At 34.6% G+C, this 224,745-nt stretch carries 271 protein-coding genes, 11 tRNA genes and 1 pseudogene (2 of these 283 cut by a window edge); 168 read left to right on the top strand and 115 right to left on the bottom strand.

Annotated features, from left to right (window positions below; all coding sequences use genetic code 11):
• The 8 genes from Nisw_RS05750 to Nisw_RS05785 form a co-directional block, all read left to right on the top strand.
• On the top strand, nt 1–272 hold the 3' end of the coding sequence (locus Nisw_RS05750) for a hypothetical protein (protein WP_141977305.1). It extends 844 nt beyond the left edge of the window; the window shows 272 of its 1,116 coding nt (coding positions 845–1,116); its start codon lies beyond the left edge, outside the window; it ends in the stop codon at nt 270–272.
• Nucleotide 273: 1 nt separating this feature from the next.
• Nucleotides 274–942, top strand: a complete 669-nt coding sequence (locus Nisw_RS05755; protein ID WP_141977307.1) for a ribosome biogenesis protein — start codon at nt 274–276, stop codon at nt 940–942.
• Between the two features lie 22 nt (nt 943–964).
• A tRNA-Gly gene (locus Nisw_RS05760) sits at nt 965–1,038 on the top strand.
• Nucleotides 1,039–1,126: 88 nt separating this feature from the next.
• A complete protein-coding gene (locus Nisw_RS05765) occupies nt 1,127–1,393 on the top strand; it encodes a ribonuclease P protein component 4 (protein ID WP_185736686.1) in 267 nt (88 codons plus the stop codon).
• Between the two features lie 31 nt (nt 1,394–1,424).
• On the top strand, nt 1,425–1,877 hold the full coding sequence (locus Nisw_RS05770) for a 30S ribosomal protein S19e (RefSeq protein WP_141977309.1): 453 nt from the start codon (nt 1,425–1,427) through the stop codon (nt 1,875–1,877).
• Nucleotides 1,878–1,884: 7 nt separating this feature from the next.
• Nucleotides 1,885–2,166 carry a DNA-binding protein gene (locus Nisw_RS05775; protein ID WP_141977311.1) on the top strand — a complete coding sequence of 94 codons (282 nt, stop codon included), beginning with the start codon at nt 1,885–1,887 and terminating at the stop codon, nt 2,164–2,166.
• Between the two features lie 42 nt (nt 2,167–2,208).
• A complete protein-coding gene (locus tag Nisw_RS05780; RefSeq protein ID WP_141977313.1) occupies nt 2,209–3,285 on the top strand; it encodes a zinc-binding dehydrogenase in 1,077 nt (358 codons plus the stop codon).
• A 7-nt stretch (nt 3,286–3,292) separates the two neighbouring features.
• Nucleotides 3,293–4,147, top strand: coding sequence for a CoA ester lyase (locus Nisw_RS05785; RefSeq protein WP_141977315.1), 855 nt, complete (start codon nt 3,293–3,295; stop codon nt 4,145–4,147).
• Between the two features lies 1 nt (nt 4,148).
• Here Nisw_RS05785 and Nisw_RS05790 read toward each other — a convergent pair whose 3' ends face one another.
• Nucleotides 4,149–4,760 carry a transcriptional regulator gene (locus Nisw_RS05790; RefSeq protein ID WP_141977317.1) on the bottom strand — a complete coding sequence of 204 codons (612 nt, stop codon included), beginning with the start codon at nt 4,758–4,760 and terminating at the stop codon, nt 4,149–4,151.
• Between the two features lie 52 nt (nt 4,761–4,812).
• On the opposite strand from Nisw_RS05790, the gene Nisw_RS05795 reads away from it, so the two are divergent.
• The 12 genes from Nisw_RS05795 (at nt 4,813) to Nisw_RS05845 (ending at nt 11,778) form a co-directional block, all read left to right on the top strand.
• On the top strand, nt 4,813–5,163 hold the full coding sequence (locus Nisw_RS05795; protein ID WP_141977319.1) for a response regulator: 351 nt from the start codon (nt 4,813–4,815) through the stop codon (nt 5,161–5,163).
• A 58-nt stretch (nt 5,164–5,221) separates the two neighbouring features.
• On the top strand, nt 5,222–5,365 hold the full coding sequence (locus tag Nisw_RS09195; RefSeq protein ID WP_185736583.1) for a hypothetical protein: 144 nt from the start codon (nt 5,222–5,224) through the stop codon (nt 5,363–5,365).
• 62 nt (nt 5,366–5,427) lie between these two features.
• The gene (locus Nisw_RS05800; protein ID WP_141977321.1) at nt 5,428–6,138 is read left to right on the top strand and encodes a tetratricopeptide repeat protein; all 711 of its coding nucleotides are present in this window, start codon (nt 5,428–5,430) and stop codon (nt 6,136–6,138) included.
• 48 nt (nt 6,139–6,186) lie between these two features.
• Nucleotides 6,187–6,771: a riboflavin synthase gene (locus Nisw_RS05805; protein WP_141977323.1), complete on the top strand. Its 585-nt coding sequence runs from the start codon at nt 6,187–6,189 to the stop codon at nt 6,769–6,771.
• Nucleotides 6,772–6,849: 78 nt separating this feature from the next.
• Nucleotides 6,850–7,515 (top strand): 3,4-dihydroxy-2-butanone-4-phosphate synthase, encoded by a 666-nt coding sequence (gene ribB, locus Nisw_RS05810; protein ID WP_141977325.1) that lies wholly within the window; start codon nt 6,850–6,852, stop codon nt 7,513–7,515.
• A gap of 2 nt (nt 7,516–7,517) precedes the next feature.
• Nucleotides 7,518–7,934: a 6,7-dimethyl-8-ribityllumazine synthase gene (ribH, locus tag Nisw_RS05815; RefSeq protein WP_141977326.1), complete on the top strand. Its 417-nt coding sequence runs from the start codon at nt 7,518–7,520 to the stop codon at nt 7,932–7,934.
• A complete protein-coding gene (locus Nisw_RS05820; RefSeq protein WP_141977328.1) occupies nt 7,931–8,683 on the top strand; it encodes a GTP cyclohydrolase IIa in 753 nt (250 codons plus the stop codon). The genes ribH and Nisw_RS05820 overlap by 4 nt, the downstream gene beginning before the upstream one ends.
• Nucleotides 8,677–9,867, top strand: coding sequence for an amidohydrolase family protein (locus tag Nisw_RS05825; protein ID WP_141977330.1), 1,191 nt, complete (start codon nt 8,677–8,679; stop codon nt 9,865–9,867). Before Nisw_RS05820 ends, Nisw_RS05825 begins: the two co-directional genes overlap by 7 nt.
• Complete coding sequence (locus Nisw_RS05830; RefSeq protein WP_141977332.1) at nt 9,854–10,510, top strand: 2,5-diamino-6-(ribosylamino)-4(3H)-pyrimidinone 5'-phosphate reductase; 657 nt, start codon at nt 9,854–9,856, stop codon at nt 10,508–10,510. The genes Nisw_RS05825 and Nisw_RS05830 overlap by 14 nt, the downstream gene beginning before the upstream one ends.
• A 36-nt stretch (nt 10,511–10,546) precedes the next feature.
• A complete protein-coding gene (locus Nisw_RS05835; RefSeq protein ID WP_141977334.1) occupies nt 10,547–10,819 on the top strand; it encodes a hypothetical protein in 273 nt (90 codons plus the stop codon).
• Nucleotides 10,820–10,912: 93 nt separating this feature from the next.
• Nucleotides 10,913–11,470: a hemerythrin domain-containing protein gene (locus tag Nisw_RS05840; protein WP_141977336.1), complete on the top strand. Its 558-nt coding sequence runs from the start codon at nt 10,913–10,915 to the stop codon at nt 11,468–11,470.
• 2 nt (nt 11,471–11,472) lie between these two features.
• On the top strand, nt 11,473–11,778 hold the full coding sequence (locus Nisw_RS05845) for a hypothetical protein (RefSeq protein ID WP_141977338.1): 306 nt from the start codon (nt 11,473–11,475) through the stop codon (nt 11,776–11,778).
• 143 nt (nt 11,779–11,921) lie between these two features.
• On the opposite strand, the gene Nisw_RS05850 is transcribed toward Nisw_RS05845, so the two are convergent.
• The 5 genes from Nisw_RS05850 to Nisw_RS05870 form a co-directional block, all read right to left on the bottom strand.
• The gene (locus Nisw_RS05850) at nt 11,922–13,253 is read right to left on the bottom strand and encodes an NAD-dependent succinate-semialdehyde dehydrogenase (protein WP_255430732.1); all 1,332 of its coding nucleotides are present in this window, start codon (nt 13,251–13,253) and stop codon (nt 11,922–11,924) included.
• Nucleotides 13,254–13,378: 125 nt separating this feature from the next.
• On the bottom strand, nt 13,379–13,894 hold the full coding sequence (locus tag Nisw_RS05855) for a transcription factor (RefSeq protein WP_016939412.1): 516 nt from the start codon (nt 13,892–13,894) through the stop codon (nt 13,379–13,381).
• A gap of 26 nt (nt 13,895–13,920) precedes the next feature.
• Nucleotides 13,921–14,454, bottom strand: a complete 534-nt coding sequence (locus Nisw_RS05860; protein ID WP_141977342.1) for a tRNA (cytidine(56)-2'-O)-methyltransferase — start codon at nt 14,452–14,454, stop codon at nt 13,921–13,923.
• The gene (gene hflX, locus Nisw_RS05865) at nt 14,444–15,559 is read right to left on the bottom strand and encodes a GTPase HflX (protein ID WP_141977344.1); all 1,116 of its coding nucleotides are present in this window, start codon (nt 15,557–15,559) and stop codon (nt 14,444–14,446) included. Before hflX ends, Nisw_RS05860 begins: the two co-directional genes overlap by 11 nt.
• A 55-nt stretch (nt 15,560–15,614) precedes the next feature.
• Nucleotides 15,615–16,661, bottom strand: a complete 1,047-nt coding sequence (locus Nisw_RS05870; RefSeq protein WP_141977346.1) for a phosphate uptake regulator PhoU — start codon at nt 16,659–16,661, stop codon at nt 15,615–15,617.
• A 90-nt stretch (nt 16,662–16,751) separates the two neighbouring features.
• Between Nisw_RS05870 and Nisw_RS05875 the strand changes: the two genes are divergently transcribed.
• The 10 genes from Nisw_RS05875 to Nisw_RS05920 all read left to right on the top strand — a co-directional run bounded on the left by Nisw_RS05875 (nt 16,752) and on the right by Nisw_RS05920 (nt 22,798).
• Nucleotides 16,752–17,225: a PUA domain-containing protein gene (locus Nisw_RS05875; RefSeq protein ID WP_141977348.1), complete on the top strand. Its 474-nt coding sequence runs from the start codon at nt 16,752–16,754 to the stop codon at nt 17,223–17,225.
• Entirely contained in the window at nt 17,222–17,563 is a 342-nt protein-coding gene (locus Nisw_RS05880; RefSeq protein ID WP_141977350.1) for a nascent polypeptide-associated complex protein, read from the top strand. Before Nisw_RS05875 ends, Nisw_RS05880 begins: the two co-directional genes overlap by 4 nt.
• 78 nt (nt 17,564–17,641) lie before the next feature.
• On the top strand, nt 17,642–17,968 hold the full coding sequence (locus Nisw_RS05885; RefSeq protein ID WP_141977352.1) for a hypothetical protein: 327 nt from the start codon (nt 17,642–17,644) through the stop codon (nt 17,966–17,968).
• A gap of 105 nt (nt 17,969–18,073) precedes the next feature.
• Nucleotides 18,074–18,652, top strand: coding sequence for a hypothetical protein (locus Nisw_RS05890; RefSeq protein ID WP_141977354.1), 579 nt, complete (start codon nt 18,074–18,076; stop codon nt 18,650–18,652).
• Nucleotides 18,653–18,962: 310 nt separating this feature from the next.
• On the top strand, nt 18,963–19,403 hold the full coding sequence (locus tag Nisw_RS05895) for a hypothetical protein (RefSeq protein WP_141977356.1): 441 nt from the start codon (nt 18,963–18,965) through the stop codon (nt 19,401–19,403).
• A gap of 17 nt (nt 19,404–19,420) precedes the next feature.
• Entirely contained in the window at nt 19,421–19,762 is a 342-nt protein-coding gene (locus Nisw_RS05900; RefSeq protein ID WP_141977358.1) for a proteasome assembly chaperone 4, read from the top strand.
• Nucleotides 19,755–21,086, top strand: a complete 1,332-nt coding sequence (locus Nisw_RS05905; protein ID WP_141977360.1) for a UbiD family decarboxylase — start codon at nt 19,755–19,757, stop codon at nt 21,084–21,086. The genes Nisw_RS05900 and Nisw_RS05905 overlap by 8 nt, the downstream gene beginning before the upstream one ends.
• A gap of 54 nt (nt 21,087–21,140) precedes the next feature.
• A complete protein-coding gene (locus Nisw_RS05910) occupies nt 21,141–21,626 on the top strand; it encodes an acyl-CoA thioesterase (protein ID WP_141977362.1) in 486 nt (161 codons plus the stop codon).
• A gap of 52 nt (nt 21,627–21,678) precedes the next feature.
• Nucleotides 21,679–22,092, top strand: coding sequence for a hypothetical protein (locus tag Nisw_RS05915; protein WP_141977364.1), 414 nt, complete (start codon nt 21,679–21,681; stop codon nt 22,090–22,092).
• 40 nt (nt 22,093–22,132) lie between these two features.
• On the top strand, nt 22,133–22,798 hold the full coding sequence (locus Nisw_RS05920; RefSeq protein ID WP_141977366.1) for a hypothetical protein: 666 nt from the start codon (nt 22,133–22,135) through the stop codon (nt 22,796–22,798).
• Nucleotide 22,799: 1 nt separating this feature from the next.
• Here Nisw_RS05920 and Nisw_RS05925 read toward each other — a convergent pair whose 3' ends face one another.
• Both Nisw_RS05925 and Nisw_RS05930 read right to left on the bottom strand, forming a co-directional pair.
• Nucleotides 22,800–23,483 carry a hypothetical protein gene (locus Nisw_RS05925; RefSeq protein WP_141977368.1) on the bottom strand — a complete coding sequence of 228 codons (684 nt, stop codon included), beginning with the start codon at nt 23,481–23,483 and terminating at the stop codon, nt 22,800–22,802.
• The gene (locus tag Nisw_RS05930; RefSeq protein ID WP_141977370.1) at nt 23,480–23,863 is read right to left on the bottom strand and encodes a hypothetical protein; all 384 of its coding nucleotides are present in this window, start codon (nt 23,861–23,863) and stop codon (nt 23,480–23,482) included. Before Nisw_RS05930 ends, Nisw_RS05925 begins: the two co-directional genes overlap by 4 nt.
• A 1,798-nt stretch (nt 23,864–25,661) precedes the next feature.
• Between Nisw_RS05930 and Nisw_RS09510 the strand changes: the two genes are divergently transcribed.
• Nucleotides 25,662–25,829 carry a DUF5679 domain-containing protein gene (locus tag Nisw_RS09510; protein ID WP_221624836.1) on the top strand — a complete coding sequence of 56 codons (168 nt, stop codon included), beginning with the start codon at nt 25,662–25,664 and terminating at the stop codon, nt 25,827–25,829.
• 12 nt (nt 25,830–25,841) lie between these two features.
• Here the strand turns inward: Nisw_RS09510 and Nisw_RS05950 are convergent, their stop codons facing one another.
• A complete protein-coding gene (locus Nisw_RS05950) occupies nt 25,842–26,336 on the bottom strand; it encodes a hypothetical protein (protein ID WP_141977371.1) in 495 nt (164 codons plus the stop codon).
• A gap of 319 nt (nt 26,337–26,655) precedes the next feature.
• On the opposite strand from Nisw_RS05950, the gene Nisw_RS05955 reads away from it, so the two are divergent.
• Nucleotides 26,656–26,865: a hypothetical protein gene (locus Nisw_RS05955; protein WP_141977373.1), complete on the top strand. Its 210-nt coding sequence runs from the start codon at nt 26,656–26,658 to the stop codon at nt 26,863–26,865.
• On the opposite strand, the gene cyoE is transcribed toward Nisw_RS05955, so the two are convergent.
• The 4 genes and pseudogenes from cyoE to asd form a co-directional block, all read right to left on the bottom strand.
• A complete protein-coding gene (gene cyoE, locus Nisw_RS05960; RefSeq protein ID WP_141977375.1) occupies nt 26,860–27,789 on the bottom strand; it encodes a heme o synthase in 930 nt (309 codons plus the stop codon). The genes Nisw_RS05955 and cyoE overlap by 6 nt on opposite strands.
• A gap of 2 nt (nt 27,790–27,791) precedes the next feature.
• The gene (locus Nisw_RS09515; protein ID WP_050555096.1) at nt 27,792–28,040 is read right to left on the bottom strand and encodes an Lrp/AsnC ligand binding domain-containing protein; all 249 of its coding nucleotides are present in this window, start codon (nt 28,038–28,040) and stop codon (nt 27,792–27,794) included.
• Nucleotides 28,041–28,166: 126 nt separating this feature from the next.
• Nucleotides 28,167–28,229, bottom strand: a pseudogene (locus Nisw_RS09520) (Lrp/AsnC family transcriptional regulator); the annotation flags it as partial.
• 100 nt (nt 28,230–28,329) lie between these two features.
• On the bottom strand, nt 28,330–29,406 hold the full coding sequence (asd, locus tag Nisw_RS05970; RefSeq protein ID WP_141977377.1) for an aspartate-semialdehyde dehydrogenase: 1,077 nt from the start codon (nt 29,404–29,406) through the stop codon (nt 28,330–28,332).
• A gap of 83 nt (nt 29,407–29,489) precedes the next feature.
• On the opposite strand from asd, the gene cobD reads away from it, so the two are divergent.
• The 5 genes from cobD to Nisw_RS05995 are packed head-to-tail and all read left to right on the top strand — an operon-like array spanning nt 29,490 to nt 33,672.
• Complete coding sequence (cobD, locus tag Nisw_RS05975) at nt 29,490–30,569, top strand: threonine-phosphate decarboxylase CobD (RefSeq protein WP_141977379.1); 1,080 nt, start codon at nt 29,490–29,492, stop codon at nt 30,567–30,569.
• A complete protein-coding gene (locus Nisw_RS05980; protein WP_141977381.1) occupies nt 30,566–31,405 on the top strand; it encodes a cobyric acid synthase in 840 nt (279 codons plus the stop codon). Before cobD ends, Nisw_RS05980 begins: the two co-directional genes overlap by 4 nt.
• On the top strand, nt 31,402–32,373 hold the full coding sequence (locus Nisw_RS05985; protein ID WP_141977382.1) for a cobalamin biosynthesis protein: 972 nt from the start codon (nt 31,402–31,404) through the stop codon (nt 32,371–32,373). The genes Nisw_RS05980 and Nisw_RS05985 overlap by 4 nt, the downstream gene beginning before the upstream one ends.
• Nucleotides 32,366–33,091 (top strand): adenosylcobinamide-GDP ribazoletransferase, encoded by a 726-nt coding sequence (gene cobS, locus Nisw_RS05990; RefSeq protein ID WP_141977384.1) that lies wholly within the window; start codon nt 32,366–32,368, stop codon nt 33,089–33,091. The genes Nisw_RS05985 and cobS overlap by 8 nt, the downstream gene beginning before the upstream one ends.
• Nucleotides 33,088–33,672, top strand: coding sequence for an NTP transferase domain-containing protein (locus tag Nisw_RS05995; protein ID WP_141977386.1), 585 nt, complete (start codon nt 33,088–33,090; stop codon nt 33,670–33,672). The genes cobS and Nisw_RS05995 overlap by 4 nt, the downstream gene beginning before the upstream one ends.
• Here the strand turns inward: Nisw_RS05995 and Nisw_RS06000 are convergent.
• Complete coding sequence (locus Nisw_RS06000; RefSeq protein WP_141977388.1) at nt 33,655–33,852, bottom strand: 30S ribosomal protein S27e; 198 nt, start codon at nt 33,850–33,852, stop codon at nt 33,655–33,657. The genes Nisw_RS05995 and Nisw_RS06000 overlap by 18 nt on opposite strands.
• Nucleotides 33,849–34,130 (bottom strand): 50S ribosomal protein L44e, encoded by a 282-nt coding sequence (locus tag Nisw_RS06005; RefSeq protein WP_012215962.1) that lies wholly within the window; start codon nt 34,128–34,130, stop codon nt 33,849–33,851. Before Nisw_RS06005 ends, Nisw_RS06000 begins: the two co-directional genes overlap by 4 nt.
• 118 nt (nt 34,131–34,248) lie before the next feature.
• On the opposite strand from Nisw_RS06005, the gene Nisw_RS06010 reads away from it, so the two are divergent.
• Genes Nisw_RS06010 through Nisw_RS06020 form a run of 3 tightly spaced genes read left to right on the top strand, consistent with a single transcriptional unit; the run spans nt 34,249 to nt 38,538 of the window.
• Nucleotides 34,249–35,964, top strand: coding sequence for an adenine deaminase (locus Nisw_RS06010; RefSeq protein WP_141978536.1), 1,716 nt, complete (start codon nt 34,249–34,251; stop codon nt 35,962–35,964).
• Nucleotides 35,965–36,008: 44 nt separating this feature from the next.
• Nucleotides 36,009–37,631, top strand: coding sequence for a thermosome subunit beta (gene thsB, locus Nisw_RS06015; protein WP_141977390.1), 1,623 nt, complete (start codon nt 36,009–36,011; stop codon nt 37,629–37,631).
• Between the two features lie 37 nt (nt 37,632–37,668).
• A complete protein-coding gene (locus Nisw_RS06020) occupies nt 37,669–38,538 on the top strand; it encodes an ROK family protein (RefSeq protein WP_141977392.1) in 870 nt (289 codons plus the stop codon).
• Between the two features lies 1 nt (nt 38,539).
• On the opposite strand, the gene Nisw_RS06025 is transcribed toward Nisw_RS06020, so the two are convergent.
• The 5 genes from Nisw_RS06025 to Nisw_RS06045 are packed head-to-tail and all read right to left on the bottom strand — an operon-like array spanning nt 38,540 to nt 42,049.
• Nucleotides 38,540–38,800 (bottom strand): DUF2024 family protein, encoded by a 261-nt coding sequence (locus Nisw_RS06025; RefSeq protein ID WP_048071400.1) that lies wholly within the window; start codon nt 38,798–38,800, stop codon nt 38,540–38,542.
• Between the two features lie 15 nt (nt 38,801–38,815).
• On the bottom strand, nt 38,816–39,178 hold the full coding sequence (locus Nisw_RS06030; RefSeq protein WP_141977394.1) for a hypothetical protein: 363 nt from the start codon (nt 39,176–39,178) through the stop codon (nt 38,816–38,818).
• Nucleotides 39,179–40,720, bottom strand: coding sequence for a glutamine-hydrolyzing GMP synthase (guaA, locus tag Nisw_RS06035; protein WP_370510675.1), 1,542 nt, complete (start codon nt 40,718–40,720; stop codon nt 39,179–39,181).
• Entirely contained in the window at nt 40,707–41,279 is a 573-nt protein-coding gene (locus tag Nisw_RS06040) for a hypothetical protein (protein WP_141977398.1), read from the bottom strand. The genes guaA and Nisw_RS06040 overlap by 14 nt, the downstream gene beginning before the upstream one ends.
• A gap of 35 nt (nt 41,280–41,314) precedes the next feature.
• Complete coding sequence (locus Nisw_RS06045) at nt 41,315–42,049, bottom strand: 6-hydroxymethylpterin diphosphokinase MptE-like protein (protein ID WP_141977399.1); 735 nt, start codon at nt 42,047–42,049, stop codon at nt 41,315–41,317.
• 34 nt (nt 42,050–42,083) lie between these two features.
• Between Nisw_RS06045 and folP the strand changes: the two genes are divergently transcribed.
• The 3 genes from folP to Nisw_RS06060 are packed head-to-tail and all read left to right on the top strand — an operon-like array spanning nt 42,084 to nt 44,911.
• On the top strand, nt 42,084–42,932 hold the full coding sequence (gene folP, locus Nisw_RS06050; RefSeq protein WP_141977401.1) for a dihydropteroate synthase: 849 nt from the start codon (nt 42,084–42,086) through the stop codon (nt 42,930–42,932).
• Between the two features lie 45 nt (nt 42,933–42,977).
• Nucleotides 42,978–44,408, top strand: coding sequence for an IMP dehydrogenase (gene guaB, locus Nisw_RS06055; RefSeq protein WP_141977403.1), 1,431 nt, complete (start codon nt 42,978–42,980; stop codon nt 44,406–44,408).
• Nucleotides 44,409–44,443: 35 nt separating this feature from the next.
• Nucleotides 44,444–44,911 (top strand): hypothetical protein, encoded by a 468-nt coding sequence (locus Nisw_RS06060; RefSeq protein ID WP_141977405.1) that lies wholly within the window; start codon nt 44,444–44,446, stop codon nt 44,909–44,911.
• On the opposite strand, the gene pheA is transcribed toward Nisw_RS06060, so the two are convergent.
• The gene (gene pheA / locus Nisw_RS06065) at nt 44,908–45,723 is read right to left on the bottom strand and encodes a prephenate dehydratase (RefSeq protein WP_141977407.1); all 816 of its coding nucleotides are present in this window, start codon (nt 45,721–45,723) and stop codon (nt 44,908–44,910) included. The genes Nisw_RS06060 and pheA overlap by 4 nt on opposite strands.
• A gap of 2 nt (nt 45,724–45,725) precedes the next feature.
• Nucleotides 45,726–46,277 carry an exosome complex RNA-binding protein Csl4 gene (locus Nisw_RS06070; protein ID WP_141977409.1) on the bottom strand — a complete coding sequence of 184 codons (552 nt, stop codon included), beginning with the start codon at nt 46,275–46,277 and terminating at the stop codon, nt 45,726–45,728.
• An 87-nt stretch (nt 46,278–46,364) separates the two neighbouring features.
• On the opposite strand from Nisw_RS06070, the gene Nisw_RS06075 reads away from it, so the two are divergent.
• The gene (locus Nisw_RS06075) at nt 46,365–47,438 is read left to right on the top strand and encodes a zinc-binding dehydrogenase (RefSeq protein ID WP_141977411.1); all 1,074 of its coding nucleotides are present in this window, start codon (nt 46,365–46,367) and stop codon (nt 47,436–47,438) included.
• A gap of 6 nt (nt 47,439–47,444) precedes the next feature.
• Nucleotides 47,445–48,044, top strand: coding sequence for a tetratricopeptide repeat protein (locus Nisw_RS06080; protein WP_141977413.1), 600 nt, complete (start codon nt 47,445–47,447; stop codon nt 48,042–48,044).
• Here the strand turns inward: Nisw_RS06080 and dph2 are convergent.
• Nucleotides 48,039–49,034: a diphthamide biosynthesis enzyme Dph2 gene (gene dph2, locus Nisw_RS06085; protein WP_141977415.1), complete on the bottom strand. Its 996-nt coding sequence runs from the start codon at nt 49,032–49,034 to the stop codon at nt 48,039–48,041. The two genes, Nisw_RS06080 and dph2, sit on opposite strands and share 6 nt — an antisense overlap.
• A gap of 58 nt (nt 49,035–49,092) precedes the next feature.
• Between dph2 and Nisw_RS06090 the strand changes: the two genes are divergently transcribed.
• On the top strand, nt 49,093–50,448 hold the full coding sequence (locus Nisw_RS06090; RefSeq protein ID WP_141977417.1) for a tRNA(Ile)(2)-agmatinylcytidine synthase: 1,356 nt from the start codon (nt 49,093–49,095) through the stop codon (nt 50,446–50,448).
• Here Nisw_RS06090 and Nisw_RS06095 read toward each other — a convergent pair.
• Nucleotides 50,446–50,520: transfer RNA gene (locus tag Nisw_RS06095), tRNA-Met, on the bottom strand. The two genes, Nisw_RS06090 and Nisw_RS06095, sit on opposite strands and share 3 nt — an antisense overlap.
• A gap of 83 nt (nt 50,521–50,603) precedes the next feature.
• Here Nisw_RS06095 and Nisw_RS06100 point away from each other — a divergent pair.
• Together Nisw_RS06100 and Nisw_RS06105 are read left to right on the top strand one after the other, a co-directional pair.
• On the top strand, nt 50,604–51,695 hold the full coding sequence (locus Nisw_RS06100; RefSeq protein WP_141977419.1) for a PQQ-dependent sugar dehydrogenase: 1,092 nt from the start codon (nt 50,604–50,606) through the stop codon (nt 51,693–51,695).
• 1 nt (nt 51,696) lies between these two features.
• The gene (locus Nisw_RS06105) at nt 51,697–52,953 is read left to right on the top strand and encodes a hydroxymethylglutaryl-CoA reductase, degradative (protein WP_141977421.1); all 1,257 of its coding nucleotides are present in this window, start codon (nt 51,697–51,699) and stop codon (nt 52,951–52,953) included.
• Here Nisw_RS06105 and Nisw_RS06110 read toward each other — a convergent pair whose 3' ends face one another.
• Nucleotides 52,954–53,643 carry a N,N-dimethylformamidase beta subunit family domain-containing protein gene (locus Nisw_RS06110; RefSeq protein WP_255430734.1) on the bottom strand — a complete coding sequence of 230 codons (690 nt, stop codon included), beginning with the start codon at nt 53,641–53,643 and terminating at the stop codon, nt 52,954–52,956. It lies immediately after the preceding gene.
• A gap of 237 nt (nt 53,644–53,880) precedes the next feature.
• Here Nisw_RS06110 and hisG point away from each other — a divergent pair, with 237 nt between their 5' ends.
• Genes hisG through hisI form a run of 9 tightly spaced genes read left to right on the top strand, consistent with a single transcriptional unit; the run spans nt 53,881 to nt 61,179 of the window.
• Nucleotides 53,881–54,858: an ATP phosphoribosyltransferase gene (hisG, locus tag Nisw_RS06115; RefSeq protein WP_141977423.1), complete on the top strand. Its 978-nt coding sequence runs from the start codon at nt 53,881–53,883 to the stop codon at nt 54,856–54,858.
• Nucleotides 54,858–56,120, top strand: a complete 1,263-nt coding sequence (gene hisD, locus Nisw_RS06120) for a histidinol dehydrogenase (RefSeq protein ID WP_141977425.1) — start codon at nt 54,858–54,860, stop codon at nt 56,118–56,120. Before hisG ends, hisD begins: the two co-directional genes overlap by 1 nt.
• Nucleotides 56,117–57,187: a histidinol-phosphate transaminase gene (gene hisC / locus Nisw_RS06125; protein WP_141977427.1), complete on the top strand. Its 1,071-nt coding sequence runs from the start codon at nt 56,117–56,119 to the stop codon at nt 57,185–57,187. The genes hisD and hisC overlap by 4 nt, the downstream gene beginning before the upstream one ends.
• A gap of 4 nt (nt 57,188–57,191) precedes the next feature.
• A complete protein-coding gene (locus Nisw_RS06130) occupies nt 57,192–58,112 on the top strand; it encodes an HAD-IA family hydrolase (protein WP_141977429.1) in 921 nt (306 codons plus the stop codon).
• 28 nt (nt 58,113–58,140) lie between these two features.
• The gene (locus tag Nisw_RS06135) at nt 58,141–58,728 is read left to right on the top strand and encodes an imidazoleglycerol-phosphate dehydratase (RefSeq protein ID WP_141977431.1); all 588 of its coding nucleotides are present in this window, start codon (nt 58,141–58,143) and stop codon (nt 58,726–58,728) included.
• Nucleotides 58,728–59,330 carry an imidazole glycerol phosphate synthase subunit HisH gene (gene hisH, locus Nisw_RS06140; RefSeq protein WP_141977433.1) on the top strand — a complete coding sequence of 201 codons (603 nt, stop codon included), beginning with the start codon at nt 58,728–58,730 and terminating at the stop codon, nt 59,328–59,330. Before Nisw_RS06135 ends, hisH begins: the two co-directional genes overlap by 1 nt.
• The gene (hisA, locus tag Nisw_RS06145) at nt 59,327–60,037 is read left to right on the top strand and encodes a 1-(5-phosphoribosyl)-5-[(5-phosphoribosylamino)methylideneamino]imidazole-4-carboxamide isomerase (protein WP_141977434.1); all 711 of its coding nucleotides are present in this window, start codon (nt 59,327–59,329) and stop codon (nt 60,035–60,037) included. The genes hisH and hisA overlap by 4 nt, the downstream gene beginning before the upstream one ends.
• The gene (hisF, locus tag Nisw_RS06150; protein ID WP_185736584.1) at nt 60,027–60,827 is read left to right on the top strand and encodes an imidazole glycerol phosphate synthase subunit HisF; all 801 of its coding nucleotides are present in this window, start codon (nt 60,027–60,029) and stop codon (nt 60,825–60,827) included. Before hisA ends, hisF begins: the two co-directional genes overlap by 11 nt.
• Nucleotides 60,828–60,849: 22 nt before the next feature.
• Nucleotides 60,850–61,179, top strand: coding sequence for a phosphoribosyl-AMP cyclohydrolase (gene hisI, locus Nisw_RS06155; protein ID WP_141977438.1), 330 nt, complete (start codon nt 60,850–60,852; stop codon nt 61,177–61,179).
• Nucleotide 61,180: 1 nt separating this feature from the next.
• On the opposite strand, the gene Nisw_RS06160 is transcribed toward hisI, so the two are convergent.
• Nucleotides 61,181–61,750, bottom strand: coding sequence for a hypothetical protein (locus Nisw_RS06160; protein WP_370510662.1), 570 nt, complete (start codon nt 61,748–61,750; stop codon nt 61,181–61,183).
• 215 nt (nt 61,751–61,965) lie between these two features.
• Here Nisw_RS06160 and Nisw_RS06165 point away from each other — a divergent pair, with 215 nt between their 5' ends.
• The 8 genes from Nisw_RS06165 (at nt 61,966) to Nisw_RS06200 (ending at nt 77,560) form a co-directional block, all read left to right on the top strand.
• Nucleotides 61,966–63,180, top strand: a complete 1,215-nt coding sequence (locus Nisw_RS06165) for a threonine synthase (RefSeq protein WP_141977442.1) — start codon at nt 61,966–61,968, stop codon at nt 63,178–63,180.
• Complete coding sequence (locus tag Nisw_RS06170; RefSeq protein ID WP_141977443.1) at nt 63,180–64,511, top strand: ThiF family adenylyltransferase; 1,332 nt, start codon at nt 63,180–63,182, stop codon at nt 64,509–64,511. Before Nisw_RS06165 ends, Nisw_RS06170 begins: the two co-directional genes overlap by 1 nt.
• A gap of 215 nt (nt 64,512–64,726) precedes the next feature.
• A complete protein-coding gene (locus Nisw_RS06175) occupies nt 64,727–69,895 on the top strand; it encodes a hypothetical protein (RefSeq protein WP_141977445.1) in 5,169 nt (1,722 codons plus the stop codon).
• A 111-nt stretch (nt 69,896–70,006) separates the two neighbouring features.
• The gene (locus Nisw_RS06180; protein ID WP_141977447.1) at nt 70,007–70,975 is read left to right on the top strand and encodes a methyl-accepting chemotaxis protein; all 969 of its coding nucleotides are present in this window, start codon (nt 70,007–70,009) and stop codon (nt 70,973–70,975) included.
• Nucleotides 70,976–71,006: 31 nt separating this feature from the next.
• Entirely contained in the window at nt 71,007–74,816 is a 3,810-nt protein-coding gene (locus Nisw_RS06185; protein WP_185736585.1) for a S8 family serine peptidase, read from the top strand.
• Nucleotides 74,817–74,859: 43 nt separating this feature from the next.
• A complete protein-coding gene (locus tag Nisw_RS06190) occupies nt 74,860–75,465 on the top strand; it encodes a twin-arginine translocation signal domain-containing protein (RefSeq protein WP_141977449.1) in 606 nt (201 codons plus the stop codon).
• Entirely contained in the window at nt 75,449–77,044 is a 1,596-nt protein-coding gene (locus Nisw_RS06195; RefSeq protein WP_141977451.1) for a cytochrome b N-terminal domain-containing protein, read from the top strand. Before Nisw_RS06190 ends, Nisw_RS06195 begins: the two co-directional genes overlap by 17 nt.
• 51 nt (nt 77,045–77,095) lie before the next feature.
• A complete protein-coding gene (locus tag Nisw_RS06200) occupies nt 77,096–77,560 on the top strand; it encodes a plastocyanin/azurin family copper-binding protein (RefSeq protein ID WP_141977453.1) in 465 nt (154 codons plus the stop codon).
• Here the strand turns inward: Nisw_RS06200 and Nisw_RS06205 are convergent.
• The 4 genes from Nisw_RS06205 to Nisw_RS06220 form a co-directional block, all read right to left on the bottom strand.
• Complete coding sequence (locus tag Nisw_RS06205) at nt 77,557–77,907, bottom strand: hypothetical protein (RefSeq protein ID WP_141977454.1); 351 nt, start codon at nt 77,905–77,907, stop codon at nt 77,557–77,559. The genes Nisw_RS06200 and Nisw_RS06205 overlap by 4 nt on opposite strands.
• Nucleotides 77,908–77,947: 40 nt before the next feature.
• A tRNA-Arg gene (locus tag Nisw_RS06210) sits at nt 77,948–78,022 on the bottom strand.
• Between the two features lie 33 nt (nt 78,023–78,055).
• On the bottom strand, nt 78,056–78,916 hold the full coding sequence (locus Nisw_RS06215; RefSeq protein ID WP_141977456.1) for a DNA glycosylase: 861 nt from the start codon (nt 78,914–78,916) through the stop codon (nt 78,056–78,058).
• On the bottom strand, nt 78,897–80,162 hold the full coding sequence (locus tag Nisw_RS06220) for an MBL fold metallo-hydrolase (protein ID WP_141977457.1): 1,266 nt from the start codon (nt 80,160–80,162) through the stop codon (nt 78,897–78,899). Before Nisw_RS06220 ends, Nisw_RS06215 begins: the two co-directional genes overlap by 20 nt.
• 113 nt (nt 80,163–80,275) lie before the next feature.
• Here Nisw_RS06220 and Nisw_RS06225 point away from each other — a divergent pair, with 113 nt between their 5' ends.
• Together Nisw_RS06225 and Nisw_RS06230 are read left to right on the top strand one after the other, a co-directional pair.
• A complete protein-coding gene (locus Nisw_RS06225) occupies nt 80,276–80,488 on the top strand; it encodes a hypothetical protein (protein ID WP_012215921.1) in 213 nt (70 codons plus the stop codon).
• Between the two features lie 140 nt (nt 80,489–80,628).
• A complete protein-coding gene (locus tag Nisw_RS06230; protein WP_012215920.1) occupies nt 80,629–80,931 on the top strand; it encodes an ATP-binding protein in 303 nt (100 codons plus the stop codon).
• 39 nt (nt 80,932–80,970) lie between these two features.
• On the opposite strand, the gene tgtA is transcribed toward Nisw_RS06230, so the two are convergent.
• Together tgtA and Nisw_RS06240 are read right to left on the bottom strand one after the other, a co-directional pair.
• A complete protein-coding gene (tgtA, locus tag Nisw_RS06235) occupies nt 80,971–82,482 on the bottom strand; it encodes a tRNA guanosine(15) transglycosylase TgtA (RefSeq protein ID WP_141977459.1) in 1,512 nt (503 codons plus the stop codon).
• Between the two features lie 31 nt (nt 82,483–82,513).
• Nucleotides 82,514–83,062, bottom strand: coding sequence for an adenylate kinase family protein (locus Nisw_RS06240; protein ID WP_141977461.1), 549 nt, complete (start codon nt 83,060–83,062; stop codon nt 82,514–82,516).
• A gap of 72 nt (nt 83,063–83,134) precedes the next feature.
• On the opposite strand from Nisw_RS06240, the gene Nisw_RS06245 reads away from it, so the two are divergent.
• On the top strand, nt 83,135–84,322 hold the full coding sequence (locus tag Nisw_RS06245; protein ID WP_141978542.1) for a redox-regulated ATPase YchF: 1,188 nt from the start codon (nt 83,135–83,137) through the stop codon (nt 84,320–84,322).
• Between the two features lies 1 nt (nt 84,323).
• Nucleotides 84,324–85,307, top strand: coding sequence for a KEOPS complex N(6)-L-threonylcarbamoyladenine synthase Kae1 (gene kae1 / locus Nisw_RS06250; protein WP_141977463.1), 984 nt, complete (start codon nt 84,324–84,326; stop codon nt 85,305–85,307).
• Here kae1 and Nisw_RS06255 read toward each other — a convergent pair.
• Nucleotides 85,304–85,627, bottom strand: a complete 324-nt coding sequence (locus tag Nisw_RS06255) for a hypothetical protein (protein WP_141977464.1) — start codon at nt 85,625–85,627, stop codon at nt 85,304–85,306. The genes kae1 and Nisw_RS06255 overlap by 4 nt on opposite strands.
• A 37-nt stretch (nt 85,628–85,664) precedes the next feature.
• Here Nisw_RS06255 and Nisw_RS06260 point away from each other — a divergent pair, with 37 nt between their 5' ends.
• The gene (locus Nisw_RS06260; protein WP_141977466.1) at nt 85,665–86,285 is read left to right on the top strand and encodes a KEOPS complex kinase/ATPase Bud32; all 621 of its coding nucleotides are present in this window, start codon (nt 85,665–85,667) and stop codon (nt 86,283–86,285) included.
• Nucleotides 86,269–86,835 (top strand): RdgB/HAM1 family non-canonical purine NTP pyrophosphatase, encoded by a 567-nt coding sequence (gene rdgB / locus Nisw_RS06265; RefSeq protein ID WP_141977468.1) that lies wholly within the window; start codon nt 86,269–86,271, stop codon nt 86,833–86,835. Before Nisw_RS06260 ends, rdgB begins: the two co-directional genes overlap by 17 nt.
• Here rdgB and twy1 read toward each other — a convergent pair.
• Nucleotides 86,795–87,823: a 4-demethylwyosine synthase TYW1 gene (twy1, locus tag Nisw_RS06270; RefSeq protein WP_141977470.1), complete on the bottom strand. Its 1,029-nt coding sequence runs from the start codon at nt 87,821–87,823 to the stop codon at nt 86,795–86,797. The two genes, rdgB and twy1, sit on opposite strands and share 41 nt — an antisense overlap.
• 195 nt (nt 87,824–88,018) lie before the next feature.
• Between twy1 and Nisw_RS06275 the strand changes: the two genes are divergently transcribed.
• The 5 genes from Nisw_RS06275 to Nisw_RS06295 all read left to right on the top strand — a co-directional run bounded on the left by Nisw_RS06275 (nt 88,019) and on the right by Nisw_RS06295 (nt 96,217).
• Complete coding sequence (locus Nisw_RS06275; RefSeq protein WP_141977472.1) at nt 88,019–90,397, top strand: thrombospondin type 3 repeat-containing protein; 2,379 nt, start codon at nt 88,019–88,021, stop codon at nt 90,395–90,397.
• Nucleotides 90,398–90,408: 11 nt separating this feature from the next.
• Nucleotides 90,409–92,580, top strand: a complete 2,172-nt coding sequence (locus Nisw_RS06280; protein ID WP_141977479.1) for a thrombospondin type 3 repeat-containing protein — start codon at nt 90,409–90,411, stop codon at nt 92,578–92,580.
• A gap of 84 nt (nt 92,581–92,664) precedes the next feature.
• Nucleotides 92,665–94,833, top strand: coding sequence for a thrombospondin type 3 repeat-containing protein (locus Nisw_RS06285; RefSeq protein WP_185736586.1), 2,169 nt, complete (start codon nt 92,665–92,667; stop codon nt 94,831–94,833).
• A 41-nt stretch (nt 94,834–94,874) separates the two neighbouring features.
• The gene (gene dusB / locus Nisw_RS06290) at nt 94,875–95,837 is read left to right on the top strand and encodes a tRNA dihydrouridine synthase DusB (RefSeq protein ID WP_141977481.1); all 963 of its coding nucleotides are present in this window, start codon (nt 94,875–94,877) and stop codon (nt 95,835–95,837) included.
• A gap of 140 nt (nt 95,838–95,977) precedes the next feature.
• Nucleotides 95,978–96,217 (top strand): Lrp/AsnC family transcriptional regulator, encoded by a 240-nt coding sequence (locus tag Nisw_RS06295; RefSeq protein WP_141977483.1) that lies wholly within the window; start codon nt 95,978–95,980, stop codon nt 96,215–96,217.
• 143 nt (nt 96,218–96,360) lie between these two features.
• On the opposite strand, the gene Nisw_RS06300 is transcribed toward Nisw_RS06295, so the two are convergent.
• Complete coding sequence (locus Nisw_RS06300; RefSeq protein ID WP_141977485.1) at nt 96,361–96,702, bottom strand: P-II family nitrogen regulator; 342 nt, start codon at nt 96,700–96,702, stop codon at nt 96,361–96,363.
• A 119-nt stretch (nt 96,703–96,821) separates the two neighbouring features.
• Here Nisw_RS06300 and Nisw_RS09200 point away from each other — a divergent pair, with 119 nt between their 5' ends.
• Together Nisw_RS09200 and Nisw_RS06305 are read left to right on the top strand one after the other, a co-directional pair.
• The gene (locus Nisw_RS09200) at nt 96,822–96,998 is read left to right on the top strand and encodes a hypothetical protein (protein WP_185736587.1); all 177 of its coding nucleotides are present in this window, start codon (nt 96,822–96,824) and stop codon (nt 96,996–96,998) included.
• Between the two features lie 98 nt (nt 96,999–97,096).
• Entirely contained in the window at nt 97,097–97,804 is a 708-nt protein-coding gene (locus Nisw_RS06305) for a hypothetical protein (protein ID WP_185736588.1), read from the top strand.
• On the opposite strand, the gene Nisw_RS06310 is transcribed toward Nisw_RS06305, so the two are convergent.
• The 14 genes from Nisw_RS06310 to Nisw_RS06375 form a co-directional block, all read right to left on the bottom strand.
• Nucleotides 97,794–98,378 (bottom strand): hypothetical protein, encoded by a 585-nt coding sequence (locus Nisw_RS06310; protein ID WP_141977489.1) that lies wholly within the window; start codon nt 98,376–98,378, stop codon nt 97,794–97,796. The genes Nisw_RS06305 and Nisw_RS06310 overlap by 11 nt on opposite strands.
• A gap of 71 nt (nt 98,379–98,449) precedes the next feature.
• Entirely contained in the window at nt 98,450–98,671 is a 222-nt protein-coding gene (locus tag Nisw_RS06315; protein WP_141977491.1) for a hypothetical protein, read from the bottom strand.
• Nucleotide 98,672: 1 nt separating this feature from the next.
• Nucleotides 98,673–99,236, bottom strand: a complete 564-nt coding sequence (locus tag Nisw_RS06320) for a TATA-box-binding protein (RefSeq protein ID WP_014963892.1) — start codon at nt 99,234–99,236, stop codon at nt 98,673–98,675.
• Nucleotides 99,237–99,302: 66 nt separating this feature from the next.
• Nucleotides 99,303–99,758 carry an ASCH domain-containing protein gene (locus Nisw_RS06325; protein ID WP_185736589.1) on the bottom strand — a complete coding sequence of 152 codons (456 nt, stop codon included), beginning with the start codon at nt 99,756–99,758 and terminating at the stop codon, nt 99,303–99,305.
• Between the two features lies 1 nt (nt 99,759).
• Complete coding sequence (locus Nisw_RS06330; RefSeq protein ID WP_141977493.1) at nt 99,760–101,301, bottom strand: pyridoxal-phosphate dependent enzyme; 1,542 nt, start codon at nt 101,299–101,301, stop codon at nt 99,760–99,762.
• Between the two features lie 59 nt (nt 101,302–101,360).
• A complete protein-coding gene (locus tag Nisw_RS06335; protein WP_141977495.1) occupies nt 101,361–102,923 on the bottom strand; it encodes a vWA domain-containing protein in 1,563 nt (520 codons plus the stop codon).
• Entirely contained in the window at nt 102,924–103,718 is a 795-nt protein-coding gene (locus tag Nisw_RS06340) for a MoxR family ATPase (RefSeq protein WP_141977497.1), read from the bottom strand.
• Between the two features lie 40 nt (nt 103,719–103,758).
• Nucleotides 103,759–105,216, bottom strand: a complete 1,458-nt coding sequence (locus Nisw_RS06345; RefSeq protein ID WP_141977499.1) for an NAD(P)/FAD-dependent oxidoreductase — start codon at nt 105,214–105,216, stop codon at nt 103,759–103,761.
• A 190-nt stretch (nt 105,217–105,406) separates the two neighbouring features.
• On the bottom strand, nt 105,407–105,832 hold the full coding sequence (locus tag Nisw_RS06350) for an RNA-binding domain-containing protein (RefSeq protein WP_141977501.1): 426 nt from the start codon (nt 105,830–105,832) through the stop codon (nt 105,407–105,409).
• A 26-nt stretch (nt 105,833–105,858) separates the two neighbouring features.
• Nucleotides 105,859–106,470: a 30S ribosomal protein S3ae gene (locus Nisw_RS06355; protein ID WP_141977503.1), complete on the bottom strand. Its 612-nt coding sequence runs from the start codon at nt 106,468–106,470 to the stop codon at nt 105,859–105,861.
• Nucleotides 106,471–106,510: 40 nt separating this feature from the next.
• Entirely contained in the window at nt 106,511–107,776 is a 1,266-nt protein-coding gene (gene serS, locus Nisw_RS06360; RefSeq protein WP_141977505.1) for a serine--tRNA ligase, read from the bottom strand.
• Nucleotides 107,776–108,018 carry a KEOPS complex subunit Pcc1 gene (locus tag Nisw_RS06365; protein ID WP_141977507.1) on the bottom strand — a complete coding sequence of 81 codons (243 nt, stop codon included), beginning with the start codon at nt 108,016–108,018 and terminating at the stop codon, nt 107,776–107,778. The genes serS and Nisw_RS06365 overlap by 1 nt, the downstream gene beginning before the upstream one ends.
• Nucleotides 107,981–109,402, bottom strand: coding sequence for a DHHA1 domain-containing protein (locus Nisw_RS06370; RefSeq protein ID WP_141977509.1), 1,422 nt, complete (start codon nt 109,400–109,402; stop codon nt 107,981–107,983). Before Nisw_RS06370 ends, Nisw_RS06365 begins: the two co-directional genes overlap by 38 nt.
• On the bottom strand, nt 109,402–109,851 hold the full coding sequence (locus tag Nisw_RS06375) for a 30S ribosomal protein S15 (protein WP_141977510.1): 450 nt from the start codon (nt 109,849–109,851) through the stop codon (nt 109,402–109,404). Before Nisw_RS06375 ends, Nisw_RS06370 begins: the two co-directional genes overlap by 1 nt.
• Before the next feature lie 124 nt (nt 109,852–109,975).
• Here Nisw_RS06375 and Nisw_RS06380 point away from each other — a divergent pair, with 124 nt between their 5' ends.
• Both Nisw_RS06380 and Nisw_RS06385 read left to right on the top strand, forming a co-directional pair.
• On the top strand, nt 109,976–110,308 hold the full coding sequence (locus tag Nisw_RS06380; RefSeq protein WP_014963881.1) for a hypothetical protein: 333 nt from the start codon (nt 109,976–109,978) through the stop codon (nt 110,306–110,308).
• 110 nt (nt 110,309–110,418) lie between these two features.
• A complete protein-coding gene (locus Nisw_RS06385) occupies nt 110,419–110,688 on the top strand; it encodes a hypothetical protein (protein WP_014963880.1) in 270 nt (89 codons plus the stop codon).
• A 100-nt stretch (nt 110,689–110,788) separates the two neighbouring features.
• Here Nisw_RS06385 and Nisw_RS06390 read toward each other — a convergent pair whose 3' ends face one another.
• The 3 genes from Nisw_RS06390 to Nisw_RS06400 form a co-directional block, all read right to left on the bottom strand.
• Nucleotides 110,789–111,313 carry a hypothetical protein gene (locus tag Nisw_RS06390; protein ID WP_141977512.1) on the bottom strand — a complete coding sequence of 175 codons (525 nt, stop codon included), beginning with the start codon at nt 111,311–111,313 and terminating at the stop codon, nt 110,789–110,791.
• A 40-nt stretch (nt 111,314–111,353) separates the two neighbouring features.
• Entirely contained in the window at nt 111,354–111,668 is a 315-nt protein-coding gene (locus Nisw_RS06395; RefSeq protein WP_141977513.1) for a hypothetical protein, read from the bottom strand.
• Between the two features lie 98 nt (nt 111,669–111,766).
• Nucleotides 111,767–112,336 carry a methane monooxygenase/ammonia monooxygenase subunit B gene (locus Nisw_RS06400; RefSeq protein ID WP_141977515.1) on the bottom strand — a complete coding sequence of 190 codons (570 nt, stop codon included), beginning with the start codon at nt 112,334–112,336 and terminating at the stop codon, nt 111,767–111,769.
• Between the two features lie 255 nt (nt 112,337–112,591).
• Here Nisw_RS06400 and Nisw_RS06405 point away from each other — a divergent pair, with 255 nt between their 5' ends.
• The 3 genes from Nisw_RS06405 to Nisw_RS06415 all read left to right on the top strand — a co-directional run bounded on the left by Nisw_RS06405 (nt 112,592) and on the right by Nisw_RS06415 (nt 114,425).
• Nucleotides 112,592–113,155: a methane monooxygenase/ammonia monooxygenase subunit C gene (locus Nisw_RS06405; RefSeq protein ID WP_016939485.1), complete on the top strand. Its 564-nt coding sequence runs from the start codon at nt 112,592–112,594 to the stop codon at nt 113,153–113,155.
• A gap of 122 nt (nt 113,156–113,277) precedes the next feature.
• Nucleotides 113,278–113,640, top strand: coding sequence for a hypothetical protein (locus Nisw_RS06410; protein WP_141977516.1), 363 nt, complete (start codon nt 113,278–113,280; stop codon nt 113,638–113,640).
• A gap of 134 nt (nt 113,641–113,774) precedes the next feature.
• On the top strand, nt 113,775–114,425 hold the full coding sequence (locus tag Nisw_RS06415) for an ammonia monooxygenase (protein WP_141977518.1): 651 nt from the start codon (nt 113,775–113,777) through the stop codon (nt 114,423–114,425).
• 80 nt (nt 114,426–114,505) lie between these two features.
• On the opposite strand, the gene Nisw_RS06420 is transcribed toward Nisw_RS06415, so the two are convergent.
• Nucleotides 114,506–114,940, bottom strand: a complete 435-nt coding sequence (locus Nisw_RS06420; RefSeq protein ID WP_141977520.1) for a MarR family winged helix-turn-helix transcriptional regulator — start codon at nt 114,938–114,940, stop codon at nt 114,506–114,508.
• A 69-nt stretch (nt 114,941–115,009) separates the two neighbouring features.
• Between Nisw_RS06420 and Nisw_RS06425 the strand changes: the two genes are divergently transcribed.
• From Nisw_RS06425 to Nisw_RS06440, 4 genes are all read left to right on the top strand, one after another.
• Nucleotides 115,010–115,345 carry a hypothetical protein gene (locus Nisw_RS06425; protein WP_141977522.1) on the top strand — a complete coding sequence of 112 codons (336 nt, stop codon included), beginning with the start codon at nt 115,010–115,012 and terminating at the stop codon, nt 115,343–115,345.
• A gap of 5 nt (nt 115,346–115,350) precedes the next feature.
• A complete protein-coding gene (locus Nisw_RS06430) occupies nt 115,351–115,635 on the top strand; it encodes a hypothetical protein (RefSeq protein ID WP_141977524.1) in 285 nt (94 codons plus the stop codon).
• Nucleotides 115,632–116,123 (top strand): DUF6789 family protein, encoded by a 492-nt coding sequence (locus Nisw_RS06435; protein ID WP_141977526.1) that lies wholly within the window; start codon nt 115,632–115,634, stop codon nt 116,121–116,123. Before Nisw_RS06430 ends, Nisw_RS06435 begins: the two co-directional genes overlap by 4 nt.
• A 273-nt stretch (nt 116,124–116,396) precedes the next feature.
• Nucleotides 116,397–117,260, top strand: coding sequence for a DNA adenine methylase (locus Nisw_RS06440; protein WP_141977528.1), 864 nt, complete (start codon nt 116,397–116,399; stop codon nt 117,258–117,260).
• A 1-nt stretch (nt 117,261) separates the two neighbouring features.
• Here the strand turns inward: Nisw_RS06440 and Nisw_RS06445 are convergent.
• Nucleotides 117,262–117,335, bottom strand: a tRNA-Thr gene (locus Nisw_RS06445).
• Nucleotides 117,336–117,426: 91 nt separating this feature from the next.
• Between Nisw_RS06445 and Nisw_RS06450 the strand changes: the two genes are divergently transcribed.
• Nucleotides 117,427–117,550: transfer RNA gene (locus tag Nisw_RS06450), tRNA-Leu, on the top strand.
• Nucleotides 117,551–117,557: 7 nt separating this feature from the next.
• On the opposite strand, the gene Nisw_RS06455 is transcribed toward Nisw_RS06450, so the two are convergent.
• Nucleotides 117,558–117,941 (bottom strand): hypothetical protein, encoded by a 384-nt coding sequence (locus Nisw_RS06455; RefSeq protein WP_141977530.1) that lies wholly within the window; start codon nt 117,939–117,941, stop codon nt 117,558–117,560.
• A 119-nt stretch (nt 117,942–118,060) separates the two neighbouring features.
• On the opposite strand from Nisw_RS06455, the gene Nisw_RS06460 reads away from it, so the two are divergent.
• Complete coding sequence (locus tag Nisw_RS06460) at nt 118,061–118,954, top strand: B12-binding domain-containing protein (RefSeq protein WP_141977532.1); 894 nt, start codon at nt 118,061–118,063, stop codon at nt 118,952–118,954.
• On the opposite strand, the gene Nisw_RS06465 is transcribed toward Nisw_RS06460, so the two are convergent.
• Nucleotides 118,955–119,029, bottom strand: a tRNA-Ile gene (locus Nisw_RS06465).
• A gap of 33 nt (nt 119,030–119,062) precedes the next feature.
• Complete coding sequence (locus Nisw_RS06470; protein WP_141977534.1) at nt 119,063–119,617, bottom strand: thioredoxin family protein; 555 nt, start codon at nt 119,615–119,617, stop codon at nt 119,063–119,065.
• A gap of 80 nt (nt 119,618–119,697) precedes the next feature.
• Between Nisw_RS06470 and Nisw_RS06475 the strand changes: the two genes are divergently transcribed.
• The 5 genes from Nisw_RS06475 (at nt 119,698) to Nisw_RS06495 (ending at nt 123,072) form a co-directional block, all read left to right on the top strand.
• Nucleotides 119,698–119,771 (top strand) — tRNA-Ala (locus Nisw_RS06475).
• 300 nt (nt 119,772–120,071) lie between these two features.
• Entirely contained in the window at nt 120,072–121,136 is a 1,065-nt protein-coding gene (locus Nisw_RS06480; protein ID WP_141977535.1) for a hypothetical protein, read from the top strand.
• Between the two features lie 33 nt (nt 121,137–121,169).
• On the top strand, nt 121,170–121,646 hold the full coding sequence (locus Nisw_RS06485) for a phosphopantetheine adenylyltransferase (RefSeq protein ID WP_141977537.1): 477 nt from the start codon (nt 121,170–121,172) through the stop codon (nt 121,644–121,646).
• Between the two features lie 52 nt (nt 121,647–121,698).
• Nucleotides 121,699–122,028: a hypothetical protein gene (locus Nisw_RS06490; protein WP_141977539.1), complete on the top strand. Its 330-nt coding sequence runs from the start codon at nt 121,699–121,701 to the stop codon at nt 122,026–122,028.
• Nucleotides 122,029–122,103: 75 nt separating this feature from the next.
• Nucleotides 122,104–123,072 carry a CxxC-x17-CxxC domain-containing protein gene (locus tag Nisw_RS06495; RefSeq protein ID WP_141977541.1) on the top strand — a complete coding sequence of 323 codons (969 nt, stop codon included), beginning with the start codon at nt 122,104–122,106 and terminating at the stop codon, nt 123,070–123,072.
• Between the two features lie 146 nt (nt 123,073–123,218).
• On the opposite strand, the gene Nisw_RS06500 is transcribed toward Nisw_RS06495, so the two are convergent.
• Nucleotides 123,219–123,500 carry a hypothetical protein gene (locus Nisw_RS06500; RefSeq protein WP_141977543.1) on the bottom strand — a complete coding sequence of 94 codons (282 nt, stop codon included), beginning with the start codon at nt 123,498–123,500 and terminating at the stop codon, nt 123,219–123,221.
• Nucleotides 123,497–124,609 (bottom strand): tryptophan--tRNA ligase, encoded by a 1,113-nt coding sequence (locus Nisw_RS06505; RefSeq protein WP_141977545.1) that lies wholly within the window; start codon nt 124,607–124,609, stop codon nt 123,497–123,499. Before Nisw_RS06505 ends, Nisw_RS06500 begins: the two co-directional genes overlap by 4 nt.
• Before the next feature lie 50 nt (nt 124,610–124,659).
• Between Nisw_RS06505 and Nisw_RS06510 the strand changes: the two genes are divergently transcribed.
• Both Nisw_RS06510 and pheT read left to right on the top strand, forming a co-directional pair.
• Entirely contained in the window at nt 124,660–126,045 is a 1,386-nt protein-coding gene (locus Nisw_RS06510) for a phenylalanine--tRNA ligase subunit alpha (protein ID WP_141977546.1), read from the top strand.
• On the top strand, nt 126,036–127,679 hold the full coding sequence (gene pheT, locus Nisw_RS06515; RefSeq protein WP_141977548.1) for a phenylalanine--tRNA ligase subunit beta: 1,644 nt from the start codon (nt 126,036–126,038) through the stop codon (nt 127,677–127,679). Before Nisw_RS06510 ends, pheT begins: the two co-directional genes overlap by 10 nt.
• On the opposite strand, the gene Nisw_RS06520 is transcribed toward pheT, so the two are convergent.
• On the bottom strand, nt 127,650–127,910 hold the full coding sequence (locus Nisw_RS06520) for a hypothetical protein (protein ID WP_141977550.1): 261 nt from the start codon (nt 127,908–127,910) through the stop codon (nt 127,650–127,652). The genes pheT and Nisw_RS06520 overlap by 30 nt on opposite strands.
• A gap of 248 nt (nt 127,911–128,158) precedes the next feature.
• On the opposite strand from Nisw_RS06520, the gene Nisw_RS06530 reads away from it, so the two are divergent.
• Genes Nisw_RS06530 through Nisw_RS06540 form a run of 3 tightly spaced genes read left to right on the top strand, consistent with a single transcriptional unit; the run spans nt 128,159 to nt 129,446 of the window.
• Entirely contained in the window at nt 128,159–128,578 is a 420-nt protein-coding gene (locus tag Nisw_RS06530; RefSeq protein WP_141977553.1) for an EVE domain-containing protein, read from the top strand.
• Nucleotides 128,579–128,621: 43 nt separating this feature from the next.
• Nucleotides 128,622–128,861: an Lrp/AsnC ligand binding domain-containing protein gene (locus Nisw_RS06535; RefSeq protein ID WP_141977555.1), complete on the top strand. Its 240-nt coding sequence runs from the start codon at nt 128,622–128,624 to the stop codon at nt 128,859–128,861.
• Nucleotides 128,862–128,879: 18 nt separating this feature from the next.
• Entirely contained in the window at nt 128,880–129,446 is a 567-nt protein-coding gene (locus tag Nisw_RS06540) for a hypothetical protein (RefSeq protein WP_141977556.1), read from the top strand.
• A 2-nt stretch (nt 129,447–129,448) separates the two neighbouring features.
• Here Nisw_RS06540 and Nisw_RS06545 read toward each other — a convergent pair whose 3' ends face one another.
• Nucleotides 129,449–130,081 carry a hypothetical protein gene (locus Nisw_RS06545; protein WP_141977558.1) on the bottom strand — a complete coding sequence of 211 codons (633 nt, stop codon included), beginning with the start codon at nt 130,079–130,081 and terminating at the stop codon, nt 129,449–129,451.
• A 131-nt stretch (nt 130,082–130,212) separates the two neighbouring features.
• On the opposite strand from Nisw_RS06545, the gene Nisw_RS06550 reads away from it, so the two are divergent.
• Nucleotides 130,213–132,495, top strand: coding sequence for an aconitate hydratase (locus Nisw_RS06550; RefSeq protein WP_141977560.1), 2,283 nt, complete (start codon nt 130,213–130,215; stop codon nt 132,493–132,495).
• On the opposite strand, the gene Nisw_RS06555 is transcribed toward Nisw_RS06550, so the two are convergent.
• Nucleotides 132,496–132,572: transfer RNA gene (locus tag Nisw_RS06555), tRNA-Trp, on the bottom strand.
• Nucleotides 132,573–132,663: 91 nt separating this feature from the next.
• Between Nisw_RS06555 and Nisw_RS06560 the strand changes: the two genes are divergently transcribed.
• From Nisw_RS06560 to Nisw_RS06575, 4 genes are read left to right on the top strand one after another with little or no spacing between them, the layout of a single operon-like run.
• Complete coding sequence (locus Nisw_RS06560; protein WP_141977562.1) at nt 132,664–133,197, top strand: hypothetical protein; 534 nt, start codon at nt 132,664–132,666, stop codon at nt 133,195–133,197.
• 30 nt (nt 133,198–133,227) lie between these two features.
• The gene (pdxS, locus tag Nisw_RS06565) at nt 133,228–134,196 is read left to right on the top strand and encodes a pyridoxal 5'-phosphate synthase lyase subunit PdxS (protein ID WP_141977563.1); all 969 of its coding nucleotides are present in this window, start codon (nt 133,228–133,230) and stop codon (nt 134,194–134,196) included.
• A complete protein-coding gene (gene pdxT, locus Nisw_RS06570) occupies nt 134,193–134,807 on the top strand; it encodes a pyridoxal 5'-phosphate synthase glutaminase subunit PdxT (protein WP_141977565.1) in 615 nt (204 codons plus the stop codon). The genes pdxS and pdxT overlap by 4 nt, the downstream gene beginning before the upstream one ends.
• A gap of 14 nt (nt 134,808–134,821) precedes the next feature.
• Nucleotides 134,822–137,137, top strand: coding sequence for a valine--tRNA ligase (locus tag Nisw_RS06575; protein ID WP_141977567.1), 2,316 nt, complete (start codon nt 134,822–134,824; stop codon nt 137,135–137,137).
• A 127-nt stretch (nt 137,138–137,264) separates the two neighbouring features.
• Here the strand turns inward: Nisw_RS06575 and Nisw_RS06580 are convergent, their stop codons facing one another.
• Nucleotides 137,265–137,636, bottom strand: coding sequence for a hypothetical protein (locus Nisw_RS06580; protein ID WP_141977569.1), 372 nt, complete (start codon nt 137,634–137,636; stop codon nt 137,265–137,267).
• Complete coding sequence (locus Nisw_RS06585; RefSeq protein ID WP_141977571.1) at nt 137,633–138,040, bottom strand: hypothetical protein; 408 nt, start codon at nt 138,038–138,040, stop codon at nt 137,633–137,635. The genes Nisw_RS06580 and Nisw_RS06585 overlap by 4 nt, the downstream gene beginning before the upstream one ends.
• Nucleotides 138,041–138,217: 177 nt before the next feature.
• Between Nisw_RS06585 and Nisw_RS06590 the strand changes: the two genes are divergently transcribed.
• Nucleotides 138,218–138,946 carry a hypothetical protein gene (locus tag Nisw_RS06590; RefSeq protein ID WP_141977573.1) on the top strand — a complete coding sequence of 243 codons (729 nt, stop codon included), beginning with the start codon at nt 138,218–138,220 and terminating at the stop codon, nt 138,944–138,946.
• 1 nt (nt 138,947) lies between these two features.
• On the top strand, nt 138,948–139,484 hold the full coding sequence (locus Nisw_RS06595; protein ID WP_141977575.1) for a hypothetical protein: 537 nt from the start codon (nt 138,948–138,950) through the stop codon (nt 139,482–139,484).
• Between the two features lie 141 nt (nt 139,485–139,625).
• Here Nisw_RS06595 and Nisw_RS06600 read toward each other — a convergent pair whose 3' ends face one another.
• Both Nisw_RS06600 and Nisw_RS06605 read right to left on the bottom strand, forming a co-directional pair.
• On the bottom strand, nt 139,626–140,228 hold the full coding sequence (locus tag Nisw_RS06600; RefSeq protein ID WP_141977577.1) for a hypothetical protein: 603 nt from the start codon (nt 140,226–140,228) through the stop codon (nt 139,626–139,628).
• Nucleotides 140,229–140,346: 118 nt separating this feature from the next.
• Entirely contained in the window at nt 140,347–141,165 is an 819-nt protein-coding gene (locus tag Nisw_RS06605) for a 6-carboxytetrahydropterin synthase (protein WP_141977579.1), read from the bottom strand.
• Between the two features lie 139 nt (nt 141,166–141,304).
• Here Nisw_RS06605 and Nisw_RS06610 point away from each other — a divergent pair, with 139 nt between their 5' ends.
• Nucleotides 141,305–142,141: a hypothetical protein gene (locus Nisw_RS06610; protein ID WP_141977581.1), complete on the top strand. Its 837-nt coding sequence runs from the start codon at nt 141,305–141,307 to the stop codon at nt 142,139–142,141.
• Between the two features lie 73 nt (nt 142,142–142,214).
• Here Nisw_RS06610 and Nisw_RS06615 read toward each other — a convergent pair whose 3' ends face one another.
• Together Nisw_RS06615 and Nisw_RS06620 are read right to left on the bottom strand one after the other, a co-directional pair.
• Nucleotides 142,215–142,811, bottom strand: coding sequence for a plastocyanin/azurin family copper-binding protein (locus Nisw_RS06615; protein WP_141977583.1), 597 nt, complete (start codon nt 142,809–142,811; stop codon nt 142,215–142,217).
• Between the two features lie 111 nt (nt 142,812–142,922).
• A complete protein-coding gene (locus Nisw_RS06620; protein ID WP_141977585.1) occupies nt 142,923–143,207 on the bottom strand; it encodes a 4a-hydroxytetrahydrobiopterin dehydratase in 285 nt (94 codons plus the stop codon).
• A 74-nt stretch (nt 143,208–143,281) separates the two neighbouring features.
• On the opposite strand from Nisw_RS06620, the gene Nisw_RS06625 reads away from it, so the two are divergent.
• Nucleotides 143,282–144,037 carry an asparagine synthase C-terminal domain-containing protein gene (locus Nisw_RS06625; RefSeq protein WP_141977587.1) on the top strand — a complete coding sequence of 252 codons (756 nt, stop codon included), beginning with the start codon at nt 143,282–143,284 and terminating at the stop codon, nt 144,035–144,037.
• A 119-nt stretch (nt 144,038–144,156) separates the two neighbouring features.
• Here the strand turns inward: Nisw_RS06625 and Nisw_RS06630 are convergent, their stop codons facing one another.
• From Nisw_RS06630 to Nisw_RS06645, 4 genes are all read right to left on the bottom strand, one after another.
• Nucleotides 144,157–144,450: a hypothetical protein gene (locus Nisw_RS06630; RefSeq protein ID WP_141977589.1), complete on the bottom strand. Its 294-nt coding sequence runs from the start codon at nt 144,448–144,450 to the stop codon at nt 144,157–144,159.
• Between the two features lie 42 nt (nt 144,451–144,492).
• Nucleotides 144,493–145,131, bottom strand: coding sequence for a plastocyanin/azurin family copper-binding protein (locus Nisw_RS06635; protein WP_141977591.1), 639 nt, complete (start codon nt 145,129–145,131; stop codon nt 144,493–144,495).
• A 75-nt stretch (nt 145,132–145,206) separates the two neighbouring features.
• Nucleotides 145,207–146,010, bottom strand: coding sequence for a winged helix-turn-helix domain-containing protein (locus tag Nisw_RS06640; RefSeq protein ID WP_141977592.1), 804 nt, complete (start codon nt 146,008–146,010; stop codon nt 145,207–145,209).
• A 108-nt stretch (nt 146,011–146,118) separates the two neighbouring features.
• On the bottom strand, nt 146,119–146,550 hold the full coding sequence (locus Nisw_RS06645; protein WP_141977594.1) for a universal stress protein: 432 nt from the start codon (nt 146,548–146,550) through the stop codon (nt 146,119–146,121).
• Nucleotides 146,551–146,695: 145 nt separating this feature from the next.
• On the opposite strand from Nisw_RS06645, the gene Nisw_RS06650 reads away from it, so the two are divergent.
• From Nisw_RS06650 to Nisw_RS06660, 3 genes are all read left to right on the top strand, one after another.
• Entirely contained in the window at nt 146,696–147,901 is a 1,206-nt protein-coding gene (locus tag Nisw_RS06650) for a cation:proton antiporter (RefSeq protein WP_185736590.1), read from the top strand.
• A gap of 55 nt (nt 147,902–147,956) precedes the next feature.
• Complete coding sequence (locus tag Nisw_RS06655) at nt 147,957–148,256, top strand: hypothetical protein (RefSeq protein WP_141977598.1); 300 nt, start codon at nt 147,957–147,959, stop codon at nt 148,254–148,256.
• Between the two features lie 68 nt (nt 148,257–148,324).
• Entirely contained in the window at nt 148,325–148,822 is a 498-nt protein-coding gene (locus Nisw_RS06660) for a hypothetical protein (RefSeq protein WP_141977600.1), read from the top strand.
• 7 nt (nt 148,823–148,829) lie between these two features.
• Here Nisw_RS06660 and Nisw_RS06665 read toward each other — a convergent pair whose 3' ends face one another.
• Nucleotides 148,830–150,524, bottom strand: a complete 1,695-nt coding sequence (locus Nisw_RS06665; protein ID WP_141977601.1) for an acetolactate synthase large subunit — start codon at nt 150,522–150,524, stop codon at nt 148,830–148,832.
• Between the two features lie 99 nt (nt 150,525–150,623).
• Nucleotides 150,624–150,809, bottom strand: a complete 186-nt coding sequence (locus Nisw_RS06670; RefSeq protein WP_141977603.1) for a hypothetical protein — start codon at nt 150,807–150,809, stop codon at nt 150,624–150,626.
• Between the two features lie 134 nt (nt 150,810–150,943).
• On the opposite strand from Nisw_RS06670, the gene Nisw_RS06675 reads away from it, so the two are divergent.
• Nucleotides 150,944–151,339 (top strand): hypothetical protein, encoded by a 396-nt coding sequence (locus tag Nisw_RS06675; RefSeq protein WP_141977605.1) that lies wholly within the window; start codon nt 150,944–150,946, stop codon nt 151,337–151,339.
• A gap of 277 nt (nt 151,340–151,616) precedes the next feature.
• Nucleotides 151,617–151,949: a hypothetical protein gene (locus Nisw_RS06680; protein ID WP_141977607.1), complete on the top strand. Its 333-nt coding sequence runs from the start codon at nt 151,617–151,619 to the stop codon at nt 151,947–151,949.
• A 43-nt stretch (nt 151,950–151,992) separates the two neighbouring features.
• On the opposite strand, the gene Nisw_RS06685 is transcribed toward Nisw_RS06680, so the two are convergent.
• Nucleotides 151,993–152,478, bottom strand: coding sequence for a mechanosensitive ion channel domain-containing protein (locus tag Nisw_RS06685; RefSeq protein WP_141977609.1), 486 nt, complete (start codon nt 152,476–152,478; stop codon nt 151,993–151,995).
• Between the two features lie 3 nt (nt 152,479–152,481).
• Nucleotides 152,482–152,730 carry a hypothetical protein gene (locus Nisw_RS06690; protein WP_141977610.1) on the bottom strand — a complete coding sequence of 83 codons (249 nt, stop codon included), beginning with the start codon at nt 152,728–152,730 and terminating at the stop codon, nt 152,482–152,484.
• A 404-nt stretch (nt 152,731–153,134) separates the two neighbouring features.
• Here Nisw_RS06690 and Nisw_RS06695 point away from each other — a divergent pair, with 404 nt between their 5' ends.
• Nucleotides 153,135–154,064, top strand: coding sequence for a transcription initiation factor IIB family protein (locus Nisw_RS06695; protein WP_141977612.1), 930 nt, complete (start codon nt 153,135–153,137; stop codon nt 154,062–154,064).
• Nucleotides 154,065–154,068: 4 nt separating this feature from the next.
• Entirely contained in the window at nt 154,069–154,260 is a 192-nt protein-coding gene (locus Nisw_RS06700; RefSeq protein WP_141977614.1) for a hypothetical protein, read from the top strand.
• A gap of 74 nt (nt 154,261–154,334) precedes the next feature.
• Here Nisw_RS06700 and Nisw_RS06705 read toward each other — a convergent pair whose 3' ends face one another.
• Nucleotides 154,335–154,646, bottom strand: coding sequence for a hypothetical protein (locus Nisw_RS06705; RefSeq protein ID WP_141977616.1), 312 nt, complete (start codon nt 154,644–154,646; stop codon nt 154,335–154,337).
• A 367-nt stretch (nt 154,647–155,013) separates the two neighbouring features.
• Here Nisw_RS06705 and Nisw_RS06710 point away from each other — a divergent pair, with 367 nt between their 5' ends.
• Nucleotides 155,014–155,346, top strand: a complete 333-nt coding sequence (locus Nisw_RS06710; protein WP_141977618.1) for a hypothetical protein — start codon at nt 155,014–155,016, stop codon at nt 155,344–155,346.
• A gap of 40 nt (nt 155,347–155,386) precedes the next feature.
• Here Nisw_RS06710 and purB read toward each other — a convergent pair whose 3' ends face one another.
• Nucleotides 155,387–156,748 carry an adenylosuccinate lyase gene (purB, locus tag Nisw_RS06715; protein WP_141977620.1) on the bottom strand — a complete coding sequence of 454 codons (1,362 nt, stop codon included), beginning with the start codon at nt 156,746–156,748 and terminating at the stop codon, nt 155,387–155,389.
• A gap of 105 nt (nt 156,749–156,853) precedes the next feature.
• Complete coding sequence (locus Nisw_RS06720; RefSeq protein ID WP_141977622.1) at nt 156,854–157,054, bottom strand: hypothetical protein; 201 nt, start codon at nt 157,052–157,054, stop codon at nt 156,854–156,856.
• A gap of 301 nt (nt 157,055–157,355) precedes the next feature.
• On the opposite strand from Nisw_RS06720, the gene Nisw_RS06725 reads away from it, so the two are divergent.
• From Nisw_RS06725 to Nisw_RS06735, 3 genes are read left to right on the top strand one after another with little or no spacing between them, the layout of a single operon-like run.
• Complete coding sequence (locus Nisw_RS06725; protein WP_141977624.1) at nt 157,356–158,804, top strand: RtcB family protein; 1,449 nt, start codon at nt 157,356–157,358, stop codon at nt 158,802–158,804.
• A complete protein-coding gene (locus Nisw_RS06730; protein WP_141977626.1) occupies nt 158,801–159,211 on the top strand; it encodes a DNA-binding protein in 411 nt (136 codons plus the stop codon). The genes Nisw_RS06725 and Nisw_RS06730 overlap by 4 nt, the downstream gene beginning before the upstream one ends.
• Entirely contained in the window at nt 159,208–159,519 is a 312-nt protein-coding gene (locus tag Nisw_RS06735; protein ID WP_141977628.1) for a hypothetical protein, read from the top strand. The genes Nisw_RS06730 and Nisw_RS06735 overlap by 4 nt, the downstream gene beginning before the upstream one ends.
• Here the strand turns inward: Nisw_RS06735 and Nisw_RS06740 are convergent.
• Nucleotides 159,516–160,034, bottom strand: coding sequence for a 30S ribosomal protein S11 (locus Nisw_RS06740; protein WP_141977630.1), 519 nt, complete (start codon nt 160,032–160,034; stop codon nt 159,516–159,518). The genes Nisw_RS06735 and Nisw_RS06740 overlap by 4 nt on opposite strands.
• Before the next feature lie 129 nt (nt 160,035–160,163).
• On the opposite strand from Nisw_RS06740, the gene Nisw_RS06745 reads away from it, so the two are divergent.
• On the top strand, nt 160,164–160,472 hold the full coding sequence (locus Nisw_RS06745) for a hypothetical protein (RefSeq protein ID WP_255430737.1): 309 nt from the start codon (nt 160,164–160,166) through the stop codon (nt 160,470–160,472).
• A 1-nt stretch (nt 160,473) separates the two neighbouring features.
• Here the strand turns inward: Nisw_RS06745 and thiL are convergent, their stop codons facing one another.
• Nucleotides 160,474–161,424 carry a thiamine-phosphate kinase gene (gene thiL, locus Nisw_RS06750; protein ID WP_141977634.1) on the bottom strand — a complete coding sequence of 317 codons (951 nt, stop codon included), beginning with the start codon at nt 161,422–161,424 and terminating at the stop codon, nt 160,474–160,476.
• Nucleotides 161,408–162,706 carry a phosphomannomutase gene (locus tag Nisw_RS06755; RefSeq protein ID WP_141977636.1) on the bottom strand — a complete coding sequence of 433 codons (1,299 nt, stop codon included), beginning with the start codon at nt 162,704–162,706 and terminating at the stop codon, nt 161,408–161,410. The genes thiL and Nisw_RS06755 overlap by 17 nt, the downstream gene beginning before the upstream one ends.
• Before the next feature lie 53 nt (nt 162,707–162,759).
• On the opposite strand from Nisw_RS06755, the gene Nisw_RS06760 reads away from it, so the two are divergent.
• Nucleotides 162,760–162,833 (top strand) — tRNA-Thr (locus Nisw_RS06760).
• A 37-nt stretch (nt 162,834–162,870) separates the two neighbouring features.
• On the opposite strand, the gene Nisw_RS09450 is transcribed toward Nisw_RS06760, so the two are convergent.
• A complete protein-coding gene (locus Nisw_RS09450) occupies nt 162,871–163,002 on the bottom strand; it encodes a hypothetical protein (protein ID WP_255430738.1) in 132 nt (43 codons plus the stop codon).
• 33 nt (nt 163,003–163,035) lie between these two features.
• Complete coding sequence (locus Nisw_RS06765; RefSeq protein ID WP_141977638.1) at nt 163,036–163,221, bottom strand: hypothetical protein; 186 nt, start codon at nt 163,219–163,221, stop codon at nt 163,036–163,038.
• A 61-nt stretch (nt 163,222–163,282) separates the two neighbouring features.
• On the opposite strand from Nisw_RS06765, the gene Nisw_RS06770 reads away from it, so the two are divergent.
• Nucleotides 163,283–163,489 carry a hypothetical protein gene (locus tag Nisw_RS06770; RefSeq protein ID WP_141977640.1) on the top strand — a complete coding sequence of 69 codons (207 nt, stop codon included), beginning with the start codon at nt 163,283–163,285 and terminating at the stop codon, nt 163,487–163,489.
• Nucleotides 163,490–163,492: 3 nt separating this feature from the next.
• Here Nisw_RS06770 and Nisw_RS06775 read toward each other — a convergent pair whose 3' ends face one another.
• Complete coding sequence (locus Nisw_RS06775) at nt 163,493–163,753, bottom strand: winged helix-turn-helix domain-containing protein (protein ID WP_141978549.1); 261 nt, start codon at nt 163,751–163,753, stop codon at nt 163,493–163,495.
• Between the two features lie 103 nt (nt 163,754–163,856).
• On the opposite strand from Nisw_RS06775, the gene Nisw_RS06780 reads away from it, so the two are divergent.
• Entirely contained in the window at nt 163,857–164,435 is a 579-nt protein-coding gene (locus Nisw_RS06780; RefSeq protein ID WP_141977641.1) for a hypothetical protein, read from the top strand.
• On the opposite strand, the gene Nisw_RS09205 is transcribed toward Nisw_RS06780, so the two are convergent.
• Together Nisw_RS09205 and Nisw_RS06785 are read right to left on the bottom strand one after the other, a co-directional pair.
• Nucleotides 164,432–164,599: a hypothetical protein gene (locus Nisw_RS09205; RefSeq protein ID WP_185736591.1), complete on the bottom strand. Its 168-nt coding sequence runs from the start codon at nt 164,597–164,599 to the stop codon at nt 164,432–164,434. The two genes, Nisw_RS06780 and Nisw_RS09205, sit on opposite strands and share 4 nt — an antisense overlap.
• Before the next feature lie 156 nt (nt 164,600–164,755).
• Complete coding sequence (locus tag Nisw_RS06785; RefSeq protein ID WP_141977643.1) at nt 164,756–166,507, bottom strand: AIPR family protein; 1,752 nt, start codon at nt 166,505–166,507, stop codon at nt 164,756–164,758.
• A 74-nt stretch (nt 166,508–166,581) separates the two neighbouring features.
• Here Nisw_RS06785 and Nisw_RS06790 point away from each other — a divergent pair, with 74 nt between their 5' ends.
• Complete coding sequence (locus Nisw_RS06790; RefSeq protein ID WP_185736592.1) at nt 166,582–167,037, top strand: plastocyanin/azurin family copper-binding protein; 456 nt, start codon at nt 166,582–166,584, stop codon at nt 167,035–167,037.
• A 123-nt stretch (nt 167,038–167,160) separates the two neighbouring features.
• On the opposite strand, the gene Nisw_RS06795 is transcribed toward Nisw_RS06790, so the two are convergent.
• A complete protein-coding gene (locus tag Nisw_RS06795; protein ID WP_255430740.1) occupies nt 167,161–168,135 on the bottom strand; it encodes a dienelactone hydrolase family protein in 975 nt (324 codons plus the stop codon).
• Nucleotides 168,136–168,284: 149 nt separating this feature from the next.
• Here Nisw_RS06795 and Nisw_RS06800 point away from each other — a divergent pair, with 149 nt between their 5' ends.
• The 3 genes from Nisw_RS06800 to Nisw_RS06810 all read left to right on the top strand — a co-directional run bounded on the left by Nisw_RS06800 (nt 168,285) and on the right by Nisw_RS06810 (nt 170,052).
• On the top strand, nt 168,285–168,497 hold the full coding sequence (locus Nisw_RS06800; protein WP_255430741.1) for a hypothetical protein: 213 nt from the start codon (nt 168,285–168,287) through the stop codon (nt 168,495–168,497).
• Between the two features lie 134 nt (nt 168,498–168,631).
• Nucleotides 168,632–169,633: a beta-propeller fold lactonase family protein gene (locus Nisw_RS06805; protein ID WP_141977647.1), complete on the top strand. Its 1,002-nt coding sequence runs from the start codon at nt 168,632–168,634 to the stop codon at nt 169,631–169,633.
• Between the two features lie 134 nt (nt 169,634–169,767).
• Nucleotides 169,768–170,052, top strand: coding sequence for a hypothetical protein (locus tag Nisw_RS06810; protein ID WP_141977649.1), 285 nt, complete (start codon nt 169,768–169,770; stop codon nt 170,050–170,052).
• A gap of 115 nt (nt 170,053–170,167) precedes the next feature.
• Here the strand turns inward: Nisw_RS06810 and Nisw_RS06815 are convergent, their stop codons facing one another.
• Nucleotides 170,168–170,389 carry a histone family protein gene (locus Nisw_RS06815; protein ID WP_048071117.1) on the bottom strand — a complete coding sequence of 74 codons (222 nt, stop codon included), beginning with the start codon at nt 170,387–170,389 and terminating at the stop codon, nt 170,168–170,170.
• 97 nt (nt 170,390–170,486) lie between these two features.
• On the opposite strand from Nisw_RS06815, the gene Nisw_RS06820 reads away from it, so the two are divergent.
• The 3 genes from Nisw_RS06820 to cgi121 are packed head-to-tail and all read left to right on the top strand — an operon-like array spanning nt 170,487 to nt 172,487.
• Nucleotides 170,487–171,242: a TatD family hydrolase gene (locus Nisw_RS06820; protein WP_141977651.1), complete on the top strand. Its 756-nt coding sequence runs from the start codon at nt 170,487–170,489 to the stop codon at nt 171,240–171,242.
• A 30-nt stretch (nt 171,243–171,272) separates the two neighbouring features.
• On the top strand, nt 171,273–171,674 hold the full coding sequence (locus tag Nisw_RS06825; protein ID WP_141977653.1) for a 40S ribosomal protein S17: 402 nt from the start codon (nt 171,273–171,275) through the stop codon (nt 171,672–171,674).
• A gap of 39 nt (nt 171,675–171,713) precedes the next feature.
• On the top strand, nt 171,714–172,487 hold the full coding sequence (cgi121, locus tag Nisw_RS06830) for a KEOPS complex subunit Cgi121 (RefSeq protein ID WP_141977655.1): 774 nt from the start codon (nt 171,714–171,716) through the stop codon (nt 172,485–172,487).
• On the opposite strand, the gene Nisw_RS06835 is transcribed toward cgi121, so the two are convergent.
• From Nisw_RS06835 to Nisw_RS06855, 5 genes are all read right to left on the bottom strand, one after another.
• Nucleotides 172,479–173,000, bottom strand: a complete 522-nt coding sequence (locus tag Nisw_RS06835) for a THUMP domain-containing protein (RefSeq protein ID WP_141977657.1) — start codon at nt 172,998–173,000, stop codon at nt 172,479–172,481. The genes cgi121 and Nisw_RS06835 overlap by 9 nt on opposite strands.
• A complete protein-coding gene (locus tag Nisw_RS06840; RefSeq protein ID WP_141977659.1) occupies nt 172,997–173,626 on the bottom strand; it encodes an L-threonylcarbamoyladenylate synthase in 630 nt (209 codons plus the stop codon). Before Nisw_RS06840 ends, Nisw_RS06835 begins: the two co-directional genes overlap by 4 nt.
• A gap of 121 nt (nt 173,627–173,747) precedes the next feature.
• On the bottom strand, nt 173,748–174,035 hold the full coding sequence (locus Nisw_RS06845) for a winged helix-turn-helix domain-containing protein (protein WP_048071086.1): 288 nt from the start codon (nt 174,033–174,035) through the stop codon (nt 173,748–173,750).
• Nucleotides 174,036–174,146: 111 nt separating this feature from the next.
• Nucleotides 174,147–174,788, bottom strand: coding sequence for a hypothetical protein (locus tag Nisw_RS06850; RefSeq protein WP_185736593.1), 642 nt, complete (start codon nt 174,786–174,788; stop codon nt 174,147–174,149).
• Between the two features lie 60 nt (nt 174,789–174,848).
• The gene (locus tag Nisw_RS06855; RefSeq protein WP_014963809.1) at nt 174,849–175,058 is read right to left on the bottom strand and encodes a hypothetical protein; all 210 of its coding nucleotides are present in this window, start codon (nt 175,056–175,058) and stop codon (nt 174,849–174,851) included.
• 77 nt (nt 175,059–175,135) lie between these two features.
• Here Nisw_RS06855 and Nisw_RS06860 point away from each other — a divergent pair, with 77 nt between their 5' ends.
• The gene (locus tag Nisw_RS06860) at nt 175,136–175,420 is read left to right on the top strand and encodes a Fe(2+)-trafficking protein (protein WP_141977661.1); all 285 of its coding nucleotides are present in this window, start codon (nt 175,136–175,138) and stop codon (nt 175,418–175,420) included.
• On the opposite strand, the gene Nisw_RS06865 is transcribed toward Nisw_RS06860, so the two are convergent.
• Nucleotides 175,417–175,878 carry a hypothetical protein gene (locus Nisw_RS06865; RefSeq protein WP_141977663.1) on the bottom strand — a complete coding sequence of 154 codons (462 nt, stop codon included), beginning with the start codon at nt 175,876–175,878 and terminating at the stop codon, nt 175,417–175,419. The genes Nisw_RS06860 and Nisw_RS06865 overlap by 4 nt on opposite strands.
• A gap of 80 nt (nt 175,879–175,958) precedes the next feature.
• Between Nisw_RS06865 and Nisw_RS06870 the strand changes: the two genes are divergently transcribed.
• From Nisw_RS06870 to Nisw_RS06880, 3 genes are read left to right on the top strand one after another with little or no spacing between them, the layout of a single operon-like run.
• Nucleotides 175,959–176,960: an adenylosuccinate synthetase gene (locus Nisw_RS06870; RefSeq protein ID WP_141977665.1), complete on the top strand. Its 1,002-nt coding sequence runs from the start codon at nt 175,959–175,961 to the stop codon at nt 176,958–176,960.
• A 49-nt stretch (nt 176,961–177,009) separates the two neighbouring features.
• The gene (locus Nisw_RS06875) at nt 177,010–177,696 is read left to right on the top strand and encodes a hypothetical protein (RefSeq protein ID WP_141977667.1); all 687 of its coding nucleotides are present in this window, start codon (nt 177,010–177,012) and stop codon (nt 177,694–177,696) included.
• Nucleotides 177,677–178,417: an orotidine 5'-phosphate decarboxylase gene (locus tag Nisw_RS06880; RefSeq protein ID WP_141977669.1), complete on the top strand. Its 741-nt coding sequence runs from the start codon at nt 177,677–177,679 to the stop codon at nt 178,415–178,417. Before Nisw_RS06875 ends, Nisw_RS06880 begins: the two co-directional genes overlap by 20 nt.
• Here Nisw_RS06880 and Nisw_RS06885 read toward each other — a convergent pair.
• The 4 genes from Nisw_RS06885 to Nisw_RS06900 form a co-directional block, all read right to left on the bottom strand.
• A complete protein-coding gene (locus tag Nisw_RS06885) occupies nt 178,397–178,816 on the bottom strand; it encodes a bis(5'-nucleosyl)-tetraphosphatase (protein ID WP_141977671.1) in 420 nt (139 codons plus the stop codon). The two genes, Nisw_RS06880 and Nisw_RS06885, sit on opposite strands and share 21 nt — an antisense overlap.
• The gene (uppS, locus tag Nisw_RS06890; protein WP_141978556.1) at nt 178,813–179,556 is read right to left on the bottom strand and encodes a polyprenyl diphosphate synthase; all 744 of its coding nucleotides are present in this window, start codon (nt 179,554–179,556) and stop codon (nt 178,813–178,815) included. Before uppS ends, Nisw_RS06885 begins: the two co-directional genes overlap by 4 nt.
• A gap of 124 nt (nt 179,557–179,680) precedes the next feature.
• Entirely contained in the window at nt 179,681–180,826 is a 1,146-nt protein-coding gene (locus Nisw_RS06895; RefSeq protein WP_141977673.1) for a DUF373 family protein, read from the bottom strand.
• A 70-nt stretch (nt 180,827–180,896) separates the two neighbouring features.
• Nucleotides 180,897–181,397, bottom strand: a complete 501-nt coding sequence (locus Nisw_RS06900; RefSeq protein ID WP_141977675.1) for a hypothetical protein — start codon at nt 181,395–181,397, stop codon at nt 180,897–180,899.
• Nucleotides 181,398–181,647: 250 nt separating this feature from the next.
• Between Nisw_RS06900 and Nisw_RS09320 the strand changes: the two genes are divergently transcribed.
• The 7 genes from Nisw_RS09320 to Nisw_RS06930 all read left to right on the top strand — a co-directional run bounded on the left by Nisw_RS09320 (nt 181,648) and on the right by Nisw_RS06930 (nt 186,980).
• A complete protein-coding gene (locus Nisw_RS09320; RefSeq protein WP_048071112.1) occupies nt 181,648–181,794 on the top strand; it encodes a DUF5679 domain-containing protein in 147 nt (48 codons plus the stop codon).
• 68 nt (nt 181,795–181,862) lie between these two features.
• A complete protein-coding gene (locus Nisw_RS06905) occupies nt 181,863–182,285 on the top strand; it encodes a translation initiation factor IF-2 (RefSeq protein WP_141977677.1) in 423 nt (140 codons plus the stop codon).
• Nucleotides 182,285–182,581, top strand: a complete 297-nt coding sequence (locus Nisw_RS06910) for a DUF424 domain-containing protein (RefSeq protein ID WP_141977679.1) — start codon at nt 182,285–182,287, stop codon at nt 182,579–182,581. The genes Nisw_RS06905 and Nisw_RS06910 overlap by 1 nt, the downstream gene beginning before the upstream one ends.
• An 81-nt stretch (nt 182,582–182,662) precedes the next feature.
• The gene (locus tag Nisw_RS06915; protein WP_141977680.1) at nt 182,663–183,442 is read left to right on the top strand and encodes a serine protein kinase RIO; all 780 of its coding nucleotides are present in this window, start codon (nt 182,663–182,665) and stop codon (nt 183,440–183,442) included.
• The gene (locus Nisw_RS06920) at nt 183,439–184,011 is read left to right on the top strand and encodes a pre-rRNA-processing protein PNO1 (RefSeq protein ID WP_141977682.1); all 573 of its coding nucleotides are present in this window, start codon (nt 183,439–183,441) and stop codon (nt 184,009–184,011) included. Before Nisw_RS06915 ends, Nisw_RS06920 begins: the two co-directional genes overlap by 4 nt.
• Nucleotides 183,998–185,881 carry a DNA topoisomerase VI subunit B gene (locus tag Nisw_RS06925; RefSeq protein ID WP_141977683.1) on the top strand — a complete coding sequence of 628 codons (1,884 nt, stop codon included), beginning with the start codon at nt 183,998–184,000 and terminating at the stop codon, nt 185,879–185,881. Before Nisw_RS06920 ends, Nisw_RS06925 begins: the two co-directional genes overlap by 14 nt.
• Nucleotides 185,868–186,980 (top strand): DNA topoisomerase IV subunit A, encoded by a 1,113-nt coding sequence (locus Nisw_RS06930; RefSeq protein ID WP_141977685.1) that lies wholly within the window; start codon nt 185,868–185,870, stop codon nt 186,978–186,980. Before Nisw_RS06925 ends, Nisw_RS06930 begins: the two co-directional genes overlap by 14 nt.
• On the opposite strand, the gene Nisw_RS06935 is transcribed toward Nisw_RS06930, so the two are convergent.
• Complete coding sequence (locus Nisw_RS06935; protein WP_141977687.1) at nt 186,981–187,493, bottom strand: Hsp20/alpha crystallin family protein; 513 nt, start codon at nt 187,491–187,493, stop codon at nt 186,981–186,983. It abuts the gene before it with no gap.
• A gap of 18 nt (nt 187,494–187,511) precedes the next feature.
• On the opposite strand from Nisw_RS06935, the gene Nisw_RS06940 reads away from it, so the two are divergent.
• From Nisw_RS06940 to Nisw_RS06955, 4 genes are read left to right on the top strand one after another with little or no spacing between them, the layout of a single operon-like run.
• Entirely contained in the window at nt 187,512–187,733 is a 222-nt protein-coding gene (locus Nisw_RS06940; protein WP_141977689.1) for a hypothetical protein, read from the top strand.
• A 39-nt stretch (nt 187,734–187,772) separates the two neighbouring features.
• The gene (locus Nisw_RS06945) at nt 187,773–188,123 is read left to right on the top strand and encodes a TrmB family transcriptional regulator (protein WP_141977691.1); all 351 of its coding nucleotides are present in this window, start codon (nt 187,773–187,775) and stop codon (nt 188,121–188,123) included.
• 21 nt (nt 188,124–188,144) lie between these two features.
• Nucleotides 188,145–188,543, top strand: coding sequence for a hypothetical protein (locus Nisw_RS06950; RefSeq protein WP_141977693.1), 399 nt, complete (start codon nt 188,145–188,147; stop codon nt 188,541–188,543).
• An 8-nt stretch (nt 188,544–188,551) separates the two neighbouring features.
• Nucleotides 188,552–188,836, top strand: a complete 285-nt coding sequence (locus tag Nisw_RS06955; RefSeq protein WP_141977694.1) for a hypothetical protein — start codon at nt 188,552–188,554, stop codon at nt 188,834–188,836.
• On the opposite strand, the gene Nisw_RS06960 is transcribed toward Nisw_RS06955, so the two are convergent.
• From Nisw_RS06960 to Nisw_RS06975, 4 genes are all read right to left on the bottom strand, one after another.
• Complete coding sequence (locus tag Nisw_RS06960) at nt 188,833–189,624, bottom strand: S-methyl-5'-thioadenosine phosphorylase (RefSeq protein WP_141977696.1); 792 nt, start codon at nt 189,622–189,624, stop codon at nt 188,833–188,835. The genes Nisw_RS06955 and Nisw_RS06960 overlap by 4 nt on opposite strands.
• Nucleotides 189,624–190,136, bottom strand: coding sequence for an adenine phosphoribosyltransferase (locus Nisw_RS06965; RefSeq protein WP_141977698.1), 513 nt, complete (start codon nt 190,134–190,136; stop codon nt 189,624–189,626). Before Nisw_RS06965 ends, Nisw_RS06960 begins: the two co-directional genes overlap by 1 nt.
• A gap of 39 nt (nt 190,137–190,175) precedes the next feature.
• Nucleotides 190,176–192,317, bottom strand: a complete 2,142-nt coding sequence (locus tag Nisw_RS06970) for a biofilm-associated protein (protein WP_255430744.1) — start codon at nt 192,315–192,317, stop codon at nt 190,176–190,178.
• 91 nt (nt 192,318–192,408) lie between these two features.
• A complete protein-coding gene (locus Nisw_RS06975; RefSeq protein WP_141977700.1) occupies nt 192,409–194,502 on the bottom strand; it encodes an AAA family ATPase in 2,094 nt (697 codons plus the stop codon).
• Between the two features lie 102 nt (nt 194,503–194,604).
• Here Nisw_RS06975 and Nisw_RS06980 point away from each other — a divergent pair, with 102 nt between their 5' ends.
• Genes Nisw_RS06980 through Nisw_RS06990 form a run of 3 tightly spaced genes read left to right on the top strand, consistent with a single transcriptional unit; the run spans nt 194,605 to nt 196,493 of the window.
• Nucleotides 194,605–195,060 (top strand): hypothetical protein, encoded by a 456-nt coding sequence (locus Nisw_RS06980; RefSeq protein WP_141977702.1) that lies wholly within the window; start codon nt 194,605–194,607, stop codon nt 195,058–195,060.
• A gap of 51 nt (nt 195,061–195,111) precedes the next feature.
• Nucleotides 195,112–195,903 (top strand): transcriptional regulator, encoded by a 792-nt coding sequence (locus Nisw_RS06985; protein WP_141977704.1) that lies wholly within the window; start codon nt 195,112–195,114, stop codon nt 195,901–195,903.
• Nucleotides 195,900–196,493, top strand: coding sequence for an RlmE family RNA methyltransferase (locus tag Nisw_RS06990; protein WP_141977706.1), 594 nt, complete (start codon nt 195,900–195,902; stop codon nt 196,491–196,493). The genes Nisw_RS06985 and Nisw_RS06990 overlap by 4 nt, the downstream gene beginning before the upstream one ends.
• On the opposite strand, the gene Nisw_RS06995 is transcribed toward Nisw_RS06990, so the two are convergent.
• Nucleotides 196,483–197,631, bottom strand: a complete 1,149-nt coding sequence (locus Nisw_RS06995; RefSeq protein WP_141977708.1) for a tRNA (guanine-N1)-methyltransferase — start codon at nt 197,629–197,631, stop codon at nt 196,483–196,485. The genes Nisw_RS06990 and Nisw_RS06995 overlap by 11 nt on opposite strands.
• A 60-nt stretch (nt 197,632–197,691) precedes the next feature.
• On the opposite strand from Nisw_RS06995, the gene rnhB reads away from it, so the two are divergent.
• Nucleotides 197,692–198,309 carry a ribonuclease HII gene (rnhB, locus tag Nisw_RS07000; RefSeq protein WP_141977710.1) on the top strand — a complete coding sequence of 206 codons (618 nt, stop codon included), beginning with the start codon at nt 197,692–197,694 and terminating at the stop codon, nt 198,307–198,309.
• On the opposite strand, the gene Nisw_RS07005 is transcribed toward rnhB, so the two are convergent.
• Together Nisw_RS07005 and Nisw_RS07010 are read right to left on the bottom strand one after the other, a co-directional pair.
• Nucleotides 198,306–199,022, bottom strand: coding sequence for a fibrillarin-like rRNA/tRNA 2'-O-methyltransferase (locus Nisw_RS07005; RefSeq protein ID WP_255430745.1), 717 nt, complete (start codon nt 199,020–199,022; stop codon nt 198,306–198,308). The genes rnhB and Nisw_RS07005 overlap by 4 nt on opposite strands.
• Nucleotides 198,967–200,421: an NOP5/NOP56 family protein gene (locus Nisw_RS07010; protein WP_141977712.1), complete on the bottom strand. Its 1,455-nt coding sequence runs from the start codon at nt 200,419–200,421 to the stop codon at nt 198,967–198,969. The genes Nisw_RS07005 and Nisw_RS07010 overlap by 56 nt, the downstream gene beginning before the upstream one ends.
• Nucleotides 200,422–200,506: 85 nt before the next feature.
• On the opposite strand from Nisw_RS07010, the gene Nisw_RS07015 reads away from it, so the two are divergent.
• The 11 genes from Nisw_RS07015 to Nisw_RS07065 all read left to right on the top strand — a co-directional run bounded on the left by Nisw_RS07015 (nt 200,507) and on the right by Nisw_RS07065 (nt 209,095).
• Complete coding sequence (locus Nisw_RS07015) at nt 200,507–201,418, top strand: dihydroorotate dehydrogenase (RefSeq protein WP_141977713.1); 912 nt, start codon at nt 200,507–200,509, stop codon at nt 201,416–201,418.
• The gene (locus tag Nisw_RS07020; RefSeq protein WP_141977715.1) at nt 201,402–202,214 is read left to right on the top strand and encodes a dihydroorotate dehydrogenase electron transfer subunit; all 813 of its coding nucleotides are present in this window, start codon (nt 201,402–201,404) and stop codon (nt 202,212–202,214) included. The genes Nisw_RS07015 and Nisw_RS07020 overlap by 17 nt, the downstream gene beginning before the upstream one ends.
• Nucleotides 202,215–202,265: 51 nt before the next feature.
• Entirely contained in the window at nt 202,266–203,990 is a 1,725-nt protein-coding gene (locus tag Nisw_RS07025) for a radical SAM protein (protein ID WP_141977717.1), read from the top strand.
• Nucleotides 203,991–204,030: 40 nt separating this feature from the next.
• Nucleotides 204,031–204,213, top strand: a complete 183-nt coding sequence (locus Nisw_RS07030) for a 30S ribosomal protein S30e (protein WP_012215770.1) — start codon at nt 204,031–204,033, stop codon at nt 204,211–204,213.
• Nucleotides 204,214–204,296: 83 nt separating this feature from the next.
• Nucleotides 204,297–205,481, top strand: coding sequence for a DNA repair and recombination protein RadA (radA, locus tag Nisw_RS07035; protein WP_141977719.1), 1,185 nt, complete (start codon nt 204,297–204,299; stop codon nt 205,479–205,481).
• 73 nt (nt 205,482–205,554) lie between these two features.
• Nucleotides 205,555–206,616: a 23S rRNA (adenine(2503)-C(2))-methyltransferase RlmN gene (gene rlmN, locus Nisw_RS07040; protein ID WP_141977721.1), complete on the top strand. Its 1,062-nt coding sequence runs from the start codon at nt 205,555–205,557 to the stop codon at nt 206,614–206,616.
• A 51-nt stretch (nt 206,617–206,667) separates the two neighbouring features.
• Entirely contained in the window at nt 206,668–206,967 is a 300-nt protein-coding gene (locus Nisw_RS07045) for a 50S ribosomal protein L21 (RefSeq protein WP_141977723.1), read from the top strand.
• Nucleotides 206,968–206,969: 2 nt separating this feature from the next.
• Nucleotides 206,970–207,296 carry an RNA polymerase Rpb4 gene (locus Nisw_RS07050; RefSeq protein ID WP_141977725.1) on the top strand — a complete coding sequence of 109 codons (327 nt, stop codon included), beginning with the start codon at nt 206,970–206,972 and terminating at the stop codon, nt 207,294–207,296.
• Nucleotides 207,297–207,316: 20 nt separating this feature from the next.
• Complete coding sequence (locus tag Nisw_RS07055) at nt 207,317–207,883, top strand: DUF655 domain-containing protein (protein WP_141977727.1); 567 nt, start codon at nt 207,317–207,319, stop codon at nt 207,881–207,883.
• Complete coding sequence (locus tag Nisw_RS07060; protein ID WP_141977729.1) at nt 207,880–208,584, top strand: rRNA adenine dimethyltransferase family protein; 705 nt, start codon at nt 207,880–207,882, stop codon at nt 208,582–208,584. The genes Nisw_RS07055 and Nisw_RS07060 overlap by 4 nt, the downstream gene beginning before the upstream one ends.
• Nucleotides 208,559–209,095, top strand: a complete 537-nt coding sequence (locus Nisw_RS07065; RefSeq protein WP_141977731.1) for a HemK2/MTQ2 family protein methyltransferase — start codon at nt 208,559–208,561, stop codon at nt 209,093–209,095. Before Nisw_RS07060 ends, Nisw_RS07065 begins: the two co-directional genes overlap by 26 nt.
• Here the strand turns inward: Nisw_RS07065 and Nisw_RS07070 are convergent, their stop codons facing one another.
• Complete coding sequence (locus Nisw_RS07070; RefSeq protein WP_141977733.1) at nt 209,096–210,127, bottom strand: isocitrate/isopropylmalate dehydrogenase family protein; 1,032 nt, start codon at nt 210,125–210,127, stop codon at nt 209,096–209,098.
• Between the two features lie 110 nt (nt 210,128–210,237).
• Between Nisw_RS07070 and Nisw_RS07075 the strand changes: the two genes are divergently transcribed.
• From Nisw_RS07075 to Nisw_RS09215, 4 genes are all read left to right on the top strand, one after another.
• The gene (locus Nisw_RS07075) at nt 210,238–210,996 is read left to right on the top strand and encodes a metallophosphoesterase (protein WP_141977734.1); all 759 of its coding nucleotides are present in this window, start codon (nt 210,238–210,240) and stop codon (nt 210,994–210,996) included.
• Between the two features lie 56 nt (nt 210,997–211,052).
• Nucleotides 211,053–211,138, top strand: a tRNA-Ser gene (locus tag Nisw_RS07080).
• Between the two features lie 35 nt (nt 211,139–211,173).
• Nucleotides 211,174–211,335 (top strand): hypothetical protein, encoded by a 162-nt coding sequence (locus Nisw_RS09210; RefSeq protein ID WP_185736594.1) that lies wholly within the window; start codon nt 211,174–211,176, stop codon nt 211,333–211,335.
• A 73-nt stretch (nt 211,336–211,408) separates the two neighbouring features.
• Nucleotides 211,409–211,579 carry a hypothetical protein gene (locus Nisw_RS09215; RefSeq protein WP_012215752.1) on the top strand — a complete coding sequence of 57 codons (171 nt, stop codon included), beginning with the start codon at nt 211,409–211,411 and terminating at the stop codon, nt 211,577–211,579.
• Here Nisw_RS09215 and Nisw_RS07085 read toward each other — a convergent pair.
• A complete protein-coding gene (locus Nisw_RS07085) occupies nt 211,576–212,394 on the bottom strand; it encodes a SirB1 family protein (RefSeq protein ID WP_141977736.1) in 819 nt (272 codons plus the stop codon). The two genes, Nisw_RS09215 and Nisw_RS07085, sit on opposite strands and share 4 nt — an antisense overlap.
• A gap of 3 nt (nt 212,395–212,397) precedes the next feature.
• Entirely contained in the window at nt 212,398–213,594 is a 1,197-nt protein-coding gene (locus Nisw_RS07090) for a hypothetical protein (RefSeq protein WP_141977738.1), read from the bottom strand.
• A gap of 86 nt (nt 213,595–213,680) precedes the next feature.
• Here Nisw_RS07090 and Nisw_RS07095 point away from each other — a divergent pair, with 86 nt between their 5' ends.
• On the top strand, nt 213,681–214,547 hold the full coding sequence (locus Nisw_RS07095) for a methyltransferase domain-containing protein (protein WP_141977740.1): 867 nt from the start codon (nt 213,681–213,683) through the stop codon (nt 214,545–214,547).
• Here the strand turns inward: Nisw_RS07095 and Nisw_RS07100 are convergent.
• Nucleotides 214,544–215,020, bottom strand: coding sequence for a hypothetical protein (locus tag Nisw_RS07100; protein ID WP_141977742.1), 477 nt, complete (start codon nt 215,018–215,020; stop codon nt 214,544–214,546). The two genes, Nisw_RS07095 and Nisw_RS07100, sit on opposite strands and share 4 nt — an antisense overlap.
• Nucleotides 215,021–215,267: 247 nt before the next feature.
• Here Nisw_RS07100 and Nisw_RS07105 point away from each other — a divergent pair, with 247 nt between their 5' ends.
• Both Nisw_RS07105 and Nisw_RS07110 read left to right on the top strand, forming a co-directional pair.
• Nucleotides 215,268–215,657, top strand: a complete 390-nt coding sequence (locus tag Nisw_RS07105; protein WP_255430746.1) for a DUF302 domain-containing protein — start codon at nt 215,268–215,270, stop codon at nt 215,655–215,657.
• A 155-nt stretch (nt 215,658–215,812) separates the two neighbouring features.
• A complete protein-coding gene (locus Nisw_RS07110) occupies nt 215,813–217,750 on the top strand; it encodes a sensor histidine kinase (RefSeq protein WP_141977744.1) in 1,938 nt (645 codons plus the stop codon).
• A 95-nt stretch (nt 217,751–217,845) separates the two neighbouring features.
• On the opposite strand, the gene Nisw_RS07115 is transcribed toward Nisw_RS07110, so the two are convergent.
• Nucleotides 217,846–217,959 (bottom strand) — tRNA-Met (locus tag Nisw_RS07115).
• Between the two features lie 150 nt (nt 217,960–218,109).
• Between Nisw_RS07115 and Nisw_RS07120 the strand changes: the two genes are divergently transcribed.
• The gene (locus Nisw_RS07120) at nt 218,110–219,714 is read left to right on the top strand and encodes a hypothetical protein (protein WP_141977746.1); all 1,605 of its coding nucleotides are present in this window, start codon (nt 218,110–218,112) and stop codon (nt 219,712–219,714) included.
• An 11-nt stretch (nt 219,715–219,725) separates the two neighbouring features.
• Here the strand turns inward: Nisw_RS07120 and Nisw_RS07125 are convergent, their stop codons facing one another.
• From Nisw_RS07125 to Nisw_RS07135, 3 genes are all read right to left on the bottom strand, one after another.
• Nucleotides 219,726–221,387 carry a DNA topoisomerase I gene (locus Nisw_RS07125; RefSeq protein ID WP_141977748.1) on the bottom strand — a complete coding sequence of 554 codons (1,662 nt, stop codon included), beginning with the start codon at nt 221,385–221,387 and terminating at the stop codon, nt 219,726–219,728.
• Between the two features lie 77 nt (nt 221,388–221,464).
• Nucleotides 221,465–222,295, bottom strand: a complete 831-nt coding sequence (locus tag Nisw_RS07130; protein ID WP_141977750.1) for an SDR family oxidoreductase — start codon at nt 222,293–222,295, stop codon at nt 221,465–221,467.
• A gap of 38 nt (nt 222,296–222,333) precedes the next feature.
• Nucleotides 222,334–224,745: the 3' portion of a DEAD/DEAH box helicase gene (locus Nisw_RS07135; RefSeq protein WP_141977752.1), read on the bottom strand. 99 nt of this gene lie beyond the right edge of the window; only the last 2,412 of its 2,511 coding nucleotides appear in the window; its start codon lies off the right edge, out of view; its stop codon occupies nt 222,334–222,336.

The raw sequence follows: 224,745 nt of genomic DNA on the forward strand, positions 1-224,745 counted from the left end.
AAAAATCCTTTGAATTTTATACAGAAAATGAATCAGAATTAGAGTTTTTCACCTGGTATAGGCAAAATGACAAGCCTGAAGGAACTTGTGCATTTGAAGCACAAGAGATTGGAGAAGACAAGCTTTCAGTAGGAGGTTCAGGTTTTGGCAGTAGTGAACATGTAATTGAGAGACTAAATCATTATGTCTGCAATGCTGGATTGTTTGATGAGGATGGTAATCCAAAATCAGGTTGGAATGAATTTAAAAATCAAATCCAGATGACAAACTAAAATGGTTTCCATTATTTTAGCAGAATCTGCATTAGAACTTGTTCCCTCTGAATTAAAACACCATCCTTCAGTAATTTCACATGCAAGAAAACTAGGAAAATATTCCTCTGAAATTCTATTAGATAACTCGTGGCATTTTGCAGCAATGAAAGGAATCACCAATGAATTAAAGAGAGGAAGACCTGACCTTGTACACTTTTCAATACTCGAAGCTACGACCATCCCTCTTTATCTGAAAAACAAAATCAAACTCTACATCCATACAATTGATGATAAAGTGATCTATTTTGGTCAAAATGTTCATGTGCCAAAATCTTATCATAGATTTGCAGGATTGATTGAAAAATTGTATAAAGAAAAAAAGATTACATCAAACGAAAACACACTACTTGAAATCAAAGACAAAACATTTTCAGAATTAATTGATGAAATAAATCCATCAAAAGTGATTGGATTTTCTACCAAAGGCACTCAAAATTCATATGAAAAAATTGCAGGAGATATTATTGATGATTATTGCCTTGTATTTGGTGGATTCCAGAAAGGACATTTTTCAGACTCTATTGAAAAACAATTTACTCAAATGTATTCTGTTGGTGATGAATCCTTTGAAGGCCACACTGTAGTTGCTAGAATGCTCTATGAGTACGAAAAAACCATTTTTATGTAGGCATAGAAATTTGCATTTTGTTGCAGTCATAGTATAGCCTGGTTAGTATTCGGGGTTTCCAACCCTGTGACGCGGGTTCGAATCCCGCTGACTGCATTTCTTTGATTCTAATAAGAAGTAATTTTTAGGTGTGACTTTAGAAATTATTGTGAAACCTGCAGTAAGAAAACTTGCAATGGAGAGAATGCAAATTCTAATAAAAAATGCAATTAGTAATGCAAAAACCGATCCTGAACTTTCTCAACGCCAAGCTCTTCTTGCCCGAAGAATTAGTACTAGACATAAAATTCGAATGCCTTATGAGCTTAGGATGGTTTTCTGCAAAAAATGCAAATCATTCATTGCACCTGGAGTCAATTCTAGAATTCGTTTGGGTAGGGCATCTGTCAAGTCGATCAGAATATCTTGCTACTTGTGTGGGCATACGTACCGAAAAATAATATCTCAATGATTTATAAGACGATTCTCGATTTTTTGTCTTCATGGCAAAGGTATACGATGTACCCGCAGATGTGTTGATAGGAAAACTAGCTGATATTCTAAAAAATGAAGATATTCCAGCTCCTTCTTGGATTCCATTTGTTAAAACTGGGGCTCATGCTGATAAACCACCACAAAACCGTGATTGGTGGCATACTAGATGTGCATCAATAATGAGAAAAATTTACCTTAATGGCCCAATTGGAGTTAACGAATTAAGAAAAGATTATGGTGGTGGTAAACCATCTGGTTATGGTGCAGCTCATCACAAAGATGCTGGTGGCGCAATTATTAGAAACGCAATTCATGGATTAGAAAAATTAGGCTATTTAGAAAAAGTTGAGAAGAAAGGACGTGTAATTTCTAAACAAGGTATGCAAAAACTTGATAGATTAGCAACAGAAATTCTAAAAGAAATGATTGTTGAAAATCCTCAATTGAAAGTTTACACTTAGATTCAAAATGAGTTTTCCTGAATCAGACGATTTACCTAAAGATAATACAAATCACGAACTAGCTGCACAAAAAGAGCATATTCTAAAACAAATTCTAGTCCCTGAAGCAAGAATGAGATTAAACAATATCAAAATGGTAAAACCAGAATTGGCCGATCTTGTTGAACAATATTTGATAGGAATGGCTACTCAGGGAAAAATTCCTGGTCAAATTACAGACGATCAATTAAAGCAAATTTTACTTTCTACCCAACAACCAAAACGTGATTTTAAGTTCAATCGTGTCTGATCCCAGATAAAATATAATTATGGGTAAGCAACCGGTTATTTTATGAAAGCCGTTGTATACAATGAATATGCACCAGATGATAATTATGCTAAGATCCTTAAAGTCCAGGATATAGACGAACCAAAACCAAAACCAGATGAGGTAATTTTTACCAATAAAGCATCTGCCCTAAATTATAATGATATTTGGGGAATGAGAGGAGTTCCAGTAGCAGTTCCTCTTCCACATGTTTCAGGTTCCGATGTAGCTGGAGAAGTAATCGCAGTAGGCGAAGATGTACAAAATTTCAAAGTAGGTGACAGAGTTGTCTCTCACTCTAATTTAGCATGCAGAGTTTGTAAAGCATGTACTGATGGTAGAGAATTTGACTGTACCAGAAGACAAGTTTGGGGTTTCCAAACTGGACCGCTATGGGGTGCATACTCTGAACAAATTCACTTACCAGAAGTCAATGTTTCAAAAATTCCTGACAGTGTTTCATTTGAAGATGCAGCAGCAGCTTCCATGACTCTTCTAACTTCATGGCACATGCTAGTTGGTAGGGCAAACATTACTCCAGGACAAACAGTACTCATAATGGGTGGTGGTTCTGGTGTCGGAAGCTTTGCAATTCAAATTGCAAAATTATACAACTGTGATGTAATTGCAACTGCAAGCCCAGACAAATTAGACAAATGTCTAGAACTTGGAGCAGATCATGCAGTAGACCACAGAAAAGACGATTGGCAAAAAGAAGTCTTTAAAATTTCAAAAGAACTAGCAAAAACAAAAGGAGAAGCACCTGGTATTGATATTGCATTTGATCACATTGGTCAAACTCACTTCAACAAACAACTAACCTTACTAAAGTATGGTGCAACTCTTGTTTCATGTGGTGCCACAACAGGTTACGACGCACAAATAGATCTTAGACACATATTCTTCAAAGGAATTAACGTCTTAGGTTCAACACAAGGAACAAAAGCTGAACTAGATCAAGGTCTTTACTGGATGGGTCAAGGAAAACTAAAATCCATTGTTGACTCTGTCTATACATTTGAGCAAGCAGCAGAGGCTCACACAAAAATGTTAGAAGGTAAATTCTTTGGCAAAATCTTAATGAAGCCTGAAGGCGCTTAGTCATTTAATGACTCAGCTCTTCAGAAGTCTCATTTTTGTTCCTGGAAATAATCCTAGATTTCTAGAAAAAGCAAAAAATCTTCAGGCTGATATTGTATGTTTTGACTTAGAGGATTCTGTTCCCGATAATGAAAAAACAAATGCCAGAAAGCTAATCAAATCTGCTCTTAAATCTCGAAAATCATATCAATCTTCAATTTTTGTTCGTACAAACTCTCCCCTATCTGGCAAAATTCCTACTGATCTTAAAGAAATTGTTCAAAAAGGAATTGATGGAATTGTTATTCCTAAAGTTAACAATGAAAAAGAACTGAAAAAAATCGAAAAAATAATCTCGGGACTGGAGAAAACACGAAAACTAAAACCAATTCAAATAATTCCTTCAATTGAATCTGCTGAAGGTGTTGTAAACACATTTCAAATTGCCTCTAGCAGCAAAAGAGTTGTTGCAGTAGTTTTTGGCGTATTTGATCTCCTAAATGATATTGGTGTGGAATATACTAAAGACGCTGAAGGTGCAAAATATTCTCGAAGAAAAATTCCTATTGATGCACACGCTGCAGGTGTATCTGCAATAGATGCTATCTGGCAAGATCTTAAAGATTCAAAGGGATTAGAAAAAGATTGTAAAATAGGAAAAAGTTTAGGATATTCGGGAAAAAGCATTATTCATCCAGATCATATTTCTATAACTCACAAATTATTTCATCCAAACAAAAGCGAAATTGAATGGGCTGAAAAAGTTTGTAAAACTTACCTTGAATCCACAAAGAAAGGAAAAGGTGCTACCACTGTTGAAGGAAAGATGATTGATGAAGTTCATTTTAAACAAGCAAAAGCATTACTTGAACTTGTGAAATAACTCATTCCAAATTTTTAATTATTGACTTCATTGTTGTACTTTTTTCAAATATCTTTTTAGGCACGATTCCACTGACTATGAGTTTCTCTTTTTTAGCATCTATCAAAATTTCTTGAAAGACACATTGAATTTTTGATATTTTTTTACTTTCACTTAGTACCTTTCCTGTCTCTATGAAAAATCCTTTGATTAGAAGGTTTTCTATTTTTCTATATCCTGAAGTTTTAGGAACACCTGACTCTCTTAGGATTTCTGGTATGGTGTGTTCACTTTTTAGAATTGATATGATCATTTTTCTAGTTTCATCATCTCCAAATATATCTAAAATAAAATGAATTAGTTTTGGATCAAGAATGGTTAGATGATAGTTTTCTTTTACTTTTTTTACCTGAATAATTTCTTTTAGGCATTCTTTTTCAAATTCATCAATGTCTAATTCAGAATTTTTTTTAATAATTTTTAATAATGTTTGAAAGTGTTCAGCTGAAAGCTTGATTGACATTCCATGTTCTAAAAATAATTCTCGTTCAATTTTTTTTAGCGTATCTACATCAATTTTTTTCTTGATCTTAGTACGTAGAGATGTTGAAATTAATCTGTCTAATCCCGCCATATATGATGTCAGAAGATCTAAAATATAAAGAACTCATTAATTTTATGAATTTATGAGCAAATCTGTTATCATCATTGATGATGATGAGGATACTGTTCGATTATTTTCTGAATTTCTTGAAGAAAAAGGAATCAATGTTGTAGGGAATGGATTTGATGGTGTTACTGCAGTTAAATTATATAAAAAATTGAAACCTGATGTTGCCTTGATCGATCTTAACATGCCTAATGGTTCTGGCTTTTACGCAATCAAGAAAATTCAAGAATTCCAACCCAAAGCACGAATTATTGCAGTTACAGCTGATACCAGTACAGAAACTGAAGAAAAATTACAAAAACTCAATGTACCTGTAGTTCAAAAGCCATTCAATATTGAACACATTGTTTCAAGCATAAACGAATAATTCCCATTTTTGGGATATTTCATATATTGTTATATTATAATTCTCATACTTTACACACATGGCAAAACGAGTAACCGTAATGATTGATGATGACATCGATAAGAAACTTCGACTTCGTCAAGCAAAATTAATTCAACAAGAACAAGCCTCCTATAGTTATTCTAAAGTATTGAACGAAACCATTCGTAAAGTCTTAAAATAACTGGGAATTTTCCTTTTTTCAGAATAGATTAAAGATAATGAAATTTTATCTAATTATTAGAAATGGTGAATCTCCTAGATCCTAGCAATGTCATTACTAGGATGTTTAATGCAGGAAAATATGAAGAGATGTATACCTATTGCAAGGGGTTGCTCGAAAAAATTCCTAATGATATGGTTGCACTTCAAAACATTTGTTTGTCTCTGATTTATCTGGAAAAATATCAAGAGGCGGTATCTTATTGTGATAAAGTTCTTGAAATAAAAAAATCTGATACATATGCATTAAAAAATAAAATTTATGCATTAGAAAGTTTAGGCCAATATAAGGAAGTTCTAAAGTTATGTGAAGAAATTCTTTCCTCTAATCCTACTGATTCGTGGACATTGAATAGTATGGGTTTGTCGTTAAATGAATTGAATCAACACAAAGAGGCACTTGAATATTATGAAAAATCATTGACAATAGATCCAAACGATGTTACAGCCTTGATGAATAAAGCTATATCTCATAGTCATTTAGGTAATTACAAAATTGCTATAGAGTTTTACGATAAAGCACAATTAGTTGATTCTAGCCTCAAAGAAATTCCTCTTGCTAAATCTAAATTATTTGAAAAATTAGGTGACAATGATAACGCATTTCTGGCAGCTCAGGGAATTCTTAACAAAGATATGGAAAAAATCAAACAAGCAGCAAAAAAAAATAAATGCTCTTTATTTCATCAAGTTTGTGAAAATGAATTTGAACAATTAGATTCAAAAAAATCTTAAATGAAAATTAACTAAATCATTTTATACGTGAATTTGTAGGTGATTTTGATGTTTACAGGAATTGTAGAAGGAATAGGTAAAGTAGAAAAAATTTCTAGAAATACAAAAAATCGTAGTGCAGTACAAATGACTGTAAACTTGGGAAAACATGCAAAAGGATTGAAAATTGGACAAAGTGTTGCACTAAATGGTGTATGTCTTACTGCAACAAAACTCACTAAATCTAATTGTATTTTTGAAATGATTGAAGAAACTACAAAGAAAACAGATCTTGGAAATCTTGAAGTTGGAGGAATAGTAAACATTGAACGAAGTTTAAAAGCAGGAGATCGATTAGAAGGCCATTTTGTTTTAGGACATGTTGATGGTGTGGGAACAATCAAAAAAATTCTAAAAAAACCTAAAGAAGTTCAAGTTTGGTTTGAAGTACCTAAAAAACTAGCAAAATACGTGGTCAAAAAAGGTTCTATTGCAGTTGATGGAATCAGTTTAACCGTAACTGACATCAAAAAAAATCTAGCTTCAGTTTCACTAATTCCTCATACAATTGAAGTCACAAATTTTCAAACAAAAAAAGTAGGCGACAAAGTTAATATTGAAACTGACATTCTTGGAAAATACATTCTAAAATAAACCTAATAATCTACTACTTTATTGGTAATTACCAATTTTTAAGTAAACTTTATAATCGGTTTGAAGATTTTTTTGTTTATGTCACTTGAAACTGCATTACACTCTCTAAAAAGAGGCGAATTTGTACTCTTGTTTGATTCTGCTGGACGAGAAAATGAGATTGACATGGTGGTGGCCGCAGAATTTGTAACTCCTGAACATGTTGCACGAATGCGTCAACATGCTGGTGGATTACTTTGTATTGCAATAGATAATCAATTTGCAAATTCACTTGAACTAAAGTACATGCATGAAATTTTATCTGATTCATCAATTTCTAACAAGGAGATGATTATGGGATTAGCTCCTTATGGTGATCACCCAACATTTTCATTATCTGTAAATCATTATCAAACTTATACTGGAATTACTGATAATGATAGATCATTAACAATACGAGAAATGGCAAATATTTACAATGTTGAAAATAAACAAAAAAAGTTTGCATCATCTTTTAAAACTCCAGGACATGTTCCTTTACTAATTGCATCAAAAGGTTTGTTAGGAGCACGCCAAGGACATACAGAAATGTCTGTTTATCTTGCACAAATTGCAGGTTTGACTCCTGTCACTGCAATTTGTGAAATGATGGATGCTGAGACATACACTGCATTATCTGTTGATAAAGCAGAAAAATTTGCAAAACAAAATGGAATTCCATTAATTGATGGAAAAGAACTATTAGAATACGCCAAGGTGCATTAATTTTGAATATTGCTATAGTAGTTTCGGAATTCAATGAGGATGTGACATCTAGGATGCTCTCAGTTGCACAAGAAAAAGCTGATTCTTTAAAATTGAAAATAATACATACATGTTCTGTTCCTGGTGCATATGATATGCCTATAATAGTTGATTCGTTATTGCAGAAAAGTGATGTTGATGCTGTAGTTACTTTAGGCGCAATTATCAAGGGGCAAACTAAACACGATGAAGTAATTTCTCATGCTGCTGCTCAAGCACTTACTGATTTATCCATAAAATATCAAAAACCTGTATCTCTTGGAATATCTGGTCCTGGAATGCAAGAAAGACATGCCCATGCTAGAATTAGGCCTGTGGCTGAACGTGCTGTAGAAGCAGTAGCAAAAATTTCATCAGAACTTAAAAGGATTCAAAAATGATTCAACTAAGTATTTTGAAAATAACCGGATATGGTCCATGGACTTTGACTTTAGGCAGTGACAGAGAACATGAACTACAAATACTTCAGGCATCTTTGTACAAGCAGGTACAAAAATTATTTTCTGAAAAAAACTGCCTTGTTTTTCTTAATAGATCTGATGAATTTTTTGTTGTTTCTAATGGTATTGGTTTAGAAGATCACATTCAAATTCAAAAAACACTTGAAAAATCATTTGAAGTACATCTAACAATTTCAATAGGTTTTGCTGAATCTCCATTTGAAGCAAATTTGAAAGCATATGAAGGAAAGAAAAACAAAATTGTTTTAGATAAAGAACATAATATTTTTGGTTTTGTTAATGAGTCATCTGACTCTAAAGTTACTATCATGCATTTGGATGTTGATGATTTAACATCTCAAAGAACAACAAATTCTCCATATGAAATTTCTTCAATAATTTTTCAATTGTATTCTAAAATGTCAAAATATTTCTTGGAGAAAAATTCTTTGACATTTTTTATGGGAGGTGATAACTTTATGGTTGTTGCAAGTGATGATGGAAAAAATTCTGTACAGGATTTCATTAATATGATTAAAAATGATGATAAAATTTCTTTGAATTGTGGTATAGGTAATGCTAGTACGTGTAGAGATGCTGTAAAATTGGCCACAAAATCTCTTGACACAATTCGTGAAATTCGAGATTCAGGAAAAGAAAAACCTGAAGTTTATGAATTATCATGTTAATCAAAAACATTAGCATTCTTTTAGGAAAAGAATTAGATTTTATAACAAAAACAAGTGTTCAAATCCAAAATGGAAAATTCAAACGTATTCAACCTAACATTAAACCAAGTGGCACAGAAGATTCAATTGATTGTGAAGGTCTCTTACTAATTCCTGGATTCATCAATGCACATACCCACATAGGTGATTCCATTGGAAAGGATGTTACTTTAGATAGTTCAGTGGATAAAAAAATACATCCTGTTTTTGGTGCAAAATCAAAAATTCTAAAAAATACCCCTCCTGAGAATCTGTCTAATTTTATGAAAAATACTTGTCACTCTATGCTTCGAAAAGGAATTACCACTTTTGTTGATTTTAGAGAAGGAGGATTAGACGGTGTCATTTTATTAAAAAAAACATTATCTGAAGTTCCTATACGATCAATCATCTTGGGTAGATTAGATTTTTACCAAAACTCCACAGAAATTAAAAAAAATCTATCTCTCCCTAAAGAAAAAGCCAAGGAACTACCTCTAATTCTTCAGAAATGTGATGGTATTGGAATTAGTGGTGCAAATGAGAATAGTAATTCTGTTTTGAATCATTATTCAAAAACTTCAAAGATTAGAGCAATTCACGCTTCTGAAACAAAACAAAGTGTTTCAAGATCTAAAAGAATGACTGGAAAATCTGAAACAATTCGTGCACTATCTATGAAACCTCATTTCCTTGTTCATATGACTCATGCATCAAATAGTGATCTTCATGTAGCGGCAAAAAAAGTCAGAGGAATTGTTATTTGTCCAAGAGCTAATGCCTCCTTAGCTGAAGGAATTCCAGACATCCCCCTAATGCAAAAAGCTGGTTGTATACTTGGATTAGGCACAGACAATGTTATGATAAACTCCCCTGATATGTTCCGAGAAATGGACTATCTATGGAAAGTTACAATGGGTATTCATAAGAAAAGAATCAATCCAAAAGAAATTCTAAAAATGGCCACAGTAAATGCTGGAAGAATATTGAAAAAAGACATTGGTGTTGTTGAGACAAAAAAAATTGCTGACTGTATATTTCTCAATAAGCATGCATTAGATTTAGAACCAATGCATGAACCTTATGCATCAATTGTTCATAGAGCATCTGAATCTGCAATTCAAGCAGTAATGGTTGGAGGTAAAATAGTTCATGGAAAAATCTAGACCTCACATAATTCTAAGTGGAGCAATATCTATTGATGGAAAAATTGCAACCAAAGTAAATGATTCTAAACTTTCGTCAAAAGAAGATATTCAAAGACTTCATAAATTACGTTCAAATGTAGATGCAATTCTTGTTGGAAAAAATACCGTTTCACGTGATAATCCACTTCTAACTGTTCGATATGTTAAAGGAAAAAATCCTACTAGGATCATTTTAGATTCTAAAGGAACCATTTCCGAAAAATCAAAAATTCTACAATCTAGCGATAAAGTCCCAACCATAATTGCAGTATCAAAAAAAATTAGTAAAACAAATCTCGAAAAACTACAGAAATTTCCTATTGAGATAATTACTGTTGGTAATGATTCTGTTAATCTAAAATTATTATTAAAAAAACTCTCAAAAAAGAAAATCAAGACAATATTAGTTGAAGGTGGAGGAACCATAAATTGGGAATTTGTTAAGCAGAAACTTTTTGATGAGGTGATAGTAACTCTGTCTCCGTTTTTAATTGGTGGAGAAGATGCAATTTCTTATTTACGAGGTGCTGGATTTAGCAAGATTTCTAATTCACCAAATCTTAGACTCAAATCAGTTAAGAGGCTCAAAAATCATCTAGTTTTACATTATGAAAAGCTCTAAGTTCTTATACTTTATTTCGAATACAACTACAAGAAATTGGCAGTAAAAAAGAAAACAACCAAAAGAAAAACTACCACAAAAAAGAAGGCTGCACCAAAAAAGAAGGCTGCACCAAAAAAGAAGGCTGCACCAAAAAAGAAAGCTACTAAATCAAAAGCAAAGAAACCAGCATTTGGTGGATATGCCATTAGTTTTGCAGGACGTAAAGAAACCGCTGAACAAATATTTGGTAAAAAACCAATTGCCCCAAGTGAAATGACCAAAAAGATTTGGGCATTTGTAAAATCAAAAAGCCTTTCTAATCGTTAAACCCACTTGTTAACGATAAACCGTTAACACTTTCTATCTTTTAATTATTTTAAAAAAATAAGATATAGATACTGGAAATAATGTAAATTCATCATGTCAACTGCATCACTAAGACGTGATCATGAATTAATTGAAAAAGTTGTCAAAGCAATGGATGCGACTATTTCATTATTAAATGAAAATAAAAAAATTCCTGAATCAATTTTACTTCCTGTTATTGATTTTTCAAAAAATTTTACAGATGTTTGTCATCATAGTAAAGAAGAAAATTCTCTATTTCCTGCATTGGAACAAGCTGGATTGCCAAAAAACATGGGTCCTATTGCAATGATGTTAATAGATCATGAACGTTCTAGAGAAATTGCAGCAAGTATGGAATCTTCTGCAAAGGAATATCTTTCTTCAGGTGAATCTGCAAAATTAATTTCTGACATGAAACAATATGTAGAACATATCACAGAGCATCTTTGGAAAGAAAATAATCGATTGTTTATGATGGCAGAAGCTCGATTACAATATGTTGCACAAAAAGTAGATGGAGAATTAAATGAAATTGAAGCTACAAAACTCAAAGATTTGGGAAAGACTAGACAACATTATGAAGATCTTGCTGAAAATCTCACCCGAGATGTTGCTGAGCACGGAAATTAGGCTTGACAAACAGTAAATTTGGTCAAGTAATTGCTGTACGAAAATTTGCAAATGGTGACATTGAATTAGATTTCTATCATGATGATGTGGTTACAGAATATAGATATTCATCTGATCCAAGTCGATTAGGAAACTTCCCAAAAGAATTGGCTGAAACTTTAGCATCCACTTTATCTACAGATATCTGTATTGAGATTTTCTTTGGAGATGATGGAACCCCTACACATGTAGAATTAGAAGAGTGTGACGATGAAGATGAAGACGATGAAGAAGAATTTGACGAGGACTTTGTCCCAGAGGAATCATGAACTCTGAATGTAACTCAAAGCTCAAGGCGTTCCCAAGATCTCTTTGATCTTCACTCAATAATACATGTCATCGAGTGTCCTCGTCACTGTATAATACGCTAAAATTATACTTAAAGGATCCTCATAATTTCAATTATGAAAAATTATTCTACGTAATGGTGATGTGTTAGGTTATCGTAGAATCTAACTGATTTTAGATTTACAAACTCTAACATTCCATATCTTGATAATTCTCTTCCAAATCCACTATGTTTAATTCCACCAAAAGGAATTCTTGGATCTGAAATTACTACGTTGTTTACACTAACAATTCCTGATTCAATTCTTCTTGACATTTTGTCTGCTTTGGCAAGATCTTTTGTCCAAATACTTGCTCCTAATCCAAATTCACTGTCATTTGCCATCTTGATAGCTTCACTTTCATTTTCAACAATTGTTATTGGTGCTACTGGTCCAAACGTTTCTTCTTTTGCGATTCTCATGTCTGGTGTGATGTTTGTCAGAATTGTTGGTTTGTAGAAATATCCCTTTCCATCCATCTTTTCTCCTCCTAGTAATACTTCGGCACCTTTTGCCTTTGCATCCTCGACAATTCCTGAAATTGTTTCTAACCCATCTTTGCTTGATAGTGGCCCAATATCTGTATCAATTGACATTGGATCTCCAACTTTAAGTTGAGATGCTTTTTTGATGAATAATTCAATAAAGTCTTTGGCAATATTTTTGCCTACAAAGAATCTTTTTGAGGCTACACAACTTTGTCCACAGTTGATAAATCTGCCCTTTACAGCACCCTCAGCTGCTTTTTCTATAATGGCATCATCTAATACAATGAAAGGATCACTTCCTCCTAATTCTAAAACACATTTTTTTAGATTCATAGCAGCCCGTTCACCAACTTTTGCTCCTGCATTTGTGCTTCCAGTAAATGTGACAGCATTAACCTCTGAATCAATGAGATGATTTGCAGAATCTACACTTCCAACTACTGTTGAAAATACTCCTTCAGGTATTCCTGCATCTGCAAATGCTTTTTCAATTTCAATACCTGATTGCATAGTGACTCTAGATGGTTTCATAACAATCACATTTCCTGCCATCAAACAAGGTGCTGCAAATCTTAGAGCTTGCCAATATGGAAAGTTCCATGGCATGATAGAACCAATTACTCCTAGTGGTTCAAATGTAAGAAAACTCTTTCTTGCATCTGTGTTTAATACTTCGTCAGTAAGGAAACTATCTCCATGGTCTGCATAAAATTCTAAAGCCCAAGCACATTTTTCAACTTCACCAATTGATTCTTTTAGTGCCTTACCCATTTCGCTAGTTGCAATTTTTGCTAACTCTGTTTTGTTTTTCTTTAAATGTTCAACTAAATTGTAAATGTAACTTCTACGTTTTTCATAATCTTTTTTCCATTCAGGAAATGCTCTTTTTGATTTTCTAACTAATTCAAATACTTGATCTCTATCCATTGCTGAAAATGTAGTGATATCTTCACCTGTTGCAGGATTTACTGTAGTAATCTGACTCAGAATATTTCAGAATCATTCCTCTTATTTATTCTAGTAACCTAAAATCCAGTATTTTGGTAATTTAATTAGAAAATCTGTTGCATATCTTTTTTGATTTCATCAATTTTCTTTTGATATGCCTTTTTTGATTTATCATTCTTTTTTAGATTAAGGACATTTCCACATGAAGGACACTTGAACATTCCTTCAAGAGCATCCTCAAATGTTACTCTTGGACAGTCTTCATTTCCACAATGGTAAAAATCTGATGCATTTTCATAGTCTAGTCTTTGTTGTAATCTCTCCTCGATTTTCTTTTTTTGATTTTCAATGAAATGCTCTACTTCTTCTCTCCTAGTTCTCCATCTGTAGACAAACCATCCTTTTCTTTCATCTTTTACTCTGATTCCTGTAATGAGAGATTTTCCAAAAAGATCATACAGTACTTTTCTTACCATATTGATTCTAAGTCCTGTGGAACTGGCAATTTCTTCATCAGTTGCATCTTCTGCTTTTAACAATGAACGAGCTACTTTGAGATATTCGTCTCCTCCAATCATTGAAGCAATTCTGACAAAAGGATCTTCGTACTTGTCTACCAACTCTAATTTCTCCTGATTTTCTATTATTAATCCCTTGTTTCTTTTACCTGGACATTTTTGCCTGTTTTTGTGGGTATGATCTTCCTCTTTGCATCTGGAAACTCTTTTTCAAATTGCTGACCTTCTTGAATACGATCTAAGAGTATGGCAAGAGCACTTATCTCAGAATGAGGTTGACTGCCTATCCCCACATTATAATCAGCTAATTCATAAATTTCTCTAGGAACCTTTTCAGCCCCAACAACGATTAGCAATTTTTCTTCTCCTCGAATTGTCTCTTGAACATCATTAATTTTCTCACCATACATTGAAAGATGCACTATTTTGAAACCATCCTCTTTTTTCTTTTTGACAATTGGTTTCCAATTTTCTATAAATTCAACTGTAAAATTGCCACCCCATGTTTCATTAATTTTCCCTAGCGTATCTTTTATCTCTGGGTTGACTTCTGTCATGAAAATTGTTTTTGCACCAAATGCTCTTGAAACTAATGCCACATGAGTCGTAACACGGTCATCTCTGACTAGTCTTTGTCCAATACGAACAACTTCAATTTCCAAATGTCTTTTCAACTCCTAAGTTTTTTTCAAATTTGTTTGAATTGTAGCTATCCAAAATATCTCTTATCAATTCTTTGAGATGTTTTACATTTTTTCCTGTTTTTGCAGAAACTGGAATCCATTTTTTATTATCTATTAAATTTAGTGTCTTTATTTTTTCTTCAATTTCACTATTTTCTAATAAATCTGATTTATTTAGAGCATATACCATTCTATCTTTTTCAACTCCTAACTCACTAAGCGTTCTCATACAACTTGAAAATTTCTTTTTCAATTCAAAAATAGAGTCACTGATATCTATTACCACAATAATGATATCCGTATGACCTAATTCTTCCAATGTTGATTTGAATGCGTCAATCATGTATGCAGGTAATTTACTGATGAAACCTACTGTATCTGAAATCAAAAATGGCTCTTGATTAATGGTAACTCTTCTTGTAGTTGTAGAAAGTGTAGTAAATAACTCACTGCTCTGATCTCTTGTTTCTCCTGTCATCATGTTAAACAAGGTAGTTTTTCCCGCCGAAGTGTATCCTGCAAGTGAGATTGTTTTGAATCCCATTCTTTTTCTTCCTTGTCTGTGAAGTTCTCTTTGTTTTCCAGCTTTTTCTAATTTTGATCTAACAGTGCCCATTCTATGTTTGATATCATTATAGTAAACATCAACCTCAAATTTTCCTATTCCCATAAATCCTGGTTGTTCACCCATACTTGAAAGTCGAACTTTTTCTTTTGCTCTAGCCATTTCATATCTTAGTTGAGCTAATTTTACTTGTAATTTTGACTCTGCACTTGATGCCCTACTTTCAAAAATTTCAAGAATTAATGCTTCTCTATCCAAAATTTCTCTATGTAATACTGATGCCAAATTATAATTCTGACTTGGTTTTAAAACCTCATCAAATACTATAACATCTGGTCTGATTTTCTCTGCAATCTCTTCAAGCTTTTCCAAAATCCCGCCACTAATTCCGTACTTTGGTTTTTTCAAGAATTTCTGTTTGATTGTGTGAACTACTTGAAAACCTGCTGCATCACAAAGCCCTTTTGCCTCATTAATCACATCTTCCTTATCATACGTGATTAAAATTGCCGATTTCATTTTGATTCCATGCTTTTACTATCAACCGAGTTAAAGATTCTAACTATTTTGAAAATTATGCCGTTTTTTTGATTGCTTTTTCTATGTTCATGTTTAGGACTATTTCTGCAATATCACTGGCATATTCCGAAATTCTTCTGATGTTTTCTGTCATCCTCCTAACTCTATAGATCTCTTCATCATCTTTTAGTGATTTTGAGGCTTCTCTAACCTTTTTCTCAAATTTTGCAATGTCGTTGGTTTTTTCAATGGTTTTTTCAGCCTGTGCGTAATCTTCTTTGAATAAAGATAGGCATGCATCATCTAATGCAGATAGGCAGAATTCATTCATGTCTTGTAATTTTTGTAAAATTTCCTTTTTCACTGATTTTTTAAATTCCAAAAGATCTTTGGCAATGAATGCTGCGTGGTCCCCTGTTCTTTCTATATTTTTTACTACCAATCTGTATCCTAGACAATTTCTTGGATTTCTAAAACCCATCTCTTTTAACATATGTTCATTTTGGATTGCTATCTTTAACTGACGAATAATGTAAAATCCGAATCTATCTACTTCATCATCTGTATTGATTACCTCTTGTGCTAAATCTAAATTATTTTCTTTGACAGCTAGTATTGCATCGCTGGACATTGATTTTGCCAAGTGAATCATTCTCTTGAATGCCCCGTCAACTGATAATTCTAATAAATTTACTAGAACTTGCACTGTGATTCCACTACTCGAATCTGAAATAATTTCAGAACCCATCAACATTCGCTTAACTGCTTCCTTTACAGTGTTTCTTTGAATCGGACTTAATCTCCCATCTTTTGGTTTTACATTAATTGTTTTGAAACCCAAGAAATAAAGTGAAATTAATTTCCTTACAATAGAAGATGCTTTTTCTTCAGAATTAATTTCAATTACTGCCTCTTCTTTTTTCTGACTACGTGATTCAAATTTTGGAGGGTAAAGCTCTAGAGTTGATGAGCCTTTTCTCACCATTCTAATCTGATCACCTTGTTTTAATCCTAAATCTATAATCCATTGTTTTGGTAATGAAACTATATACGATGATTTACCTGTAAATTGAATTTTCCTTGTTTCTTCTCTTTCTTCCATAAACTACATGAAAAATCCTATTCTATATAGTTTTTTGATTTTACCATATGTTATCATTGAACTAATATTTAGAATAAATCTAGTCTGGATATGGATCACATTCTAAAACTTCAGTCTTCTATTGACTCTCTATTTGGAAATGATACATCAAAACATCTTCCAAAAGATATTGAAATGACCTTCTCAAGGAAAACTGGCAGAATTAGAACAGTCATGCATAAAGGAAAACTATTGTGTACATTAAGAATCGATGGTGGGTTGGCAATTAGTCCTTATTTTGCTCAAATGCTAATGAAGAGTAAAACATTCCGAGAAAATTGTGTAGAGGTAAACAAAGATGCTGCACCTTTTGTTCAGGAGGGAAGATCAGTGTTTTGCAAACATGTTGTAAAATGTGGAAAAAATGTTAGAATCTCATCTGATACTCCCATTCTATTCAAAAACAAAGTAATTGCAGTAGGTAGGGCTGTTTTGTCCTATGAGATGATTTCTGATTTTGATAGGGGTGTAGCCATAAAAGTTAGAGATAGTTTAAAAAGTCGTAAAGAGGAAAAAGAACTATGATGCGTGGAGGAAATCGTGAAATGCGAAGAATGATGGATAAGATGGGATTGGATATGAATGAATTATCTAATGTTCAGGAAGTCACCATAAAGACCGATAAAAAAGAGATCATTATTTCAAAACCATCTGTTACCGAAATGAAAGCTAAAGATAATTCCATTTTTACTGTTACAGCTGACAGTTATGAAGAAAGAGAATTAGAAGTTCCAATTTTCTCTGAAGAAGATATTCAACTTGTTAGCCAACAAGCCGGAGTCGATGAGGAAAAGGCCAAAAGTGCATTGGAAGAAGCAAAAGGCGATCTTGCTCGAGCCATTTTATTGCTTACCACTGGATGATCCTTATTTTACGCCTAAAAATACCATAAAAATGAATGATTTAAGTAATGGATTTATCGAAATTCGAGTGTAATGAGTATGGCTGAATCTAAAGTCACTGGAATCATCAAATCTCTAAATGTCTTAGAAGATGATATCGACTCCTTAAACAGCAAAGTTGGAGATATGAAAAAACAACTTTCAGTAAAGGCCCAAAATGAAATAGATTCTCTTATGGAAAAAACTAGAGAAATGGCCACAAAAGAAGCCGAAGTTATGATAAATGCTTCAAAAGAGAAGGCAACTGCTGAATCTGCAAAAATTGCCCAAGAAGGCGAGGCTAAATTATCTGAAATTCAATCAAAAATTGATGCTAATTTTGATGAAGCAGTGAAACATGTTGTGTCAACTGTTTTGAAAGCATAATCCTAAATTCTATATTCTGTTTTATCAAATATCGATCCCTTACTTAACTCTCGTATCGGAATTGCTACTTCTTATGGTAAACCGTACTATAGATTTTCCACATATTTGAAAGCCCTCAAATTGTCATTTGATTCAATTTTACCAGAGGAAATCGGTAGTTATTCTGGACATCTTATTCTTACGACTCGTAAAGAATCCCCAAAAAGATGTGAAAAACCAATACTTCATGAGGATATTTTTGAACATCCACCAACGGTAATCCGTGGAATCATGATGCAAAAACTAAATCTCGATTTTGAAGAAAATGATCTAATTTTAGGAATTGATCCTGGTGAAAGAACTGGATTGTCTGTATTTTATTATGGAAAAGAAATTGAGAGTTCATTCCATTCATCTGTTGAAGAATTAGTTGTTCATATTATACGAGTACTTGGAGGTCTAAGAGCAAAAAGAAAAATTGTAAAAATTGGAAACGGAAATATGCGAATAGCAAAACAAATTGTAACTATGCTGAATCTTAAATTTTGTTCATCTTTTGAATTAGAATTTGTTGATGAAAGAAAGACAAGTATGAAAATTAAGAATTTTAATCAGAGAGGAAAACGAGATATGCTATCTGCAAGATATATCTCTCAAAGAGATGGACATAGACATTCTATATTGCCCCTGTCAATGATTGGTTAATTTTTTTATATTTTAGGAATAAACTTTCCTTTCTTCAGATCATATTGTATGATGTTCTTCTATTTTCTGTATTTTTTTAAGGAAAAACTGCAATTTTTTATCAAACAACTATATTGATACATATCATTTTTTCAAAAAATACGAAATTCAAACAAACTATACATATTTATTGAAGATTTCTTGTTTTTCGTTGCAACAAATTATCCTGATCGTAAATTTAATTAAAATTTTTACAACTTTTATCCATTTTTTATCCATATTTTATCGATCCACCCTTATATACTTATGAATTCTATACAATAATACCAAGATGACTTGTAAAGGAATTTGTGTAAGATATAAGGCTCAAAAGCCTGTTGGAACCGGAAGATATGCTTCTGGACAACGTCGATGTCAAATTTGTGAAATATTCATCAAATGGGAAGGACTATGGTGTCCATGCTGTGGCTATAGATTAAGAACCAAACCACGTAATTTGAAATACAAAGCCAAATTACGAGCAAGAGTTGAGGCTGATTCTATTGAAGCAAAATCAGTTGCAGAAGTTCAACCAGAAGTTGAGGAAATTGCAGTAAAAGCAAAATCTAAAGCAAAAACTGCAAAAGCAAAAACAAAGTCTAAGGAAAAAACTCCATGCAAATATTGTGAGAAATTATTTGTCTATCCAGACAAACACGAAAAAAATTGCAAGAAGAATCCTACTCTAGTTGATGCTTCCCAAGAAAATGAATCAATAGCAATAAAAGCATAAGACTTGTTCATAGCTTATTGAACTCTCCAAATGGATTTTTCCAAAAATTGGTAAATTTGGAGGGCCGTAACTTTTCTTTATCTATACAAAAATTTGATAATGGATATTTTATTTCCGTAGCTGAAGGATCCAATAAAATTGGCTCCATGGTGGCCTCAATGGCAACTGGACCTACACCTATCACCACCACGATTATTCCCTCCCGATCTGAATCCCTTTTTCTCAAACTTGTTGCTGAACGAATCAGCACCAGAATGAAGGGCATTACATTAGTTTCTGCATTTATTCAAAAAGAATTGGATCCCAATACTGCAAAACACTTAATGTCTGAGATTATGGAGATGATTGAGAATGAGTGATTTAAGAAATTATATTTCAAAAATTAAGAAAAATAAAGAACTCAAAATTATAAAAACAAAAGTTTCTACAAAATATGAGATAGCAGGAATTACTGCAAAAGTTGACGGCTCCCATGCAGTATTATTTGAAAACATCAAAGAAAGTAATTTTCATTTAGTTTCCAATTTGGTTGGCACTCGAAAAAGATTTGCTCTTGCAGTTGGTGGAACTGAAAACAATATTCATGAAAAGGTAATTTCTGCCATAAAAAAGGCAAAAGCCCCTAAAATTATCTCATCAGGGAAATTTCAAGAAAACAAGTCAAAAAACCTCTTTTCTATGCCTATTGTCACTCATTTTGAAAAAGAATCTGGTCCTTTTATCACCTCTTCAATTGCATATGTAAGGAATCCAGAAACTGGAAAACAAAATTCATCTTTTCATAGAATGATGCCAATTGATCAAACCCATTTTTCAATACGAATGGTTGAAGGACGTCATTTACATCGATGTTTTGTTGATGCAAAGGAACATGGTGAGGATCTAAAAGTTGCAATAACTGTTGGTGTTCATCCTGCCATTTCTATTGCAGGAGCTTATCAAGCACAATGGGGTAAAGATGAGATTGATATTGCAAATTCATTGTTGGGTGGAAAATTAACTTTAACAAAACTTCCATTTACTGGATTGAATGTTCCTTCTGGTTCAGAGATAGTTATGGAAGGAAAAATTCTTCAAGATAAAACCCATCCTGAATGGATGGTAGAAATGCTTCAGACATATGATCATGAAAGATCTCAACCTGTTTTTGAACTTGAAAATATGTATTTTAGAAATAATCCCATCTTCCATGATGTTTTGTCTGGTTATTCAGAACATAGATTATTGATGGGAATGCCAATTGAATCAAAATTAAATGGTGATTTGAAAAAAGCATTCAGACAAACACAACAAGTATCTATGACAAATGGTGGATGTAATTGGTTGCATGCAGTAGTACAAATAAAGAAGAAAAACGATTCTGATGCAAAAAAAATAATCAAAAAAACATTCGAGTCTCACCGTTCACTAAAACAAGTTACAGTAGTAGATGAGGATATTGATCCTAATGATGCTGATGCAGTAGAATATGCTATGGCTACGAGATTCCAGGCAGATAAAGATCTTGTAATCTTAAAAAATGTGCGTGGTTCTAGCCTTGATCCATCAAGTAATCAAAAGAAATTACAAACTGCAAAAATGGGTATTGATGCAACTAGATCTCTTTCAAAACGTCCTGAAGGATTCGAATTGGCAAAAATCCCAAAAATTGACAAAATTAAACTCGAAAAATATTTCAAATAACCAAAATCGACTGATTAAATTAAATTTGGATAGATTAGAATTATTCTAGATAAAATGTCATCTGAATCAAATCCTAAAGAAAAAACTCCTTCTGAATCCCATGCTGAGGTTATTGTTAGGATGTTTCCATCTGATGCAAATCCAGCTGGAAATGTGTTTGGTGGTGAAATTTTAAAACATATTGATATGGTTGCAGGAATCGTTGCTCAACGACATTCTCAATCAAATGCTGTTACTGTATCTATGGATAGTGTTAATTTTCTAAAACCTGTTTTTGTTGGAAATGTTCTTTCATTAAATGCTCGCATAAATTATGTTCATAATTCTTCTATGGAAATAGAAGTTAGGGCAGAAGCTGAGGATATTGTTACTGGAATTAGAACCGTGACTGGAACTGCTTTTGTAACATTTGTTGCGCTAGATAAAAACGGCAAACCAATGCATGTTCCAAAACTTTCTTTAAAAACTGATGAAGATAGAACCAAATTTGAAGAAGGAAAAATTAGAATGGAAAAAAGATTGAAAAATCGCCAAAAATAATTTTGTGATTTTCAGGGATCCCTTTAAGAATAACGAACTTTATCTTTAGTTAATGTCTGACCAAGAAAAAAATAATGAATGGGATTCATTATGGCAAGAATATACCAAATCTCTTGAAAATTGGAAATCACTTTTTGAGCAGATTCAAAATGCCAGTAATGAAATGCAATCTAAATTCAATGAAGTTTGGGAAAAAGCTACTGTTGAATCTAGTAATGAAACCATGAAATTATTTGGAGAAAATTGGCAAAAAGCAATGACTGATGCTGGAATGAATTCTTTTAAAGAATTTAGCGAGAACTGGCAAAAAGCTCTCAATGATAGTAACATGTCTACTTTCAAACAATTTGTTGAAAATTGGCAAAAGAGTCTTAGCACATCTGGATTAGAACAGATGAATGCATATGGTGAAATGATGAAAAAATTCACCGAAACATGGGGCTCAATGTGGCCAAAATCAAAATAAATTTTGAAAGAATAAAAACATCCTTTATTCTAAATTTTTTATGTCTCTTTCTCAGAATGAGTGTTTTGTAGAATTATCTAGTTTTGATGATTTAGCTAGATATGCTTGTGCATTTAGAGAATATCCACAACGAGTCTATTCTCAGGAATTTAATGGAGAACGAGTTGTATCATGTAGTATGATTCTTGCTAATACATTATTGATTTTCTATGTTCCTTTGAAAAAATCTGGTCGATACATTTCATATCAAGTAACTGGGGGAAAAGAAATTTGTGATATTGTAGAATCCACACAAAATATTTCTCATTATGCACCTGTTGTACATATGGAATCTGAAATTTCCCCATTACCTGAAAATGAAAAAAATATCCCAGATCAATTTCATCCAATACAGGTAAAAGATTTGGGTAGTTTAGCCCGATTAACGTATGATCCTGAATTTCCAGATGAACAAAATTTAACATTATTTGCTTTACCTAGAAAAAAATCTTGGGTACTTGGTTACATTACCTCCCTAGAAATGGATGAAGTGTATTATAATTTCAATTACGTGGAATTAGATTCCGAACCAACAAAAAATTTCTTAAAATATCAAGGTAGCCAAGGAAAAAACCCAGAATTTTCTGATACTATTGATCATGGTTTTTCATATTTTCCAATAATTAAAATAAAAAACGAACATTCTGTATTTGGATTTTCAGACTAGTCTAACTCCAAGAAGTTAATTCTTTAATTTTTTTCCTTGACTCTTCAACCATTCTTATCAATACTGGAATGTAAATTTCTGACGCATAGGCAATTTCAATTTCAAAAATATCTTCAATGTCGATAAATGCCGATGTAGTTATTTGATTTTCATTTACACTAGGCTCATTATTTTTGCTTCTTTTGTAATTGATTACTTCTAAAAACACTGGTAATTGTCGATTAATTTCAATTTGTAACTCTTCTTTTGAGCGTAATTTTTCATTACTTAAGCCAACCATGATCTGTTGATTAATGTCATTTTCATATCTGTCGAGTGCCCTTATCATAATTTTTATTTTAGGTAATTTGTTCTGTTTATTTTTTAATTCACATATTTTTTTTATTGCCTTTGGAAATCTACTTTTGTGCTCTTGGTTGAATTTGTCCAAATACCACTCTGAAAATTTTATTGCTTGCAAATCATTTTTTGATTTTGCCTTTTCAAGAAATTTCTCACATGATATTTTTTCTGCTATGAACAACCCAAAATCTCTATTTGCCTCATCAAAAATACCCTCTAATACTCTATTTACAGAATCTATGAATTCAGAAAAATAATGATTAACATAAAATGGATCAGGTTCGTATTGTTTTATCTGATTTAGATAAATTTTACAATCTTCGATAGTTTTTTCAATACTCATTGACCATTGCCAGATTCTGAATTTGTAAATTTTGACTGTGCCTTCAAACTAACTGATAGTTCTTTGAAAATCTCATTCACACTTACATCTACCAGATTTATTGTAGCATTTTCCTTGACTATCTGTTTTTCAAATTTTTCTTTTATTGCAAATGATACTGATGACCAATGCAAAATTCCTTTCAGTTGTTCTTCAACTGTGGCATTTGTTGTTGGAAAATTTGCTGGCGAGAAAACAATACCATTTGTCCATTGCATTGTAGGAATTGCGCCTCCTGAAGATCTTGTACTAAATGCTATTTGTTTTACCCAATCATCAAATTTGTATTCAATAACTTCGTGAATTATCAGTTTCTTCCATGGTTCTATAGAAATTTCCATTTGAACATGGTTCTCTAAAACCAATTATAATCTTATTTTTCCAGTATAATCCTTGAATCTTTAGATTTAGACTCGCTTATTTACTAGAAAATAATCATTATTTTTTGTAATGGATAAATGGGCTGACTATCTAATTTCTGAAGTCAGTTATGATCCTAAACATCTGATTTCCATTGCTATAAGGCATCAGGATACAGATAAGGGAATAACTAAAGGAACCCCCGTTGACCGATTAACCATCTCTTCTGATATTAAGAACGGGATTTCATACATTACAATTTACAGTGGAAAAAACTCCTGGAAAAAGGGACATTCCATTCATACTTTTTCAATTGCTGGTAATCCATTTTTACGAATTGATGGAAACAAAGTAGAATTAGATTTTCTGGGAGATTTACCTACTGTGTCAAATATTGATTTAGATGAACTTGATTTAGCTCCGGAACCTGTTACAGAAGAACCAACTCCTCCAAGTCCTAGAGGTTCATTACCAAAAGAATCTGCAGAAGAACTTCCACAAGAACTTGATTTAGCTCCGGAACCTGTTACAGAAGAACCAACTCCTCCAAGTCCTAGAGGTTCATTACCAAAAGAATCTGCAGAAGAACTTCCACAAGAACTTGATTTAGCTCCGGAACCTGTTACAGAAGAACCAACTACAGAACCTGAAGAGGAAGAAGCCACTCCTGAACAATTAGCAAGATTAGAACAATTAGAAAAACAAATCCAAGAATTAGAATCTAAACCTGAACCAGAACCTGAAGAGGAAGAAGCCACTCCTGAACAATTAGCAAGATTAGAACAATTAGAAAAACAAATCCAAGAATTAGAATCTAAACCTGAACCAGAACCTGAAGAGGAAGAAGCCACTCCTGAACAATTAGCAAGATTAGAACAATTAGAAAAACAAATCCAAGAATTAGAATCTAAACCAACTCCTCCAAGTCCTAGAGGTTCATTACCAAAAGAATCTGCAGAAGAACTTCCACAAGAACTTGATTTAGCTCCGGAACCTGTTACAGAAGAACCAACTACAGAACCTGAAGAGGAAGAAGCCACTCCTGAACAATTAGCAAGATTAGAACAATTAGAAAAACAAATCCAAGAATTAGAATCTAAACCTGAACCAGAACCTGAAGAGGAAGAAGCCACTCCTGAACAATTAGCAAGATTAGAACAATTAGAAAAACAAATCCAAGAATTAGAATCTAAACCTGAACCAGAACCTGAAGAGGAAGAAGCCACTCCTGAACAATTAGCAAGATTAGAACAATTAGAAAAACAAATCCAAGAATTAGAATCTAAACCAACTCCTCCAAGTCCTAGAGGTTCATTACCAAAAGAATCTGCAGAAGAACTTCCACAAGAACTTGATTTAGCTCCGGAACCTGTTACAGAAGAACCAACTACAGAACCTGAAGAGGAAGAAGCCACTCCTGAACAATTAGAACAATTAGATGAACTTCAAAAACAAATTGATGAATTAGAATCTAAATTATCTGCTAAACCTACTCCTGAAATCCAGTCTGAACCTGAAGATGAACCTGTTATTGAACAATATTCTGAATTTAATGATTTGGAAGATCAAATTGATGAATTAGAAGATGAATTATTTTCAAAATTACATCCTTCTTCTGATGAACCTACGCCAGAACAGATTTCAAAAGTAAATGAATTAGAAAAAGAAATTGAAAAATTAGAATCTGTTGATATTGAACATGAAATTATTCAAACATTACAAAAACAAAATAAAAAATTAGATGATATTGAGAAGAAGCTTAATCATTCCTCTAATGAAATATCTTCAGAATCTTATTCTCCAGAAGCTTATTGTGTTAAATGTAAAACAAAAAGAAAAATCAAAAATCCTGAGGAAACAATTATGAAAAATGGAAGACCGGCAATAAGGGGTATATGTTCAACTTGTAACTGTAAAGTTTTTCGTATCGGGAAAATGAAAAAATAATTTTTTTAAAAATTACATTTGACCTGATTGCCAGGCTTGATTGAATTTCTTTATTGCTTCTTGATATGCCATGATTGAATCATCTCCTGATGTTTTAAGGAATTTTTCCCACTGCTCATTAAATTTCTTGATTGACTCAATATTGGTTTCTTTAAAGATATTTTCAATCATCTTTGTTTGTTGTTTGATGTATTCAGGACCAATCTCTTCCCAAGTGCTTTCCCAACTTGAACTAACTTTTTTTAATAATTCGGCATCTGATTCTACAGCCTTTTGACATGCATCATGATATGTCATCAAAGTTTCATTTGTAGCCTTTTGCCACTGTGCTAGGGATTCTTTCCATCCATTTAATGCAGCATTGTATTCTCTCCAAGCTTTCTCAAATTCTGGTTTTTTTGTAGATGATTTTGCAGTTGATTTTGGTTTTGGTGTTTTAGATTTTGGCTTTGAAGCTGTTTTTTTGACTGATTTCTTCTTTGCTGTGGTTTTTTTCTTGGCAGCCATATAGTAGTTTAAAAATAGTAGATGTTAAATCTTTCAATAATTCTGAAGTTTGAAAGTATCTTGATTAATTTGATTTGAACTTTGAGGCTTTGGTAAAATTGATTGTGTGTTTCTTGTCCTTATTTTGAAACAATTCAAAATGTTCCTTACAAAGATTCCTTGTCTCTCTGAAACTAATCTTTACTGTTTGTATTGATTTTGCTTTACATTCTGAAATACTGCACTGCATATGTAAAATATTGATAATTTCCTAATAAAACTTTGAAATTATACTATTACCTACTACAGATTTTTATCTCAGAATCATCTTTTCGCAATTATGAATGATGATGAGAAAGGAAAACGATTTTTGGAATTAATTGATGAACAAAATAATGTTCAATGGAGCATTGTTGCAAAATTGTCGTCTTTAATTTCATCAAATTGGACTTCTATTGACTTACAAAACGAACTAAAAGAATTAGTTGAAAAGCATACCTCAATTACAAAAGAACTAAACAGTCTAGATGAGAATAGTAGTATTTTATAGTGCAGAGTCTACCATTAGTGCAATAAATAATACTGCCAAATATGGACTAGAAAATTTAAACAAAGTCCATGATGCTTTTTCCATGGGTTTTACTATTACCCATATTGACAATGCAACCATCAAAGCCCCTGATGCAATTGCAGTCCACAAGTAAACTCCACCTACCATTTCTTCTCCAGATTGTGTTGTTATGAAAAATGGTGCTATTGAAAACAATACCATTACTACCGTTGAACCTGCAATTGCTCTAGCTGATGTTTTTTCTGATTGTACTGCAGTTAACATTGGTACATTTACTTTGTTGTAATCCTCTTTGAAATGTAGTGTTAATGCCCAAATATGCATTGGAATCCAAATGAATACTAATCCTGCCATTGCAAGTCCCATGGTCCATAAATCTGACATTGTAACTGCAACCCATCCTATCATTGGTGGCGAACCACCGCATAATCCTCCTAAAATTATGTTGGTTCTTGAATTTCGTTTTAATGCATAAGAGTATACTAGAATGTTATTTAGTAATCCAAATGCAATGAATGCCGTAGCCCATAGCCCTTGTTCTAATGTTGTTGTAAATGAAATTCCAAATGCTAACACTAATGAAATTCCAGCTAACGCTAATCCAAAATTACGTGCTTTTACTGCTGGATAGATTCTTTTTGATGGAAGTGGTCTGCCCTTTGTTCTCTCCATTATTGCATCGATATCTCTATCGTGATAATTTGTCAAAGTATTGGCTGCTGCAGAACCTGCAGCGACTGAGAATAACATAAGTGCCCACGTAGAAGGTGCAATTTCGATTCCATAGATATTAGATGCTGTTAAAGCAGCTCCAAATGCGGTAAATACTAACAAATACCAAATTTTGGGCTTTGTTAACTCATAGTATACTGCAACTCTGGATTCTGTCTTTTGTTTTTGCAATACTAGTCACTATCCTTTGATGGCATATATGGCATTGCTTTGGCACGTGATTTCATCTCGATAAATGACTCTGAAGACTGAATACCTTCAATCCTTCCAATTTTTTCTGAGACCATTTTGTGCATCTGATCTAATGATTTTGAATACATTGTAACAAGAATGTCAAATCTGCCAGTAACTTCTGCCACTTCTCTTACTCCGTCAATTTTGAATAGTTCTGAAATTATATGATCACGTTTTTTTGTGTCCATGTTAATTCCAGTTAAAGCCTTAACATTGTATCCTAATTCTGCATCATTTACAACAATTGTAAATCGTTCAATTAATTTTCTTTTTACTAATCTCTTAATTCTTGAATATACTACTGATGAATTTACATTGATTTTTTTTGATAACCGTGGAACTGAAATTGATGCATCATTTGATAATTCTGATAAAATTTGAAGATCTAGATCGTCTACTTTTGCCGTCTAAAACACCTGAGTCGTTCTAGATTTCTGGTTCTTATAAAGTTATTATTGAAAAAATTGCAAAAAAAATCTAGATCTTACCTTTTTTGTATAACATTTCAGCTAAGAGCACTGCACCTTTTGCTGAACCCATTTTCTTGTTATGTGAAAATAACATGTATTTGAGTCCCTTATCAAACAATTCTTCTTTTTCAACTCTGCCAATTGTTGTAGTCATTCCACCACCAACTTCTCTTTCCATTCTTGGTTGAGGTCTTGTTGGATCTTCATGAAATGCATAGTATTCCTTAGGAGCTGAAGGCAATCCTTGAACTGAGATGTCTTTGTTGTAACCATTATAGAGTTCTTTGGCTTTTGCAGGATCAATATCTTCAGAAGTTTCTACAAAGACAGATTCTGTATGTCCATCAATTACTGGAACTCTGGTACATGTACAACTGACTTTGATGTCTGCATCTTCAATTTTACCATCTACAAGTTTTCCAAGAATCTTTCTGGTTTCTAATCTAACTTTACCCTCTTCTTTTGGAATGTAAGGCAAGATGTTATCTGTAATTCCCATTGCTGAAACACCTGATTTACCACCTCCTGAAATTGCTTGCATTGAAGTCATCATGACCTTTTTTGCACCATATTTTTCAAGTAATGGTTTTAGTGTAATTGCTAAGCCTGTAGTTGTACAGTTTGGTAATGGTGCCACAAATCCTTTCCAGTTACGGTTCTTCTTTTGGATTTCAAGTAATTCAGCCTGCTCATCATTTACTCCTGGAATAAGTATTGGAACATCGTCTTCATATCTATATGCAGAACTAGTTGAAACTACTGGTAGTTCTGCTGCCATTTTAGTTTCAATGTCTCTTGCAGCTTGGGATTCAACTGCTGAAAATACAAGATCTAATTGTGATGTGTCAAGCTCATCGATTCTCTTAACTGTCATTTCTTTGATATATTCTGGGATCTCCCCACCTACATCCCACATGATAATTCCGCCTTCATTTCTAATGGCGTCAAGATATTTTTTACCTGCAGAACGCTCTGAAGCTGCAATTTGAGTTACCTCGAACCATGGATGATTGTTCAAAGATTGTACAAATTCTTGTCCTACTGAACCTGTTACTCCTATAATTGCAACTCTTTTCTTCTCCATGAATAATCTATTGATCGGTTTCAATTAATAATCGTTATTCAAATTACCAAAAGATACTATATCGCCTATTCTTACTTTTTAATGTGAAAATAAAGACGAAAACAAGCATTGCTAACCACAATCCTGTATTTCATGGGGGTAAATTTTCTGGAGGAAATCGACATATAGATGTCTTAGATTTTAGCTCAAATACCAGTCCTGCAGGAATGCCATCCTCAGTAAAATCTGCTATGAAGAAAAGGCTTGATGAAATGGAACATTATCCGGATGCAGATTCACTCAATTTAGTGTCTGGCCTCAAAAAATACACAGGATTATCTGATTCTCACATAGTTGTTGGCAATGGTGCAATTGAAATTCTATATAATTTTTGTACTGCATTTTTATCACAAAAACGTGTTTTAATCCCAACTCCAACTTTTAGTGAATACGAATCTGCATCCAAATTGGCTGATTGTAAATTTACTTTTTTTAAAACAATGAATCTTTCTGAAAATATTGATTCTTTTATTTCAAAAATTCCCACCAATGGATGTGTCTTTGTATGTAATCCTAATAATCCTACTGGAACAATTTTGTCCAAAAAACAATTAATGAAAATAATTTCTGCTGCAAAAAACAAATCTAGTTTTGTATTTGTTGATGAATGTTTCATAGAATTGGTGCCAGAATCAAACCCATCTGTAATGAATTTAGTGAAAAAATATGATAATCTATTTGTTCTAAGATCACTCACAAAATCGTATGGATTGGCAGGAATTAGAATTGGATATGGTATTGGTTCAAAAAAAATTATTGAAATTTTGAAAAAAATAAAAATTCCTTGGAGTGTTAATGCATTAGCTCAACAAGCAGGAATGATGGCAATTAAAAATAAGTCTCATCTTACAAAATCAAAATTAGTTATAAAAAAAGAATCAAATTTCCTAAAAAAGAAAATTGCTCAAATTCCTGGTTTTGAATGTCATGACTCTTCAACAAATTTTATTTTAATTAAAACAAAACAAGATTCAACAAAAATACAAAAAAAATTATTAAAACATAAAATATTGATTCGTGATTGTAAAAATTTTCGTGGATTAAATAATCATTATATTCGAATTGCAGTAAAATCTCATAAAGATAATCTGAAACTTGTAAATGCCATGGAGACTATAGCATGAAATCTTTGATGATTCAAGGCACTTCTTCTGGTGCCGGAAAATCTACGTTGGTTGCAGCATTATGCAGAATTTTTGAACAGAAAGGATACCTTGTGGCCCCATTCAAATCACAAAACATGTCTAATTTTGGGTATTCTACACCTGATTTTGAGATTTCTCGTGCTCAAGCAATACAAGCTATCGCTGCTAAATGTCCAATTGAGCCTGCTTTGAATCCAATCATGCTCAAACCTCTGGGAAATTACTATAGTGCAGTTTACCTTAACGGAAAATATTACAAGAAAATGCACGCAAAAGATTACTATACAAAATTTGTAACATCTAAAGGGCTTAAAGCAGCTACTAGTTCACTATTAAAACTCAAAAAAAATTATGATCTAGTAATTTTGGAAGGTGCAGGCTCACCAGCCGAAATCAACTTACAAAAATATGATATTGCAAATATGCAAATTGCTCAAAAAGCAAATGCGTCTGTACTTCTAGTCTCAGATATTGACAAAGGTGGGTCTTTTGCAAGTTTGATAGGAACTATGACCTTAATTGAAAATAAATATAAAAAATTGGTAAAGGGATTTGTATTAAATAAATTTCGAGGAGACATTGATGTCCTAAAACCAGGATTTAGAAAGATGAAACAACTTACCAACATTCCTGTCATCGGAACCATTCCGATGACAAAGATCAATCTTCCTGAAGAAGATTCACTTAATGTTAAAGCAAAACAAATAGCATGGACAAAAAAGAATATCTCAAAAATTGATAAAGAATTAGATAAACTGGCAAAAATTGTAAAAAATAACTTAGATATAAAAACAATTGAGAGGATGATAAAATGATCTTTGAATCTTTGATAATTGTAGGATTTGCTTTGATTTTTGATCTTGTATTTGGAGATCCAAAAAATCGATATCATCCAACAGCTTGGATTGGAGGATTGATTGCAAAATTAACTCCACTTGGACAAAATCAAAACCAAAAACTTGAAAGAGTTGGTGGAATCTTTGTGGTCACAATCCCTATTGGAATTATTGTTACCTTGCTATTGATCTTGGACTATGGAATTTCATTACTTTCAACTGATCTGATTGCATTGGTAGTTTCAATTGTAATTGGCGCTTTACTGCTAAAAACTACAATTGCAATAAAGGGCATGGAACGTTATGCAATGACTGTAGTAGAATCACTTGAGATGGATAATTTGGATTCTGCTAGAGAAAACCTGTCTATGATTGTTAAGCGAAACACCTCTGATTTAGACAAAAATCATGTTATTTCAGGCGTGCTTGAAAGCGTGAGTGAAAATACTGTGGATGGAATAACTGGGCCTTTGTTTTATTATGCAATTTTTGGATTGCCTGGAGCGTTCGTATACAGGATAATCAACACTGCTGATTCTATGATAGGATACAAAACTGATATGTTCAAAAATTTGGGATGGTTTGCCGCTAATTGTGATACTGTATTAAATTATCTTCCTTCAAGACTAACTGGATTTGTAATGATTATCTCCGCAGCCATTTTACAAAATAATTGGAAAGAATCTTACAAGATAATGATTCGTGATGGCAAAAAAACTGAAAGCCCTAATGCCGGATATCCTATGGCTGCATTGGCAGGCGCACTTGGCACAAAATTTGAAAAAGTTAATCACTACAAATTAGGAAATGGCGAAATGATCCTTACAAAAGAACATGTTCATTCCGCATTATCTATTATGAAATTAACTTCAATTCTATTTTTTGGAATTGTAATTATTCCAATTGTTACTGTTTTAACATTACTTGGATGGTGGATTCATGCTTAAGGAAATAGGTTCTGTCTTTTCTTTCTTGACAATATTTCCATCATCAAATGCAACTTTAGAAAACATTGCAAAATACATGTATGTCTTCCCAATTGTCGGAATTGCAATTGGACTTTTGGTCGGTTCATTAGGATTTGGTTTATCTTTCTTTTTAGATCCGTTACTTGTTAGTCTACTAGTTGTTGCATCTATTGCAATAGTTACTGGTATACATCATGCTGATGGATTAGCTGATTTTGCAGATGGACTTATGGTAAAAGGAACAAAAGAGAAGAAAATCAAAGCAATGAAAGATCTTTCCACTGGTTCGGCTGGAATTGTAGGACTTGTTTTGTATCTTGTTGGATTGATTATCACAATATCTCTTACTAGCGGCTTTGATTTGTTTAAGGCCATTCTCATTAGTGAAATCTTAGCCAAATTTTCGATGGTGCTTTTGGCAAGTTTGGGAAATTCAGCTGCATCTGGCTCAAATTCACCTTTTGTACATCTTATGAAAGACAAGAGAAAATTGGCAGCAGCCTTTATCATAATGCTCATACCTGTAGCCGTAATTGGCGAGACTACTGGATTGATAATGCTTGGAGTCACTGTTGCATTGACATTGTTCCTACTTGGCGTGTCTACTCGTAGTTTTGGTGGAATTACTGGGGATGTAATTGGTGCTACAAATGAACTTACAAGATTAGCTTCTTTGATGGTGTTTGTATCTGTATGATTGGTATTGTTATGGCAGGTGGCAAAGGCACTCGCATGAATTTAGATGATGAAAAATTACTTTTGCAATACAAAAAACCAATTATTCTTCATGTAGTTGATTCATTAAAAAACTCTAATTGTTTTTCTAAAATAATTGCCGTAACTAGTTCCAATTCTCCTAAAACAAAAAAATTACTTGAAGAAAATAATGTTGAAACATTTGATACTTCTGGATTAGGTTATGTTGAAGATCTGAATTCGGTGCTGCAAAAATTCAATGATTTGGTCTTTGTTACATCTGGTGACATTCCATTACTGGATGAAGAAATTATTAAAACAATTGTTAATCAACATGACTCTGAAAAAACTTGGACAAGCATACTTGTTACTGACACACTATTGAGTTCTATTGGAACCCATTCAGAATATTCTATAATCCATAATAATCAAAAATGTCATTTTACAGGAATTTCATTAATTGACTCTCAAAAAATTAAGTCACTTGAAAATTTAGAAGAAAATTATGTAATACTAGATGATAAAAGAATCGCACTTAATCTAAACACTAAACAAGATTATGATTTACTCAGCACTACCTGAGACTTTGCCGTTAATTTTTGCTTTGGAACCTGTTGCTTCAGCAATTGCATTTCCACAGGAGTTACATGCCACTTGTGTTGATGCATGTGAATAAACAACCTGCAGTTCACCACATTCATTACAGTTAACTTTTTGAAATTTACTTGATGGTTTTGGAATTTCGACGTGATCTTTCTTCATGCTGCCACCAACTCAAATTTCTTAATTCTAACACCTAGTTTATTGTATTTCTTTTTACACACAGTACATGTCATAATTGGAGTAACTTTCTTTGTAACTTTGGCTGGTTTTGCTAATTTTGGGAACTTTTGTCCACCATACCCATGTTTACGTTCAGCGTGTCTGCGTTCACCTCTTGCAGAACCACGTCTCTTTCCAGCCTTGTAAATGGAGACCTTCTGTTCAGTATGTGTCTTACATTTTGCACAATACTTTCGGATCACCTTTGGTATGTTCATATCAACAAAACCTTCTCAACCGTAATTTAAGCATTGAATCTATAATAGGCGCAAAATCTAATCCAAAACTGTGACTTCGAGCCTAGCAAATTCGATCTCTGCACTAAATTCAGTGGCTATGGGTGATAAGAAAGCAGATCTGATTTTAAAAAATTGTAATTTACTATCTGTCTACACAAGAGAAATTATTCCAAAATCCCAGATTGCAATAACTGGTGATAGAATTGCATATGTTGGTCCAGATGCCACACATGCAATAGGTCCCAAAACAAAAATCATTGATGTCAAAAACAAGTATGTTGGTCCTGGTTTTGCAGATCCCCATCTTCATATTGATCAATTTGTTCTTCCTTCAGAGTTTGCAAAACAAGCACTACTTTGTGGCGTAACTTCTCTTTTTTCTGATCCTATTGATGTTGTTAGTGTTGGTGGATACAAAGGATTTCAAGAATTTTTAAAATTAGGTGAAGATCTTCCTGTCAGAATCTTTCAAGTTGTACCTGGTGGATTACCTGTTGATGCAAAGTTTAGCAATAGTAATACTCTTACTTTATCTCAAGAAAAATCAGCAGTAAAACATCCTCATGTTCTTGGATTGGGTGAAGTTTTTTCTTGGACAAAAGTTACTCTTCGTGAACCAAAAACAATGAAATCTCTTTCAGCAATGTTAGAATGCGATTGTATTATCAATGGACATACTGCTGGTGCAAGTGACAAAAAACTCAATGCATATGTCTCTTCTGGAGTTCTTTCATGTCATGAGCCAATTAATTTTGATCAAGTGTTAGAGAGATTACGTCTTGGAATGTGGATAATGATTAGAGAAGGTTCTATTAGACGTGATTTGAAAGAAATCATTCCAAGAGTTTTGTCACATGGAACATATCTTGATAGATTGATGTTTTGCTCAGATGGTCTTGATCCAAAAGATATTTTGAAATTTGGTCATATTGATCATTGTATTCGTGAATCAATCAAACTTGGCTTAGACCCAATTGATGCAGTAACTATGGCATCAAAAAATAATTTTGATTACTATAACATGGGAAAAGATCTTGGTGGAATTGCTCCTGGTAAATTAGCTGATATTCTAATTTTTGATGATTTGAAATCCTTCAAACCTAAAACTGTCTTTGTAGGAGGAAAACTTGCAGTATCTGATGGAAAAATTGTCTTTCCCATAAAGAAAAAATCAATTTCTCGTTGGGCAAAAAATACTGTAAAATTAAAAAAATTCTCAAAAAATGACTTTGAAATAAAATCTAAAAAGAAAGATGTTATAGCAAACACTATTTTTATGCAGACTGAAATTATTACAAAGATAGGTTCTGCTCAACTTCAATCAAAAAATAATCTTGTTTCTGCATCTCTTGATTCTGATATTTGGAAAGTTGCAGCTTTTGATAGAACTCATGGGACAAAAAAACACTCTATAGGATTTCTTGAAAATTTTGGTGCTGATATTGGCGCGTTTGCATCAACTTGGAGTTTTCATGAAAATGACATGATCGTTATTGGTTCTAATGATTCTGATATGGCTATAGCTTCAAACCATCTAATCAAAAATCAGGGTGGTTTGGTTGTAGTAAAATCTGGTAAGATTCTTGCTTCACTGCCTTTGCAATTTGCAGGAATTATTTCAACCGATTCCTTTGAAAAAGTTTCATCTAATTTTGAAAAAATCAATAACTCTATTGTTGATTCTGGTTGTAAATTTTCTAGACCTCATCTGATTCCTTTGTTCCTGCCTTTCTTGGCCTTACCATCTGTTCGAATTCTTTCAGGCGGCATAGTTGATGTGAAAAAACGAAGTTACATACCACCGATCAACTAAGTAATGTTAAAAAGGGGGATTCAGGGGATTGAAGCTGAATCTAAATGGCATCAATTCAACAAGGACCAAATGGACCTGTTTTAGTGCTCAAAGAGAGCGCATTACAACAAAAAGGTAAAGATGCTCAACAAAACAACATTGCAGCAGCAAAATTAGTTACAGAATTAGTAAAAAGTAGCCTTGGACCACGCGGTCTAGATAAAATGTTAGTTGATTCCTTAGGTGATGTTACTATTACAAATGATGGTGCAACAATTCTCAAAGAGATTGATGTACAACACCCTGCAGCCAAAATGATGGTTGAAATTTCAAAAACTGTTGATAATGAAGTTGGAGATGGTACAACTTCTTCTGTAGTTTTTGGAGGTACACTTTTAGCTAAAGCAGAAGAACTTCTCAAAAAAGATGTTCATTCTTCTGTAATTATTGATGGTTATCAAGCAGCCGCAGAAAAAACTCTTGAAATCTATTCTGAATTATCAAAGAAAATCAAACCTGATGATAGAGAATCCCTCATTAAAATTGCTACAACAAGCATGCAATCAAAATTAATTTCAGAAGACAGTGACACATTATCAAAAATTGTAGTTGATGCAATTCTTAGCATAGTTACAAAGAAAGGTGAAGAATACTCTGTAGACCTTGAAAATATTAAAGTTGAAAAGAAATCAGGTGGCTCAATTCAAGACACCAAAATTGTCAAAGGCATTGTTTTAGATAAAGAGATTGTCCACAGTGGAATGCCTACAAAAATAGACAATGCTCATATTGCTTTACTTAATTCAGCACTTGAAATTGAAAAAACTGAAATGAGTTCAGAGATTAGAATCTCTGATCCAACTCAAATGCAGATGTTCTTAGAAGAAGAGAACAGAATGCTCAAAACCATGGTTGACAAATTACATGATGTTGGAGTAAATGTCCTAATTTGTCAAAAAGGAATTGATGATATCGCACAACATTATCTTGCTAAAAATGGAATCATGGCAGTACGTCGTGTAAAAGAAAGTGATATGATTAAACTAGCAAAAGCAACTGGTGGTCGCGTAATTAGTAATATTGATGATCTTTCTGAAAAAGATCTAGGTTCTGCTAATTTGGTTCACCAAAAGAAAGTTGAATCTGATAAATGGGTATTCATTGAAGGATGTAAACACCCACAATCAGTTACCATGTTGATTCGCGGTGGCTCTCAAAGAGTAATTGATGAAGTTGACCGTTCTATTCATGATTCACTAATGGTAGTTAAAGATGTGATTGAAAAGCCTGAAATTGTTGCAGGTGGAGGTGCTCCTGAATCATATGCTGCATCACTACTCAAAGATTGGGCTGATAATTTTGATGGACGAGAACAACTAGCAATTAAAAAATATGCTGAAGCATTGGAGGTAATTCCATTAACAATTGCTGAGAATGCAGGAATGGATCCAATTGACACCATGGCAAACTTGAGAGCAAAACAAAACCAAGGTCGCAAGTGGACTGGCATTGATGCTAAAAACACAAAGATTGCAGATATGCTTGCTATTGATGTCGTAGAACCAATTGCTGTTAAAGAACAGATTATCAAATCTGCAACCGAAGCTGCATGTATGATTCTTAGAATCGATGATGTAATTGCAGTATCTGGCGGCCCAGGTGGCGGCGGTATGCCTCCAATGGGATAATTAACTAAAACTTAAGCGTTCTAATTTTCATAAGTTATTGTTGTACAAATTAGGTGTTGATCTGGGCGGAACAAAAATTGAAGCAATTCTGTTAGATGATTCATTGAATGTCTTAGAACGAAAAAGAATTTCTACCCCTAAAGAAAATTATTCTGAAATAGTTGATGCTATTTCAAATTTAGTTTCAGAAATTTCAAGTAATGTTTCAGATTTTAGTTTAGGAATATGTACCCCTGGTGCAATCTCAAAGAAAACCGGATTTATAAAAAATAGTAACACCCAATGTCTGATTGGAAAATCACTAAAAGAAGATCTTGAAGAAAAATTACACAAAGAAATCTCTATGGAAAATGATGCAAATTGTTTTGCTATGGCAGAATCTAAAATGGGTGCTGCAAAAAATTTTGATTTTGTTTTTGGTGTAATAATGGGAACTGGTGTTGGTGGAGGAATTGTTATTGATGGAAAACTGCATTCAGGGAGAACCAATATTGCTGGAGAATGGGGACATCATACATTACATCGTAATGGAAATCCATGTTATTGTGGAAAAACTGGATGTGTAGAGACCTATATCAGCGGTCCTGCATTGGAGCAAAGATGGGAATTGCTCTCAGGAGAGTCAAAAGTTATGCCTGAAATTCTTTCAAATCTTGATAACACTATTGGAAAAAAATGGAAAGATGAATTCTTAGAAAATTTTGGATTTGGTCTTGCAAATGTGATTGATATCTTAGATCCTGATGCAATTGTTCTTGGAGGTGGATTGTCAAATATTGATTTCTTATACACGGAAGGAAAAAAATTAGTTTACGAAAAAGTTTTTTCGGATTTGGTTGAAACTCCTATTCTGAAAAATGAATTGGGGGATTCTGCAGGTGTATATGGTGCTGCTTTGTTAAATTAAATTATTCAGGACATCCTTCCATTTTTGAAATGAAATAACCATTAGTCATTATTTCAATTTCAATATCTTCTGGAACCGATTGTGTGTGGCAAAATTTACATTCTTCAGTTGTTACTTTGGAATTTTCTTCTCCAATTGTAGATAACCACTCTTTTGCATAAGAAATTGCCTTTTCTACATTATTGTTGTCTGTCACCACATCAAAATGCATTGTGTGTCCATCTTTTGCCTTGACATATGTGTCAAAAACATGAAAATCCATATTTATCACAAATTGTTACGAGTATTTATTTTTGATTTCTAAAACCTTGTCAACTATCTCATTTACATTTGCATCTAATTCTGTACTAATCAAAATTAATCCTGCACCGCCTATTGGAATTGTTACTCTGTAGATTTTTTCATATTTTGCAACTGCAAATATTGGTTTTCCAATCTTATCTGATGTTTTTTTACGTGTGGACCAACGATAAACTGCTTGAGATAAAGATAATTCTGTTTCTTCTCTTGATAGAAAACTTTCTGTTCTTGGACGCATTTTATCATGCAGTTCTCCATAGTCATAGACTCCTACATACCTGATTTTTTTGTCACATTCTAAAATCTCATCACAAATTTTGTCGTATTCCAAATTTTTCACCTATTGAGGCTCAATTGTTGCAGGAGGCTTGCTTGAAATGGTATATGTCACCCAAGTAACATCTTCAATCTCATTTGTTATTCTATTACTCATCTTTTCTAATAATCCGTGTGGTAATCTTGTCCAATCTGCAGTCATTGCATCAATTGAATCAACAACTCTGATCATCACAATATTTCCATACTTTCTCTCATCCCCAACAACTCCAACTGCTCTGTCGTCTCCAACTGCTGCGTAAGCTTGCCATACTTTGCTATACATACCAGCTTCTACTAATTCATCTTCTACAATTTTACTTGCAACTTTTGCAATTTGGAGTTTTGTAGGTGTGACTTCTCCTATTATTCTTACAGCTAACCCTGGTCCTGGGAAAGGATGTCTCATGAAAAGTTTTTCTGGAACTTCAAGAATTTTTGCAATCATTCTTACTTCATCTTTGTATAGCTCTCTTAGAGGTTCTAAAATTTCTAAATCAAGCCAATCAGGTAATCCTCCTACATTGTGATGTGATTTTATTACATCTGCTGGTCCTTTTGAAACTCCACTTTCAATTACATCTGGATAAAGAGTTCCTTGTGCCAACCATTTGAATGGACCATTCTTTTCAGCAAATTCTGTAAATACCTTAACAAATTCTTCACCTACAATCATTCTCTTTTTCTCAGGATCTTCAACTCCCTTGAGCTTGCCAAGAAAATTATCTACTGCATTAATTGATGTAAAATTCACATTGAAATTATCTTTGAACATTTCTTCAATCTCTTTTTCTTCATTTAGTCTTAGCAATCCATTATTGACAAAAACACATTTGAGCCTGTCTCCTATTGCTTTGTGAATTAATAGTGCTGCTACTGTGGAATCTATTCCTCCACTTACCCCACATAGTACATTTCCTTCAATCTTTGAGATTTTTTCAACTGCAGAATCAATAAAACCCTCCATAGTCCAGTCTTGTTTTGCCCCACAAACTTTCAAAACAAAATTTTTGAGAATTTCTGTTCCTTGTTCTGTATGAACAACTTCTGGATGAAATTGAATTCCGTAAACTGACTTTTCATTAGATGCAATTGCAGCTGCCTTTGCACTTTCTGTGTGACCTATAACTTGAAAACCTGGAGGAATTTCTTCTGCTTCATCACCATGACTCATCCATGCTCTTACTGATTCACCAACACCATTTAGCAAATCCTTATCATTATCAATTGTAAGTAACGATGAGCCATATTCTTTGTTTGCTCTTTTTACTTTACCTCCATACTTGTTTACAATTAATTGATGACCGTAACAAATTCCAAGTAACGGTAGATTCATATCAAAAATTTTGCTTTCTGGAACTGGTGCATCTGAATTGTATACGCTAGATGGTCCGCCAGAAAAAATAATTCCTTTTGGATTGTGTTTTTGTAATTCTTCATAACTGATATCAAAAGGAACAAGTTCTGCATATACTGAAAATTCTCTAATTCTTCTACAAATCAAATGACTATATTGTGACCCAAAATCTAAAACTACAATCTTGTCCATGTTATCACTTGTTGATATTCTCTAGCATTCTTGATAATGACCATCCTGCTGTATTGATTAGTTCGTTTACTCTTTCTTTTTGTCTGTAATTTTTAATGATAATCTCTCTGATGTCTGAGCCATTTTTGTTAATTATATAATCAATTATTGATTCTCTTTGGATTTTTCCATCTTCCACATCTGCTGAATCCTTCTTCTTCATTTCTCCAATTATTCTATCTAGGAAAAATGATTTGAAAGGAGGTGTATCGGCATTAATCTCTACATTATCATCTAATACAATTGATAATTGCTCAGGAGTAACAAATGCATTAGCAATAACTCTTCCATCTTTTCCCTGCGTAATTGGGATTGAGTTTTGTACCTCTTTGACTGATTCTTTGATTTTTTGAGGTTCTACATTTTCTGTTGATGTTAATTGTGATGCTTTGGTAAAACTAGATTCTTTTAAGAACAGATCTAAAATTGTAATATTTTTTTCTAAAGCCTCTATGGCTTCATGATGTTTGTCAACTTGCTCGATCAAGCTTTCCTTCAAGGTAACAATTCCCTTCATTTGCTCCTCTGAGAATTTCATAATTTGATAAATGGGGAATGGGTATTAAATGCATTCTAGGTAATTATAATATCCAGGCTTTTGTATGGTATCTTTTCAAATCCTTTAATCTTCATTGAAGTGGTAAATAATTCTGATTTTGTATTGACAGCTAGCCACTCCAATAATGACTCTGCTTTTTTTAATTTCATCAATTTTGTTTTTCTTTCAGATTTTTTTGTGTTTGAAAATCTTCCAATTCTATTTCCAAAATCCATTCCAAACAGAATAATTTTTTTTGCTTCAAAATAACTTGCTAGAAAAACTCCCCTATCTCCATCTGTAAAACCTCCAAAATTTTGTATTTTTTTAAATGGTTTTGTTTGTGTAGTTCCAATACATTTTTTGAATTTTTTTGCAAAAAATAATTTCTCAACATTGTCTCCATGTGCATGAACTACAAAGATTGCTTTTTTTGCAATTTTTTTTAAAGAGTTTTCATCTCCATCCAAATCTGTTACAACAATGTCTGGAACAATTCCATTTTCCAATAATGGCTTTAGTGAACTATCTGCCACGATTTTGATTGCTTTTTTTAATTTCTTTAATTTTGGAATTGCAGCTGATAATGATGGACCAGAACCTATTACAAACACTGTCTTTCCTTGAATCAATTTACAAATTTTTTCATCTGTTTTTGATTTTTTTAGAATTGTATCTAATAATATGGCTGATTCTTTGTCTTTTTTCTCATCATAATTGAACTCCTTTAAAATATCTAAATACCTTGTTTTCCAACCTGAAATCATCATATGACTCAAATTGCATTAGTTTTTGATAAACCATGTGACTAGAATTGCAAATGTAGGTGTTGGAGGCAAAAATCCCGTTCGTATAATGGGTATTTTGAACACCAGCCCTGAATCATTTTATAAAAAATCTATCAATACTACTAAGATTCAGATAAAGAATTCTGTTAAAGAGATGGAGAATGATGGTGCTGATTTTATTGATGTAGGTGGAATGTCTACTGCTCCATATTTGTCTACTCTGATATCTGAAGAAACTGAATCAAAAAGAATTCTTGAGGCAGTAAAAATTATTCAAGATGTATCGAATATTCCTATATCTGTTGATACATGTAGGGCAAAACCTGCTAGAGATGCTTTAGAGTATGGTGTTGAAATCATTAATGATATTTCTGGTTTAAAATATGACCAAGAAATGAAAGATGTGATTTCTAATTTTTCTCCATCTCTGATTTTATGTGCTTTTGACTCAAAAACTGTAACTGGAGATACCATATCTGTTACAAAAAAACTACTCAAAGAGAGTTTGAGGATTGCAAAAAAATCTCATGTGTCTTCAGAAAAAATTGTCTTAGATCCCTCTATTGGGTTTTTCAGAAAAGAGGGTAAAGGCCCATTTTTTACAAAAATTAAATCTAATTGGATAAAAAGAGATCTAACTGTAATTCAAAACTTGAATGCCATAAAGGAAAATCATCCAATTTTGATCTCAGTTTCAAACAAATCTTTTCTTGGAGAAATTCTAAAAAAGGATCCATCTGATCGCTTGTTTGGCTCTATTGCTGCTGAGGCAATATCTGTCATTAATGGTGCAGACATTATACGTACTCATAACATTAAAGCAACAAAAGATGCAATAACCATTGCATCAAACCTGAAAAAATAACACAAAGGCTTATAATCAATATTCAACTTTCTTAACAAGGTTTCATTGGAATTCAAAGAAGGATTAACTTTTGATGACGTTCTTCTCGTACCCAAATATTCAGATATCACAAGCAGAAGTCAGACCGATCTAAGCACAAAATTATCCCGAAATATTACAATTAACATCCCATTTGTAAGTGCAAACATGGATACTGTAACTGAATCTTCAATGGCTGCAGCCATGGCTCGTGTTGGTGGAATAGGAATTATTCATAGATTTTTGACTATTCAAGAGCAGGCAAATGAAGTGCTTAAGGTAAAGCGTTCTGGCAGTGTTATGATAGAAAACCCCTATTCCATTTCCTCAGAAAAATCTATCCAAGATGCATTAGATTATGCTGAGGACAAAGAAATTTCTGGCTTGTTAGTTGTTGATTCAAATTCAAAGTTAGTTGGAATTGTTACTGAGAGAGATTTGCTTTTTGCTGGTTCAAATGGAACAGTTTCAGATGTAATGACAAAAGACGTTGTCACTGCAAAACCTGGAGTATCATTGGATGAAGCAAAAGACATTTTACATAAACATAGAATTGAAAAACTTCCAATAGTTGATGACTCTGGTATCATTAAGGGATTGATTACAAGTAAAGACATTACAAATAATACTGATTATCCAAATGCATCCAAAGATAAGAAAGGAAGACCTTTGGTTGGGGCTGCAGTTGGTGTTAAGGGTGATTTCTTAGAGAGAAGCGAATCCCTCTTAGATGCAGGCGCTGATGTTTTAGTTGTTGATATTGCACATGGTCATAGCGAGAATGCAATTAGTACTGTTAAAAATATCAAAAAAGCATTTCCTGACTGTGAGTTAATTGCAGGAAACATTGCAACTGCACAAGGTGCTGAAGATTTGATTAAAGCTGGTGTTGATGCAGTTAAAGTCGGTGTAGGCTCTGGTTCAATTTGTATTACTAGAGTAATTACTGGTTCAGGTGTTCCTCAATTAACTGCAGTAATGGATTGTGCAAAAATTGGAAATGATCATGGAATTCCAATAATCTCTGATGGTGGTACTAGAACATCTGGTGATGCAACAAAAGCATTAGCTGCTGGTGCTTCATCAGTAATGGTTGGAAGTATGCTTGGTGGCACTGATGAATCTCCTGGTACAGTTTTAACTAAAAATGGAAAACGTTTCAAAGTTTATCGTGGAATGGCTTCACTTGCAGCTTCAATTGGTAGAAAATCCAAAGAAACAGGCTCAATTTCCCTTGATGATGATTTGAATGATTATGTTGCAGAAGGTGTTGAAGCTATGGTTCCATACAAAGGAACTGTCACTGATATTCTCAAACAATTAACAGGTGGGGTTCGTTCAGGTTTGAGTTATTGTGGTGCTCACACGATTCAACAAATGCAAGAAAATGCAGAATTTATCAAAATGTCAAGAGCTGGATTTGCAGAAAGTCAGCCTCATGATGTTTCTTTGATGTAGATAATTTTTTAAACAGTATTGAGATTGATTGAATCATGTTATCAAAACGAACTATAATTGGATTAGTGGTTGGTAGCATAATTATTGGAATAGGTGCATACTCTCTAATTTCAGATATTGGTCTACAAACAGTAGAAGTTGATGAAACATTTGGAATTGGAGAATCTACTTCTTATCAAATTCGTGCTAATAGTGGTGCGAAACAGTTAATGACTATATCTGGAGATAAATTTGATCTTAAACTATCTAGTCCTGCTGATGGATTACAAATTCCTACCACATCTCATTCCAAGGAAGTTACTTTGGATTGGGTTCATCTTGAAGATGGTGTTACAATGATAAATATCCAAAATACTGGTTCAACTGATTTACATATTGTTGCAACGTTGAATATTACAGTTGATCCGATTCTATTTACGTACCACTTAGTAGTCATTACTGCTGGAATGGTGATTATTGGATTTAGTATGGGTTTCACGTTAAGAAAACCTAAAGGTTTTTAGCTCAATTTTGCTGAAGGGTACGAACCCAAAACTTTCAAAAATAGAGTGTCTTGTTTGATTTTTTCCAGCATTTCTAAAATTTTAGAATCTTTTTGATGCCCTTCAAAATCTACATAGAAATTATACTCCCATGTGTTTGTTCTCGTTGGTCTTGATTCTATCTTTGTAAGATTTACATTATTTTTATGAAAATTCTCAATTATTCTATACAATGAACCTGGTTCATGTTTTATTGAGAAAATTATTGACGTCTTGTCATTTCCTGAAATTTCCGATTCCTTCTTTGATAATATCAAAAATCGTGTGTAATTGTTCAAATTATTTGCAATATTTTCTGCAATAATTGGAACCTCATAAATTAATGATGCTGTTTTACTTGCAATGCATGCACAATTCTTCTTGTTTAATTCTTTGATTATTTTTACACTACCTGCAGTGTCATATGCAGGAATTGTTTTCATTTTGTGCTCTTCAATAAATTTTCTACATTGACCTAAAGCTTGTGGATGTGAATAAACAGTATCAACTTCATTTATTTCTCCAATTCCAATTAGACAATGTTCTATTCTGTGATAAATTTCACCTGTTGCATTTAGTGATGTAGAATATAACAAATCATAACTTTCCCCAACACTTCCTTCTAACGAATTCTCTACAGGCAAAACTGAATACTCTGTTTTATCTTTGGATGTATTTTCTAAAACTTCTGCAAAGGTTGCAAATGGAACTGTTTCAATATTTTCTGTAAAGAATGATCTTGCAGCAGCTTCACTATATGCCCCCCGTTCACCTTGGAACGACACACTGATCATTTTTACTCTCTCAGTTTAATGAAATCGCTTTTACCAAAGTCTGTAGAAAGTTTTCTTTCATCAATCCATGAACACTCTGTACATTTTATTGCATCTCGCATAGGTACTACTTTTCCACCACATTTGCGACATTTTGTAAATAGTATTCCTAAATTTGGTTCATCAATAGTTGCATGAATTGTACCGTTTAGATGATTTAAAATTTTTAATTTTGCTATGTCATTTACTAATGCAACATTTCTTTTTCGAATGTTTCTTGTTGAACATACACACTCAACTTTAGATGTGGTTGGATTTCCATTAATGTAATCAATTGAGACTGCAATCATGGATGACATTACTGCTGCAATTGTTCCAATGACAATGTCTCCTACCTTTGGTATTGATAGATCCTTTGGATGTTTGATATTTGCAGTTCTAGTAGTTTTATCAATGTCCTTTTGTCCAATGGTTGCTGCTCTTACCATGTCTCCATCATCAAAAGCATTGTACCCGGCCTCATATTCTTCAATTGATGCTATTTTCTCGCCTGGATATGTTGCATTTTCTGACATGCTCAAATTTTTGTTTTTATGATTATAATTGTTTGTGGCTCAAATGATTCTGATAAATCATATATTTCGATAAATATCAAAAAAATCATGAAGGCTCTAGTTTATGATGAATATACCACAGATGATGATTTTTCAAAAATTTTAAAAATTAAAGATATTCCAATTCCTGAGCCAAAATCAAATGAAGTAGTTTTCAAAGTAAAGGCTGCGGCTCTAAATTATGATGATATTTGGGGAATGAGAGGTAAGCCTCTTGCAATTCCTCTACCTCATATTTCTGGAACTGATGCATCAGGTGAAGTAACCGCAGTAGGTGAAGATGTAAAAAATTTCAAAGTAGGTGATAGAGTTGTTTCTCATGGAAACATGTCTTGCAGAGTTTGTAAGAGATGTACTTCTGGACGAGAATATGATTGTAAAAAACGAACCATTTGGGGATTTGAGACAGGTCCTCTTTGGGGTGGATATTGTGAATACACCCATCTTCCAGAAGTAAATGTGGTCAAAATTCCTGAAGGTGTATCATACGAAGAAGCAGCAGCTGCATCTATGACTATGTTAACTTCTTGGCATATGTTGGTTGGCAGAGCAAAGATTCAACCTGGCCAATTAGTTTTGATAATGGGTGGTGGTTCTGGTGTTGGAAATTATGGAATTCAGATTGCAAAACTTTTTGGTTGTACTGTAATTGCAACTGCTAGTCCTGATAAACTAGATCAATTACTTGAACTTGGTGCAGATTATGCAGTAGATCATAGAAAAGATGATTGGCATAAAGAAGTAAGAGCCATTGCAAAAAAAATCACAAAACCATATGGTGATGTTCCTGGTGTAGATGTAATATTTGAGCACATTGGAGGTTCTCACTGGAACAAGGAACTAACTCTTCTAAATTATGGAGGCACTGTAATTACTACTGGTGCTACTACTGGCTATATGGCTAAAACTGATCTTCGACATGTTTTCTTTAAAGGACTTAACATTTTAGGCTCAACTCAAGGAACAAGAGCTGAACTGGAACAAGGATTCTATTGGATGTCTCAAGGAAAAATAAAATCTATAATTGATTCAACTTTTTCACTTGAGAAAGCTGCTGAAGCTCATACAAAAATGTTAAAGGGCAAAGGACTTTTTGGAAAAATCATAATGAAGCCAAGCTGATTATTGATGAATGATCCAAAAACAAATTCTATCTTAGATGAAGGAAACAGATTATTCTTAAAGGGAAAATATGATGAGGCAATTTCATATTATGATAAAATTCTCGATGAAAATCCGCACCATTTGAGCTCCTTAAACAATAAAGGCTATGCACTAAGTAAACTCAAAGACTATGATAATGCTATGAAATGCTATGATCTTGCACTTGAAAGTCATCCAAATGATATCTCAGTACTGGTAAACAAAATTTCTTCCTTTAGGAAACAAGGAAATCTTTCTGAAGGATTATCATTATGTGACAAAATTTTAGAATCTAACCCGAAATACAATATTGCATTATATCATAAAGAAAGAATACTGTTTTCTATGGGCAGATATGATGATTCTATTTCTTGTTGTGATGTAATTTTGAATGGTTATCCTGAAAATGGTGATGTCTTATTTGATAAATCTTGTAGTTTAGCAATGCTTTCAAAAACGGATGATTCACTATCATTACTTGAAAAATCAATCTTACAAGGAAAACAATACAAAATTAAAGCAAAAAAGTCAAAATCCTTTGAAAAATTATATGATAATCCTAAATTTCAGAAACTAGTATCATAACCAATGTGGGATTTCTAAATATCCTTCAATACTCTCATTTCTGAGAATTTTTAACAATGCGTTAGCCTGAGGTGATGATAAAACAGGCTTGTCAAACTGGTTATCTGTAGAAATTCTAGGACATGCAACTTGGATAAATGCATCAATTCCTTTCAGATTTCTTAATCTGTCATTTGTAATATCTGTTAATGCAAATAACTGAACTTCTTTTCCTTCTGCTTCTAATTCTTCTTTGATTTTTAATGCAAAAACCTTTGATAACTGACCTTCTTTCAATCCTACAATAACTCCAAAAGTTTTTGCTTCAGCTGCTTTGTATATGGCCAGAGTTGCTTTCTTTTTTAATTTCTGTGCAAAATCTGTAACTTCCCTTACTTCATTAAAGTAAGGATCTAAAACATATGTTGGCAAATTAGTGGATAATGCGATTCCAGATGCATGAAAATTGCTTTGTCCCAGGAAAACATATGCATCAACTTCTTTTTTTAGATCAGTTGCAGGATAAAACTCACACCCAAATACCTGTCCATCATTTAACTGACCTTTACCTTTTCCAATTTTTACTGTAATCCCATTATCAGTTAAAATTTTTTCAACTTTGTCTACTTGGTGTAAATGCTGACTATCTGTTACCAGTGAAATTATTTTACCTTTCAATATTTCTGCACATTTTTTTGCTACACTGTCAAACTCTACATCATCATATGCATCAATTAGAATCAAGTTTTTTTCATATGTTTCAGTGTTTATTGTATGTCCAATATTGAATTGAATTTCTGCACCAAGAACTTTGGAAGCATTTGAGTTCAGATCGCAAGTTCCCCAAGTTGTATCAGCTAAAACATATGCCGGAATGCCAAATTTTTTTGTTATATTTTTTGCAGTTTCTTGCACTTGTGGCAAAATACCATCTGGTCCATTTAATGAGACTGATGCAGGATTTTTTTCTTCAATTTCCTGAAAAATTCTCTTTTCATCTATAACTATCAATTTAGCTTGAAATGTTATTTTATTAATTTAAACCAACTGCATCTTACAACAACTAAAAATGTCTGAATTAATTAAAGACAATATGGTAAAAAAAACTGTTCTAAACATTGGATTTGATGATACTGATTCTCCAAAAGGAATGTGTACTACTTTTTTAGCATACAAAGTAGTTGATTTACTAAAAAAACAGAAAACAGAGTTTCTTGATTTTCCAAGATTAGTTCGATTTAATCCAAACATTCCATGGAAAACACGTGGAAATGGTGCAGTTTCAATTAGAATCAAGACTAGTAATCCATCAAAAATCAAAAATCAAATCAAAAATCTTGTTTCAAAATACTCTGATACAAAAAATGGTGCCAATCCTGGATTAGTTTTTTTTGAAAGTGAATCCATTCCTTCTGAATTTACAAAGTTTAGTGATTTAGCTTTATGGCAATTGATTAATCGAAAAAATGCAAAACAATTTGTTAAAAAAAACAATCTAGAATATTTCTACAAAGGAAATGGTCAAGGACTTATTGGTGCGATTGGTGCAATAGGATATGATTTTCAAGATCATACTCTGGAATTATTGAGTTATCGTAAAAAACAAAAATTTGGAAAAGAAAGAAAAATTTCAATAAAAAGTGTTAAGGAAATGCAAGAAAAAACATATCCTTACACTTTCAATAGTTTTGATACAAAAAAAGGACGAGTTTTAATTGCTCCTCATGGTCCGGATCCTGTATTTTTTGGTGTTCGTGGCGAAAATGTTGATGCATTGGTTTCTGCTACTAGAATTCTAAAAAGTGAAGAAAAATTAGATGGTTACATGATCTTCAAATCTAATCAAGGAACTGGTGATCATTTGAAAAATGAACTTACTTTTGAAACCATGAAACCATATGCTTCTGGGAAATTAATTGGTGTAGTGTCAAATTCTCCTAAAATTGTAAAAGGAGGACATGTCTTTTTCAAGATTCTTTCAAATAACAATGAATTTTGGTGTGCTGTTTACAAACCAACAGGAATGTCTACCATAGCTTCAAACTTGATCAAAGGCGATAAAATATCTGTGGGTGGAGGAGTTAGAAAGGCTTCTAAAAATTTCCCTCGAATAATTAATCTTGAATTCATTGAGGTCATTTCTCTTGAAAAACAAAGCAAAAAATCAAATCCAATTTGTAAAAAATGTAGTAAAAAAATGAAATCTAAGGGCAAGGAACAAGGATTTCAATGTGTTCGTTGTGGTAAAAAATCATCAAAAAAAATGGCTGAAACAATTACTAGAAAAATAAACAAACAATTGTATTTACCAAAAATTTCTGCTCATAGGCATCTTACACGCCCTCAACAAAGACATGGCATTATCAACAAATCAAATAATTTCAAAAACTCACTATCTTGGTTTTGTGTTTATCAAAATAAGTAGCGGGGAGTAGATTTGAACTACTGAACTGCGGGTTATGAGCCCGCCGGGATGACCTGGCTTCCCCACCCCGCTGATTCAGAAATTAACACGAGCCGTATATACGCTTTATTAAATTCTTGAAAGTAATTAATATGATTTGAATAACTTGATTTTTCATGGATAAAAAAATCTCAATTGCAGTTGTTGTTGTTGCAGTTGCTTTTTCTGTATACACTTTAACACTTCCATCAGATCCTATTCCATTACCAGAACCTAATTTCAATTCTAAAAGTAATTCAGTTGAAATTTTAGCAGAAAATCTAGATAAGCCTCGTTCAGTTGCAGTATCTGATAATAGAATTTTTGTAACAGAAAAAGATGGCTCGATTATAGTTATAGAAAATGATATTCAATTAGAATCTCCACTTGTCACTTTACGTTCTGCTGATGTTTTTGATGGTGGATTGTTAGGAATTGCACTACATCCAAATTTTTCAGAAAATCATTACATCTATGTATTTTTGACTTATGAAGAAGATGAGACTTTATGGAATAAAATAATGAGAATTACTGAATCCGAAAACAAATTACAAGATGCCGAAACTATTTTTGATAAAATCCCTGGTTCTTCTTTTACAAATGGAGGATTTATCAAATTTGGACCTGATGAAAAATTGTATGTAGGTACTGGTGCTATATCTGATTCTTCTCATTTGCCACAAGATCTTGATTCTTTATCTGGAAAAATTTTAAGAATAAATGATGATGGTTCTATTCCTGAAGATAATCCCTTTACAAATTCTCCTGTTTACTCTTTAGGACATAGAAATCCTCAAGGAATGACTTGGGATAATGAAGGTAATCTGTATGTTGCAGAATTTGGACCTGAAAAAAATGATGAAATCAATATAATTTTGGCTGGTCAAAATTATGGTTGGCCTGAACAAGAATGCTCTGGAAATGAAAATTTTGAAAATGCTGTTCTTTGTTATGATCCAAGTATAGAACCTGGCGGAATTTTATTTTACACTGGTGATAAATTTGATTTTGATTTTCCATTTATTATGGCTTCAATGAGGGCATCAAATGTGTATCAAGTAGATTTTGAAGAAGGACTAATCTCTCAAAAATCAATTCTTAGTGGAATTGGACGTGTTCGTGATGTGGTTCAGGGTCCTGATGGATATCTTTACGTGATTACTTCTAACACTGATGGAAAAGGTTTTCCTGCTGCTAATGATGATAAATTATTGAGGATATTGAAATAAAATGCCTGATTCATCAATTTCAAAATTTTTTGAAAAATCAAGAACTGAAAGATTAAATGTTATCAAAAATTTTGCAAATCTTTCAGAAGATGACATAAAATCCTTAGAATTGCCTGATGGTGGAATTACGTTTGATAAAGCAGATAAAATGGTAGAAAATGCATTTGGAACATTTTCGCTTCCATTAGGAATAGCAACTAACTTCAAAATTAACAATAAAGATTATCTTGTTCCTATGGTGATTGAAGAACCTTCTGTGATTGCAGCCGCATCAAAAGCAGCAAAACTTGCAAGACCTAAAGGTGGATTCACAGTAGTAGCTGATGAATCCTATAGTATTGGCCAAATTCAAGTTTTAGGTACTGATATTGATAATGCAATTTCTAAAATTAAAGAAAATACTCAAGAAATTTTGGATCTTGCCAATTCAAAAAGTAATACTCTTTCTAAAATGGGAAAAGGTGCAAAAGAGATTACTTGTAAAAAACTTGATACTGATTTTGAATCAATGTTGATAGTTGAATTATTAATTGATGTAGGTGATGCAATGGGTGCAAATGTCACTAATACGATGTGTGAAAGTGTGGCACCTTTAATTGAAAAATTAACTGGAGGAAAAACACTTCTTAGAATATTATCTAACTATTCAACAAGACGTATGGTAAAAGCAACAGCAATTTTCGATAAAGACTCAGTTGGAGGAGAAGAAGTTGTAGATAATATGATTCATGCCTATCAATTTGCAAAACATGATGTGTATAGAGCAGTAACTCATAACAAGGGAATCATGAATGGAATTATTGCAGTAGCAAATGCTACTGGACAAGATAGTCGTGCAATTGAAGCTGCAGCAAATGCTTTTGCATCACGTTCTGGACAATACCGATCACTGTCTGAGTGGACTAAGGATTCAGATGGAAATCTTGTTGGAACTTTGGAAATACCGTTATCTGTTGGCATTGTAGGTGGAATAATTAATGTTCATCCAGTTGCAAAAATTTGTACTAAAATTTTAGGTGCAGAATCTGCAAAAGAAATGGCATGTATAATTACTGCAACAGGTTTGGCTCAAAACTTTAGTGCTATGAGAGCACTTGCAACTGATGGAATTCAGAAAGGACACATGAGGCTACATGCAAGAAACCTAGCATCTGCAGCTGGGGCTTCTACTGAACAAATTGATAAGATTGTTTCTCAGATGATTGAAGAAAATAATATTTCAGTAAATAGAGCAAAGGAACTGCTTGAGCAAAATTAATTATTTTTCATTAATTAATTCTAGTAATGATGTATCTTTCCAAATAATATTCTCTGGATAACAATTTAACATCACACCATTATCAATCTCCCAAAACTCCCAATTTGCGCATTCTGTATCAAATTCATAAGGTCTAGTATTGTCAAACTCCCAATCAAATCCATTATCTATAGATGAATCTGGATAACCATGACCTCTAACTAATGTGATCTCATCATTTTGTTCATTGTATTCAATTTCAGCATAGAGTGCATTTGGATATAGATATACTACATTTGGATGCAAATCAACTGCGTCAAACATTTCCTTTGTAACGTATTCATTATGTAACAAAATTATTTTATCATATTGTGCTAAAATCTCAGGATTTTTATGAACATCAATATCTGAAACCATATCATATCCTAATAATTTCAAAACTTGGATTGCATTTTTTCCTGAATTATATTGTGGCGGTTGGACTCTGTCTATTTTAACAGTTAAACATTCTTTTCCACAATTTTCATTATAATAATCATAGAACCCATTTTGAGCATATGCAGAATGAGTAAAAACCGGTAGAATAACAACTGTTTTACCTATGTTCTTTTTTAGTTCATTAATTGTTGACAATGATTCTTCTTTCGGCTCAAACCAAGAATATTTAAAACTCAAATCCTCATTTAGATCTTCTTCATATGTATATTGCAAAAAAATACCTGATGTGTTTAGATTAATACGATTTCCTCCTGGGTTATAATTTAAATCAAATACTATGTCTTGATCACCATTCTTGTTTTCAATATTAGAAAAATCATTTTGTATTGAAAAATATATGAATAAAATTATGATTATGGAAATTATTCCAATAAACCCAAAAAGTATTTTTTTCACCATTCTTGTTTAAAATAAATAGTCTGTTATATACTGGTTTTTCGAAGTAAGAATATGTCTGAAATTAGATTTGCTATTCCTAAAGGAAGTTTGGAAGATGCTACATTCAAGCTCTTGGAGAGATCTTGGACTAAGGTGAATCGCAAGAGTAGAACCTATAGGGTATACCTAGATGATCCAAAAATTGTTGTAAAAATGCTAAGACCTCAAGAAATCCCAACTTTGGTAAGCGAGGGATTGTATGATGTGGGAATTACCGGCAAGGATTGGGTAGGTGAAACAAAATCCGATGTAGAACCAATTTTAGATTTAGAATATGGAAAAATTAGACTTGTTATTGCATTTCCAGATAATTACCGATACAAGAATCTAGATGAAATGATTGCAGATTATGCTAAAAAGAAAAAGACTTTGAGACTTTCTTCTGAATATCTTACAACAGCATCTAGTTTTATCAAGAACTGCAAGTCTTACAAGAAATATTTTGGAAACAAAGATCCACAAATTGTTACTCCTTGGTTACGTATTGGAACAAATAAGTCTGTTCAAATTCATCTATCATTTGGTGCCACAGAAGCAAAACCTCCAGAAGATGTAGATGCAATAATGGATGTAACTGAAACTGGCACTACCCTCAAACAAAATAAACTAAAGATTGTAGATGAGGTTCTTACTTCAACTGCGCACTTGATAGTCAACAAGAAATCCCTCAAAGACAAAGCAAAACGAGAAAAGATTTTTGATATTGTTACTTTGATGCGAGGAGCTGTACATGGAAAAAAATATCTGCACATTTACCTGAATGTAGAAGAGAAAAATCTGCCAAAATTATTGAAACAAATACCTTCATTGAAAAAACCTACCATTAGTCCACTAAGTGAATCTGGTTGGTATGGAGTCAATACTATAATCAAAAAATCAGATTTCCACAAAATAATTCCAAAGCTACGAAAGATTGCACAAGGATTAGTAGTGCATGAACCACGACAGATACTGGAACTTGAGGAGATCAAACGTGACGAAGAAAATTGATGAAAATCATTTCAATAAATAACACTGAGCAATTTCTAAAGAAAATAGCCACAAAAAACTCTTCAAAAAACCAGAAAATTGTAGAATCTATTCTCAAGAATGTAAAAAATAATGGTGATGCTGCGGTAAAAAAATATGAAAAAAAGTTCGGCGCAAATATTTCATCATTAAGAGTATCACAACGTGATATTGCTAGTGCATACTCTAAAGTTTCAAAAGAAGACATCTATGCAATTAAACTTGCAAAATCAAGATTATCAAAAGCCGAACTTGCAGTACGACGTCAATTCAAAGATATAGTTATAAAATCAAATGGAACTAAAATTTCAAAATCTTTTGTTCCCATAGACAGTGTAGGATGTTACGTACCTGGTGGTGCAGCAAGATATCCAAGTTCTGCTATAATGTCTGTAACTCCTGCTAAAATTGCAGGAGTTAAACGAATTGTGGTAGTTTCCCCACCGAATTCTTCAGGAAATATTGATCCATTAACAATTGTAGCATCTGATATTTGTGGTGCAACTGAAATTTACAAAACTGGTGGTGCGCAATCAATTGCAGCACTAGCATATGGTACTCGTTCTATCAAAAAGGTAGACAAAATAGTTGGACCTGGTGGTGCTTTTGTTACTTTGGCAAAATATCTAGTCAGTAATCTTGTATCTATTGATATGATGGCAGGACCAACTGAATTAGGTGTTGTAATTGATTCAGCAACAGATGCTGATCTTGTAGCATTAGATCTTATTTCACAAGCAGAGCACTCTGCTGACACATTCTGTTATGCTCTAACTCCATCAAATTCAATTGCAAAAAAAATACAATTGAGTGTAAACTCTAAACTAAAAGATATTCAACGTGCAAATATTGTAAAATCTAGTCTTGAATCAAATGGATTCATTGGTGTTTGTAAGACATCTGGAATCATTGATATTGTTAACAATTTAGCTCCTGAACACTTGGAGATTATCAGCAAAAATACAAAAAAATGGAGCAAAATCAAGAATCCAGGTTTGATTTTATCAGGAAAAAACAGTCCTTCTTCGGCTAGTGACTATTTGTTAGGCTCAAATCATATTTTACCTACAAATGGATTTGGAAAAACTAGAGGATCTTTGTCCGTATTGGACTTTGTCAAGCTTCTAACTAAAATAGAAACTAGCAGAAAAGATTTACAGAAAATATCAAAATCTATGAAGAATCTAACTTTAGCAGAAGGATTGCCAAATCACTATGAAGCAGTACGGGGTAGATTAAAATGAAAAACACGTGGTATACAAAAAAATTAGATGACTATGCAAAACTAGGTGGCTATAAAAAACCTGAAAAGTTTGATGATGTTTTAAAATTGGATTCTAATGAGAATTTTGTAATAAATAAAAAATTTCAACAAGATGTCATTTCTTATGCTAAATCCAATTCTGATGTTAGAGAATATCCTTTGGGTGGAGTTGAAAAACTAGTCTCAAAACTATCAAAATATCTTAAAGTTCCTGAAAATATGATTGGTGTTGGAAATGGCTCTGATCAAATTTTGGATTTGTTTTTAGCAAATTTTGCATCAAAGAAGACTAAAATTTTGACATCGGATCCAACATTTGGGTTCTTTGAGGAAAGATGTAAATTATATTCAATACCGTGCACCAAAATTCCTTTTTCATCTGATATGAAATTAGATATTGGAAAATTTGATACTAATCTAAAAAAATGTCAAATACTCTATTTGGATTCACCAAACAATCCAACTGGATTTCAATTCTCAAAAACACAACTAGAATCTTTAATCAAAAAATTTGATGGATTAATAATCATTGATGAGGCTTATGGAGAATTTGGTGATTCATCAACTGTTTCATTAACAAAAAAATATGAAAATCTAATTGTTGTCAAAACATTTTCTAAGGCTTTTGGTCTTGCAGGTCTTCGTTTAGGATACTTTATTGCAAATAAGAAAATAGTTGAGGTATTCAATCAGGTTTTACAATATCCATACCCACTCAATACTCTTGCAATTGAGGCTGGAATTGCTTCTCTAGATAAGGTAGACCAAATGAAAGAAGCCTCTGAAATTATCAAATCTGAACGAAAGAAAATCATTGAGAATTTGAGCAAATATGATGCCTTTACCGTCTTTGATTCCAAGGCAAATTTTGTACTATTTGATGCTAAGGGCGCAGACAAACGCGTATTTTCTGCACTAGTTGAGCAAGGAATCTCTATACGCAAACTTGGTAAGATTGGTTCTCACCCAGGATGTCTACGTGTTACTGTTGGAACCAAAGAAATGAATTCTAAATTCCTTTTAGCAATACGTGATCTATTGGGATAAAAAATTGAATAATCAAAAGTTTGATTCTATAATATTTGATTGTGATGGAGTACTAGTAGATATTACACAATCTTATGACAAAACAATTGATAAGACATGTAAGTATGTACTCAAAGAATTTGCAGGAATTGATTCTATCGTAATTGATCACAAGATTATTGATGGATTTAAGGCATCAGGTGGATTCAATGATGAAGTTGATTTGGCATATGCTTCAGTGTTATCCTTGTATGCGGCAAACAAACTAAACAAAGAACCCTCAGAGTTTATCTATGATGTAATTTCAAATGTAGATAAAACTGGAATACGCTCTGTTCAATCATATCTTGAATCTCTTTGTGATATTTCTGAATTTTTATCTAAATTAGGTTCATTAAATGATCGACACAATAATCCTGTTTATTCTATATTTGATCAACTGTTTTTTGGACCAGAATTATATGAGAAATTATTTGAAAAACAATCAAAGTTTTCTGAAGACGGAATGATTTCAAATGACAAAGTGATTTTATCTGTATCCTTATTGAAAACTTTACAAAAAGAATTTGGAGAAAAACTTGCAGTTGTAACCGGTAGGGGAATTGAATCCATTCGTTATTCACTAAAAGACATGCTCAATTACTTTGACACAAAAAGCTCTGCATTTTTAGAAGATGAACCTAGAGAACTAGCAAAACCAAATCCTGCTACATTAATTCGTGCCATACAATCAATGAAATCAAAAAATTGTCTGTATGTGGGTGACTCTATGGAGGATTACATGATGGCAAAAGATGCAACACAAGCAGGGTATCCAACAAAATTTTGTGCAATTGTAGGCACAAGCACAAGTCCTAAAGATAGACGTAAACTATTTGCTGATTCAGGCGTAGAGATGATTCTTGAATCAATAAATGATATTCCGAAGGTATTAAATTTAGTTTGATAAAGTATCATTATTCTCAGGTGATAAAATGAAAAAACGCTCTAGCAAAATCAAACGTGAAACAAAAGAAACTGATGTTTCAGTAGCAGTCAACATTGATGGCACTGGAAAAACTAGTGTATCAACTGGCGTAAATTTTGTTGATCACTTGATTACTGCATTTGGAAAACATGCAATGTTAGACTTGGCTGTAAAAGCAAAATCAAAAGATAACATCGTACACCACTTGATTGAAGATACTGCAATTACAATTGGAAATGCTATGGACAAAGCATTAGGAAATAGAGTTGGTGTTACTAGATTTAGCTATGCATCTGTTCCAATGGATGAATCATTAGCAGAAGCATCAGTAGACTTGGTAAAAAGACCCTTTTACAAGTTGACTTTATCTATAAAGAGAACAAAGATTGAGGATGTGTCAAAGGAAGATCTTGAACACTTTTTCCAATCTTTATTGCAGAATCTAAACAGCTGTATTCACCTTACTGTAAAGTATGGAGACAATGATCACCACAAAGTTGAGGCTGCAATGAAATCTCTAGCAGTAGCATTTAGAATTGCATGTTCAAAAGATTCAAAACAAAAAGGAATTCCTAGTACAAAAGGCGCAATGTAATGACAAAGATTGCAATATTTGATTACGGAGCTGGAAATATTTTCAGTCTCAGAAATGCATTAGAAAAACAAGGGGCAACAGTAGAAGTACAAACCCAAGTTGATAAGTTAAAAGGATATGATGGAATTTTTCTACCTGGTGTTGGAAATTTTGATCCTGCTATACAAAGTATCAATCGTGATTCAGGAAACTTTCTTGATATTGTAGGTGATACTCCAGTCTTTGGAATCTGTTTAGGCATGGAGATGTTTTTTGATAAGAGTCAAGAAGGAAAAGAAAAAGGCCTTGGAGTAATTGGTGGTGATGTTATCGTTTTACCTAATACCCTAAAGGTTCCTCACATGGGATGGAACGCACTTGAAATAAAACAAGAAAACAAAATTCTTGAAGGTGTAAAAAACGGTTCGTGGGTATACTTTGTGCATTCGTATAGGGCAAATCCTACAGCATCTGATGTTATAGTTGCAGAATCTGATTATGATGTTAAAGTTCCAGCTATAGTTCAAAAGGATAATTTTTTTGGAACTCAATTTCATCCAGAAAAATCAGGTGATGTTGGTGGGTTAATGTTGAAGAATTTCCTGAGAGAGTGCTCAAAATGAAAATAATTCCTGCAATTGACTTGATGGGTGGGCAAGTAGTTCGACTATACAAAGGAGATCCAAAACAAAAAACCGTGTACAGTAATGATCCTCTATCTATTGCCAAAAAATGGCAAAAAGCAGGTGCTGATATGCTACATGTTGTTGATTTGGATGCTACAATTGGTACTGGTAGTAACTTAGACTTGATTGAACAAATTACTAAAGAATTGTCTATTCCTGTAGAAGTAGCTGGTGGTTTACGAAATGAAGAAATCATTGATAGGGCAATTTCTTTTTCAAATAGAGTTGTGATTGGTACTTTGGCATTCAAAGACAAAGAATTGTTACAACGTATTGCCAAAAAATATGACTTTTCAAAAATTGTTATTTCAGTAGATCACATAGATGGGTTCATTGTCACACATGGCTGGCAAGAGAGTACAAAAATCTCCTTGATTGATGCAATAAATGAATTTGTAGATATGGGATTCACTGAATTTTTACTTACCAATGTGAGTAAAGACGGAACACTGGAAGGACCTGATTTGGAATATTTAGAAAAAGCATGTAGTATACAAAATACAAACGTTATTGCAAGCGGTGGTATATCAAATATTGACGATGTATCTGATGTGAAAACAAAAAATGCTTTTGCAGTAATTTTAGGTAAAGCATTGTATGAAAACAAAATTTCAATTGAGGAGGCAAAACAACTTGTTAACTAAACGAATTATTCCCTGCCTTGATGTAGATAATGGTCGAGTTGTAAAAGGACTTAATTTTGAATCCATTAAGGATGCAGGGGATCCTGTTGAACTTGCTGCTAAATATAGTAAAGATGGAGCCGATGAATTAGTATTTTTAGATATTACTGCATCTCAAGAAAAAAGAAAAACAATCAAAGAACTTGTATCTAATGTAGCCAAAGTAATTGATATTCCATTTACTGTGGGTGGTGGAGTGAATAGTATGGATGATGCACGAAATATCTTACTCAGTGGTGCAGACAAAGTGGGAGTAAACACCGGAGCTGTAAAGAATCCTCAACTGTTAACTGAACTTATGACTCTATTTGGAAAACAATGTGTCGTAATAGCTATAGATGCAAAACGAAATTATTCTGAGGATTCTGCCAAAACAATGTTTGAAGAAAACGGAAAAAAATTTTGGTTTGAAGTTTTCATTTATGGTGGTAAACAAGGAACTGGACTGGATGCAATTGAATGGGCAAAAAAGGCAACAGAACTTGGTGCTGGAGAAGTACTGCTAACTAGCATAGATAAAGATGGAACTAAAGATGGATATGACGTTCTACTTACTAAAAAAATAGTAGATACTGTTTCTGTGCCTGTCATTGCTTCTGGTGGCTGTGGAAAACCTGAAGATATGTATGAAATTTTTGAAAAATCCGATGTTGATGCTGCTCTGGCAGCTTCAATTTTTCACTATGAGAATCAGTCAGTAAATCAAGTCAAAGAAATTCTTCGAGACAAAAATATCTCTGTACGATTATAAGGAAATTTTGTAATGAATAACCATGAATAAAACAATTGATGAAATTGATTTTGAAAAAAGTGGTGGTCTTGTGCCTGTTATAGTACAAGATGCAAATACTAAAGAGGTCCTTACTCTTGCTTATTCAAATAAAGAATCATTAGAACTTGCAAAAAAAACTGGTAAATCTTGGTTTTACAGTCGTTCTAGAAATAAACTTTGGATGAAAGGAGAGGAATCAGGTAATATTCAAGAGATTAAAGAAATTTTGGTTGATTGTGATTCTGATGCAATAATTTATCTTGTTGAACCTTCAGGTCCTGCATGTCATACTGGTGAAAGAGTTTGTTTTCATCATTCACTTGAAAAATGAATTAACAAACTGGTTGATAACTTTCTTCGTCTCCTGGAAGTATTTCTTCTTTTATTTTGAATTCTAAATTAGGGTAATCTGTACCTCTGAAAACTACTCTCCAATCACCAATAAACTCATCTACAGTACAATATCCTCTGGTTGCTGACAACTGTGGTTGCAAATAATAATTGAATGCTGGTTTATCTGCCCCATCAAATGGAATCGATAGATAAACTTCATAATGTGTACTGTTTTTTGGTTTTAGAAAAACTGCCTGACCTTTTTCATAATAATCTAATCCTCCTATTCTCAAAAATATTTTTTCACCTAATACATATTCACTACGATCAATCTGAAATGGACCTGACGTAATCCATTCTCTTTCTTTTGGGGTATATTCATTTTCTAGATTTATTTTTTCAATTTCATCTATTTTTTCTTGAATCTCAGGAGTAATTTCTTCAACTGGTCGTAATTCTTTACCTAATGTATCTTCAACTTCTATTGTTTCTGATTGTTCAAAATTTATTACAACTACAAATATTGTAACTATGGCAACTGCTATGATTATTGATATTTCCTTTTTCACAAACATTTTTTTACAAAAATCTGTAAAAACCTTCCTCCTCATTACAAAATTCATAAAAAATCTAATTTCTCTTTAATTTTCATTACTTTTTTTATTCTAAAATAATTTTTCATACATTTTACTATCTTTCACTATATTTTTTGTTGTATTAAATTAAGTGTCACTTAACTTGATATTAGGATTTTTTATCTATCTAACAAGAGGATAAACTGATCTTGGCTAGAACATCATTACAATGTAGAGAATGTAAAAAACAGTATGAAACTGCATTCAAGTATGTCTGTGATGACTGTTTTGGTCCTCTAGATGTAAAATATGATTTTCCCCAAGTCTCAAAAGACACATTTTCTAATCGTGAACAAACGTATTGGCGATATTTTGAATTACTTCCAATAGAGGACAAATCAAACATTGTAAGTATTGATGCCGGTATGACCCCTCTTACAAAAGCTGAAAACCTTGGTAAAAAATTAGGCCTAAATAATTTGTATATAAAAAATGATTCAGTAAATCCAACATTTTCATTCAAAGATAGACCTGCTGGTGTTGCAATTTCAAAAGCAAAGGAATTTGGATTATCTGCTGTTGGTTGTGCATCTACTGGGAATTTGGCATCTGCAACTGCAGCACATGCTGCAAAAGGTGGATTTCCATGTCATGTGTTTGCACCAAGTAATATTGAGATGGCAAAGATTACCCAGGCACTATCTTATGGTGCAAATTATGTTGCAGTTGATGGAACATATGATGATGCAAATAGAATTGCAGCTCAAATTGGAGATTCTAAAGGAATTGGAATTGTAAATATTAACATGCGTTCACATTATGTTGAAGGTTCTAAAACTTTAGCATATGAAGTTGCAGAACAACTAGATTGGAGTGTACCTGATCAGTTAATTGTTCCAGTTGGAAGTGGTGCAATGCTTAATGCAATTTGTAAGGGGTTTGAAGAACTACAAAGTATTTCATTGCTTAATGATGTATCAAATATGCATATGATTGCTGCACAACCACACGGATGTGCCCCAATTGTTGATGCATTTAAGAAAAATTCAAAAGAAGTAATACCTGTTGAGAATCCTGATACTGTTGCAAAAAGTCTAGCAATAGGTGATCCTGGTGATGGAAGATATGTTCTCAAAAGATTAGAACAATACAATGGATTTGCAGAAGAATGCGATAACAAAGAAATTTTGGATGCAATACTCCTTTTGGCAAAAACCGAAGGAATTTTTACAGAACCTGCTGGAGGGGTTTCAGTTTCTGTATTGCAAAAGATGGTTGAACAAGGTAAGATTGACAAAAATGATAAGGTTGTATGTTATGTCACTGGAAACGGTTTGAAAGCAACTGAATCTATCATGGAAGTTTTACAAAAACCAAAAGTCCTCAAAGCAGACATTTCAGAAGTATCGGCGGTAGTCAACTAATGGCAAATATCACATTTACAATTCCTTCAGTATTAAATCAAAGCGGTGGAGAAAAAAAAACAGATATCACTGCTGATTCTCTACAGGATGCATTTACTAAAATCTCCGAATTAATGGGTGATGATTTTAAGAGACGAGTCTTAGAATCTGACGGTACTCCACGTTCTCTAATTAACATCTACATTAATGGTAAAAATGCAAAATTTTCTTCTGGTATGAAAACTTCCCTTAAAGATGGTGATGAAGTTTACATTTTACCTGCAGTGGCTGGAGGTTCTGAAGAACTTTCTACAAAAGAACTTGATAAATTTTCTCGACAAGTTATGCTTGAAGAAATTGGTTATGGAGGACAATTAAAATTAAAAAATGCAAAAGTTTGTGTAGTTGGAACTGGTGGTTTAGGACACCCAATAATTTCTAGATTGGCAACAATGGGGGTTGGAAATTTACGAATTATTGATAGGGATGTGATTGAATTATCAAACTTACATAGACAAATAATGTTTGATGAAGATGATGTTGGTCAAGTAAAAGTAGAAGTTGCCGCAAAAAAACTACAAAAATTAAATCCAGATTGTAACATTGAAGCTTTAGCTGTTTCAATAAATGATTATACTGCATTAGAAGTTGTTGAAGGATGTGATGTTGTAATTGATGCACTTGATAGTGTTAATGCGAGATATGCATTAAACAAAGCATGTGTAAAATATAATATTCCATTTGTTACAGGTGCTGCAGTAGGAACCTCTGGACAAGCTTTTACTGTCTTGCCAAAAAAATCTGCATGTTATTTTTGTATGTTTCCTGAATTAAATGAGGATACCATGCCAACATGTAGTATTGAAGGTGTTCATCCTCCTATACTTTCTATTATCGGTGCAATTGAAGTTGCAGAAGCTGTAAAAATAATTCTTGGAAAAAAACCAAATCTCTCTGAAAGAATTTTACATGTTGATTTAGAAAATCTTGATTTTAACAGTACTAGAACATTTAGAGCTGATGAGTGTCCAATCTGTGGAACGGGAAAACTTGAAGTTGTACAAAAAGAAGAACTAATTTTAGAAGAATTGTGTGGGCGAAACAGAGGAAAGAGAACTTACTCAATAACTCCAACTGATACTTTTGATCTTGATGTTGATGAAGTTACTAGCATTGCAAAACAAAAAGGGTTCATAGTTGATAATCAAGGAGATTTAGGGTTGTCCCTGAGAACTAATGATTTGTCTGTAAGCTTTATGATGAAAGGTTCTGCAGTTGTAGTTGGACCAAAAGATGAGAATGATGCAATTTCACTATACAAAAGTCTCTTAGGCAAAGAGATCAAAGCCTAAAACAGGCTATAAAAAATTCATAAATAATACAAAAATTATGAAAAATATAACGATCATAGTTATATTTTAGGAATAAAGCATAATTTTTATATGCAAATTTTATAGAAATTCTATCAATAACTAAAAATTGATAAAAAAATTTCAATTTTTTGACAAATTGTGGACAAATCGTCCATTACGGTTAAATACTAACTTTGAAGAAAAATGTCAATAACATGAATAACGAAATAGGACGTAAAATAACTAGTCTTACATTAATGACAATTATGGTTGCCGGTGGACTAACATTTGCAGCTCCAGGTGTAATGCCTGCTGCATTTGCAGCCAACGCCAACCTATTTGTTTCCGCAGAAAACTCACAGTTTGATAACTACATGTCAGGACCTCAAGTAATTGAGGTCGTCGTAATTGACAGTGATATCAATGATACCGATGAAGCAAAAGGTGAACCAGACGTAACTGTCAACGGTAAGGTCCTGAGAATGGTCCAAGCAGTTGATGGTAACTGGTATGGTTACTTTGCAGATAGAGATATGGCATTAATTGCCGACTCTACTGCCACAACATCAGGTTCAGGATTGGACTTTGGTGTATTTTGTGCAGCTTCTTCTGGTAGCACTGTATTGGGATTCTCAACAACTGAAACAGACGGTATTGCACTACCAATTACAGTTGCAAACGCAACAGCAACTGGTAACGGTACCGCAACTGGAAGTTCATCAGGTGGCACAATTTCCACAACATGTGCTGCTAACACATTAGCTGCATCAACAACTAATGGAACTAACAATGTTGTAAGAGAAGCAAAAGATCCAGTAGCACAATCAGGTTCCGTTAACAGAGGTCAAATTGATCTAGGTGACGGCGATGGTGTATGGCCTTTCGTTCAACTCTATCAATTAAACCCAACAGGTAATGTTGTCATACAGTACAACAAAGGTGGTGGTGTTCAATCAACAACACTTACTTTTGATACTGTTGATCAATTTGCCGAATTGACTTTAGATAGAGCTGTATACCCAAGAATATCACAAGTACATGCAACAATTACTGACTTATGGTTAAACATTGACCCAACTGATGAAGACTCTTGGACATTTGCTACCAATACTGGAAACTCTTCCAATATTGATACATTTTACCAAGTATTCGATGAAAACGGTGCTTCTGGTGGAAGCGCATTAACCCTGAAAAACACACTACCAAACTTGATGTGTGAAGATAATTGTGTATTAACATTAAATGTTGATGCTCAAAGTTCTGGCACAGCAGTGGTAACTATTCAGGATAACGGCGATTCAATCCTTGCCCAACTAAACTCTACTGCTAGTGTCAACAATGCATCTGCATTTGGTGTCACAGCAGAAACTGATGTGTTAGGTACAGGTTCCATCCCAGTAACCATCACCGAACAAGGTCCAAACAGTGGTGTATTTGGTACATATGATGAATCAGATGTATCAGTACTAGAAATCACAAGTGACGCAAAGAGGGGAACCTCCGCATCACTTGACTACAATGAAACACCTCAAACTATCCTTGTAGGATTCTCCTTTGCTACTATTGATATACAGCCAATTGATGACGAATGGACCTCTGGTGAAGAGATTCCAGTAGTTGTCGTTGATGCTGATCAAAACAAAAACAGCAGAGCAGATGAAGACTTAGACTTAAACAACCCAGACGTAACTTTGATTCCAGCACTCAGAACTGGTGATCCATTCACCATTGATGAGGGTGGAACTCCTAACATGATCTTTACCAATGGTACAAATGATGCAGACAGTATCTTCGATATTGCATCTCTATCATCACCAGTAGGTAACTTCACACTCACAATCAATGTAACTGGATTCACCAGTGCAACCAACGTCACTGTAACTGAATCTGTTGATGCATTCAGCAAGAGGTTAATCGCTTCTCAGACTGCCAACAGTTCATCAACATTTGATGTTGACTTTGCAATCATTGACTTAGGAAGTGCAACTATGGAGACCATAAAAGAAACCGTAGTTGATGAAGACAACACTACTGTTGGCTTCAACTTCCTTAACTATGATGTTAGATCATTAGGTGCAGACACAGTAAGTATCGCATTGCTTAACACCACAGGAAATATCCTTCCATGGGTTAACAACGATACAAGAAATGTTGATAAAAACAATGCAATATTGTTAGTCAACAATTCAACTGATTCTCAGGATTACGTTGATTTGAACAATGCAGTATCTGATGCTATTTATGGTTCTACCACAACTGATAGTTCCGTAAACGTTGGATTTGCAATGTACTTCACAGGTGTCGATGACCTCGCCGCCAAAGAAGTAATCGTAATTGACTTCTTCTCATTTGGTTTCAGTGATGATGGTGTGCAATCTTCTGAAAGATTTGCAAACCAAATAATCAGAATTGAAGCTGAAGAAACAGGTGACAACACAAGTACCTTCAAAGGTTCACTTGAGTATGTCATGGTTAACCAAATTAACATACAGGATGCCGCTACCTTTGCTGGCATCACACCAATCGCAGATGATCCTTCATTCATTGTAATTGAGGATCTTACTGACGAAGATGCACCAAGAGTCAACTATAATGACTTAGGTGCAGATGGTGTTGTAACTCCTGTATCTGATCAAGAAGAAGCACCAAGTCATTCTGGTGTTGTATCTTTAGATTCTGATTCTTACAAGATTGCTGACACTGTAACAATAACTGTTGAAGACTTAGATCTTAACGTAGATTCTGATCTTGTCGATATCTTTACTGTTGTTTCTGATAATACAAAAGCAACAGATGATAACGTCGGTTCTGCCACAACTCAAAGTTTGAGTTTTGGTGAACTCGGTAGATTATTAGATATCACATTTGATGATGTTATATGGTCAACTCCTGACGGTTCAAATGCTTCTGCAACTGGTAATGACAGTAACACTTGTGCTACTGAATTTAGCAATGCAGGCATAACTGATACCGGACTTGCTGCAACTGGATTTACTCTAGTTGAAACAGGTAAAGCAACTGGTAAATTTGTTGGTGATTTCCAAATCCCATCAAAATGGTGTAGAGTTTCTGATTCTACAACAACACCACTTACTTATGCAGGTGACCTAGAAACCACAACTGGACTCGATATCGAAGTTAACTATGTTGACTTTAGAGATGCATCTGGTGAAATTGTCGAAGTCGGCGATTCCGCAGGTGTAAGAGCCAATACTGGTTCAGTTAGTCTCGATAGAACTGTCTACCCAGTACCATTTGGTACCGTAGGTGAATCTAACGCAGCTGCTAACTCATCTCCAAATGGAAGATCAGTATTCCCAATTCACGCCACAGGAATCAGTAGCACTATTGATTCCAGTGAAGAATTACCTTCAGGAGATCTAACTATTCACGTCAGAATTAACGATCCAGACTTTGACGTAAACCCATCTGGTGAAGATGTAATGAACCAAGATGATGCACTCAAAATCTCTGTAATCAGAGGTTCTGATGTAGTTGTCTTAGGTTATGCAGGCGCTTCAGAAAGAAACACCGGATTAATTGATGTTGGTGGTAACAATGGAACCATCTCAAACATCAGAAGCTTCGGTGAAATTGATGAAATCGCACCAGATGCCGGTATTTACGAATTGGATGTTTCAATTAAATTCACCGACGGTCCAGCATCAGCACAATGTAACAGCCATAACACCAAGTATACCGCATTAGACGGTACTACTGGTACAGCTGATACAGACAGATTTGATGCCGCTGCACCTTCTGGCCAAGAATTCTGTATCTTACAAGGAGATATTCTCCAAGTAGAATACACTGACCCAGCTGATGCATCCGGTGATCCAAATACTGTTACTGATTCTGCAACATTTGACCTAAGAAACGGTGTATTACAATCTGACAAATCCGTATACATTATCGGTTCAGACATGATCTTGACACTCATTGAGCCAGACTTTGATCTTGACAATGATAGTGCTGAGACTTATGACTTGGACTTGATCGAATGGGACTCTGATGCCGCAACCACAACTATGGGTAACAAAGGTGTGACCGGCGCAGCAGCTGCATTTGACCCAGAACCAACAGACTTTAGAGAAACAGGTGACTCTACTGGTATCTTCCAGATTGTTATCGAAATCCCTGAAGAACTTGATGGTGATAAGTTAGAAAGAGGAGAAGAAATTATCCTCGAGTATACTGACTGGGGTCCATCCGGATCTGATTATGTAGGAGATGAAGATGAAGATGTCAACTTGACAATCTACACTTCAAACTTCGGAGCAACTGTAGAACTTGACCAAAAAGTATACACATGGACTGACAAAGTCTACATTACCATTGTCGCACCAGATCACAACTTTGACAGTGACCTAGTTGACGAAATCGGAGAAACTGATAATGACCCAATTAAGGTCTCTACCAGAGGATTCGATCTTGACAACTACAAACTCGTCGAGACTGGTACAGACACAGGTATCTTCACTGGTGAAGTAATCCTCACAGGATTTACTGCCCATGATGCTGATGGTGATGGTGACACTGGCGATGTAACCGGTACCACAAGTGGTAGCGGTCCAACAGATGGTCTCTTGGCCACTGATGATGATGACGGACTTACTGTCTCCTTTGAATTCTCAGAGGATGAAACAATTGTAGGCTCTGCCCTTATCAGATGGAACATCGGTGAAGTCCAATGGCTTGAGGCAAGCTATCCAGCTAGCGGAACAGGTGTTGTAAGAGTAATTGATCCAGACATGAACTTAGATCCAGAAGCAGTCGACAACTTCGAAGTCGACGTGTGGTCTGACTCCGATGCCGGAGGTATTGACCTTACTGTAACTGAGACTAATGAGGCAACCGGAATCTTTGAGGGAACTGTGTTCTTCACAACCCTTGATGAATCATCTGGTCACAGACTCAGAGTTTCAGAAGGTGACACTGTCACTGCAGAATATGAGGACAATACACTACCTGATCCATACACAACTGCAGATGAACTTGATATTACTGCCACTTCACTAATTGGCACTGTAGTACCACCTCTTGAGAGAGCACCAGCTGCTAACTTGAGAACCGTTGATGCATTCGGTAACAGCTTAGATTCTGTTTCCGTTGACCAACAGGTACAAATCAGCGCTGACTTAGCAAATGGTCAGGATAGAGAGCAATCATTCGCATACTTGGTACAGATTCAGGATGCAAACGGTGTTACAGTCTCACTAGCATGGATTACAGGTTCATTATCTGCTGGTCAATCATTCAGCCCAGCTTTATCATGGATTCCAACTGAAGCAGGAACATACACTGCTACTGCATTCGTTTGGGAGTCTGTTGATAATCCTACGGCATTATCACCACCAGTTAGTACAACTGTCAACGTAAGTTAGAAAAACTAGTTCACATTATCCTTTTTTTCTTTTTTTTGAATCCTTCTTAACGAAAGTTATAGACAATTTTTCCAGAAGTAATATCTAGGAGAGGAATTGTAATTAATTAAAATGAAATTTAATATTTTATTTCTGATTTTTTCTATATTGTTAATATTTCAAATTCCATATTCTTATGCAGATCTTGATTTATCTACAAATAGTAAAGTGTATGCACCATCCCATAATCTTCAAGTTTATGGTAAAGGTTTACCTGAAGAAAATTTAATTCTGAGACTATTTGCCCCCGATGAAACAATTGCAAAGTTTGATCAACTTACCACTAATTCTGACGGTTCATTTAACTATTCTTTGTTAACATGGCCCCAACCATCAACAAACTTCCCTTTTGGTACATATACTGTTGAAGTAATAAGTACTGAACAAAATGGAATCTCTAAAAAAATAGATGTAAAATTTTCAGAAACTACTGATTTGCTTGATGTTCCAGTTGAAAGAATTGTTAATACGCTAGTATTTGCACCTGAGACTGCAGCAATCAATCAACCAATTAGAGTATTTGTTCAAACAACAAGTGATGGATTACTTATAGGAAATGAACCAAAAAAATTGCTTGGAACTACACATGTTCATCTTCCCTCAGGAATTTCTGTGACTTTAACTAATTCTTTCAAAACACTTCATCAAGGATTATACTATGTTGATTATACTCCGATTGAAGAAGGAACTCATGTCTTTCACGTAGTAGCCTTTACTCAAGGAACAACATCTCATGGTTCTGCTGCAACAAATGTTCTAAGTCAAGATTTAGGTGGAATCTCTGAACAAATAATTCGCTTGAACACAATTTTAGATGATACTTCCAAAGAACTAAATGTTTTAAAATCTGAAATTGAAGGATTTGATAATACGTTAGAAACTGCAAGTAATAAAATTGATGAAAGCACGGGCACCATTTCTACTTCTGTGGAATTTATCAGCGAAGCGTCATCTCAACTAAACTCATTACTCTTCCCAATCATTGCATCTATTGGAATTATAGTTGCATTACAGATTGCAATTTTGGCACGAAGAAGATAGTTATAATAATGAAAGAGTCAAAAATTTATTGATGCCCAAAGCGGCTATTTTCTTTTCAATCCTTCTTCTATCTAGTTTTTTGGTGAATTCATATGCATTTACTGGTGATGATGTATTATTTCAAGATGATTCAAATGAAATAGAATTTCATTCTCAAATTATAGATATTAATTCAAATTTTTTTGTTGAAAATAATTTTAAACGCTATTTGATTTTTGGATCACATTTTCAAAATCTTGATCATATAAAAAATAACGCAATATATGGAATTCAATCTGATAATGGATTTTTTTATGTTTCACTTTTATCTGAAAAAAATGCTTCATTATTAGCAACGCAAGGTATCCATGTAATTGAAGATTCGAAACTTGAATTTCACTCCTCAAATAATGAAATATTGGATGCATCAAGAATTGGTGAAATAACTGGCTCAACTAACGCAAAACAAAATTACAATGCATCCGGAAATGGTACTGTCATTGCAATTGTAGATACAGGAGTCGACTTTTCAAATCCTGATATTCAACATTCGCTTGCAAGAGACCAAATTAACCATCCAATTATGCTTGATCCTGATGGTCAAGGAATTATTCTAACAAATGCAACTTTTTTTGCATATATTGATGAAAATGAAATAATTCGAAATTACACTAAACCAATTCCATCACACATGACTTCTTCAGCATATGTGACAAAAGAAGGAGTGTTTCTTGATATTTCTCAAGAAGGCAAAGGTAGTGAAATCCCAATTTACAATTCATTCTTTCCACAAATAGGCTCTACTCCAATTTTTAATGGTACTCTGTCAAATGACATGAAAATTGGAGAAGATAATCGAAACTACATAAAATCAAAAAGTGGCCAATACCATCTTGGAGTTATTTATCAAGGAGGACTAAGTGGACCTCTTGCCAAAATCCAAGTTGTTCCGGTACTTGTCGTTGATTCTTTTATTCCAGGAGTTTATGATACAATAATTCCTGATATGAGTACTTCTTGGGAAGACTATACTAGATTTGATTTGCCATCTGGTCAAAGAGCAAATTATGATTTTGATTTCACTGATGAAAAACCAATAGTTTTGGGAAGTGGAAAAGAGTTTCTAGTTTTTGATTCAAATGGAGATGGAGTAAATGATTATAGTGCTGGTACCATTGGTGCTCAAGTTTTAGATGTTTATGGCGTTATTAGAAACAATTCTACTGAAATTGATGATACACTAAATGCAGTTAATGGAACACTTTTGCCTGCATTGGATCCTGATGGTGAATTCTTTGGGGTAATGACTGATTTTATGGGACATGGTACTTCCAGTGCTGCATCAATTACATCTCGTGGACACGAAACATACAACATTTACAATGACACCAAAAAGTATTCAATAATTGGTGTTGCACCTGATGCAAAAATTTTACCAGTAAAGGCATTATGGTTTGGTGATACCGTTTATGCATGGTTATGGTCTGCAGGATTTGAAAATGAACATAACAATTGGAAATTTTCTGGAAAACCTAGAGCCGACATAATTTCTAATAGCTGGGGAGTTTCAACCTTTCCATCATTCAAATCATCACCTGGATTTGATGTTTTGTCATTAATTCAAAGTATGCTCGCAACCCCTCATTCACTTGATGATGATTATCCTGGAGTTGTAATGGTTTCTAGTGCTGGAAACTCTGGTCATGGTTATGGGACAATTGGATTGCCAAATGCATCTCCATTTGGAATAGCAGTTGGAGCTACTACCAATAATGTTTTTGTTGGATATGGACCATTCAAAGATCAGCCAAGATTTGGTAATACTACTGATCATTATAATCATGTAGTTGATTTCTCTAGTAGAGGACCAACATCAATTGGTGATCCAAAACCTGACATCATGAGTATTGGAGCTCATGGATTTGTTCCATCAAATGTAATAAAAACCCAAAAAGATTCAAAGGATGAATCATTTTCATTATTTGGAGGAACTAGTATGGCTGCACCATTAGTTTCTGGAAGTGCTGCAATTTTGATTGAAGAGATGAATAAACAATATCAAAACTATGATTCATTCATGATAAAAAACATCTTAATGTCTACTGCAGTTGATCTGAATAATGATCCTTTTACTCAAGGCTCCGGTTTGGCAAATGTTAATTCTGCTTTAGATTATGTTCATGGAAAAAATGGTGTGTTTATAGTTACTAATGAAAACTCTTATGATAATATTAAAAAAATTCTTGAACCCTCAATTGAAAACTTTAATCACACCGCAGTAGGTTTTGAACAATTCAAACTTCCTTCACATTCACTTCTAATGACAAGTTGGTTTGGAGGACAATTAACTGCAGGAGAACGAACTACTGCAACTTTTACCATAACTAATCCCACAGATGATGAAATATTTGTTGATGTAAAACCAAAAACTATCTCTTTGATTAAACATACTCAATTTAATGGAACAACATTTCCCCGTCAACAAGATTCTATCATGAACAAAACTGATACATTTATTCCAAATTATGTAAAATTATCTGATGTAAAACCTCAAGAAGACTTGAAAGATTTTTTTGATGAAGAAAAACCAATCCCTGATGAATCCTCTTTAATGATTCTAAATGTGAATTTTCCTTTTGATCATTTTATGAATAACACTTCTGATGTTTATGCTGATGATCTCAAAATTTCTTCATTATACTTGTATGATTGGCTTGATAATAACAATGATACAAAAATTACTAGCGATGAAATATCTTTGGTTAACAGAGGTGGTTCTTGGGGAACTGTCCAAGAAATAAGAATTTCTGAACCCAATGAAAAATTTGATGGTGTACCATTAGTTGGTGTTTATCCAGTTCCCACACGATATTCTTACTGGTTAGGAAACACAAATCAAAATTCAACTTCAATAGACTATACAATCTCTGCAAGTTATTATCAAAATGATAAATGGACTATGTTATGGCCTGAATCTGAAACAATATCTGTTCCTCCTAACGATACTTCTACTGTTGATGTAACCTTAGTAACTCCAACTGATTTACAAACTGGTGTATATCAAGGATTTTTGAATTTTCAAAGTGACATGCATGAAGTAAATGCACCAGTATCATTTGTAATTAAAGAACCTGTAACAGAAAATGATTCAACGATTATCATTCATGGAAAACAAAGTGATGATGTTATTTATGGAAATGGATACACCAAAGGAGCATTTGATATGGTTAATCGTTACATGGCAGGTGATTGGCGACAATATTACTTTGATGTACAAAATGAATTTGTAAATTCTGCTGCTATTGAAATATCTTGGATTAGTGATGACACAAATTTAGCTGTATTTGTCATGGATCCTTTAGGACAAATCATTCAAACTAACGTTCCATCTGGAGTGTTTGGACATTTTCTTGGATGGCCATCCCTTGATTGGTTAGGAAACACTCCATTTAGTCAAGGTGGCGGATTTTTCCCAGTGAAAAACAAAGATGACACATCAACTGTATTGTATGTACCAATTAATCAAACTGGCACTTACACATTATTGACACACTCTACATTATTTGGAGGAAATTCTACAACTGAACCAATTACCCTTGCAGCCAAATTTACAAACATTTCACCTGAAATGATGTCTCAAGATACTGAAATCATAACTGAGGATGTTTTATCTTCTGACTTGGAAAAAATTACTGAAAATGAAACTATTTCCACTGGCGAAAAATCTATTTCAAAAGAAACCATCGTTATATCTGATGAGTCTGATTATTTACTTTTGGTAGGAATTGGAATAGGAATTACTATTGGAATTGCGATCGGAATTGTTTCTATCATTGTAATTCGACAAAAATCTACAAAGTGACTGAACAAGGTTTATAAGCAATTTGGCGAGTACGTCAGCTTGAATGTCAGAGGTGGGGACGAAAAAGTCTGCCGGATTATCCCGAAGAGACTTTCTAAAGTTAATGGGTGCAGCAGGAACTGGTTTAGCTTTTGCTCCATTTGTCCCATTTGGTAATTTCATGCCAAACCCAAATCAGGCTTCACTTGAGAAAGTGCCTGTTATTTTGCCTGATGGCACTCAAGCAAACATTAACACTTATCCAATTAATCATGCTGAAGTCATTACCTATCCTGCAACAGGTGATGCAGCACTTGATGCTGAAGCATTTCGTAAATGGCAATTCATCAGACTTCCTGAAGAACTAGGTGGTGGAAAAAATGATGTTTCTGCATTTAGAGCTTTTAGTATGATCTGTCTTCATCTTTGGTGTTTGTGGAAATATTGGCCTGATGATGGAAGAAAAAGAGGTGAATGTCCTTGTCACGGAAGTATGTATGATCCTGTTTCTGGAACAGCATTTGTTGGTCCTGCATCAGTACAAGCTGCACCATCAAACACTTTACCTAAACTTACTTTGGAAGCTGATGCTGATGGATTGGTCTATATCATGCCACCAAAGTTTAATGCACAAGAAAATGGAGTAATTGGATATGGCCGTTTCGCTTGAGCCAAGAAGAAATGGTGTAGTCGAATTTCTCTATTGGTTATGGGAAGGTGTAGATAGAACTATTTTTACTGCAATCAAGTTTTCATTCCCTGCAAGATTTGTAAGTCCATTTGGATTTTTGGGAATGCTTACATTCATTGTATTCATTATGTTGGGAGTTTCTGGAGCTCTGCTCATGTTTTACTATCAACCGATATTGGATAGAGCGTGGGATAGTGTTCAATTCATTAATGATGAAGTTCCATTTGGATTCCACATTAGAAACATACACTATCATGGTTCTAATGCAATGGTACTCTTAGCTGTCCTTCACATGTATTATCAATACTTTAGTGGAAGATACAAAATTAGAAATGAAGTATTATGGATGACTGGTGTCATCTTAGGTGTTGTTACTATCCTAGAAGCATTTACTGGATATGATGTTATATTTTCTGAAAGAGCAGAACTTGCAATTAGTATTGCAGCGTCACTAACTACGTCAATTCCTATAGCGGGACCTGTTATTCGTGATGCGGCGCTGGGTAGTGGGTTCTCGGACTTTGTATTAAGATTCTATGCACAACATGTGTTCTTGTTACCAATAGTTATGCTTGGATTGATGGCAGTTCACTTCCCCCGATTCTTGGTGTTTGATGTACCAATGGTAATGGCGATTGCTGGTGCAATTTTGATTACTGGTGGTGTCTTTCCAATTGATTTAGGATTCAAGTTTGAACCTACTGTACCGCCTGGTGTCACTGTTCCTGAATGGTATTTGACTGGAATTTACGCTTTCATGAGAACTCAATATGACAAGTTTGTAACTGGATTGTTGTGGCCTTTGATATTTATCATATCGTTTGTATTGATTCCGTTTATCGATAGATACAAGAAATTCTCTTGGAGGGAAAGACCAATCATTACTGCATTTGGAATTACTAGTCTTGCACAAATTATGGTGACAACTTATTGGGGATTCTATATCTCACCAGATATCTCAATTCCTTTAGTTGAACGTTTGGTAATTGATCCCGTATTCTTCTACAGTGTAATGATATTGTTAGTTCCTATGAGCTTTGGATTTACATACATGATGATTAAACTTGCAAATGAAGCAGAAAGAAAGTCAAAACTGGCAAAGAGTACTGGTCCAAAGAAAGTTGCAACTCTAAACTTGTCTGAAAAATGGATTAATTGGTTACTTGTAGCATTGTTAGCATTCCAAGTATTTCTTAACATTGCAGCATATAATGCAGCCATAACTGGAATGAACAACATCTCATTATTCTTCGTCGGACTTATACTGATGGTATTTGCTGGATTCTTCCATATCTACAGATATGGAATGAGTGAACAAAAGAATGCTCCTCCAGCTCCTCCAGTTCAAGTATCTGATGAGAAACCAAAATTAGCTGAACCTGAAGAATCTTCTCAAACTGAAGAATCTGCAAAGCTTCCAGAAGGTAAAACTGCAGCAGATAAACCAGAAGAGAAACCTATTACTCCAGAAGTTTCTGTTCCAAAAACCCAGGCTGATTTGGGAGTTGGTGCAGACAATAATCCAAATCTTGGTACTGGTGATCTTAACAAACCATGATCTCAAAAATTTCAAACAAGCTTTATAAGAACTTGAGAGGCGAAAAAAATCATGAGTAGTCCAACATCTAGTCATGCTTATGGAATTGGACTCATTGCATTGTTAGTTGGATTGTCTGCATCTGTAGTATTTTACACTTCATTTTATCTTCCTGAATCTTTAGCAAAACCATCTGTATCTGATCATATTTTACATCCTGAAGAAGAATTTTTCATTATTGAGATTGTTCCAGGTGCAGTTATTGAAGGAAATGAAAATTATGTTCCAAATAAGGCCGAAGCTTTACTGACCTTTACAAATAATGTCAAATGGGTAAATATGGATGACACTGCTCATACTGTAACTCCTGATCACAGATATGCAGATGGTTTCAGTGGTGACTTTGGTTCCCCTGGAGTAATCAAACCTGGAGATTCCTACGAGTTCTTATTTACAGAAGAAACTGTACTGCATTATTTCTGCCAACCTCATCCTTGGATGAAAGGTGAAATTACAATAGCAAAGAGCAGATTCTAGATAGAATACTTTGCAAAAATTATCTGACTTTCAATTTCTTTATGTTGTTCGATAATTGATGCCCTGAATTTTACTTCATATTCTTGAGTTGGTTCAAATTTTATTACTGCCGTAAACTCTGCTTTATTTTCTGACATGACGTCTTTGTTGATAAATAATCTTGCAACATTGTTGGAAATAGTTTTCCCGTTGTATGATTTGTAGGTGATATGTTCATTTGAATCCAAAATTTGTGTATTGATAACTACTCCATCATATCTTCCTGGATATGATACAGTAATTGTTCCTATGATTTCAGAATTTGGATGAATTTCAGTTGAGTTTAACTTGAATTCTATGTCTTTCACAAAAACACCCCTTTTGATTAGAATAAATAATTTTGTTAAGCGGGCCCAAAGGGCTTCGATCCCTTGACCATTGGATTAGAAGTCCAACACTCTATCCATGCTGAGCTATGGGCCCAAAAACCTAGCAATTAATTACCATTTTAAGGGTTTACAGCCACTTTTTTTGGTAATTTTCTCTTTCCATTTTAAAGAGAAATTGTTGTGCATATCCTGCATATGGACCAAAATAATCTACAATTTTTTCATGTAGGATATCATATTGTTTTTCTGTAATTGTTTTGGTATTAATTTGGAATTTTTTTGAATAGTATTTTTCTAAAATTCTAATCATCCATCTATCTAATGGAAATGATTCTAATTTATCAAGAGAAAATAACAATACACAATCAGCAACTTTATTTCCGATTCCTGGAATTTTCCGAATTTTCTCTTTTGCATCAAAATAACTATTTGATTTTAAATCTTCAACTGTAATTTTTTTAGAAGCGATAATTTTTGAAGCTTCTTTAATGAATTTTGCACGGTACCCAACACCGCAGTTTTTAATTTCATTAATAGATGCTTTGGAAAGAGTTTCTGCGTCTGGGAACAGAAAGAATTCTTGATCTTTGTATGTGGTTCTTTCTCCAAATTTTTGTGATATGTTTTCTAGATTGTTCTTAATTTTTTGAATATTGGAATTTGATGATACAATAAATGAAATTAAACATTGGAAAGGATCTTGTTTTATGATTCTTAATCCTGGATATTTTTTTACAGCAGTTTTTACTGTTTTATCTTTTGAAATTGATTTGATTATCTCATCAAAATGATCTTTGTTTCTAAAAAAATCTGTTTTATGATTTTTTAAAGATTTTATTTTTGCATTTTTGTTTATCTGAAGAATATCTTGTCCATTTACTCCGTACCAAAACTCATTATATTTTTTCCAAAGAAAAACTTGACCACTATTTATCGAATTTTCAACATCTATTTGGTGATTTTGCATTTCAGACAGGAATTTCTTCATTGACTGCAGGAGAATGTGCTTCTAATCCAAATTTTTCATGAATTTCTCGTGCAAACAAATCACAAGATTCTGAATCCCCATGTACGGTTAACACTTTGGGATTTCCTTTAATTTTTTTAATCATGTCAAATAATTCATTCCTGTCAGCATGACCTGAAAATTCAAACTGCTTGACTTGTGCAGTAACATTGATGTCTTTTCCTCTAGATGATACTGTTCCTGTTTCTAGTAATTTTTTACCTGGTGTACCTTCTCCTTGGTAAGAAACAAGTGCAATTCCATTTTTATCATCAAATGCTAGGTGCTGTAAATAGAAAACTGCATTTCCTCCAACTAACATTCCTGCAGGTGAAATAACAACACAGGGTTCATTCATTGCCCGTTTTCTTTCAGCATGATCTGTAATTGCAGTTGCTCCTTTGATTGCATCAGAAAATACTTTAGGATCTCGTAGATATTCTGGATGTCTAAACATTATTTCATTTACCTTTAATGCCATTCCATCCATGATGATTCTATGTTTAAAGTTGGCATTTCTCAAAATACATGCAATTTCTTGAGAACGTTCCACTGAAAATGATGGGATGAATAAAATTCCTTTTCTATCCATTACTTCATTTGCAAATTCAATTAATTCTGTCTCTGACTCTTTTCTTGGTTTTTGTTCTGTCATGGCATATGTGCTTTCAGTGATTAACATGTCGATTTCTCCAACATCCAAGTCCATTTCACGTAGCATTCTTGAACCATTTGTTTTAATGTCTCCAGTGTAGAATAATCGTTTACCTTCAGATTCCACTAATACTGTACTACCGCCAATCACATGTCCTGACTCTCGTAACTCAAACGTTGCATTACCTTTGGTAATTTTTTGTTTAAATCCAATCTCTTTTGCATTTTTCATCATATTGTTTAACTCTGGTAAATCAAATGGATGTGAATTTTTTTCAATTTTTAGCATATCTTCAATCAATAATTTTGATAAATCAAATGTTGGTGGGGTTGCATAAACTTCTGTATTGCCACTTACAAAAAGTGATGGAACATTTCCTGAATGATCCAAGTGAGCATGAGTGATAATAATTGCATCCAAATCCTTTGGTTTTACATGAAGTGGGTATTGTGGGGGTGTCCCTCTTCTGCCAAATAATACCCCATAATCAAGTAAGAGATTTGTTCCATTACAGTCTACCAAAAAACCTGATCTGCCTACCTCGTTGGCAGCCCCTAAAACTTTAACATTCAAGAATTAACATGATTTTTCATCTACGTTAAAACCTTCTTGAGAGTTACCCGATCATTATGTCTAACATAGAATCTTCAAAAGCTTTAATTAGTGCAAGCTAAGATCCGATCCTCATGGGAAGAAGCTTCCAAGAATGGTTAGGACAACAAGATCAAGCCGTCGTCGCTAAAACACGTGCTGGTGACGAAGCAAACAAACCGCTCCTAAACCAAATTAACTGGATTTGGGTTAACAATCTGATGAATCAGAAAGCAGACCTTAATCCATCTTCTGCAGAATTACTTGACTGGGTTACTTCTGGTCAAATAGACGCAATGAGAAAATAAACGTGATTATCACGTTATCTTTTTGTTTTTTAAATTTCTTAATCTAAATCCTGCGCATGATTTTTGTCGATCAAATTTCATAACAGGGTTATGGATATCAATCATGGTTTAAATAGTAACCAAGCATTCTTAGTTTTGTAATGCCAATAGCAATACTTCCAGACATCGATGAACAAAGATGTATCGGATGTGCACTATGTGTAGAAATCTGTACAACTCTTGGTCCTGATGTCCTTAGAGTAAAACCAGTTGAAGGCTGGAAGAGAGGTAAAGCATTTGTCTTTTACCCAGAAAGATGTATTTCTGATGGTGCATGCATCGGTGTATGCCCAACAAAATCAATCTTTTGGATGAGACCAATGAATTACACTGCTGGACAACCAGTACCTCTTCACAAAAACGGTATCTTCATCAACGGTTGGGCAGAAGACGCAGCACTATAAAGCTGAATCTTTTAGCACATTCTTTTTTCTTATTTTTAATTACGAAAAAGATTTTTTCTTGATATTTTTTGGTAATGTTTTTACAAAATGTTTTAGGAATTCATTTTCTTTGTTGTAACGAATTTCTGAAAATTGATTGTTATCAAAAAACATCTTCCAGGTTTTTTCAAATTCCGTAAATTCTTTAGGATCAAAACTCATTCGTGACGTTTCATGATGTGCAGCAGGGAAAATATCTGAAATCTCAATTGGAATTAATCCTAGTTGAGGATTGTATTGGCAAATCTGAGTTTCTTCAAAATCTTTGAGTTTTTTTGATAGATTTACAAATTGATGTGATAGGTATCCTGGTTTGGTAGATGATTCATTTGTGATGAGGAGTTTCTTTTTCTTTGATTTGAACTTCCTCACTATTTCATGAAATGATTGTACTTCTGGTCTGAATTGATCTTCTTTATCAAATAGAAAAATTGCCCTTTCCTTGAATTTTGGTGTACCAATTCTTAAAAATTCCGTATTTTCTGTCATCACTTCTACCATCTCAAATAATTTTGGATGTGCTCTTGCTTTTTTGATAACATATTCCCATAATCTGCCCTCATGTATTGCTTGTTTGACCTTGTCTACTTCCAATTTTATTGCATAAAGATTGTGGATGGCAAGTTGATTGATTTTTTCAGTAGATTCTAAATGTCGTAATTCATCAGGAGTATATTTTGTACATATCTCACAATTGCATGGAAAAACTACGATATCTGATAAATTTCTAGTTCCATCCTCTGTTATGTACCTGTTTTGTTTTGCGTATAGCATGTATGATGCAGAATCAAATGTATCACAACCTAATGCAACTGCAAATGGAATGGTTAGTGGATGTCCTGCACCAAAAAGATGTAATGGTATGTTGTGTGGGATCTGTTTTTTTGCTGCAACAATCATTTGAGCTAATAATCTGTATTCATATGACTCCATAAATTCAACTGGACTACCTAATGCCAACATCTTGTATCCCATTTTGAGTAAGCCTTTTGTTGATTTTGCAACAAGATCAAAATGCTCTCCTCCTTGAATTGGTCCAATCCAAATCTGTCCGTTATCTTTACTATCTTCAATAGTTTGTTTACACACTTTGAGAGTATGTTTGACATATGCTTCTGCTTTTTTTATCGGAAGTCCAAACCCTGTTGGTTTGTCTAATGGTATTGCAAAATCTGTCATGATACCTTCTTCGAAACTTGCCATCTCTGTTGGAGTTACTGGAACATCACCGTATTCTAAAACTTGATATCCTCCAGAGTCTGTCATTACTCCTCTATCGTAATCAATAATTTTATGAATTCCTTTTTCTATTGCCTTGTCTCCATAATTGTTTCTAGTAATGTATGCATTTGTAATTACTAAATCAAAGCCAATCTCTTTGATCTTTTTTGAAGGAATTGTTTGCTTTACAGGGTGAATAACTGGAACATATGCAGGTGTTTCAATTATTCCGTGATTAGTTTCTATTTTCCCTATTCGGCCTGCCAAATCTGTTTTTGATATTTCAAACAAGTATCTTTTCAAATTAAAAGGCGTTATTTAATCAATCAGCAAAAAATTTTTTCAAATCATTGTTTTTGGTAACTAAATCTAGCCAATCTACTTCATCTGAATCCATATCCTCTGAAATTATTGATTCAACTTTTTCTAAAACTTCTTGAATACTTCTTTCAGTAACATCAATCTGGACAACTTTATCTTGAAATTGATTCTTTGCATCATATGTAATGACTCCTAAAATCTCACTACTTGCATTTTCTTTACTTTTTTTATCTGAATATCCCCTTTCATTATAGACTTTGATCAAATCATATGGACTGCGCCTCAAAACAATAACCTTGCTAATTTTGTCTTTTTCTAAAACATAAGGTGCCAAATGTCCTATTATGACACAATTGCTTGAAATTTTTTCTTTAAGAACTTCTTGGAGTCTTTCTGTGTCTACATCGTTTGATTCATCGTTTTTTTCTAATAATCCTGAATTTTTTGCAATCTTGTTAATGTCTATCACATCTAGTTTTAATTTTTGAGCAAGTTCTTTTCCAATAGTATGTTTGCCTACACCTGGAGTACCTGTAATGACTATTGACATGTGATAAATTAGAAAGGTGATGATTAAACGATTTCTGCAATACTAATAAGTAGAATTGAATTTTTGAGATCATTGCAAATTGGTCTCTTAGGTAAAGCAAATGTAGGAAAATCTACTTTTTTCTCTGCTGCGACTGAAACTCCTGTACCCTCAGGAAATTTTCCATTTACAACAATTGAACCCAATATTGGAGTTGCATATGTAAAAGCTGATTGTGCTTGTAAGCATTTCAAAATTGAACATCAAAATGATCTTTGTATTAATGGAACTCGATTTATTCCTGTAAAACTTATTGATATTGCTGGATTAGTTCCAGGAGCTCATGAAGGAAAAGGTTTGGGAAATCAATTTCTTGATGATGCAAGACAAGCTGAAGTTTTGATTCATGTTGTTGACATTGCTGGTACCACTGATATTCAAGGACAACCTGTACCTCCTGGAACTCATAACCCCCTTGAAGACGTAGAGTTTGTTCAAGCTGAATTTGATTTGTGGTTTGCTGATATTTTAAAACGTGAATGGGATAAAATTACAAGAGAGATTCATCAGAAAAGAGCAAAACTTACAGATGGAATTGCAAAACGATTTACAGGTTTAGGCATCAAAGACTTTCAAGTACAAGATGTATTGCAAAAACTAGGTTTTATCTCAAGAGATCCAAAGGAATGGACTGAAGATGATATTGTTGAATTTGCACGAGAATTGAGAAAAAACACAAAACCCATGATTATTGCTGCAAATAAAGCTGATTTGTGTCCTGATCTTGAAATCATAAAAAAAATTAATGACAATGTAATTCCTTGTAGTGCAGAAACTGAATTATTGCTAAGAAAAGCATCAAAGGCCGGAATAGTGAATTATTCGTCTGGTGATGAGGGATTTACAATTGCAGAAGGAAAAGAGGTTGCTCCTCCGCAACAAAAGGCACTTGATTTGGTCAAATCTGTTTTTGAAAAAATTCCTTCCACTGGAATTCAAAAAATTCTCAACACCGCAGTTTTTGATTCATTGAATTTCATAGTAGTCTATCCAGTTGAAGATGAAACAAAACTTACCAACAAAGACGGCATTATTCTTCCTGATACAAAATTACTTCCTCAAGATTCTACTGCAAAAGATCTGGCTGGATTGATTCATGCCGATATTGCAAAGGGATTCTTGCATGCAATTGACTGTAAAACAAAACAGAGAATCAGTGGTGACCAGAAACTAAAAAATGGTGATGTGATTAAAATTGTATCAACACTAAGTAGGGGATAATATGCTAGGATTGGGAATTGAAAGCACTGCTCATACTTTTTCTTGTGCAGTTATAGAAAAAAAAGGAAAAAAAGGAAAAATTTTGTCTGATGTTAGGAAAATATATCGTCCTGCTGATGGCGAAGGCATTCATCCACGAGAGGCCTCAAGACATCATATTGAAAACAGTTCTTTGGTTTTGTCTGAATGCCTTGATGAAGCAAATATCAAAGTCAATGATTTAGATATTGTTTCTTATGCTGGCGGTCCTGGTTTAGGACCATGTTTGCGTGTTGGGGCTGTCGTTGCAAGATCACTTGCATCTTTCTACAAAATTCCAATATATCCTGTCAATCATGCATTAGGTCACATTGAATTGGGAAAACTATTGACTGGTGCAAGTAATCCTCTAGTCCTTTTGGTATCTGGAGGTCATACAATGCTTTTGGCATTTCTCAATAAACAGTGGAGAGTATTTGGTGAAACCTTGGATATTACTTTGGGACAATTACTTGATCAGTTTGGCAGATCTATTGGGTTTGCTTCTCCATGTGGAAAAAATATTGAAGAATTGGCAACAACATCTTCAAACTATGTAACATTGCCCTATTCTGTTAAAGGAAATGATGTTTCATTTTCTGGATTATTATCTGCAACAAAATCTGTAGCAAAAAAAAGTAAAGTTGACGCATGTTATTCTCTTCAAGAAACTGCTTTTGCAATGATTGCAGAAGCTGTAGAGCGTGCACTATCTTTTACAAGAAAGAAAGAACTAATGATTGTAGGTGGTGTAGCAGCTAACAAGAGATTGTCTGAAATGTTGCAAGACGTGTGTAAACGACATGGTGCAAAATTTTATGTCGTCCCTTTGAAATATGCTGGAGATTGTGGTAGTCAAATATGTTGGACAGGACTTTTGGAATCTCAAATCAAAAAGGGCGTTTCACTAAAAGATACTTTTGTTACTCAATCTTGGAGATTGGACACTGTTAAAGTAAATTACTAATTTTTGTAATTTTCAATTGCCTCATCAATACCTTTGAGCCAATTTTTTGTGTTAAACACACCAAACTTGTATGTCTTTTCATCTTCATCTGTTTTTACAATAAAACATACTTTTTTCATTAGTAATCCCTCTTTCCATGTTTTAGTTACGTTGTCTAATGTTACATCTAAGATAGTGTCTCCCATGTGTTTTGAAAAATCCATCATTCTTGCTCTGGTCTTGTCAAAAGCTAATCTCTTGTTAGTTAATGTAAGAATTCCTGAGCCTAAAACATCTTCACTACAATCTTCTTGCTTTAGTCTTTTTTCTCCGTCTTCCATGATTAATTTTTATTGAATTCATTTGAATATAACGGTAATGAAATTAATCAAAAAAGGTGCAGAAGCTGATATCTATCAAACTATGTGGCAAAATTCTAATGCTATTTTAAAAATTAGGAAGACAAAAAATTATAGAAACTCTTCTCTTGATTCAAAAATCCGTAAACAACGAACAATTAAAGAATCTCAAATTATTTCACAAGTAAAATCATTTGGTATTCCTGCACCTCTCGTCTATTTTGTAAATTTAAAAAACACCTCAATCATTATGCAAGAAATTCCTGGAAAACCTGTTCATGATTTATCTGAATCAAAGATAATTCAACTATCTAAAACAATTGGAAAATTAGTTGGAATGCTTCACAAAAACGGCATTATGCATGGCGATTTGACTACATCAAATTTTATCTTCTTCAAAAATGATGTCTATGTAATTGATTTTGGTTTGTCACAAAACACTATCAAGCCTGAAGATCATGCAGTTGATCTGAGATTAATTAAGGAAATCCTAAACAGTGCTCATGCAAAAATCATGATTCCTGCTTGGAAAAACTTTCTACTTGGATACAAATCTGTAGTTGGTAACGTAGATTATGTGAAAATTACTAAATTGGTATCAGATATAGAAAGTCGTGGTAGGTATGCACAAGTTGTTTGATCTATATTTTGTATCCTCAAATCCCCACAAATACAAAGAAGCTAAAAACATTCTAGATTCATTTGGAATAAAACTAGGTTTTCTAAAATTAGATTTAGAAGAAATTCAATCTACTTCTCTAAAAGATATTGCAGAAAAAAAAGCAAAAGATGCTTTTTCAAAATCTAAAAAACCAATAATTATAGAAGATGATGGATTGTTCATAGATTCTTTGAATGGTTTTCCAGGTCCTTACTCTTCATACGTGTTCAAAACAATCGGCAACAAAGGAATCCTGAAACTTGTTTCATCAAAAAGAAAAGCAAAATTTGTTTCAATCATCACTTATTGTGATAAAAAAACTCTTGAATCATTTGATGCGAAACTAGATGGTATCATCTCAAAATCTCAAAAAGGTAAAGGTTGGGGATATGATCCAATATTCATTCCAAAAAATTCTAGAAAAACTTTTGCAGAAATTGAAAATAAAAATAAATTATCTCACAGATTCAAAGCATTGAAAAAATTTTCTAACTGGTATTTACATAAGCTGGAATCCAGCGGTCGATAAATCTTTCATTATTTTGTAGGATTGAAATTCTTGAAACAAAACTTTCATCCATTACTGAAAATATCTTACTTTGTTTTGCAACTTTTTCGCTAAATCTTTTTACTTCTTCCATCTCTAACATGTTTGAATGCTCTAATCTGTTAGTGGAACGTCCAATATGCATGTAAGATTTTATTTCAATAAAATGTGGACTAGATTCTCTAAACATTTTGGCAAATGCTGGAATCATATCCATTCTATCATTATAACCTCTAATCAGAGTTATACGTAGAACAGTTCTTGTATTGAGATGTTTTAACATACCAAGTGTTCTGTTCCATCTTTCCCATGAATCATCATACTTTGGTTTGTTAATTTTTAAAAATGATTCATAGTCTGCAGCATTAGTTGATAAATACAATTGTGTTGGAAGTGCATCTTCATCTTGAAGTCTTTGAATCATGTCTGGTTCTTGACCATTAGTAACAAGAAAAATTGATTTTGTTGCTTCAAGTGATTTTAGATATTTTATCAATTCTGGTAATTTGGGATACATTGTTGGTTCCCCTGAGAGTGAAATTGCATAGTGACTAGGAAGTAATGATTCATCTAATCTTTCTTTGTCATTTCTTGAATCTCCATAATACCCATTGATCAGTTTTTTTCTTTCGGCCATTAGTTTAGTTAAGATTTCTTCAGGTTCTGCAACTTGTTCTGGTTTCATTTCTAATGAATCATAAAACTCCATTGGCCTCCAACAATATACGCAACGGTTTTCACAATGCATTCCAGCCGGAGAAAACTCCATACATCTGTGAGTTGAAATCCCATAAAACTTGTGTTTGTAACAACTGCCTTCATGTTTGAATGATTTTTTCGTCCAATGACATAGTTCTACAGTAGAATGATCAGAAACACCATACTTTGCTTTTTTTAATTGTTCAGAAATTGCAGGTTTGATCTGAATTAGTTGTTCTTCTCCTTCAACTACTTCGCCTGAACAACTCATAAGTCCAGATCTTGTTTTGGTTTACTTAAATTGATCGAGTTTTTTGTCAAGGATTGAAAATTTTCCCAAATCCTTTGATAATTTTGGTCAAATTTAGAGTGAGGTTTAATAACTGGATCCTCAGGAATATTTTAGGCATTGAAGAAAATACACACTTTACCATTTCTATTGTTACTATTAACGACTCTAACTAGCATGCCCATCAATCCTGCATTTGCAGCAGGTGACTTGGACAATGATGGCGTTGATGACGCTGTTGATGCCTGTCCTAATTTACGTGAAGATTATGAAGGTACTATAGATGGTTGTCCGTCAAACTTTGTCCCATGGTATGATGAAGACTATGATGGAATAGAAGACCATATTGATCAATGTCCAAATCTTAGAGAACATTACAATTTATTCCAGGATGAAGATGGTTGTCCCGACATTAATCCTAAGGGTGGACCAGGTGGATTACCTGACTCTGATGGTGATGGATTTGTTGACACTGTTGATAATTGTCCAACACAACCTGAAACCTTTAACGGTGTTTTAGATACTGATGGCTGTCCTGATGATTATGGTTCTGGTGACCGTGATAGAGATGGGGTACCTGATGCAGTTGATCAATGTCCACTAAGTCCTGAAACTTATAACAAATTCAAAGACTTGGATGGTTGTCCTGATTCTGTTACTGATCTTGCTTTTGTTGACACTGATAATGATGGAATACAAGACTCAATAGACTTGTGTCCAACAGAACCTGAAGTGTATAATGATTACAGAGATACTGATGGCTGTCCTGATATTGCACTAGATTCTGATTTTGTTGATACTGATGGTGATGGTATTGCAAATCAATTTGATATTTGTCCTACTGATCCTGAAACTTTCAATCGCTTTGCTGATTATGATGGTTGTCCGGACTCTATTCCTTCATTTGCTGGTTCTCTAAATGATGCAGATGGTGATAGAATAATGGATGTTGATGATGCATGTCCGCTAGAACCTGAAAGATACAACAGCTTCCAAGATGAAGATGGTTGTCCAGACATTCCTCCTTACTCAAGTGATGTTGATTCAGATGGTGATGGAATTCCAAATAGTATTGATCAATGTCCAAATGTAAAAGAAACTTACAATAAATTCAAAGACTTGGATGGTTGTCCTGACTTTGTTGCAGATAACAAAGGAACAACTGATTCAGATGGTGATGGAATTATAGACAACAATGATTTGTGCCCAAACCAACCTGAAATATTTAATGGCTTCCAAGATAGAGACGGTTGTCCTGATCTTTCTGGATTTGGAGATCGTGATTTAGATGGAGTTCTTGACGCATATGATGAATGTCCAACTGCAAAAGAAACTTACAATAAATTCCAGGATCTTGACGGTTGTCCTGATTCACTTTCTGGATTTTCAGTATTTGACTTTGATGGTGACGGAATTGCTGATTTGAATGATCAATGTCCTCTAGAACCTGAAACCGTAAATGGATATCATGATCAAGATGGCTGTCCTGATATAGCTGTTATTGATTCAGATGGTGACGGAATTAGAGATTCATTAGATCAATGTCCTTCGACTGCTGAAACTTGGAACAGATACAATGATGAAGATGGCTGTCCTGATAGTGCTTCTGATCTTGATTCAGACTTTGATGGTATTCCTGATATTGTAGATGAATGTCCATTAGACAGAGAACGATACAATGGCTTCCAAGATGAAGATGGCTGTCCTGACTATCCTGATTTCCTTACTGACATAGACTCTGACTTTGATGGATTGATTGATTCATTAGATAAATGTCCACTTATTCCAGAAACTTACAATAAATTCCAAGATGAAGATGGTTGTCCTGATTCTGTAGCTGATAACAAAGGCTCTCCGGATTCAGACAATGACGGAATTAATGATTACAATGATCATTGTCCAAATCAACCAGAAACCTATAATGGAATTCTTGATCTTGACGGTTGTCCAGATGACTATATCTTAAGTCATGACAGAGACCAAGATGGTATTCCTGATGCAATTGATGCCTGTCCAACTGCAAAAGAGACTTGGAATAAATTCCAAGATGATGACGGTTGTCCTGATACAATATCCGAATCATTTGTAGTTGATTCAGACAATGACGGTATTCCTGATATTGATGATGACTGTCCGCTAGTTGCAGAAAATTACAACGGCTTCCAAGATGATGACGGTTGCCCAGATATCGATGACACTCAACCTGACTCAGATGGTGATGGTGTACCAGATGTAATGGATATGTGTCCAACCCAAAACGAAACCTGGAATAGGTATGTAGACTATGACGGTTGTCCAGATGTTCTTCCACTTGGAAATATGGTAATTGACAATGATGAAGATGGAATAAATGACGATGTTGATTTATGTCCAAATCTTAAAGAATCTTGGAACAAGTACAATGATCATGACGGTTGCCCAGATATTGCTCCTGAACAATCAAGATACAAACATGATGCTGATTTAGATGACATTATCAATGAGAATGATATGTGTCCACTAGAACCAGAGGACTATGACGGTGACAGAGACACTGACGGATGTCCTGACAATTAGGTGTTCGTAAAATGAAGCAACAATATCTTTTAGGATTTTTACTTTTACTCACCCTAACTATTGGAATGGCACCAAGCAGTGTCTTTGCAAATGAGGCAATTGATTCTGATGGTGATGGTGTTCCAAATGCAATTGATGAATGTCCTCATCTCTTAGAAGACTATGATCCTCAATACGGTAACAACATTGACGGTTGTCCTGCAGACTTTGTTCCTTGGTATGATGCTGATTATGACGGTGTTCAAGACCATGTTGATAATTGTCCTACTGTAAAAGAAACTTACAATAGATTCCAAGATGAAGACGGTTGTCCTGACTTGTCTCCTTACACTGATGCCGGTATTGCTGACTCTGATGGAGATGGCTTTCCTGATTATCTAGATTTGTGTCCAACACAACCTGAAACATTTAACGGAATTGATGACACTGATGGCTGTCCTGATGATGATCATTCTGTAATTGATAGTGATCAAGATGGAATCTCTGATGGCAAAGATTCCTGTCCACTAGATCCTGAAACTTACAATCAATTCCAAGACCATGACGGTTGTCCTGACTCTGTTGATGACGCATTATCTGGATACACATTCCCTGACACTGACGGTGATGGAATTGAAGACAGATGGGATTCATGCATTTTTGAGCCAGAAAACTATAACAATAATTTAGATTGGGACGGTTGTCCAGATATTCCTGGAGTAACAAATCCTGAAGCTCCTGATACTGATTTTGATGGAATTCCTGATGACAAAGATGCATGTCCTCTAGACCGTGAAAATTATAACAAATTTGAAGACTCTGACGGTTGTCCAGATGTAGTTCAACATATGATATTTGGCGATTATGATGGTGATGGAATCCCTGATCAAGATGATTTATGTCCATACAGTCCTGAAACTTATAACAAATTCCAAGATGAAGACGGTTGTCCTGATTTAGTAGCTGATAACAAATTATCTGTAGATACTGATGGTGATGGAATTATTGACAATATAGACCTGTGTCCGACACAACCTGAAACTTACAATGGTATTCTAGACACTGACGGTTGTCCTGACAGTTCACTTTACAGATACGATGCAGACATGGATGGAATTTTAGATAATGATGATGCATGTCCACTAGAACCTGAAACTTACAACTTGTATCTAGACACTGACGGTTGTCCTGACTCTGTTGATGACGCATTATCTGGATATACATTCCCTGACACTGATGGTGATGGAATTGAAGACAGATGGGATTCATGTATCTATGAGCCTGAAAACTTTAACGGATTCTTAGATGATGACGGTTGTCCTGAAACTTTGGGCACCACTGCTGGTGATATGATTGATTCTGATTATGACGGTCTTGCAGACCACTTGGACCAATGTCCAACTATTGCTGAAAGATATAATAAATTCCAAGATGAAGACGGTTGTCCTGATAGTATTATTCACCAAACAATAGGTGACTCTGATGGCGATGGTATCTATGATGATGTTGACCAATGTCCAACTGCAAAAGAGACCTACAACAAATACATGGACACTGATGGTTGTCCTGATTTCATTGCAGATAATAAGCTCTCAGCAGATACTGATGGTGATGGAATTCTTGATTATCTAGACTTGTGTCCAACACAGCCTGAAACCTACAATGGATTCCAAGACTCTGACGGTTGTCCTGACAGTTCTGTGTCTACCCTTGATTCAGACATGGATGGAATTTTAGATATTAATGATGCATGTCCACTAGAACCTGAAACTTACAACAGATACCTAGACTCTGATGGTTGTCCTGACTCTGTTGATAGTACAGCCTCAACTTACACATTCCCTGACACTGACGGTGATGGAATTGAAGACAGATGGGATGCATGTATCTATGAACCCGAAAACTATAACAATAATTTAGATTGGGACGGTTGTCCTGATACTCTAGGTGCAGAATCTACTACTCCTGTTTATGCTGACTCTGATGGCGATGGATATCCTGATGCTGTAGATTCCTGTCCAACAGAATCTGAAACTTGGAACAAATACCTAGACTCTGACGGTTGTCCAGACATTGCTCCAGAACAACAAAGATTTGTCCATGATGATGATCTAGATGACATCATTAACGACGAAGACTTGTGTCCACTTGATCCTGAAGATTATGACGGTGATAGAGACACTGACGGTTGTCCTGATCCATAGGTCTAATTGAATTTCTAATATTTCAAAAGAACCTATTTAACGTGAGACTTAATAAATACTTGATAATAGCGGAATCAGGAAACTATGAAACAATATCTTTTAGGATTTTTACTTTTACTCACCCTAACTATTGGAATGGCACCAAGCAGTGTCTTTGCAAATGAGACAATTGATTCAGATGGTGATGGTGTTCCAAATGCCGTCGATTTTTGTCCTCATCTCTTAGAAGACTATGATCCTCAATACGGTAACAACATTGACGGTTGTCCTGCAGACTTTGTTCCTTGGTATGATGCTGATTATGACGGTATACAAGATCACCTTGACAACTGTCCTACTGTAAAAGAAAATTACAATAAATTCCAAGATGAAGACGGTTGTCCTGACTTGTCTCCTGACGGTGATGGTGGAATTGTGGACTCTGATGGTGACGGATATCCTGATTATCTAGACTTGTGCCCATCACAACCTGAAACATTTAACGGAATTGATGATACTGACGGTTGTCCTGACGATGAACACAATTTACTAGACCGTGATCAAGATGGCATCTCTGATAGCAAGGATTCTTGTCCACTAGAACCTGAAACTTATAACTTGTATCTGGACACTGACGGTTGTCCTGACTCTGTTGATTCCACAGCTTCTATCTATGAATTCCCAGATACTGATGGTGATGGAATTGACGATAGATGGGATCAATGTCTAAACGAGCCTGAAAATTACAACGGATTCCAAGACCAAGATGGTTGTATTGATATTCCAGGTGCTGATGCAAATGGAATTATTGATTCAGATTATGATTCAATTCCTGATGACAAAGATGCTTGTCCATTAGAACGTGAAAACTATAACAAATTCCAAGATGAAGATGGATGTCCTGATGTTTTACAATTACAAATCAGTGGTGATGCTGATGGTGACGGTTTACTAAATGCCTTTGATGATTGCCCATATGTTCCTGAAAACTATAACAAATTCCAAGACACTGACGGTTGTCCTGATTTAATTGGTGATAATAGATATTCTTATGACTCTGATGGTGATGGAATTATTGATAATTTAGATTGGTGTCCAAATCAGCCTGAAACCTACAATGGATTCCAAGACTCTGACGGTTGTCCTGACAGTTCTGTATCTACTCTTGATACTGATAGAGATGGAATTCCAAATGTTTCAGACTCTTGTCCACTAGATCCTGAAACTTACAACTTGTATCAAGACACTGACGGTTGTCCTGATTCAGTTGATGGTGCACTATCTGGATATACATTCCCTGACTCTGATGGTGATGGAATTGATGATAGATGGGATGCTTGTGTTGATGAACCAGAAAACTTTAACGGATTCTTAGATGATGACGGTTGTCCTGACACACCAGGAGTTTCCAAATCAGCTTTGCTTGATACTGATTATGACAACATTCCTGACATACATGATTTATGTCCAACAATTGCAGAAAATTACAACAAGTTCCAAGATTATGACGGTTGTCCTGACACAATAGAACATGGTTCATTTGGCGATTCAGACGGTGATGGAATAATTGACAATGTAGACCAATGTCCTAAAAGTAAAGAAACTTACAATAGATTCCAAGACACTGACGGTTGTCCAGATTCACTTTTTGATGGCTATTCTACTTATGATTCAGATGGTGATGGCATAGTTGATAACCTCGACTTGTGTCCAACACAGCCTGAAACATACAACGGATTCCAAGACACTGACGGTTGTCCTGATAGTTCTGTCTCTACACTTGATTCAGACCTGGATGGAATCATAGACATTTCTGATGCATGTCCACTAGAACCTGAAACTTACAACTATTATCAAGATGAAGATGGTTGCCCTGATTCTACAGGTACTGTAACATCTTCTTACTCTTTCCCAGATGCTGACGGTGATGGAATTGATGACAGATGGGATTCATGTCTAGATGAGCAAGAGAACTTTAATGGATACTTGGATTGGGATGGATGCCCAGACGAATTGGCTGCAGCATCAACAACTCCAACAAGATTTGACTCTGATGGTGACGGATTCTATGATGGAATTGATTCCTGTCCATCAAAACCTGAAACCTGGAACAAATACAATGATCATGACGGCTGTCCAGACATTGCTCCAGAACAACAAAGATTTGTCCATGATGATGATCTAGATAGCATCATTAATGATGAAGACTTGTGTCCACTTGATCCTGAAGATTTCGATGGTGACAGAGACACTGACGGTTGTCCTGATAACTAATTTTTGAAATAGTAAATATATTCAAATTATTTAGTTTGTTTATGCTTCCAAAATTTTCCAGTAGGGCATTTTTAGCTCCTATGGCGGGAGTCAGTGATCCTGCTTTGAGATTGCAATGCAAAAAGATGGGAGCTGGATTGGTTGTAACTGAATTTACAAGCATTCACAGTATTATTGCAAAAGAAGAACAACTCAAAGAAAACATGAAGACAATTCAAGAGTTCATTGAATTCTCAGAACAAGAAAGGCCAATCTCTGTTCAATTGTTTGGATCTGATCTTTATGCATTAGAAAAGGCTGCAACTATTGTAGAGCCTTACTTTGACATCATTGATTACAACATGGGTTGTCCTGCACCACACATTACACAACAAATGGCAGGAGGAGCTCTACTCCAAGAAGTAAATCTCACACAAGAAATTTTCAAGACTCTAGTAAATGCTGTAAAAAAACCAGTAACTCTGAAGATTCGCTCCGGCGTTACTGAAGCAAGCAAATTTCTTTTTAGAGAAATTGCAAAGATTGCAGAAGACCAAGGGATTCAAATGATAACTTTTCATCCTAGAACTGTCAGTCAGGGATATTCTGGAAATGCAGATTGGAGATTAATCAAAGAACTCAAAGAAATTTCTAACATTCCTATAGTTGGAAATGGCGATATTGCTACTCCTGAAGATGCTAAAATGATGCTTGATGAGACTGGTTGTGATTATGTCATGATTGGCCGTGGTGCCATGGGAAATCCTTTCTTGTTTGAGCAGATTAATGATTACCTTAGGACTGGTTCATACAAGGAATACTCCTTCAAAGACAGACTGGATTCATTTTTTGATTATCTTTGTCTTACCAACCAATACAAAATCAAATTCTCTAATATCAAAAGTCAAGCCATGAGATTTACAAAAGGACTGAAGGGTGGCTCCAAACTCCGTTCTAAAATTACCTTTTCAAAAAATCTTGAAGAACTAGAAAAGATCATGCGTGAGGCATATTCTATATCTTAAATTTATTTTTAAATTTGGTAATTTTCTTTACAAGTGTTAATGGTTTTGACCAAAATAATATTGAATTTTTAAGTAAATCGGACTATTCTTATATATTTCAAGATGGCATTTTAGTTATGAAAATAGGAGTTGAATCATAATTGGCAACAGCTTATGTTCTCATAAACTGTGAGCTTGGTTCTGAAGAATCTGTAATATCAGAACTAAAATCTATTGAAGGTGTTGTTGAAGTTCATGGCACATTTGGTGCATATGACATTTTAGCAAAAGTTGAATCTGATCAGGTAGAAGCATTACGCGAAACTATTACTTGGAAGATTAGAAAAATCCCAAAAATTAGATCAACACTGACTCTAATGGGAATTGAAGGACAACAGTAACTTCAAAATCCTTTGCTTTTATACTTAGTTTGCAATAAGATAATATCCCTTCAAACAACATGTCCTCCAAAAGGATACCTCCTGAGAGGAAGTTTTCCTCTCAGCAGCTTTATTTCAAAATAGAACTGAATAAAATAAAATGATTAGAGGGCTTCAGAACCCGTCTTTTTAGATGCTATGTTTAGAGCACTTTCTACATTGGTGACTATGATAATTCCATCTCCACCTTTTCCTGTATAAGCTGCATCAGCAATTGCTGAGGTTACTTTCTCTACGTTTGAGTCATCTACTATTGTTGTTATTGTTGCAACTTTGTTATATTCTGCAGTGAAATGACCTGTACCTCTTCCTGATCTGATCTCTTGTCTTTTTCCAGAACCTCTACCATTGCCTTCTAAGATGGTATATCCTCCAACTAGATCTTTTATTGCATCAGAAACTGCACTTGTTTTGTCTGTTTGAACAGTTGCCTCGATTCGTTTCATTTGCATTTGTTTTTTTGTATTATTTAAAAAAGATCATATGTATTTTTTAGAATTTTATGATACATTGTTGGTTATTTCATAATCCTCTGGGCTTTTTAGTGTAGAAAAGAAGGAAAATTATGAAAAGTGACGAGAAGAGATCTCACAGACTAAACTATCTCCTAAAATGCTATTTGAGTAATCCTCAAGAAAATGCTCTATATCAAAGAGCAAAACAGATGGGCGTATCTGATTCTACTGCAAAAGACTACATCAGAACTGTCATTATCCAAGCACAGAAAATCTATGCAAAATAGTCTCAAACCCCCCTTTTTGATTAAATCTGCAATTAAGAGAAGTCATTCGTAATCTTAAACAAGGAATTCATAAATAATCATTATAGGAGAAAATACTCGTGGATACATTACTTGATGATGTAAAGGCCCTTTTGGAAAAAGACTTTGGCGATGATAGAATTCTAAAACAAATTCGTCGAGCTTGTGAAAATAATGAAGTAATTAGCAATTTTGAAAGAAATTATGTTAAAAAATTAGCAGAAAAACATCTTGGAAGAAAACCTGAAACTCCTGGACCTGTTCAAACATCTGTGGTTCCAGATGTAATATTGCCTGAAACTGCATCTGCTCAAAATACTATATCTGCTCAAAAAACACAAACAATCAGATCCCCTCCACCTAAAATTTCCTCTAGTTCCTCAAAGAACTCAAAACTAATGATTGGTATTGGTGCAGTCGCTTTGATAGTAATAGTTGCAGTTGCTGTATCCTTTAGTGGAATTTCTACTGGACCATCTAATGTTGTAAAGAATCCTACTGAAACAATTACAGAATCACTAGTGATTCAAACCGACTTTTCATCATATAACAACAAAGACATTATTTCAATAAATGGCATTTCAGATACAACTGGTTCGGTGAATCTGTCTATAGAGAACCAGAAAGGTGAACTTGTTTGGGCAGAACAACTTTCTCTAAAAAGTGATGGACGATATTCCACACTTGCAATTGCTGGTGGTCCTGGATGGGAAAGTTCTGGCACATATACTATCAAAGTAGATAATGGCGCTGAAACAAAATCTAGTACATTTTCATTTACAGCATAATTCTTTCAAATTCTTTCCAATGAGAATCAATGATATCTCTTAGCTTTTCTACGCTGATCTCTTCCATGTATTCGCGATAAACTATGTACTTGTTTTGTCGATTTGAATCCTCCCCGTAAATGTCGCTAGTATTTTTTGGAACTGCATTTGATTTCCATTGATTCATCTCAAAGACCCATACTGTTGCATCTGGATTTGAAAAATCAATATCATCGCATCCTACAACATACAGGTAGCATTTTGCTGATTGGTTTAGTTTTTCATGTAGCTTTTCATAGGCAATCATCTGTCCCTTTGCAATGTTTATCTTGTCGTTGTGAAATCCTTTGAATTCTAAAATGACGAATCCCCCCTTGTGCTCGATTAACCAGTCAATATCTGTGCCTCCTGAGGCTATCATCCCGTGTACGATGAGGTCTCCTAGTACTTCCCTTCCCCGAGTAAATTCTGATTCATCAAAAATCTGATATTTTGCTTTTTGACTTTTGCGAATAATCTGAGGCTTGTATTCGTTTTGTGCAGGTTCGTTTTTTTCGTAAATATTGTCAATCAAATCACTGGTCTCATTGGCCATAAAGTTTTGAATCAAAAACCTAATGATAAGAGAGTTTGTAAAATATAGTAAAGTTGTTCTATTTTTCTGGCTTATCTACAGAGAAATTCTCCGCCTGCACCTTTATACAAAATAAAATATTCCTCAGGATTCTTTCTTTCTTTTTTTGCATTTAGTGCATCTTGATACATTTCAAAATGCTCTACAAGATACAATTGGTTTCCTGGCTCTGAAAAATAATCAATCCCAATCAAATCAAACCCATTATCTGGAGTCAGTTTTTTCTTTTCTTCTTGAAAATTATCTTCAGTCAATCTATTGATCATAAATCATTAGATTTTTTTCTTCTAAGACTGAATGTAGATTGTGAACAGAACGATATACATCTGATTCTTTTTTGGCTCCTGTACAAACCAATTTACCTGATGCAAATAACAAGATTACAGTTTTAGGGTCAAGCATTCTGTGAATGAGTCCTGGAAATTGTTCTGGCTCATACATGCTTCTTGGTAATGTTCTTGCTGCTTTTTCTAGATGTATCTTTCCACCTAGATTAATTGCTGCAACAATATTTTGCACGGTAATTACTGCATCATTTTTTATTTTGATTTTTCCTTTTCTGAGCTTTTGAACAACAGTGTTTACAGCTTTGATTGCCATCTCTTCTGATTTTGCTCCTGTACAAACCATCTTTCCTGTTCTAAAAATCAAAGTTGCAGTTCTTGGACTCTTTAATCTGAAAACTAATCCTGGAAATTGTTCTGGATGATATTCAGTGTCTGGAAATTTTTCTGTAATTTCATTAAGGTCAATCTTTTGATCAACAGATGCTGATGCAACAACATTTTCAACACTCACAATGGGCTTTGTTTGAGGCATAACGAGGGACTTTAAATAGGCCCTTTATATATACTAGTCAAATTTTTTGGGAATGTTTGGGTTTGCTCAATGGTGGCCTATCCACTGATATCGATATTCTTCATCGATAATGTCTGTGACAATTTCTTTGTTCTTGATTTTTGTTTTAGGTAATGCCACATCAAAGAGTCCTAGTTGCCCCTTGTATGGGATGGGGATTCTAAATGATTTTGGGTTTTTTAGCAAAAACCCAAAAGTTCTGTCATGAAAATTTTTTGAAGCAAGATGGAATTCTTGGTCTTCTTTGACTTGTTTTAGAGTGTCATATTTTTTCACATCATAGATTTCCACTTTGCCAACAATTGCACCTGTGACAAATTTTTTGTCAATCTTTAATCTCTTACAATCTTCTTTTCTGATCTTTAATGGGGCATGTATTAGCAATTCTCCACGAAAATTTGTGTTCCATTTACGTAACTCGATTGTCTTTTTTCCTAGAATGATTAAATCAGCAAATGGTTGAGACACTGAAAGACATTTCAAATTATTCTCTAGCTACCTGAATGTATTCTCCAGGATTTTTGCCTCTTCCTTCAGGCAAATTTGTTATTCCTCCATTCAAACTTTGAGTAACTATTCCTTTGCTAGCCAAAACTTGTGCAGTCATAAGTGATGTATTTCCTGCCATACAGACTAGTAGTGATTTGCCTTTGGAACCTTCTAGCTCTTTGCTAAGTTCTTCAGGAACTTGTTGTGTTGATAATAGATTGTTAATGGTAGATGCTTTTGGTACAGTAATTTTTGATTTGTCAACGCCTAATGATTTTGCAATGATTTCAATTCCTTCTTCTTTAGGTGTGTATTGTGTGTGCACCCAAATGATATTGTCGTACTCGTCTGCAACAGCAGCTGCATCTTCTACTGATATTTTCATTGGAGGTTTATCTTGAGAGATTTGTTCAAAGTTCTTTCTGTATTTTTCAATTCCATCAGCAATCATGACTACTGCTTTTTTGATTTCTCCCTTGTATGCCATCTCTAGTGCTGCATAAAGCTCTAATGCACTGCTTTCACCAATGTCGTGTCCTTTGTCTACCATAAACTTGAGAAGGAATTTTACATTCTCAAAATCAATCTCATGCTCTGTATATGCTTCAGGATTGTACAATGTCAAGCCTTCAGCCTTGGATTTTGTTCTAATTCCTGCAACATCTTGGCCTAATGGTGGGAAAACAACATGAACTGCTTTTTTGTTGTATTTCTCAGACATGTATTTGCTCAGACCACCTGACGTGCCTCCTGTCCCAAATGAACAAAATAATGCATAATCTTCTAATGAATCGCCATTTTCGTGCAATTGCTGATCAATTTCAGGTGCAGTGACTGTATTGTGAATATCGATGTTTAATTCATTATCATATTGTTTTGGACAAAACATATTGTAAATCTCTGCAAGGAATCTTGCCAAATTAATGATGTCTTGTTTTGCTAGCAGTGCTTCTATTTCTTCAAGATTCTTGTCAAACACTTGAGGATCAAATCCCATCTCTGTTAATTGTGAGCGAATGTTTGCAGCTGTTGCCTTTGCGGCCATTTCATCTGCTTTGTTCTCCATTCCCGGAGCTGGACAAATGTCCATGTCTAAATCCATAATCTTGATATTTTCATTTCTTAATTCTTTGAATACGCCTTCTTGTAATTTTCTTGAAACAAGTGCAACTACAGTTACTCCCAGTTTTGATAAGAGACCTAATGCAATTCCAAAATTGCCTGACGTTGCTTCGATGACAATGCGTTTGCCGTTGCATTTGCCAGACTTGATTGCCTCATGAATTATGTGTGATGCTGCTCTTACCTTGATGGAGCCACTAAGTAACTCTGAATCAAACTTTCCATAAATTTTGAAATCTTTGTCATCTAGATTTAGTTTGTAGACACTTTTGGCACACTCTTTCAAATCTTGTGTTAGGTCTACTAGCGGTGTTGCATTTACAATCTTGTCTCCTTCTTTGTGTGGAATTTTATTCCATACTTCTTCTTCAAATTTTTGCAACAGTGCAGGATCGTAATTTTGATTTTCTGACAATTTCCAAAATCCTCTGTTTTTCTCTCAATAAAATATCTATAGAAAATTAGTTCAGCCTATTAGATATCTAAAATCTTGATGACCTTGTTTGGGATATCTCTAAGACGGCTTACTGCCATAGTTTTTTCATATCCTAAATGTCTTAGATTGTTTGCAATAGTTGTTGCTCTAACTGTATTTGGCCCAAGACCCAAGGCTGCCATACTAATTCCCAATCCTTTCAATGACTTTGTCATGTTTCTGACTGCATCAGGATCTGATGGTTCCCCGTCAGTTAATGTCAAGAAAATATCAGGTCTCTTTGATTGTAAAATTGGAAACATCTTATCATATACTTCTGCTAGGGGAGTTGAGCCATTAGCTACGATTTGAGCTAATCTCTTTGCAGTGACATTATTCCATTTCATGTTGTCTGGTTTGATAGACCAGCATACTACTGATCTGTTCTCTGTACTAAATGCATAGACTGCAAATTTTACTTTGAGATATGCTAATACTTCACAAAGAGCAAGTGTTGCTTTTTTGTATTCAATTGCATCTGAAGAAATACTAGATGAATGATCTAACAGAATGACAATTTTGGTTTTGATTGATTTTTTTATGTCTGTAAGAAATGGCTTGTTTCCTTCAATGTAGTTTTCCTCATCAAATTCATCACCTGAACTTAGATGTTGTTCTTTCCAACCTGTTTTCCATTCTTTGAATTTTGTTTTTAATCCGTTTATCAAACTCATGTCATAGATTGTTGTTTCATCCACATTTCGTGTTGATGGTATCTGAATTCCTATGGCTTCAGGCATCAGTCCCTTGTTTTCTGTCTTTTTGTCCTCATCTAACAAAACATTGTACTCATCAATTACATTGTCTCCTTTCAATATTGCAGCAGGATCTACATCACCAAAGTCGTCTTCCTTGTTTTTAGAAACTATCTTCAAAACTCTTAGGAGTTCTTCTTCAGACAATGGCATTCCTGCTTTCATAAATGGCAGTGATACTGGAATTGTTAGAAGAGAATCAATTTCTAAAATCTTGATAATTTCACTGACGTTTTTTTCAAGCCATTCTGTATCGTGGTTTTCTTCTATTGCTTTGGTTACCATTTTTTTGGCAAACGCATCTGCTTTTCTTATTCTCTCAAAGTGGCTTGATTGAACTTCTCCTTTTATTGCGCCAAACATAAAGTACTGATAAAACGCCTCAACTAGCCTTGCTTTTCCATAAATTGTGTGCAACTGGGGCCTTGAAACAAGCATGTAGGCATAATTGAAGATAATCTCGTTATCCATTCCTCTCCAAATCTTTCTGCCTAACTCTTCGATACGTCTTGTTTCCATTGTGTTTAGAATAAAACCAAATGCGTGATCATTGCTGAGTATTTTCTTGCAAAACTTTATTCTCATTGCCTCATACCATAATGAAGTTCTGAATTGTCTGTACTTTTGAAAATCACTCCCGATTCTTTTTTCTAATGGCGTTAAGATTACCTTGTTTTCTTTTAGTCTTGTTTTTGTCTCAACCTTATCTGAAATCTCTACAATTATGTTGTCTCTTTCAGACCATCTTCTAACAAGAAATGTGGCAATCTCTACTAGTGATTCGTTTTGAAGTTTGACTGATTGCATTTAGTTTCCAAACATTGAGGTAATGATGTCACTTACTTTTTGATACTCTATGTCTCCCCATTGTGTGTACACATTTCCAAAAACAAAATTGGCAGCTTCCTTTGCAGCCATTCCTCCATCTAACAATTTTGCAAAAGCAATTGTCTCCCTTAGACTTGGCGAATAAAACAACTCTTCAACTGCTGCTGCTTGTCTTAGTGTATTTGCTAGTTTGATTGCCTGAACTATCTCTGACTCGTGTTCTCCAGATACGTGTTTTTTTACAATCTCCAACTCTACTTCTTCAGGAGGATACTCTAATCTGATTCGAACTGGGAATCTGCTTAATAATTGTGGAGGTAATTCCTTTGTTCCACTGTGAGTTAATGGGTTAATTGTTGCAATGACAAACCAGTCATCTTTTGCTTTGACTACTTCGCCAGTTGCTTCTTTTAATGCAATTTGTCTTCTGTCATCTAGTGCTTCATCTAGTCTGAGCAAAACATCTGCTTCAGCAGAATTGATCTCATCAAGGTACAGCATACTTCCTTCTCTCATTGACTTTATCAAAACTCCTTCTTCAAAACTCACAGTTCCATCAGTGAGTGTTTTGGTTCCAACTAGATGGCTCTCTCTTGTTCTGAGACTAAAGTTGATTGATTCAAGGTTGATTCCTTTGCTCTTTGCAAAATCTCTTACTAGTGATGTCTTACCTGTGCCCTTTGGTCCTATGATTAGCACAAAAAGTCCTGCATCATATGCCTTGTTGAGAGTTTGAATTGAATTATTCCAATCTAGATACTGAACTTCTTCCAAAGTACGTTTTCATTGATTTTGACAATATTTATTGTTAGATCTATTTTCCAAATGCTTCTACTTTTGCAAAAGATGCATCGAGTCTTTGATGGAGTGTTTTGTTCCATTCATCAAAACCAGATGGGTCTTTTGGATATTTTTCATAATGCTCTACTAGCCATTGGTTTTCTTTTGATGTGTATCTTAATCCGTCTGCAACTGTCTTGTTCATTGCACCTCTGATAATCATTCCAATCTTTCCTAATCCTGAAAAGTCTGGGTGTTCACCTTTACTGATGGATTCAACATCCATGTTTCCCAAAAAGTGTTTCATACCATAACTGATTTGCTCGTTTGTCATTTGTTGAACTAGTCTTCTAAACAATTCTAGACCTGCAGTCTTGTAACCATACTCTTTAATGAAATCTAAATTGTATTGCCATAGACTTGCTTCTGAAAAGTCATTTGCTTCAAGTGCTTGTGCAACATTGTTTCCTAGAATTGTTCCTGCAATCAATGCTGGACCGATTCCTCCTGCATCAATTGGTTTTGGCATCCATGCAGAATCTCCAACCATCATGTATCCGGCAGAAACCATACAATCGTTTTGTCTTCTAACTGAAACTTGGAAAATTCCTGAATTGTTGTTAATGTCTTCAGGGTCTTGTGAAAGTTTTGGATTTTTAATTACAGTGTTTCTGTTCAAGTATTCTTTCATCAAAGATTCAACATTGTCTTTTTTGCCTAATCGTTTGTTTCTTCTTTCTAAAAGTGATTTTTCAACACCTAGACCGATGTTTACTTTGTTTTCTGCTTTAGGAAATACCCATCCGTATCCGCCTGGAGCAATGTCTTGGTCTAAATGAATAATACAATAATCTGGATCAAACTCTGTTAGATCTTTTTGTCCTGGTTCAAAATACATAATGTATCTGCCAGTTGATTCCAAGTCTCGTCTGTCGATTCTCTTTTCTACTTTGGTAGAGTTCTTCAGTCCGCTTCTAAGCATGGATGCGACACCTGTAGCATCAATGACAATTTTTGCTGTCTTCTTAAATGGCTCATTTGTCTTGCTGTCTGTTCCCTGAACTCCTACAACTTGCTGACCTTCGTAAATTAGACCTGAAAGATTTTTTTCAAACTCAAACTCGATTCCCATTTTTTTACATCTTTCATTTTGAATCTCTGGTAACTTTTGACGATTCAACATGTATCCTGCACCATCAAATGGAATTGCAGTTTCTTTATCTGGAGAAAATGCCATTACACCTTTTACATCATGTTCGATTTCTGGTCTGGTCCATTGAACCTTGATTCTCTCTGACATATAGTCAACTGCTTCTTTAGAGCATGCATCTCCACAGACCCAGCCAGACAATGACTTTCTACCTGGTAATGATGCAGAGTTTCTGTCAACGACTAGAATCTTTGCGTTCTGATTTGTATAATGAGAAATAGCTTGAGCTGTAATTGTACCTGCAAGGCCTCCACCTGCGACTATAACATCGTAATCTGCCACGATAAGGGGTTTGCCTGTCCGTATTTAAAATAATACCATGAAATTGTCTAAGGAATAGTATGTTTTTGGTAAATTGATCGATTCAAAATTTGGGGTCGGTTCGTCGCGGCGTCTTCAAAGCTTTCGCTCAGACTGGAGCGGCTGTTATCTCCTCATTCCCAACTGATAATGTGATTTTATTCTATTTAATCTAGTTGGCAATTTGAAAAATTTCTGTAAATGTTTTGATGGTATCTTTTTTGTTGTATACTGGTGTGTGGATTTTTAATTTGATCGTGTCTTTTTCACTTAGTGTGACATTGCCTTTTACTAATTCCTGTTTGTCTAATCTCATGTGAAATCTTGAATCAACTGTCCTCTCTTCAATCTCGTCGATTAACTCCTCAACCTGCTCTGGTGGCAGCAACTCTACTAGTTTTTTTAGAAAATTTAGAGCCTGTTTTTTGACAATTTTTGCATAAAGTAAAAGAATCGGATTATCATAGTGACCTGTAGTTTCATTAACTGTAAAATCCTCTTCCTTTAGTTCTAGTATCTCAAAGGATTGGAAAATTTTTGAAATGTCTTCAGTTGCATGAACTATGGCATCAATTGTAATCTCTATCTTATCATTCATGATTGTACTAGGATATGATTAATTGATTATGCTTCAAGCAAAACTGTTTCTTTCTCAGCAGTTCTGATGAGTTTGACTTTCTCAAGACCTACATGTCTTACTCTGATGACTTTTTTGAATGCAGCCATAATGTCTGAGTTAATCTTACTGTAACATGTTGCTTGAACAAATTGCTCAATTGTCATTTCTGGAACTTGTTTGTTAATTACATCTCTTGCAATTAATCGAAGTGCGTGCTTTCTAGATGTGTTAAGTTGTCTGTGGGTCAAAGCAATTACTTTGATTCTAAAGATGTATCCATCTTTTGTTTTGACATCAATAATGAAATTAATTTTTGATGAACCACGTCTTACTAGACTGCGCAAAAATTCTTTTGAATATTCATATCTCTTGAAGATTGTTGATGCTTTGTCTCCATCAACTTTGTCAACTTGGAAATAGATCTTGTATTGGTGTTGTGAAGGATCTCCTTTTAGAATATCATAAAGTGTAACCTCTAAAACTCTGCCAGATGCATTTTCATCATCTGTAATTGGTACATATCCAATTGGTACGTTGTTAAATGAATCTGGAGCATTTACAGTAATCCAGCGTTTTTCTCGCCACTTGTCCTTTACTCTACCTTTTCTACGTGCCAATTATTATCGACCTTCAAACCCAAAATATAAGGGTATGTCACTAGATCTCTTTCTGGTTTCCCATATAGCTCTGTAAAACCTGAGGGATTTTGATATGGCCGTCTTTTGTCTGGAAATTCTCCATAATTGAGACCAATACTCTGGTAGTAGCTACTAGTGTGCTGTTTAGCGTGTGCAGATACTGCGTGTCTTCATTTGTTTTGTCCCTGAATCTGATCTTTAGTCTTCTTGCTTGGTAGTCCAAACAGTTTGAGCATGATACTATTTCTCTGTAGGAATTTTGTCCTGCCATCCATGCCTCAATATCATATGTCTTGGCTGAAATCTTTCCCATGTCTCCAGTTGACAACAACATGACTCTGTGCGGAATTTCTAATTTCTGATAAAATTCTTCAGCTACTGCTAGCATCTTTTCATGCTCTTTCCAAGAATCTTCTGGTCTTGCAAAAACAAACTGCTCAATCTTGTCAAACTGGTGTACTCTGAAAATTCCTTTTTGATCACGTCCATGTGCTCCTGCCTCTTTTCTAAAACATGGACTAACTCCTGCATATCTTATGGGGAGATCTTTTCCTTCTATGATCTCTTTTGAGTGCATTGCTGCCATTGCATGCTCTGATGTTCCAATCATGTAGAGGTCTTCTTCTTCTACTTTGTAGATTACCTCCTCAAAATCATCTGCAATCACTGCACCTTCCATTGATGTGCGATTAATCATGTATGGGGGCTGAACAAGCGAATATTCTTTTTCTGTTAGAAAATCTAATGCAAAATGAATTAGTGATTGGTTTAGTCTTACTAGATCATTTTTGAGATAATAGAATCTTGCCCCTGCGACTTTGGCTGCCCTCTCTAAATCAACTAGATCCAAATTCTCAGATATGTCAATGTGATCATTTATCTTAAAATCAAACTGAGGAATCTCTCCCCACTTTCTCATTTCTTTGTTGGCAGTTTCATCTGCTCCAACTGGAACTGACTCGTGAACCAAGTTTGGTATTGTTAATGCTAATTTGGAATACTTGTTTTCAATACTTTCTTGCTCTGATTCTAATTTTGCAAGTTCTGCTGAGACGTTTTTCATTTCTGCTAAAATTGATGACGTGTCTTCTCCTGCCTTTTTCTTTTGAGAAATCTCATTGCCTATCTCGTTTCTCCTTTTTTTGAATTCATCAGTCTTGATGATGAACTCCCTTCTCTTTTGGTCAGACTCGATTAATCCATCCAAGTCAAAATCTACTGCCCTTGCTTTGAGCATATCTCTGATAATCTGTGGCTTTTCTTTGAGCAGTTTGGGGTCTAGCATTATTCAATCACCTTTAGTGCGACCTGGATATGGTCCATCACTTCATCTATTGTCCCGATTAACTGTTTCATGTTCTTCTTACTTTCAAAATTAAAAACTAGTTTGTTATCAACATTTTCAACATTAAGACTCAACCCTTCTGGAAAATCTACATTATCTGGTTCTAGTGCTTTTTTGACAGTTTCAGCCTTTTCTTTTGAAATGTTATTGAGAGCTATCTGCACTTGACACGTTAACGACATTTACTTCTAAATAATTGAGGAATTCATCTAATTTGTCTTTAGTTATTTTTGCGCCAGCTGCTGCATTGTGACCTCCTCCAATACCATCAAATTTTTCAGCGCCTGTTCTCATCAATTCGCTTAGGTTGATATCTGATGTGCAACCAAATGATTTTCTTGATGAAAACTTGATTGTGTTTTCTTCTCCCTTTGTCCTCAAAATTACAATTTTTCCTGAATTCTTTGGAGACCCTGCAATTAGAGATGAGATAGTTCCTGTCATTGTTTCAGGGACAATGTCTTCTCCATTTACCATCACACATGTCTCACTTTCTGAAATCCTCCATCTCTCATTTGCTAGGATGTTCATGTATTCTCTGATCATCTTTCTATAATCAGTCAAGATGGTCTCTCCTTCTCTTAGGATCTTGTTTCTATCTCCCATACAGATTGCCATTCCGACTCCAGAGCGGTTAATTCTTCCACAAGAGTTTAGCATAGTTGAAAACTCTCTGCCGTCTCTGAGGAAACTTCTCTTGTCTTCTCTTGGAAATGTGTATGTGTATCCAATTAATTCTGACATAATTTCAGTGGCATTTTTTCCTGCCGTGAATTTGGTGATTGACTCGATGACTTGTCTCTTTTCTTCCTCGTCTAGTTCTGCTGGAACTCTCCATCTGCCCCCGTCTTTTAGCTCAATTCCAGATGAATTTAGCAAAGAAAGGCAAGCATCCCTATTCCAAGTCAGTCCTTCAATAAATGGCTGTGATGTAAATGCAAGAGCGTCTGGGAGAGGTCTTGTCTCTCTTCCGACCAATAACAGGTCCAAGTCAATCTCAACTAATCCTAACTCTTTTGCAGTATTTGCAATCTCAAAATTCTTTCCAGTAAATGATTTTCTTTCTCCTTGGTCTTGTCTGTCCCCTAGTGCTGAGACTACTGCAATTGATGACAAATCAGAATTTTTCTCATCTAGTGCCATGGATGCAAGATATGCCATACCACCTGCACAAATCTCCAGTCCTCCATCAATTCCATATTTCCATGCATTGATGACATTTTGATTGTCCATCTCTTCATCTGAAATCTGGTGATGATCCAAGACAACCCAATTATCTCCAAGTGTCTCGTTGAGGTTTTTTGCAAAACCTCCTCCAAGATCAGTAACTATGTGAAAATCTCTGGAATCTGTTTTGAAAGATTCTACGACATTTTTACTAAATTCTTTTGATGTTCTAACAGTACAATTTGCCCCTGCTCTGATTAGGGCTTTGGTAATGATACTTCCAGATGTTAATCCATCACAATCAATGTGGGTTGTAACAAAAATTGATTTTTTTGATCTTATACAATCTGAAACCTTATCTTTGAAAAACGAAAGTGACTCATCAAGTGATTTTGCCATTACTCTAATTGAGCTACTACTGATTTATATTTCCAAGTTGCTGGAATTCTGCCAATTCTTTTGTAGTAGACTGATAATCTGTGAACTTTGGCTTCGATTAGTTCCAAAGATCTAACATTTCTTCTGTCTCCTTTGTTGTTTTTGAGATGTTTTTGAAGACCTACTGCCTTTTTGACAATGTTTTCCAAGTCTTCAGGCATTTCTGATTTCAAATCATTTTCTTCTAAAATCTCTCCAACTGTCTTTTTTGTAATTGGTTTGATTAGTGGGATTGAATGTTGGTCTCTTAACTTAATTCCAATTTGACTAGGAGTTAGTCCATCTTTGGAATATTTGATAACTAGTTCTTCAATTTCTGCAGGACTTTGTGTGATCCATGAAGGTGCACGAAGAGTAGCTGGTCTAATGGAATGTGACTTTCCATGTCTGTGTGTATGCATTCTTCCCATAATTTGGCTCACTAAAGTACAGAATTAAACGTTACTTATACTGATCTCGTACATTATTCGAAATTTGGGGTCCAGAATAAAGTTTTAAATAAGTACTATTCGTCCAATCGATTAGGTAAACGGTATGAATACAAAAGTACTCTTAACAGCAACCATGCTATCTGTATTTTTCTTCGGTGCCATCGGTGCAGCTTCCGTTGCATTTGCCCAGTACATGGGTAACGTTGGTGGAGAAGGAGAGACAGGCGCTTATACCTTAGAAGAAGCACTTGAGATTCAAAGAAGAAGAATCGAAGCTGCTGAAGCAAACCCATCTTCTGGTTCAGGAACTCCATACCTTGATGCTAGTGGTGTAGTCGGTGCAGCAGTTATTGCAGGTGCAGTCTTTGGTGGTATTGCAGGAGCTTTCTTCATTAGAGGAAGATCTGGCAAATACGCAGCAATGGGTAGAGGATAAAATACCTCACTTTTCTCTTATTTTATTATTTGACCTTTAGCGTATGCTGATCTCGTACTTTGTGAAAATAAAAGAAATGTATATATCGCAGAAATTAAGCCAAAATATACATGACTCCTATCGTAGGAACTTTCCTTAGCATCCTGTCTTCATTAACAGGACAACTAGGACCAAACTATGATCCATTATTCTATGATGTAATGATTTACATCTTCGGAACCATGATGTTCACAATATTCCTTCTAGGAATTATCTCATTCTGGTTACGTGTTCACGGATGGGCATACAAAGACAACCGTGAGAGATGGGTCGACGAATTGGACAGACACTTTGAAAGAGAAGGTATCGGTCTTATTCCAGACAACGGAAAATACTGGTAGAAATCTACCTTTATCATTTTCATTATTTTTAATTCCTTAAAACAATCTAGCTCTAACGCATTTTTGAAATTTCTTTAAATTTTACAAAGTCTGCAATTGTCTAATTCTCTGGCAGGAAGTCTCTGTCCTTTGATTCATCATATGCCTTTGATGTAAATTCTGCCTTGTAGTGATATCCGTCCTGTAATGGGTGGTTGATAAAGTGAGGTGACTCTTTTCCATTAACGTACATCGTAGACTTGCTCTGCTCCATGTCCCTTAGAGGGAAATCCCACATCCACAAAAAGTGGCCTATCTCAAATGGGAACTCTTCTTCCCATTCTGCATAAATTGTGCCATCATCAGTCAGGGTATACATTGTTCTTTGGCATTCGCCGTCTAGACCTGAATTGATATTTGCAGGAATTTCTGCTGGAATGCCATCAATTACCAACTCCAAGGATGCCTTGATTTTGTAAGGAGTATCTCTGTCATTGATACAAACCTTGAGAGGATCGTCTTGACTTAGTTGACCCTGAATCACACTACTTGCAACACCAACTGATATTGCAATTACTGCAGTAATAGCTAGAAACTTTAGTGTCTTTTTCCTCTTGTAAGGATCACCAGTTCCTGGCCATATCATAATAGGATAATTTTAGGCAGATTCCTTAAAGTCCTTTCTCTTACTCATAGACAATCTCAATTGTGTCTAGTTGGTCCTGGTGGTCTGCAATAAAATAGGTAATCTCATCTGAATCAATCTCCAGCCATTCTGATTCCCCTTTGTATGGGAGGTAATCCTCTACAAACAATTCGCCAGGACCTGTCATTCTTACAAGGACATTTTCTCTTTTTGGATTTATCTTAAAAGGTAACTTGAGGACTTTGCCTCTTCTTTGATTCTGTATGTTTACTTTGTATGGGTCTTCTCTGAATTCGACTTGACCAAAAAAGTAACTTTGAAAAATATCTAATTTTTTGATTTTGAAACTTAGCATCTTTTTTACTTACTTTGTTGTTGCAGATAAGACTTGGTTTTTTTGACTTACGTTAATCGTAAGGATGTTTAGAAAATGAAAAGGAAAAGGTTGGGTGGTTAGATTACTTGCCAGGGTCGTGTTGCAAACGTAATGACATATCCAACGCCAATCATAATTGATTGATATGCGATGTTGGTATATGGGATTGGTTTGATAATTGGTTCTCCTTCAACGACAACTGTTTGTCCTGGACCAAGTCCTGGACCAACTTTGGCTACATTGAGTTGGGTGTGTACGTGGTATACACCTGCTTCAAGTGCTTTAGCAGATAGTGAATATTCTACAACAGCGTTTCCTGGAATGTCAAAGACGTTTCCTGGAGGATCTCTTGAGAGCATCTCCCATCTGTTACCTGCGTTAGTAGACTCTGAGAAAATGGAAATCCATCCTCTAAGGTCTCTTTCTACAAGACTGACTAATGTTCCTTGAAGTGTCAAGGTTTCGCCAGTTTGCAGGGATTGTCTGTTAAAGGTTTCATCTTCAATTCTGATGAAACGACTCTGGAGTTGTGCTTGGACACCGTGTGCATCTGCAGTTGGAAGAATAGTCTCAACCCAGTTGAAACCTAAGGTTCCTAGTGCAAGTACGACAGCTAGTCCGAATACGAAAATCTTTTTTTCGACCATAGTTATCCCTAATATTGTGAAAGATAATACACGTCGTTATATGTTTTACCTTCATTGCGAGGATCGATACTAATACCGATGTTAATCGTTGATGTTAATCATTGAAAATGGCAAAAAATGATTGTTATTTTTACAATGGTAAAAACATTAAATGAAATTATTTCATAAATCAATTAAAAATTCATTAGAAATTTGAAAAAAAATTGTCTAGTTTCAATCTCTTACTTTATATTCTCAATATACACCATGTGTATCATGGCACAGATGCCCGCATTAATCCCAAAAGAAGTTGAGATTCAGAGACTTAAGAAAATCTGGCTCATCGTTATTGCTATGGGATCTACCGCAGCATCAGTCGAAGTAGATAACTTCGTTGATGGTTCTCTACATCAGACATCTATCAGAGATAGTGCATTTACTCCAGCTCACTGGTGGTTATATTCCCACTTTGTAGCACTTCCACTCGGATGGGGTTCAGCAGCAATCTATGATAGAAAAGTTCCAGTTCTCAGAGGTCCAAATAATTCAATGAACACTGGTTTGAAAATGACCATTCTTGGTTACTTAGCAACTATGTTTACAATTGGAGTCAATGAGATGTGGCACTTCTGGTTTGTAGAGGAAATCTTTGCAGTTCCAAATCACTGGATGTTTAACATGGGTGTTGTAGTAGCATTCATGGGTGCACTTGCATACGTAGTCAGAGTATATGCTAGACTCGTAGAACTAGGTGCAGAAACTCCAGGAGAGAACCCATATGTCGCAGAGATGTACAAGATGGCCTTAGAAGGCAAATTGTACAGTAGATCTATTCCATAGACAAAATGTGCAATCGCACAATTTTTTCTTATTTTATTATTTTCTAGAAAGAGACGTAGATCGTACCCTTGACCGCAGTTTAAGAAAGACTTAAAAGGATTCTCTATTAGAATAATTCCAGAATGACTCTTCCAAAAGGATTCGGTTCAGGCGGCAGCGGTGGATCATCTAGTGCTGACGTAGAACGAATGATTGGAAAACGCGTTGAAAACATGACTGGTATGATCACAATTTCATACTGGGCAGCATTAATTGCTACTTTTGGTGGTACTGCAGCAGGATACTTCTACTATCCATGGGCATATCCAACAGCAAGTGGCCACTTTGCATTCATCGTACTTGCAATCATTGAGGCAATAGGTTACATCTTCTGTGTTAAAGTCATGGAAGAAGGTTCCAATAAGAACAGTAATGGTATAGTTGGCGGCAGTATTGCAGCAACCGTAGCATTCGTGCTATTCGTATCATTATATGTCGGTTGGTAATCAGAAGGCAAACCCTTCAGATACACTTCTTTTTCATTTTAATTTCTAACAAGAATCTGTGATGTTTGCCAAATAAAACAACGATCTTCATCACACTCTAAAATTTTATATACTGACCGTTTCTTCAACTTGATATGGTCTGGTTAAGACGATGTACACACTACTTGTTCATAGTAGTGGTTGCAGTTAACTCTACACTGTTAACAATTAACGCAGGAGACTACATCTTCTACACTGACTGGGCTTGGACTTCGTACACGGTATTCTCAATATCGCAAACGTTGATGCTTATTGTAGGTGCAACATATTACCTAACATTTACAGGCGTTCCAGGCACAGCAACGTACTACGGTCTGATTATGACAGTATACACATGGGTAGCCAAAGCCGCATGGTTCTCACTCGGTTATCCATATGACTTCATTGTAACTCCAGTTTGGCTACCATCAGCAATGCTGTTGGACTTAGTATACTGGGCAACAAAGAAGAACAAGCACTCCTTGATACTGTTCGGCGGTGTACTAGTAGGAATGTCATTACCATTGTTCAACATGGTAAACCTGATAACAGTAGCAGACCCACTTGAAACGGCATTCAAATATCCAAGACCAACATTGCCACCATACATGACACCGATAGAACCCCAAGTTGGTAAGTTCTATAACAGCCCAGTCGCTCTCGGTGCAGGTGCAGGTGCAGTTTTGGGATGTACATTTGCAGCATTAGGTTGTAAATTGAATACATGGACTTACAGATGGATGGCCGCTTGGTCAAAGTGGGACTAAACACCCAACCTTTTCCTTTTCATTTTATTATTATCACTTAGAGGATTCTCTAAACAAAATTTTATTCAGAAAAATAATTTTTAGTTTTTTATTTCTCTAACATCTGCAAGATCTTTTAGCAATTCTTCTAATTGCTTTGCACCAAATTCTTTTGAAACAACACTTCTTGCTTTCTCCCAGTAAGGAAGAGTTTTGTCAATTGCAGATTTTCCTTTAGGAGTTAATTTTACAAAAGTCGTTCTTTTGTCATCACCTGATTCCATTTTGATGAATCCTTCTTTTTCAAGTGGTTTGAGATTTCTTGTTATTGTAGTTCTATCCATTACAAGCCCTTTTGCTAGTTTGCTAATACTTGGTGAATCAAAGATATGGATCCCAACTAGAACCGTAAACTGTGTTACCTGTAATCCACTTGGTTTTAGAATCTCGTCAAATAATTGGGTAATAATTCGTGATGCAGCTCGAATGTTAAATGCAGGACATAATGCTGGAAGTTCTGAAAATCTGTCTTTCATAATGATCTAACACATTTGAGCTTAATATGTGTATATACACTTAATAATAGGTGTATATACACATATTATATGAAATGCGAAACCCAAACCCAAAATGTGGGAATCTATGGAATCTATGGAACCCACACAACAGAAGCATGCCCACTTTTTAATGAGGAAAACAGAAAGTTGCTTCTAGAGGTAGCATCCACCTTTGAAAACGATGCAAGCAAAAAAGGAATCAAAGTCATCTCAATGTATCACTCTGGTTTAGAACATACATTCGAATGGATTGTTGAAGCACCTGGCGCACATGCAATCCAAGACTTGATGGTGCAAACCAAGGTTGCAAAATTCAATTCAACCAAAATCGTCCCATTAAGGACAACCCAGGACGTAGTGGAGTACTGCCAAAGTATAGAGTGACAAAAATGATGAAAACTCCTTCCTTTTTCTTTTTTAGAAATTATTCCAAAAACAATTCATCAGGTCTTCCTCCATATTCTAGACGAGCACTCATTGCTGTCTTAGTAGCTATTCCGATGGCGTTTACGTTGAATGTCCCTCTTAACATATTTGGAACCTTTATCCCAGTCTGGGGAATTATCTTGATCAATGCAATTGTAATTCCATCTTACATGACATTCATTATTCCAAAAGCATCAAAGCAATTTGCTTCTTGGCTCAATTCTGGAAATGAAAGGAGATCGGCATGAAAGATACAATCAGAAATCAGATATCTTTCAAAAATTTGAAATTTACAAGTCTTGTTTATGCTGGACTTTTGGGAACTATTGCATTTAATGTAGCAATGTATGTTGATATTTCTATTACTGGAGTTTCACTTGATATTGTAACAGTTCTTGGAAATTTAACAATAGGTGAATCTGAATACTCTCAAACCGTAGGTCATGCAATCCATCTTGCTAATGGTGTTGGTTTGTCGTTGTTTTTTGGATATGTCTTCTTACCCATCTCTACCAGAATCCTCAAAGGAAGAATATGGTTTCATGGGGTAATCTATGGAACAACTGTTACTGTCACAACTGTCTGGTTTGGAATGTTACCTGCATTAGGTGCAGGAATTGCAGGACTGGATATTGCCTCTGAAGTCCCAGCAATGACTCTATTTCGACATGTCATTTTTGGAGCAGTAGTTGGGGTTTTTTTCAAGCAAATTTCTAAGGAGGGTTTGAGAAATTGAATATCATAAGAATTGATTCTTGCAGGAGATGTGGTCAGGAATTACAGGTAACTCGACTTTGCATTTATTGTAATCAACCTTTGAATTTTGATTGTACAAACTGTAACCTGTTTGTAGATGGACACGTTCATAATCATCTCTCAAAGTAGAATCTTACAATTTTGAGAAAATTACGAAGTTTGTATTTAAGCTCTTACTCAACTAGGAAAAAGTTAGTTCGAGATCAATTTTTTTTGTGTTCCTAAGAGTTAAAAAATTCTGTGATACTAACTATTGAAACAAGTATACTCCCAAGTATCAACGGTTATCCCAAAACCCTTTGTAAAATGGGCCGGCGGCAAGCGCCAACTAATTCCTATTCTAAATGAGAATTTACCAAAATCCTTTGGGACATATTATGAGCCATTTATTGGAGGGGGTGCATTGCTCTTCCACATCCTTACAGAAAGAAACGGTCAAAAATGCAGCATCTCTGATTTGAACTCTGATCTGGTTTTAGCATATACTACAATTCGCAATAGAATTGATGACCTAATTTCATCACTAAAAAATCATGAAAGAAATTATCATAAAGATTCAAAATCCTACTATTACTCTGTTAGAGAATCAAACCCAAGAAGCGAAATTGAAAAGACTTCAAGATTGCTCTTCTTGAATAGAACCTGCTTTAATGGATTGTACAGAGTAAACAGCAAAGGAAAATTCAACGTTCCACTAGGACGATACACAAATCCAAATATCGTAAATGAGGAAAACCTACGTTCTGTCAGTTCAATTCTGCAATCAAGCAAAGTTGCAATCAAATGCCAAGACTTTGAGGCAGTACTACGTGATGCCAAAAAGGGAGATTTGGTATACTTTGATCCACCATACCAGCCAGTAAGTGATACTGCCAATTTTACAAGTTATACTAACAAGGACTTTACAGACAAGGACTTGGAAAGGCTAGCCGAGTTATGCAACAAACTAGATTCTAAAGGATGCAAAGTATTGTTATCAAATTCTGATTCAAAACAAGTTTCAGATATGTTCTCAGAAAAACCTTGGAAAGTAAACAAGATTCGAGCAAACCGCTCAATCAATTCCAATTCTCAAAAGAGAACTGGTCACTTTGAATTATTGATTAAAAATTATTAGAAGCTTCGAACGGGATCCGGACCCGCGACCTTTACCTTACCAAGGTAACGCTCTACCAGGCTGAGCTATCGAAGCACAAATTCACCCTGTAGAAAATCCTTATAATTCTTCATTATCTTGGCAAAATCTGTAAACTGTTAAATTTCACACAGATTTTTACCCTTTTGGAGGAGTAATCAAGCCTGGCCAAAGTAAGCACATCTTGTGCTTTTGGACATGCAGGACTTAAGATCAAATAATGGGTGATCCTGTCTCTCAGGAGTTCGTGGGTTCAAATCCCACCTCCTCCATACACAACTATTTCTGTTTAATTCCTCTAGCGTTTAGAACTTCATAGACTTCTGGTATGGACCAGACATAACCAACATGGACACAATCTTTCTCATCACAGAGCTGGCAATACAACTCTCCTTTCTGAACTGCAACTTCGGCAATTCTGTTTTTGATATTGTCCTTTAGAATAATTCTATCATCATCGACTGAAATCTTTTCAATCTTTGGAGCATATCTTGCAAAGGTTTTGTCCTTTTGCATCATCTCCTCTAACATGTAAGTAACATAGCCTGAGAAACTGTTGACACCTTTCATTGCAAGGTCGTCTTTACTCTTTTGATAAACTTCTTGGAATTTATCATAAACAGTTTCTGAAACGGTAATTGATTTGAATCCGGCTTTTGGCAATTTACTTTCCTCTTACCGTACTTTAAGGTACCCCTGTATATAAGATTTTATTTTAAAAAATGGATTTTCAAAGTTAATGAAAATTAGTCTTTATACAATAGCTTGGTCCAAGAGCAATTATGGGAAAAGGATATTCTGAAGAAGAGATTCGTGAAAAACTAATTTCAGTTTTGAAAGATTCTGAATCCGGAATGTCTGGTGTTGAGATTTCAGAAAAAATGAAAGTGAATCGTGTCACCATGACAAAGTACCTCAAGGTCTTTGCAGTTGAAGGACTGGTACGTCAAAAAAATATTGGAAACATCACATTGTGGTTTTTAGAGCCAGGACAAGAATCATTCAACTTTCCTGATGATTATTTCAAAGTAGCACCTCAGTTTCTTGATTACTTGATTAAAGGAAATGAAGACCAAGTCTATTCTTTGATTAGAAACTCCATTCACTCAGGTGCTACTGTTAATCGCTTGATAATTGAGGTCATTTCTCCTGCAATTGAATCTGTGAAAAGTCTGTTTGATGAGGGAAAGATTGGAACTGCAGAGCAAAACCTACTTCGAACTATAATTTCAAAATCTCTTCAGATACTAAATCAAATCCCAATAGTTGCTGATTCTAAAAAAAATGTAGTTGTCATATCTGCTGATTTTCAAAGCAGTCTGCTTGCTGAAGCTGCTTCTACCATGTTTCATTCAGATGGGTGGAGGGTTTCTCATTTGGGTGACATGTCATCTGCTATTGATGTATTATTTGATCTTGATTTTCAAAAACTAGTTTCAAAAATTTGGAAACAAAAACCTGGCGTTTTAGTTGTATTGGTTTTCTCGCAAACTGATGAGGCCCTGAACTTTTTTGCTGATTCAATTAATCCAACAAAGTCAAAGTCTGGAAAACGTATGAAATTGGTACTGTGTGGAAATGCTACTAAGAAAGCAAAAACCGAGTCTGATCTTGTGACGCAAAAACTAGATGAAATTATTCAGTGGTCTCAGACAGTATATCAGAATTTGAAATAATGGGCCCGATGAGATTCGAACTCATGACCTTTCGATTATCAGTCGAACGCTCCAGCCAAGCTGAGCTACGAGCCCACGAAGAAATCTCTAGGCCAGAGTCATTTAAGTCTAATTTTCTTTCCACTTGATTGAGCAGCCAATAGATGGGTCAAAGTCTTTTTCAATTTTTTGACCTGATACTAGTTTGTCGATATTGTTGATCATTGTCTTTTCAGTTGCAGTATCGTCTGGCTTCATTGCATTGTCAATTCTTCCATGAAATACTAGCTCTTTTTTAGCATCAAACAAGAATGGGTCTGGTGTACACATTGCGCCATATTTCTTGGCAATCTCTTGTGTCTCATCAACTAGATAATCAAACTTGAATCCCTTTTCCTTTGCAGTCTCTTTCATTGCCTCAAAACTGTCTTCAGGATAATCAGTAGAATCATTGCTGTTAATTGCAATCATGGCAACATCATTGCCGCACTTTTCATACAACTCGTTGAGTGCATCGACTTTGGCTTTGACATAAGGACAGTGATTGCACATGAAGATTACGAGATATCCTTTGTAATCCTTGTAGTCTCCCAATGCGTGTTTTTTATCATCAATTCCTAAAAGGTCAAAGTCAGGTGCGACATCTCCTGTCTTTAGCTTGACTTGAGATTCTAAAAGTACCATGAGTAAACGCTCTTGTTTTCAAATAAAATTCTTGCCAAGAAGACAACAATTAAAATCCACAGATAAATCAAGTCTCGTGTGGGCCGGTAGTATAGCCTGGTAGTATACCCGCCTTGCACGCGGGGGGTCACGGATTCAAATTCCGTCCGGTCCACTTCTATTTTATGCGCGATCCACGCTGAATATCGAACGGCTAAATGGATTTAAATAGGACAAGTTTCCGTTTTTTCTCATGGCAAGCGCAGTAGACGGATGGCCGGTATTCATTCCGCTAATAGTTGGTTTAGCTCCAGGATTAATTTACTGGTTAGCAATTACCGCAAAGAGAAACTAAATCTTACATCTCTTTTTATTATTTTATTTTTCTAGTGTAAACTAGGTTAAACGATGTTACCTTTCTTGTTCACTATATGATATATGCTAGAAAATTAATCCCTATTCCCAAGAAATCTTGATGTCAAAAATTATCCTTGCTGCATTTTTGGTTTTTCTACTAGTTCCGTTTTCTCAAGCCTTTTCTGCTGAAGTTACAGACACTCCTTCAACACTTTCTGTATCCATTACCACTCAAACACCTTTTGTCTATCAGGACTCTGATGGATATACTGTTGTAGTTGGCAATGTCAAAAATCACAATACCCAAACCCCTGTAACTAACGTAATGATTCAAGTGAACTTTTTTGATGATTTTGATCCTAGCCCACTAGAGGTAAGCAGTGGACGAACCACACTTGAGGTAATTGCTCCAAACGGGGAATCTCCATTTGCAATTCGCTCTGAAACTCCAAACCCTGCAATAACTCAAGCATCAGTATCTCTACTTGGATTTGATTCCTCATCTCCAAAACAAAGAGGCCTTACAGTATATTCTAGTGAAGTATCATTTGATGGACATCTTCGTTTTGAAGGGGTTTTGCAAAACAGTGGGGCTCCAAACTCTAACACCAATGTCTACATGGCATTGTATGATGGATTTGAACCTCCTCGAATCCTTGAAGTAATTACAGTTGAACTAGGTGATGTAGAATCTGATAGTGAAGTCTCCTTTAATGTCAATAAGCAAATTGATGCAAGAGCCGTAGGATTTTTGTTATTTGCCGAATCTGATGTCTTTTCTTCTAACTTTGTTGACATAGAAATTCCTGAACCTCAAGCATTGACAAAACTAGTTTCAATCTCTAATGTCTCTGTAACAAATTCTCAAGGAGAGAAACTTTCTGAAATTCCAGTAAACTCTATTGTAAACATCAAGAGTGAAACTTGGATACAATTTGCCGCCGACCCAAGTACCAATGAAACACCATACACGTACTATGTGCAAATCAAAGAGGCCGGAAACGGAATGGTAGAGTATATTGGAAAAGATGATGGGCGCTTTATTGGAACGGGACTTCAATCACCAACAATAGACTGGATGCCAAAAAACAGTGGACTCTATTTCATTGAGACATTTGTCTGGGACAGAAATGATATCCCAATAGCAGAACAGGGTCCGTTTGTATTGATTAATGTCCAGTAGTAGGTTTATTTTCAAAGAAGCTCAATAGCTGTCATGTCTGAATTTTCTCTAGTTGCAATGGGTGGGACATTTGATATTATTCACAGAGGACACATCACGTTACTATCAAATGCATTTGAAATATCAGACAAAGTAATAATTGGATTGACTAGTGATGAGCTTGCAAAAAGCAAAGGAAAGACTCCTTTAAACAATTATGAAAAACGATTGGCAAATCTAACTGAAACTATATTCAAAGAATTTCCAAACTCTTCTTTTCAAATCAGTAAACTGGATAATGATTTTGGACCTGCAGTTTTAGAACCAGAAGTAGAAGCCCTTGTTGTAAGTGATGAGACAAGCAATCAGGGAGATGTGCTAAATGAGTTGAGGGCTCAAAAGAACCTCTCTCCAGTCAAAGTCATAACAGTACCAATGTTCTTGGCAAAAGATGGCTCTAGAATATCTACTACTAGAATCAAGAACTCGGAAATTGATTCAGAAGGAAACTTGTTATCAGTTGACAAGTAGCTTGCAGAACTTTGAGTAATTGCAATAAAACAAAATTCTAAGATTCAGGCTCATGGCAATTATCCCCTACATGATGAAGAAGATAGACACAGATGTCTCTAATCTAAAGCAGGGATTGCATCCTCAGAACTTGTCATATTGGTATGATAAAATTATCAAAGAAACAATTGAGATGGCACCACCTTGGCTGCAAGACAAAATCAAAGTTCATCAAGACCCAATATTGCCAATGAAATTTAATCTCGATATTTCAAAACGTGCAGTTCGCTATTTCATGATTGTAGTTGACAATAATCTTGATGACATGCCATATACAACAAAATTGTATTTTCTCAAAGTTCAAGAAATAATGTCCACTGAAATGGATAAATCCCTAGTTTGATTGCATTTTTTTTATTCTAGGCACAAATGAGACCTCTAAGTATCTATAACCAGAAGAATTCCCATAATCATAATCATGGACCTTTACAAATCAAAGTATTCTGATAAGAAAAAATCTGGAGGAAGACGAAGAGACGATGCACCTCGTTCTTTTAGAAATTCCAGGGATGATCGATTTTCTAGAGATAGAAAAAGAGAATCTGCAACAGTGACTTGCGCTGATTGCGGTGATGAATGTGAAGTTCCATTTGTCCCAAGAACTGACAGACCTGTATATTGTAGCGATTGTTTTAGAAAAAACAAACCAGAGGATTCAGATGATAGAGGTTCAAGATATTCCAGAGACGACAGAAGAGAATCTCGCAGAGATGATAGAGGTTCAAGATATTCCAGAGATGATAGACGTGAATCTGCAACAGTGACTTGCGCTGATTGCGGTGATGAATGTGAAGTTCCATTTGTCCCAAGAAGTAACAAACCTGTTTACTGTAATGATTGCTTTAGACAAAACAAACCACAAGACTCTGATGATAGATATTCCAGAGACGACAGAAGAGAATCTCGCAGAGATGATAGAGGTTCAAGATATTCCAGAGACGACAGAAGAGAATCTCGCAGAGATGATAGAGGTTCAAGATATTCTCGAGATGACAGAAGAGAATCAAGTAGGGATAAACCAAGAAAACTAAAAAATGATAAATTTTCAAAAAAGCGAGAGAGCTTTTTCAGTAATGGTTCAGACAAGTTCTATGCAACAATAAAAGAAAAATTGTTTGAAATTTTGGGAGGCAAAGTTTGCTCTAGTTGTGGATTTAAAGATGAAAGAGCTTTAGGATTCAGCCCAATTGCTGATGATTCTACTTTTGATGAAATTGGACGTGGCGGTGCTGCATCCTCCTGGGGAAAATATATCTCAGAACCTGATCTTGCAAGAGAGGAACTCAAGGTATTGTGCTTGAATTGCAATGAAATTAGACAACCTATCGCAAAGCCCAAAGAAAAATCAAGACCTAAACAGAAGAAAAGTAAATTCTTCCCACGATGATCTAAAATCATCTTTGAGAATTTATTAACACTTTAATTATAATAATTTTGAAATTAAACTATGAATAGCGATCATAAGGCATTAGGGATTTCTCTAATTGCAGTAGTTGGAGTAATAGCACTCTGGACTGCATTTGGTGCTTAGATTCAACCTTTAACAATCTCTACTTGATTCTCAAGTACTTTGGTTGAGATTATTTTGTGTTCTTTGTCAATTATTGACTGAGTAAAATCTGCAAATTGTTCTACCTCTGATTCATTTTCAAGTAGAATGCTGTGAGCTGATTTGTCTTTTAGTGATATTACTAGTTCATTTTTTACAAGATTTAGAATTCCTGTGATGAATGTCTCATTGCCATCTTTGATGAAGATTAGACTGGCTAATTTCTGAGCCTCGTATTTGTCCTCACAAGTAATTGTTATTTTCATTTGTTCTCAAAAAGAAATTCATCTATTCTGTCTTTTGCTTTTTCACGATTCTCTTGATGTACTGCTAGGAATTCATTTATTTTTTCAATCAAGATTGCTTTTAGTTCTCCAGAAAGCATTTTTCCAGACTTGTAATCATCATAAATTGATTTTAGCTTGTTATCATCTGGCTCAAAAAATATTCTGAGATATTGATATGATACATCAATGTCTGGATTTCCTCCAAGCTTTCTGTGCTCCTCTACACTTGTCTGTCCGCCTGAAAATGCATGTTTGTTGATCTTCTTTTTTACCACATTTGGTGCATCTGTTGTGTAGACAGTACCGTTTTCATTTGAAGCTGACATTTTTCCTCCAGGTCCTTCTAGTCCTGGAATCATAATGTTGTGAATCAGTGCTGGTTTTGGTTTTCCAATTTTTGGTGCAATGTCTCTTGTAAGTCTAAAGTGAGGATCCTGGTCAACTCCTAAAGGAATCAAGACTGGCTTGTCTTCAATGAAGCATGGGGCAGACTGCAATGACGTGTAAAAAATCATGCCGATGTTTGTGTCATTTGTAAATCCAAAAGTTGCTTTGGTGTTTGAGAAATTAATCTTCTTTGCAACCTGAGCTGCAATTGGATAAAGCGTTTGAATATTTTTTGTGTTAATGATGATTTTTGTTTTTTCTGGATTGAAACCTAATGCGATAAAGTCCAATGCGTTTTCGTATGCAAACTTTCCAGTCTCCTCTAATGTTAGATTGGGTTTTGAGAAAAACTTTTCGTCATCTGTGAGCTGAAAATACATGTTAACATCAAATTTTTCTTGTAGCCACTTTGCAAAGACCCACGGAACCAAGTGGCCAATATGGGTATGCCCTGATGGACCTCGTCCCGTGTATAGGAAGAACTTGTTGCCTTTTTCATAGTCATCAAGAATTCTGCTCATCTCTCTATGTGAGAAGAAAATTCCTCTTCTTAGCATGAAATGATCTTCTCCGGTAATCTTTGTGATTCTTTGTAATAATTCTGGAGAAATCTTCTGAGTGCCAAACTGCTTGATTAGTTTATCATAATCGATATCCCCCTCGACATGCCAAGGAGTTACAATGAAATCGTCAGCTGACATTCAAATTGACTTAGGTTAAGGTTTAAAAAGTCTTTTTCGAAGTTTTGGTGTTGTCACAGGTTTTTCATGATATTGAAAAAAAAATTATTGCATCTCTAAAAGATAATCCTAAACAGACTCCTGAAAATCTTGAAGAATCTACAAAACTTTCACCTGACCAAATTCGACGTGGAATAGAGTGGCTGAAATTAAAAGAACTGGCAAATGTTGATGAGTCTCAAACAAGCCTTGTTAGTTTAGGAAAAAATGGAAAAGAGTCTCTTGAAAAAGGATTGCCTGAAAGAAGATTACTAGAATTACTAAAAACAAAATCAAAATTATCTGATTTACAAAAAGAACTGGGTCCTGTATTTGGACCTGCAATGGGACTAGCAAGAAAAAACAATTGGGTAGAGGCATCAGCAGACCAAATCACCCTAAAAAATCCTCCAGATGTTTTGCCTGGAGAAAAATCTCTAAAACAAATTGGAGAGCAAAAACTATCTGCTGATAAACTAGACTCTGATGACTTGTCTGGACTTTTGAGACGTCCTGACTTTGTTGTAGAGGAAATCGTAAAGACAAAACAAATTTCGTTAACTGATTCTGCAAAATCAATCAATCTTGATGCATCTTCAGGAGGAATTGATGTAGAGGCCAAAGTACCTGAAGTCTTTGTTGCCAGAACTCATCCACTAAAAGACACCATTGATGAGATTCGTGAAATTTTTGTCACTTTGGGTTTTTCAGAAATCTATGGAAACATGACCCAATCAAGCTTTTGGAACTTTGATGCACTGTTTACTCCGCAGGATCATCCTGCAAGAGAATTGCAAGACACCTTCTATCTTGATGGAATTTCTGCCAAAAAAATTGCAACTCCTGAACAGATCAAAAAAGTTTCTGAATCCCACAAGAAGAACTGGAGATACCAGTGGGATATCAATGAGGCACGCAAGATGGTTTTGCGAACCCATACTACTTGTGTTACAATAAAACATCTTGCAGAAACAAAGCCTGATGAGGCTCGGGTATTCTCACTAGGACGTGTTTTTAGAAATGAAAAAGTCAGCTACAAGCATCTTGTAGAATTTAATCAAATTGAGGGTGTAGTGGTAGGAAAAGATGCAAACTTGAGAAACTTGATGGGAATTCAACGAGAATTCTACAAACGAATTGGAATTACAAAAATAAAATTCTGGCCAACATTTTTCCCATATACTGAACCATCACTTCAAACTATGGTGTACAATGAAAGACTAGGAAAATGGGTTGAACTCTTTGGAATGGGAATCTTTAGACCCGAAGTAACAAAACCTCTTGGTATAACAAAACCTGTTTTGGCATGGGGTGGAGGCATTGAAAGAATTGCAATGCTAAAGTATGGTCTTGATGATGTAAGAGAATTTTACAATAACAATTTGAATTGGTTGAGGAGTGCAACAAAATGCCAGTAGTAGAATTATCTTATTCCAGTCTTCAAAAACTAATTGGCAAGGCCTCAAAAAAACAGATTGCAGACTCATTGCCTTTCTTAGGACTGGACATTGAATCTGAAGACAAGGATCTAGTCCGAATAGAGTACAGTCCAAACAGACCTGACTATTCCACTGACTTTGGTATTGCATTGGGAATGCAAGGGCTGTTAGGTTTGAAGACAGGAGCAATCAAACTCAAAATAAAAAAATCAAAACAATATTCCATTACTGTAAAACCTGATGTCTCTAAAGTAAGACCGTTTGTGACTGGAATTGTTGCAAAAAATGGGAAAATTGATGATAAAACCATCAAGCAACTCATGGCAATGCAAGAAGACCTGCATTTTGGTATCGGACGAAAGAGAAAGAAATCATCAATTGGAATTCATGATTTAGATAAAATCCAATTTCCTCTAGTGTACACTACATCAGATAGAAAGCACAAATTCACACCGCTGAATTCTGAGAAGGAATTGTCTGTAGATGAAATCCTCAAAACAACTGAAGTTGGAAAAGACTATGGGGATTTGCTTGCAAATTTCTCCAAAGTGCCTTTGATACTAGATACAAATAACAAGACTGTGTCATTTCCTCCAATAATTAATGCAGCAGTAACCACAGTAACTACAAAAACAAAAAATCTCTTTGTTGAGGTTACTGGAATAAACAAGGCAGATGCAGAAGATATGTTATCTGTTGTTGCAACAATTCTGCAAAGTGCAGGATTCTCTTTGGAATCAGTTCAGATCTCTGGTGCAAAGAACACCTCTCCAAAACTTGCTGAAAGAAAAATGACTGTCAGTCCACTGTTGATTAATCAGACACTTGGATTAGATCTTAATACATCAAAGATTGTCTCATCACTAAAAAAATCAAGACTGGATGCAACTGTAAAAGGCAAAAACATTGTTTGTGTTATTCCTGCATATCGTTTTGATATTTTTGGCCCAATGGATTTGGTCGAAGAAGTTGCTTTAGGCTATGGTATACAGAATCTCGAGCCTACAATAACACCTTCTCAGACACTTGGCCAAACAAATCCAATTTCGCTAGAACTAAAATCACTCAGTCAAACTATGATTGGACTAGGATATCTTGAAGCATTGAATTCTAGTCTAACAAGCAAAAGAGTTCTTTATGAAATGGCAAACCGTGAACCAAAGACAATCATCTCTGTTCGTGATTCAAAAAGTCAAGAGCACACAATTTTGCGTGATTCAATTTTACCTGGATTGCTAGAAAATCTATCAAAGAACATTCATGAATCATATCCTCAAAAATTATTTGAAACTGGAACTGTCTTTTCTTCAGAGAATCCAATCTCTGAAACAATTAATCTATCTGTTGTTAGTGCACACCAGGATGCAAACTTTACTGAAATCAAATCTGTTTTGCAATCCATGCTAAAGACAGGATTTGGTTTAGAAATTACAACAAAAACTACAGAGCATCCGACATTTGAGAAAGGTCACTGTGCATCTGTGATAATTGACAACAAAACAGTTGGCGTCATTGGAGAAATCAATTCCAAAATCATTGAAAATTATAAAATCCGCGTACCTGTAGTCGGGTTTGAAATTTCCTTATCTAAGTCTATTCTCAAATCTCTTTAGAAAAGATACTGCCAGCATTCCTATTCCTGTGACAAAAAATCCTATCCCTACAGCCAATTCAATTTTCATTCTTTGATGAATATTCTTTTTTTCTTCATCAAGCATGTAATACGACTCTGAATCCAAATTTTCTAAAAACTGAATCTGCGGATAATCAAAAATTATGATTAGTATACCTAAAATCAAAACTATCATCCCAATGAAAAACAGTGTTAGGTTTTTGATTTCCATCAATGGTTTTTAGTAGGATGGGTTCTATTAGTAATCGCCCAAGAGCAGGCACGCAGACGGATTAGGATGATGTCGATCGTAATGATACCAATGATTTCTAATTCACCCAGGCGTGCTACATTATGGGCAACCCCGGTTTCAGAACCCAAGGAGGTTTTGGCTAAAATACCAATGAGATTGTGCGAGTCAGAACCGGGGAACAATTTTCATAAACCATAAAACATCCCTTGATGCTACAAAATTTGAAAATGGTAAATTACTGGTTGGCAAAACAAGAACCTAGCGGACCTAGAGGTTACAATTTTGAACAACTAAAAAAAGACAAAACTACAGTTTGGGACGGAGTCCATAACAATCTTGCATTAAAACACATGAGGGAAATGAAACCTGGTGATCTTGTATTTTTTTACCATACTGGTGATGAGAGACAAGCAGTTGGAATAATGCAAGTTACATCAAAACCATATTCCAATCCAAAAGAAGATGTTGAGCGATTTATCGTAGTTGATGTAAAATACAAAAAAGCACTAAAGCGTCCTGTAACACTTGATGAGATGAAGAAAAATAAAAAGTTCAAAGACTGGGAGCTTATTCGAATCTCAAGATTGTCTGTAATGCCTGTTCCAAAACCAATTTGGGATGAGATTTTAAAGATTTCTCAAAACTGAATGTAATCGGTTTATTGATATAGTCGATTTTTGTAATTATTTCATGGCAACAGCTTATGTGTTAATCAACTGTGAACTAGGTTCAGAAGAGGCAATTATCAGCCAACTAAAGGGCCTAGAAGGTGTCAAAGAAGTTCACGGAACTTTCGGTGCATATGATATTTTGGCCAAGATCGAATCTGATACTGTTGAAAAACTTAGAGAAACAATTACTTGGAAGATCAGAAAAATTGAAAAGATTCGTTCAACACTAACCCTAATGGGTATCGAAGGCCAGACATAAACACCCTTTTTTCTTATTATGATTCTGCATTTCATTTTTGTAGTCAAAGAAGAGGAACGCGAAGAGCGTCAGTTTGAATATGAATATGTCAAGAAGATGGCTCAATTCTTCAAAGTTTGGATTAAAGAAAAGTTTGGCAAAGACTATGAGATTCAATGCGATGAGATGATTACAAAGCCTACTAGTATTCTGCAAAGACTTGACACACATACTCTATTGCGTGATCATGAACAAAGAGGAAAAGACATCTATCATTTCTATCTGACTCACTTTAGACCAATGTGGACTGATTGTACATGTGAAGGATATCATGCAGAAAACTTTGGAATGGTGTATTGGTTACGACCAAAGGAACCAAACGATGAACTATACTTGGCAGAAAAAAACTGTACAACTGTTTCTCATGAAATACTTCATGAACAGTTACGACAAATGGGACGAAAAAAACATGCAAGAGAAGTTCATGACATTTGGACAAAACATATCTTTGAACAATTAGAGTTTGAACAGTATGATAATGACTTCAAAAAAACTGATGGAAAACCAACTTTTCTAGCTATGGATACTAGAGAACTAAATTTGTAAAATTAACACTTTGTTACAGAATAAATATTATTTTCAAAGTTTGCTGTCTTGAAATCTAATTTGGTTTCAGGATCATCTTTTCTTGATTTGCTTAATTCTTCTAATTCAACTAGTGCATCTCCTTTGAATCCTACTGATGAACCATAAATTGCATCAGTTAACATAGTTCCATGATCACCGTTCTTGATGTCATCTACAATCTCATAGAACTTGGCTGCATCTTTTTTATTGACTGGATGTCCAGTTGCCTTGTTTTGTGCAACTGCAATGTACATTCCGTTATTTTTTACTGCTACAGGAATCTTGTGATTCTTGCCGCTTTTACCCGGAATTGTTTCATTAACTAGAACCTCACATTTGTGGTACATGCTTGAGACATAAGCATAGAATCTGTATTGAGCATATTTTCCTGCCTTGTCTTCTTCGCAACCAACAAAGACTTTGTGCAATAATTCTAAAGCATCATCATTCATACTTTGTAATCTGTCATCGATTCTTCCTCTTTCAAGAAGCTCTGATTTGCATTCTTTTGCAACTAGAACTAAAATGAAATCAGGTAAATTGTAATTTTTCAGAGCTGCAACAAATGCACCTGCTTGAGACATGCCAAACTTTGGAAAACCCTTATTGACCATTTTTACACCTCAAAAATCCGCAACTCCCTAACAATGTAATAGAAACCTGCTTTTGGCTTATAATTGTTAAGAATTTACATGCCTGCGGCTTTATTTTTGCAATTTTTTTAATTGTAAATAATAAATTCGGGATGAATTTTTTACATTATGTGAATATTGATTCTACTCCAGAACTTGTTTCAGGAGTTTATGCTAAACTAAAAGAAAATATCGCAAAATTTCGAAATGTTACGGGACGACCGCTAACACTTACTGAAAAAATTCTATCTGGACATTTTAATGAAATTGATGACACAAACTATGCTGGCGGAAAAGATTACGTTTTTCTAAAACCTGACAGAGTCGCACTACAAGACGTAACAGGACAAATGGTAATGCTGCAATTCATGCAAGCAGGACTCAAACAAACAGCTTTGCCAACAACTGTCCACTGTGATCATCTGATTCGAGCTGAAGTTCAAGGTGACATTGACATGAAAGTTTCTTTAGATGAGAACAGCGAAGTCTTCAAATTTTTGCAATCAGCTGCTGCAAAATATGGCTGTGGTTTCTGGAAACCAGGTGCCGGTATTATCCACCAAGTAGTTCTTGAGAACTATGCATTTCCTGGCGGACTGATGATTGGAACTGATTCTCACACACCAAATGCAGGTGGCCTTGGAATGATTGCAATAGGTGTTGGTGGCCTTGATGCAGCAGAAACTATGGCTGGAATGCCTTGGGAATTACTATATCCAAAAAGAATTGGTGTAAAACTAACTGGTGAATTAAACGGCTGGACTGCACCTAAAGATATCATTCTAAAAGTTGCCGAAGAACTGACAGTTTCAGGTGGAACTAATTCTATTGTTGAATACTTTGGTCCTGGAACAAAATCAATTAGCTGTACTGGTAAAGCAACAATTACCAACATGGGTGCAGAAATTGGTGCAACATGTTCTGTATTTCCATATGATGAGAGAATGGAGACTTATCTCAAATATACAAACAGAGGCGACATTGCAGAACTTGCAAACCAAAACAAAGATTCTCTTGTAGCTGATCCTGAAGTAGAAGCAAACCCTGAAAAATTCTTTGATAGAGTAATTGAAATTAATCTTTCAACATTAGAGCCACACATTGTTGGACCACACACTCCTGACTTGGCACGCTCCATTTCAAAACTATCTGATGATGTAAAATCAAATGACTATGTTGATCCAATCTCTGTTGCACTAATTGGAAGTTGTACAAACTCATCTTATGAAGACATGTCAAGAGCTGCCAGTCTAGCTGAGCAAGCAAAAGCAAAGGGCATCAAAGCAAAGATTCCATTATTGGTTACTCCTGGTTCTGAGCAAATCCGAGGAACAATAGAACGTGATGGACAGATGGATTCACTAAAAGACATTGGTGCAACTGTTCTAGCAAATGCATGTGGTCCTTGCATTGGTCAATGGAACAGACCTGAACTAGACAATGATGAAGAAAATACTATTGTTACAACATTTAACAGAAATTTCCCTGGAAGAAATGACGGTCATAGAAGTACACTGAATTTCATTGGCAGTCCTGAAATGATTATTGCACTTTCTTTGGGTGGAAGACTTTCCTTTAACCCACTAGTTGATGAGTTGACTGCAGCTGATGGAACAAAGTTCAAGCTAGAACCTCCAAAGCCAGCTCCAGAAGTTCCTAAAGAGGGATTCATGAGACCTGAAGGAATCTTTGTTGCGCCACCAGAAAACTCTGATGATGTTGAAGTAATTATTGATCCTAACAGTAAACGACTGCAAAAACTAGAGCCATTTACAAAATGGGATGGAAATGACTTTGAAGAACTTCCAATCATGGTAAAGGCCAAAGGAAAGTGTACTACTGATCATATCTCTCCAGCAGGAGCATGGCTATCCCTTAGAGGTCACTTGGATAATCTCAGTGACAACATGCTGCTTGGTGCAGTTAATGCATTTAATGACGAAGTAGGAAAAGGCAAGAACGTTCTAAACAATCAACTAGAATCATTTTCAAAAATCGCAAGACAGTACAAAGAAAAACAGATGAGATGGGTAATCATTGGCGACAACAATTACGGAGAAGGAAGCAGCAGAGAACACGCTGCAATGACTCCAAGATACTTGGGATGTGCTGCAGTAATTACAAAGAGTCTTGCAAGAATTCATGAAACTAATCTAAAGAAACAAGGCCTGTTAGCATTGACATTTAGCAATCCTGATGATTATGAAAAAATTCTAGAAGATGACAAGATTAGTCTAGTTGATTTGAATAACTTGTCACCTGGAAAACAAGTCAAATGTATCATCACTCACAGTGATGGAAACAAAGAAGAAATCATGCTTAATCACTCTTACAATCAAGCTCAGATAGAGTGGTTCAAAGCTGGTTCTGCTCTTAATGTTCTAAGAAATAGATAATGGTGGGCCCAGACGGATTTGAACCGACGACCGATGGTTTTGGAGACCATCGTCCTACCAGGCTAGACTACAGACCCACAAGAATCGACATATTCATCTAGAATTTTAACTTATTTTTAACCAAGATTTATTTGCAATACTCATCAATTTGTAACAGTCGAGCAAATTATGGTAAAAAAAATGTTAATTGCACTAGGAGCAATTCCTGTTATCGTTGCATTACTGATTTCAGTTCCACTGCTAACTAAAAATGAAATTCCAATTTCTGCTGCAAACTCTTTTGATAGAATCGATATCGAATACACAAAACATCAACTAAAGAAAATCGATTATGGTGTAACTGAACGTACTGGTGCACAAAAGACCGAGATTCTAACAATCAAAAATGACGGCGAGATAAAATATTCTGTAACTGAACAAGGATACCTTCAGCCCGACATTCGGTCACAATTAGATGAGAAAAAACTAAACAAAATAAAGGCACTAATCAAGGAAACTGGATTTATGCAAATTCCATCTGAATCATTTCCAATTCTAGAGAATGCAACAGAGTTTCAAAAATCTAATGTAAAAATAACTTTGAATGGACGCGCTCAGGAAATCCATTGGCCAGAACAAAGTGCAACTGATGGTTTTATCCCTCCAATTATTACCATGGTCGAAGCTGAACTAGACCAAATTATTTCAGAAATTAGTGAATAGGTACAAATAGCCTCTAGCAAAAATTAGAACATGCTTCCACTATCTGGAGAACGTAAAGACGCAAAGGGAATAATTTCTGAAAAATCAGAATCATCTGATGTCATTCGTGGTTCCTCTACTCTAAAACGTGGATTTGCCCACATGCTAAAGAACGGAGTTGTAATGGATGTTACAAATGTAGAGCAAGCCCAGATTGCAGAAGAAGCAGGCGCAGTTTCAGTAATGGTACTAGACAAACTTCCATCTGATGTTAGAAAGGCAGGTGGCGTTGCAAGAACTGCAAGTATTAGAATTATTGAAGAAATTATGGATTCAGTTACAATTCCTGTAATGGCAAAATGTAGAATTGGTCATGTTAACGAAGCACTTGTCTTACAAGAGACAGATGTTGACATGATTGATGAATCCGAAGTATTGACTCCAGCTGATGAGTTACGTCACATCTGGAAATGGGATTTGACAACACCTGTTGTAAATGGTGCTCGTTCCTTGGCAGAAGCTTTGAGAAGAATTGAAGAAGGAGCTGCAATGATCAGAACAAAAGGAGAACCAGGAACTGGTAATGTTGCTGAAGCAATTACTCACATCAAAAAAGTAAATGATGAACTAAGAACAATAAAATCAATTTATGATTCTGGAGACAATCAAGATCTAGTTAGAATGGCAAGAGAATTCAAAGTATCTTATGATATTGTAGAACAGACTGCAAAACTTGGTAGATTACCTGTTGTGAATTTTGCAGCAGGTGGAATTGCAACTCCAGCTGATGCAGCATATCTAATGTCATTAGGATGTGATGGAATCTTTGTTGGTTCAGGAATTTTCAATGCAAATGATGCAGCAGAGCGTGCAAGAGCAATTGTATTGGCAACTACCTTCTGGAATGAGACTGACAAGGTAAAAGAAGCACAAAAAATGATTGATGAAAGACAATCAATGTTAGGATTAGATGTTAAAACATTAGAGTTACGTATGCAAGATAGAGGCGGTTCAGCATGAGTGCCAAAATTGGAATTCTAGCCATTCAGGGTGATGTTGCAGAAAATGTATCATCATTGGTAGCATCAATTGCTGACTTGAATCAGGATGCAACTGTTCATGTTGTAAAGACTCCTGAAGAAATATCTGAAATGGATGGACTAGTAATTCCTGGTGGTGAAAGCACTACAATCGGACAATTATCTTTAGTTAATGGCTCTCAAAAAGTAATCAAACAAAAGGTAGAATCTGGAATGCCAGTTCTAGGAATTTGTGCAGGAATGGTGTTACTAGCAAGCAATGCAAGTGACAAGGTTGTTGGAAAAACAGAGCAACCATTATTTGATTTTCTAGATATTCAACTAGAGAGAAACTCTTTTGGTAGACAACGTGAATCATTTGAAGCTAACATCTCAATGGAACCAATCGGAATTTCAAATTTCAATGGCGTCTTTATTCGTGCACCTGCAATCTCTTCTGCTGGTGATGTTGAAGTATTGGCAAAGTTTAATGAAAAAATCGTTGCAATCAAAAAAGGTAACATCATTGGTACATCATTTCATCCAGAACTAACTGATGATTTAGCAGTTCACAAATATTTTGTAAATCTAGTTAAAGATTCAAAACAATAATTTCAAAATTAAAAATGGACCCAAAAATTACAGAGAAAGCTTGGAATCCTGAATTAGAAGCACAAGTTCTAAAGAAATGGCAAGAGTCAGACCTTTACAAATTCACTCCAACTGATGATAATTACACCATAGATACGCCTCCACCATATCCTTCAGGCAGGCCTTGGCACATTGGAGCAGCAGCTCATTACTCCCAGATAGACATGATTGCAAGAACTGCGCGCATGAATGGCAAAAACGTCTACTTTCCAATTGGAATTGACAGAAATGGTTTGCCTGTAGAATTCTACACTGAGAAAAAACACAACATCAGAATGAGAGAGACAGAACGTGGAGAATTTTTGAATTTGTGTAGAGAAGCACTAGATGACTTGGAAGAAGAGATGGTGTTGATTATGACAAATCTCGGTCTAAGTGGAGACTTGAAGAACCATTACAGAACTGATTCAGAAGAATATCGTGCATTAACACAATCTACATTTATCACTTTATGGAAGGAAGGAAAAATAGTTCTAGCTACAAGACCTAACAACTATGATTGGGTTTCAGGAACTACAATTGCTGATGCAGAAATTGCATATCAGGACTTGCAGACAAAACTAGTCCACATGAAATTCAAGATTAAAGATACAGATAAGGAAATTATCATTGCAAGTACAAGACCAGAATTATTATGTGCATGTCGTACCATTATTGTAAATCCTGAAGATGAAAGATATGCCTCATTTGTTGGAAGTAAGGTGATAGTTCCAATTACTGGAGCAGAAGTTGAAATTAAAACTCATCATTCAGCTCAACAAGACTTTGGTTCAGGAGCTGTAATGGTTTGTAGTTACGGTGATCAAAACGACGTTGCATTGTTTAGAGAAATGGAGCTTGAAGAAATTGTTGCAATAGGTTTGGATGGAAGGATGACAGAAGCTGCAGGAGCATATGCAGGACTAAAACCAAAACAAGCTAGAGAAAAAATTATTGAAGATTTGGAAGCTAAAGGATTTGTAGAGAAAATTGAAGAGATTAATCACAGAACTCCAATTTCAGAAAGAAGTAAGATTCCAATTGAGATTATTCCGATGGAGGAGTACTATCTCAAACAGAAGGATTCTGTTGAAAAAATGAGAAAATTAGGCTCAGAAATCACGTTTTACCCCTCTATGCACAAGCAAATTTTGATGAATTGGCTTGATTCCATATCTATTGACTGGCCAATTTCAAGAAGAAGATACTATGGAACAGAGATTCCTATTTGGTATTGTTCTAGTTGCAATGAACCACATGTTCCAGAACCAGGAAAATACTATCAACCATGGAAAGAAAAATGTCCAATTGAAAAATGTGCAAAGTGTGGAAATGGTGAATTTACTGGAGAAGATAGAACATTTGATACATGGATGGATAGTAGTGTTTCACCATTGTTTGTTACAAAGTATAACAAGGATTCAGAATTCTTTGAAAAAACTTATCCAACATCACTTAGGCCTCAAGCAAAAGATATCGTAAGGACATGGTTGTATTACACACTTTTACGATGTGACATGTTAACTGGCAAAAAACCATGGACTGAAGCTTGGATTATGGGATATGGTCTTGATGAGAATGGAATGAAGATGAGTAAAAGTAAGGGAAATGCAATTGATCCACTTCCAGTAATTGAGAAATTTGGAGCTGACACATTCCGATTTTGGAGTGCAAGTGAGATTAATCATGGTTATGACTTTAGATGTAATGAACAAAAGATAGAGTCAACCAAGAAATTTTTGAGCAAGCTATGGAATGTTTCAAGATTCTTGTCTAGCTTCCCGATAGTCAAAGAAGCAAAACCTACAACAGTTGACAAATGGATTTTATCTGAACTAAATAATTTAGTTAAAGATTGCAAGAAAGGATATGACCAATACAATTTCTTTGTTCCAGCAATTGCAATTAGAGAATTTACTTGGAATCTATTTGCTGCTCATTACATTGAAATGGTCAAAAAACGAGCCTACGGAGAAGGATTTTCTGAAGAAGAAAGAGATGCTGCAATCTACACTCTACACAAAGTATTATCTACAGTTCTAAAATTATTAGCGCCAATTACACCATTTATCACAGAGCATCTATGGCAGACACTATACTCTGATACCAGTATTCACACAGAAAGACAAGCAGAATCTGAAGAGACTGAAGATTATTCTAAAATCACTGAAGAAGTTGTACAGTTTAATTCCAAAGTATGGAATGAGAAAAAGGCAAAGGAATTATCATTAAAGGATTCTATTGCAATAGAAATTCCTGAAAGTCTATCAGAATTTAAGAAAGATTTACAGTCAATGCATAATCTTGAATGAGTCCTAGATTCATGTTATGATAGAATGGGAACCGTGGTAGAGTGGATGCTACTACTAGTACTAGAATGAGTACGGTGATGAAATTATAGATAGAAGAATTTGCTGTTAATTGTAAAACAAAATAGAATCATCTAGTATCTGTTTTACCTTTTTGATTTTCATCAGGAGTAACTGGCTTACGTGGAGCTTCAATAATTGTATCTTTTTGAAGTCTAAATATTGTACCCTTAGGAAAAATAAGAAAACCTTCTTTAGATTTTTTAAATTTTTTTACAGAAACAATGACATGTGTTTTTTGTGGTAATCTTATTTTTGTTCCCGGTTTAATTTTATAATTTATTTTAATTATTGGAGTAAGAGTCTTAACTTGAATTTGTTTCGGAATAGGAAATGTTTTTGGAATAATTATCTTACCTTCATCAGTCATCATTATTTTTATAAAAATGGGAGAAATAGTTTTGAATTTTATTCCTTTAACAAGTTTAATTTTATTTGTCAAACTCTTACACCTTTTACAAATTCTGCATAGTATTTCAAACGAAATTCTTGGATATACGTATAATCTTCTTTGAATTCTCTGTATTCTGGGTTGTCAAGAAGTTTCTGTAATTCATTAAAACTAAAACGAAAATACAGTGCAATTTTAGGCTCAATAATTCCATTTAATGCAAGGTATGCTATTTTTTCATGTATATTTCCATAATTTTCTAGAAATGCTTTTTCATTGATTGTTTTTCTGCTTCTTTCAATAATCACAATTTCCTTTTCTAATTCATTTAATAATTCTAAATGCTGTTTCTTTGATTGTCTTTTATTAGATAATGCACTAACAATAAGACCTCCCCCTGCAGCTCCTGCACTTATTGCAGAAATTATTCCAGCAATTACTATATCATCAACCAATCTACTAATGTATTGTCGTATGCCTTTATGAGTTTGTATATTAAAAATTAATTTTTGAGAATAAAGTATGAATTTATTTAGATCTAATCTGTTTGATGATCATTGTTTTTTAAAGGAAAAGCTTTTGAAGAAATTAAAAAACCCATGCTAGTAGTTTTCCTAGTGATAGGCGGATTGATGATCGCAACTCCATGGATAATTCCTTATGATACTACAGCCATATCATTTGTAAATTCTGCATTATTTGCCATATTGTTAACATCTTCATCGTGGTTTATTGCTAAAGGAATTGCAGGAAAAAATTCTGAAGAAAATAAAGAAATCAAAGGAAAATTGGATTTAGTACTAAGTAAATTAGAATCAGAAAAACCTGAAGTTGTTGATGTTCAACTCCCAAAAACTGGCACATCTGATATACCAAATATTATGAAAGAATGGGAAATTGTAATTAAAACTCAAATGCATTTTAATGATTTATTGATAAAAGTCAGAACTGCAACTCTTTCTGTAGTTCTTGCAATTTTTGGTGCAGCAGGGTATTCTTTAGCTTCAAATGAAATTAATCCTCTAAAAATTGAGGCAATAGGTTGGACTTTCCATCCGTCTATATTGATAATTTGTTCAGGAATTATTATCCTACTGACAATGTTCCGGATTGATTATGGATATTATTTCCAAATGCTAAAAGGAGCTGTATCCAAAGGTTATGAATTTGATGATGAATTTGAAAAATTAGAAAAAGAATTTGGAAGAAAATATTTTGGAATGTCAAGAATGATAAGTAAAGCAATTGGTAAACCTGAGAAATCAAGAAATTTTGTTAAAGGATTTTACATTATTCCAATTATATCTGGTATTGTATTCTTACTTGCAGTTCTTATAGGATATCAACCACCGAGTGTATAACATGAGAATAGGAATAGACATTGATGGAGTAATATCAGATTTTGTTACATCTTTCAGAAAATTAGTAAAAGAAGAATATGGAGTTGATTTTGGATATGAGGATATCCAGCAACATGACCTATGGAAAGTTTTAGGACTTCCAAAGGATGAAACATTACAACTAGTCATTAAAACATTTGAGTATGACTTGGGTGTTCAACCCGGTGCAATTGAAGGATTAAAGGCATTGGCTAAAAAACATGAAATAATATTAGTTACTGCACGCCCTGTTCAAGCAAAACAGAAAACTCTTGAATGGTTAGAAAAGAATGATGTTTCATACCAAAAAATCATCTTTACTAATGAAGGGAATAAACACTGTGTAGAAGAAGAAAATCTTGAAGTAATTATTGATGATCACCTTGAAGAAATTTCTAATTGGATTGGAAAAACACAAAAAATTCTAGTGTTTAATCATCCTTGGAATAAATCATTAAACATCAAAAATCATTTCAGGCGAGTTTATTCTTGGGAAAATATTCTTGAAGAATTAAATTAATTCATATCTTAGGTGATCTTTTTTATAACTTTTGTCAGTTTTTATGCGCGAAGGGGGCATTCTATTTTTGTTGATAATCAATAATCTCATTTGTATTTGTGATTTTCTCTCTCACACGTCTTTGAATTTTGGTTCAAAACTCTAAACTCCAATTTTCTTTCTATCTTCTTTAATAATTTTAGAAATTCTTTGATGAGCTTTTTCAGATAAAGATATGGTGTCCAATAAAGCCATATATCTTTCATTTTTTTTGTTCTTTTTTAGCCAATTATTTAGATATTCAATTCCAAATTTTTGAATTCGTATAACTGAATTTTCCATTTTTAATCGTGTATTGAGAATTTTAGAATCAATATCAAAAATCATTCTTTCAATTGCATGTTTCTGTTGAAAATTTTCAGCCTTGTCTAAACTTTCACGTAGTCTTGAACGCTGAACATTAAATCGTTGGATAATCACAAGAATGGAGTTTTCAATATCTAGAACTTCATCATTATGTGAGATTTTGTTATACCAGAAAATAATGTCGTCATTAATTGTATTTCTATTAACCTTCATTAATTCTGCAATCTTTCTAGCTGAATATCCGTACTCAAAATGTAATCTATGAACTTCGTTTTGTCGCTTTATCTTTTCATCTTTAGAATATGGACCACTTCTTTTACTGGAAGTGTTTTTCAATGATTTTCCAGACTCGATAAAATCTGAACTTACATCAAGCGGATCTTTTGATACTTGTGCCATGGTTCTATTACGTGCCTATTTCTCTTCAATTGGATCCTGAGCCAAATGTTGACCCCAAGTCAACACCAAATCAATACTGTCAGATCAAAAAAATGGCATAGTTTGGCATAGTTATGCCCTAGTCTCTAGAAATATTTGAAATAATGTGAGAGCCTTTGTTATACCCTTCATAGATGTAAACACCAACTGCTTCAACATTTGATGGCATTTTAGGTGCTAGTAATTTGATTAGTTCACTTGAAAGATTCTCTACAGTAGCTTCGCCTTCTAAAAGATAAGTTGTATTTTTTGGAACTTGCAACTCAAATCTTCCTTTAGGACCCTCAAATGATATGACATAGTGAGAGTCATCTTCAGTTTTTAGATATTTTCTGTTAATGAAAAACTTGTGATCAAATGCAGTTAATACTTCTTTAACGATTTTTTTTGCTTCTCCAAAATCTACCAGTAAATTGTTTTTCATCTGTCCAACCAACTCTACCATTACAGATGATGTGTGTCCGTGTAAAATGGAGCATTTCTCAACTAGTGGCAAGATATGTGCATAGTCAAATGCAAATGATGCATCATCTAAAAAGATAGAACCAGTTTGTGGTGTTTTATCATAAAATACAATATCTTGCAATTCCTTTAGTTGTGCAGCATACTTTCCGTGTCCAATTGCCATAATTTTTTGGTCTGGAAAGTCTTCTTTGATTTGTTTGTATTTTGCAATGTCATCTTCATTATCAATAACTTCGATTAGTCCCTTGTCAGTTTTAAAATCAACCATTACTTCAGTTCCATTTTTCAATGTGACTTTGTGATTGTATTGATATTCATCTTCCAAAAAGTCTAGCATCTGTGCCACTGTAAGCTCTGTTCGAGTTCTCATCAAATTTCCTTTCTTGTCAATATACTTGAAATCTGAATCCAATACTGCGGGACTTGTTGCCATGTGAACTCATCTGCCCCAGAGTCATTATATAAATTCTGAAAATTTTTGTGCCTAAAACAGGAATTTTAAGCACAAAATCCATTCTAATTTTTGATTTTATCATATATCCTAATATTCTAAAATATTCTGATATCTTGTATTGGTTAGTCAGGGAATTCTAATAGGAATTGCAGTTGGAGTATTTTTTGCAGGTATAGGAATAGGATATGCTGCTTTACAACCAACAACAACACCAATGATGAATTCTCAACAAATGATGAATGATCCTCAACAAATGAACCAGTGGATGACTACAATGATGAATGATCCACAAGCAATGCAACAAATGCATGACATGATGATGTCTGATCCTCAACACATGAACCAGATGATGGGTCCAATGATGACTACAATGATGAATGATCCAGAATTGCAGCAACAAATGATGAATCACATGATGAATAATCAGGCAATGATGGACTATATGATGACTAATCAAGACATGATGAACATGATGATGGGAAGTAACATGATGATGGGAGGTCACATGATGGGTTCTGGAATGATGAGCCAAGGAATGATGAGTTCTCAATCTTTGCAAACAATTCCTACAGATGCAGAACCTCAAACTAGAACATTTCAAATCAGTATGGAAGAAGTAGAGTTTTACGCTGAAGTTGAAAATGAACAAGGAGAAGAAGAGATTGCATTTGTTGAATTACATGTATGGGAACCAAACATCATAATTGTTAATCAAGGCGATACTGTAGTTCTTGAAATTACTAATCCAAGAAAACATGCACACACATTGTCAGTTCCTGCATTTAATGTAAATTCAGACATGCTTGAACCCAGAGTCGGAGCAGATACTGTAACCTTTGTTGCAGATACTCCAGGAGTTTTCACATTCTATTGTGGACTGCCTTACAATCCCGACAAACTGTACTGTGATCCTGATCATAATATGATGACAGGCACTTTGATTGTGTTAGAATAGTCTCAATTTTAGCCATAATTCGTACTTTCAAACTATTATTTTGTGATTGAATATCATTTTTAGAAAATCATATTCATTTTACGGTAACTGAAGCATTTGCCCATGGATGAATCATGCAGAAATAATCATACTCTCCAGACTCTACAAATTTGTATGAAAAAGTTTCACCAGACATTATTAGCGCACTATCAAACTTTCCATCAGGACCTTCAATGATATTTCCACTAGTTACAGTATGTGCTGAAGAATCATCATTTCTCCAAATAATTTCTGCGCCTTTGAAAATTATCAATGATGAAGGCTCGTAACATTTGTCAGCCTCTTCACATCCTGGAACAGATGTTCCTGCTGGAATGCTTACCAATCTTGAAGGTAGTTTTGAAGTAGTAAACTCTTTGGCTGTTTCACTTAGATCTTTTGTTTCTTTTATGACATCCTTTGCTTTTTCAGTTACATCTTCAACAGCTTTAGAACCTGATTCAGATAGTTCTTTGATTTTTTCAACTGCGGGCTCTATGTCTTTTTTTAGTTCTTTTGCTTGTTCTATGGCAGGAGTAACTGCTGTGGGTATGTCTGAAGGTGAGCCTGTCCCGCCAGTCATTGTAAACCCTACTGCAGCAGCAACAATTGCCACTGCAACTACCATACCCATTTTATCCATAGAACTCATGAGCTAAAAACCTACCCTCACGCTAATAAAGAGAAATTACAATTTTCATTAATGGTTATCACATCACTAAATTTTGAATTCTTTTAGTCATAATTCATACAAACTCATAGTCTAATGTCTTAGTAGAGAGTTTAGGATTCGGGCCAGATTGATATCATTTCTTGTGATGCCGCCTGCATCATGGGTTGTCAGTTCTATTACGAGTTTGTTGTATACGTTAAACCACTCTGGATGATGATTCATCTTTTCAATCTCCATTGCTGCCATAGTCATAAACCCAAATGCTTGGTTAAAGCTATCAAACTGGATTTCTCTATGCAGTTTGTCATTAACAACACTCCATCCTGGCAAATTTTTCAGCTCTTCGGCAATCTCTTCTTGTGATAGTCTCATCATTTTTCAGTATTATTCCATTCAATTAATAGTTAAAGAGTTTGATTCATTACCCTTTGTAGAATTCAGTGATATACATGGATGCAAAGTATCAAGAGTTATTTGAAAAAATCAAAACTGCAATAACTCAAACCGTTCCAGATAAAAAAATTGGAATTGCATATTCAGGTGGAGTTGACAGTACGCTAGTATCAAAAATCTGCAAAGACATGAACTATGACATTACGTTACTTACAATTGGATTCTCTGAATCTCATGATATTTTGTTTGCAAAGGAAGTCAATGAACAACTAGACTATACTCACCATGTACTGGAAATTGATCCTAAAGACTTTCCATCAATACCATCTAGTATTCATGAGAAAATCAAGACTGACAATCTCTCATGGAATGAAAACTGTATTGCGTTTTACTATGTATCAAAACTTGCAAAGAGTTTGGGAATTGATACAGTAATCACTGCAAACGGAATTGACGAGTTGTTTTGTGGGTACAATGCCTATAGAGAAGCATATTCTGGCGGTGAATCCAAGATCAACGAAGTGATGGATTCAAAATTAGACAATGAATTGAAAATGATGAAGGCAGTCAACATGATTGCATCTGAATTTGGAGTAAAAATCCTGCAACCATTACTATCATCAGATTTCATTGAATATGCAAAGACTGTTCCAATCTCAGAAAAAATTACAGATTCTGAAGATTTGTACAGAAAACATATCATACGAAATCTAGCAAAACAAGTCGGTGTCCCTGAGGTTTCTTGTAACAAAAGAAAAAAAGCACTACAGTATGGCTCTAAAATTCACAAAACTCTGCTAAAGACTAGATAAACTAAATCATTTTACAAAAATGGTTCAACTCAAATCCCTCTGAACTACCATTACTGCCTATAAGATATTGTAATATGCTGCTTGTCTTAATCATTTGATCTTATTTTCAAAAATTCAACTTATCGTATAACTTCACAATTCCCATCTTTTTTCTTCCAGCTTTTTCCTCCTAATAATTTGCATTTTGTTTTTGTAACGTTTTTTGATATTACTTGCCTGCAACCTTTTTGCAGATAACACGTTCCAAGTTGAGTTTTTGTAGTTCTCTTTGTATTGTGTTTCTTTGTTGTTTTTCTGGTTTTTTTGATAGTTGTTGGTATCACTTTTTTCTTTAGAGTTTTTCTTTTACGTACTAGAGGTTTTTTTAATTTTGGAATTTTGGGTTTTCTTATACGGGGTTTTCTTAATGACATCGTTTCTCAAAAGCTATTCAAAAATAAAAAATTGTTGGAAGCCTACTCTACAGTAATGATGCCTTGCATCCATGGGTGTACAATACAAAAGTAGTCGTATTCAAATGCAAGATCTAACTTGATTGAATAGGTCTCATTTGGCATCATTAATCCACTATCAAACAACCCATCAGGACCATCATGTGGATTACCTGAAGTAATTGTATGTGCTACGGTATCGTGGTTTGTCCAGATTATCTCTGTACCTTCAGCTGTTGTTATGTCAGCTGGAATAAAACAAGTGTTGGATTCTTCACAACCTGGTACTCCTGTATCTGAAGGTATGCTGACTAGTTCAAGCAGTTTTCCATCAGTTTGTTTGACAACTGGTGGAACATCCGGAATTATGTCTTCTACTACATCTGCAGTATTTTCAACTAATTCATCAACAGTGTCTGCTTCGACTACTGCCTCCCCTAATTCTGAGGTAATAATCGATGCTTTGTCAACTACATTTGATGCTCTTTCTTCAGTAATCTCTGGAATATTTTGTAGCTCGTTTGTTGTACGTTCAATGATGGCTTGCCCTTGTGGTTGAATTGAACCCTCTTGTGACATGCCAAGAGATCCTGCAAATGCTATTGCAATTGCAGTGATTGCTACAGACAATGCGATTCCAAATTTGTCGTTTGAATCTTTCATATTTTTTCTATGTCAAAATACTATATCATATCGTCTAAACAATGATTATGAAATTAAGCTGGATTTTTGATGGTATTATCGTGTTGGATGTGTTCTACTAATCTTATGTCCTTTCTTCCAGTTGTGCTCAAAATAGTCCACACACCAATCTTGGAATAATACTGTCTTCCCATAAAACATGTGTCTCAGATCTGGTTCTCCATCTGAAGTTGGAAATATTATGCCTGCCTCTTTCTCATTTAGAATCAAAATTATTCCTATTGATTTGATTTCCTTGCGTTCAATCATTTTTTTCTTTATTAATTCATAGTATCCTATTTTCTCAAGTTTTGATGTTCTTCCTTCATGCTCATCTAGGTCTTCACTCAAAATGTGTCTATATTTTACACCTTCTTTGATTCTTTTTACTAAAACTTCTTCCATTCCTACTGGTGCTTCATTGATAATGTCACAAACATACTCTTTTGAGTTTTTGTAAATTTTCTTCCATGTGTCAAGTACGTTTGTAACTCCTTTGATGTGCTCACAATTCTCAAGTACTCCTAATCTTCTGCTAAACTTGATAGGTAAAACACTTACATCATGAGACGAAAAATATTTCTGATTTTTTGTAATGAAAAACATCAAAGGCATCTGGCTTAACATTAATTTTCCAATAGTTGTTATTCTAAAATGCTCATCTGATCCTTTTTTTACAAATCCTGTATTTGATAATCTTTCTAGATTTCGGTGTATTTCTTGTGATGTGACTCCAATTTTTTTTGCAAGCTCTGAAACACGAAATGGCTTATTATTGAGATTTGATAAAATCTTTAAACGTTGTTCACTAGCTAATTCCAAAAAATTTGAAGCAACTACCTCGTATTTGTCCTGTGTCATATTTTTTCATTTTTTTTACAAGTTAAATTCTTTTCAAATTATCTCTCTGTTTGTAAGATATGTGATATAATCTAAGCTTGAAAATCAAAATTTCCCTTTTTTTGAAAGTTATTTTACAATTAATACTGAACAAGGAGGATTTTTCATGAGATTTTCAACAGTGCTGTTGTAATATTTTTTCTCATACATTGTTGAGAGTTTGCTTTTAGAAATAACAATGAGATCTATGCTATTTGATTTTGCATATTTCGTGATGGCTTCAGATGGTAAATCACTTTTAATTATATTTGATTTGATACTGATATTGTTCTTTTTTGCATCTTTTGTTAGTTGTTCTATATGTGACATTATCTCTTTTTTTACTCTCTCAAATTTTTTCTTGTCTGATGTTGACTGGAAAAAACCCAATGTAGATTTTTTTTCTACACAAGTAATGACTGATATTGTTGATTTGTTATCTTTTGCAATCTTTAATCCTGTCTTGAACCCCTTCTTACTACTTGCTGTTCCGTCATATGGAATGAGTATTTTTGAAAACATCAGTGTATTTTACCAAAATACTGTTTAAAAATAATGCGTACTAGTAAAATCATGGAAAACTTAGCCTCATTTTTATGATATTTCGTTTTAACATATTTTTGAGCTATGTATATTTAGAAATCTATCTCAATACTACTGAATTATTTTGGCTGAAGAATTTGTTTTCAATGTCCTTATACTGCTAGTTTCTGCAGTAATTTTAGGAGAGGTTTTCAAGAGATTAAAACTTCCTGCAATGGTTGGTCATTTACTTGCAGGAGTTATTGTTGGACCAACTTTACTAAACCTTGTTCATACTGATGAATCGTTTTTGGTGTTCATCGATCTAGCTGTTTTCTTTTTGATGTTCTTGGCAGGACTAGAATTACATCCTGAAGAGATTAAAAAAGCCGGAAAAAAGGCTATGATTCTATCACTACTTGCATTCTCTATTCCATTTCTTGGCACGTTTGGAATCATGCATGTGCTTGATCAACCACTTGTTACGTCGTTATTTGTGTCGCTGACATTAGCAATTACTGCAGTTCCCGTTAGTGCAGTAGTGTTAATGGAATTTGGATTGCTAAAAAGCAAGCTTGGAACCACTGTAATGACTGCAGGTATTATCAATGATATTTTGTCTTTGGTGATTCTGGCAATTATCCTCCAAATGTCAGTTGAACCTACTACCTCTGATGTTGATGTGATGGAAGTTCTAATATCTACTGGAAAGATCGTTGCTTTTATTGGTGGAATTTTCCTTGTTGACTTTTTACTAAGCAAATTCAGCCGTCATATTCCAACTACGTTTATTCCAATTTTTTCTAAACTAAAAACTCGAGAATCTGGATTTGCAATTTTGTTAATTGTAACATTTACAATTTCAGTTATAGCAGAATTATCTGGACTACATTTCATCATTGGAACTTTCTTTGCAGGCCTGATTATCTATAGAAAACTGATTGGAAAAGAACACTTTGAAACAATTAACGATGTTTATGGGAAAATCACATTTGGATTCTTCTCGCCAGTATTCTTTGCTTTTATAGGTGCTGAACTTCACGCCCAATCCCTATCTGATGTCTTGCCTCTATTTCTGCTACTATTGGGAATTGCTATTGCTGGAAAAATTGGTGGTGGATTCTTGGGCGCAAAACTTGCAGGATTCTCCACATCCAAGAGTAAGACAATAGGGTATTTGATGAATAGCAGAGGTATGGTTGAGCTTGTAATTGCTGTAATAGGATTAGAAGCAGGAATTATTGATCATACATTATTCTCCGTTATCGTTGCAATTGGTTTTATTACTACTGTGTTAGCTCCTATCATGTCTAGATTCTCTTTAAAACATTCAAAGGAAGCAACCATATGACACAAAAACAATTCAAAGATTATAAGCAATTATGTCTCACAATATTGTGAGTAGATTGAAAAATAAAATTCCTGCAAAAACATCTAATTCAAAAAAGGATATCACTAAAAAAATTAAAAATTTAAAAGAAAAATATCGAAAACAACTTCAAATTGTTAAAGATGAAATCAAAAAAGCTGAACAACAAAGAATATCTTTTGAAGGATTGGATACAATTTCTCCATCTTCAATAACATCTATTCAGATGCGTAGAGAACGTTCGATATTAAAAGCAAAACAAGCAATTACCATTAGTTTGAATCTTCAAAAAGAAATCAAAAAACTTGAGTTGCAATATTCAAAAACTATACAATAAAAAATTATTTTGTTTAATTAATTTTTTTAAATCAAAATTAAAAAATACTCTAATTCAAAAATTCTGATATGGATCTTAAATCCCAAATAAAACACGCTAAAAGGGCAATTCATAATGCACAAGAAGTTAGAACTGCTTCTGAGAAACTGTTGGCAAAAAAATCAAAAAACCCAATACAACACTCTCAACTCAAAGAATTAACTAAGATTATGCATGACATTGAACTTGCAACTGAAAAAACCATGAAAGGTGCAAAACTTGCTGAATCTCGTGCTCAATCTAGACTTTTGGCAGTAAAAAAAGCAACATCAAAAGCTGTTTCGTACACTAAAAAAGCAAAATATGCTGCACTTGCTTCAAAAAAAGCAGCAAATTCTGCTTTGATAACCTCTAGAAAGATGAAAACATCACAATTAACAAAAAAATATCAAAAAACTTATCGTATTCAAATCAATGCATCTATTCGTGCTGCTAAAACTGCAAAAGATGCTATGGAAAAAGCAGTAAAATCTTCAGAAATTGCCAGGATTGCAGCACGTATGCCTCTTGAGGAACTTCGTATTTAGATCATCATTACTTTGATTTATTTTCAAGTGATTCTACATATGGTTGATAATCATCATCTAATAGAATTGGATTACGTGAATAGTCTACGCTAACGCCTATAATTGTTGGAATGCTTTTTTCTTTTTTTGCTGCTTTAACATATTTTTGAAATTCTTTTACTGTTTTTGCATAGAACCCTTTAGCTCCAAAACTTTCTGCAAGCTTTACAATATCTGGATTCCCAAACTCTGTTGCCACACTTTGACCAAACTCATGATTTTGTTTTAGTTTAATCAAATTTAATCCGTCATCTATCCATACTATTACTATTATTGGAATCTTTAGTCTTACTGCAGTTTCTATTTCTTGAACATTCATTAGAAAACCCCCATCTCCAGACATTGCAACAATTGTTTTTTCTGGAAATGCTAATTTTGCACCTATTGCACCAGGTAATGCAAATCCCATAGATGCAAATCCATTAGGTATGATACATGTATTTGGCTCGTATGTATTGTATACTTTTGCTATCCATAATTTGTGTGTCCCCACATCTGAAATTACAATATCTGAACGTTCTAACTCTTTTCTTACATCCAAGATGATTTTTTCTGGTTTCATTGGATATGCTGAATCATTTTCAAACGTATTGATTCTTTCAGTAACTTCATTTCGAATTTTTTGAAACTCTTCTGGCATTTTCTTTCTAGGGTATGAAACTAGTTCCTTGTTAACACCGCATTGTTGATTCATTTCCTCTAAAATCTGATCAACTGCATACTGTACATCTGAAACAATTTCTACATCTGGTCTATAGTATGTATACACCTCTGCAGGCGTAAAATCGATATGAACTATTTTTTTGTCTAGTTTTTCATTCCACATTTTTGGACTATATTCAACAAGATCATATCCCACTGAAATCACAACGTCTGCGTCAAGTACTGCTTGTAATGCATGGTCTGCATCTTTTATCCCTAATGTGTGCAGATGAGTATTCCAATCATCTGGAATTACTCCCTTTCCCATGAATGTGTTAATTGAACAGATTTTGGTTTTTTCAGCAAATTTTCTAACATGACTGCTTGCTTTTTCTCTAATACATCCATTTCCAACTATCATTATGGGTTTTTTTGCATCAAGGATGATCTTCGCAGCTTTTTTTATGAGAGTTTCATTGGCTTTTGGCCTGTATAGTTTTTTGTAGCCAATTGGAGGAATGTCTGATTCCTGCTTTGCTACATCTTGTGGCAATTCAATATGTGTTGCACCAGGTTTTTCTGTTAGAGCAATTTTAAATGCTCTTCTAACAATTTCTGGAATATTTTGTGCGTTTCTAATTGACCAACTCCATTTTGTTATTGGTTCGAACATACTTACAACATTCAAATTTTGGTGGGATTCTTTGTGTAAGAGATATGAATCCGTTTGACCTGTAATTGCTAGTACTCTGGATCTATCCATATTTGCATTGGCTACTCCTGTTGCAAGATTAGTTGCACCTGGACCCAAAGTTGCAAGACATACTCCAACTTTCCCTGACAATCTTCCATACACGTCTGCCATAAATGCGGCTCCTTGTTCATGTCTTGTAAGAATAAACTTAATTTTTGAATTATCAATAGACATCATAATATCTGAATTCTCTTCACCTGGAATTCCAAAAATATATTCTACATTCTCTTTCTCTAAACATTTAACAAAAAGATCAGAAGCTTTCATAAGATTAGTTTACAATATTAACATAAAAGTAATTTGTAAATTTATTTTCTTATTGGTTAAAATTTAGAATGGAACATAATTCAATATACTATGTTGATTTTAAACAACTTTTTTTAAACCAACATAGATTCCAAGTATTAGTACTCCTATAGCTCCTCCTAGAAAACCGATACCTATAATCCAGTTCTCTCCAAATGGTTTTGAAAATGTCAAAATTAACACTGCAATTAAAAACAACACTCCAATTACTATGTACAAAATAGATTTTGACGTTAGAACTGACATCATAATTGTGTGTCAAATTAAAGTATAATATGTTGTTGTGATCCAATATGGCGTGATATTTTTTACATATCTTTAGCTTATTTTCCTACTCTTAGCTTAAGAAAATCTAAGTATGTTTATGACTAAAATAATTCATGGAACAAAAATCTACGTGGTCTGATTTGAAAAGTGAATACTACCACAATTTAAGAATGCTTGATGCATCTATACAGGCAGCAAATAACGCAACACTTGAAATGAATCGAATTTACTTGGATGTAATCAAAAAATCCCGAAATTCCACGCCTGAAATAATGAAAAAGTTTTCAGATACTTGGATTGATTCCATCCCGAAAACCAGTCTTGAAAACATGCCATCCTTGAAGAATAATTATGAAAAAATTAAATCAAATCCTACCCTTGAAAATTTTGAAACCTTTGGAGCAGAACTTCAGAAAAATATTAAACAAAAATCTATTTCTGAAATGGCATCCTATTGTCAAATAATGACGTCATTTTATGATTCCTGGAAAGATATGTGGCCAAACTGACAAAAATATTGGTGTGTGCTAATGGGTATGGAAAGTTGTAGAAATGACATCACAGTTAATCATTTAGCCGTATTGTGATGTAGAAATTAATTATGATGTACTGTTCTAACATTGTTTCTTGAAAATATTATTTCAAGCTTAAATTATTCATAGAGTTTCAAAAATAATTTTAAATTATAGTTGATCTGATCGTAACTTTTCTAACTAAAAAAAATTAACAAAAGCTCAGTTTGAATATTTACTTGGGATTTAAACAGTAATAATTCTTAATTTTTTTATGGCAAAAGCAAAAAGCAGAGTCAAAAAAGTTGCTAAAAAAGCTAAACGCACTGTAAAACGTACAGCAAGAAAAGCAGCAAAGACTACAAGACGAAAGGCCAAGAAGACTGCAACTAAAGCTAAACGTACTGCTAAACGTACTGCAAAAAAAGCAGTAAGTAAAGCAAAACGTAGAGCACAACAAGTTGCAAACAGAAGAAAGAAAGATCTTCAAAAAGCCGAAAACAAAGTCAAAAGTATGAAAAAGGCTTTACGAACTGCAGAAAAATCTGCAAGAAAAAGAAAGTCTGATTATACAAAGGCACTCAAAAAAGCAACCCAAACAAAGTAGACTCAAAACTACTCTTTTTCTTTATTTTATATCGAACTTAACTTCATGATTGTTTTTTATTCTGAATTTTCGAGGTTTTGGGATAAATTTGAATCATCTCTTCACTAAATTTATGGTTTGGAATAATTACTCGTACCCCCTCTTCAGTAACTGCCGTAGTTTTAGTTAGATGTAATCCTGTGATTTTGCATCTAACATAATCAAACTCTATTGTATCGCCCACGTTGATTTGAGGATTCAAAAATATGCTTATTCCTGCAATCGCATTTTTTAGTTGATTTTGTAGGGCAATTCCGATTACCACTGCAGCAGCACCGATAGAAGTAATCATCTCTAAGGCAATATCAAACAACCCAAAAAATGTGCCTAGATAGAATAATTCTCCAAAAGTGATGAAGAGAAGAATCATGCCTAATAGTTTATCAGAACCTTGCAGATCTTGCAGTTTTTTATTGATTATTTGTCGTGTAACAAGATACAAAATTGCAGTTATTGCTAAAGACAATACTGCAAAAAACAGTTCAGTCAAAATCTATTGAAGAATATCCTTTTCATAAAATTCTGCAATACTGTCCTTGACTATAATTTTTGAATTTTTTTTAAACTCAAATGATTCAGAAAAATTTGCCTTAATTATATTCAAATCAACTGATGCGCCATCTTCAAGTGCAACATAATTGCGTGGTATAGAATTATCTGCTCTTTTCCACTTTCCATGTAACTTGCAAACATCAAAGAGTTTATGCAGTTTAGAATTGTCATGAATTTGATTATTTATCATTATGTAAACTCCTTTTCAATTCTTTTATGGATATGTTTGAAAATTTATGTGAGTATCTATCTATAATTTTTTTAACTACCAGTCCTTTCATGTTGGCAAAATGTTATCACACCACATGTTATAAAACCATCGATTAAAACTTGTGTAAATTATTAATGCAATAATTTTTAAATGAATTATGTAAGACTGATTATACGATTTTGGTGTAGAGAGTGATGATATTACCTACGACACACACACTCTTTACATCAAATCGAGTTTGTTTAAAAAATACAATGATTGTTGCATGAATGCAAGATTAAACGTAAAATTTTTTCAGCTCATCAATTGATTTTCAGCTCATCAATTGATTTTCAGCTAGTGATTTTATGAATAATTATATGATAACATTCAAAATTATCTATATGAATCAGATGTTAGAATATTGTTTTGAAAATAAACACACATCACCCATAACTGATGTTGTTACAGGCGAAATTTGTTGTAGTGATTGCGGTGCAGTGATTATAGAAAAAACAATTGATCGTTCAAATGGTTTGATGACTCCTACCAAGGAAGATTATATGAACAAAACACAAAACGGCCCTCCAACAAAAATATCAACTTCAAATATGTCTCAATCAACAACGATCTCAAGAAAAAATCATGATTCTACGGGAAATAGGCTACATAATGACACTAGGAGACATTTTTCAAGATTAAGAATATGGGATTCACGCAGCAAAATTGACAGAAATGAAAGGAATCTTGTAAAGGCATTCACAATTTTAGATGCATATGCTAGTCAGCTGGGTATTCCAGAAAATGCAAAAGAACATGCTGCATATATCTATAGAAAGGCAGTAGAAAATAACCTCATTATGGGAAGTTCGATTCCCTCAATGGTGGCAGGATCTGTTTATGTTGCCTGCAAGCAGCTTGGAATTCCAAGAAGTGCAGATGATACGACCAGAATTTGTAATATCAGTAAAAGAAAATTATCAAAAGCGTATAAACGTCTTGTAAAAAACCTAGAACTAAAAATTGATCCTTCAGAAACAGACTACATATCACAAGTTGCAAATTCATTATCAGTTAGTGAAAAAACAAAAAGACTTGCAATCAAAATAATTGATGATGTCAAAAAGGAAAAAGTTCATGTGGGAAAGAAACCGCTTGGAATTACTGCAGCCGCAGTATATCTTTCTGCAATTAATTATAGTGAACATGTATCAATGGCAAAAATTTCAAAGGTGACCAATATCAGTACAGTAACAATTAGAAAAATTACTAAACTGATAAAGCCGTTTGCTGCAAAATATATTGAGAGCATAGATGTAGGGGTGATGAAATAAACACATGTCACAAAAACAAAGCGAATTAACAAAAATAAAGGAGTATGAAATCTTGCAAGATGAATACAAACATCTGCTTTTAGAATATGAAAACATTAAAGCAGACAATCCTCACAGCCAACAACTAAAAAACAAAATCAAAGAATTAATTCAGAAACAAAAAGAGATTCAAAAAACACTGTTAGAATTAAAATAGATATAGTCTAAGAATTTATTGCATATTTTTTCTACCTATTTTCCATTTTGCTACTCTTTTTATTTCATAGTTTTCTAAATCTCTGATGATTCTACATGTTGAATGTTTGTTGTTCCTGCAGATGTGACATTGCATTCAATGACAGTGTCATTTTCATTAATACAATTTTTCAAATGGATTGGGATGTATTCTGAGTCTTTAGAGTCAGGATTTTTTATAATTGTCCATCCGTACATTGATTCTGACTTATTATACTCAGCATGTTTGATCCATGCACCAAACCTATCTTGTCTGAACACATTGGAATTTAAATTGGCATCTTTCCTTCCTTTTTCCCAAATTTTTTGGATTAGTTTTTTATCAAAATTCATATCGTCTTCTAACATGATTATAATTACAATAGGATATTGTAAAAAATTATCTAAGCTTTAAAGTCTAATTTAAGCTAATTTGCTTATGAGAATTAATTAGATTTCTCCTCAAATAATACCTATGCAGAAAAATAACAACACCACTGAAATTCATGAAAGCATTGCATACAAAATTTCTAGAAACATTAACTGTTCAACATTGAGGTTACAATGACTTGCTTTCTACCAGAATGTCATGTAGATGATCCTTGTAGGAATTGTAGAAAAATGTTTGGAAAACCTACAAAATACTATGATGACATGAACATTAATTCAAGAAAATCAAACTAAATTTTGAGTTGACTCTCTGAAAAAATAAATAAAAAGAACACAAATTACTATCATGTCAGTAATTCCTGAAGTAATTAATGAAAGAAAGTTGTGGGTAATTCTCTCTTCTAGGAAAACAACTGCTAAAGTAAATGAACTTGAAATTGTCAAACCTCTTGTAGAGAAATTAAATGAAGAGTGGTTTGAGAAAGGTGATTTTATCTGGGCTGGACGATTTGATGATGGCAAGACAAGCATGGCCATCTTTGATGCCACAGAAGAAAAGGCCAAGAATTATTTTGAGAATTACTCCAAAATTTGTGCAAATTCCTTAGATGTTAAGCTGTACAATTGGGATGCAATGCCTTTGTTTACTATTCTTGAAAGGATACAGGGAAAGATTTAGGAACAGTTTTTGTCATTTTTCTGCCCAAATGGGACTTGATCTAAATGAATTTCTTTACTGTCTTGTGAACTGACTTGTTGACATTGCTGATAATTGCAGGTGATGCACCAAGATGTTTTTCAGGTGAGAATATTGCATCAATCTCTTTTTCAGTTAACTTTGATGTGAATGCTTTATCATTTTTGATTGCATCTTTGTAGAACATTCCCTTGTCATTTGCCAAAAATGCAACTCGTTGCACGTCTCTGTATGCAACAAATCTAGGAACTCCTTTCTTGATTAGTGCCTCTAGCACAAATTCAGCAAAGATTTGTCCCTTTGTGATGTATAGATTATCAACAATTCTCTTTTCATTTACCAATAGATTTGAAACAATTCTAGTCATTGTCTCAAGCATCTCATCAACTAGAATGGATACTGTAGGAATTACAAATCTCTCATTAGCAGAGTTTGATAAATCACGCTCATGCCATAATGGGATGTTCTCAAATGATATTGCAACTTGACTTCGAACTAGTTTAGATAATGATGATACACGCTCACTCTTGATTGGGTTTCTCTTTACAGGAACTGCACTGCTTCCCATCTGTCCTTTCTTGAACTGCTCTGCAACCTCTCCAATTTCTGTTCTCTGCAGATTTCTAATCTCTATTGCAATCTTTTCCAATGTTGCACCAATCAAAGCTAATTCAAAGACGTATTCGGCATATCTTTCTCTTGGAACAACTTGTGTTGTAACTTCAGCTGGGTACAGTTTCAATCTCTTTGCAGCTCTTCTTTGAACTTCAAGTGACTTTGCACCCATCAGTGAACCTGTTCCAACAACACCTAATGTTTTACAAATCAAAATTCTCTTCTTAATCTCTTCAATTCTCTCAACATGCTTTGCCATCTCGGCTGCCCAATTTGCAAATTTTAATCCAAATGAAATGATGCTGGCATGTTGTCCGTGTGTTCTGCCTACTGCTGGAATCTTAGAATGCTTTAGAGCTTTTTTGGCCAAGATTGATGCCATCTTTGCAACCTTTGGTTCAATGATTTGCAATGCATCGCGCATCTGCATAGAGTTGCTTGTATCAACCAAATCATTGCTTGTCAATCCATAGTGAATCCATGGTCTTGCATTCTTGCTACATTTCTCACTAAGTGATTCAACTAGTGCTGCAGTGTCGTGATCACTTTTTGCCTCTAGCTGTTTGATTCTCTTTGCAGTAATTTTTCCAGAAGTTGCTGCTCTGTGAATTTCCTTACCAATACTTTTTGAAATCATTCCGATTTCACTTTGAGAAATTGCAGCTGCACCTTCAATCTCCAACTGATAGTTGATTTTTTTCTGCTCACTAAAAATTTCCATCATTTCTTTAGTGCCATAACGACCACTATCAATAGGTAGAATTGCCAATATCTCCACTGAGATTTATTGGAAAATAAATCTACTTATGTAAAATGTAGGCTGGGTTCATGAACTGAACCTTTGAGATTAAATTAAAACGGTTTTTGATAAAATCTAACGTCTAGTTTCCTTTTTTATAGCTGCAATCTTCTTTGAGGATCTTGCTTCTTTTGTTTTAGCAGTTGCCTTGCTGACTTTGCCTTCTTTTTTTATGCTCTTTCCACTTCTTCTTGCAGCCCTTGATACACTAGCTCTTAGTTTTTGTTCTTTTAGCTGTTTTTCTTTTTCTTCTTCAGAAAGTTTTCCTCTGACCATACTCTAGAAGTAATTCTATCCTAGATAAATTAGATCATCAATTTCATATTTGATTTTGTTTATTTTTTATCTATTTTTTCCAAAAGCGCCTTGGTGATCAGTTAAGCAACAAGCACATTGTTTTGTATAACATTCATCTACCTTTTCGTGACCGCATGAACCGCAATGGCAGAAAGGATCATTTCCCATAAGCAATCTTTGTTGTGATTGAACTTAAGACTATCCATGATTTCCAAAAATAAAATCACCCTCAATTCTTCTGATGATTTAAATTGGATTGGACGAGAACTTTACCGATACAATGTCTTCTATAACTCCAAGAAAAATTGTAGAGAATCAATACCAAATTGATGCAGATTCTAGTTTGGGAATGAGGGTTCCAGTCAAAATTTACGCCAATGAAGCATTACTGGAAAAAATGCTTACTGATAGGACTATCATGCAAGCAAGAAACGTCTCCTCTATTCCTGGAATTGTAGGACACAGTGTTGTTTTGCCTGACGGACATGAAGGATATGGTTTTCCTGTAGGTGGTGTTGCTGCCATGGATGCTGAAGAAGGAATGATCAGTCCAGGTGGTGTTGGTTATGACATTAATTGTGGAGTGAGACTGTTGCGCTCAAATCTAACTGAAGACTTGGTTCGCTCTAAGCTAAAAGATATTGTAACTGATCTTTTCAGTTCAATTCCTTCTGGTGTGGGCTCTAAGGGTGCAGTAAAACTAAGTCACTCTGAACTTGATGAAGTGTTAGTTAACGGAGTAAACTGGGCAATTGATCATGGATATGGTTCAACAAATGATTCAGATGTCTGTGAAGAAAACGGACAGATAAAAAATGCAGACCCTAACAAAGTTTCAGATAAAGCAAGAAAGAGAGGTGCACCTCAGCTTGGTAGTTTAGGTTCTGGAAATCATTTTCTTGAAATTCAAAAAGTTGCAGAGATTCATGATGAGCAAGCAGCTGAGAAGATGGGAATTAAAGAAGGAACAATTACTGTTTTAGTTCATTGTGGTTCAAGAGGATTTGGCCATCAAGTTTGTAGTGATTACTTGAGAGTTGCAGAACAAGCAATGAGCAAATACAACATTACATTACCTGATAGAGAACTTGCATGTGTTCCAAATACTTCTGAGGAAGGAGAGTCTTACAGAAAAGCAATGTTTGCAGCTCTTAACTTTGCTTGGAGTAACAGACAGATGATTACTCATTGGACTAGAAAATCTTTTGAACGCGTCTTTAATCAGTCAGAATCTGATCTTGATATGAAACTAGTTTATGATGTTGCACATAATATTGCCAAAGTAGAAAAACACAAAGTAAATGGCGAGGAGAGAAAACTTGTTGTTCACAGAAAAGGTGCAACTAGGGCATTTCCTGCAAACAGGGAAGAAATCCCTTCAAAGTATCGTCATCTAGGCCAACCTGTCTTGGTTCCTGGCTCTATGGGTACTGCAAGCTGGATTCTACTTGGACAGCCAAATTCTATGGATCTAAGCTTTGGTTCAACTGCCCATGGCGCAGGAAGAACAATGTCTCGCTCCAAGGCCAGAAAAAACTATACTGAAAATGATGTTAAAAAATCCCTAAATGACAAGGGAATTTTTATCAAAGCACTGACCAGAGATGGAGTTGTGGAGGAGACACCTCAGGCCTACAAAGACGTTGATTCTGTAGTTAATGTTTCTCATAATCTAGGAATTGCCACCAAAGTGGCAAAATTAGTGCCTATAGGTGTGATAAAGGGTTGAGCGAAGAAGATTCAGAACTAGAGAGACTAAAAGCAAAACGACTAGCAGAGATGCAAAAAAATCTTGTATCAAGACAAGATTCTACTCCAAAACAAACTGAACAAAAACCTCCTGAAAATCCAAGGGACATACTAGTCAAAGTTTTGGGATTTAGGGGACTAGAGGTTTTACAAAATGCAGAATCACAATTTCCAAACGAAACAAAAATCATTATAGAAAAGTTATCTGAATTGATAAAGTCCGGTGAGATTAACGAAACAATTGACGGCGGAAAATTACTGACACTGTTTAGATCAGTTGGACTAAACATCAGGATGGAGACAAAAATCAACATCGAACAAGACGGCAAGTTTGTTTCACTAACTGATAAACTCAGCAAGCAATCTTCAAAGGATGAAGAATCATGAGTATCACTTTAGAAATTTCTACAACAAATTATTCAGACGATTCGTTTAACATCAAAAGATCTTTGTCTCACATGGAATCACTTACTGGTGCATACAATGGATACATGTTCAGCGAACCAACAGAAAATTTTGGTTGGACTTTTTTTAAAATTGCATTCAAATCTGAACTACAACAAGGCATTGAAGAAAAGTTTGCTGATATGATATCAAAATACAGATCTAGTACTGCAGAAGAAAAGTTTGCTGACTTTATGCATGATTATTTTGCTTCTAAAAATTGTCAGGTAAAAATTAAAGTCGTTGGCTAGACTCTTCTTCCTCTCTTTCCACCCTTCTTTCTAGTGGTGTCATGAGGAATAGGTGTAACATCATCAATTCTTCCAATCTTAAATCCGCCTCTTGCTAGTGCTCTGATTGCAGCTTGTGCACCTGGACCTGGAACTCTAGAACCAACTCCTCCGACTGCACGAACTCTGATATGAAATCCTGTGAATCCTTTATTGTGTGCAGATTCTACTACTGCATTTGCAGCTTTCATTGCAGCAAATGGTGATGATTCGTATCTGTCTGCATTGACATGAATTCCACCAGAACTGATAGAAACAGTTTCAGCACCAGTTAGATCGGTCATGTGAATGATTGTGTTATTGTAACTACTGTAAATGTGAGCAATACCCCATTTTTCTGGGCCTTCCTCTTTCTTTGCCTGTGGTTGAGATTTTTGTTCTACTGCTTCGGATTCAACTTCCTCGACAGGTGCCTCAGTCTCTTCAACTGGTGCTTCTTCGACTACTTCCTCAACTTTGGCTTCAGTTTCTGACAATGACTACTCACACCTAAAGGGGTTTAAAAAACATTGATTTTGGAATTTTGCTTTGATTTTACTACTTGGCCCAAAAACGACCATTCTTCTTATACTGAAAAAACTCTAAGATTCATTATGGCCTCCATCTTGTTTCTGGCAATCGGTGTTGCAATAGCTGCTGCTTTGTTTGGTTCAATGGCAATCCAATCCCTGACCCCGATCAACGAAGTCATTTTGTCCCCCCAAGAGAAAAAATGCCAACAAATTGCAAATGAGGGATACAAGATGCATGCACTTTACCCCGAAGCACATCCTGATGACTTGCCAGAAGATGACAAAAAACGATTGCTATACCTTGATGATTTGTGGATGACTGAATGTGTTGCAGTTTTACCTGCCGAATCTGTTTTTAGTATTGTAAATAATGTCGAAAGAGACACATCACATGGTGAATAATTTATCTAAAGTGTTTCCAACCAGAGTCTTTTAGAACAATCTCTTTGTTGTTTCTCTGTAGCACCACTCCCTTACCAGTAGTTACGTGACCAATCTCAATGATTGGTGTCTTGAGAAGTTTTGCATTTTTTAAAATGGCTTGCTTGTGTTTTGGATTAACAGTAAAAACAAACTCGTATTCTTCTCCTCCATGAAAAACCAAACCATCTAAATTCAATTTTTGTGACTTTGCATGAGTTTCCAAATCCTTTTTGTGTGGTGAACTGGTGATGACAAATTTCTTTTTTGACTGCTTTGCCATCTCGTTTAGTGTGGTGGATAGACCGTCACTAGAATCCATTGTTGCTGTAAAGTATTTTTTATTTTTCAATCCAAAATTTACTCTGGGCTTTGGATTCAACACTGACTGGATGGATTTTTTAACAAAATCTCTACTTCCTTTCTTCTTGTCTAGCAATATGCCTAGACCTGCTGCAGTATAACCAAATGGTCCTGTTGCAAAAATCAAATCATTATTCTTTGAACCGCCTCTGGGTACTATTCTCTTAGAACTTCCAAACAGGCACACATTAAACACAACTTCTCTTCCTGCGTTTGTATCGCCTCCTAGAATGGAAATTCCAAACTCTTTGCAGGCTTTTCTGAATCCTGCAGCAGCATCTTCTATTTTTGAGCGTGAGATACTTGAAGGAAAGTTTACTGAAATTATCCCATATTCCGGCTTGATTCCCTTTGCAGCAAAGTCGCTGACACATGCTACTACACTTTTTCTTGCAGCATCTGATAATTTCATCTTGGGGGGAATATCTGTACTTTCTACTAGTGTGTCTGTTTTTGCTATGATGTTTGATTTGTTTAACTTGAAAATCTCTACGTCTTCAGATACAAAATTCTTGTTTCCAAGCTTCTTTTGAAAAATTTTGATGATTTCTGATTCATCTAACTTGCTCATAATTTTGATTCACCAACTCTATTGTGTCTTTAACAATCTTCTTGCATTTCTCCTCATCATTTGATTCAGCTGATACTCTGATGATGTCTTCAGTGTTTGATTTTCTTATCAATACCCAACTGTTCTCATCAATGATTCCTTTGACTCCGTCTAGTGTATTGACTTCAGAATAATCACTTGCAAACGTTGAATGTACTTTGTCTATTACTTTGTCATGGAACTGTGCATCAATTGCAGTCTTGTCTCTAATTTGGAAATAACTTTCCATAAAATTCAAAACTTCGTTAAACTTTGCAGTTCCAAGCATTGATGAAATCAAACCGCTTGTTAGAATTCCTTCTCTGCAATAATTAAACTCCGGTAAAATAAAACCGCCACTACTTCCTTCTCCACCAGCTTGTGCATTGTCTTTTATCATCTGTTCAATTACATTTGCTTCTCCAACTTTGGTTCGCTCAACTGTTCCGCCGTTTTCTTTGATGAACTTTTCAACTGAAACACTTGTGTCGATACTTAACACGAACTTCTTGTATCCTAACTCCAAAGACTTTGCAACTCCCAATCCCAATGTTACATCAGGTGTCTGCTTCTTTCCGTTTCTAACTACAACCAATCTATCGCCATCCAAATCAAATGCAAACCCGATCTCTTTTTTTGATGATGCCAAAACAAGGTCATCCAAATTATCTGAAGTAGGATCTGGACCTCTGGTGCACCCTTGCAGGTTCTCATTTAACACCTGGACATTACAACCGATTAATTCTAACAATTCAGGCGCAAATCCTTTTGCAGCCCCGCCTCCAATATCTACTACAACCTCAGGCTGGTTCTCCAAATCTCCTATGATCTTTCTTGCATCTTCAATGTATGATGATAAAATGTCTTGTTCGCTGCCAATTTTCTGGCTTTTGATCTCTTGTTTTTGGATTATCTGCGGAAGTTCCTTTTCATTTATTCCTCTTCCCTCAATGATGAATTTCATTCCATTCCACTCTATTGGATTGTGAGAAGATGAAACAACAATTCCTGCACCATACTTTCTTGCTTCTCTAAAAACTACTGGAGTAGGAACAGTCTCTAAATTAAAAACATCAATTCCGTTTTTCATCAATGCTGCACTGGCAGTATCTTTTATCATGGAACCTGATGGTCTGGTGTCTTTTCCAATAACACATTTCTCAGACTTTACCAGTGATGAAAAGTTGTTACAAAATTCTAGTACGTCTTTTAGATTGAGGTCTTCTCCAAATATTCCTCTAATTCCTGAAATTGTTTTTTTCAATCAATCCAACTCAGAAAGGCTTTTTATTAACTCTGATGGCTTTACCCAAACGTGCCTTGGTAGCTCAGCCTGGTAGAGCGAACGCCTCGTAAGCGTTAGGTCGCGGGTTCAGATCCCGTCCGAGGCTTTGTTAATTTTTCAAAAATGTTTGTAAATTGAGAATCTTATTCATCAAGGGTTTCGATATCTACTTCTAGTTCTTTTCCTAAACCTTCCCACCATTGTTTAGTTTGTTCTGTCATGTTCCCCTCATTAGTAACCTGAAATTCTCCTTTATAGATCTGTCGGTTGATCAAATGTTGATCAATTACTAGTGTTTTCTAAAATTTTTATTCAGTTTCTTCATCACGTTTTCTCTTGAATTTTCTATACATGATTATAGTTAGAGCAGCTCCTGCACATCCCCAAAACAATGGCGATAAACCAGGTTCAATTGTAGGTTGAAAAGCTCCAACAAAACTTGCAAACATTATAGCTATCAAAACCAATCCGCCTAATTCTAGCATTTTTGCCATGTTTTCTCTGAGTCTGTGGTGATTTCAAAAAGATATATGGTTTTGTAAATTACATCGAATAATGGACAAGTATCTCACAGTAATTTTGATTTTTATGATTGTAACTATAGCAATTGCATTTTTCAATCCGTCTACAGGTGAGATGAGATTCATTGCACCGTTATTTTATGGCGGAATAGCAGGAATAATTATTATTGTCGTTTACAGCTCCTATAAGGAGAAAAAAGAACGACAAAAAGCTAATGCAAAAAGAAGATCTAGAAAATAGGTCTTAGAGTTCTAAACCAAATGATTCAGCAATACTTGAAAAGTTTGCATAAGATTCCAAATATTGTCTTCCTTTTGGTGTAATTACAAAGGTGTTCTTTCCATCAAATTCAATTTTGTTGATTAGGCCTGCGCCAGTCAAGTTATCTAAGAATTTGGATAGTCTAGAATGTGATAAATTTGCCTTTGTTAGAAGTGATGTTGTCTTGATGCCTTCCTGTCCAGACTGTTCAGTAACAGTCAACAAATCAGCTACAATTTGCATACTAGTTCTATAGGAAACCATACGTAGTCTATTCTAAAACTCAGATATAAGGGTATTACCATCTTTCAGTTCAGATAAATAATCTCTAGCCTAGTTATCACCAATGTCTGCAATTCCATGGTTTGATGACTTTGAAGGTGTTGCTTACAGGTATTATGATCTTCGCATGAATGTTGTCCCCTTGGTCTCTGACAGAAAAGAGTCTGCATCTATTTGGCATGACACCATTCGTTACTGGGTAGATCCATCAATTAAGATCAGATTTGTCGAGATCGGTGATCAATACTGGTTTATCATGGGCGCTGACTCCCAAAAACCTGACACGAACATGTCCTTCTTCAAAGTTTTACACAAGTCTGAAAATTATGATCGATTCAAGAAAGGTCACGGTGGAGAAGCATATTTGAGATTAGGAACATATGCACAAAAGTCTCTTAATGAAGTAAAAAAAGATGCATTGTGCAATTGCGGTCATGAAGCAGTAGATCATGATGAAAATGATGAGGATGTATGTCTGTATAACAAATGTGATTGCAAAAAGTTCTCTACTTTTCAGGTAAACTTGTTGAAAAGAAAGAAAACAATTACTGATATTAAATTCCTTGAAGAAAAAGATGTAAAAGATGATCCACTTGTCTGGAATTGTTTTAATGCAAATAAATTCTCAAAAGAGAAAAACTAGTCCAAGTGTTTGTTTACTCTAACGTGATCTCCAGGATAATAATCGTGAAGTTTTTTTGAATAACAATCTCCGCAAAGTGTGCCTTCAATTCCCCACTCTTTCATTGCTTTGAATTGAAGTTTAACTTCTTGACTGCATATTGCACATTTTTCTTTTAATCCCAAAGTGTTTCTGCTCTCTTTAATCAATATAAAAAACATTCTCGAGTGCTAGATGAAAATTATGTTAAATACCACTTGTTTTTATGAAATTTAGGTAGCAGTCTGACCAATGTAAACCTCCTGCAAGATTTTTACTTGGTTGGACTCTGCCTACTAGAATTACAATAAACTGTTTGTTAGTTTCTTTAGTGCCAAGATTTCGTCTTCTTCTTGCCTGATTTTTTTATCAATTACTCTGAGCATTGTGTCATTCCAGACGTGTTGAGAAAAGAAATTGTGCTTTGTGTTTGCCATCTCTATCTCGTCATCAACCACTGTGTCTTCGAGAAATTTTGTCACAATTACATCTGCAAGTTTCAAAATTCTAGAATTTAGTTTGAAACTGCGGAAAATTGGCTCGATTTTCCTAATGTCTCCCTTGAAATCTCCCTTTGATTCCAAAATTTTCTTGTGTAAAATTCTAAAGTATACTGCAACATAGAACAATGTCGCATATCTTTTTGTCTTGTGACCTCCCTTCTTTCCATACTTTAGTGACTTTTTTGCATATTCTTTTACCAGATATGGATACAACAAGATTCTGTAATCGTCTTTTAGATTGTCATTGAAGATATCGTCATACTTGCTGCCTCTTGGAAGAAACTGAGCTGGTGAACTGTATGCTTCAGTTGGTCTTTGTTCAATTCCTGCAACTAGAGATTGAATTGCATCTTTTGCAACAATTACTTTTTTGTGATTGTCTGGAAGATAATTGTTGTATGTAGAATCTCCTGCATACTCGCATTGTTTTGATTTTGATTTTGTATCAAAAGAACCTGCTTGAATTTCATAAAAGTAACCGCAGTTTTTTAATTGTGATTTGATTGATTTGTGAAAATCCATCAAAGAGACTAGATCTTTTCCTCTGACAGAGTTTTGTGAGTTTCTATATTTTGTAATGTTGTTTTGTTCTTGCTCATCATCTGCTTTGATTATTGTAACTGTCATGGAGCCGTCCATGTTTTTTGTTCTCTTTGAATGATCAAGTATGGAATTTGATGTTTGAGCACCGTTTACTATTTGTGGTGCATGAAGCTCAATCATGTTCTCCCCTAGTTCTGAAAAATCACTTACCACAATTGTTATTCCGTTATTGTAAAAGAAGAATTTGTTTGGATTACTTTGCAATGTCTCTCGTAATCCCTTGTTAACTGTAGTCTTGAACTGCATCCACTGTCTGATGTTTGATTCAAACACATAGTCTCTGTTCCTGCTTACAAATTCTGTTAGTTCACGCAGTTTAAGAATTCCTAGTATGGTGTTCTCATGTCTAAGCATCTTTTCTAGTCTTATTGATGATTTTTTTCCTGCTGCTGGTTTCTTTATCCTGTCCCATAATCTTTGAATGATTTTTTCCTCATCAATTACTTCTACTAGATCATCATGATAGTCTACTTTTTGGTCAGTTACATAGCAGCATTTTACTTTGAGATTCTTTTCCTTTATCTTTGTGACAAGTTGAGCCAGCTCTGGTCTCATCTTTGTGACGTCTTTTGTAAGCAGTCTTTTTGCATCTTCTTTGAATTTTGCAATTGCTTCAAGTGAATGTGATGTACCATATTTTGATTGAAATAATCTAACTGTATTATCTGAAAAGTCTACTGGCAAGTATGCATCAATGCCTAGATCGTTTGCACCATCTACAATTGCATCTGCTGCATCGTCTTCTGTGGCCTCAAAGACTCGTGTTAATATCCATTGAAGAAAATTGTTTCCTTTCTCAACGTCGCTTTTAGAGTTCTCAGCATACTCGTGTATGCTTTCTCTGATATTTTCTTCAAATCCTTCTAGAGGTGGACTGGAATTTTTTTGAACTAATAGTGTATGTGATCCAGGTATGTATTCTAGTAACCCGTTTCCATTTTGTGACATTTACTTTTCTAATATGCTATATATTTAGAGACTTGGGTAACTATGTAATAACTCGGTTTTGGATGTGAAAAGATTTGAATAAAAAAATAATTGCAACTAGCATAATTGGAATCGCAATCATAGTGTCTCTAGCTGTTGCATTTTCAACTGGAGTAGAGCCACAACCAGAGCCTGATTCTGAATCTAATACAACAACTTATTCAATGCAAGGAGTTTTGAAATCTGACGTAATGACTGGCGGCGATGTCATAATGCCAACCAAAGTATCTCGACCTGGATGTGAGGAGACTGATAGATGCTACATCCCATCTGAAATCAGAATTGCTGTTGGCGAATCTGTAACCTGGGTAAATGAGGATTCAGCATTTCATAGTGTCACATCTGGATTCTATGATGAACCAATAGATCTTTTTGATAGCGGATATCTGGATCCTTTTGAATCATACACACTAACTTTTGATGAAACAGGAACTTTTGATTATTTTTGTACTTTACATCCTTGGATGGAAGGACAAGTTATTGTGGAGTAAAGGTACCCGAGGGAGTCGAACCCCCTTGTATAGGCTTTGCAGGCCCACGCATAACCGTTCTGCCAGAGTACCGTTTTGAAAAACACAAAATGAACAATTAAACTCTTGTGATGATATCTTGCTCTATCTTAGATTTGTCTCGAAAAATTCTATAGTTTTTTGCCATGCATCCATTGATGCCTCAGGTGCATAACGTTCTCCTGAAGGATTTGCAAATGCGTGGTCTACTCCTGGATAGATGTGAATATCGTTAGTGATTCCCACTTCATTTAATGCAGATTCGAATTCATTTACTTGCTTGGGTGGAATTCCTTGATCAAGTTCTGCAAAGATTCCAAGTATTGGCCAATCAATTGAGGACAATGTTTGAGGTTCTGTAACTAGTCTTCCATAGTAAATTACTGTTGCATCCATGTCTTCATTGTTTAGTGCAAGATTAAGTGACTGTTGTCCTCCAAAACACCATCCAATAGAACCAATTTTTTCTGGAGAGTATTGCTCTTGGATGTATTGTGTTGCAACATTCATGTTTTCAATTCCGTTTTGCTTATCAAATGAACCTACCAATTGACGAGCTTCGTCTGATGTTGTAGCTACTTTTCCATCATACAAGTCAACTGCAAATACAACATATCCATGTGATGCAAGTTTTTCTGCCATGTCTTTGACGTTATCATTTAGTCCCCACCACTCGTGAATCATTATTACTGCAGGATATTGCCCATCAGCTGCTGGCTTTGCCAAATAACCCTTTGAGTTTTGAAAATACTCTACACTAATTGTATCTACTGAGAATTCTCCCAATTCAAAAATCTCCGAGTTGTTATTCTCATTTGTATAGTCTGGTAGGATGTGGACTGCCCATCCTCGCTGAATTAATTTTTCAACTGATGATGGCTTGATGCATGCTGGCTGACCATTTGATAATTTCAACACTAATTCAAGGCCTTCTGTACATGTAACCTTGGAAGGTTCAGTACCTTCTTGAATCTGCTTTAATGGTGGAGGAAAATATGCAATTGCATCTGCATTGTTGTAAATTTGTGATGAGAAAAACAACAATGAGACTGCAATTATTCCAAAAAGAAAACTCTTCACAATTTCTTGTATGTGATTCTAAGATTTAACCTATTTTGCAAAAAAGATTCAAACTCCCACTTGTAACTTCTTTTGAAGGATACATATCCAATTTTGTACGTCAAATGTGGTCTTTGTTTTTATTATCTATTTTTACTAGAATCTATAGATTGAAGATTATTATAAAAAATGGTGAATCAGTTGACGTTTTTTCTGATGCCAGTGACGTCTCTGTTCTTCCAAAAAGCAAACTAGTTAGAACCTTTAATGAAGATGGTTCTTTGAATGAAGAATTCAAACTCGTTGACAAAAAAATTGAGTTGAATGATGATCTTGATAACGATAAAACTGAAATTATCGTAACCTTGGATGTTAGAAAATAATAATTCAACATGAATGATGTTAGTTAAAATAGCAACACATCCACTTCTTTCATTTTTAGTTCTAAAACTGGCTCAAACCTCTAAAAACTAGAATCTAAAAATATGGTTCAAAATTATTTAGATTAGAAGAAAAGATGACATCAATTGATAAAGCAGCAATTTTTTGGTCTATAGGAATTGTTGCAATAGGCGTAGCATTTGCATCTTATGGACTTTATTCTCCAACACCCTATACTGTTGATTACCAGGACGTTTCGCCAAAAATTTTACATGATTCTGTATTTTTTACTCTACAAGGACAGGATTCTGTAGGAAACATTGATGGAGATATTTTTGATGCAGGGCCAAAGATGACTTATGTTTCTACATCTAAAGATGGTAAGTTGATTTTAGCTACTAGCAGTGCAAGTGATAGTGTTTTTGCATATGACTCTAAAGGAAACAAATTATCTGAAATTACTGTTGGAAAAACACCAAAAGGTGTAAAGATTCATCCTACTCTAGACATTGCTTTTGTTGCAAATGAAAATTCTGGCACCGTTGGTGTTATTGATCTAAAAACATGGAAACTAACCAAAGAAATTCCTGTTGGCAAAATACCTCACAATATTGTTTTTCATCCTAATGGAATTACTGCCTATGTTACAATTCAGGGAGGTGATGAGATTGCAATAATTGATGTTTCATCATTAACTAAAACAAACTCAATTCCTGTAGGTACATTACCTCATAATCTAGACATTACTTCTGATGGAAAACATCTGTTTGTGACAAATATTGGAACAAATGATGTTGCAGTAATTGATTTGATTGATAACACAATCATCAAAAGAATTTCTGTTAGTACTGGACATCATGGTATTGACATTCCTCCTTTTGGGAACAAAATTTTTGTTTCTGGAATAGGTGATGATAAGATAAATGTGATTGATGCCACTTCTCTAGAATTAATTAAACAAATTCAGGTGGGAAAAGGACCCCATGGATTAAGATCTGATCAAAATTCTAACAATTTGTATGTTGGAGTAACGCAGACAAATGAAATTGTAGTTATTGATACTGATAGTTTGACTATAGAAGAGAGAATATCTCCTGGTAAAACTCCATTTTGGATTGCAATTCCTGGAAACCCATAACCTAACTGCCAAAACTAGTTTCTCGATGATTTTTTCACATCTGCATCCGTTTTTCACCTTGAAAAATATCTGTCTCTAAAGATTCTGATCTTTTCTTCTTTATTGTTAAATATGATAATTTGGCAATTTTTTTTGTGACTAGAACACACAACAAAAAATCTGTTGCCCTGACCGCCATAATGGCACTAGTTGTCTTGATGGCATTGGGAATCACTGATGTATTTGGTGATCATGAAGCAGATACCCTAGTTCACGAGTTTGGAGAGCTTCTAGAAGGTGTTGAAGCAGAGATTCTAAAAATTCCAAATGATATAGGATCTTCTATAAACACATCTGATACGATGCAAACTGAAAAAATCTTATCCCAAGTTGCATATCTTGAAGCCTTTGACGAAGTAATTCGCTCACAAATTCTCTAAAGTACTCGGTAGAATTTCCCTAGTGGAAACTAAATTTTGAGTACTTGATTTTACATTAATTTTTTTAATAACAAGTACTCTATCCCACATTTTTTCTGTTTGATTGATTCTTGGACTAGAATTTGTTAAATGGTTTTGAAGCCAATTTCACGTCTTCACCTTTGACAGTTTTTCTACCTGCGTGAGAAGCCATATCTACTGCACTTTTAGCAATACCATTTGCCACTTCTTCAATAACTCTTCTTAATTCGTCTGCAGACTCATCGCTGACTCTTTCAGCACCTGCTTTTTTTAGAATTCTATACATTGCAGATAGACCCAATTCTGATGATTTCATGAATTTTGTTTTAATTTTTTGTGAAAAAAGATAATGAGTGAAAAAATATCACTAAGGAATCGATTTATACAGACTATTTTAAGAATTGATCAAGAAAATGACTTGGTACTTTGATTCTCACATTCATTTATCTGATCCTCAGTATGCTCCTGACATGGATTTTATTTTACAAGAAATGGATTTTTTGAAAATTAAAGCATGTTGTGTATCTATGGATGTAAAAAATTCTCTAGAAACTTTGGAGCTTGCACAAAAAAGTGATCTTGTATTACCGTTTATTGGAATTCATCCAGAATGCGCAAATGATGAATTAGAAAAAGTTGTTACTCTGATTGAAAATAATCATGATACTCTTGCAGGTATTGGGGAGATAGGATTAGATCCTACCTATACTAATAATGATGAAGATACTAAAAGACAAACCCATGTCTTTGAAACTTTACTGTCTTGTGCTGAAAAATATAACAAGCCAGTATCAATTCACTCGCGAAAAAGTTTGGATGATGTTTTTCAAGTCATGACTTCGTATGATACAAAATATGCATTACTTCACTGGTTTGATGGAAGCAAGAAACAACTTTCAAAGGCCATGGATATGGGATTCTTTGTTTCCTTTGGACCTGTGATGATTTATGCTAATGACAAGCAGATTCTATTATCAAAATGCGATGAATCAAAAATTCTAGTTGAGACTGATGGTCCTGTCAGGTTTTCTAGATGCTTTGAAATGAAATCTGCAGATATTGGCTTTATTCCAAGTGTGATCTTTTCTGCCTCCAAAGTTCTAGGAAAGTCCTTTGATGAGACTGCAGAACTGCTAGAAAAAAATTCAAACTCGTATCTTGGAATATAGATATAAAATACCCTAATCTTTAGACGAGGCGTGGATAGAATAAAGCGCCTTTCATACGAAGTCTTAGATACTCACAAGTCTAAATTCGGTGAAGATTTTGCTGATAACAAAAAAGCTCTAGATCAAGTTTCAATCGTCCGCTCAAAGGGACTAAAAAACGAAGTCGCAGGTTACATTACAAAATTTATCAAAAAAGAGATTAGAGAACAAAAAGCAAAAGAGGCACAAATTGCATCTTCTAAGGCCCAAGAACAAGAAGTTCAAATGGAACCTGAACCAGTAGAGGCAACTGAAACCGCAGAAGCACCTGCTGCAGAGGAAACTGAAAATACCGAAGCTCCAGCAGTTGAAGCAACTGAAACAACAGAAGCACCTGCTGCTGAAACAACAGAAGCACCTGCTGCTGAAACTACAGAAGAAAAATCTGAATAATACATTAAGTATTAATTTCAAACTTTAACAAAACATCCTATGATTACTGTAAAACTTGTTGGCGGTGCCAAGAAATCTTTTGCAACAGAAAAATTGGAAATTGAAAAATCAGATATCTCTATTCAAGAATTAATTGATTTACTATTAGAACTAAAGTCTGATGATTCTCCAAAATTAGACACTGAAAATATTCTAGTTGCAGTAAATGGTGTTGATTCTTCTGCAATGGATGGTAAATCAACTGTAATCAAAGAAAATGATGTAGTAAGTATCATTCCTGTGATTCATGGCGGCGCTTCCAAAAGACTGCTCTACAAAGTATCCTCAAAACAAATACAGGTAATCCAAATTAAAGGCCAAAAAACAATTGATGTGAAATTTTTAGATTCCTTTAGAGAAAAATATCCAAAAATCATACTCCAGGCAGTATCAAGTGAATTTGTTTTGAATAGTTCGCATCTAAAAAAAATCTTGTCTCTTTCACTAGAGTCACAAAAAAATGATATCCTACTCTCAAACAAACTTGAAACTGATATCTTGATGCGTTTTGCATTAACAAAACAAATCTCTGCTGCAATTGCATCTGCTGGAATGAAACCAAAAACTGATTTTATACTAATTACAATTGGAAACAAAACCAATCTTGATGCATTATACAAGGAACTATCTTCACTATCTGTTCCACTGTTTTCAAAAAATAATGAATCATTTTTGAAAAAATCTTTTAAAATTTCAAAAAAACAGATTGATTCTGTTTACTCCAAGACTCCCTTAGAAGACCTTCTAGTGGAAAAAGCAGCAGTTTTACTCTGAAATACTGCGTTTGGTCTTCTCAGTACTCAAAATATCTGACTTTTTTAGCACCGAAACTCCAGTTTTATTTCCCAGAATCTCAATTAATACAACTTTGTCTGGAAATTCAAGTGAAACCTGATTCTTTATCTTGCTTGCAACTTTAGTGATGATTTCCTGACTAGATACATCTGAATTTCTTTTCTCAATTGAAATTCTATACTTTTCATCTTTAGAAATTCCTCCTGATAATTCTTCTACAACTTTTTCAATCTCTTCAATTTTTGTCTCAACGATTCTTTGAATCGGAATTATTCTCAAACAATATCTCACACTCCAGGGCTCATCAAGTAACATCTCCTTGATTTTTCTAACAACTTCGACTGGATCTAGCTTTGTTTCAGCAGTAAGAATACCTGACATGCTTGTGATCGTAACTTTGGGATCAGAATCACCAAACTCTTCTAGAAATTCCCTCAACTCCCCTTCTGTTTCAGGCTCAAGATGTCTTGCACATGTTACTATTAGATTCATGTCTCCAAAATCTCCTCTTTGCTCAAAGAACCCTCTCTGATAATCTTGATTTTTTCATTTTCTATTTCAATAATTGTTGATTCACCTTTGCTTGTAATTGTTCCCCCATCAACAAAGACGTCATAGTTTTCTACATTTTTGATGCATTCCTGAGGATCAAAAAATGATGGTTGTCCTGAAACATTTGCACTGGTTCCAACTAGATACTTGCATTTTTCCAATAACTGTAAAGTACATTTGTGATTTGGAACTCTTAGTGCAATTTTGTCAGTTAGATTTAGTGATTCTTTTAATTTTGCGTCTTTTAATTTTAAAATAATTGTTAGTTGTCCTGGCCAAAACTTTTCTGCAAGTTTTTTTGAAATCTCGTCAAATTCTGCAATTTGATTAGCTATCTCTTTGGAATAAACCAAAACTGGAAATGGTTTTGAAAAATCCCTTGACTTTATCTCATAGACTTTTTTTGCAGATTCTTTATTGTACGGATTGCATCCTATACCGTATACTGTGTCTGTTGGAAATACAACTATTCCTCCATTCTCTATTATTTGAGATGCTTTTTGTATTCCCTCACTATCACAGTTTACTTTCAACACTTTATCCTCTTTTTTTTGTTTAATTACCATTTTCTTTTGAAAAGTTTTTAACATCAAATTTTTTCTATGATACAATGTCCAGTGAAGACTATCCTGACACTGATTTTGAAGATGACTTTGATGATGATTTAGATGAGTTAGACGAAGAAGATTAAATGCTTAATCCAAAGTTGTCTGCAAAGTTTGTAAACTTGTAATATGCTTGAAGGAACTCTCTTCCTGTTTGGCTGATTTTGTATTTGTTAGAACCTTGACTGTCAACTTGTTCTAAAAGACCCTGAGAAACTAGTGTCTTTAAAATTCTTGAAATTCTAGAATGAGAAATGTTTGCTTTTCTAATCAGATAGGTTACTGTTGCACCGTCTTCATCTTGAAGATCATCTCTAGTAGTAGAAAGTATATCGCCAATGATTTTCATATGTGTTCTATACTCTGCCATTTCCTATGGTATAATTTTGTTAATTTCTATGAGAGGACGTTGATATTTTCCAATATACCAAAAAGATAAAAGAATTTGACAAATGCGGCATTTTGAGCCTAGATAGAAAAATTACTCTAATCCTTCATCAAATTTTATCTTGGTTAGCGGAACCTTGCTGACTGGAATGAATAATGCAATCAGACCTCCGATTTTGATTATCATTGACACTGGATATAGAATTGATTCGGGGAATACAAAAGAATACCATCCCAAGAATTCTCCGAGTGCCAATAATGCCAGCCCGATTGAAACTGAGATTGCTCCCTTGTTTCTATTATCCAAGTATGACAGCATTGTTTCAATTGCACCATAAGCAAGCAAGATGAATGAGACTGATCTAAAAAGATGTTCCAATTGAACAGATGAAACTAGAAAGAATGGTAGGATTCCAACTGATCTAAAGTAACTTGATTTTGGAAAAAATGATTTGATGCTGTGTGAGAATGCAATGAAAAAATATCCCACTGTCTGAATTGCAATTCCCAAAGTCTGTACCCATCTTTCTATATGCCCTGCTTTGATGACAAAGTCTTCTGCCATGTATCCTGACCAAATCACAAAAAATCCAATACTAATTGAGAAAAATGCAATTGTTAATCTAAATAGTGTAGGACTGCCTGTATTTCGGAATCCAATTAATGACATTATTCCAATTCCAAGTCCTACCAAAAATCCTACAAGATTAAGTATATTTTCTAATAAAAATTCCAATGATGTTTAGAAACTCATTAAACTAATTATTTTAATCTGATGAATGATTTCACTATCTTGTTAATCCCATTCATCTAATGAACCTGCAGTTTGTCCTTCTGTACTACCTGCATAGTCGCCAAGTATGTCTGAATATGTTGCTTCATTGTGTGCTACAAATTTGATATACTCTCCATAACTCATGTCTAAATCACAAGATCCACATTTTACAAAAGAAAAGTCTGGTGCCAATTCTGCATCTTCTTTGCATTTAGGACACTTTATCTTCATGAAAAGTTTGGTCTTTGTTAATTATTATTACTTTACATTCAATAAAAGATAAAAGGAGTTTCAAATTGCTATTTTCTATGAGTCGTACTTGTACAAAATGCAAGAATGCCATTCCTGATACTGAACAATTAGGTCCAGTTGCTGAGAAATATCCTACATGCAACAAGTGTTGGGCTGAATGGAAAGAATACCAAATCATGGTAATGAATGAAATGAAACTTGACATGTCAATGGCTGATCACAGGAAATTATTGAAAAAACATGAGAAAATCTTTGTAGGTGTAATGTCTCCTGAAGGAGAAGTTATTGATTACACCAATGAGGATAACAGAAAGCCTGACGAGCCACCAGCAGGTGCTTAGAACTTCAAATGCTTTTTTGCATTTTCTGGAATAACTAGCATTACTCTTCTCTTTTTGTCTTCATCAAGATTGTTGATGATTTTCTTTACTGCATTTGCCAGCGTTTCTTTTTCATTCTCATCTAGTGTAAGATAAATTTCTAAAATTCCATCTAAATTGAATGTGATTAGTTTTTGTGGATTTTGTGCAATCTCTGTAATGTAAGCTGAGAACAGTCCTTCTCTTTGCTCATCAGATAGTGTGGCCAGAATTTTTAGCCATGTTTTGAACAGTTTTGCAAAGTTTGGAAATGGGATTGTAGGTCCTGCCTCTAATGCATTGTTAATTACTTCGTCTTGATCTGGCTTTGCTAATGAAAAAAATTCCATCATACGTTTTTTTAAAATTGGATTTCTCAAAAAGTCTGGAAGATTTGCTAAATTGACAATGATGTTTCCTGCAAAATTCTCTCCAACCATCGATCTAGAAAATCCAATCTCAGTTATAAAATGATGCAACAGCACTTTAGCTTAAATAAACCAAGTTCAAGTTCAACATCATGACATCTACTGTTGTAGTTGGTGGATTTTTTGGAGATGAAGGAAAAGGAAAGATCATCTCATATTTGGCAATTAAGGATAATCCAAAAATTATAGTTCGCGGTGGTGCAGGACCAAATGCCGGTCACACCATCAAAGATGGCGACAAAGTTTACAAAGTTAGAATGCTTCCAAGTGGTTTTCTAAACAAGGATGCCAAGGTCATGATTGGTCCAGGTGTTGTAATTAATCCTGAAGTATTGCAAAAAGAGATTGATGACTTTGGTGTCTCAGGACGCTCATTTGTTGACAAACACTGTGGAGTTATTGAAGAGACACATCTTGCCCGTGATTCCAAAGGTGAACTCAAAGAAAAGATTGGAAGTACTGGTTCAGGAACAGGCCCTGCTAATGCTGATAGGGCAATGAGAGTTTTGAGATTGGCAAAAGACTTTGATTCATTATCTTCACTAATCACAGATGTTCCTGCAGAGATTAACGCTGCTTTGGATAAAAATGAAAATGTTCTAGTTGAAGGAACTCAAGGCACGTTTCTTTCACTATGGCATGGTACCTATCCTTTTGTAACCTCAAAAGATGTAACTGCATCTGGAATCTGTGCTGATATTGGGCTAGGTCCAACAAGGGTAGATGAAGTAATAGTTGTCTTCAAGTCTTATGTTACTCGTGTAGGCACAGGTCCACTTGACAAAGAACTTTCTTTAGAAGAAGCAGAAAAGAAAGGTTGGTCTGAGTTTGGAACTGTTACTGGACGTCAACGACGTGCAGCTGACTTTGATTTTGATTTAGCTAGGCGTGCAATCATGCTCAATGGTGCAACACAAATCTCAATTACAAAACTAGATGTGTTGTTTACAGACTGTGCAGGAAAAACTTCGTACGATGAATTGTCTGAAGATGCAAAAGCATTCATAAAAAATATTGAAGACAAATTAAACACGCCTGTTACAATTATTGGAACAGGCCCAACTGTCAATGATGTAATTGACAGAAGAAACTAGGCTCCAATTTTTTGGATAAGTTTAATTTGTTAATCGATCGTTAACTTTCGTGGAACAACCATCTCTTTCTCCTGTTGACAAACAACCTCGTTACATCCAAGTTCATTCCACTTTAGAATTTACCAGGCTCGTTTGTGCACTGGAGCGTGCACCACGCGTATCATTTTTGCATGATCATGATGGCAGAAAAATTTTATCTGTTCAAATGGATGTTCTAAAAGAAAAACCAATCGTATACTTTACACCATTAGATCATAACGGACACTATCTTCGTTATGGACTCAAAGGAGGAAAAGAAGAATCAGATATTGTAGATACTACTTCTGATTCAAGTAAGCTATATTCTCCAATTGTTCGAATAAAATCTCTACCAAAAACTCTGAAACCTGGAAACGGAACTCTAGATAGATACCAACCAATTGAACTAGAAGACATGTCTAGTCTTGCAAAACTCACGTGGGGTTTTGAAGATATTCCATTTCCATTATTCTTATTCCCACACAATGACAAATGGCTTTTAGGTGTCTTTATGAACTTCCATGAAGAAGGTACGTCATACTTTTGTCATGTATTGCTTGACAAAGATCCAGAAAAACCATTCCTAAAGTTCTCGACAAGCAATGTTATTGAACCAGTTTTTGTTGATGATCCTTCAGAACACGGTTATTCGTATATCAAAATAATAAAATTAAAAGACACTCATCCATTAGTTGATTATGCACACCTTCAAAACTAGACTTTCGCAGATCGCAAAAACAAACGGCAAAGTAATTCTTGCCAATGATTATGATCCCTCTGTAAAAAATTTAGAATCTAAAACCATCTCAAACATCAAAAAATTACATCCATATCTTTGTGCAGTGAAATTGAACTTTCACTTGTTACTGCCATTAAGTGAAAAACAAGTTCTCAAAATAAACAAGACAGCTCACAAATATGGTTTGCAAACAATTGCAGATATCAAACTAAATGATATTGGAAACACAAATCGAGTAACAACTGAAAATCTATGGAAAATGGGATTTGATGCAGTCATAGCAAATCCAATAATGGGATTGGATAGCTTGAAAAATCTAGTAAAATCTGCCCACAAAAACGGAAAAGGAGTCATTACTTTGTGTCATATGAGCGCACCTGAAGCTAGACTGTCTTATGATATGGAAGTAAAAATGCGAAAAAAACAGCAACTATACCAACTGTTCTTAGACTGGGCTCTTGAATCCAAAGTAGATGGAATTGTAGTTGGCGCTACTTTTCCAAAAATAATTCAGTATTGCTCAAAAAAGGCTGGAAAAAAACTTGATATCTTTTCTCCCGGTGTTGGAACCCAAGGTGGAGATGCAAGCGAGGTTATCTCTTCGGGAACAAGTTATCTAATTGTTGGAAGAACAATTCTAAATGCAAAAAAACCAATTGATATTGCAAAAGAATTACAATTAGACAGTCTTGCCAAGTAACATCTGAGCTTTTGTTAGTACTGTCTTTGCATTATCAAAAGTAGTCTTTTCCATTGCAGTGTTGTAATCCATCCATGTGTAATCAAGGTGCTCATGTGAAATGTTTACTTCTTTAGTTTTAGTTTCAGCCAAAAAGAAAACAACTTTTTTGTGAACCAATTCCTTTTGATATTGAAAATTGTATTCTATCCATTCTTCAAAATTATCTAAAAATGTTATATCTGTTATTCCTGTCTCTTCTTTAGTTTCTCTAACTGCAGTTTCATGTGTGGATTCACCTTTCTCCATCTTTCCTTTGACAAAATCCCAGTGCCCTGAGGGATAATGCAAAAGTAAAAACAGATTCTTAGAATCCTCTCTTCTAAACAATACAATACCTGCTGATGTCTCTTCTATCATTTTCCTAATCTTCTTTTTCTTTCCTGAAATGTTCTAATGGCTCTCATCAAATCTATTTTCCTAAACTCTGGCCAAAAGATATCCATAAAAACTAATTCACTGTATGCGCTTTGCCACATCAAAAACCCGCTCAATCTCTTCTCACCTGAGGTACGCAAAATCATGTCTGGTGATGATTGTGGCAGATGTGATGTGTAAAGATTTGACTCTATCTCTTTTTTTGTAATTTTATCAACATCTAGTTTACCGTCTTTGATTTTCTCACCAATCTTCTTTACTGCATCAACTAGTTCGTATTGTCCTCCATATGCCAATGCGATGTTTAGGAAATGATTATCATAATCTTTAGTAGCATCGTCTAATTTTTTTAGAATCTCTTTGATTGAATCTGGTAACAACTCTATTCTTCCTATTCCCTTTACTCTCATTTTGCATCTGTGAATTCGCGGATCGTTGTATAATTTCTCTAATCTCATGCGAATCAACTCGTAGAGATGATCTAACTCTTCATCGTTTCTATCCAAGTTCTCAGCAGATAATGCATACAATGTTACAATTTTGATATTAAATTCCTCACACCAATCAAGAAGGTTCTCTACTGCATCAGCTCCTTTCCAGTGTCCATCTTTTGGAATTGTTAGATGTCTTCTGGCCCATCTTCTGTTCCCATCTAAAATTAATGCAACATGGTTTGGAATGTCCCCACTCTGAATTTCATTTTCTAGTCTTTTTCCATAAATTTTGTAAAGACCTGATAACTGAAAAATCACATCTTTAATCTTGCTAATGTCAGTTCACCTTTTGATGACTGATACATGATTAAAGATATCAGTGTTATTGAAAAATTCAGGCTAGAAATGACTCTTAATCAGAGACCATCTCTTGGTCTTTGTGTTTTCTGTACTTTTTGAAGAGAATTGTGGCTGAAACCAGGGTTGCTGCCAGTCCTCCTAAAAGTGGTGGAATCAGAGTAAATGAGCTCACATCAGAAATCATAATGTTGGTAAACTGGTAAATTGTTGGATACAAAGCAACCAGAACGATTATTCTTAGAATGTCGCTGATTTGTCTTGGTACTCCTCCAATCCAATTGCTAAGCAATGTTCCTGCAAATATTGCGCCAAGTCCTGTCCATAATATTGGTAGCACTCCTGCAACAAATTGACCAATGATTACTTGGTTGGTAATCTTTCCAACAAGTCCCGTGTCTGCTTCAATTAGTTGTGAATCAATTGATGCAATTCCAGCTGGAACTGATGAAAGTATCAGCAATACTCCTGCAACCATTGTAAACATTCTGATAAAGCCCATCGGTGTTGGCTTTGACCAACTTGACCAAACTCTATCAATATCAAATGCTCTAATCAAAAATGCACCACCTAAAATGCTAACAAGCACTGCAAAAATTTCTGTAGTTATTCCAAATACAGATGCAATTCCACCAATTAACAATAGTATTCCTGGAACTCCCAAGAAAAATTTAGAATATCTTGAATCATATGCAATCATTTTGAGATATTTTCCAAAGACTGCATAAGAATACTCTACACTTCTACTTACTTTCATTACAACACGTTGAACTGAAACTACTGGTAGAACATTTTGAATAACTGGAATGACACTTTCATCATCTTCACCATCTGAAACAATAACTGCGCCGTTTGCAGAAAATTTTTCTAAAACTTTTCTTGTTTCACTAAGAATTTTTTCATCTGCTTGAACTCCTCTATCTTTGACTCCTGCAACTGTGACTACTTCTACTTGATATCCCTTACTTACCAAATCCTCGTATGTTTTGATTGCAGAAAATATAGAATTAGAGTCTGCATCTTCAGGATCTTCTAGCGCTAGTCTCTGTGCTGCTTCAATACATGCATCTCGTCCAACTACAGGTGTAACTATTCCTGCCTTTTCTCCTACATCATTGTCTCTGTCTACACAAATTACGAGTAATTTGTTGGCAGTAGATGCATTGACATCTTTTTGAATCTTATCTACGCTCTGAGACATTCATTTTGTATCGTAGAATTGCTTTTTAACGATTTCCAACAAATGTGATTATTAAAATTCGGTTTTGAGGCTAGCCAGGTCTAGAGTTATCAGAAATTTTGACTAGTTCTGCTGACTCTGCTTTTAGTGATTCAATTTTCTCCATTACCTCTGAAATCTCATCTTCTGAACTTTCATTTTGTATTAGATTTGCTAAAACTTTGGTCTCTCCAATGTATGAATTGAATTTCTTCATCGCATCCATGTAACTGATGTAGCTGTTTTGCCATTCTTCAGGTGGCTTTGATGTAACAAACTCGCTAATTTGAGATGTTACTTGCGATGATGTGACATCAGCTGCTGCAATGTATTCTTCAGGTGTCATTTCACCATTTACGAGTTTTTGATAATCAATCTCAGTTGATTCTTGCAAAATCTCATGGATGCCTTTTGCACCATCTAGATAGTTTTCATAATCCGTAACAATGAATGTGGTTTCATTTTGTTGGGGTACAGTCCATACAAAAAAACTGGCTCCAGTAATTGCAGCTAAAATGATTATGGTTATTGCAATCCCTTTTTTTGAAGCCATTTTTCTTCTCTATTTCGTGCTAGTTTATAATTGATAATCTTTGAAGAAATTTTCAATTATTAAACAAATGTAAGAAAAATTAGTTTTTGGCAGAATCTTGACCATAATTTTGTAAAAATTACTTGGATTCGTTAAAATTTTTGAATCTGGGCTTTTTTTGAGGCACAAAAAAATTTACCTACATCTAGCCTGTAGTGAAATAATTTTCACAGCCTCTTCCTAAATACCAGCGTGCTTGACAATTTTTAGAATGGTTACAGCATATTGCGTAAAATGCCGCGAAAAAAGGGACATCAAAGATCCCAAAGAAACTAAACTAAAGAATGGACGTCCTGCCGTAAAAGGTACATGTCCTGAATGTGGAACTAATGTTTTCCGTATAGGAAAAATGGACTAATTTAGAAACAATCCACACGACTCTTCTTTTTCAAAACCCATATAGGGTCTAGTCTACACTATTTTTTAGTGACCAAAGCAGAATACGAAAGTCTACTCAAAAGGATACAAGACAAGCTAGGGGATACTGAAAAGGAATCCACTGCTAGATTTGAGCTTCCTGTGGTCGATGTGATGTGGGAAGGCCAGAAGACTTTCTTGCGTAATTTCTCTGAATTTCCAAAGGTACTCAGACGAGACCCTGACAAAGTATTGCAGTACCTCTCAAAGGAGTTTGCAGTTCCTGCTGAAAGAATTGGTGATAAGGCCATGTTTATTGGAAGACGTGATCCTGATGACTTTACCAGACTGTTTCAAATTTATGTTAAAGATTATCTTGAATGCCCTACTTGCAAAAGTCCAGATACAAAAATACTAAAAGAAAACCGTATCTCATTTTTGATTTGTGAAGCATGTGGTGCAAAATCCACTCTAAAAGGTAAATACGCATAATGCCATTTGCAGTAAGACAGACTGATTATCAAAAAAATCCAATGCTAAACATCTGTGATGCAGAACTATTGGGTAAAACAATTGTTGAAGGTGAGCTAAACATGCACATCAGTGAAAGCTATTACGGAGAAAGATTTGTAGACAAAGAAGAAGCTGAAATTCTACTAAAAAATTCTGCAATTATTAACATGGTTGGTGATGAAACTATTTCACTGTCTATTGGATTAGGTGTTGGTTCTGAAAATGGCATCAAAAAAATTTCTGGTGTTCCATTTCTTATTGTTTTTAAAATGTGAATTGTTGTTTGATGGAATTACACAAAACATGTTCATTTCAAAAAAGAAATTCATTTTATCTAGTAGAGGTATTACAAACTAATGACTGACATCCTAAGTAAAAAACTAGAATCAAAACTAGATAAAAAATTAATTTCAAAGGCCAAACGAAAAACTTTGGATGATGGTTTTAAAAAAGGCAAAGTGGTAAACGAAGTTTTAGACAAACCAACTGTAATGACTCTATACAAAATGATTACAGACCATGTCATTGCATATGTCAATGGTGCTGTAAGTGCTGGAAAAGAATCTGTATTGTTTTGGGGAGTCGATGAGAATGATTCTGATGTTGCCTTGAAAATTTATCTTGTAAGTACTTCAAATTTTAAAAAACGAGAACCATACATACTTGGCGACCCTAGGTTCTCAAATCTAAAAAAGGGAACAAAGAATCTTGTCTATCTCTGGGCAAAAAAGGAATACCGCAATCTTACTCAGTGTTTTGAGGCTGGAATTCCTGTACCAAAACCTCTCTATGTAACAAATAATGTGTTGGCAATGGAGTTTGTGGGCGAAAACGGCGCTCCATCAAAACTCCTATTGGATTCACAAGTAGATGAAAACGACTACAAACAAGCAATTCAAATTATTCAAGATATGTATCAAAAAGCAAAATTGGTTCATGGTGATTTTTCAGAGTATAATGTATTCAAGACAGAAAAAGGACTGATAGTTTTTGATTTGGGTTCTGCAGTTGATTTGAGACACCCTAATACTCAAGAATTTCTTAAGAGAGACATTAATAACATTACAAGGTTTTTTAAAAAAAGAGGGGTTTCTGTTGAAGATCCAGATGAACTATTTGAGGATATTGTAAAATGAGTTTTGAAAAATTACTCCGTATACCAAATGACAGAATTGCAGTACTGATTGGTAAATCAGGAAATGTCAAATCTAAAATTGAAACACAATGTCATGTCACTTTGGATATTGATGGGGATACTGGTGAGGTTCTCATAAAATCATCTGGTGATGTTGAAAAGATTCAACCATTCAAAGCAATGGAAATTGTCACCGCAATTGGTAGAGGGTTTTCTCCTGAAAACGCTATGACTTTGTTAAAGGGTGAAAATACATTACACGTTATAGATCTTAGAGAGTTTGCTGGAAAATCTAACGCAAATGTTGAAAGGATAAAAGGGAGAATTATTGGAGAAGGTGGTAGAGCAAGAAGAAATATGGAAAACCTTAGCAGTACTCATATCTCAGTTTATGGAAAAACAGTTTCAATTATTGGCGATGCAAGTAAATTACGATTAGCAGTTGATGCAATATCTTCTATTTCAAGTGGAAGCATGCATGGTGCAGTTTATGATAAACTAGAAGCTGCAAACAGAAAAGAAAAGCAAGAAAAAATGAAATTATGGGAAGATCAAGATGTCTTCTATTAAAGAAAAATTTAATCAAATTTCTCCTAGTGAGTTCTTTTATAGTAATCGTGACTTGGCTGGATTCAGTAATCCTACCCGTTCACTATACACTGCTGTCAGAGAATTTGTTGAAAATGCCCTTGATGCATGTGATCAAAAGGGAATCCTGCCTGATGTACACCTGACAATCAAGGCTGTAGACCCTGATAAACCAGACCCAAAACCATACATTCTGACTGTAAAGGACAATGGACCTGGAGTTGATGCAAAACACATTCCACTTGCATTTGGAACTGTTCTTTATGGTTCCAAATTTGGATTAAAACAAGCAAGAGGAATGTTTGGTCTTGGCGCAACAATGGCAATCCTCTATGGCCAAATTACTACCAACAAACCTGTAATTGTAAAAAGTTCTACTGATGCAAAAATCCAAAATCAATTTGAAATTCTACTTGATATTCAAAAGAACAAACCTGTAATTGTAAAACACACTGAAAAAGAAGTTGCAAAAAAGGGACTGTCAGTTAGTATCTGCTTAGAAGGTGATTACTCTAAAGCAGGAAACAAAATCAGAGATTATGTCTATGAAACATCATTAATCACTCCTTATGCAACAATTACTTTTGATGATCCTAAAGGACAAAAGTTCCATCACCCCCGATTTGTAAAAGATATTCCACCACCTCCAACAATTATCAGACCACATCCACATGGAATTGATGTTGAAAGAATCAGAAGAATGATTGTTGAATCTCAATTTGAAATTCCAACTATTGATGACATAATGATTGAAAAGGTAAGAAAAGATTTGGGATTATCAAAACAAAACCTTAGCTTTACTGCAATTATGGCAAAAGCAAAAAAGAAATGGAAAAATCTCTCTCGTCAAGTGCGCGTAGTGATAGCTTTGTTGTCATTTCTTAAAATGGATTTTGAAAAATTAAGTAAAATTAGAATTGAAGACCTTGATGTTCCAAACAAAAAATTACATTATTGGGACTTTGGAGACTCTCAATCAAAAACAGTTGAAATGGATCCTGAAAGTCCGTATTACAAACAACTAACCAACACTGTTCAAGGTGAACCACTGACAACTTTTCTTACCAAAAGATTTCAGCGAATTGGTCCAACTACTGCAGTAAAATTTGCAGAATTTGCAGGATTCAAGCCTGAAAAACGCATGGGCACTTTTACCAATCAAGAACTGGTAAACTTGAGTGACTCCCTTCAGAAATTCGATGATTTCATGGCTCCTGACTCTAGTTGTTTGGCACCATTAGGTGAAGGCCCATTAGAAAAAGGAATCAAGAAATTTTTCAATCCTGATTTTGTAGCAGTAGTTCAACGTCCTGCATCAGCATATTCGGGATTTCCATTTATCGTTGAGATGGGTATTGCATATGGTGGTGACATCAAGACTGGCGGTCCTCATGTGTACAGATATGCAAATAGAATACCGCTACTTTATGATGAGGGCAGTGATGTGGTTCTCAAGGTTGTAAATGATACTGATTGGGGGCGATACAAAGTAAAAGGCGATCCTCCATTTATCATAGTGTCTCATATTTGCTCAACTAGAATTCCTTACAAGACTGCAGGAAAAGAAAATGTTGCAGACAGACAAGAGATTGAACGTGAACTGCGATTGGGATTGCAATTCTTGTCAAGAAAATTGGCAGCATTCATGTCAAAGAGAGGACAAGCCGAAATGGCAAAGAAACGAGCCAATCTTTATGCAAAGTATATCCCAATGATCGCAGAATTTTGTACTGAACTAGCTGGAAAGAAGAAAGAACCTAATTACAAGAAACTTTTAGACGATTTAGAACCTGTTGACGTTAAAACTGAAATAAATACTGTAGAGGAGGAACAACCAATTGAAAGCAAGTGAGAAAAAAGCAAGAGACATTAGTAAAAAAGCTAAAGAAAAACAAAAGAATATTCTAGAGTCTCTAAAAAGTCATGGTGCAAAAATCTATGAGGACTTAGAAAATGGCCAATTCCCAAAGTTTTCAATTCCAAGTAGATCTGTAAGTAATATCGTTTATGACAAAAAACTGCGACAATATATTTTAGGAAATTCCACTGCCCTAAGAAGTGCAAAGAATTCAGCACAACTACGTTCATTCACACAACTCATGTGGCTTGCATTCTTTGCAAATCGTCTAACTCAAGAGAAAAAATCCTCTACATTAAGAGATGTGTACTATTCATCACAGGCATTTGCCATAGAGTTTGATGACCAGTCTGAATCAGATAATATTATTGTGGATTTAGAGGCCGTAACCTCAAGACCCAGAGAAGATTTCCATATTTTTCCTGAAGAGAGAAGCTCTATCTTTGGTGACTTGAATATTGAATATACAATTCCTGGTTATGAGGGCAAATCAATGAATCTATCCAATCACCCCGATGGTTACTCTATTGGACCTAGCTTGACTACTGCTGAGCTAGTTGATACTAGCGCTGAAATTGTAATTGCAATTGAGAAAGGTGGTCTCTTTACAAGATTTGTTGAAGAGCAAGTTGATAAAAAATTCAAATCCATTATCATTAACACTGGAGGACAAGCCCCACGTTCTACTAGAACTCTACTAAAACGTCTTCATGATGAAATGGGATTACCTGTAATCATTTTGACTGACGGTGATGTGTATGGAGAACATATTGCTATGGTAATCAAATCTGGCTCTGCAAACGCTGCACACCTAAGAGAGTTAACTGTACCTGATGCAAAATGGGTAGGAGTGTGGGCTACTGATATTGAAAAATACAAACTACCTACAATCCCAATGACAGAGTCTGACATTAAGAGATGCTATGATTTGCAAAAAGACCCAAGATATGAATCAGGAATATGGAAAAAAGAACTTGAAGTATTTTTGAGATTAAAGAGAAAGGCAGAACTAGAGGCCTTTGCAAAGTATGGCCTTACTAATATTACTGACAAGTATCTGCCACAAAAGTTAGAACTAGCAAAAAGTCTGTAGTTATTTTATTCTCAGTGTCAATACACCGTTACGATATTTGAAATCAAATATTTGCATTTCATTTGCGCCTTCGATTGGAACTTCTTTTGAAAATCCAGCAGTACCTCTAATGTACAACATCCCATCTACTAGTCTTACTGCTATTTTATCCTCCGGTCCTGGGACTTCGGCAACAAAGACAAATTCTCCTTCACCTTTGATTAAATCATATACCCAATTCTTTTGTTCTTGTTCTCTTGATTGTGTGTATAGTGGTTGTTGATCTTTTGTCATCTTTTTTAAGACTCTGACCCAATAAAACATCGTAAGTGCAGCAGCTCCAATTAAGAAAAAGCTAACAAATCCTGAATCTGCTCTCTGAGTCATTATGTAGATTATCCCTAAAAATAAGATCACAATAATTGGAATTACAAAATTTAATGATTGTTCATTTGAATATGCACCCTTGTAACTTGCCAAACAGTCAAAATTTGGGTTTGCCAAATATAAAGTATCTTTGGTTTTTATTACCATTTTCTAAAATTTGAGCTATTGTCTGATGAAAAAAAATCTCCAAAACTAACAAAGCGAGAAATTATACTTCGAGGAAGTATTATGGCAGTAATTACTACTATTCCGTCACTTGTTGCATTTGTATTGGTTTGGTTTTTCCTCGATGATGTGATAACTGGAGCAATTGCCGGAGCAATAGTTCATTTTGTTGCAATGGGTTTTTCTTTAAAGATATCAAAAAAACTTCTAGTCAAAAAATGACATATAGCATGTTTTGCTGTAAGAAATAGTTGAAAATTAATGGACTCTAAAATTGAAAGTGATCTAATATCTGAGATTCACCTAAATCCTATTCAAGCCCGAGTATACTTGCTTGTTACTTGTTATGGAAAAATGACGCCTCAAATAATCTCAGAAAAATTAAAGATCTCTTTTGATGATGCACAAACTGCTGCAAAAGATCTAATGAATTTGGGTGCCTTCATAGATATCTCTGAAACTGAATTTGAGGCAATGCATCCTAGATTTACTGTAGTTAACATGTATAGACGAATGTGCCAGCGAGAAAATATTGAATTTAAACGAAATAAAATTGTTGATAGCATAGGTGTAGTTTTAGAAAAACCCTATGATGATGCAAGAACTAAATAACACTTTGATTTTTGAACAGCATTGACTATTGATACTGAAACTTGCAAACATCAGCCAGTTTACTTTGGTGTAGTTAACATCAATATTGATGAGAGGACAATTGGCTCAGTTGACGTATGGCGATGTGGTGTTTGCAAGAAACGGTTCTGTGAAGAAAAACAACTTGGAATTGAAGAATTGGCTGATCTTGTTGGAATGCCAAAAATTGACCCTGATGCAAAATGGGGAGTTACAGTTTGTAAATTACAGCAAGGAAAATACAAGTGGAAATTGGTAAAATTAAAAGAAAATGGAGAAATCAAGCACGAATGCCTTGATGAGAAGATAATTCCTTTAGCAGTAAAAGATTACAAAGTTGAAGATGACAAACACTGGAGCTTTTTGATTGATGACAATATCAACAAAGCAGTGGAAATTTAATTTTTAAAATGGAACTCAAAGTTCACATAAATGACATTCATGGCAGTCAGATGGCTGCAAAGATTAACGGCAAATTTACCCTCGACAACAATGACTTTCGTTTTACTGCAATAGCATTTGGAAGAATTGGTGGACAAAATGTTGGGGCAAAAATTTCTAAGGATACTGAAAGAGAATTAAAAAAACTAGGCTATGATGTTGATGAAGTAATAATGTCTCTTCAAAGAAATCTACTCCAAGGTGACATGTCATTGCCAGAAGGACTCAAAAAAGAGTCATTTGTTGATGACTAGAACTCTGCTTCTTCTAATGCTTTAGCACAAGTACAACTTCTAGTTTTAGGAATTTTTTCAATTAATTCTGTTAGTATTTTCTTTGTACCTTCAACATTTTTTGAAAGTGTTTCTAAAACTTCTTTTGCAGTAACTGGTTTTTCTGCCCAAACATCATAATCAGTTACAGTTGAGATTGATGCATAACAAATTTGTGCCTCTCTTGCTAGTTGACATTCAGGAACTAGTGTCATGCCAATGATATCTGCACCCGTTGTTCTGTAGAATTTTGATTCTGCTTTTGTAGAGAATCTTGGACCTTCAATGCAGACATAAGTACAATCTTTGTGTATGTGCATATTTTGATTGTCTGTGACTTCAACAATTGATGATTGTAATTCTGGACAGAATGGGTCTGCTACTGAAATGTGAATTACTTTGCCGTCTTCAGAAAATGAACCGTCTCTTGATTTTGTAAAGTCTAGAAACTGTGAAGGCAATACAAAATGTCCTGGCTCTAATGCTTCTTTTAGGCTGCCTACTGCTGATGGTGCAATAATTCTTGTAACTCCAAGTTCCTTGAATGCCCAAATGTTTGCTTTAAAATTAATCATGTGTGGGGGAATGGTGTGTTTTTTCCCATGTCTGGGGAGAAAAGCAATTTTTCTTCCTTTGAATGTTCCAACTGTGATCGTATCTGATGGTTTTCCATATGGCGTATCGATATCTACTTCTTTTGCATCTTCAAGTAATCCTGAATCATAAATTCCAGTACCGCCAAAAATTCCAATCTCTACGTCTTTTTCCATTAGTATTTCACCAGTGATTTACAATCATAATTGCTAATTCCTTTCATTCCGTTAAGGTCTGTTAGTTCTATGATAAATGCAAAACCAACAATTTTTCCTCCTACTTTTTCAATTAGTTTTGCAGATGCTTTGGCAGTTCCTCCTGTAGCTAACAAGTCATCACAAATGAGCACTCTTTGTCCTTCCTCAAGGATGTCCTTTTGAATCTCTATGGTGTCTTTACCATATTCTATTGTGTATGAGATTTTTGTGGTCTTTCCAGGTAATTTTCCTGCCTTTCTAATCATCATCATGCCTTTGTTATATCTTGTTGCAAGTATACATGCTAGAATGAATCCTCTAGATTCTATTCCTGCAAAAATGTCGATATTTTTTGGATGAAAATACTTTGAGAATTCATCTGCAATTGATTCCATTGCTGATGGATCTTTTAAAATTGGGCTAAAGTCTCTAAATAAAATCCCTTTTTTAGGAAAATTTGGATATTCTGCTATTTTGTCTCTTAGGTTCATGCTTGTTGCTAAATTTAGGTGAAATAAAATTGTTTGAGATTAATTTATCTCAAAAGTGGTTTCACCTGATGTAAATGCATCAGATACTTTGATTGTATATGTTCCAGGTTCTGTATCTTTAGGAATTATCCATGGTTGGTTTATTTCCCCTTGAGATGATGCTTGGAATGATAATGACTCTATGACTTGACCATCTTCTGTCACAATATCAAGTGTAACCGTTTGACTAACTCCTACTACTTTGATTTGAAGTGTTTTTCCGTATCCTGGAATTTCTGCTCCTTCTTCAACAGTTATTTGAATTCCTTCTGTTACTGTGGCTATTACTTCTATTTCTATTATGTCAAAGTTTGCTCCACTCTTTGCACTAATTGTCCACATTCCACCTTTTCCATCTGATGGAATTCTAAATGAACTCTCGGAAACTTTTCCATTTTTGTCTGAAAATGTCTCTCTTTCTTTTATTATGTTTCCATCAGGGTCTGTCAAAGTTATGGTTAGTAAGACATTCTTTGCAGTGTCTCCTAAAATAAGAATAGAATCACCTGGTCTGTAATCTAATTTTGTAGTGTTAATTTGAATTTCTCCTGAACCTGTTTGTAATCCTACGGTGAAAACTTCTGAATTTTGTGCACTTCCTTTACTAACTACTGCTGAATACACACCTGATGCATATCCTGACAAATCAAGTTGATATTCTGCGGTTCCATCTCCTCCTAAAGTAATTGAAATGGATTCACCTTTTGGTTTATCTGATGGATCTATGATTAACAAACTAACAATCTCAGAAGGTTTTCCTGTAAACGAAATTATTGCAGTATCTCCAGCACTGTAATTAAGTTCATCAAATTCTAAGTTGACTGGAATTGTAGGCAGTTGGCCTAATCCCGCAAATATGAACTCTGTATCTTTTTCTTGCGTTGCAATTAATGTGTAAGTTCCTTTAGGTGATGATTGTTCGGTGGTATATTCAAATTTTACAAATCCTGATTCATCTAACTGCATGATATCTGAAAATAGTTCTTTTCCTAAAGGATCTTCTAAAATAAGTTCGATTGATTTGTTAGGTAAAGCAGTTCCATTGAATTTCATTACTTCTCCTGGTTCAAATTTTAATTTTGATGGTGTGATGATTATTTTCTTATCTGATTCCACAGTCCATGATTTTAGGATATTTTCTCGTCCATCTGTAATTGTTGCACTATATTTTCCAAATGGTGTGTCTAATGGAATGATTATTGGCTCTGCTAATCTCCAGTTTCCTTTGGCATCAACTTCAGCTGTTCTTGAATTAATTATATCTCCATCTGGATTTTTTATTTCTGCAGTAACTGCGCTGTTAGGTTTTCCGGTACCTGAAATCTCCAAAAAGTCTCCTCTATAAATCACATTTGATATTCCTTTGATTGTGAGTTTGATGTTATCTGTTTCTGGAATTCTATTGTCCACTTCTCCAATTCTTAGACTGATCTTTTTTTCTTCTCCTTCACTATCTTTGACTTTAAAATCTACTCTATCTGCATTTTGGTTTTGAGGAATTTTCATTGTTGTCATGAAATGACCGTTCTCATCTGTTACAAAACTACCAATTTTTGAATTATCTATGTAAAAGTCAAATTCATGTGATGCACCAAAATTATCTCCTGTTACTCTAATCGATGAACCTGCATTGGGTTTTTCTGGAATAATTCTAAAGACTGATTCAGAAAGAATTCCTGCCCCTTCAGGTTTCTTTGTTGGTGTGATTTCTGTATTTTCTACTACTTTGGGTAATTCTTTTGGTAGTACTTTACCCATACCTTGTTGCTCACTTCTTGTATCTATCGCTTTCCAGTTTATTCCTGGATTCTTGTTATCTGTTTTAACACCAAATTTTACCGATTCACCTTTTTTGATTGGTTCTGAAGTTGTAAAAATAATGACTCCTTGTGGGGTTTTTTCACCTACCCACCCTTTTTCAGTTTTAAAAGATTTGAAATTAAAGTCTGCACCAAGCCAAATTCTAAAAGTATTGATTTCTTTATCTAGTTCATTTGTAAATTCTATGATTGTTGTTTCTTCCAGACCTATACTGTTGGCACTAATTTCTTCACCGTATACATTATTTGGAATTGCAATTAATGTAATTGAAAATAGTAATGCAATTGAAAGGAAAATTCCTCTCATAGAGGATTTATTCATTATATTCAAACTAGTCATCTCTCACTTAAACCTTAAAGTTTTTTTCCTCTTTTTCTATTTTTAAATTCAGGCTTTTTCATGAGCAAACTTCTTAAGCTTTGGCCTTTTGAAATTTGTCTAAATCTGATTTTGTATTGACATTTTGATATTGTCTGATTCGTTCTGCAATTAACCTGTATAATGATCTGAATTGGTCTTTTGTTTTATCTGATAGAAAACTAGTCTCCTCTAATGCAATTTTTTCACAAATGTATCTGGTAATATCCTCGTTGTTGAATTTACCCCAATCATCATCACTATGTTCTTGCCATATTTTTCTTAATTTTTCTAAATTACCTTTACCTTCTTTTGCTAGTACATCTTCAGGCGTAAGATTTGAGAATCCCTCTTGTCTCAATTTGATTTCATAAGTTTGATTTACCGGATGTAGGTAATCTTCAAGAACAATATAATCTTCAATTGATTCTAGTTTTTTACCTTCTAATTCAAAGAAAATTGTTTGAACTGGTGAAAATTCATTTGAAACTAGTTGTGCAGAAATTTGTTTGGATTCTTCAGTGTTATCTAATAGAATAAAAGTCCTGTATCCATGATTTCTGTAAAAAATTGCTAAAGGCAAAACTGAATTTTTGTTATATGCTGCAATGACATTAAGTGGATTCATTGAGATATTTGGATCTTGTAAGAATTTGTCAAATGCATTTAGATACATTGAATCAGACATTGTTTCTACGATGATTACTGGTCTAGAGTTTGTTCCTATCTCTCTATCTACAATGGATTCTACTTGACCTCTTGATAATCCATACAAAATTGGCGTTAGTGTTTTATCATCTGCATTCCAATAATCATAAAATATTCTACTAAGATGCTTTCGTTTATCCAATTCCACAACAAGCAAATTGCCTGGAGTGTAATCAAAGATCATAAAAGGCGAATGTGTTGCATACAAAACTTGGTTTGAGCCTGCCAAGTTTTTTAACAAATCTGAAATTCCCATCTGTTGAGTTGGATGAAGATTTCTTGCTGGCTCATCTAAAAGTAAAATTGCTTCTTTTAATTCAGCTCTTTGTGTTTCTGCTGCAAAGTTTACAATAAAAGAAAATGTCCATTTGAAACCCTCTGCTCTTCTATTTAACAATCCTGTATTAGTTACTGTTCCATCTTTGTGCACATCTGAAATTACAACACTCATAATGTTTCCTGGATTGTATCTCAAGTCTACATGAATTGGATCCCCTTTCCATGCTGGATTTAATTTTCTAGTTAATCGATTACTTGCTGCATTTAGTAGTTTGATACATTTTGATGGGCTTTCTTTAACTTCTTCTAATTCATTCATGTCAAGTTCTGCTAGGTAGAAGAGATTCCTAACTGTCTCAGCCTTGTCAAATTCTTCTACATATTCAATAGAATCTGCTCTTTCTCCTTTCTCCTCTCTGAGATATTCGTTGAGATTTATGTTCCCATAGATTTTTTTATAATCTGAAAAATAAACAAATCTTGGATGAAGTTCTGATTCTATGAAATTTTGTAGGGCTGTTTTTTCGCTTTTCCCACTAAGTAAATTTGAAAATTGATTTTCTGGGCTCTCGTAGATTTTTTCCCACTCTTCAATTACTTTGGGCTCTTGAATTGCAATGACGTGAAATTGGTTACTAAACTCTGCCATTCCTCTATCAAATGATTCTTGATTATTTGGAACCTCTCCTTCAAAGAATGATGTGTCAATTTGAATTCTTAGATGATTTGGAATTGTATCTAAAAACTCGATAATCTGCTTTGAGAAGTTTTCCCATGAATTCAGTCCTTTATTTTCTTCCTCTCCAAGCTCAATATCGTCAAACTCATACTGGACTTTGGGATTTCTGTTTGATCTAAATAATCTGATTTTTTTCATTTCTGGAAGACTGGGGAATTTTTCTTTTAACATTTTAATCTCATGCTGATTTAATTCAAATTCTCCTTCTGCCAATCTAATTTCATCTTTGAGCTCTTCACTCATTTCATCACAAAGATCTAATTCTGAAACCTCTTCGTCCCTATTCAAAAGAGTTAGTGCTTGAAGAATGGTTGTTTTACCGCTTTCATTTCTTCCAACAAATGCTGCTAAATCCCCTACTGTAATCTCTCCAGAATCATGAATGCAACGATATGCTCTAACTCTGAATTTTCTAAGTCGCATCTAGCGATATTTAGTCGGCTACGATTTAACTCATTCGTCAAATTGATCTGAAGTCAATAGTTTTGCTAAATAGATATAGGGGAAACCATGATTTTAAACCAAATGGCATCAAAGAGAATTTTTGTCGTATTTATCTTACCAGTAATTTTCTCAATTGCTTTTGGTTCTGCCGTTATGGGTGATATTCTTCAAGAACCTGACCGCAAACTCAACATGATCCCTTCAATGTCTTTTTCAGGAAATTCACATAGCCCTGAGATTGAGATAATTGGACTCTCAAAATCATATTCTATTTCTGAACCTGTAGAGATATCTGTCAAAGTCTCTGATTCACATTTTGATTGTGGAGACTTGTATGTGACAATTTATTCTGGAAAAGATGTAATAACCCAAGGTGGATTTTTTGAGCAGTGCTTTGGTGAACGAAACGAACTAATTCCAATAGGAGAAAAATTCTCTAAACTAGTTGATATCCCTGGTTCATATGAAATTGTAGCAGAAATGGTTTCCAAAGATCTAACAAATATCTCAATTAGTGAAGAATTTACTGTTAAATAGGAATGGCTTTATGAAAAATATGAAAATAAATTTAAAAAATAAGGTGATTTGATGGCAAAGAAAAAAGATGAATTAGCAGATGAAGCACAAAAAATCAAGGCCGAACTTGATGCATTAAAAAAGAAAAAAGAAGTATTAGATTCCTCTCCTAAAAAGACTAAAGCAAAACCAGCAAAGAAAACAACAAAGAAAGCAGAAGCAAAACCGGCAAAGAAAACAACAAAGAAAGCAGAAGCAAAACCGGCAAAGAAAACAACAAAGAAAGCAGAAGCAAAACCGGCAAAGAAAACAACAAAGAAAGCAGAAGCAAAACCGGCAAAGAAAACAACAAAGAAAGCAGAAGCAAAACCTGCCAAGGAAAAAAAATTAACTAAAAAAGAACTTGAGGAGGCAAAAAAAGAGGCTGAAAAAACACTTGAAGAAGAATTAGAAGAAGAACTATCTGATGAAGAAATTGAAAATTTCCAAATTGAAAAAGTCGATATGGAAAGGTTAACCAACAAAGTTTGTGATATTTTAGCTGAACGTGAATCCGAAGGAATGTTTCAAAGTGAATTATGGAAAAAACTTAAACTCACAAGTCGTGATGGTTCTCGTTTAGCATTAAAGCTTGAAAGAATTGGTTTCATTACACGAGAGAAAATTCTTGAAAAGAATCGTTGGACTTACAAATTAATTTTAAAGAAAACCCCTATCAGCACACAATCTATTGAAAATTCACCGTGTTTAGTTTGTCCTGTTGAACAGAAGTGTTCACTTGAAGGTGAAATAAGTCCTAGAAATTGTCAGTTCATTGAAGATTGGGTAATTGCTGAAATGAAAAAACCTGCGAAGGCCAAATGAAATTATTAGATGCACGCAAAGATCACTATCGAAAATTAGCTCATGAACAAGGTTTTCGAAGTAGAGCTGCATACAAACTCAAAGAACTAAACCAATCTTATCGTATTATTGGTCCTGGTTTTTATGTTCTTGATCTTGGTTGTGCACCTGGTGGATGGACCCAAATGGCTGTAAAACTGGCAGGAAATCAAGGTAAAGTTATGGGTATTGATCTGTCTTATGTGGAAGAAATACCTGGTGCTCATATTCTAAGAGGAGACATTGAAGATGAAAATGTGGTTGATGAAGTAATGTCTTACTTTGAGCGTAAGGTTAATGCTGTAATCTGTGATCTTTCCCCAAAAGTTAGTGGAAATTGGTCAGTTGATCACGCAAAACAGATTTCTCTTAATTATGATTGTACTAAAATCATGGATAAAGTATTGGCACACAAAGGCAATGCTGTCTTCAAAGTCTTTGATGGTGAATATTCTATGGAATTTAGAGATTATATCAAGAAAAAATTTGCCAGAATCAATCTAACAAAACCTAAGGCAAGCAGAAAACAAAGTAGTGAGTTATACTATGTGTGCTTGGGATTTATTGGATAGATTCAAAAACTTCTATTACCTCGTTGATTTTTGCATCAGTTCGAAATCCTGTTGGATTAAATGATGTCACACTAGCAACAAAATTGTTTTTTTGTAATTTCTCTATGACTTCTTCTAGTTTTGGTGGGGATGATTTCATTTTTTTTGCAATCTCATCTAGTGTATAATATGTTGCAGGCATTTCTGATTCTAGAAGACATTTGTTTAGTATTTTTTCACAAACTTTGTCAACTTGTAAATTTAGAATCTGACTTAACATATTTTTAATAAATTCTTTATCAAAAATTTTTCCAATCCATAATGGGCCTGCGATACTAATTTTTGATTTACACAATTGACACTCTTGTTTTTGCTCTAATGAAACTTCTCGATGTCCACAATTTTTACAGTGTAAAATGTATCCAATATTTTCTTCTTGATCAGGTCTGTTTCTAACTATCACGTATGTTCTATAGTAATGCATGTCACTTTCAACAAACATTGGTTCAACTTCAACTCCTAATCTTGCTGCAACCATTCTAAGACATCCTAACACCAATCTAATTGCCATCTCATTCCCATATTCTGCCCTGGTTGGAATTCCACCATATTTTCTCTTACATGCACTTTGAAAAAGCCCATTTAGTACCTGTAAATCTGTGGCTGCAGTAGATAACATCCCTCCATGCATGGTTGCCCTAATTCCACAATCAAAAAATGCTGCTGGAGAACCAAATGGATCAATATCTACAATTGAACCTCGTTCTCCTTTTTTTGAATAATTGCTAAAAAATCTACACACTTCTTTTTCTACAAACTCTACATTTTTGATTTCGTTAAGTTTAGCTGAATATTCTGCCATCTTTAATGCAGTTGGATTCAGATCATTAATGACTAAATTATCGATTTCTAATTCATTTGCAACTCGTAACCCTCTAGCACCAATACCTGATAATCCCTCCAAGAAAATTTTTGGACCTTGAAAATTTTCTAAAAATGCTGCATATGCAATAATTGAAAAATCTCTGTTTAGTTTTGCTTTTGGATTAAAAAATGCTGGTTCTTTTGGTGGAACTTTTTCTGTAATTGATCCTTTTGGAACTAACAATTTTGTTTTCCCTTCGATAATTTCTTGAAGAGATTCATTTGGTATTTCCAATATCTTTCTACTTTTTCAAACTCTATAACGGTTTAATACTTGTGCTTTAAGACAAAATTCGTGCAAATTTGTGGAATAGATGATGCTGGACGTGGTTCCATGCTTGGTCCACTAGTTATCTCTGGAATCTCTATTGATAAAAGAAAAATTAGAAAACTCTCTTCATTGGGAGTTAAAGATTCAAAGAAACTTTCTCCAAAAAACCGAGAATTACTTTACAAAAAAATCCTTGAATTAGTTGATGATTATCATGTTGCAAAAATTCCTCCAAGATCTATTGATGCAAGTGTAAAGAATCATGGCTTGAATGAACTAGAAGCAAAATACATGGCAAAAGTTGTCTCAAAATTAGATCCTGACACATCATATGTTGATTCATGTGACGTGAACCCTAAACGATTTGGAAAAGAGATATCGAAATTATCTAACAATCATAAAATCAAATCCTATCATCATGCAGACAGTAGATTTGTTGTTGTATCTGCAGCCTCAATCATTGCCAAGGTTACACGTGATAGAGCCATTGAGAAATTAAGAAAAAACCATGATTTGGGTAGTGGGTATCCATCTGATTCAAAAACTGTGAAATTTGTGACTAAATACTACAAATCCCACCATTCACTGCCTACATTTGTGCGAAAAAGCTGGAAACCGGTACAGAAAATATTGAATGACTAACCTCTAAACTTTGCAATAACTATTGCATGATCCTTGTCATATGGGTGCAAATCAATTGATTGTAATACCTCGAATCTTGATTGCAGCTTTTGTGTTTCTTCCTCTACAATCTTCTTCGGCGATTTTGTTACATCAATACTACGTGTCTTAATTACTAAAAAGAAATATCCTCCTTTTTTTAGAAACATTTCACAGTTGTCTATTGCAATTTCTGTTTGATCAGGTTGTGCAATATCTACATAGACCACATCCACTTTTCCAAATACTGAAAAATACTCTTTTGGTCTTCGTGCATCTTGTAGGATTGGCATAATGTTTTTTCTATATGCTGCAACCCTGTCTAAAAAATCCCTTGCAACTCTACTCGCATGCTCTACGGCAAACACAATTCCACTAGGACCCACAATGTCTGAAATGTGACTTACAGTTGTTCCAGTTGATGCCCCTAGATACAACACTTTAGTTTTATTTTCAAAAGGAAAATATTCTAACTCATTCATTATTGCAGCTGCTAATTTACTTCTAAACGGATCCCATAATCTGTATTCTATTCCCTTTTTGATGATTAGTTTTTCTTTATACACTTGATTCCCTGGAACTAAATTTTCAGTAGCTAATTTTTGCTGGCCTTCAGATTTTATCCAGAAAAATGATGGATTATCTTCTTCCAAACTGTTTTCTCTTTTTATTTTTATTTGAACTTGGTCTGTCATCTCTACGTCCGCCTCTGTCATCTCTACGTCCGCCTCTGTCATCTCTACGTCCGCCTCTGTCATCTCTACGTCCGCCTCTGTCATCTCTACGTCCGCCTCTGTCATCTCTACGTCCGCCTCTGTCATCTCTACGTCCGCCTCTGTCATCTCTACGTCCGCCTCTGTCATCTCTACGTCCGCCTCTGTCATCTCTACGTCCGCCTCTGTCATCTCTACGTCCGCCTCTGTCTCTAAAATTACCTCCATCTCGTCTAAATGATTCTGGTCTTCTGATGTCTTTTTCAGTTGGATTTTCGTATTTCTTACCAATTTCGTCTACTCTGACATTGAGCTTTTCAAGTAATGTGTTGTTTAGTCCCTCGCCGTAGACATCGACTCTGGCAGCAATTACTGCTTTTGCAGCAATTGCACGTGCAATCTTTCCTCTTTGCCATCTAGGTGCAGCATGGACCATTGCATGTTGGAATAGTAATCCGTGTTTTGGTGGTTGAGAACCTGTTTTCAATGATCTAAACAATGCTTTTTCTGCACCAAGAACTTGAATTGTACTTGCTGGAAGTGAAGCTAATCTCTTAAGACTACCTGCTCTTCCTAAAATTCTAGCACCTACTGCAGTTCCAAGTATTGCAGAAAGATTTGGTGCAATTGTTTCCATTTCAGATTCAACATGCTCTTCAAGTTTTTTACGTAAATCATGAAAATCTAGAATTTGTTTTGCAATTGATTGGACAATTGCAAGATTCACATCGGAGATATCTCCCCCTCTACTTTTTGTAGAAATCAATGATAACATCTCAACTTTTGATTCTGGAAATCCTGCGTCTTCAAAAACTTGTTTTGTCAATGACTCTCGTTTTCCAGCCATAACAATTTGAGCATATCCGTTAATGCTATCAATAACATTGTCTAATTCTGGAAAATGCAATCCATACCATTCTCTTAATCTTGAACTCAGTGCATTTGCAATTTTATCAATCTCATCTAGCGAATTAATTGCTTGAATAATGTGAAGATCTGGACTTTCTGAAACTTCGGTAACTTTTGAAGATGATAATCCTAATGCAAAATCTCTTAATTTTCCTAATGCGTCTTGAGGATTTGATGCAAAACCTGAATCAACAATGATTTGTGGTTTTGATGCTTGAATTCTTTCTAATTCTGAATCCTCCATTATTTGAGAATCTATGTTATTTTTTTTCAAAATTGCAAGTAATGACTCATCACTTACTGAAACACCTCTTTGAATTGAAATTAGATAATTGATAAGCTCATTTAGTTTTGATTCCTTGTTTTTTACTAACAAGTATTCTTTAACAGGATTTGAAAATGAAAATGCTTTTTCTAGTTTTTCATCATCAAAAACTGAGATTCCCAATTCTGTTAAAATTACAGAATACATGTCTAGTTCAATCTAAATCACCTTTAAAAAAGGTACTAGAATCACAAATCAACTGTTATATTCGAAACTACCTTCATTAATCAAAGTGGAGCCCAATCTTGCAACTTCCATAGGTCCAATCTCATTAGACAGACCTGTCATGCTGGCCTCTGGAATTTTAGGGATTTCACTGGATGTTTTTAATCGTCTTTATCGCTCAGGAGCAGGAGCTGTTGTTACAAAATCTCTTAGCACAGAACCTTGGGAAGGATATCCAAATCCTACCATCTTTAGTGTGAAAGGTGGCGGTTGGATTAACGCTGTAGGACTATCAAACCCAGGCGCAGAATATTTTGCAAAAATGATTGAACCTAACAAAGATGTACCAATTATTGTAAGTCTTGTAGGTTCAATTCCTGAAGATTTTGAAAAGATGATAAAACAATTTGAAAATTGCAAAGTCACAGCATATGAGCTGAATCTGTCCTGTCCTCATGTTGCAAAAGTTGGATTGGAAGTAGGTGATGATCCAGAACTAGTAAAAAAAATTGTTAGAACTGTTAAAAATTCAACAAATGTACCTGTTATTGCCAAAGTTGGTTTGGGAACTACTCATTATCTTAACACTGTAGGCACTGCTATTGAATCTGGAATTGATGCAATCACTGCAATTAATACAGTTAGATCAATGGCAATAGATGTTCAAACACAACGTCCTATTCTCAGCAACAAATTTGGAGGTTTATCTGGAACTCCAATCAAACCAATTGCATTAAGATGCGTCTATGAAATTTCTTCTAAATATGATATTCCAATTATTGGTTGTGGTGGTATCTCTGATTGGGAAGATGCTGTCGAATTTTTCTTGGCAGGAGCTTCAGCTGTACAACTTGGTAGTGCAATTGGTGACAATTGGATAGATGTGTTTAATGAAATCAATACTGGAATATCACAATACATGAAGAAAAAAAATTATTCAAAAATTGAGGAGATGGTTGGACTTGCAAAGAAATCATAACCATACAACAATTGTCACAGTTGAAAAAGTAATTGATGAAACTCCAACTGTTAGAACTTTGGTTTTTTCTGATGAAGTAATGTCAAATGTTCTTCCGGGACAATTTGCAATGGTTTGGATTCCAGGAATTAATGAATTGCCAATGAGTGTTATGATTTCAGATGAATCTGGAAAAGCAGCATTTACTGTTCGAAAACATGGTCCATCTTCTACTGGTTTGTTTAATGTAAAAGTGGGAGAGCAAATTGGAATCCGTGGACCTTATGGGAATTCTTTTGATCTTAAAGAAGGAAAACTCTTGCTAGTTGGTGGTGGAACTGGTCTTGTTCCAATGATGCGACTTCTCACACATGTAAAACCTACAGATGATGTTACTGTTCTAATTGGTGCAAAATCTAAAGATGAAGTATTTTTTGAGGATTTGGCAAACAAACTTTTGGCAAACAATGCTCACAAAGTAATCGTATCTACTGACGATGGAAGTTATGGCGAAAAAGGCTTTGTTACTGATTTAGTAGAAAGACATGTAGAACAAACTAAATTTGATGGGGTCTATGTTTGTGGACCTGAAATAATGATGTATAAAACTGTCCAATCTGCTCATTCAAGAGGAACCTTTGTTCAGGCCAGTCTTGAGCGAATGATGAAGTGCGGCGTTGGAATCTGTGGTAGTTGTTGTGTGGGTGAGGATCTTGTATGTAAGGATGGAACCGTCTTTGATGGTCAACATCTCTCCCAAAACAAGGAATTTGGTAAATTTCACAGAAACAAGGCTGGAATTTTAGAAAATTATTAGATTTGACCAGCAAGGTTTAAAATAAATCACAAAATTAATTTCGTGAAGAGAATGGGAACTCCAAAGATCGTTTTAACTGCTGATCGTACATTAATGTCTCCGTATAGAGGACTGTCTCTTGCGACATTTTTTGGATGTGCTCCTGCTATTGATCCTCATAGAGACCCAAAGAGCTTTTGGTACAAGATTCTTGGAAAACAAGTAACTCCAAAGATTCTGTTTGATTTTATCTGTAATTATATTCCACATACAAATGGTGTTGCAAACTATGCTCCATATGGTTTGAGAAAACTTGAAGCCGGTTTATTGAGAGATGGATTTAGCAGACAAGATGTTGTTGTTGCACATCCAGACCATATTGAAAAATTCATTGGACCTGAAACACTAGTTGTTGGAACATATGAGATGGACCCACTTGGAATGGGACCAGTAACTATGACCTTTACTTATGGTAGAAAACAAACATCATACGATGAATATTACAATACTGAACTACACCATAGAATTAAAGCTGCAAAAGCTAAAACCGGTAGTAAAGCCAAAGTTATCTCTGGTGCATCTGGAACATGGCAATACAACTATGATCCAGAAAAAATTGAAGAATTTGGAATTTATGCAATATTAGAAGGTGAGCTTGGTGGCATTGCCCCAGAAATTGATGGACATGCAGGACGATTCTTTAACTATTTGATTAACGGCGATTTTGAAAACATGGATCCTTTTAGAAAGAGAAGTGATTTCAAAGTAAACATAAAAGAATTTGAGAGAAATGGCAAAAAGATTCATGGAAGATTTGTCAATTTCTGGGATAGGCCTGACCTCGAAGAAATTCCAGACATTGTAGAACCAAGTATGCATGGTATGATTGAAGTCATGAGAGGTTGTGGAAGAGGATGTAAGTTTTGTGATGTAACCTTAAGATCATTGCGATATTATTCTCCAGAAAAAGTCAAAAAAGAAATTGAAGTTAACATAAAGAAAGGCGGTTCCAAATCTGCATGGGTTCACAGTGATGATATTTTCGTTTATGGCATGGATCCTAGAACTGCAAAAGGAATGGAACCAAATAGAGAAGCACTAGAAGAATTATTCACTGCAATCATGTCTACTGGAGTTGAACATACAAATCCAACCCATGGTACATTGGCCGGTGCAATTGCTGATGAGAAATTAATTCCAAATCTTTCTAAAATTATGAAAGCAGGACCTGATAACATGATTGGTGTTCAAGCTGGATTTGAGACTGGAAGTTTGAGACTAATTGGAAAATATGCTGATAGAAAACTTGCACCATATTCCCCTGATGAATGGCATTGGGTTGTAAAAGAGGGTGTAAAGACCTTGAACCAAGATTACTGGATCCCAGCATTTACTTTGATTATGGGTCTTGATAATGATGAACAACCAGAAGATTCATGGGAAACAATCCGTTTAATCAGTGAATTAGAACGTGAACAACCTGAATCAATGTTCACAACAACAGCTTTGACATTTGTTCCAATTGGATTGTTGGAAAAATCTGATTTCTTTAACATTGGAAATGAAATGACTCCTGCACAACTAGGTGTTCTTTACAAGACATGGCAACACAACTTCAAATATGGTATTCAAAAATTCATGACTCGAACTGGTTCTAAAGGTCCTCAGAGATACTTTTTCAATGCAATTGCACGTTCTCTTGGTGGTGTCCCATTGGGTGCTATGGAGAGATATGCACGCAAGAAGGGCCGTGAACACGAACATGTCATTGAGACTGTAAAGGCAAAATACCGATAAAATTCCAAATACATAAATTCGTTAATTTGTGATGTAGATTATGGCAACTCACGGTTCGCTTACCAAAGCAGGAAAAGTAAGAGGACAAACTCCAAAGGTAGAAGGTCGTAAAATTGTAGGTACCAACTCTAGTCTTAGGAATAAAAGTAATTTCAAAAAGAGATTTGTCTTAGGTAGATTCCCAGGTCAGAACAAACCTGGACAAAGAAGAAAGAGACGATAGTCAACTTTCTCTGAAATTTTATCACTCTGCGATCATTTTCTAAAACAATATCCTTATAAAGTACTGGTACCGTACCATACGGTATGGTAGAAGATTTAAGATTAGATAGTTTAGAGGGCGTAGGTCCTGTAACAACTAGAAAATTATCCGATGCAGGTGTCCACAACGTCATGGACCTCATCGTCAGAGGTCCTGTAGAAATTGCAGAAATAACTGGAATGGAAAAGGACACTGCTGAAAAAATTGTCAATAAAGCACGTCAACATCTAGTTGATGGTGGATTAATTGCCAAACACTTTACAAGTGCAACTGAAATTTACAAACACCGTCAAAGTATTGGTAAAATTACAACTGGCACAAACTGTCTTGACACACTGTTTGATGGTGGTATTGAGACACAAGCCTTGACAGAAGTTTATGGGGAATTTGGTTGTGGTAAAACACAATTTGCTCATACAATGTCAGTAATGGTTCAAAAACCAAAAGAAGAAGGTGGCCTTGAAGGCAGTGTTTTGTACATTGATACTGAAAACACTTTCAGACCTGAAAGAATTGTATCAATCGCTCAAGCTCATGAGATGGATCCAGAAAAAGTTCTAGACCGTATCATTGTTGCTCGTGCATACAACAGTGCACATCAAACATTGATTCTAGAAGAAGCTGGACCAATTATTGAAGAAAACAATATCAAACTAATTGTTGCAGACTCTGCAGTTGGATTGTTCCGTTCTGAATATTTGGGAAGAGGAACTCTATCTAACAGACAACAAAAACTAAATCACTTTGTTCATCTGTTATCTAGAATTGCAGAAACTTACAACTGTGCTGCAATTGCAACAAACCAAGTCATGGCATCTCCTGATGTCTTCTTTGGAGACCCAACTAGACCAATTGGTGGTAATGTAGTTGCACATACTAGTACCTACAGAATCTACTTTAAGAAATCTGGCAAGAAAAGAATTGCCAGAATGGTAGACAGTCCTCATCACCCTGAGGAAGAAGTAATCTTTGCTCTAGGCGAAGCAGGTGTCATCGACCCTGAAGATGCTGAGAAAAAGACCAAAAAGACTACCAAAAAAGCAACCACAAAAAAGACAAAAGAGCCTGAGGTGGAAGCAACAGTAGAATCTCCTGAAGAACCTACAGAAACTTCTGAGGTCGAGGCAACTTCTGAAACATCAAAAGTTGAAACTGCATCTGAGGTAGAACCTGTGGAAGCACCTCCAGTAGATGCTGAAGTAGATAATTCAGAACCTGTAGAAGAGTAATCTTACTCTTTTTCTCTTTTCATTTTTTCAATATTGCTTAAATTATAATATCATTTGATTAACTACGTTAATCATGACAGATCTTTATCGGCTACTTCCTGAAGAAATGGAGAAACTTGTAATTGATATGGGATATGATAGATACCGTGCAGATCAAATTCTACTTCCATTGTATTACAAATTCCCAAAACACATCAATGACATTCCTCAACTTCCAAAGAAATTAAGAGAAGAATTAACAGATGCGGGATACACTATTGGTTCGGCAAAAGAAACTCATCGCATTGTAAGTGAAGATGGCGATACTACTAAACTATTATTACAACTATCAAATAATTCTTCAGTTGAAACTGTTCTAATGCAATATGAGCCAACGAAAATTGGTGGTCATCCAAGATCAACCATTTGTGTTTCAACACAAATCGGATGTGCTATGGGTTGTGTATTTTGCGCAACTGGACAAATGGGATTTGAAACAAACCTAAAAGCAGAACATATTGTATCTCAAGTGATTCATTTTGCTGAAATTTTAGAGCAACGTGGAGAACATGTTACAAACTTGGTCTTTATGGGAATGGGTGAACCAATGGCAAATTATGATGAGATGATTCGTGCTGTAAAAATTTTAACACATGATAGAGGTTTTGGATTAGGACAAAGACATATCACAATTTCTACTATAGGTATCTCATCTGGAATTGAAAAATTAGCTGAAGAAAATTTGCAGATTGGTCTTGCTATATCTTTACATGCTCCAAATAACGAATTGAGGAAAAAACTCGTTCCAACTGCAGGACCTAATTCAGTTGAAGATATTATAGAATCTGGGAGAAATTATTTCAAGAAAACTGGACGTCGTGTCACTTTTGAATATGCACTGATGGAGGGCATTAATGACTCTCCAGAAACTGCAACTGAGCTGGCTAAACTTTTGAAAGGAAATGGATCTCATGTCAATATCATCCCAATCAATCCTACTGCAGGTGATTTTAAGCGACCATCTGAGAAAAATGTCTTAGAATTTGAGCGAATTTTATTAAAATCTGGTGTAAATTGTACTGTTCGTGTGGAAAAAGGCACTGAGATCTCAGCTGCATGTGGGCAACTTCGAACTGATATTGTCGGCAAATCCTAGAAGTGGTCTGTTCTAAGTCTTAAAATAGGGCTTTTCAAAGTTTTACACTACATGGCAACTAAGAAATCTTCTGGTCGTTCACATGGATTCAAACACAAATCCAGATCAGTTATGAAGAAAAAGTCTCCTAGAGGCGTTTCATTCCTATTACGTGAATACAAAGAAGGTCAACAAGCACTTGTCATTATTGATCCTAGACAGCACAAAGGATTGCCTCACAGAAGATACCACGGTAAAGTTGGTATGATTACCAATGTGGGAAGACGTGCTATCACACTAGATGTAAAATTAGGTGAAAAATCGAAAACCTTAATCACTAGATTGGATCACATAAAACCATTCGGTGTATAGTTATGGAAGAAGTACAAAAGAAACAAGCTATTTCTCTTTCAGAAGTTAAAGAAATCTTAGGCAAAGTTGATCCTGAAGAAATGGATCAAATTCAACGTTGGACCTATGATTATGTTTCAAAATTTGTATCACTTGATCCTAAAGATGCAAAAGAGATGAAGAAAAAACTCATCAAGGAATGTGAATTAACAGAAGATGAAGCTGTTGAAATTGTCAACATTAGACCAACAAGTATGGCAGAATTACGTTCTTTCACCTTTGGTTGGAAAAAATTAATTCTTGCTGAAACTCTAGAAAAAATGCTCAATATAATCAAGGAGCATTCTTAATTTCTTAGGAGTATTTTATTTTGTATAGGGCACAACCCCCACCTAGAAAATATGAGGAATATGCATATGTTCTAGATTTTAATCCTCGTGGAAAATCATCTACTGTAAGAGGACGAGAGGGAATAATCATCACTGCAATTGGTGAAGACAGATTAACCATCTTGGAAATTCTTGGAGTTGCAAATTCTACATTTGAAGTAGGTGAGAAAATCTATATCGGAAAAGAAGGTAGAACAAAAATCCAATCTGTATTAGGTAAGATGGAATATGAAAAGATCTCTTCATCTGCTCAGACTGAATTACAAAATGTAGTTGAAAGCATTGTAACTGAAAATGAATCAAAATTTGTAGAATATCTAAACAAGGCACAACCACTAACTCCTAGAATTCACGCATTAGAGTTAATTCCAGGAATTGGTAAAACATACATGAAAACAATGCTTGAAGAAAGAGAAAAGAAACCATTTGAGAGTTATGAAGACTTGCAAGAAAGAGTTGGATTCAAAGAACCAATCAAACACATTACAGAGCGAATCATGGATGAAATTACTGGCGAAAGTAGAATGAATCTCTTTGTAAAGAGATGATAAAGCGAAAACTTCTCGGACAACACTTTCTCAACTCAAAATCAATTGCAGAATCTATTGTATCTGAGGCTAAAATAACCAAAAATGATGTTGTATTTGAGATTGGAACTGGATTGGGGGTGCTTACTCCATTACTGTGCAAAAATGCAAAAAAGGTAATCTCTGTTGATGCTGATGATACTCTGATCCAAAAGGCAAGAACCGCTTTCTCAGACATTGATAATCTTATCTTAAAATCAGGTGATGGTTTTAAGAAAAAAGATTCATTTTCTATTTTTGTGTCGAATCTGCCTTATTCTAAGAGTAAAGATGCAATTGAATGGTTAGCTCAGCGTTCATTTTCTCATGGAGTGATCATGGTCCAAAAAGAATTTGCAGAAAAACTTGTAGCAAAAACAAAAAATCGTAAAGCCATAAGCATAATTGCCACTCATGCATTTGAGATAAAAAAAATATCTGCTGTTGGAAAGAATAATTTTTCTCCTCCACCAAAAGTTGATTCTGTAATACTAAAAATAACAAAGAAAACTGATATGGATAAAAAACTAGTTTCAACAATAAATGAGATCTTTTCATACAGACGAAAGACTGTGAAAAATATTCTAAAACAATTTGGACAAGACTCTGAAATTGAGAAACGTATTGATGATTTAACGGGAGATGAAATAGTTAATCTTGCAAAACAAATTCTCAAAAAATGATGAATATCCTCCATCTGAGGATACTTTTTTCATTGCAAACAACATTGAAACTGAAAAAGGAAACTGTGCCTTAGATATTGGAAGTGGCTCTGGATATCTTACAAAATTACTATCTGAGAATTTTTCATTAGTTGTTGGTACTGACATTAACTGTGGTGTATTACAACACCAAAGTTCTTACAAAACACAGAATCTGATTTGTTGCAATGGTTCAGATGCACTAAAAATAAAATTTGATTTTATTGTGTGTAATTTGCCTTACTTGGCAACTGATGAAATTTTAGATATTGCTACAGATGGTGGTGCTGAAGGATTTGAGATCCCAAAAAAAATCTTTGATTCAGCAAAAAATAATCTAAAAGAAAATGGGAAATTTGTGTTTGTCACATCTTCACTTTCAAACTATGAAAAACTCATAGATTACGCACAAAAATTAGGCTTGAAAACACGAATCATGGCAAAAAAGAAACTTTTCTTTGAAGAGTTAATTCTTGTAGAAGCAAAAAACTGATTATTTTCTTAGCTTTTCTTTTGCATATGTGATTATTGCATCAGTCATTTGTGTTGTTGATGCATCACCGCCAATATCCCATGTTACTGCTTTTCCTTCGTTGATTACTTGCTCTGTTGCTGCAAAAATTGCATCTCTGATATCTCTTTCACCCATATAATCTGCCATCCAAGCTCCTGATAGAACTGTTGCAGTTGGATTCACTTTGTTTTGTCCTGCAAATTGTGGTGCACTTCCATGAGCTGCCTCAAACATTGCATAATTGTCTCCAATGTTTGCTGAATAGATTAGTCCGATTGAACCTACTAGTGCTGATGCAAGTTCAGAAATAATATCCATAAACAAATTGGTGCTAACTAATACTGAACCATTAAACTGCTCAGTTGCAATCACCATTTGTTGTGCCATATTGTCAATGTAAATTTCAGATAATTCAATTCCTGTTCCCTCAACTGATTTTTGTGCCTCATCCCAAAAAATTCCATCAGTTTGTTTTAAGATATTTCTTTTTGTAACTGCGACCATCTTTTTCATGTTGAATTTATTTGCCCAATCTACTGCTGAATCTAGTAATCGCCTACTGCCTTGTCTTGTAATTTTTCTAATTGCAATTGCTGCATCATCTGTAATTTTTGCCTCTACTCCTGTATAGAGCCCTTCAGTTGCCTCTCTAAAACAAACACAATCCAGTTTTCTGTCTGGGGTTAATCTATCATAAGTTTTTGTTGGTCTGATATTTGCATAAAGATCAAATTTCTGCCTTAGAGTTACTGCCACACTTCTGGGTGCGCCTGGAACTGGAATTGTAGTAGTTGGGCCTTTGAAACAACAGTCTGATTCTTCTAGAATCTTCATGGTTGCATCTGGGATGTATGATGCATCTTTTCTGCCATTTTTGTCCCACTGCTCAGAGCCTGCCTCACATAGAACTAATTCTGATTGAAAATTGCATTCCTTGAGAACTCTAAGCATTGAATCCACAACTTCAGGTCCAATACCGTCTCCTTTCATCACTGCTGCTTTTTTACTCAAAACTGCAAGTTTTTGAGGAGTTTATTATTTAATTCTACCTTGATTGGAAATGATTTCTACATATTATCTATAGAGATGATTTAATAGCTATTTTTGCAAAATGATTTTTAATGATTATAGTCCAAATCTCTGATCTTCATATAGGTTCACAATTCCTAGAAGAAAAATTCAATGTATTAGTTGATGAAATTAACGAGTTGAATCCTGATGTTATTGTAATTACTGGTGATTTAACAAATGAAGGATTGATGAAAGAGTATGAAAAATGCAAATCTCTATTAGAAAAATTCAACACAAAAAAAATTATTGCAATTAGTGGAAATCATGATTACAGAAACACTGGTTATCTATTATTCAAAAAATTCTTTCCATTTCAAACTGTAAATGAATTGAGTGATGATGTTGTTTTAGTAACTGTAGGTACTGCAAGACCTGACAGAAATGAAGGTGAAGTTGGATACAGACAAAACCTTTGGCTTGAGAGAACCATGAAAAAACACAAAGATAAGATAAAAATTGTTGCAATGCATCATCATCTAATTGCAATTCCTGATACTGGATCTGATCAACTAACTGTAGTTGATGCTGGTGATGTGTTGCGCACAGTACTTGATTCCAAAGTTGATCTTGTTTTGTGTGGACACAAACACAGACCATGGGCTTGGAACTTTAGGACATTAACTGTTGTAAATGCTGGTACTGCTACATCTGAACGCGTTCGTGGATTGTTTGAAAATACATACAACATTTTGACAATTGAAAACAAAAAAGTCCAAGTCGACCTAAAAATTGTAGGTGGCAAACGTGTACCTATTGATGAAATTGTGAATAATTACAGTCAATTTCATGATGAACTAGACAACGTTTAATCAAAAATTCTATCTAAAGTTTGACTTATTTACAGATTAATTCTAGCCCTCTTTGTGCGGGGATCGCCTAGCCTGGTAGGGCGTGGGATTGCTAATCCCATGTCCGCAAGGACACGGGGGTTCAAATCCCCTCCCCGCGCCATTAAAACTTAATAGACCGATTGAGGAAGTTTTTTCATGGGACGAAGAAAAACTCAAAAAATTATACGCACAGGTCCTAAAAATGCAACAACTGGAATGTGTCCTATTTGTAAAACAATTGGTAAAATTTTCATCCTAGGCTCTCCTGGTGAGGAGCGAGCAAAGTGTGAAAAATGCCGTCAAGAGTTTGAATTATAGTCCAAAAAGCTAACCTGCCCATCAAATTATTTACCCATAACTTTTTAAGACAATTTTTTCTTGATAGATAATCATGAGTTCAGAAGCTGAAACCATCTATGAACGAGTTGCAAAACTTGAAGATGAGATTGCATTACTCAGAAGTGAAGTCGATATCCTCAAAAGAGCATTGAGAAATAAAATTGCACGTCATGAAATCTCAATGATTAAGAAAGGAAACGATATAGATTCTATTATTGATTAATTTTTTGTCTTTATACTTCTAATCAATTCTAAAATAAAATCTACATCTTCTGCATTTGGATTAATCTCCAAATATTTATTCAAATATTTTAATGCCTCATTATAATTTAGTAATCTTTCTTCTAGTATTCCTTTATCTCTGATATCTTCGGGTGATTCTGGTTCAATTGCTAATACCATGTTGACACAACGAAGTGCTTTTTCATAAACAAAAGACTGTACATATGAGTTCTTCAAGTTGCGAGTCATTCTTAGTAGAATCTGCTCAGGTTCTATCTCATCTAGAAATTCTGGTTTAAATTCTATTTCTCCTCCGTAATTTGTGTCAAGAATTTCTTGCAAGTCATCAATGTCTAACAATCGTCCATCATAGAATGGATCTAGTATCATTTCTTCATTATATTTTACCAATATGTGACTTGGGAATCCTACAATTTTGAGATCCAATCCTATGAATTTTGCAACTTCTGTATAAAGAATTGAAATTGTAATTGGAAGTCCTGTCTTTTTGTCTATTACCTCATTTAGAAAATTATTTTTTGGATTGTAATAGTCATCATCATCTCCACTATACCCTAGATTCTCAAATAGATGTTCGTTTAACATTGAGATCAAATACGTGGGATTTTTGACATCACTGACTGACTCTTTGAGAGACATTCCCATTTTGGTGATCTTTTCTATGTATTTTTCAATGTCTAGATCTGGATATTCTAGAATCTGTGCAAATTTAAGGCATTTTTCAACTAGATTGAAATTTGGATTTTTTACAAATGAATACCATTCTGCAACAAATGGATCAAACTCTTTTTCCAATTATTACTGACTCAACCTGTCAAGGTATAGTTGAGGATCCTTGAGTTCTCTGGTATTTGGAGGAATTTCTATGATTTTTTTGAATGTATCTGAGCCTAATTTCTCATATACTGTTTTTGTAAAGTCCTTACCCATACTTTTTCTTACCTGATATGATGAAAAATCTGTTCCCATGAATGTGGTAAGATAATTCTGAAAGTCTTGATCATCTTTTAGTATATTTTCAATTGCAAATCCTGCCATGCCTTCCATTGCAGTAAATGCTGCATGATGATGTTGTATTGGTGCAAGCCATCTTTTGTAAATGTCTAATAGTTGTGGAATTGCTTCCTTGATTTTAGGATCCATCTCCACATGTGTAAATGTCATGACATCAGGTCCAATTTGCTCAATTAAGAAATGATCTGGATTCAAAAAGAAAAACAGATTTGCTCTTTTTGCAAATGGAAAGTCATCTGGTACTGTTTGCAGTTGACAGTATTCTGCTAACATGTTGACAGTCTCTGTGTCTAGTTCAAGAATAATTCCTGCCAGTTCTTCATTAATTTTATTTACTTGCATTGCAGCTTCTTTGTTCATCTTGTGTAATTTTTCTTGTGTAGAATGGATTAGTTCCTCTAGTACTGCCATCTTTATTCCTCCAACATATCCAGAGTTTACATTTTCAAATCTTGATTCGTATGGTTCTCCTTGCTTGTGTAAAATGATTTGTGGATAACGTGACAAAATGAATCTATTAAGATAGATTGTTCCATCAAGATAATCTCCATAGGTTGTAGTAATTTTTGAAATATATTGAATTGCATAAGTAGAATACACCAAATACTTTGCAGTATCTTGTTTCATTAATTCTGCAATCTTTGCATTGTTTTCTTTTGCAACTGCATTAAATAATTCTCTTACAAACTCTTTTGATTCCCCATCTGCAAATACTTTTTCACCTTTGAGTCGTTTTAGGTCTTCTAGTTCTGGAAACTTGAATTCTAAATCATTTGATACTTCAATTCCAAGAAAATCCTTAATTTTTTCTCTGAATTGAGGTACTACTTCCTTTGTTATCTCCTCAATATCTTTGAACTTTACTTTCCCTTCCAAGTCCTCTTTAGCCTTAACTGCTAGGCTTGAAATTTCCTTCTCTTCATCAATTTCTACTGATAACTGACCAAAAAGTGCTTCTGCAAATTCCTCAAACTCTCCCATTTTCAAATAGAATCTCGAATTACTACATTTAACATTATCTTGGTCTTACATCAAAGAAATATAGTTTACAACAATTGATTTTTCATATGTTATCATCAAGTCTTGAATTTTTGAGATGTGTAAGATGTGGTGCAAAACTTGATCTTGATGTACTTGAATCAGAAAAGGAAATTACCGAAGGGATATTACAATGTAAAAAATGTATGTTGGAATTTCCGATCCTCCAAAAAATCCCAATACTGTGGGATGATTTTTCAGAGTATTTGTCTTCTAGAAGAATTCTTGGAGGAAAACTCTACAAATCAATTAATTCACAAAAACTCAAGGAATTTGTAAAAAAATCCTTGAATGCAAAACACAATGACCGTAGTAATCTTGAAGAAAAGTGGACTAGAATTTATCAAAACAGTAAAAACTCAAAATTTTATTTAACAATCAAGAAGAATCTAAATTCATTACCTTCATCAAGGTTTGTCTTGGAGCATGGTTGTTCTATTGGAATTCTAACTAGTCATTTGGCAAATTCTAATGAATTAGTTTTTGGTGTGGATCGTTCATTTAGTGCAATAGAACACGCAAAAAAACAATTCAAAGACAACTTGGATTATTTTGTAGCTGATTCTCTGACCCCTGTATTTGGAAAATTTCAGTTTGATTTGATTTTGGCTCTAAATGTATTAGAAATAATTGAACCAAATGTCTTACTCAAATCCATATCAAAACAAATCACAAAAGGATACTTTGTAATCTCTGATCCTTATGACTTTGACAGAGGACCTGGTTCTGTAAGAAACCCTATTGATGAATCTAGTTTACGCACAAATTTGAGTGATTTAGGATTCAAGATTTCAAATTCTACAAAAAAACCCTCATTCATTCCATGGAATCTAAAACTAAATTCTCGTGCTACTTTAAACTACAAAGTAGATCTTATTGTTGCACAAAAATCCTAAATCAAATCTTTCCAAATTCCAGTAAACTCGTCACTTGGTACTACTGAGAAAATCTTGATCTTGCCTAGTGGCTCTAGATATTGTCTTTTATCATAATAAGTAAACTCCCCTTCTGTTTCTGGATAAATTGTAATTGTATCTTGTTGTCCTGGTTCTAACAAGTCTGTCTGAACATTAAAACCGTCAATATACAATCTGTGATGTGTTGTTCCGTTGTTAATTATCGTCAGAACATATGCAAAGGATGTTCGTGAAATTAATGTTGGGTTGTTATCTCCTTTGACTCCCTTGATTGCCTTTATCTGAGTCTCTCCGTCAATTTCTTGGAATACTATTGTTTGCTCTACTTTTTCAGTCCAAAATATCTCAACATGTCTGACATTCCCTTGTCCAATGAATCCCACCATTACTGCAAGACCTACAATTCCTGCAATCAGTCCTGCAATAATCAAAACTTTGTCATTTTGCTTCAATCTATGTTATTATTTGATTTCTCTCCTTAAAGACATTAGAGGTTTTAGGATACTCTAAGAATTTAATAAAATTGTGAGCCGGGAGCACATTTTGTTAGATTAGTTTGATGCTCCAACATTTTATTTATAAATAAATTCAAAATTCAAAGAAATTTCTTAATTCAAATTTAAAAAATGCATTTTATGGATATCAAATGAAAATACTAGTTTTACACAAAACTATATGCGATAGTTTGTTCTATTCTAATTGTTGACCTTTAACTATGCTGTAAAAACTAAAAAAAACATAGATGCTATTATAGAGGAAATTACCTTCAAACTTTCAGAAATAAAATTTGGTGTTCTTGGAACTTTGGATTTTAAAGAGATTTTTGCCAAGAAAGGAGTTGATTATCCACACCAATACAAATTGCTAGAAGTTTGTAACCCTCAAGCTGCAAAACAGGCCTTAGACTCTGATCCTAATATTGGATTGTTACTTCCATGTACTATTGCCATATATGAGAAAAACGGTGAAAATTTTATCAGTTTAGCAAAACCCACAGAATTGCTTTCTCTTGCATCAAATTCTGAGTTAGAATCCATGGGAAAAGAGATTGAAGGAAAATTGATTGAAATCATTGATGCTGTGAAATAATGTTGAACTGACCTACAAACTGATGAATTATTTCTATGTTACAATACCTCAAAACCCCATTCTTTATTTTTTAATCTTTGTAAATAGTCTCAAACTTTTTTGTGTTGCTTGAATGAATGTAAGACTTTAAGAGTATCATATATTTTCATATTTTTGTGATACTAAGTTCTAATCTTGTTGGCAAACTAGTATTTTTGTTTGTAATAACTACATTGGTCCCAATTTTGATTTCAGGTTACATTACATTTGAGACCTCAAAATCAACACTTGAAAAAGAAACCCTTGATAAATTAGAGACAATCTCTCAATTAAAGACCCAGAGAATTGTTGAAAATTTTGAAGTATTAAAAGAAGATATGATTGCGGTGACAACTTATCCTGATATACAAAAACATTTCCCAATACTAAAATCCCATTTTGGTGATTGGGAACATCCTGAATATCTTGAATCAAAAAAAATTCTCAATGAACAATTGATACAATTTGAAGATGCAAAAAGTATGGTTGTTGATATTATGTTGATAAATGAAGATGGAAAAATAGTTTACAACACAAATCCTGATCATGGTGCAAAAGAATTAGGGTTGCTATTGCCTGATCCTGATCAAAAGGCATTTTCAGAAGGACAAAAAGGAACATACATTGCCCAAATGTTCAAAAATTACCTAGAAAATTTTGAGCCATACATGCTACTATCCACCCCAATCCATGATGACGATGGCAATTTTTTGGGTTTGATGACATTTGAGCTAAACATGGACTTGGTATTTTCTATTGTTGCTGACTCTTCTGGACTTGGGGACACTGGTGAAAATATCATTGCTACAAAAACTGATACGGGAGTTTTATTTTTGAGTCCATTAAAAAATGAATCTGGTGCTGTACTAAATAAGGAAATTGAATTCAATTCGTCAGACGGTATTGCAATACAGCATGCCGTAAGAGGAGAGGAATTCATGGGCCAAACAAGTGATTATGCTGGAGTAGATGTGGTTGCTGTGGGAACATACATTCCAATGCTTAATTGGGGCATGGTCTCAAAAATTGATTCTTCTGAAGCATTTTCATCTGTTGCATATCTTGAACAAATCAATTCCTTGCTTGCAATAATATTCACTGTTCTTGTTGGCATTATAGGATTTATTGCATCCAAAAATATCGCAAATCCTATTATCAAATTAAATAAATCTGCAAAATCTGCCACATCCGGTGATTTTTCACAAAGTGTGTCTCATAGTGGTTCAGACGAACTTGCATCATTTGTAACATCTTTTAACCATCTGCTAGAAAAACTCAAAATCCATGAATCCCAACAACAAGAGTATAATACAAAACTCGAAGAACTTATTTTCCAATTAAAACAACAAGACAAAGCAAAAAGTGAGTTTGCATCAATGATTTCACATGAACTGAAAACTCCTCTTACTCCTATTCTTGGTTGGTGTCAAATGTTAGAACAAGGAATTGGAGGGAGTCTTACTGAAAAACAAGAACATGGGTTGGCACAAATCAAAATAAATTCAGAAAAACTTCAAAAATTAATTCAAGATATTTTGGACTTGCATAAATTAGAACTAAATCAATTTTCATTCAGCACATCAAAATTTAATGTAAAAGAATTACTCACACAAATAGCTGAAGATTTTAGAACTGACAAAAAAGAAAATTGTCCAATTAGCGTAGATTCTGAAGAAATTGTAATGACTTCTGATGATCATCGCATTTCACAAATTGTCACTAATTTTGTTACTAATGCACTTGATTTTCTACCTGCAAAGGATCCAAAAATTGTACTATCTGCAAAGAGCGATGGTGATTATGTCCGAGTTTCTGTTAAAGATAATGGTATTGGAATACCCGAAGAAAATCAAAAGAATTTATTTAAAAAATTCTACCAGGTGGATACTTCTCGTAAGCGAAAACATGGTGGTTCTGGTCTTGGACTCTCAATATGTAAAGGAATTACCGAAGGCCTAGGTGGCACAATTGGTGTTTCTAGCAAGGTAGGCAAGGGCTCTGAATTTTATATCCGAATCCCAAAACGCTTGGTTTTGAATTCAAATGAATTTTCTCGATCTCAAATAGACAATTAGATGTCTGATATTTTTAGACTAGAGGATTAAGACGAGTTTAGATCTGGTTCATAGATGTACAACCTGTTGATGGTGACATTAAACAAATTTGTGTGTGCCGGGGGCGAGTTTCGAACTCGCGACCTCCAGATTATGAGTATTGCCTTAGTTGGAGAACCGCTAGAGTTTACCAAGTAACTGGCACTCTAACCAGGCTGAGCTACCCCGGCATAATATTAGCCTGAAAATATGGGAAATTAAATGATTCTTTCAAAACTTTACTTGTGTTTTTCTATTTTGGCAAGTATTTTTCCTAAAAAAATGCACTGCATGGCAATGAATACTCACTCTTTAACTTCTTTTTTACAACATTAGCCTCAATGCGAAAATCTTATCACAAAATCACTATTTTGACATCAATTCTGATTGTATCTACTATCTTGATATCTGCAAATGAATTTTCAAATATTGCATTTGCTGATGATGAAGGAATAGCACATGAATATGATTTTGTAGCAGGAATACATAATGTAGCTACTTTTCATTTTAGAAATGGTATTGAAACCGTAAATTTCCCTGTCTTTTCAACTACTTCTGATATAGTATCCGATGGCGGAACCAGTTTTAGAATGGAAGGTGTAGTCGGTCATAATCCTCATCTTCATATGGCATTAGATGAAGCATACAAATTCAGATTAGCAAAATTAACTGGTGGAAGTGCATTTGATTATAATCATAGATATTTTGATGTTGATGTTAACGTAATGCAATCTGATACTATCTTAAAATCATTCACGTACAAAAATTGTGAAATTAATTCCCATTCTGTAACCACTCAAAATGATGATTATGAATCCTACCATGCATCAAATTCTGGATTTGCAATTGTTAACTCAATAGAATTTAACTGTGGAGGTGTTTCAATTAATCAAGAAGAAAATTTTCCAAGTGTACGTCCTGGAGAAAGAACTTTTACAGATTATGGTGCATTACCATTCAAACAAGCTAATGATCTACGCACTTTTCTGACATTCGACTTTGATAACGGTGCTGAAAAGATAGAATCTGTAATTTTTACATCAACTGGAGGATTTACTGAAGAAGATATCGGAACTCCTAGTTTTCAAATAATCACTGCAGTGTTGCCTCATCCATTAATTGATAATGCCATTGTAAAATCTCAAAAAGTTGGTGGTCTTGCAACAAGTTTTAATGAAGACTTTGATGTAAATGTGGAATTTGTAATTCCTGAAAAATCAAATGGACTAACTACAGTAAGTGCTCAAACAATACGTGCTCTTGAATATGATGATTGTATTGTAAGTGGATATGATATACTTACTTTACACGATAAAGAAGAAGGTTATACTGGAAAACGTGGATTTGCTACTGCAGAAATTCTTGATGTTGAATGTTCTGGATTGAGCCCTGTAAATCCAAACAATGAACCTAATCCTGTTACTGTTGATTATAACATGGGTACTGGTCCTAGAGCCGTAACTACATTTAGCTTTGATAGTGGTACTGAAGTTGTAGAATTCCCTGAATTTTATCAGGGTAACTTGATTGCACGAGCAAATCCTACATTTGAACTTGTAGGTGTACCTGGAGTAACTCCACTGTTATATGATGTAGTTGACAACTCTAGAAAGACTGGTGCAAAAACAACTGGGGTTTCTTCACTTGATGAGTTATTTGATGTAAAAATTGATTTGATGTACGGGGATATACTTGCTAGAGGATATGATTATTCAAGTTGTCATATAACTGACTATGTTCTTAAAACCGAACACGATCTTGAAGAAAGTTTCTACAAAGGCTTTGCATTAACTAATGAATTCCACTTTGAATGCCTAGGATATTCTCCAATAGATCCACACCTTAACATGAATGCTGCTAAAAAAGCTGATGTTGAGTCTTCAAAAGACTATCAAGCAAAACAGCGTTCAACTTGGGGCCCAGGCTTTACATATGTTCCAAAGTAGTTTTGTTTTAATTATTTAATTTCTTTCCACTTTGTATTTTCATTCTTGACCCAAAGGAATTTCTTTTGAAGTGCAGATGTGTATAATTTTTCCCATTCTACGCCTACTTCATCTGTCCATGCTTTGAAAACACGTGGGTCAATGTAATTTCTAAGTGATGTTCCAAGATTATAATCTCTGGTTTTCTCAGACAGGTCAACTTGTAATTTTAGTTTCTCAATTCTTTCTTTGTGTTTTTGTTTTTGTTTTTTGATTTGCTCATTTAGTGTCTTGATTCTCTTTTCCTTGCTCTTTTTCTGAGCGTCTGTTTTTGGTTCAGTTGATTCTACCTTTTTGAGTGTAAGTTGAGTCTTTTCCCATGCTTTTTCTTTTTCTCTACTTTTGAGAGTATCCTTCTTTTTTTGTAATGATTGCTCGAATGTTTTTGGAATGGTTCTTTTATGGTTACACATTATCGCTGCTTCAAGATTTGCCAATTTTGCGTGGTATAGTTTTTCATTATCTGACTTTCCTTTCATGTTATCATGGTCTACTAGATAGTTCTTGACTACTGTTGTTGCCAGATATGTTCTGAATACCTTTGCAGTTAGTCCCTTTACTATACCTGAATAATATGCATTAACATGTCGTGAAGTAATATCGTGGAAGATCTCATCTTTTGGTTTTTTCTTTTCTACTAATTTTTTGAGGTTTTCTTGGAATTGTTTGTCGTGTCCTTCTGCTTTTACTGTCTCTTGCCATCTCACACTGTCTTTTCCCAAGAAGTCAAACTCTATTGCATCTGCTGTAATTTTGATGTGTTCTTTTCTTAGGGTTGTTGCACCAACAGTATCTGCTTCTTCTGGATCCTTTTCGTCTCCTACCCTCATGGCAGTTCTGTAAATCAAATAACATGCAGTGGCAATTCTACTAATTTTTGGATCTGAACTTTTCATATCTTTGACAATTCTATCTTTAATCTTGTCAATCTCTTTTGCAAGTTTAACTGCTTTTTCATATTTTGCCTTGTCCCTATCTTGTTTTAGTCCTGCAGTATCTGCAAGCCAAACATATTTTCTTTTTTGTGTAAGAAAATCCATCCAACTTGCAAGCCACATTGAATCTTTATCATGAATAATTTTTCCCCATTTTCCTTCAGGTACTTTTGCTTCTTTTCCAAGGTTTAATGTAACATCTTTAGCAGTAACACGTGGTTTCCATCTTCCACGTAATGGATGTTCTCCTCTACCAATGAAAATTCCTGGAGGTTCTGCCATGTAATTTCCAACTTCGACTTCTTTTCCATCCATTATTGCAACTCCGTATTTTGCTTTGAGCTCTTCACGAAGTTCCTTTCTCTTTGCAGCAATTGCTTTTTTCTCTTCTTTTGTCATCATCTCTTTAAGATCTTTTTCTTTGTCAACTAGTTTGTAAGCATCTGAAAAATCAATATCTTCATATGAAATTTTTTTAAATTTAGAATCTAGAGTTTTTGCAAAATCTGCTGTAAAGTTTTTTTGAAAAACTTTGTCTTGAGCATATGGAGTGTCTTTCTTTTTTGCCCACTGGTAAATCATCTCCTCTTGGTCTAAATTGAGATCTACTTTTTCTCCCTTGATCTTTACCTTGATTCCTTGTGCCTCATAGGCTGGTGGAAACAGGATTCCATTGTGTTGTAGTGTTTTCCATTTCATTCTTTTTTCACCTTAAAATTGCGGACTTTGACAAAAATTGAACTCTATGTGTATATCAAGTTAACGTAGGAGTGATGTTATCCTGGAAAGAGCTCTTTACTCATGTATTTCTCAAATTCTAGGTCTGTTTTCATCTTTTTTGCCTCCATGAACATTACAGCATCTGTTCCAACGACATATCTTGGAAGCATCTCCTTATCATGAATTGCCTTGACAATCACTTCTGCTACTTGTGATGGTGCAGTTCCCATCTGAACCATCATCTTTAGTCCTGCTAGAATATGGTCTGTTAATTCCTTGTATTTTGGATCCGTCTTTGAATCTGGAACTCTCATTGATTCAAAAAAGTTTGTCTTTATCACTCCTGGCTCAATTAGAGTGGTCTTGATTCCAAACTGACCTAATTCATATCGTAAACATTCTCCCAACCCCTCTAATGCAAACTTTGAACTAATGTATGCTGGAGATCCTGGAAGTCCCATTCTTCCCACAACAGAACTAATGTTGATGATATTTCCTGAATTCTGATTTCTCATAATTGGTGCAACTTCTTGAATAATTCTCACAATGCTGAAGAAATTAGTTTCAAATTGTTTTCTAAAATCATCAACTGTTACATCTTCAGTACATCCAAACTGACCATATCCTGCATTATTTACTAAAACATCTAATCTTCCTGCAGAGTCTATTACTTTTTTAATTGCCGATACTATTGATTCTTCTTTATCAACATCAAGCTCTATTACTTCAATTGGTAGATTGTCTTTTTTTGCAGCATTTTCTAATTCTCCTGCTTTTGATAAATCTCGCATACTGGCAAATGTGTGATATCCATCTTTTGCAAGTGCTAATGCTGTCTCTAATCCTATTCCAGAAGAACTTCCAGTTACAAGAGCTACTTTTTCCATAATGATTCTAATTTTTTGTTATATTTATCCCATTTTGATTATACTAACGGTCTGTCTCCTTCTGTAGGATCAACTAGTTGTGTTTTTTCACCATTATTGATCCTCTCTAAAATCTCTAATGCTGAATACTTGTGCAAATACTCGTTGTTATTTCCACATCTGTATGAAAATGTGCATCTTGGACATCCAGCTTCATTTTTGCATGGACATTCTTTTACGATGAACATGCTTCTCTCAAGGGCTTGCTCAAATCTGTCATATAGTGCCTTACTTGCACCACTTCCACCAATGGCTCCATCGTAGATGAAAATCAAGCCTGATGTGCCCAGTGATATTCCTCCCAAATCTTGAGACACTCCTCCTGTTATCATGTTACTTCCTTCAATTACAACATGCTCTGTTGCATGATATCCACTGGCTTCAGTATATTCTTCATCCTCAGACTCTCCCATTACTTTGAGAGGTCTTGGTGCATGAAAGACAATGCCCTTTGTAACAAAATCATATTCTAGTGGTGTGTCCAGTAGAACTTTCTCTCCTTGTGTAACTTCTTGCCCGAGTTCAATGTTGACGTATCCGTATACTTTTTTCTCAATATGTAATTTACAAAATGCAATTTCGACTCCATTTGCTACTCTTCTCTCAAACACTGTCTCAATTGTAGGCCACTCTTCAGTAAGTGATTTTGTATAATATGGATAGTCTCTTGGAATTTTCTCAATCTTTGCATAATTTTTTTCTGGATAATCAAACTCTTTTACCTTGTAACGAATTCCTGCAAGAAAATAGATTGCATCTTTGTGTAATTCCTCTAATGCAATTGGTAATATTCTATCTCCGACTTTTTTTCCATTTAAGAAAATATCAATTGATTTTCCTATTCCTCTAATGCTGTATTCGTTTAGAAGAGAATTGATTTTATCAAAATTAGGAATTATTCTGTTGTTGAATTCTTTTAGATTCTCTTTGATGATGTGATGTTCAATTACATCCTGGTGCTCTTTGAGTTCATGTTTTGAGATTGGTCTATCGCATGCCATTGCTAATACTTGGAATTCCTCAACAAATGGATTTTTGGGATCGATGTATGTTTTTTCAGTATCTTCAAAATAATCATCTGGATGATTCTTGTAATATTGTGAGATTGGGTCATTTCCTAAAGCCAAAAATGCATACCCTCGTTGCCCTTTTCTTGCTGCCCTTCCAATTCTCTGAATTAGTCGATTTACTGGGATGGTCGATGAAATCACACAATCAACATTTCCTACATCTATGCCTAATTCAAGCGTGGGAGTACATGAAATTGCATCAAGAATATCCTCTTTGAACTGCTTTTCAACAAATGTACGATAATTTGCCATTAATCCTGCTCTGTGAACTTTGATGTTGACCTTTTGCTTTTTTGCCTGAATTGCTAAAAGTTCAGAATTGAGATGTGAATTGTTAAAGACCATAGTCTTGTGTTTTTTCTCAGTAAGTTTCTTTGTGAGTTCTACCATCAAAGCCCTTTGAGTTCGAAGTGATGGAAATAACATCGCAAAGTCTGTCTGCCCTTTTTTTCCTGAACCTTGAATTTTCTGCATCTTTTCTCCAAACAATTTCTCACAAAATTCTTTGGCATCCTCAAGTGTAGCAGATGCTGCAACAAATTGTAATTTGTTTGTGCAAATTCTTTTGAGTCTCTTTATGATATAATGAACATTAGAACCAAAAATTCCTGAGTATACATGAGCCTCATCTGTGACTAGAATTTTTGTAGATGCCAAAATTGATGAGAATTTTGTTTGGTGCCACATATGGTAATGTAGCACATCAAAGTTTGTTACAAGAATTTGTGGTGGATTTTCAATAATCTCTCTTCTGTCATTTTGTTTTGTGTCTCCATCAAAGACCTCCACTCTGACTCCAATTTTCTGTGCAAACTTTTTGATTTTGGGGAACTGGTCTCGTGCAAGTGCTTTTGTTGGATAAACAAAAATTGCAAAAACATTTCCCTCATTGGAATCTTTTTTTATTCTTTGAATTACTGGAATCAAAAATGCTTCTGTTTTTCCTGAGGCAGTTGGAGCCTCAATTACTACATTTTCGCCATATGTAATTTCAGTTATTGCCTCTTCTTGGAATTTGTAAAATTGCTCAATTCCTAATTCATTTAGATGCTCTGTGATTGATTCATCTAGTCCCAAATCATCAATTTTACAGCCCATTTTAGGCTCAGGATTACTCAAAACCTTGTATTGTGAAACATAGTCTTTTTTTGAAAATAATATCTCTTCAGTTATTTTGTCTGGCTTGTTTTTACCAATCATACTTTTAATTTCACTTTCATCCCTGACAATCCCTTCATCTTTGAGTCCTTCAGATAGTCCCTTTTCTGTGACCAATCCCTTGTCATATCTTGAAAGAAACTCCAAAAACACCTCATCAACATTTTTTGAGAATTCTAACAG

Source organism: Candidatus Nitrosopumilus sp. SW, from assembly GCF_006740685.1.
Classification (GTDB): Archaea; Thermoproteota; Nitrososphaeria; order Nitrososphaerales; family Nitrosopumilaceae; genus Nitrosopumilus.

Bases quoted from the DNA above. Each gene is read 5' to 3' on its own strand.
- Nisw_RS05755 (WP_141977307.1), top strand. From the start codon at position 274: ATGGTTTCCATTATTTTAGCAGAATCTGCATTAGAACTTGTTCCCTCT.
- Nisw_RS05765 (WP_185736686.1), top strand. From the start codon at position 1,127: ATGCAAATTCTAATAAAAAATGCAATTAGTAATGCAAAAACCGATCCT.
- Nisw_RS05770 (WP_141977309.1), top strand. From the start codon at position 1,425: ATGGCAAAGGTATACGATGTACCCGCAGATGTGTTGATAGGAAAACTA.
- Nisw_RS05775 (WP_141977311.1), top strand. From the start codon at position 1,885: ATGAGTTTTCCTGAATCAGACGATTTACCTAAAGATAATACAAATCAC.
- Nisw_RS05780 (WP_141977313.1), top strand. From the start codon at position 2,209: ATGAAAGCCGTTGTATACAATGAATATGCACCAGATGATAATTATGCT.
- Nisw_RS05785 (WP_141977315.1), top strand. From the start codon at position 3,293: ATGACTCAGCTCTTCAGAAGTCTCATTTTTGTTCCTGGAAATAATCCT.
- Nisw_RS05790 (WP_141977317.1), bottom strand. From the start codon at position 4,760: ATGGCGGGATTAGACAGATTAATTTCAACATCTCTACGTACTAAGATC.
- Nisw_RS05795 (WP_141977319.1), top strand. From the start codon at position 4,813: ATGAGCAAATCTGTTATCATCATTGATGATGATGAGGATACTGTTCGA.
- Nisw_RS09195 (WP_185736583.1), top strand. From the start codon at position 5,222: ATGGCAAAACGAGTAACCGTAATGATTGATGATGACATCGATAAGAAA.
- Nisw_RS05800 (WP_141977321.1), top strand. From the start codon at position 5,428: ATGGTGAATCTCCTAGATCCTAGCAATGTCATTACTAGGATGTTTAAT.
- Nisw_RS05805 (WP_141977323.1), top strand. From the start codon at position 6,187: ATGTTTACAGGAATTGTAGAAGGAATAGGTAAAGTAGAAAAAATTTCT.
- ribB (WP_141977325.1), top strand. From the start codon at position 6,850: ATGTCACTTGAAACTGCATTACACTCTCTAAAAAGAGGCGAATTTGTA.
- Nisw_RS05820 (WP_141977328.1), top strand. From the start codon at position 7,931: ATGATTCAACTAAGTATTTTGAAAATAACCGGATATGGTCCATGGACT.
- Nisw_RS05825 (WP_141977330.1), top strand. From the start codon at position 8,677: ATGTTAATCAAAAACATTAGCATTCTTTTAGGAAAAGAATTAGATTTT.
- Nisw_RS05830 (WP_141977332.1), top strand. From the start codon at position 9,854: ATGGAAAAATCTAGACCTCACATAATTCTAAGTGGAGCAATATCTATT.
- Nisw_RS05840 (WP_141977336.1), top strand. From the start codon at position 10,913: ATGTCAACTGCATCACTAAGACGTGATCATGAATTAATTGAAAAAGTT.
- Nisw_RS05850 (WP_255430732.1), bottom strand. From the start codon at position 13,253: ATGGATAGAGATCAAGTATTTGAATTAGTTAGAAAATCAAAAAGAGCA.
- hflX (WP_141977344.1), bottom strand. From the start codon at position 15,559: ATGAAATCGGCAATTTTAATCACGTATGATAAGGAAGATGTGATTAAT.
- Nisw_RS05870 (WP_141977346.1), bottom strand. From the start codon at position 16,661: ATGGAAGAAAGAGAAGAAACAAGGAAAATTCAATTTACAGGTAAATCA.
- Nisw_RS05875 (WP_141977348.1), top strand. From the start codon at position 16,752: ATGGATCACATTCTAAAACTTCAGTCTTCTATTGACTCTCTATTTGGA.
- Nisw_RS05880 (WP_141977350.1), top strand. From the start codon at position 17,222: ATGATGCGTGGAGGAAATCGTGAAATGCGAAGAATGATGGATAAGATG.
- Nisw_RS05885 (WP_141977352.1), top strand. From the start codon at position 17,642: ATGGCTGAATCTAAAGTCACTGGAATCATCAAATCTCTAAATGTCTTA.
- Nisw_RS05895 (WP_141977356.1), top strand. From the start codon at position 18,963: ATGACTTGTAAAGGAATTTGTGTAAGATATAAGGCTCAAAAGCCTGTT.
- Nisw_RS05905 (WP_141977360.1), top strand. From the start codon at position 19,755: ATGAGTGATTTAAGAAATTATATTTCAAAAATTAAGAAAAATAAAGAA.
- Nisw_RS05910 (WP_141977362.1), top strand. From the start codon at position 21,141: ATGTCATCTGAATCAAATCCTAAAGAAAAAACTCCTTCTGAATCCCAT.
- Nisw_RS05915 (WP_141977364.1), top strand. From the start codon at position 21,679: ATGTCTGACCAAGAAAAAAATAATGAATGGGATTCATTATGGCAAGAA.
- Nisw_RS05920 (WP_141977366.1), top strand. From the start codon at position 22,133: ATGTCTCTTTCTCAGAATGAGTGTTTTGTAGAATTATCTAGTTTTGAT.
- Nisw_RS05925 (WP_141977368.1), bottom strand. From the start codon at position 23,483: ATGAGTATTGAAAAAACTATCGAAGATTGTAAAATTTATCTAAATCAG.
- Nisw_RS05930 (WP_141977370.1), bottom strand. From the start codon at position 23,863: ATGGAAATTTCTATAGAACCATGGAAGAAACTGATAATTCACGAAGTT.
- Nisw_RS05950 (WP_141977371.1), bottom strand. From the start codon at position 26,336: ATGGCTGCCAAGAAAAAAACCACAGCAAAGAAGAAATCAGTCAAAAAA.
- Nisw_RS05955 (WP_141977373.1), top strand. From the start codon at position 26,656: ATGAATGATGATGAGAAAGGAAAACGATTTTTGGAATTAATTGATGAA.
- Nisw_RS09515 (WP_050555096.1), bottom strand. From the start codon at position 28,040: ATGGACACAAAAAAACGTGATCATATAATTTCAGAACTATTCAAAATT.
- asd (WP_141977377.1), bottom strand. From the start codon at position 29,406: ATGGAGAAGAAAAGAGTTGCAATTATAGGAGTAACAGGTTCAGTAGGA.
- Nisw_RS05980 (WP_141977381.1), top strand. From the start codon at position 30,566: ATGAAATCTTTGATGATTCAAGGCACTTCTTCTGGTGCCGGAAAATCT.
- Nisw_RS05985 (WP_141977382.1), top strand. From the start codon at position 31,402: ATGATCTTTGAATCTTTGATAATTGTAGGATTTGCTTTGATTTTTGAT.
- cobS (WP_141977384.1), top strand. From the start codon at position 32,366: ATGCTTAAGGAAATAGGTTCTGTCTTTTCTTTCTTGACAATATTTCCA.
- Nisw_RS05995 (WP_141977386.1), top strand. From the start codon at position 33,088: ATGATTGGTATTGTTATGGCAGGTGGCAAAGGCACTCGCATGAATTTA.
- Nisw_RS06000 (WP_141977388.1), bottom strand. From the start codon at position 33,852: ATGAAGAAAGATCACGTCGAAATTCCAAAACCATCAAGTAAATTTCAA.
- Nisw_RS06005 (WP_012215962.1), bottom strand. From the start codon at position 34,130: ATGAACATACCAAAGGTGATCCGAAAGTATTGTGCAAAATGTAAGACA.
- Nisw_RS06010 (WP_141978536.1), top strand. From the start codon at position 34,249: ATGGGTGATAAGAAAGCAGATCTGATTTTAAAAAATTGTAATTTACTA.
- thsB (WP_141977390.1), top strand. From the start codon at position 36,009: ATGGCATCAATTCAACAAGGACCAAATGGACCTGTTTTAGTGCTCAAA.
- Nisw_RS06025 (WP_048071400.1), bottom strand. From the start codon at position 38,800: ATGGATTTTCATGTTTTTGACACATATGTCAAGGCAAAAGATGGACAC.
- Nisw_RS06040 (WP_141977398.1), bottom strand. From the start codon at position 41,279: ATGAAATTCTCAGAGGAGCAAATGAAGGGAATTGTTACCTTGAAGGAA.
- Nisw_RS06045 (WP_141977399.1), bottom strand. From the start codon at position 42,049: ATGATGATTTCAGGTTGGAAAACAAGGTATTTAGATATTTTAAAGGAG.
- Nisw_RS06060 (WP_141977405.1), top strand. From the start codon at position 44,444: ATGTTATCAAAACGAACTATAATTGGATTAGTGGTTGGTAGCATAATT.
- pheA (WP_141977407.1), bottom strand. From the start codon at position 45,723: ATGATCAGTGTGTCGTTCCAAGGTGAACGGGGGGCATATAGTGAAGCT.
- Nisw_RS06070 (WP_141977409.1), bottom strand. From the start codon at position 46,277: ATGTCAGAAAATGCAACATATCCAGGCGAGAAAATAGCATCAATTGAA.
- Nisw_RS06075 (WP_141977411.1), top strand. From the start codon at position 46,365: ATGAAGGCTCTAGTTTATGATGAATATACCACAGATGATGATTTTTCA.
- Nisw_RS06080 (WP_141977413.1), top strand. From the start codon at position 47,445: ATGAATGATCCAAAAACAAATTCTATCTTAGATGAAGGAAACAGATTA.
- Nisw_RS06090 (WP_141977417.1), top strand. From the start codon at position 49,093: ATGTCTGAATTAATTAAAGACAATATGGTAAAAAAAACTGTTCTAAAC.
- Nisw_RS06100 (WP_141977419.1), top strand. From the start codon at position 50,604: ATGGATAAAAAAATCTCAATTGCAGTTGTTGTTGTTGCAGTTGCTTTT.
- Nisw_RS06105 (WP_141977421.1), top strand. From the start codon at position 51,697: ATGCCTGATTCATCAATTTCAAAATTTTTTGAAAAATCAAGAACTGAA.
- hisG (WP_141977423.1), top strand. From the start codon at position 53,881: ATGTCTGAAATTAGATTTGCTATTCCTAAAGGAAGTTTGGAAGATGCT.
- hisD (WP_141977425.1), top strand. From the start codon at position 54,858: ATGAAAATCATTTCAATAAATAACACTGAGCAATTTCTAAAGAAAATA.
- hisC (WP_141977427.1), top strand. From the start codon at position 56,117: ATGAAAAACACGTGGTATACAAAAAAATTAGATGACTATGCAAAACTA.
- Nisw_RS06135 (WP_141977431.1), top strand. From the start codon at position 58,141: ATGAAAAAACGCTCTAGCAAAATCAAACGTGAAACAAAAGAAACTGAT.
- hisH (WP_141977433.1), top strand. From the start codon at position 58,728: ATGACAAAGATTGCAATATTTGATTACGGAGCTGGAAATATTTTCAGT.
- hisA (WP_141977434.1), top strand. From the start codon at position 59,327: ATGAAAATAATTCCTGCAATTGACTTGATGGGTGGGCAAGTAGTTCGA.
- hisI (WP_141977438.1), top strand. From the start codon at position 60,850: ATGAATAAAACAATTGATGAAATTGATTTTGAAAAAAGTGGTGGTCTT.
- Nisw_RS06170 (WP_141977443.1), top strand. From the start codon at position 63,180: ATGGCAAATATCACATTTACAATTCCTTCAGTATTAAATCAAAGCGGT.
- Nisw_RS06175 (WP_141977445.1), top strand. From the start codon at position 64,727: ATGAATAACGAAATAGGACGTAAAATAACTAGTCTTACATTAATGACA.
- Nisw_RS06180 (WP_141977447.1), top strand. From the start codon at position 70,007: ATGAAATTTAATATTTTATTTCTGATTTTTTCTATATTGTTAATATTT.
- Nisw_RS06185 (WP_185736585.1), top strand. From the start codon at position 71,007: ATGCCCAAAGCGGCTATTTTCTTTTCAATCCTTCTTCTATCTAGTTTT.
- Nisw_RS06190 (WP_141977449.1), top strand. From the start codon at position 74,860: ATGTCAGAGGTGGGGACGAAAAAGTCTGCCGGATTATCCCGAAGAGAC.
- Nisw_RS06195 (WP_141977451.1), top strand. From the start codon at position 75,449: ATGGCCGTTTCGCTTGAGCCAAGAAGAAATGGTGTAGTCGAATTTCTC.
- Nisw_RS06200 (WP_141977453.1), top strand. From the start codon at position 77,096: ATGAGTAGTCCAACATCTAGTCATGCTTATGGAATTGGACTCATTGCA.
- Nisw_RS06215 (WP_141977456.1), bottom strand. From the start codon at position 78,916: ATGAAGAAATTCCTGTCTGAAATGCAAAATCACCAAATAGATGTTGAA.
- Nisw_RS06225 (WP_012215921.1), top strand. From the start codon at position 80,276: ATGGGAAGAAGCTTCCAAGAATGGTTAGGACAACAAGATCAAGCCGTC.
- Nisw_RS06230 (WP_012215920.1), top strand. From the start codon at position 80,629: ATGCCAATAGCAATACTTCCAGACATCGATGAACAAAGATGTATCGGA.
- Nisw_RS06240 (WP_141977461.1), bottom strand. From the start codon at position 83,062: ATGTCAATAGTCATTACAGGTACTCCAGGTGTAGGCAAACATACTATT.
- kae1 (WP_141977463.1), top strand. From the start codon at position 84,324: ATGCTAGGATTGGGAATTGAAAGCACTGCTCATACTTTTTCTTGTGCA.
- Nisw_RS06255 (WP_141977464.1), bottom strand. From the start codon at position 85,627: ATGGAAGACGGAGAAAAAAGACTAAAGCAAGAAGATTGTAGTGAAGAT.
- Nisw_RS06260 (WP_141977466.1), top strand. From the start codon at position 85,665: ATGAAATTAATCAAAAAAGGTGCAGAAGCTGATATCTATCAAACTATG.
- rdgB (WP_141977468.1), top strand. From the start codon at position 86,269: ATGCACAAGTTGTTTGATCTATATTTTGTATCCTCAAATCCCCACAAA.
- twy1 (WP_141977470.1), bottom strand. From the start codon at position 87,823: ATGAGTTGTTCAGGCGAAGTAGTTGAAGGAGAAGAACAACTAATTCAG.
- Nisw_RS06275 (WP_141977472.1), top strand. From the start codon at position 88,019: ATGCCCATCAATCCTGCATTTGCAGCAGGTGACTTGGACAATGATGGC.
- Nisw_RS06280 (WP_141977479.1), top strand. From the start codon at position 90,409: ATGAAGCAACAATATCTTTTAGGATTTTTACTTTTACTCACCCTAACT.
- Nisw_RS06285 (WP_185736586.1), top strand. From the start codon at position 92,665: ATGAAACAATATCTTTTAGGATTTTTACTTTTACTCACCCTAACTATT.
- dusB (WP_141977481.1), top strand. From the start codon at position 94,875: ATGCTTCCAAAATTTTCCAGTAGGGCATTTTTAGCTCCTATGGCGGGA.
- Nisw_RS06300 (WP_141977485.1), bottom strand. From the start codon at position 96,702: ATGAAACGAATCGAGGCAACTGTTCAAACAGACAAAACAAGTGCAGTT.
- Nisw_RS09200 (WP_185736587.1), top strand. From the start codon at position 96,822: ATGAAAAGTGACGAGAAGAGATCTCACAGACTAAACTATCTCCTAAAA.
- Nisw_RS06310 (WP_141977489.1), bottom strand. From the start codon at position 98,378: ATGGCCAATGAGACCAGTGATTTGATTGACAATATTTACGAAAAAAAC.
- Nisw_RS06320 (WP_014963892.1), bottom strand. From the start codon at position 99,236: ATGCCTCAAACAAAGCCCATTGTGAGTGTTGAAAATGTTGTTGCATCA.
- Nisw_RS06335 (WP_141977495.1), bottom strand. From the start codon at position 102,923: ATGCAATCAGTCAAACTTCAAAACGAATCACTAGTAGAGATTGCCACA.
- Nisw_RS06350 (WP_141977501.1), bottom strand. From the start codon at position 105,832: ATGAATGATAAGATAGAGATTACAATTGATGCCATAGTTCATGCAACT.
- serS (WP_141977505.1), bottom strand. From the start codon at position 107,776: ATGCTAGACCCCAAACTGCTCAAAGAAAAGCCACAGATTATCAGAGAT.
- Nisw_RS06365 (WP_141977507.1), bottom strand. From the start codon at position 108,018: ATGTCGTTAACGTGTCAAGTGCAGATAGCTCTCAATAACATTTCAAAA.
- Nisw_RS06370 (WP_141977509.1), bottom strand. From the start codon at position 109,402: ATGGCAAAATCACTTGATGAGTCACTTTCGTTTTTCAAAGATAAGGTT.
- Nisw_RS06375 (WP_141977510.1), bottom strand. From the start codon at position 109,851: ATGGGAAGAATGCATACACACAGACATGGAAAGTCACATTCCATTAGA.
- Nisw_RS06380 (WP_014963881.1), top strand. From the start codon at position 109,976: ATGAATACAAAAGTACTCTTAACAGCAACCATGCTATCTGTATTTTTC.
- Nisw_RS06385 (WP_014963880.1), top strand. From the start codon at position 110,419: ATGACTCCTATCGTAGGAACTTTCCTTAGCATCCTGTCTTCATTAACA.
- Nisw_RS06390 (WP_141977512.1), bottom strand. From the start codon at position 111,313: ATGATATGGCCAGGAACTGGTGATCCTTACAAGAGGAAAAAGACACTA.
- Nisw_RS06395 (WP_141977513.1), bottom strand. From the start codon at position 111,668: ATGCTAAGTTTCAAAATCAAAAAATTAGATATTTTTCAAAGTTACTTT.
- Nisw_RS06400 (WP_141977515.1), bottom strand. From the start codon at position 112,336: ATGGTCGAAAAAAAGATTTTCGTATTCGGACTAGCTGTCGTACTTGCA.
- Nisw_RS06405 (WP_016939485.1), top strand. From the start codon at position 112,592: ATGGCACAGATGCCCGCATTAATCCCAAAAGAAGTTGAGATTCAGAGA.
- Nisw_RS06410 (WP_141977516.1), top strand. From the start codon at position 113,278: ATGACTCTTCCAAAAGGATTCGGTTCAGGCGGCAGCGGTGGATCATCT.
- Nisw_RS06415 (WP_141977518.1), top strand. From the start codon at position 113,775: ATGGTCTGGTTAAGACGATGTACACACTACTTGTTCATAGTAGTGGTT.
- Nisw_RS06420 (WP_141977520.1), bottom strand. From the start codon at position 114,940: ATGAAAGACAGATTTTCAGAACTTCCAGCATTATGTCCTGCATTTAAC.
- Nisw_RS06425 (WP_141977522.1), top strand. From the start codon at position 115,010: ATGAAATGCGAAACCCAAACCCAAAATGTGGGAATCTATGGAATCTAT.
- Nisw_RS06430 (WP_141977524.1), top strand. From the start codon at position 115,351: ATGATGAAAACTCCTTCCTTTTTCTTTTTTAGAAATTATTCCAAAAAC.
- Nisw_RS06435 (WP_141977526.1), top strand. From the start codon at position 115,632: ATGAAAGATACAATCAGAAATCAGATATCTTTCAAAAATTTGAAATTT.
- Nisw_RS06460 (WP_141977532.1), top strand. From the start codon at position 118,061: ATGGGAAAAGGATATTCTGAAGAAGAGATTCGTGAAAAACTAATTTCA.
- Nisw_RS06470 (WP_141977534.1), bottom strand. From the start codon at position 119,617: ATGGTACTTTTAGAATCTCAAGTCAAGCTAAAGACAGGAGATGTCGCA.
- Nisw_RS06480 (WP_141977535.1), top strand. From the start codon at position 120,072: ATGTCAAAAATTATCCTTGCTGCATTTTTGGTTTTTCTACTAGTTCCG.
- Nisw_RS06485 (WP_141977537.1), top strand. From the start codon at position 121,170: ATGTCTGAATTTTCTCTAGTTGCAATGGGTGGGACATTTGATATTATT.
- Nisw_RS06490 (WP_141977539.1), top strand. From the start codon at position 121,699: ATGGCAATTATCCCCTACATGATGAAGAAGATAGACACAGATGTCTCT.
- Nisw_RS06495 (WP_141977541.1), top strand. From the start codon at position 122,104: ATGGACCTTTACAAATCAAAGTATTCTGATAAGAAAAAATCTGGAGGA.
- Nisw_RS06500 (WP_141977543.1), bottom strand. From the start codon at position 123,500: ATGAAAATAACAATTACTTGTGAGGACAAATACGAGGCTCAGAAATTA.
- Nisw_RS06505 (WP_141977545.1), bottom strand. From the start codon at position 124,609: ATGTCAGCTGACGATTTCATTGTAACTCCTTGGCATGTCGAGGGGGAT.
- pheT (WP_141977548.1), top strand. From the start codon at position 126,036: ATGCCAGTAGTAGAATTATCTTATTCCAGTCTTCAAAAACTAATTGGC.
- Nisw_RS06520 (WP_141977550.1), bottom strand. From the start codon at position 127,910: ATGGAAATCAAAAACCTAACACTGTTTTTCATTGGGATGATAGTTTTG.
- Nisw_RS06530 (WP_141977553.1), top strand. From the start codon at position 128,159: ATGGTAAATTACTGGTTGGCAAAACAAGAACCTAGCGGACCTAGAGGT.
- Nisw_RS06535 (WP_141977555.1), top strand. From the start codon at position 128,622: ATGGCAACAGCTTATGTGTTAATCAACTGTGAACTAGGTTCAGAAGAG.
- Nisw_RS06540 (WP_141977556.1), top strand. From the start codon at position 128,880: ATGATTCTGCATTTCATTTTTGTAGTCAAAGAAGAGGAACGCGAAGAG.
- Nisw_RS06545 (WP_141977558.1), bottom strand. From the start codon at position 130,081: ATGGTCAATAAGGGTTTTCCAAAGTTTGGCATGTCTCAAGCAGGTGCA.
- Nisw_RS06550 (WP_141977560.1), top strand. From the start codon at position 130,213: ATGAATTTTTTACATTATGTGAATATTGATTCTACTCCAGAACTTGTT.
- Nisw_RS06560 (WP_141977562.1), top strand. From the start codon at position 132,664: ATGGTAAAAAAAATGTTAATTGCACTAGGAGCAATTCCTGTTATCGTT.
- pdxS (WP_141977563.1), top strand. From the start codon at position 133,228: ATGCTTCCACTATCTGGAGAACGTAAAGACGCAAAGGGAATAATTTCT.
- pdxT (WP_141977565.1), top strand. From the start codon at position 134,193: ATGAGTGCCAAAATTGGAATTCTAGCCATTCAGGGTGATGTTGCAGAA.
- Nisw_RS06575 (WP_141977567.1), top strand. From the start codon at position 134,822: ATGGACCCAAAAATTACAGAGAAAGCTTGGAATCCTGAATTAGAAGCA.
- Nisw_RS06590 (WP_141977573.1), top strand. From the start codon at position 138,218: ATGATCGCAACTCCATGGATAATTCCTTATGATACTACAGCCATATCA.
- Nisw_RS06595 (WP_141977575.1), top strand. From the start codon at position 138,948: ATGAGAATAGGAATAGACATTGATGGAGTAATATCAGATTTTGTTACA.
- Nisw_RS06600 (WP_141977577.1), bottom strand. From the start codon at position 140,228: ATGGCACAAGTATCAAAAGATCCGCTTGATGTAAGTTCAGATTTTATC.
- Nisw_RS06605 (WP_141977579.1), bottom strand. From the start codon at position 141,165: ATGGCAACAAGTCCCGCAGTATTGGATTCAGATTTCAAGTATATTGAC.
- Nisw_RS06615 (WP_141977583.1), bottom strand. From the start codon at position 142,811: ATGAGTTCTATGGATAAAATGGGTATGGTAGTTGCAGTGGCAATTGTT.
- Nisw_RS06620 (WP_141977585.1), bottom strand. From the start codon at position 143,207: ATGATGAGACTATCACAAGAAGAGATTGCCGAAGAGCTGAAAAATTTG.
- Nisw_RS06625 (WP_141977587.1), top strand. From the start codon at position 143,282: ATGGATGCAAAGTATCAAGAGTTATTTGAAAAAATCAAAACTGCAATA.
- Nisw_RS06630 (WP_141977589.1), bottom strand. From the start codon at position 144,450: ATGTCATTAAGAAAACCCCGTATAAGAAAACCCAAAATTCCAAAATTA.
- Nisw_RS06635 (WP_141977591.1), bottom strand. From the start codon at position 145,131: ATGAAAGATTCAAACGACAAATTTGGAATCGCATTGTCTGTAGCAATC.
- Nisw_RS06640 (WP_141977592.1), bottom strand. From the start codon at position 146,010: ATGACACAGGACAAATACGAGGTAGTTGCTTCAAATTTTTTGGAATTA.
- Nisw_RS06645 (WP_141977594.1), bottom strand. From the start codon at position 146,550: ATGTTTTCAAAAATACTCATTCCATATGACGGAACAGCAAGTAGTAAG.
- Nisw_RS06660 (WP_141977600.1), top strand. From the start codon at position 148,325: ATGGATCTTAAATCCCAAATAAAACACGCTAAAAGGGCAATTCATAAT.
- Nisw_RS06665 (WP_141977601.1), bottom strand. From the start codon at position 150,524: ATGAAAGCTTCTGATCTTTTTGTTAAATGTTTAGAGAAAGAGAATGTA.
- Nisw_RS06670 (WP_141977603.1), bottom strand. From the start codon at position 150,809: ATGTCAGTTCTAACGTCAAAATCTATTTTGTACATAGTAATTGGAGTG.
- Nisw_RS06675 (WP_141977605.1), top strand. From the start codon at position 150,944: ATGGAACAAAAATCTACGTGGTCTGATTTGAAAAGTGAATACTACCAC.
- Nisw_RS06680 (WP_141977607.1), top strand. From the start codon at position 151,617: ATGGCAAAAGCAAAAAGCAGAGTCAAAAAAGTTGCTAAAAAAGCTAAA.
- Nisw_RS06690 (WP_141977610.1), bottom strand. From the start codon at position 152,730: ATGATAAATAATCAAATTCATGACAATTCTAAACTGCATAAACTCTTT.
- Nisw_RS06695 (WP_141977612.1), top strand. From the start codon at position 153,135: ATGAATCAGATGTTAGAATATTGTTTTGAAAATAAACACACATCACCC.
- Nisw_RS06700 (WP_141977614.1), top strand. From the start codon at position 154,069: ATGTCACAAAAACAAAGCGAATTAACAAAAATAAAGGAGTATGAAATC.
- Nisw_RS06705 (WP_141977616.1), bottom strand. From the start codon at position 154,646: ATGTTAGAAGACGATATGAATTTTGATAAAAAACTAATCCAAAAAATT.
- Nisw_RS06710 (WP_141977618.1), top strand. From the start codon at position 155,014: ATGTCAGTAATTCCTGAAGTAATTAATGAAAGAAAGTTGTGGGTAATT.
- Nisw_RS06720 (WP_141977622.1), bottom strand. From the start codon at position 157,054: ATGGTCAGAGGAAAACTTTCTGAAGAAGAAAAAGAAAAACAGCTAAAA.
- Nisw_RS06725 (WP_141977624.1), top strand. From the start codon at position 157,356: ATGTCTTCTATAACTCCAAGAAAAATTGTAGAGAATCAATACCAAATT.
- Nisw_RS06735 (WP_141977628.1), top strand. From the start codon at position 159,208: ATGAGTATCACTTTAGAAATTTCTACAACAAATTATTCAGACGATTCG.
- thiL (WP_141977634.1), bottom strand. From the start codon at position 161,424: ATGAGCAAGTTAGATGAATCAGAAATCATCAAAATTTTTCAAAAGAAG.
- Nisw_RS06765 (WP_141977638.1), bottom strand. From the start codon at position 163,221: ATGGCAAAAATGCTAGAATTAGGCGGATTGGTTTTGATAGCTATAATG.
- Nisw_RS06770 (WP_141977640.1), top strand. From the start codon at position 163,283: ATGGACAAGTATCTCACAGTAATTTTGATTTTTATGATTGTAACTATA.
- Nisw_RS06775 (WP_141978549.1), bottom strand. From the start codon at position 163,753: ATGCAAATTGTAGCTGATTTGTTGACTGTTACTGAACAGTCTGGACAG.
- Nisw_RS06780 (WP_141977641.1), top strand. From the start codon at position 163,857: ATGTCTGCAATTCCATGGTTTGATGACTTTGAAGGTGTTGCTTACAGG.
- Nisw_RS06785 (WP_141977643.1), bottom strand. From the start codon at position 166,507: ATGTCACAAAATGGAAACGGGTTACTAGAATACATACCTGGATCACAT.
- Nisw_RS06805 (WP_141977647.1), top strand. From the start codon at position 168,632: ATGACATCAATTGATAAAGCAGCAATTTTTTGGTCTATAGGAATTGTT.
- Nisw_RS06815 (WP_048071117.1), bottom strand. From the start codon at position 170,389: ATGAAATCATCAGAATTGGGTCTATCTGCAATGTATAGAATTCTAAAA.
- Nisw_RS06820 (WP_141977651.1), top strand. From the start codon at position 170,487: ATGACTTGGTACTTTGATTCTCACATTCATTTATCTGATCCTCAGTAT.
- cgi121 (WP_141977655.1), top strand. From the start codon at position 171,714: ATGATTACTGTAAAACTTGTTGGCGGTGCCAAGAAATCTTTTGCAACA.
- Nisw_RS06835 (WP_141977657.1), bottom strand. From the start codon at position 173,000: ATGAATCTAATAGTAACATGTGCAAGACATCTTGAGCCTGAAACAGAA.
- Nisw_RS06840 (WP_141977659.1), bottom strand. From the start codon at position 173,626: ATGGTAATTAAACAAAAAAAAGAGGATAAAGTGTTGAAAGTAAACTGT.
- Nisw_RS06845 (WP_048071086.1), bottom strand. From the start codon at position 174,035: ATGGCAGAGTATAGAACACATATGAAAATCATTGGCGATATACTTTCT.
- Nisw_RS06855 (WP_014963809.1), bottom strand. From the start codon at position 175,058: ATGAAGATAAAGTGTCCTAAATGCAAAGAAGATGCAGAATTGGCACCA.
- Nisw_RS06860 (WP_141977661.1), top strand. From the start codon at position 175,136: ATGAGTCGTACTTGTACAAAATGCAAGAATGCCATTCCTGATACTGAA.
- Nisw_RS06865 (WP_141977663.1), bottom strand. From the start codon at position 175,878: ATGGTTGGAGAGAATTTTGCAGGAAACATCATTGTCAATTTAGCAAAT.
- Nisw_RS06870 (WP_141977665.1), top strand. From the start codon at position 175,959: ATGACATCTACTGTTGTAGTTGGTGGATTTTTTGGAGATGAAGGAAAA.
- Nisw_RS06880 (WP_141977669.1), top strand. From the start codon at position 177,677: ATGCACACCTTCAAAACTAGACTTTCGCAGATCGCAAAAACAAACGGC.
- Nisw_RS06885 (WP_141977671.1), bottom strand. From the start codon at position 178,816: ATGATAGAAGAGACATCAGCAGGTATTGTATTGTTTAGAAGAGAGGAT.
- Nisw_RS06895 (WP_141977673.1), bottom strand. From the start codon at position 180,826: ATGTCTCAGAGCGTAGATAAGATTCAAAAAGATGTCAATGCATCTACT.
- Nisw_RS06900 (WP_141977675.1), bottom strand. From the start codon at position 181,397: ATGGCTTCAAAAAAAGGGATTGCAATAACCATAATCATTTTAGCTGCA.
- Nisw_RS09320 (WP_048071112.1), top strand. From the start codon at position 181,648: ATGGTTACAGCATATTGCGTAAAATGCCGCGAAAAAAGGGACATCAAA.
- Nisw_RS06910 (WP_141977679.1), top strand. From the start codon at position 182,285: ATGCCATTTGCAGTAAGACAGACTGATTATCAAAAAAATCCAATGCTA.
- Nisw_RS06915 (WP_141977680.1), top strand. From the start codon at position 182,663: ATGACTGACATCCTAAGTAAAAAACTAGAATCAAAACTAGATAAAAAA.
- Nisw_RS06920 (WP_141977682.1), top strand. From the start codon at position 183,439: ATGAGTTTTGAAAAATTACTCCGTATACCAAATGACAGAATTGCAGTA.
- Nisw_RS06925 (WP_141977683.1), top strand. From the start codon at position 183,998: ATGTCTTCTATTAAAGAAAAATTTAATCAAATTTCTCCTAGTGAGTTC.
- Nisw_RS06935 (WP_141977687.1), bottom strand. From the start codon at position 187,493: ATGGTAATAAAAACCAAAGATACTTTATATTTGGCAAACCCAAATTTT.
- Nisw_RS06945 (WP_141977691.1), top strand. From the start codon at position 187,773: ATGGACTCTAAAATTGAAAGTGATCTAATATCTGAGATTCACCTAAAT.
- Nisw_RS06955 (WP_141977694.1), top strand. From the start codon at position 188,552: ATGGAACTCAAAGTTCACATAAATGACATTCATGGCAGTCAGATGGCT.
- Nisw_RS06960 (WP_141977696.1), bottom strand. From the start codon at position 189,624: ATGGAAAAAGACGTAGAGATTGGAATTTTTGGCGGTACTGGAATTTAT.
- Nisw_RS06965 (WP_141977698.1), bottom strand. From the start codon at position 190,136: ATGAACCTAAGAGACAAAATAGCAGAATATCCAAATTTTCCTAAAAAA.
- Nisw_RS06970 (WP_255430744.1), bottom strand. From the start codon at position 192,317: ATGAATAAATCCTCTATGAGAGGAATTTTCCTTTCAATTGCATTACTA.
- Nisw_RS06975 (WP_141977700.1), bottom strand. From the start codon at position 194,502: ATGCGACTTAGAAAATTCAGAGTTAGAGCATATCGTTGCATTCATGAT.
- Nisw_RS06980 (WP_141977702.1), top strand. From the start codon at position 194,605: ATGGCATCAAAGAGAATTTTTGTCGTATTTATCTTACCAGTAATTTTC.
- Nisw_RS06985 (WP_141977704.1), top strand. From the start codon at position 195,112: ATGGCAAAGAAAAAAGATGAATTAGCAGATGAAGCACAAAAAATCAAG.
- Nisw_RS06990 (WP_141977706.1), top strand. From the start codon at position 195,900: ATGAAATTATTAGATGCACGCAAAGATCACTATCGAAAATTAGCTCAT.
- Nisw_RS07005 (WP_255430745.1), bottom strand. From the start codon at position 199,022: ATGACAGACCAAGTTCAAATAAAAATAAAAAGAGAAAACAGTTTGGAA.
- Nisw_RS07010 (WP_141977712.1), bottom strand. From the start codon at position 200,421: ATGTATTCTGTAATTTTAACAGAATTGGGAATCTCAGTTTTTGATGAT.
- Nisw_RS07025 (WP_141977717.1), top strand. From the start codon at position 202,266: ATGGGAACTCCAAAGATCGTTTTAACTGCTGATCGTACATTAATGTCT.
- Nisw_RS07030 (WP_012215770.1), top strand. From the start codon at position 204,031: ATGGCAACTCACGGTTCGCTTACCAAAGCAGGAAAAGTAAGAGGACAA.
- radA (WP_141977719.1), top strand. From the start codon at position 204,297: ATGGTAGAAGATTTAAGATTAGATAGTTTAGAGGGCGTAGGTCCTGTA.
- rlmN (WP_141977721.1), top strand. From the start codon at position 205,555: ATGACAGATCTTTATCGGCTACTTCCTGAAGAAATGGAGAAACTTGTA.
- Nisw_RS07045 (WP_141977723.1), top strand. From the start codon at position 206,668: ATGGCAACTAAGAAATCTTCTGGTCGTTCACATGGATTCAAACACAAA.
- Nisw_RS07050 (WP_141977725.1), top strand. From the start codon at position 206,970: ATGGAAGAAGTACAAAAGAAACAAGCTATTTCTCTTTCAGAAGTTAAA.
- Nisw_RS07060 (WP_141977729.1), top strand. From the start codon at position 207,880: ATGATAAAGCGAAAACTTCTCGGACAACACTTTCTCAACTCAAAATCA.
- Nisw_RS07075 (WP_141977734.1), top strand. From the start codon at position 210,238: ATGATTATAGTCCAAATCTCTGATCTTCATATAGGTTCACAATTCCTA.
- Nisw_RS09210 (WP_185736594.1), top strand. From the start codon at position 211,174: ATGGGACGAAGAAAAACTCAAAAAATTATACGCACAGGTCCTAAAAAT.
- Nisw_RS09215 (WP_012215752.1), top strand. From the start codon at position 211,409: ATGAGTTCAGAAGCTGAAACCATCTATGAACGAGTTGCAAAACTTGAA.
- Nisw_RS07090 (WP_141977738.1), bottom strand. From the start codon at position 213,594: ATGGGAGAGTTTGAGGAATTTGCAGAAGCACTTTTTGGTCAGTTATCA.
- Nisw_RS07095 (WP_141977740.1), top strand. From the start codon at position 213,681: ATGTTATCATCAAGTCTTGAATTTTTGAGATGTGTAAGATGTGGTGCA.
- Nisw_RS07120 (WP_141977746.1), top strand. From the start codon at position 218,110: ATGCGAAAATCTTATCACAAAATCACTATTTTGACATCAATTCTGATT.
- Nisw_RS07125 (WP_141977748.1), bottom strand. From the start codon at position 221,387: ATGAAATGGAAAACACTACAACACAATGGAATCCTGTTTCCACCAGCC.
- Nisw_RS07130 (WP_141977750.1), bottom strand. From the start codon at position 222,295: ATGGAAAAAGTAGCTCTTGTAACTGGAAGTTCTTCTGGAATAGGATTA.